This is a genomic window from Pseudoalteromonas shioyasakiensis (assembly GCA_013391845.1).
Classification (GTDB): domain Bacteria; phylum Pseudomonadota; class Gammaproteobacteria; order Enterobacterales; family Alteromonadaceae; genus Pseudoalteromonas; species Pseudoalteromonas apostichopi.
The window spans coordinates 3,294,014-3,524,699 of the sequence record CP058414.1; the positions used below are offsets into that span (position 1 = coordinate 3,294,014).

The 230,686-nt window shown below is 41.3% G+C and carries 205 protein-coding genes, 1 tRNA gene, 5 pseudogenes and 1 riboswitch (2 of these 212 cut by a window edge); of the genes and pseudogenes, 84 read left to right on the forward strand and 127 right to left on the reverse strand.

What is annotated here, in order from left to right; all coding sequences use genetic code 11:
• The 4 genes from HYD28_15080 to guaB form a co-directional block, all read right to left on the reverse strand.
• Positions 1–181 carry the 5' portion of a hypothetical protein gene (locus HYD28_15080; protein ID QLE10166.1) on the reverse strand. 122 nt of this gene lie to the left of the window's left edge, so only the first 181 of its 303 coding nucleotides appear in the window; its start codon is at positions 179–181; its stop codon lies beyond the left edge, outside the window.
• A gap of 68 nt (positions 182–249) precedes the next feature.
• Positions 250–326, reverse strand: a tRNA-Trp gene (locus HYD28_15085).
• A gap of 146 nt (positions 327–472) precedes the next feature.
• Positions 473–2,050, reverse strand: a complete 1,578-nt coding sequence (gene guaA, locus HYD28_15090) for a glutamine-hydrolyzing GMP synthase (protein QLE10167.1) — start codon at positions 2,048–2,050, stop codon at positions 473–475.
• Positions 2,051–2,150: 100 nt separating this feature from the next.
• Complete coding sequence (gene guaB / locus HYD28_15095; protein ID QLE10168.1) at positions 2,151–3,620, reverse strand: IMP dehydrogenase; 1,470 nt, start codon at positions 3,618–3,620, stop codon at positions 2,151–2,153.
• 134 nt (positions 3,621–3,754) lie between these two features.
• On the opposite strand from guaB, the gene xseA reads away from it, so the two are divergent.
• Positions 3,755–5,089, forward strand: a complete 1,335-nt coding sequence (gene xseA, locus HYD28_15100) for an exodeoxyribonuclease VII large subunit (protein ID QLE10169.1) — start codon at positions 3,755–3,757, stop codon at positions 5,087–5,089.
• A 2-nt stretch (positions 5,090–5,091) separates the two neighbouring features.
• Here the strand turns inward: xseA and HYD28_15105 are convergent, their stop codons facing one another.
• Both HYD28_15105 and cysE read right to left on the reverse strand, forming a co-directional pair.
• On the reverse strand, positions 5,092–5,679 hold the full coding sequence (locus HYD28_15105; protein ID QLE10170.1) for a hypothetical protein: 588 nt from the start codon (positions 5,677–5,679) through the stop codon (positions 5,092–5,094).
• Positions 5,680–5,765: 86 nt separating this feature from the next.
• The gene (gene cysE, locus HYD28_15110) at positions 5,766–6,590 is read right to left on the reverse strand and encodes a serine O-acetyltransferase (GenBank protein QLE10171.1); all 825 of its coding nucleotides are present in this window, start codon (positions 6,588–6,590) and stop codon (positions 5,766–5,768) included.
• A gap of 341 nt (positions 6,591–6,931) precedes the next feature.
• Here cysE and HYD28_15115 point away from each other — a divergent pair, with 341 nt between their 5' ends.
• The 3 genes from HYD28_15115 (at position 6,932) to HYD28_15125 (ending at position 8,919) form a co-directional block, all read left to right on the forward strand.
• Positions 6,932–7,333, forward strand: coding sequence for a hypothetical protein (locus tag HYD28_15115; GenBank protein ID QLE10574.1), 402 nt, complete (start codon positions 6,932–6,934; stop codon positions 7,331–7,333).
• A 3-nt stretch (positions 7,334–7,336) separates the two neighbouring features.
• On the forward strand, positions 7,337–7,654 hold the full coding sequence (locus HYD28_15120; protein ID QLE10172.1) for a helix-turn-helix transcriptional regulator: 318 nt from the start codon (positions 7,337–7,339) through the stop codon (positions 7,652–7,654).
• 323 nt (positions 7,655–7,977) lie between these two features.
• Entirely contained in the window at positions 7,978–8,919 is a 942-nt protein-coding gene (locus HYD28_15125) for a sensor domain-containing diguanylate cyclase (protein QLE10173.1), read from the forward strand.
• Between the two features lie 28 nt (positions 8,920–8,947).
• On the opposite strand, the gene HYD28_15130 is transcribed toward HYD28_15125, so the two are convergent.
• On the reverse strand, positions 8,948–11,833 hold the full coding sequence (locus HYD28_15130; protein ID QLE10174.1) for an insulinase family protein: 2,886 nt from the start codon (positions 11,831–11,833) through the stop codon (positions 8,948–8,950).
• Between the two features lie 246 nt (positions 11,834–12,079).
• Between HYD28_15130 and HYD28_15135 the strand changes: the two genes are divergently transcribed.
• The gene (locus HYD28_15135; GenBank protein ID QLE10175.1) at positions 12,080–13,036 is read left to right on the forward strand and encodes a hypothetical protein; all 957 of its coding nucleotides are present in this window, start codon (positions 12,080–12,082) and stop codon (positions 13,034–13,036) included.
• On the opposite strand, the gene HYD28_15140 is transcribed toward HYD28_15135, so the two are convergent.
• The 3 genes from HYD28_15140 to HYD28_15150 form a co-directional block, all read right to left on the reverse strand.
• A complete protein-coding gene (locus HYD28_15140; protein QLE10176.1) occupies positions 13,033–14,001 on the reverse strand; it encodes a GGDEF domain-containing protein in 969 nt (322 codons plus the stop codon). The two genes, HYD28_15135 and HYD28_15140, sit on opposite strands and share 4 nt — an antisense overlap.
• A gap of 48 nt (positions 14,002–14,049) precedes the next feature.
• The gene (locus tag HYD28_15145) at positions 14,050–15,285 is read right to left on the reverse strand and encodes a DEAD/DEAH box helicase (GenBank protein QLE10177.1); all 1,236 of its coding nucleotides are present in this window, start codon (positions 15,283–15,285) and stop codon (positions 14,050–14,052) included.
• 95 nt (positions 15,286–15,380) lie between these two features.
• On the reverse strand, positions 15,381–16,082 hold the full coding sequence (locus HYD28_15150; protein ID QLE10178.1) for a DUF3581 domain-containing protein: 702 nt from the start codon (positions 16,080–16,082) through the stop codon (positions 15,381–15,383).
• 652 nt (positions 16,083–16,734) lie between these two features.
• On the opposite strand from HYD28_15150, the gene HYD28_15155 reads away from it, so the two are divergent.
• The 3 genes from HYD28_15155 to HYD28_15165 are packed head-to-tail and all read left to right on the forward strand — an operon-like array spanning position 16,735 to position 18,898.
• Complete coding sequence (locus HYD28_15155; GenBank protein QLE10179.1) at positions 16,735–17,022, forward strand: DUF3019 domain-containing protein; 288 nt, start codon at positions 16,735–16,737, stop codon at positions 17,020–17,022.
• Positions 17,022–17,711 carry a response regulator transcription factor gene (locus HYD28_15160; GenBank protein ID QLE10180.1) on the forward strand — a complete coding sequence of 230 codons (690 nt, stop codon included), beginning with the start codon at positions 17,022–17,024 and terminating at the stop codon, positions 17,709–17,711. The genes HYD28_15155 and HYD28_15160 overlap by 1 nt, the downstream gene beginning before the upstream one ends.
• Positions 17,708–18,898: a hypothetical protein gene (locus HYD28_15165; GenBank protein ID QLE10181.1), complete on the forward strand. Its 1,191-nt coding sequence runs from the start codon at positions 17,708–17,710 to the stop codon at positions 18,896–18,898. Before HYD28_15160 ends, HYD28_15165 begins: the two co-directional genes overlap by 4 nt.
• Here HYD28_15165 and HYD28_15170 read toward each other — a convergent pair.
• The 6 genes from HYD28_15170 to proB form a co-directional block, all read right to left on the reverse strand.
• Positions 18,882–19,724, reverse strand: coding sequence for a MipA/OmpV family protein (locus tag HYD28_15170; protein QLE10182.1), 843 nt, complete (start codon positions 19,722–19,724; stop codon positions 18,882–18,884). The genes HYD28_15165 and HYD28_15170 overlap by 17 nt on opposite strands.
• A 332-nt stretch (positions 19,725–20,056) precedes the next feature.
• The gene (locus HYD28_15175; protein QLE10183.1) at positions 20,057–25,378 is read right to left on the reverse strand and encodes a S8 family serine peptidase; all 5,322 of its coding nucleotides are present in this window, start codon (positions 25,376–25,378) and stop codon (positions 20,057–20,059) included.
• Positions 25,379–25,772: 394 nt separating this feature from the next.
• The gene (locus tag HYD28_15180; GenBank protein ID QLE10184.1) at positions 25,773–27,257 is read right to left on the reverse strand and encodes a glutamate--tRNA ligase; all 1,485 of its coding nucleotides are present in this window, start codon (positions 27,255–27,257) and stop codon (positions 25,773–25,775) included.
• Between the two features lie 80 nt (positions 27,258–27,337).
• Positions 27,338–27,697, reverse strand: a complete 360-nt coding sequence (locus HYD28_15185) for a glutathione S-transferase N-terminal domain-containing protein (GenBank protein QLE10185.1) — start codon at positions 27,695–27,697, stop codon at positions 27,338–27,340.
• 66 nt (positions 27,698–27,763) lie between these two features.
• Positions 27,764–28,738: a GGDEF domain-containing protein gene (locus tag HYD28_15190; protein ID QLE10186.1), complete on the reverse strand. Its 975-nt coding sequence runs from the start codon at positions 28,736–28,738 to the stop codon at positions 27,764–27,766.
• A 65-nt stretch (positions 28,739–28,803) separates the two neighbouring features.
• A complete protein-coding gene (proB, locus tag HYD28_15195; protein ID QLE10187.1) occupies positions 28,804–29,907 on the reverse strand; it encodes a glutamate 5-kinase in 1,104 nt (367 codons plus the stop codon).
• Positions 29,908–30,032: 125 nt separating this feature from the next.
• Between proB and HYD28_15200 the strand changes: the two genes are divergently transcribed.
• A complete protein-coding gene (locus tag HYD28_15200) occupies positions 30,033–30,977 on the forward strand; it encodes a DMT family transporter (protein QLE10188.1) in 945 nt (314 codons plus the stop codon).
• Here the strand turns inward: HYD28_15200 and HYD28_15205 are convergent.
• The 3 genes from HYD28_15205 to pdsO are packed head-to-tail and all read right to left on the reverse strand — an operon-like array spanning position 30,887 to position 34,208.
• Entirely contained in the window at positions 30,887–31,471 is a 585-nt protein-coding gene (locus HYD28_15205) for a class GN sortase (GenBank protein ID QLE10189.1), read from the reverse strand. The genes HYD28_15200 and HYD28_15205 overlap by 91 nt on opposite strands.
• Positions 31,459–33,444 (reverse strand): marine proteobacterial sortase target protein, encoded by a 1,986-nt coding sequence (locus HYD28_15210; GenBank protein ID QLE10190.1) that lies wholly within the window; start codon positions 33,442–33,444, stop codon positions 31,459–31,461. The genes HYD28_15205 and HYD28_15210 overlap by 13 nt, the downstream gene beginning before the upstream one ends.
• 26 nt (positions 33,445–33,470) lie before the next feature.
• Positions 33,471–34,208 (reverse strand): sortase-associated OmpA-like protein PdsO, encoded by a 738-nt coding sequence (pdsO, locus tag HYD28_15215; GenBank protein QLE10191.1) that lies wholly within the window; start codon positions 34,206–34,208, stop codon positions 33,471–33,473.
• Between the two features lie 219 nt (positions 34,209–34,427).
• Between pdsO and pdsR the strand changes: the two genes are divergently transcribed.
• From pdsR to HYD28_15235, 4 genes are all read left to right on the forward strand, one after another.
• On the forward strand, positions 34,428–35,117 hold the full coding sequence (gene pdsR / locus HYD28_15220; GenBank protein QLE10192.1) for a proteobacterial dedicated sortase system response regulator: 690 nt from the start codon (positions 34,428–34,430) through the stop codon (positions 35,115–35,117).
• Entirely contained in the window at positions 35,117–37,243 is a 2,127-nt protein-coding gene (pdsS, locus tag HYD28_15225; protein QLE10193.1) for a proteobacterial dedicated sortase system histidine kinase, read from the forward strand. The genes pdsR and pdsS overlap by 1 nt, the downstream gene beginning before the upstream one ends.
• 111 nt (positions 37,244–37,354) lie before the next feature.
• Positions 37,355–37,525, forward strand: a complete 171-nt coding sequence (locus tag HYD28_15230; protein ID QLE10194.1) for a hypothetical protein — start codon at positions 37,355–37,357, stop codon at positions 37,523–37,525.
• A 50-nt stretch (positions 37,526–37,575) separates the two neighbouring features.
• Complete coding sequence (locus HYD28_15235; GenBank protein ID QLE10195.1) at positions 37,576–37,785, forward strand: hypothetical protein; 210 nt, start codon at positions 37,576–37,578, stop codon at positions 37,783–37,785.
• A gap of 42 nt (positions 37,786–37,827) precedes the next feature.
• On the opposite strand, the gene HYD28_15240 is transcribed toward HYD28_15235, so the two are convergent.
• From HYD28_15240 to HYD28_15255, 4 genes are read right to left on the reverse strand one after another with little or no spacing between them, the layout of a single operon-like run.
• The gene (locus tag HYD28_15240; protein ID QLE10196.1) at positions 37,828–38,328 is read right to left on the reverse strand and encodes a DUF1543 domain-containing protein; all 501 of its coding nucleotides are present in this window, start codon (positions 38,326–38,328) and stop codon (positions 37,828–37,830) included.
• 8 nt (positions 38,329–38,336) lie between these two features.
• On the reverse strand, positions 38,337–39,680 hold the full coding sequence (locus HYD28_15245; protein QLE10197.1) for a sigma 54-interacting transcriptional regulator: 1,344 nt from the start codon (positions 39,678–39,680) through the stop codon (positions 38,337–38,339).
• A 2-nt stretch (positions 39,681–39,682) separates the two neighbouring features.
• Positions 39,683–40,210 (reverse strand): hypothetical protein, encoded by a 528-nt coding sequence (locus HYD28_15250; GenBank protein ID QLE10198.1) that lies wholly within the window; start codon positions 40,208–40,210, stop codon positions 39,683–39,685.
• A gap of 1 nt (position 40,211) precedes the next feature.
• Positions 40,212–41,669 carry a HAMP domain-containing histidine kinase gene (locus tag HYD28_15255; GenBank protein ID QLE10199.1) on the reverse strand — a complete coding sequence of 486 codons (1,458 nt, stop codon included), beginning with the start codon at positions 41,667–41,669 and terminating at the stop codon, positions 40,212–40,214.
• A gap of 312 nt (positions 41,670–41,981) precedes the next feature.
• On the opposite strand from HYD28_15255, the gene HYD28_15260 reads away from it, so the two are divergent.
• From HYD28_15260 to HYD28_15280, 5 genes are all read left to right on the forward strand, one after another.
• Positions 41,982–42,209, forward strand: a complete 228-nt coding sequence (locus tag HYD28_15260; protein QLE10200.1) for an EF-hand domain-containing protein — start codon at positions 41,982–41,984, stop codon at positions 42,207–42,209.
• A gap of 9 nt (positions 42,210–42,218) precedes the next feature.
• Positions 42,219–42,446 carry a hypothetical protein gene (locus HYD28_15265; GenBank protein ID QLE10201.1) on the forward strand — a complete coding sequence of 76 codons (228 nt, stop codon included), beginning with the start codon at positions 42,219–42,221 and terminating at the stop codon, positions 42,444–42,446.
• Positions 42,447–42,549: 103 nt separating this feature from the next.
• On the forward strand, positions 42,550–42,783 hold the full coding sequence (locus HYD28_15270) for an EF-hand domain-containing protein (GenBank protein QLE10202.1): 234 nt from the start codon (positions 42,550–42,552) through the stop codon (positions 42,781–42,783).
• A 4-nt stretch (positions 42,784–42,787) separates the two neighbouring features.
• Positions 42,788–43,021, forward strand: a complete 234-nt coding sequence (locus HYD28_15275) for an EF-hand domain-containing protein (protein ID QLE10203.1) — start codon at positions 42,788–42,790, stop codon at positions 43,019–43,021.
• Positions 43,022–43,114: 93 nt separating this feature from the next.
• Positions 43,115–44,755: an amidohydrolase gene (locus HYD28_15280; protein ID QLE10204.1), complete on the forward strand. Its 1,641-nt coding sequence runs from the start codon at positions 43,115–43,117 to the stop codon at positions 44,753–44,755.
• A 12-nt stretch (positions 44,756–44,767) separates the two neighbouring features.
• On the opposite strand, the gene HYD28_15285 is transcribed toward HYD28_15280, so the two are convergent.
• A complete protein-coding gene (locus HYD28_15285; GenBank protein QLE10205.1) occupies positions 44,768–44,998 on the reverse strand; it encodes a YgjV family protein in 231 nt (76 codons plus the stop codon).
• 268 nt (positions 44,999–45,266) lie between these two features.
• Between HYD28_15285 and HYD28_15290 the strand changes: the two genes are divergently transcribed.
• A complete protein-coding gene (locus HYD28_15290) occupies positions 45,267–45,923 on the forward strand; it encodes a Crp/Fnr family transcriptional regulator (GenBank protein ID QLE10206.1) in 657 nt (218 codons plus the stop codon).
• A gap of 35 nt (positions 45,924–45,958) precedes the next feature.
• Here HYD28_15290 and HYD28_15295 read toward each other — a convergent pair whose 3' ends face one another.
• Both HYD28_15295 and pepB read right to left on the reverse strand, forming a co-directional pair.
• On the reverse strand, positions 45,959–46,525 hold the full coding sequence (locus HYD28_15295) for a hypoxanthine phosphoribosyltransferase (GenBank protein QLE10207.1): 567 nt from the start codon (positions 46,523–46,525) through the stop codon (positions 45,959–45,961).
• Between the two features lie 197 nt (positions 46,526–46,722).
• Positions 46,723–48,018: an aminopeptidase PepB gene (gene pepB, locus HYD28_15300; protein ID QLE10208.1), complete on the reverse strand. Its 1,296-nt coding sequence runs from the start codon at positions 48,016–48,018 to the stop codon at positions 46,723–46,725.
• Positions 48,019–48,167: 149 nt separating this feature from the next.
• On the opposite strand from pepB, the gene sfsA reads away from it, so the two are divergent.
• From sfsA to mdoH, 10 genes are all read left to right on the forward strand, one after another.
• Positions 48,168–48,887: a DNA/RNA nuclease SfsA gene (gene sfsA / locus HYD28_15305; GenBank protein ID QLE10209.1), complete on the forward strand. Its 720-nt coding sequence runs from the start codon at positions 48,168–48,170 to the stop codon at positions 48,885–48,887.
• 253 nt (positions 48,888–49,140) lie between these two features.
• Positions 49,141–49,584 carry an RNA polymerase-binding protein DksA gene (gene dksA / locus HYD28_15310; GenBank protein QLE10210.1) on the forward strand — a complete coding sequence of 148 codons (444 nt, stop codon included), beginning with the start codon at positions 49,141–49,143 and terminating at the stop codon, positions 49,582–49,584.
• Between the two features lie 17 nt (positions 49,585–49,601).
• Positions 49,602–50,546 (forward strand): tRNA glutamyl-Q(34) synthetase GluQRS, encoded by a 945-nt coding sequence (gene gluQRS / locus HYD28_15315; protein ID QLE10211.1) that lies wholly within the window; start codon positions 49,602–49,604, stop codon positions 50,544–50,546.
• A gap of 157 nt (positions 50,547–50,703) precedes the next feature.
• A complete protein-coding gene (pcnB, locus tag HYD28_15320; GenBank protein ID QLE10575.1) occupies positions 50,704–52,125 on the forward strand; it encodes a polynucleotide adenylyltransferase PcnB in 1,422 nt (473 codons plus the stop codon).
• A gap of 2 nt (positions 52,126–52,127) precedes the next feature.
• A complete protein-coding gene (gene folK, locus HYD28_15325) occupies positions 52,128–52,616 on the forward strand; it encodes a 2-amino-4-hydroxy-6-hydroxymethyldihydropteridine diphosphokinase (protein ID QLE10212.1) in 489 nt (162 codons plus the stop codon).
• 29 nt (positions 52,617–52,645) lie between these two features.
• A complete protein-coding gene (gene panB, locus HYD28_15330; GenBank protein QLE10213.1) occupies positions 52,646–53,440 on the forward strand; it encodes a 3-methyl-2-oxobutanoate hydroxymethyltransferase in 795 nt (264 codons plus the stop codon).
• Positions 53,441–54,292 (forward strand): pantoate--beta-alanine ligase, encoded by an 852-nt coding sequence (locus tag HYD28_15335; protein QLE10214.1) that lies wholly within the window; start codon positions 53,441–53,443, stop codon positions 54,290–54,292. It begins immediately after the preceding gene.
• A gap of 57 nt (positions 54,293–54,349) precedes the next feature.
• Complete coding sequence (locus tag HYD28_15340; GenBank protein QLE10215.1) at positions 54,350–54,589, forward strand: hypothetical protein; 240 nt, start codon at positions 54,350–54,352, stop codon at positions 54,587–54,589.
• Between the two features lie 359 nt (positions 54,590–54,948).
• Positions 54,949–56,667 (forward strand): glucan biosynthesis protein G, encoded by a 1,719-nt coding sequence (locus HYD28_15345; GenBank protein QLE10216.1) that lies wholly within the window; start codon positions 54,949–54,951, stop codon positions 56,665–56,667.
• A complete protein-coding gene (mdoH, locus tag HYD28_15350; protein ID QLE10217.1) occupies positions 56,639–58,621 on the forward strand; it encodes a glucans biosynthesis glucosyltransferase MdoH in 1,983 nt (660 codons plus the stop codon). The genes HYD28_15345 and mdoH overlap by 29 nt, the downstream gene beginning before the upstream one ends.
• Positions 58,622–58,673: 52 nt before the next feature.
• On the opposite strand, the gene pstS is transcribed toward mdoH, so the two are convergent.
• The 12 genes from pstS to HYD28_15410 all read right to left on the reverse strand — a co-directional run bounded on the left by pstS (position 58,674) and on the right by HYD28_15410 (position 72,082).
• Positions 58,674–59,642 carry a phosphate ABC transporter substrate-binding protein PstS family protein gene (pstS, locus tag HYD28_15355; GenBank protein QLE10218.1) on the reverse strand — a complete coding sequence of 323 codons (969 nt, stop codon included), beginning with the start codon at positions 59,640–59,642 and terminating at the stop codon, positions 58,674–58,676.
• A 91-nt stretch (positions 59,643–59,733) separates the two neighbouring features.
• A complete protein-coding gene (phoR, locus tag HYD28_15360) occupies positions 59,734–61,074 on the reverse strand; it encodes a phosphate regulon sensor histidine kinase PhoR (protein QLE10219.1) in 1,341 nt (446 codons plus the stop codon).
• Between the two features lie 56 nt (positions 61,075–61,130).
• On the reverse strand, positions 61,131–61,820 hold the full coding sequence (phoB, locus tag HYD28_15365; protein QLE10220.1) for a phosphate regulon transcriptional regulator PhoB: 690 nt from the start codon (positions 61,818–61,820) through the stop codon (positions 61,131–61,133).
• A gap of 146 nt (positions 61,821–61,966) precedes the next feature.
• Positions 61,967–62,917 (reverse strand): porin, encoded by a 951-nt coding sequence (locus HYD28_15370; protein ID QLE10221.1) that lies wholly within the window; start codon positions 62,915–62,917, stop codon positions 61,967–61,969.
• 401 nt (positions 62,918–63,318) lie between these two features.
• Entirely contained in the window at positions 63,319–64,383 is a 1,065-nt protein-coding gene (locus HYD28_15375; GenBank protein QLE10222.1) for a fructose-bisphosphate aldolase class II, read from the reverse strand.
• Between the two features lie 196 nt (positions 64,384–64,579).
• Positions 64,580–65,755 carry a phosphoglycerate kinase gene (locus tag HYD28_15380; protein ID QLE10223.1) on the reverse strand — a complete coding sequence of 392 codons (1,176 nt, stop codon included), beginning with the start codon at positions 65,753–65,755 and terminating at the stop codon, positions 64,580–64,582.
• A gap of 42 nt (positions 65,756–65,797) precedes the next feature.
• The gene (gene epd, locus HYD28_15385; GenBank protein ID QLE10224.1) at positions 65,798–66,814 is read right to left on the reverse strand and encodes an erythrose-4-phosphate dehydrogenase; all 1,017 of its coding nucleotides are present in this window, start codon (positions 66,812–66,814) and stop codon (positions 65,798–65,800) included.
• A 221-nt stretch (positions 66,815–67,035) separates the two neighbouring features.
• Entirely contained in the window at positions 67,036–67,497 is a 462-nt protein-coding gene (locus tag HYD28_15390) for an isoprenylcysteine carboxylmethyltransferase family protein (GenBank protein ID QLE10225.1), read from the reverse strand.
• The gene (locus HYD28_15395) at positions 67,494–68,117 is read right to left on the reverse strand and encodes a 3'-5' exonuclease (protein QLE10226.1); all 624 of its coding nucleotides are present in this window, start codon (positions 68,115–68,117) and stop codon (positions 67,494–67,496) included. Before HYD28_15395 ends, HYD28_15390 begins: the two co-directional genes overlap by 4 nt.
• A gap of 8 nt (positions 68,118–68,125) precedes the next feature.
• On the reverse strand, positions 68,126–69,964 hold the full coding sequence (locus HYD28_15400; protein QLE10227.1) for a CBS domain-containing protein: 1,839 nt from the start codon (positions 69,962–69,964) through the stop codon (positions 68,126–68,128).
• Between the two features lie 119 nt (positions 69,965–70,083).
• Positions 70,084–71,808, reverse strand: a complete 1,725-nt coding sequence (locus tag HYD28_15405; protein QLE10228.1) for a cation acetate symporter — start codon at positions 71,806–71,808, stop codon at positions 70,084–70,086.
• 10 nt (positions 71,809–71,818) lie between these two features.
• Positions 71,819–72,082, reverse strand: coding sequence for a DUF4212 domain-containing protein (locus tag HYD28_15410; protein QLE10229.1), 264 nt, complete (start codon positions 72,080–72,082; stop codon positions 71,819–71,821).
• Positions 72,083–72,469: 387 nt separating this feature from the next.
• On the opposite strand from HYD28_15410, the gene HYD28_15415 reads away from it, so the two are divergent.
• Positions 72,470–75,910, forward strand: a complete 3,441-nt coding sequence (locus HYD28_15415) for a PAS-domain containing protein (protein QLE10230.1) — start codon at positions 72,470–72,472, stop codon at positions 75,908–75,910.
• A gap of 23 nt (positions 75,911–75,933) precedes the next feature.
• On the opposite strand, the gene HYD28_15420 is transcribed toward HYD28_15415, so the two are convergent.
• Together HYD28_15420 and HYD28_15425 are read right to left on the reverse strand one after the other, a co-directional pair.
• Entirely contained in the window at positions 75,934–78,537 is a 2,604-nt protein-coding gene (locus HYD28_15420; protein QLE10231.1) for a DUF2339 domain-containing protein, read from the reverse strand.
• 105 nt (positions 78,538–78,642) lie between these two features.
• Entirely contained in the window at positions 78,643–80,004 is a 1,362-nt protein-coding gene (locus HYD28_15425) for a hypothetical protein (protein QLE10232.1), read from the reverse strand.
• 340 nt (positions 80,005–80,344) lie between these two features.
• Here HYD28_15425 and purU point away from each other — a divergent pair, with 340 nt between their 5' ends.
• A complete protein-coding gene (gene purU, locus HYD28_15430) occupies positions 80,345–81,175 on the forward strand; it encodes a formyltetrahydrofolate deformylase (GenBank protein ID QLE10233.1) in 831 nt (276 codons plus the stop codon).
• A gap of 55 nt (positions 81,176–81,230) precedes the next feature.
• On the opposite strand, the gene HYD28_15435 is transcribed toward purU, so the two are convergent.
• Both HYD28_15435 and acs read right to left on the reverse strand, forming a co-directional pair.
• On the reverse strand, positions 81,231–81,881 hold the full coding sequence (locus HYD28_15435; GenBank protein ID QLE10234.1) for a response regulator transcription factor: 651 nt from the start codon (positions 81,879–81,881) through the stop codon (positions 81,231–81,233).
• 96 nt (positions 81,882–81,977) lie between these two features.
• Positions 81,978–83,918 (reverse strand): acetate--CoA ligase, encoded by a 1,941-nt coding sequence (acs, locus tag HYD28_15440; GenBank protein QLE10235.1) that lies wholly within the window; start codon positions 83,916–83,918, stop codon positions 81,978–81,980.
• A gap of 282 nt (positions 83,919–84,200) precedes the next feature.
• Here acs and HYD28_15445 point away from each other — a divergent pair, with 282 nt between their 5' ends.
• Together HYD28_15445 and HYD28_15450 are read left to right on the forward strand one after the other, a co-directional pair.
• The gene (locus tag HYD28_15445) at positions 84,201–85,367 is read left to right on the forward strand and encodes a porin (GenBank protein QLE10236.1); all 1,167 of its coding nucleotides are present in this window, start codon (positions 84,201–84,203) and stop codon (positions 85,365–85,367) included.
• A 191-nt stretch (positions 85,368–85,558) separates the two neighbouring features.
• On the forward strand, positions 85,559–87,682 hold the full coding sequence (locus HYD28_15450; GenBank protein ID QLE10237.1) for a TonB-dependent siderophore receptor: 2,124 nt from the start codon (positions 85,559–85,561) through the stop codon (positions 87,680–87,682).
• Between the two features lie 213 nt (positions 87,683–87,895).
• Here the strand turns inward: HYD28_15450 and recA are convergent, their stop codons facing one another.
• Together recA and HYD28_15460 are read right to left on the reverse strand one after the other, a co-directional pair.
• A complete protein-coding gene (gene recA / locus HYD28_15455) occupies positions 87,896–88,942 on the reverse strand; it encodes a recombinase RecA (GenBank protein QLE10238.1) in 1,047 nt (348 codons plus the stop codon).
• Positions 88,943–89,000: 58 nt separating this feature from the next.
• Complete coding sequence (locus HYD28_15460) at positions 89,001–89,498, reverse strand: nicotinamide-nucleotide amidohydrolase family protein (protein QLE10239.1); 498 nt, start codon at positions 89,496–89,498, stop codon at positions 89,001–89,003.
• Positions 89,499–89,519: 21 nt separating this feature from the next.
• On the opposite strand from HYD28_15460, the gene mutS reads away from it, so the two are divergent.
• On the forward strand, positions 89,520–92,093 hold the full coding sequence (gene mutS / locus HYD28_15465) for a DNA mismatch repair protein MutS (protein QLE10240.1): 2,574 nt from the start codon (positions 89,520–89,522) through the stop codon (positions 92,091–92,093).
• Between the two features lie 101 nt (positions 92,094–92,194).
• Here mutS and rpoS read toward each other — a convergent pair whose 3' ends face one another.
• From rpoS to HYD28_15520, 11 genes and pseudogenes are all read right to left on the reverse strand, one after another.
• A complete protein-coding gene (gene rpoS, locus HYD28_15470; protein ID QLE10241.1) occupies positions 92,195–93,178 on the reverse strand; it encodes an RNA polymerase sigma factor RpoS in 984 nt (327 codons plus the stop codon).
• 60 nt (positions 93,179–93,238) lie between these two features.
• Positions 93,239–94,064: pseudogene (locus tag HYD28_15475) on the reverse strand (peptidoglycan DD-metalloendopeptidase family protein).
• Between the two features lie 42 nt (positions 94,065–94,106).
• Positions 94,107–94,685: a DedA family protein gene (locus tag HYD28_15480; GenBank protein QLE10242.1), complete on the reverse strand. Its 579-nt coding sequence runs from the start codon at positions 94,683–94,685 to the stop codon at positions 94,107–94,109.
• Positions 94,686–94,696: 11 nt separating this feature from the next.
• Positions 94,697–95,335, reverse strand: coding sequence for a protein-L-isoaspartate(D-aspartate) O-methyltransferase (locus HYD28_15485; GenBank protein ID QLE10243.1), 639 nt, complete (start codon positions 95,333–95,335; stop codon positions 94,697–94,699).
• Complete coding sequence (surE, locus tag HYD28_15490) at positions 95,325–96,089, reverse strand: 5'/3'-nucleotidase SurE (GenBank protein ID QLE10244.1); 765 nt, start codon at positions 96,087–96,089, stop codon at positions 95,325–95,327. Before surE ends, HYD28_15485 begins: the two co-directional genes overlap by 11 nt.
• A complete protein-coding gene (locus HYD28_15495; protein QLE10245.1) occupies positions 96,090–97,118 on the reverse strand; it encodes a tRNA pseudouridine(13) synthase TruD in 1,029 nt (342 codons plus the stop codon). It lies immediately after the preceding gene.
• A complete protein-coding gene (gene ispF / locus HYD28_15500) occupies positions 97,115–97,597 on the reverse strand; it encodes a 2-C-methyl-D-erythritol 2,4-cyclodiphosphate synthase (GenBank protein QLE10246.1) in 483 nt (160 codons plus the stop codon). Before ispF ends, HYD28_15495 begins: the two co-directional genes overlap by 4 nt.
• Positions 97,594–98,295, reverse strand: a complete 702-nt coding sequence (gene ispD, locus HYD28_15505; GenBank protein QLE10247.1) for a 2-C-methyl-D-erythritol 4-phosphate cytidylyltransferase — start codon at positions 98,293–98,295, stop codon at positions 97,594–97,596. The genes ispF and ispD overlap by 4 nt, the downstream gene beginning before the upstream one ends.
• Complete coding sequence (gene ftsB / locus HYD28_15510) at positions 98,285–98,575, reverse strand: cell division protein FtsB (GenBank protein ID QLE10248.1); 291 nt, start codon at positions 98,573–98,575, stop codon at positions 98,285–98,287. The genes ispD and ftsB overlap by 11 nt, the downstream gene beginning before the upstream one ends.
• Before the next feature lie 22 nt (positions 98,576–98,597).
• Positions 98,598–99,230: a hypothetical protein gene (locus HYD28_15515; protein QLE10249.1), complete on the reverse strand. Its 633-nt coding sequence runs from the start codon at positions 99,228–99,230 to the stop codon at positions 98,598–98,600.
• A 59-nt stretch (positions 99,231–99,289) separates the two neighbouring features.
• Complete coding sequence (locus HYD28_15520; GenBank protein QLE10250.1) at positions 99,290–99,772, reverse strand: DUF2947 domain-containing protein; 483 nt, start codon at positions 99,770–99,772, stop codon at positions 99,290–99,292.
• 78 nt (positions 99,773–99,850) lie between these two features.
• Here HYD28_15520 and HYD28_15525 point away from each other — a divergent pair, with 78 nt between their 5' ends.
• The 3 genes from HYD28_15525 to HYD28_15535 are packed head-to-tail and all read left to right on the forward strand — an operon-like array spanning position 99,851 to position 102,159.
• Complete coding sequence (locus HYD28_15525) at positions 99,851–100,069, forward strand: DUF1653 domain-containing protein (GenBank protein ID QLE10576.1); 219 nt, start codon at positions 99,851–99,853, stop codon at positions 100,067–100,069.
• A 52-nt stretch (positions 100,070–100,121) separates the two neighbouring features.
• On the forward strand, positions 100,122–100,970 hold the full coding sequence (locus tag HYD28_15530; GenBank protein ID QLE10251.1) for a MoxR family ATPase: 849 nt from the start codon (positions 100,122–100,124) through the stop codon (positions 100,968–100,970).
• Position 100,971: 1 nt separating this feature from the next.
• Positions 100,972–102,159, forward strand: a complete 1,188-nt coding sequence (locus HYD28_15535) for a VWA domain-containing protein (protein QLE10252.1) — start codon at positions 100,972–100,974, stop codon at positions 102,157–102,159.
• Between the two features lie 36 nt (positions 102,160–102,195).
• Here the strand turns inward: HYD28_15535 and HYD28_15540 are convergent.
• From HYD28_15540 to HYD28_15550, 3 genes and pseudogenes are all read right to left on the reverse strand, one after another.
• Positions 102,196–103,444, reverse strand: a pseudogene (locus HYD28_15540) (divalent metal cation transporter).
• A gap of 466 nt (positions 103,445–103,910) precedes the next feature.
• A complete protein-coding gene (raiA, locus tag HYD28_15545; GenBank protein ID QLE10253.1) occupies positions 103,911–104,267 on the reverse strand; it encodes a ribosome-associated translation inhibitor RaiA in 357 nt (118 codons plus the stop codon).
• Positions 104,268–104,449: 182 nt separating this feature from the next.
• Positions 104,450–104,761: a pyrimidine/purine nucleoside phosphorylase gene (locus HYD28_15550; protein ID QLE10254.1), complete on the reverse strand. Its 312-nt coding sequence runs from the start codon at positions 104,759–104,761 to the stop codon at positions 104,450–104,452.
• Positions 104,762–105,026: 265 nt separating this feature from the next.
• On the opposite strand from HYD28_15550, the gene HYD28_15555 reads away from it, so the two are divergent.
• Together HYD28_15555 and HYD28_15560 are read left to right on the forward strand one after the other, a co-directional pair.
• Complete coding sequence (locus HYD28_15555; GenBank protein ID QLE10255.1) at positions 105,027–105,269, forward strand: type II toxin-antitoxin system ParD family antitoxin; 243 nt, start codon at positions 105,027–105,029, stop codon at positions 105,267–105,269.
• A pseudogene (locus tag HYD28_15560) lies at positions 105,266–105,565 on the forward strand (type II toxin-antitoxin system RelE/ParE family toxin). Before HYD28_15555 ends, HYD28_15560 begins: the two are co-directional and overlap by 4 nt.
• A gap of 232 nt (positions 105,566–105,797) precedes the next feature.
• On the opposite strand, the gene tkt reads toward HYD28_15560, so the two are convergent.
• Positions 105,798–107,789, reverse strand: a complete 1,992-nt coding sequence (gene tkt, locus HYD28_15565) for a transketolase (protein ID QLE10256.1) — start codon at positions 107,787–107,789, stop codon at positions 105,798–105,800.
• 266 nt (positions 107,790–108,055) lie between these two features.
• Here tkt and HYD28_15570 point away from each other — a divergent pair, with 266 nt between their 5' ends.
• Positions 108,056–109,207, forward strand: coding sequence for a methionine adenosyltransferase (locus HYD28_15570; GenBank protein QLE10257.1), 1,152 nt, complete (start codon positions 108,056–108,058; stop codon positions 109,205–109,207).
• A 59-nt stretch (positions 109,208–109,266) separates the two neighbouring features.
• Here the strand turns inward: HYD28_15570 and HYD28_15575 are convergent, their stop codons facing one another.
• From HYD28_15575 to HYD28_15590, 4 genes are all read right to left on the reverse strand, one after another.
• Positions 109,267–109,671: a diacylglycerol kinase gene (locus HYD28_15575; protein ID QLE10258.1), complete on the reverse strand. Its 405-nt coding sequence runs from the start codon at positions 109,669–109,671 to the stop codon at positions 109,267–109,269.
• 7 nt (positions 109,672–109,678) lie between these two features.
• Positions 109,679–111,661, reverse strand: a complete 1,983-nt coding sequence (locus tag HYD28_15580; GenBank protein ID QLE10259.1) for a sulfatase-like hydrolase/transferase — start codon at positions 111,659–111,661, stop codon at positions 109,679–109,681.
• Positions 111,662–111,759: 98 nt separating this feature from the next.
• Positions 111,760–112,413: a hypothetical protein gene (locus HYD28_15585; GenBank protein ID QLE10260.1), complete on the reverse strand. Its 654-nt coding sequence runs from the start codon at positions 112,411–112,413 to the stop codon at positions 111,760–111,762.
• Between the two features lie 4 nt (positions 112,414–112,417).
• Positions 112,418–113,938 (reverse strand): CYTH and CHAD domain-containing protein, encoded by a 1,521-nt coding sequence (locus HYD28_15590; GenBank protein ID QLE10261.1) that lies wholly within the window; start codon positions 113,936–113,938, stop codon positions 112,418–112,420.
• Positions 113,939–114,151: 213 nt separating this feature from the next.
• Between HYD28_15590 and HYD28_15595 the strand changes: the two genes are divergently transcribed.
• Positions 114,152–114,751: a TIGR04211 family SH3 domain-containing protein gene (locus HYD28_15595; GenBank protein ID QLE10262.1), complete on the forward strand. Its 600-nt coding sequence runs from the start codon at positions 114,152–114,154 to the stop codon at positions 114,749–114,751.
• Positions 114,752–114,795: 44 nt separating this feature from the next.
• Here the strand turns inward: HYD28_15595 and HYD28_15600 are convergent, their stop codons facing one another.
• Entirely contained in the window at positions 114,796–115,278 is a 483-nt protein-coding gene (locus HYD28_15600; GenBank protein ID QLE10263.1) for a winged helix-turn-helix transcriptional regulator, read from the reverse strand.
• 167 nt (positions 115,279–115,445) lie between these two features.
• Here HYD28_15600 and putA point away from each other — a divergent pair, with 167 nt between their 5' ends.
• Both putA and HYD28_15610 read left to right on the forward strand, forming a co-directional pair.
• Positions 115,446–119,249, forward strand: a complete 3,804-nt coding sequence (putA, locus tag HYD28_15605) for a bifunctional proline dehydrogenase/L-glutamate gamma-semialdehyde dehydrogenase PutA (protein QLE10264.1) — start codon at positions 115,446–115,448, stop codon at positions 119,247–119,249.
• A gap of 162 nt (positions 119,250–119,411) precedes the next feature.
• On the forward strand, positions 119,412–120,620 hold the full coding sequence (locus tag HYD28_15610) for an HD-GYP domain-containing protein (GenBank protein QLE10265.1): 1,209 nt from the start codon (positions 119,412–119,414) through the stop codon (positions 120,618–120,620).
• Positions 120,621–120,636: 16 nt separating this feature from the next.
• Here HYD28_15610 and HYD28_15615 read toward each other — a convergent pair whose 3' ends face one another.
• Complete coding sequence (locus HYD28_15615) at positions 120,637–121,692, reverse strand: general secretion pathway protein GspB (GenBank protein QLE10266.1); 1,056 nt, start codon at positions 121,690–121,692, stop codon at positions 120,637–120,639.
• A gap of 13 nt (positions 121,693–121,705) precedes the next feature.
• Positions 121,706–122,626, reverse strand: a complete 921-nt coding sequence (locus HYD28_15620) for an AAA family ATPase (protein ID QLE10267.1) — start codon at positions 122,624–122,626, stop codon at positions 121,706–121,708.
• Positions 122,627–122,751: 125 nt separating this feature from the next.
• Here HYD28_15620 and HYD28_15625 point away from each other — a divergent pair, with 125 nt between their 5' ends.
• Positions 122,752–123,861 (forward strand): tRNA nucleotidyltransferase, encoded by a 1,110-nt coding sequence (locus tag HYD28_15625; GenBank protein ID QLE10268.1) that lies wholly within the window; start codon positions 122,752–122,754, stop codon positions 123,859–123,861.
• On the opposite strand, the gene HYD28_15630 is transcribed toward HYD28_15625, so the two are convergent.
• From HYD28_15630 to HYD28_15645, 4 genes are all read right to left on the reverse strand, one after another.
• On the reverse strand, positions 123,849–124,370 hold the full coding sequence (locus HYD28_15630; protein ID QLE10269.1) for a DUF1566 domain-containing protein: 522 nt from the start codon (positions 124,368–124,370) through the stop codon (positions 123,849–123,851). The two genes, HYD28_15625 and HYD28_15630, sit on opposite strands and share 13 nt — an antisense overlap.
• Before the next feature lies 1 nt (position 124,371).
• A complete protein-coding gene (locus HYD28_15635) occupies positions 124,372–126,048 on the reverse strand; it encodes a DUF1566 domain-containing protein (protein ID QLE10270.1) in 1,677 nt (558 codons plus the stop codon).
• A gap of 83 nt (positions 126,049–126,131) precedes the next feature.
• Positions 126,132–126,464 (reverse strand): hypothetical protein, encoded by a 333-nt coding sequence (locus tag HYD28_15640; protein QLE10271.1) that lies wholly within the window; start codon positions 126,462–126,464, stop codon positions 126,132–126,134.
• Positions 126,465–126,497: 33 nt separating this feature from the next.
• A complete protein-coding gene (locus HYD28_15645) occupies positions 126,498–127,205 on the reverse strand; it encodes a DUF2982 domain-containing protein (GenBank protein QLE10272.1) in 708 nt (235 codons plus the stop codon).
• Between the two features lie 241 nt (positions 127,206–127,446).
• On the opposite strand from HYD28_15645, the gene HYD28_15650 reads away from it, so the two are divergent.
• The 3 genes from HYD28_15650 to msrA all read left to right on the forward strand — a co-directional run bounded on the left by HYD28_15650 (position 127,447) and on the right by msrA (position 132,219).
• On the forward strand, positions 127,447–128,499 hold the full coding sequence (locus HYD28_15650) for an efflux RND transporter periplasmic adaptor subunit (GenBank protein ID QLE10577.1): 1,053 nt from the start codon (positions 127,447–127,449) through the stop codon (positions 128,497–128,499).
• Positions 128,500–128,502: 3 nt separating this feature from the next.
• Positions 128,503–131,601 carry an efflux RND transporter permease subunit gene (locus HYD28_15655; GenBank protein QLE10273.1) on the forward strand — a complete coding sequence of 1,033 codons (3,099 nt, stop codon included), beginning with the start codon at positions 128,503–128,505 and terminating at the stop codon, positions 131,599–131,601.
• 84 nt (positions 131,602–131,685) lie between these two features.
• On the forward strand, positions 131,686–132,219 hold the full coding sequence (gene msrA, locus HYD28_15660; protein ID QLE10274.1) for a peptide-methionine (S)-S-oxide reductase MsrA: 534 nt from the start codon (positions 131,686–131,688) through the stop codon (positions 132,217–132,219).
• 148 nt (positions 132,220–132,367) lie between these two features.
• Here msrA and HYD28_15665 read toward each other — a convergent pair whose 3' ends face one another.
• From HYD28_15665 to HYD28_15675, 3 genes are all read right to left on the reverse strand, one after another.
• Entirely contained in the window at positions 132,368–134,221 is a 1,854-nt protein-coding gene (locus tag HYD28_15665) for a TonB-dependent receptor (GenBank protein QLE10275.1), read from the reverse strand.
• Between the two features lie 33 nt (positions 134,222–134,254).
• Positions 134,255–134,409, reverse strand: a riboswitch (cobalamin riboswitch).
• 175 nt (positions 134,410–134,584) lie between these two features.
• Positions 134,585–134,824: a hypothetical protein gene (locus HYD28_15670; protein QLE10276.1), complete on the reverse strand. Its 240-nt coding sequence runs from the start codon at positions 134,822–134,824 to the stop codon at positions 134,585–134,587.
• 143 nt (positions 134,825–134,967) lie between these two features.
• Positions 134,968–135,450, reverse strand: coding sequence for a YajQ family cyclic di-GMP-binding protein (locus tag HYD28_15675; GenBank protein ID QLE10277.1), 483 nt, complete (start codon positions 135,448–135,450; stop codon positions 134,968–134,970).
• Between the two features lie 157 nt (positions 135,451–135,607).
• On the opposite strand from HYD28_15675, the gene vanZ reads away from it, so the two are divergent.
• Both vanZ and HYD28_15685 read left to right on the forward strand, forming a co-directional pair.
• Positions 135,608–135,958, forward strand: coding sequence for a VanZ family protein (gene vanZ / locus HYD28_15680; GenBank protein ID QLE10278.1), 351 nt, complete (start codon positions 135,608–135,610; stop codon positions 135,956–135,958).
• Positions 135,951–136,844 (forward strand): 2-dehydropantoate 2-reductase, encoded by an 894-nt coding sequence (locus tag HYD28_15685; GenBank protein ID QLE10279.1) that lies wholly within the window; start codon positions 135,951–135,953, stop codon positions 136,842–136,844. The genes vanZ and HYD28_15685 overlap by 8 nt, the downstream gene beginning before the upstream one ends.
• A gap of 93 nt (positions 136,845–136,937) precedes the next feature.
• On the opposite strand, the gene thiI is transcribed toward HYD28_15685, so the two are convergent.
• Positions 136,938–138,395: a tRNA 4-thiouridine(8) synthase ThiI gene (gene thiI, locus HYD28_15690; GenBank protein QLE10280.1), complete on the reverse strand. Its 1,458-nt coding sequence runs from the start codon at positions 138,393–138,395 to the stop codon at positions 136,938–136,940.
• A gap of 108 nt (positions 138,396–138,503) precedes the next feature.
• Positions 138,504–139,157, reverse strand: a complete 654-nt coding sequence (locus HYD28_15695; protein ID QLE10281.1) for a TetR/AcrR family transcriptional regulator — start codon at positions 139,155–139,157, stop codon at positions 138,504–138,506.
• Positions 139,158–139,374: 217 nt separating this feature from the next.
• Between HYD28_15695 and coaD the strand changes: the two genes are divergently transcribed.
• Both coaD and HYD28_15705 read left to right on the forward strand, forming a co-directional pair.
• On the forward strand, positions 139,375–139,857 hold the full coding sequence (coaD, locus tag HYD28_15700; protein ID QLE10282.1) for a pantetheine-phosphate adenylyltransferase: 483 nt from the start codon (positions 139,375–139,377) through the stop codon (positions 139,855–139,857).
• Positions 139,854–141,230 carry a hypothetical protein gene (locus HYD28_15705; GenBank protein QLE10283.1) on the forward strand — a complete coding sequence of 459 codons (1,377 nt, stop codon included), beginning with the start codon at positions 139,854–139,856 and terminating at the stop codon, positions 141,228–141,230. Before coaD ends, HYD28_15705 begins: the two co-directional genes overlap by 4 nt.
• Before the next feature lie 10 nt (positions 141,231–141,240).
• Here the strand turns inward: HYD28_15705 and HYD28_15710 are convergent, their stop codons facing one another.
• The 9 genes and pseudogenes from HYD28_15710 to argC all read right to left on the reverse strand — a co-directional run bounded on the left by HYD28_15710 (position 141,241) and on the right by argC (position 149,444).
• Positions 141,241–141,774, reverse strand: a complete 534-nt coding sequence (locus HYD28_15710) for a hypothetical protein (GenBank protein ID QLE10284.1) — start codon at positions 141,772–141,774, stop codon at positions 141,241–141,243.
• On the reverse strand, positions 141,767–142,333 hold the full coding sequence (locus HYD28_15715) for a hypothetical protein (protein ID QLE10285.1): 567 nt from the start codon (positions 142,331–142,333) through the stop codon (positions 141,767–141,769). The genes HYD28_15710 and HYD28_15715 overlap by 8 nt, the downstream gene beginning before the upstream one ends.
• Positions 142,334–143,153: 820 nt before the next feature.
• Positions 143,154–143,363, reverse strand: coding sequence for a hypothetical protein (locus tag HYD28_15720; protein QLE10286.1), 210 nt, complete (start codon positions 143,361–143,363; stop codon positions 143,154–143,156).
• Between the two features lie 251 nt (positions 143,364–143,614).
• Positions 143,615–145,479, reverse strand: a pseudogene (gene argH, locus HYD28_15725) (argininosuccinate lyase).
• Between the two features lie 52 nt (positions 145,480–145,531).
• Complete coding sequence (locus tag HYD28_15730) at positions 145,532–145,735, reverse strand: argininosuccinate synthase (GenBank protein QLE10578.1); 204 nt, start codon at positions 145,733–145,735, stop codon at positions 145,532–145,534.
• Between the two features lie 4 nt (positions 145,736–145,739).
• A complete protein-coding gene (locus HYD28_15735) occupies positions 145,740–146,735 on the reverse strand; it encodes an argininosuccinate synthase (GenBank protein ID QLE10287.1) in 996 nt (331 codons plus the stop codon).
• A 9-nt stretch (positions 146,736–146,744) separates the two neighbouring features.
• Positions 146,745–147,665 (reverse strand): ornithine carbamoyltransferase, encoded by a 921-nt coding sequence (locus HYD28_15740; GenBank protein QLE10288.1) that lies wholly within the window; start codon positions 147,663–147,665, stop codon positions 146,745–146,747.
• Positions 147,666–147,672: 7 nt separating this feature from the next.
• A complete protein-coding gene (gene argB, locus HYD28_15745) occupies positions 147,673–148,434 on the reverse strand; it encodes an acetylglutamate kinase (protein QLE10289.1) in 762 nt (253 codons plus the stop codon).
• Positions 148,434–149,444 (reverse strand): N-acetyl-gamma-glutamyl-phosphate reductase, encoded by a 1,011-nt coding sequence (gene argC / locus HYD28_15750; GenBank protein QLE10290.1) that lies wholly within the window; start codon positions 149,442–149,444, stop codon positions 148,434–148,436. The genes argB and argC overlap by 1 nt, the downstream gene beginning before the upstream one ends.
• A gap of 221 nt (positions 149,445–149,665) precedes the next feature.
• Here argC and argE point away from each other — a divergent pair, with 221 nt between their 5' ends.
• On the forward strand, positions 149,666–150,817 hold the full coding sequence (argE, locus tag HYD28_15755) for an acetylornithine deacetylase (protein QLE10291.1): 1,152 nt from the start codon (positions 149,666–149,668) through the stop codon (positions 150,815–150,817).
• A gap of 33 nt (positions 150,818–150,850) precedes the next feature.
• Here the strand turns inward: argE and panP are convergent, their stop codons facing one another.
• On the reverse strand, positions 150,851–152,479 hold the full coding sequence (gene panP, locus HYD28_15760) for a putative pyridoxal-dependent aspartate 1-decarboxylase (GenBank protein QLE10292.1): 1,629 nt from the start codon (positions 152,477–152,479) through the stop codon (positions 150,851–150,853).
• Between the two features lie 248 nt (positions 152,480–152,727).
• Between panP and HYD28_15765 the strand changes: the two genes are divergently transcribed.
• Positions 152,728–154,578: a GGDEF domain-containing protein gene (locus HYD28_15765; protein QLE10293.1), complete on the forward strand. Its 1,851-nt coding sequence runs from the start codon at positions 152,728–152,730 to the stop codon at positions 154,576–154,578.
• Here the strand turns inward: HYD28_15765 and HYD28_15770 are convergent.
• From HYD28_15770 to folB, 8 genes are all read right to left on the reverse strand, one after another.
• Complete coding sequence (locus HYD28_15770) at positions 154,575–155,240, reverse strand: SAM-dependent methyltransferase (protein QLE10294.1); 666 nt, start codon at positions 155,238–155,240, stop codon at positions 154,575–154,577. The two genes, HYD28_15765 and HYD28_15770, sit on opposite strands and share 4 nt — an antisense overlap.
• Positions 155,240–156,007, reverse strand: a complete 768-nt coding sequence (locus HYD28_15775) for an ABC transporter permease (protein ID QLE10295.1) — start codon at positions 156,005–156,007, stop codon at positions 155,240–155,242. The genes HYD28_15770 and HYD28_15775 overlap by 1 nt, the downstream gene beginning before the upstream one ends.
• Positions 156,007–156,936, reverse strand: coding sequence for an ABC transporter ATP-binding protein (locus tag HYD28_15780; GenBank protein QLE10296.1), 930 nt, complete (start codon positions 156,934–156,936; stop codon positions 156,007–156,009). Before HYD28_15780 ends, HYD28_15775 begins: the two co-directional genes overlap by 1 nt.
• Complete coding sequence (locus HYD28_15785; GenBank protein ID QLE10297.1) at positions 156,933–157,556, reverse strand: UbiX family flavin prenyltransferase; 624 nt, start codon at positions 157,554–157,556, stop codon at positions 156,933–156,935. Before HYD28_15785 ends, HYD28_15780 begins: the two co-directional genes overlap by 4 nt.
• Before the next feature lie 22 nt (positions 157,557–157,578).
• Positions 157,579–158,922, reverse strand: coding sequence for a UDP-N-acetylmuramate:L-alanyl-gamma-D-glutamyl-meso-diaminopimelate ligase (mpl, locus tag HYD28_15790; GenBank protein ID QLE10298.1), 1,344 nt, complete (start codon positions 158,920–158,922; stop codon positions 157,579–157,581).
• Positions 158,923–159,082: 160 nt separating this feature from the next.
• Positions 159,083–159,886 carry an undecaprenyl-diphosphate phosphatase gene (locus HYD28_15795; protein ID QLE10299.1) on the reverse strand — a complete coding sequence of 268 codons (804 nt, stop codon included), beginning with the start codon at positions 159,884–159,886 and terminating at the stop codon, positions 159,083–159,085.
• Positions 159,883–160,371 carry a 2-amino-4-hydroxy-6-hydroxymethyldihydropteridine diphosphokinase gene (folK, locus tag HYD28_15800; GenBank protein QLE10300.1) on the reverse strand — a complete coding sequence of 163 codons (489 nt, stop codon included), beginning with the start codon at positions 160,369–160,371 and terminating at the stop codon, positions 159,883–159,885. The genes HYD28_15795 and folK (HYD28_15800) overlap by 4 nt, the downstream gene beginning before the upstream one ends.
• Positions 160,372–160,373: 2 nt before the next feature.
• Positions 160,374–160,730 carry a dihydroneopterin aldolase gene (gene folB, locus HYD28_15805; protein ID QLE10301.1) on the reverse strand — a complete coding sequence of 119 codons (357 nt, stop codon included), beginning with the start codon at positions 160,728–160,730 and terminating at the stop codon, positions 160,374–160,376.
• Between the two features lie 229 nt (positions 160,731–160,959).
• On the opposite strand from folB, the gene plsY reads away from it, so the two are divergent.
• Positions 160,960–161,562 carry a glycerol-3-phosphate 1-O-acyltransferase PlsY gene (gene plsY / locus HYD28_15810; protein QLE10302.1) on the forward strand — a complete coding sequence of 201 codons (603 nt, stop codon included), beginning with the start codon at positions 160,960–160,962 and terminating at the stop codon, positions 161,560–161,562.
• A 9-nt stretch (positions 161,563–161,571) separates the two neighbouring features.
• Here the strand turns inward: plsY and tsaD are convergent, their stop codons facing one another.
• The 3 genes from tsaD to HYD28_15825 all read right to left on the reverse strand — a co-directional run bounded on the left by tsaD (position 161,572) and on the right by HYD28_15825 (position 163,587).
• Positions 161,572–162,585 carry a tRNA (adenosine(37)-N6)-threonylcarbamoyltransferase complex transferase subunit TsaD gene (tsaD, locus tag HYD28_15815; protein ID QLE10303.1) on the reverse strand — a complete coding sequence of 338 codons (1,014 nt, stop codon included), beginning with the start codon at positions 162,583–162,585 and terminating at the stop codon, positions 161,572–161,574.
• Positions 162,586–162,647: 62 nt separating this feature from the next.
• A complete protein-coding gene (locus tag HYD28_15820) occupies positions 162,648–163,238 on the reverse strand; it encodes a YjaG family protein (GenBank protein QLE10304.1) in 591 nt (196 codons plus the stop codon).
• Positions 163,222–163,587, reverse strand: coding sequence for a DUF2007 domain-containing protein (locus HYD28_15825; protein ID QLE10305.1), 366 nt, complete (start codon positions 163,585–163,587; stop codon positions 163,222–163,224). Before HYD28_15825 ends, HYD28_15820 begins: the two co-directional genes overlap by 17 nt.
• Before the next feature lie 86 nt (positions 163,588–163,673).
• On the opposite strand from HYD28_15825, the gene HYD28_15830 reads away from it, so the two are divergent.
• The 4 genes from HYD28_15830 to HYD28_15845 all read left to right on the forward strand — a co-directional run bounded on the left by HYD28_15830 (position 163,674) and on the right by HYD28_15845 (position 167,417).
• The gene (locus HYD28_15830; GenBank protein ID QLE10306.1) at positions 163,674–164,081 is read left to right on the forward strand and encodes a DUF2721 domain-containing protein; all 408 of its coding nucleotides are present in this window, start codon (positions 163,674–163,676) and stop codon (positions 164,079–164,081) included.
• Between the two features lie 51 nt (positions 164,082–164,132).
• Complete coding sequence (locus HYD28_15835) at positions 164,133–165,659, forward strand: DUF3369 domain-containing protein (protein ID QLE10307.1); 1,527 nt, start codon at positions 164,133–164,135, stop codon at positions 165,657–165,659.
• 119 nt (positions 165,660–165,778) lie between these two features.
• Entirely contained in the window at positions 165,779–166,666 is an 888-nt protein-coding gene (locus HYD28_15840; protein ID QLE10308.1) for a LysR family transcriptional regulator, read from the forward strand.
• Between the two features lie 130 nt (positions 166,667–166,796).
• Positions 166,797–167,417: a 2OG-Fe(II) oxygenase gene (locus tag HYD28_15845; protein QLE10309.1), complete on the forward strand. Its 621-nt coding sequence runs from the start codon at positions 166,797–166,799 to the stop codon at positions 167,415–167,417.
• Here the strand turns inward: HYD28_15845 and ubiA are convergent, their stop codons facing one another.
• Both ubiA and HYD28_15855 read right to left on the reverse strand, forming a co-directional pair.
• Positions 167,418–168,296, reverse strand: coding sequence for a 4-hydroxybenzoate octaprenyltransferase (ubiA, locus tag HYD28_15850; protein ID QLE10310.1), 879 nt, complete (start codon positions 168,294–168,296; stop codon positions 167,418–167,420).
• Positions 168,293–168,838 (reverse strand): chorismate lyase, encoded by a 546-nt coding sequence (locus tag HYD28_15855; protein QLE10311.1) that lies wholly within the window; start codon positions 168,836–168,838, stop codon positions 168,293–168,295. Before HYD28_15855 ends, ubiA begins: the two co-directional genes overlap by 4 nt.
• Positions 168,839–169,003: 165 nt before the next feature.
• Between HYD28_15855 and fliL the strand changes: the two genes are divergently transcribed.
• On the forward strand, positions 169,004–169,411 hold the full coding sequence (gene fliL / locus HYD28_15860; GenBank protein QLE10312.1) for a flagellar basal body-associated protein FliL: 408 nt from the start codon (positions 169,004–169,006) through the stop codon (positions 169,409–169,411).
• Positions 169,412–169,603: 192 nt separating this feature from the next.
• On the opposite strand, the gene glpG is transcribed toward fliL, so the two are convergent.
• From glpG to HYD28_15890, 6 genes are all read right to left on the reverse strand, one after another.
• Positions 169,604–170,419, reverse strand: coding sequence for a rhomboid family intramembrane serine protease GlpG (gene glpG, locus HYD28_15865; GenBank protein ID QLE10313.1), 816 nt, complete (start codon positions 170,417–170,419; stop codon positions 169,604–169,606).
• Positions 170,416–170,733, reverse strand: coding sequence for a thiosulfate sulfurtransferase GlpE (gene glpE / locus HYD28_15870; protein QLE10314.1), 318 nt, complete (start codon positions 170,731–170,733; stop codon positions 170,416–170,418). Before glpE ends, glpG begins: the two co-directional genes overlap by 4 nt.
• Positions 170,734–170,787: 54 nt before the next feature.
• On the reverse strand, positions 170,788–171,813 hold the full coding sequence (tdh, locus tag HYD28_15875; GenBank protein QLE10315.1) for an L-threonine 3-dehydrogenase: 1,026 nt from the start codon (positions 171,811–171,813) through the stop codon (positions 170,788–170,790).
• 55 nt (positions 171,814–171,868) lie between these two features.
• Positions 171,869–173,065 carry a glycine C-acetyltransferase gene (locus HYD28_15880; GenBank protein QLE10316.1) on the reverse strand — a complete coding sequence of 399 codons (1,197 nt, stop codon included), beginning with the start codon at positions 173,063–173,065 and terminating at the stop codon, positions 171,869–171,871.
• A 149-nt stretch (positions 173,066–173,214) separates the two neighbouring features.
• A complete protein-coding gene (gmhB, locus tag HYD28_15885) occupies positions 173,215–173,766 on the reverse strand; it encodes a D-glycero-beta-D-manno-heptose 1,7-bisphosphate 7-phosphatase (GenBank protein ID QLE10317.1) in 552 nt (183 codons plus the stop codon).
• A complete protein-coding gene (locus tag HYD28_15890; protein ID QLE10318.1) occupies positions 173,766–174,824 on the reverse strand; it encodes a glycosyltransferase family 9 protein in 1,059 nt (352 codons plus the stop codon). The genes gmhB and HYD28_15890 overlap by 1 nt, the downstream gene beginning before the upstream one ends.
• A gap of 124 nt (positions 174,825–174,948) precedes the next feature.
• Here HYD28_15890 and HYD28_15895 point away from each other — a divergent pair, with 124 nt between their 5' ends.
• The gene (locus HYD28_15895) at positions 174,949–175,671 is read left to right on the forward strand and encodes a 3-deoxy-D-manno-octulosonic acid kinase (GenBank protein ID QLE10319.1); all 723 of its coding nucleotides are present in this window, start codon (positions 174,949–174,951) and stop codon (positions 175,669–175,671) included.
• Here the strand turns inward: HYD28_15895 and hldE are convergent.
• Genes hldE through HYD28_15910 form a run of 3 tightly spaced genes read right to left on the reverse strand, consistent with a single transcriptional unit; the run spans position 175,661 to position 179,210 of the window.
• On the reverse strand, positions 175,661–177,100 hold the full coding sequence (gene hldE, locus HYD28_15900; protein ID QLE10320.1) for a bifunctional D-glycero-beta-D-manno-heptose-7-phosphate kinase/D-glycero-beta-D-manno-heptose 1-phosphate adenylyltransferase HldE: 1,440 nt from the start codon (positions 177,098–177,100) through the stop codon (positions 175,661–175,663). The two genes, HYD28_15895 and hldE, sit on opposite strands and share 11 nt — an antisense overlap.
• Positions 177,100–177,690: an SIS domain-containing protein gene (locus tag HYD28_15905; protein QLE10321.1), complete on the reverse strand. Its 591-nt coding sequence runs from the start codon at positions 177,688–177,690 to the stop codon at positions 177,100–177,102. The genes hldE and HYD28_15905 overlap by 1 nt, the downstream gene beginning before the upstream one ends.
• 32 nt (positions 177,691–177,722) lie before the next feature.
• Positions 177,723–179,210: a hypothetical protein gene (locus HYD28_15910; GenBank protein QLE10322.1), complete on the reverse strand. Its 1,488-nt coding sequence runs from the start codon at positions 179,208–179,210 to the stop codon at positions 177,723–177,725.
• A gap of 153 nt (positions 179,211–179,363) precedes the next feature.
• On the opposite strand from HYD28_15910, the gene waaA reads away from it, so the two are divergent.
• Both waaA and HYD28_15920 read left to right on the forward strand, forming a co-directional pair.
• Positions 179,364–180,623, forward strand: a complete 1,260-nt coding sequence (gene waaA / locus HYD28_15915) for a lipid IV(A) 3-deoxy-D-manno-octulosonic acid transferase (GenBank protein QLE10323.1) — start codon at positions 179,364–179,366, stop codon at positions 180,621–180,623.
• 45 nt (positions 180,624–180,668) lie between these two features.
• Complete coding sequence (locus HYD28_15920) at positions 180,669–181,211, forward strand: DUF1415 domain-containing protein (GenBank protein QLE10579.1); 543 nt, start codon at positions 180,669–180,671, stop codon at positions 181,209–181,211.
• A gap of 80 nt (positions 181,212–181,291) precedes the next feature.
• On the opposite strand, the gene HYD28_15925 is transcribed toward HYD28_15920, so the two are convergent.
• The 5 genes from HYD28_15925 to purL all read right to left on the reverse strand — a co-directional run bounded on the left by HYD28_15925 (position 181,292) and on the right by purL (position 188,305).
• Positions 181,292–181,627 (reverse strand): YdbL family protein, encoded by a 336-nt coding sequence (locus HYD28_15925; GenBank protein QLE10324.1) that lies wholly within the window; start codon positions 181,625–181,627, stop codon positions 181,292–181,294.
• Between the two features lie 9 nt (positions 181,628–181,636).
• Positions 181,637–181,819 carry a YnbE family lipoprotein gene (locus HYD28_15930; GenBank protein ID QLE10580.1) on the reverse strand — a complete coding sequence of 61 codons (183 nt, stop codon included), beginning with the start codon at positions 181,817–181,819 and terminating at the stop codon, positions 181,637–181,639.
• The gene (locus HYD28_15935; protein QLE10581.1) at positions 181,812–182,066 is read right to left on the reverse strand and encodes a YdbH domain-containing protein; all 255 of its coding nucleotides are present in this window, start codon (positions 182,064–182,066) and stop codon (positions 181,812–181,814) included. Before HYD28_15935 ends, HYD28_15930 begins: the two co-directional genes overlap by 8 nt.
• On the reverse strand, positions 182,041–184,266 hold the full coding sequence (locus HYD28_15940; GenBank protein QLE10325.1) for a YdbH domain-containing protein: 2,226 nt from the start codon (positions 184,264–184,266) through the stop codon (positions 182,041–182,043). The genes HYD28_15935 and HYD28_15940 overlap by 26 nt, the downstream gene beginning before the upstream one ends.
• A 154-nt stretch (positions 184,267–184,420) precedes the next feature.
• Positions 184,421–188,305, reverse strand: coding sequence for a phosphoribosylformylglycinamidine synthase (gene purL / locus HYD28_15945; protein ID QLE10326.1), 3,885 nt, complete (start codon positions 188,303–188,305; stop codon positions 184,421–184,423).
• A 310-nt stretch (positions 188,306–188,615) separates the two neighbouring features.
• Between purL and mltF the strand changes: the two genes are divergently transcribed.
• On the forward strand, positions 188,616–190,085 hold the full coding sequence (mltF, locus tag HYD28_15950; protein ID QLE10327.1) for a membrane-bound lytic murein transglycosylase MltF: 1,470 nt from the start codon (positions 188,616–188,618) through the stop codon (positions 190,083–190,085).
• A 94-nt stretch (positions 190,086–190,179) separates the two neighbouring features.
• Complete coding sequence (locus tag HYD28_15955) at positions 190,180–190,350, forward strand: hypothetical protein (GenBank protein QLE10328.1); 171 nt, start codon at positions 190,180–190,182, stop codon at positions 190,348–190,350.
• On the opposite strand, the gene tadA is transcribed toward HYD28_15955, so the two are convergent.
• A complete protein-coding gene (gene tadA, locus HYD28_15960; protein ID QLE10329.1) occupies positions 190,351–190,848 on the reverse strand; it encodes a tRNA adenosine(34) deaminase TadA in 498 nt (165 codons plus the stop codon).
• 180 nt (positions 190,849–191,028) lie between these two features.
• Here tadA and HYD28_15965 point away from each other — a divergent pair, with 180 nt between their 5' ends.
• A complete protein-coding gene (locus HYD28_15965) occupies positions 191,029–192,333 on the forward strand; it encodes an inosine/guanosine kinase (protein ID QLE10330.1) in 1,305 nt (434 codons plus the stop codon).
• Positions 192,334–192,339: 6 nt separating this feature from the next.
• On the opposite strand, the gene glsB is transcribed toward HYD28_15965, so the two are convergent.
• From glsB to ftsY, 5 genes are all read right to left on the reverse strand, one after another.
• On the reverse strand, positions 192,340–193,260 hold the full coding sequence (gene glsB / locus HYD28_15970; protein QLE10331.1) for a glutaminase B: 921 nt from the start codon (positions 193,258–193,260) through the stop codon (positions 192,340–192,342).
• An 80-nt stretch (positions 193,261–193,340) separates the two neighbouring features.
• Positions 193,341–194,204 (reverse strand): RNA polymerase sigma factor RpoH, encoded by an 864-nt coding sequence (rpoH, locus tag HYD28_15975; protein ID QLE10332.1) that lies wholly within the window; start codon positions 194,202–194,204, stop codon positions 193,341–193,343.
• Positions 194,205–194,428: 224 nt separating this feature from the next.
• A complete protein-coding gene (gene ftsX / locus HYD28_15980) occupies positions 194,429–195,415 on the reverse strand; it encodes a cell division protein FtsX (protein QLE10333.1) in 987 nt (328 codons plus the stop codon).
• Positions 195,412–196,089: a cell division ATP-binding protein FtsE gene (gene ftsE, locus HYD28_15985; GenBank protein QLE10334.1), complete on the reverse strand. Its 678-nt coding sequence runs from the start codon at positions 196,087–196,089 to the stop codon at positions 195,412–195,414. Before ftsE ends, ftsX begins: the two co-directional genes overlap by 4 nt.
• Positions 196,090–196,143: 54 nt before the next feature.
• Complete coding sequence (gene ftsY, locus HYD28_15990; GenBank protein QLE10335.1) at positions 196,144–198,507, reverse strand: signal recognition particle-docking protein FtsY; 2,364 nt, start codon at positions 198,505–198,507, stop codon at positions 196,144–196,146.
• Between the two features lie 209 nt (positions 198,508–198,716).
• On the opposite strand from ftsY, the gene rsmD reads away from it, so the two are divergent.
• From rsmD to HYD28_16055, 13 genes are all read left to right on the forward strand, one after another.
• A complete protein-coding gene (gene rsmD, locus HYD28_15995) occupies positions 198,717–199,334 on the forward strand; it encodes a 16S rRNA (guanine(966)-N(2))-methyltransferase RsmD (protein QLE10336.1) in 618 nt (205 codons plus the stop codon).
• Positions 199,335–199,479: 145 nt separating this feature from the next.
• Entirely contained in the window at positions 199,480–199,695 is a 216-nt protein-coding gene (gene rpsU / locus HYD28_16000) for a 30S ribosomal protein S21 (protein QLE10337.1), read from the forward strand.
• A gap of 21 nt (positions 199,696–199,716) precedes the next feature.
• Positions 199,717–200,163, forward strand: a complete 447-nt coding sequence (locus HYD28_16005) for a GatB/YqeY domain-containing protein (protein QLE10338.1) — start codon at positions 199,717–199,719, stop codon at positions 200,161–200,163.
• A gap of 135 nt (positions 200,164–200,298) precedes the next feature.
• Positions 200,299–202,050: a DNA primase gene (gene dnaG / locus HYD28_16010; GenBank protein ID QLE10339.1), complete on the forward strand. Its 1,752-nt coding sequence runs from the start codon at positions 200,299–200,301 to the stop codon at positions 202,048–202,050.
• Between the two features lie 123 nt (positions 202,051–202,173).
• The gene (gene rpoD / locus HYD28_16015) at positions 202,174–204,027 is read left to right on the forward strand and encodes an RNA polymerase sigma factor RpoD (GenBank protein QLE10340.1); all 1,854 of its coding nucleotides are present in this window, start codon (positions 202,174–202,176) and stop codon (positions 204,025–204,027) included.
• Between the two features lie 64 nt (positions 204,028–204,091).
• Entirely contained in the window at positions 204,092–204,973 is an 882-nt protein-coding gene (prmA, locus tag HYD28_16020) for a 50S ribosomal protein L11 methyltransferase (protein QLE10341.1), read from the forward strand.
• A 270-nt stretch (positions 204,974–205,243) separates the two neighbouring features.
• Positions 205,244–206,215, forward strand: a complete 972-nt coding sequence (gene dusB, locus HYD28_16025) for a tRNA dihydrouridine synthase DusB (protein QLE10342.1) — start codon at positions 205,244–205,246, stop codon at positions 206,213–206,215.
• 21 nt (positions 206,216–206,236) lie between these two features.
• Positions 206,237–206,527, forward strand: coding sequence for a DNA-binding transcriptional regulator Fis (gene fis, locus HYD28_16030; GenBank protein ID QLE10343.1), 291 nt, complete (start codon positions 206,237–206,239; stop codon positions 206,525–206,527).
• 228 nt (positions 206,528–206,755) lie between these two features.
• Positions 206,756–208,342: a bifunctional phosphoribosylaminoimidazolecarboxamide formyltransferase/IMP cyclohydrolase gene (gene purH, locus HYD28_16035; GenBank protein ID QLE10344.1), complete on the forward strand. Its 1,587-nt coding sequence runs from the start codon at positions 206,756–206,758 to the stop codon at positions 208,340–208,342.
• 102 nt (positions 208,343–208,444) lie between these two features.
• The gene (locus HYD28_16040; GenBank protein ID QLE10582.1) at positions 208,445–209,266 is read left to right on the forward strand and encodes a class I SAM-dependent methyltransferase; all 822 of its coding nucleotides are present in this window, start codon (positions 208,445–208,447) and stop codon (positions 209,264–209,266) included.
• 15 nt (positions 209,267–209,281) lie between these two features.
• Positions 209,282–210,568, forward strand: a complete 1,287-nt coding sequence (gene purD / locus HYD28_16045; protein ID QLE10345.1) for a phosphoribosylamine--glycine ligase — start codon at positions 209,282–209,284, stop codon at positions 210,566–210,568.
• A gap of 93 nt (positions 210,569–210,661) precedes the next feature.
• Positions 210,662–213,160 (forward strand): EAL domain-containing protein, encoded by a 2,499-nt coding sequence (locus HYD28_16050; GenBank protein ID QLE10346.1) that lies wholly within the window; start codon positions 210,662–210,664, stop codon positions 213,158–213,160.
• A gap of 46 nt (positions 213,161–213,206) precedes the next feature.
• Positions 213,207–214,016, forward strand: a complete 810-nt coding sequence (locus tag HYD28_16055) for a DUF2797 domain-containing protein (protein ID QLE10347.1) — start codon at positions 213,207–213,209, stop codon at positions 214,014–214,016.
• Here the strand turns inward: HYD28_16055 and HYD28_16060 are convergent.
• Positions 214,013–216,517 carry an EAL domain-containing protein gene (locus HYD28_16060; GenBank protein ID QLE10348.1) on the reverse strand — a complete coding sequence of 835 codons (2,505 nt, stop codon included), beginning with the start codon at positions 216,515–216,517 and terminating at the stop codon, positions 214,013–214,015. The genes HYD28_16055 and HYD28_16060 overlap by 4 nt on opposite strands.
• A 78-nt stretch (positions 216,518–216,595) precedes the next feature.
• On the opposite strand from HYD28_16060, the gene HYD28_16065 reads away from it, so the two are divergent.
• Positions 216,596–216,889 (forward strand): hypothetical protein, encoded by a 294-nt coding sequence (locus HYD28_16065; GenBank protein ID QLE10349.1) that lies wholly within the window; start codon positions 216,596–216,598, stop codon positions 216,887–216,889.
• Here HYD28_16065 and HYD28_16070 read toward each other — a convergent pair.
• The 6 genes from HYD28_16070 to HYD28_16095 form a co-directional block, all read right to left on the reverse strand.
• On the reverse strand, positions 216,886–217,806 hold the full coding sequence (locus HYD28_16070; protein QLE10350.1) for a histone deacetylase family protein: 921 nt from the start codon (positions 217,804–217,806) through the stop codon (positions 216,886–216,888). The two genes, HYD28_16065 and HYD28_16070, sit on opposite strands and share 4 nt — an antisense overlap.
• A 68-nt stretch (positions 217,807–217,874) precedes the next feature.
• A complete protein-coding gene (locus HYD28_16075; protein QLE10351.1) occupies positions 217,875–219,422 on the reverse strand; it encodes a serine hydrolase in 1,548 nt (515 codons plus the stop codon).
• Positions 219,419–219,934 (reverse strand): gamma-glutamylcyclotransferase, encoded by a 516-nt coding sequence (locus tag HYD28_16080; protein QLE10352.1) that lies wholly within the window; start codon positions 219,932–219,934, stop codon positions 219,419–219,421. The genes HYD28_16075 and HYD28_16080 overlap by 4 nt, the downstream gene beginning before the upstream one ends.
• Positions 219,935–219,941: 7 nt before the next feature.
• Positions 219,942–220,562 (reverse strand): LysE family transporter, encoded by a 621-nt coding sequence (locus tag HYD28_16085; GenBank protein QLE10353.1) that lies wholly within the window; start codon positions 220,560–220,562, stop codon positions 219,942–219,944.
• 6 nt (positions 220,563–220,568) lie between these two features.
• A complete protein-coding gene (locus HYD28_16090; GenBank protein QLE10354.1) occupies positions 220,569–221,351 on the reverse strand; it encodes a hypothetical protein in 783 nt (260 codons plus the stop codon).
• Positions 221,352–221,354: 3 nt separating this feature from the next.
• A complete protein-coding gene (locus HYD28_16095; protein ID QLE10355.1) occupies positions 221,355–221,825 on the reverse strand; it encodes a CreA family protein in 471 nt (156 codons plus the stop codon).
• 103 nt (positions 221,826–221,928) lie between these two features.
• Here HYD28_16095 and HYD28_16100 point away from each other — a divergent pair, with 103 nt between their 5' ends.
• Entirely contained in the window at positions 221,929–222,516 is a 588-nt protein-coding gene (locus HYD28_16100) for a hypothetical protein (GenBank protein QLE10356.1), read from the forward strand.
• Between the two features lie 10 nt (positions 222,517–222,526).
• Positions 222,527–222,856: a 5-carboxymethyl-2-hydroxymuconate Delta-isomerase gene (locus HYD28_16105; GenBank protein QLE10357.1), complete on the forward strand. Its 330-nt coding sequence runs from the start codon at positions 222,527–222,529 to the stop codon at positions 222,854–222,856.
• A gap of 1 nt (position 222,857) precedes the next feature.
• Here the strand turns inward: HYD28_16105 and HYD28_16110 are convergent, their stop codons facing one another.
• Positions 222,858–224,987, reverse strand: a complete 2,130-nt coding sequence (locus tag HYD28_16110; protein QLE10358.1) for a PD40 domain-containing protein — start codon at positions 224,985–224,987, stop codon at positions 222,858–222,860.
• A gap of 330 nt (positions 224,988–225,317) precedes the next feature.
• On the opposite strand from HYD28_16110, the gene HYD28_16115 reads away from it, so the two are divergent.
• Positions 225,318–228,338 carry a TonB-dependent receptor gene (locus HYD28_16115; protein ID QLE10359.1) on the forward strand — a complete coding sequence of 1,007 codons (3,021 nt, stop codon included), beginning with the start codon at positions 225,318–225,320 and terminating at the stop codon, positions 228,336–228,338.
• Positions 228,339–228,398: 60 nt separating this feature from the next.
• Here the strand turns inward: HYD28_16115 and HYD28_16120 are convergent.
• Positions 228,399–229,512 (reverse strand): annotated as a pseudogene (locus HYD28_16120) (AFG1 family ATPase).
• 58 nt (positions 229,513–229,570) lie between these two features.
• On the opposite strand from HYD28_16120, the gene rsuA reads away from it, so the two are divergent.
• Both rsuA and HYD28_16130 read left to right on the forward strand, forming a co-directional pair.
• Positions 229,571–230,269 carry a 16S rRNA pseudouridine(516) synthase RsuA gene (gene rsuA / locus HYD28_16125; protein QLE10360.1) on the forward strand — a complete coding sequence of 233 codons (699 nt, stop codon included), beginning with the start codon at positions 229,571–229,573 and terminating at the stop codon, positions 230,267–230,269.
• A 154-nt stretch (positions 230,270–230,423) separates the two neighbouring features.
• Positions 230,424–230,686, forward strand: partial view of a cache domain-containing protein gene (locus tag HYD28_16130; protein ID QLE10583.1) — the start only. Its footprint extends 1,312 nt past the window's final position; only the first 263 of its 1,575 coding nucleotides appear in the window; the start codon lies at positions 230,424–230,426; its stop codon lies off the right edge, out of view.

The window sequence follows — 230,686 nt, forward strand, 5'->3', positions numbered from 1 at the left end:
TTTCAGTAATAACTAACGGCGCAAATGCTTTTTCGAGGTCTTGGTGAAACTGTAACGGTAGCGTAAGTGTTTCTTGTTGAGTATTTGACATCTCTTCGCTAGAAACGTCAGGCACAGTTCGATAGTGTTGATTCAACTCTAAAGATTGTACAGAGAATATCGCAGCGTAACTTGGATTCATAACGACTCAATCATGATTAAGAGCAAGTAATATAGGGAGATTTGCGATTAAAGTAAAGAATGAAGAAATGGCAGGGGCGGAGAGATTCGAACTCCCAACCGTCGGTTTTGGAGACCGCTGTTCTACCAATTGGAACTACGCCCCTGCAATGACGACGAATTATATAGAGCTTTTTTCAAAGGTAAAGTAAAAAAACATAGTTTTTAGTTTAACTGCTTTTTAAATAAACAAAACGGCGAATTAGCAAGCTAATTCGCCGTTTTTGAACCAATTCAGGTCAGAATAATAAAATTATTCCCACTCGATTGTTGCCGGTGGCTTACCTGAAATATCGTAAACAACACGTGAGATACCATCGATTTCGTTGATGATACGGTTTGAAACCACACCTAAGAATTCATAAGGTAAGTGTGACCAACGTGCCGTCATAAAGTCGATTGTCTCTACACAACGTAGTGATACAACCCAGTCGTATTTACGTGCATCACCCATTACACCTACCGATTTAACTGGTAAGAATACAGTGAATGCTTGGCTTACTTTATGGTATAGCTCAGCTTTGTGTAGCTCTTCGATGAAGATAGCATCTGCGCGACGTAGTAAATCACAGTACTCTTTCTTGATTTCACCAAGTACACGAACACCTAAACCAGGACCCGGGAATGGGTGACGGTAAAGCATGTCGTAAGGCAGACCAAGCTCAAGACCAATTTTACGTACTTCATCTTTAAATAGCTCACGTAATGGCTCAACAAGACCCATTTTCATGTCGTCAGGTAAACCACCTACGTTGTGGTGAGACTTGATTACATGTGCTTTACCTGTTGCTGATGCAGCAGATTCGATTACGTCTGGGTAGATAGTACCTTGACCTAACCATTTAGCGTTTTTCAGCTTTTTAGCTTGCTCGTCGAATACTTTAATGAAGGTATGACCAATCGCTTTACGCTTATCTTCAGGGTCAGACTTACCTGCTAAGTCTGCTAAGAATTGATCTTCAGCATCCACTTTAACAATGTTTAGGCCAAACTTGTTGCCAAACATGTCCATAACTTGCTGACCTTCGTTTAAACGAAGAAGACCGTTATCAACGAATACACATGTTAGCTTGTCGCCAATTGCACGGTGAATAAGCATAGCTACAACAGATGAATCAACACCACCTGATAAACCTAAGATAACTTCGTCATCACCTACCGTTTCTTTAATACGCTCAATAGCATCGTCGATGATTTTAGCGGGTGTCCATAGCTTTTCACAGCCACAGATATCAATCGCGAAGCGCTCAAGTAAGCGTAAACCTTGGTGAGTATGAGTTACTTCTGGGTGGAACTGTACGCCGTAAAAACGTTTTTCTTCCCAAGACATTGCAGCATGCGGACACGTTGATGTTTTAGCAGTTGTTTTGAAAGTCTCTGGTACTTCCATCACTTTATCGCCGTGGCTCATCCAAACGTCTAGTACGCCTGCACCGCCGTCAGTAATGTGGTCTTCGATAGCATCGAATAACGCACAGTTACCTACTTTTTCAACTTGCGCATAACCAAACTCTTTCTTATCAGAGCTGTGTACGCTACCACCTAGTTGCGTTGCCATTGTTTGCATGCCGTAACAGATACCAAGTACTGGAACGCCTGCGTTAAATACATACTCAGGAGCACGTGGGCTGTTCTCAAGTGTTGTAGACTCAGGGCCACCCGACAAAATAATACCTTGTGGATTAAATTCGCGGATTTGCTCTTCAGTTACATCCCATGCCCATAGCTCACAGTAAACACCAATCTCACGTATACGACGTGCGATTAACTGTGTGTATTGCGAACCAAAATCTAAAATGAGAATTCGTGAATCGTGAATGTCTTTGCTCATGGAGTATCTCGTTAGTCAGGAACTGCTCTCCCAAAGGGAGATGATCAATAAATTAGGGCTAGCAAATGCTAGCCCATGTAATTTCAATACCTTAAGGTAATTAACCTAAGCGGTAGTTTGGCGCTTCTTTGGTGATTTGCACGTCGTGAACGTGTGACTCACCCATACCAGCTGAAGTAACGCGAACAAATTGAGGTTTAGTGTTTAACTCTTCAATTGTTGCACAGCCTGTTAAGCCCATTGCACTGCGAAGACCACCCACTTGTTGGTGAATGATTGTCGCGATAGGACCTTTATAAGCAACACGGCCTTCGATACCTTCAGGAACAAGCTTGTCTGCTTCGTTCGATTTTTGGAAGTAACGGTCTGATGAACCTTCTTTTTGGTCCATAGCACCAAGGCTACCCATACCACGGTATGATTTGTAGTAACGGCCTTGATATAGCTCGACTTCACCCGGTGCTTCTTCAGTACCCGCTAACATTGAACCAACCATTACACATGATGCGCCCGCAACAAGTGCTTTTACGATGTCACCAGAGAAACGAATACCACCGTCAGCAATAACAGGAATATCACGGCCTTTTAAGCCTTCAACTGCGTCAGAAATAGCAGTAATTTGTGGAACACCACAACCTGTTACGATACGAGTAGTACAAATAGAACCAGGACCGATACCTACTTTAACAGCATCAACACCTGCATCAGCAAGGGCAATCGCGCCTTCAGCTGTTGCAACGTTACCCGCTACGATTTGTAAATCAGGGTATGCTTGACGTGTTTGTGCAACACGGTCGATAACACCTTGAGAGTGACCATGTGATGTATCGATAAGTAGTACATCAACACCTGCTTCAACAAGCGCTGCGATACGCTCATCGGTACCCGCGCCAACACCAACAGCTGCACCTACACGTAGACGACCTTGCTCGTCTTTACATGCATGCGGCTTGTCTTGTGCTTTTTGATAATCTTTTACAGTGATCATGCCTTTAAGTTTAAATGCATCATCAACTACGAGAATTTTTTCGATACGGTGCTCGTGCATTAGACCTAAGATTTCATCACGGTCTGCACCCTCTTTAACAGTCACTAACGATTCTTTTTTCGTCATTACTGTAGAAACAGGTTGCTCAAGCTTAGTTTCAAAACGCATATCACGGCTTGTAACAATACCAACAAGGTTATTGTCAGCGTCAGTTACAGGGAAACCTGAAAAACCTTTGTCTTCTGAAAGCGCGATAGCATCAGCAATTGTAAGATCCGCAGTCACAGTAACAGGGAAAGAAACAATGCCCGCTTCGTAAGTTTTTACTTTACGAACGTTTTTAGCTTGCTCTTCGATTGTCATGTTCTTGTGGATGAAACCTAAACCGCCCTCTTGCGCTAAAGCAATCGCTAAGCGTGCTTCTGTTACAGTATCCATAGATGCTGAAACTAACGGCAAGTTAAGATTGATACCACGCGTTAAGCGAGTTGAAATATTTGCCGTGTGTGGCAAAACAGTAGAATGACCTGGTACTAAAAGTACGTCGTCAAAGGTAAGAGCTTCTTTAGCGATTCTTAGCATAGTGCAACTTCTCACATGTGGATCTGAGTATAAGGAATTGCGGCCAAATTTTATCAGCGTTGTGAGCACGAGTAAATAAAATTATTCATTTATTTGTGTTAAAGTACACACAGAATTTTTTACTGGGGTTATTAATGGCTTTTACGCACTCAACACAGCCTGTTTACACGGTCTCGCGCCTAAATAAGGAAATTCGCCATGTTTTAGAACAAGGCTTCTCATCGCTTATCTTAAATGGTGAAATTTCTAACTTTATAGCCCCTGCATCTGGACACTGGTACTTCACTCTAAAAGACGACCGAGCACAGGTAAAAGCGGCGATGTGGCGCGGCAATAATCGCGGCCAAACTTTTCGCCCAAGCAATGGTGCACAAGTAACTGTGCGCGCCCGCGTATCCTTGTATGAACCCCGTGGTGATTATCAGCTGATTGTTGAGCACATGGCCCCTGCTGGTGAAGGTTTATTAAAACAAGAGTTTGATGCGCTTAAAATGCGCTTAGCTGCCGAAGGCCTATTTAGCTCAGCTCACAAAAAACCATTACCAACCAATATCAATCGTATTGGGGTGATTACCTCAGCCACTGGGGCAGCTATTCGCGATATTCTTACCGTACTAAAACGCCGTGCTCCGCAGCTTGAAGTCGTGATTTATCCAGCGATGGTACAAGGCGCAGATGCCCACAGCCAATTAATAGAAAAAATAAGCATCGCCAATCAGCGTAATGAAGTGGATGTACTTATATTAGGTCGCGGTGGTGGTTCACTCGAAGATTTGTGGTGCTTTAACCATGAGCAATTGGCTCGCGCCATTTTCGCAAGTCACTTACCAATCGTTAGTGCCGTTGGTCACGAAGTCGATACCACAATAAGTGACTATGTAGCCGATATTCGTGCCGCAACCCCTTCGGCTGCAGCTGAGCTAGTTAGCCCAAACACGGAAGAGCTACATAATAAAGTTACGCAGTTAGTTAGGCACTTAAATCATGCTTTTAAACATTCCTTGGCAGTAAAGCGCAGTACTGCAACACAATTTGAGCATCGCTTACAACTTTGCCATCCACGTAATCAACTCAATCAGCAAGCGCAAAAATTAGATGAGCTTAGTTTAGCCTTGCATGGTGCAATGAATAACAAAATTCAGCGATATGAGCGAGTACTTGCTAACTTAACACCACGCTTGATGCAACGTTCACCTGAAAATCAGCTCGCAAAAAGCGAGCATCAGCTCGCGCAACTACACGCCCGACTGAGACAAACGATGCAACAGCAACTTTCAAGTTCACGCAATCAGCTTTCTTTGCAAGCGAGCCGCTTAGATTCTGTAAGCCCACTCAGTGTATTAGCTCGTGGTTATAGCATTACCAAGAACCAGCAAGGCAAAGTGGTGAAATCAGTTAACGATGTAAGTTCAGGAGAGTTTATAACCACCGAACTTACCGATGGTCAGTTGCACTCGAAGGTCGTTTAACTTTACTCGGTACTAGCGATAACGGTTAGACTGCCATCACTCGAAGTGCTGGAAGTAAACTTAAACTGCTTCCACCAGCTTTGTTCCATCATTTTATCGCCTAAATCACGCCAATAACGGCTTGGTAAGTCATCTACACCCTCTGGTTGCAGTAGCTTAAACTGACAAACGGAGCTTTTGCACGTTGCGATTTTTAGCTCTGGTTGTACAGGTAAATCTGCCATGATTAAAAAATCGCTCATCGCAGTTTCAACTTGGTAAGCCCACGCTTCATCACGAGATTGCTCTTCTAACAAGGTATAAAGTTCTTCAAGATGTGAATCAATTTGCTGCGGGGGAATTGCACTTGAACGGTAGTTAGCAATCACAGCTTGTTGGCTTTCAACTTGTAGCTTTAGCTCAGCAATTTGTTGTTCAAGCTCACTTTCACTCAGATTTTCTGGTACGTCAGCTTTAGGTGCAGCGATTTTTTTAGCATTCACAGGGACTACCGACTTGGTTTGCTGTGGCGCCTCAACAGTTTGCGCTTCAATAAATTCTTGCTGGTGAGTTTGAGTCTGTTCTAGTGGATTAGACTGAAAGAGTGACATAGCAAGAGCGCCACAAAAAAATGACGCTATAACAGCTAATCCGAAGGATAATTTAGACAATTCCATTGCTCTTTATTGATGTAAAACTACAACATAGCACTGGTGTGTGAGGCATTACTAGCGGTAGTTGTGCCATCATCTAAAAAGTTTTGGTTCATGCTTTCGGCTGGACAGGGACAGCTCGGTTTGCCGACCACTTTAGCAGGTACCCCAACCACAGTTGTGTGTGCAGGAACCGGACTTAACACCACTGAATTAGCACCAATACGCGCCCCCTCACCGACTTCGATGTTACCTAGTACTTTAGCACCTGCGCCAATCAATACACCGGCACGTATTTTAGGGTGGCGATCACCTTGTTCATTACCTGTACCACCTAAGGTTACAGATTGTAGAATCGAAACGTTATCTTCGATAACTGCAGTTTCACCAATTACAATCCCAGTTGCATGGTCAAACATAATACCATGACCAACTTTACAAGCAGGATGGATGTCAACGCCAAATACTTCTGAGGTTCTGCTCTGAATGAAACGAGCAAGCTCTTTTCGGTTTTGTTGCCATAAGCAATTTGCGAGTCGGTGTGCTTGTATTGCATGGAAGCCTTTAAGGTTCAAAATAACAGTTAAGTAACTATCGGCCGCAGGGTCGCGATCTTTAACTGCTTTTATGTCATGAGCCACATGTGTCAGCATGAGGTCACATTTAACAAAGGCTTGATCGAATAATTCACGGATAGTAAATGCTGATACCACCGCATCTGCGAGTTTATTCGCGACAATAAAGCTAAGCGCCGAACCTAAGCATTCATGATTTAACACACACGAATAAACGTGACTTGCTAAAAGCGGTTCACGGGAAACGACTTCGTTTGCTTCATCTCGAAGCTTTTGCCAAATTTCATGACGCATAATATTGCCTTTCTGGTTGTACCTAACTGCTAAGCCTTTAGTTTAACGGATTTGTAGCAAGATGTACTAACCCGTTATTTATTTGTTCTGGTTATATGTAATAACCAGAGTATCAAACCTTATTTTTGATCATTTGCAGGTGTTTTTAAATCAATCTCATATGACAGCTGCAAACTCTAATGACAGGCGCGCGGTTTAATTAAAGTACTTATTTTTCAACAACAAAACAGATATGACATCTTGTCTGTCATATGCCAAAATAGGAACTGGCGTATTACTGACGGCGTAAAAAACAAAAATAATCATTAAATTTACATCATCAACTTAACAAGGAAACGATGATGAAAAACGACGTACTAAACTCACACAAATTAGGTTATAAGTTCTACTTTCAAGATGGTGATAATCAAATCGCATGCTTTGGTCACATCATGAGCGGTAAAGAAAAAATATATGTAAACGATGAATTGGTTAGTGAAAAGCGCAGCTTCGGTTTTAAAAGTCACCACGACTTTAATTACCAAGAGAATGCTTATGCAGTCGAATTTGAGATGCAAAATATACTAACAGGTAAGCTTGAATGTTCGTTTTACAAAGCAGGTAAATTAGTTCAACAGAGCACACAGACTTCACTTACAGATAACCCAAAGCAAGTGGCTATGGTTACCTTAGGGTGTTTTATTGGTGGAGCAATTTTTGGTTTTGCCCTAATCACGTTAATTGAACCGTTCATTGGGAAGTAAGTAATGCAACTGAACCCTAATACAATTAAAGCACTGAGGCTTAAATTCGAGTGGACGCAGCAACAACTGGCCGATGCCTGTGATGTAAGCCTACGAACCATTCAACGAGTTGAAAAAGAAGGCGCTGCGTCAAAAGAAACTACCATGAGCTTATGCGCAGTGTTTGAAGTACGCCAAGGTGAGCTCATCAAGCTCGATGACGAATCAACTAATGACAGCAAAGCACACGCAGTGAGTAAGCAAAACCTAGCTGTAATCGTAGCGACTTCTTCGTTTATTAGTTTCGCCCTTGGTATGGCAACAGTATTTGTTATTTTTTAGGAGTGAAATATGACCAAAGAACAACGCGGCTATGCCACACTTATCGGCTTTGTAATAGTAACCATGCTATTTGCGCTAGGTGTTAAAATTGGTTCTATACTTTAGCATTTCCTGATGCTTTACTTAGAGACTTAGGCCAACTGTCAGAACTGAACTTAAAATGCAGTACTGACAGCTGTTAACTACATGAGCTAAATAGGAGCTTTACACTCCCCCTTCAGGACTCTAGCAAAACACTTTTATGAAAGCTTTAAGCGTAGCTTAGAGGAAAATTCTCCATTTATTGCTAACCTTAAATAACTAAGCACTGGCTAGGTTATAAAGTGGTTGAATCAAAAGAGTTTCTAAAGTTAATACTCGATACTATCTCTGAGCATATTGTGGTGATTAATGACTCGGGGGATATCACATTTGTAAATCGCAGCTGGCTATCATTCGGCGATGAGAATGGATGCGAGTGTAACACTCAGTGGGAAAGTCAAAACTATCTAGCTATTTGTAGATCAGCTGCGGCCCATGGCGATGAGTTTGGTGAAAAGGCCTACACCGGAATAAACCAAGTTATCAATCAACAGCTCGCAGAGTTTTACTTGGAATATCCTTGTCATAGTGATACTGAAAGCCGCTGGTTTATGATGCGCGCAGTACCTTTAAAACTTGGCAAAACAGATTATGTTGTGATCAGCCACTTAAATATTACTGAACGTAAACTTGCCGAGCAGCAAGTTCGAGAGCTTGCTCGTATCGATGGTCTAACGCAAGTTGCTAACCGACGTCATTTTGATGATTTTTATTCGCAAGAATGGAGTCGCTGTGCACGCTTAAAACATCCCTTATCCATAGCGATGGTCGATCTTGATAACTTTAAGTCTCTTAACGATAACCTTGGTCATCTAGTTGGTGATAATTGCTTAAAAGAAGTGGCAAAACTATTGTCTGAATTTACTCGCAGGCCCAGTGACTTGTGCGCAAGATACGGCGGTGAAGAATTTGTTCTAGTACTTGGTAATACGCAAAGCCATAATGCTCAATTACTCGTAACACGTTTTATGACAAAACTTGCTACGCTAAAGTTGGCTGAACTGGCTGGCTACCCATTAACAGTAAGTGTCGGGTTAGCCACGCTATATCCTAGTAGTTGTGATGATGCCATGTTACTCATTGAAATGGCTGATAGCGCGCTTTATCAAGCAAAAGAAGCTGGCCGAAATCAACTTGTAGTTGCTGATAACATCGAGCCATTAAGCATAGAAAAATGCCCCTAAATAGGGGCATTGATTAGTTAATTAGTAATTATTGAAATACTTTTTCGACATCAAGTACTTTAATATTTTTCGCTGGTATTGCAAGTTTATAATCTGCAATCACTTTATCTTCAGCAACAAGTTCTGCCGGTTTTTCAGCGTTATACACCATAGGTGATGTTTGCTCTGATGCTAAACGTTTTTGCATATCTTTGCCGTCACCGGTAATAAATACATAGTGAATATTCTCGGTTTGCAGGTTATCGCGAATAACGCGGTTAACATCATCAAGGGTTAGCTTTTCAAGCTTGCCGCGCACATAGTCTACAAAGCTCTCTGTGTTATAGAACTCACTATCAAGTGCATAGCCTAATTGACGATCTTGGCTTGCAACCATTTGCGGCACAAAGTTAATTAAGAAATTACGAGTCGCTTCAAAATCTTCCTTACTAATGCCATTTTTAATTAGCTTATCAAGCTCAAATAATGCCGTACGTGTTGCAAAGTGAGCATCGTTATTAGAACGCAGCGGGCGTAACCATACTTGGAAAATTTGCTCTGAACGACCTAAGTTAGCATCTGGTTTTGTTTGGAACATACCACGTGGGAAGTATTCGATGTATGCATAGTCGCCGTAGTTCATACCACGGGTTTGACGAATGCGTTGATATAAGAAGCTGTTTGAACTGCGGTGTTCACCAAAATAAGAGCGAACTAACCAAAGGGCTGTCCAATCATCGCTGCTACGAATTGTATCAATTGGGAAACCAAAGGACACTGCGGTAGATTGCGCTGATTTCTCAACAATAGTCGCATGATGACCTTTAAGTACTGGCGCATCAGGGATCATTAAACGGCTTTCTTTACCTTGTGGAAGTTGGGTTAAATCTTTCATCATTGTCGATTTAACATCACTTGGGATAGCACCAATTAGACCCACTGTTAGTTTAGATTGTGTAAACTGGCTATTATAAAACGCTTTGACGTCATCAAGTGTCAATGCTTCAAGATCTGATATGTCACCGTAGTTATAACTTTCGTAAGGATGACCTTTATAAAGCTGATGATAAAGCACTTCTTTACCTAGTTCCTCATCATTTGACGCTTTAAGGCCCGCTTTAATGCTATCTATAAGCTCTTTTTTCAGACGCTTGAAATCATCTTCTCTAAAGCCAGGGTTTAACAATTGATCGCTAACAAGCGCATACCATTTCGCAGCATTATCTTTGTGTACTCGACCACGAAGTGAAATCATCTCTTTATCAAGTTGATAACCAAAGCTTCCCGCCAAAGGATATAAGGCTTTCTTAATATCTTTATAGCTCATTGATTCTGAACCACCTTGCGCTAGCATCGCGGCTGTTAGCGCCGCTAAACCTTTTTTGCCTTGTGGATCAGCTGCCGCACCGGTATTGAATAACCAGTTTACATCAACCAGTGGTGAACTATTTGTTTTATCAAGTACTTTAAAATGACGTTCTGTTGGTGCTTGCTCGATACTTGCCACCGCTGCATTTAAATCAACTTCCTGCTCAAAACCAGTTACTTTATCAAGCGCCGACATTGTCACAGTGGTACGGCTTGAATCAACAAAATACTTGTTTGCTACTGCTTTGATATCTTCTGGAGTGATGCTATCAGCAGTGGCGTAAAGTTGGTTAATAACTTCAGGGTCGCGCTCAAAGTGCATGTAGCTTGCAAGCGTTGAGGCTATTGATTGCGATGAATCAAGACCATTGATAAAGCTGTATTTTAAGTTAGATTTTAAATCAGCTAACTTTTGCGCATCAACTAACTCAGTACGTGCTTGTGCATAAGTACGGTTAATCGCATCACGGGCTTTAGCAAGATCTGCTTCGTTTTCGACTTTTACAAAAACATGTAATAAACCGGGGTCTTTAGTATCTGGGTTATAGGTAAACATTTGACTGGCAATTTGTTTATCAACAACAAGTTCTTGATAAAGTGCCGAGTTATTTGAGAAATAAAGCTGCGAAATCAAATCAAGCGCAGCACGGTCTTTTTGAGTTGGATCCCATGCTGTGCCTTTGTAAGACACTAGTAACCAATGACCCGGTAAACCATCATATTTTTCATGAACGTACTTAGGTGCTTGTTGTTTCGGTTCAGTTGGAATGTCGGCTTGGTAATCACCTTTTTTCCAGTTACCCCAATGCTTTTTCACCATTGCCATAGTTTCTTGTGGATCAACATCACCAACAATGACTAAAGAGACGTACTCAGGCTTATAAAACTTAGCGAAAAACTCTTTACCATATGCCATTTGATCAGGCATGGCTTCGATGTCTTCAAAAAAGCCCATCGTGGTGTGTTTATATGTGTGCTTCTCGAATGCTTCGTTACGAACGGCAGAAAGTAACTTACGAATTGGGCTAGCATTATTCTTTAAATATTCACCTTTTACAGTCAGTGCTTCAGTACGGAACTGCTCTTCGCTGTAAGTCAGGTTTTGGAAAATATCAGCTTCGATTTCGAGTACTTTATCTAAGTGCTCTTTTGAGAAATTTAAGTGATAGTTAGTGTAATCGTTGGTCGTATACGCGCGATTATCAACACCTGAGTTCTTTAAAATATCTGAATAGACATCTTGCGGGAATTTTTCAGAGCCTTTAAACATCATATGCTCAAAGAAGTGTGCAAAACCAGTTTTACCTGCTTCAACTTCATTACGTGAACCAACCGATACCGGAATTTGCAGTGATACGACGTCTGGGTAGTCGGTTTTCACTACCATTACGCGAAGGCCGTTCTCAAGCTCTTCTAATAGGTAATCTTGGCTAAATACACGGTTATCATCTTGGCTTACTTGCTGCTCAATTTCGACTTCTTTAACTATATTTGACTGTGAGTTACTTGCGCAGCCACTCAGCGCAAGTGTTACAGCAAAACTGGTTGCTAATAATCTAAATTTCATAATGTTCCCTTGTTAGTTATTTTTCTCATAATGATTGCAGCTTGATTATGCATCAAAGCGCCAGAAAATATGAGGGTCAGGGCAATAATTTATGTAAACAGGTGTGTCAATTTCGTAGAACACCTCACATTCAACTTGAGTAAAATTCATAGTCATTGAAAAACTTTCATCAGAAAAATCTATCTAGACGTCTAAATGGCTGCTATATTGTTTACATAGACATTAGCACAAGCTGGAATGAGGATTATGGCTTTATCATTACAAGAGAAAATTGAAGACACCAATCAAGGCGTCTACCTTATCGGTACCACACCACCAAAATCAGGTACTGATAAAGCCATGCTTGAAACTATTGCCCAAAAGCTACTAGGTCGCTTGCACGAAATTGAATACGATGGTGTGATCATTTACGACATTCAAGATGAAAGCAGCCGAATTGCTAAACCGCGCCCTTTTCCGTTTAAAGAAACGGTTGATCCACGTGAATATAGTCAACTACTTCGCAGCCTCTCACAACTGGATGTAATCACTTATAAAAGTGTTGCCCAACGTGGTGAAGCTGAGTTTACCGAGTGGTTAAATGAAACTCGAAATGATTTTGAATTAAAGAACTTAGTGCTAGTAGGTAGTCCATCATCTCATGGTGACATCAAATTAAGCCTTTCTGATGCTTATAAAACGCTAGTAAAACAGAATAGCGATGTATTTTTAGGTGGCGTTACTATTGCAGAGCGTCACGCTAGCAAACGTAATGAACATGAACGTTTAGTCGAAAAAACAGCGCAAGGCTGTAAGTTTTTCATCTCACAAGCCGTTTACAATGCCCAAGCGACTATTGATTTGATCACCAGCTATGCCCGCAGCTGTAAAGCACAAGGCACAACCCCAAAGCGTATTATTCTAACGTTTACTCCATGTGGCGGTGAAAAAACCTTAGAATTTATGGAGTGGTTAGGAATTTCGGTACCAGAGGCGACTAAGTACCGTATGTTAGATTCGGCAAATACATTGAGTGAATCGGTGCGTATTTGCCGTGAGAATCTTGACTTAATTTTACAAAGCTGTGCGCATTTAGATGTACCGCTCGGTTTAAATATCGAAAGCTTAACTAATCGTAAAGAAGAAATTGATGCGTCAATTAACCTTTATCGTTTACTTAAAGCGACCATGGAGCTGAACCTAGCTGAGAAACAAATAGCTTAACGTGCTGCCTTCGAGGCTTGCTTTTTCTCATACATATCTTCATCTGCTCGTTTTAATAGCTCAGCAAAGTTTTCTTTTGGCTGAGCTATCACCCCAGAACCAATACTTAAACTCGTAACTGGAATGCCCCGCTTTGCTAAATTAGATTGATAGGTGGTGTTGAGCTTATCGGCTATGCTTTCTATGCAATCACCTGGCTGAACTTGCAATAAAGCAATAAACTCATCGCCCCCTAAGCGGCCAATAATATCGGTTTCACGAAGACACTCTTTCATAGTGTCAGCTAAACAAATAAGCGCGAGATCGCCAACTTCATGGCCGTAAGTATCGTTGAGCGGTTTAAAACTGTTTATATCAATAAACAAACAGCTAATGTCAAAGCCAAGACGTTTCGATATATTCAGTTTATGTTGGCAAAGTAGGTCTATTGCGCGGCGATTATAAATATTGGTAAGTGAATCGAGCATGGCAATTTCACGCATCTGCGTAAAATTATCTAACAACGCAAGGTCGTCCTCAACCATATCGCGAAGTTGCTCTATTAATTCTAAAAAGCTCTGTTGATAGTGAGTCTGCTTAAAATCCATTACACAAAATGTGCCAAACGGTTCACCATTAGGCCAACTAATAGGTACGCCAAGGTAAGATTCAAAACCATCTTTCACTAGTGGGCTATCATCCCACTGAGAGTCTTTACTTGCATGATCAACATAAAGTGGTGCCATATCTCGCACAACTTTTTTACAGAAGATATTATCGTCAGCATTTAATTCAGCCCCTGCTTCATAGGGGTTTTCTTGTTGCTCACTGGATACAATAATACGATAAACATTGTCAGTTTTATGGACGATAAAACCCGCAGGAGCAGAAAACAACTCAGTCATGAGATTAATTGTTTTCTGCCACTTTTCTAAGGAAAATTGTTTATCAGCGCGGCGAAAAACCCACTTATTTTCTTCTAACATACTAAACTCTCAACTTTAGCCTGAGGATAGTATAAATATATGCCAAATTTAGGAACGTCTCCTACTTTTTTGCCCTAAGATACGTTTTTTATCACGCGAGCGCCGTGCTTTATTTGTATTTTTACGAACCTGTTTTGGCTCTTTGGTTAAATCAGGCTCATATCCTGGTAACCACTGTGGAGTAAGTCTCGTGTCGAGTAAGATATCTATTTCATCCAGTAACCATTGCTCATCAATACTAACCAGCGACATCGCCATCCCTTTCTCGCCAGCACGACCTGTACGACCAATACGGTGTACATAATCTTCGGCCACATAAGGCAGTTCGTAATTGATTACATACTTTAACGAAGCAATATCAAGGCCACGAGCAGCAACATCTGTCGCAACCAGTACTCTTGTCGCACCGGATTTAAAGTTATGTAGCGCTTTATCTCGTGCTCCTTGGCTTTTATCGCCATGAATAGATTCAGTTTTTAAACCGTCTTTACACATTTCTTTTGCAAGCACATCAGCGGTTTGTTTAGTACGAGTGAATATTAGTACTTGCTGCCAATTCTTCATACCAATCATATGTGATACCAGTTCACGCTTACGATCTTCATCAACCGCATAAACTAGCTGCTCAACTTCAACCGCTGCTGAGTTGCGTTTATTTACTTCAACTAATTTAGGATCATTCAATAACTGCTTACTTAGCTTAAAGATGCTGTCGTCAAATGTTGCTGAAAACAATAAGGTTTGACGATCTTTTGGCACGTGACGCAAGATACGATTGATCTCGTCAATAAAGCCCATATCAAGCATGCGATCAGCTTCATCGAATACCAAAGCATTAATACTAGAGAGCTTAATACTGCCCTTGATCACATGATCAAGTAAGCGCCCAGGTGTTGCGATGACAACTTGTGCAGCTTTTATGGCTTTAATTTGTGGGCCAATACTGGCGCCGCCATAAGCAAGCGCCGCTTTTATATCTGTGTGCGCAGCATAGCGCTCTACACTTGCAAATACTTGCTGAGCGAGCTCTCGGGTGGGCGTTAAAATAAGTACCTTAACAGCATCAGGGAGTACTTCAGCAGACATCAAGTTGTGCAGTAGTGGTAAAACAAAGGCGGCTGTTTTGCCCGTTCCGGTTTGTGCACTGCCCATTACATCAGCTCCCGCTAAAATGAGTGGGATGGTTTGCGCTTGAATTGCTGTGGGGGTGTGATAATTCTCTTCTTGCAAAGCACTTAGCAATGCAGGTGCAAGATTTAACTCTGAAAAGGTCGCTACTGACATATTCTGAAGTACATTTGGCTATAAAAGCGCTATTGTACGCTGAACATCAGCAACAAAAAAGGCGCAATGAGCGCCCTTTATAGCAAATGTAGAGATTACTCTGGTTTAAGTGATTCTTTACGGTGATTATAAAAACTAATTAAGTCATCAACCGTTGCTTGGCAATAATCACGAATACCAGATACAAGCATGTGCTTTTCACCTGAGCCTACTTTCTTGCCGTTTTCTAAAAGGTTAAAGCGAAGCGTAATTTTTCCGCGCTTGCCAGTAAATTCAAAATCAGGTTCCGCAAATTGTAATTCAGGTGCGCTAATATCAAGGCGATCTAGGTTAATCAGCATTGACTCGTAAATCACCATAGGGCGCGCAGGGTTGATCATCACGTCTTGCTTACCCATTAATGGGATAATGACATGCGGAAACGTAGTGCCAGAAAACTCAACATAATTTTTAATTAAGCTATTCGTTAATTCTGGACACTGGCTAACAGCACCTTCTCGTTTAACTTTTAGCATTACTTTTTCGCCATCGGTAATCGCAAACTCATCAGCACCCTCAGGGAAAGTTAGCTTTGAATTTTCATCAACCATACCAGCGAAAGTAAACTCCATTTTTTCACTTATGCCGTAACGGTTTAAAACCAGCGAAAAAAGTAAATCGCCCGGTACACAAAACTTTTTAGCGTCTTTATCGTGTAACGGATTGAAATCATCAGCCACTAATTTGGCGAAACGACAGCCTTGCTCACGTGAGATAGAAACGTAATCAGCATGCTGCTGATAATAAGGACTTAACATAATTGTTCACTGCTTAAACTACTTATAACCTGACTATACTACCAGAAAAATAGAAAATAGAGGTCGAATCTGTTAATTATAAATCACGAACTTAGGAGATGTTTAATGACATTAGCTAAAATATTGGTTTCGATAGGCTAAATCTAAATTGTATCAATTTGTACGAAAGGATTAACAAATAAAGCAGATTAGTAAACACTTAGACTCAGCTAAACATAATGAAAAACTATTAGCTAAAACTAAATATAAATTCAGTTTTCTTTTTAAAACAACAAACTAACTTTTTAAACATTAAGAAATATGCCAACAAGCTGAAAATACAGGCTTTGCATAGCACCTATTTGTAGCTACAACGATAAGTAAGGTATGATAGAACCGCTTTTTTATCGTGTAATCGCCGCTCATAGGCTGCATAAATAACAATTATAATAAGCGGCAAAAAAATGAGTACTCAAAGTGAGTTGAGCAGGTTACATCAATTTTCGATGGTTATTGTTACTTTGAAGAAAAGACTATTAAAAAACAGAGACTTGGTTAGATGATATACCGATTAAGTTGGCTATTGCTGTTTTTTTGTCTTTGTTTTTCGTCGCTTTGCTTAAGTGATGACAATCCTGAGCAACCTTTTTTTAAAGTCTCTCCCACCGTGTGTGTGACAGATACGAAACAAAAGGTCTGTGAATTTAATATACAAATTCATTTTCGAATTGCTCCCTTTAAAGAGCTTTGTTTAGAAATAACTCAGCGTCCACAGTATACGCAGTGTTATAAACAAGGAGGTTTAATTAGCGAAAAGTTTAAGATTAAAACTGAGCACCCACTTACTGTGAAATTAATAAATCCATTGAGTAATCAGGTTGTTAAACAACAACTACTCTCAATAGCAAGCTATGAAGCTAAAGATTACCGAATAAAGCGGCGCTTTGGCTGGAGTTTATAATGCAGCATATTTTTATAATTGAAGATGATGTGAAATTAGCAAGCTTAATTCAAACATTTTTGTTAAAGCATGGCTATACAATTGATGTGTTTAATACTACAGAGGCTTACCTTAGCAGTGAAATCACCTTCATGCCTTCACTGATTATTTGTGATGTTATGCTACCGGATGGCAATGGCTTTGAGTTAATTTCCCAGTTGAAAGAAAAATACAGTTGCCCTGTCATTTTTTTAACAGCGCTGGACTCAGTACAATCACAAATTAAAGGTTTGAACTTAGGCGCCTATGACTACCTTGTAAAACCCATTAAGCCTGAACTGTTATTAGCTAAGGTTAAAACAATTATCGCCCATACTGTTGGCCAAGATAACTTTTCACATCAAAGTGATATTTTGCGTATCGACACTAAAAAACGTGATATCTACTTTCATAATACCGCATTGAACCTCAATGAAAGTGAGTTTGAGATCATTGCCTATCTAGCTAAAAGCACACCCCAACCGGTTTCTCGAGAAGTATTATTTAAGCATGTTATTGGTCGTGAGTATGATGGACTTGACCGAGCTATTGATTTAAAAATTAGCCGTTTACGTAAAAAGCTTAAAGAAACCATTAGCAAACATAAGGAGTCGTTGGATATTAAGTCTGTTCGGGGTAAAGGATACAGCCTGGATATTTCAAAAATATGAAACAGCAATTTTTTAAGCTGTATTTAATTATCACTGTCAGCTTAATTGCCTTAGTTTTGGCTTTTGGTCAGCTTTATAATCAATTTTTCTCTGAGCAGATACCGAGTGTGCAAATCAGCGTCGCAGAACTTGCGCAAATCGCAGAGCAAAAAGCATCTAGGATCAGTACCTTTAACCAAAACGAACTTGTGTTACCCGATTCATTGCAAGCTAGTTTCAATAAAGATGGCATTATCAGCGTCACCGAGAATAATCAGCAGTATATATACCTGAAAGGAAGTTTCGGCAGCATTCAAAAAATAGGCCCTATTTCCTTGATTTCACAAGCAAAGACTGACTGGTTTGCATTTTTTGCCTTTTACTTTTTACTTGGTGCCATGATCTTGTTGTTCATTCGCCCTGTATTTCGTGATTTGAGTTTATTACAACGCGCAGCCTACCACTTTAGCAAAAAGCCACAGCGGATAGAGCTAGATATAAAACCTAATTCATCTATCGCGCCATTGGCTAGCACGTTTACCCATATGTCTGAGCGCATTAATAAATTTGTGCAATTACATAACGATTTATCACGCATTATTTCTCATGAAATTCGTACGCCTCTTACCCGTATGCGATTTGCTTTATCGATTGCTGAGCTAGAATCACAAGAAAGTAGGCAAATAGAACGCGATATCGATGAAATTGAATTACGTTTAGAGCAATACTTATCGTTTGCTCGCTTAGAGCACCAGCAAAGCGTGTTTAATCAGGAGAAAGTTAACTTAACTAAACTTATCAATACGGAAGTAGCTAAATTCGATTTATACAGAGAACTCGAATTCATTTCAGCGCTTGAAGTAGATACTGCCTATTGTGAAGCAAGCTTTATGGCTATTGCAGTGCAAAATTTACTGATCAATGCCACTAAATACGCAAAAAACACTATCCATATAAGCAGTAAAGAACAAGCGGGCTATTACCTTATAAGTATTGCAGATGATGGACCTGGCTTACCAATTAATGCAGATGCGCTGATTGAGCCTTTTAAACAAGGTGAAGGAGATAAGTTGGCTAGTGGTTATGGATTAGGGCTTTATATAGTTCATCGTATTGCCAGTTGGCATGGCGGTAAAATAAGCTTAGCCAATTGCCCACAAACGGGCGGTGCACAAATCACAATACACTGGCCTAAAAGTGGTAGGTAATACCTGTAAAGCCTGAGAAGTATCCGTTTTTATTGATCATGTTTGAATTGGCTAAGTTGCTGTCTAGCCATGTATGTTTGAGTTTGAAATCAAGACTGAAACTATCGCTGATCGGATATTCATAGCTCACTTTCAAATAGTAGTTGGTGGCACTTTCTAAATTGTAGCTTAGTAAGCGGGTTTTACTTTCAGTTGGGTAAACTGTGTAATAATAGTCAATCAACTCTTCATTTTTGTAATTAATGCCCGCCTCAATACCAGCAGTACCAGAAAACAGCTCAAATATTTGGTAGCCGTTAAACAAGATTTCATAACCATTATGAACATTGGTCACATCGTTCACATAAGCTGCACTTAACCAGATGTCATCATAAACGTTTACAGCAGACGATAGCCCAGCCATATAAGAAAGGTCACGCTCTATGGGCGTTAGCTCAATGGGTGAAGCTGTTGGTAAAGTTGGTCTTCCTGAACTCGATCTTACAACATCTACCGCATAAAGTTTATCTACTCCATCAAGCTCAAAGAAAAAGCCATCGTCATTAAAGCGACCAAGTAAATCGACATAAAACTTTTCTGTTTCATATAAACTGTAGCCAACAGAAAAGTCATCGAAATACCAATTATCACTGTAATAAGCAAAGCTTGGCAGAATTGGCGAAGTGACGTCATCAGCATCAAGTACTGGGTTTTCAATACCCCCATAGCCAACTGTGATGCTGGCATGTATTGTCGACTTTTTAATTAATTGCGGCTGTATACCTTCAACCTGCGCAAATGCAGTTGATGCAGATAAACAACACACTAAGCCAAACAATTTCTTCATTAACCCAATTCACCTTTATGTCATAACAAATAATTATTATGACAACTTAATACTACTAAAAACTTTTTAGTCTTTACCCAATCGGGAAAGATCATATCGTTTGCACGCATCTTTGTATAATTTTTTTACCATACAAAGTGCACAAGGCATCCCTTTTATACCTTATCTTTAAATTAACACACTGAAAAAAATATAAAACTGCCTGTACATTTTGCTACATAGGTTTTCAATTTTAGATATTCTTTTTGGTTATTAATAAATGCCCATTAGGTTTTACTAGACGCAAAAAAGGGCCCTAGGGCCCTTTGTCACATAACATACTTAGGGATTTATTAGTTTCGTTTTACACGGCGACGAACACCTGCAAAACCTGCTAATAACATAGTTAACCAAGCAAGTGAGCCACTTGATGATTTCGCTTTTTCTTCAGGAACCACAGTTGTTTCTTGTGCGGTTACCGTCACAGTTACACCAAGCTCCATCGCTTCAATACCATCACTTACCGTTACAGTAAACTGATGCTCACCAGCCGTTAAACCTGATACTTCAGTGATTGCTGATGCTGGGCTTGCTATTGCACCTGGGCCTACCCATGAGAAAGTTAACTCATCGTTGTCTAAATCATGTGATGCAGATGCATCTAAAGTAATAACGCTGCCCTCAGTAACTTGCTGAGCACTTGCTTCAACAACTACAACTGGTGCGTCATTAACAGCTTCAACCGTTAACATGAAGGTTGTACTTGCAGCATCTGATGGATATTCGATATCAGACACCATTACAGTTACTTCTGTTTCACCAGAGAAGTTCTCGTTTGGTGTAATCGTTACTGTATCGCCATCAACTTCATAGGTAACATCATCAGAAATTACTGAGATTTCATTCTTCGAGTTCTTCTCATCAATGTGATGAACTTCAAAGCTAATTGGTGTTTCCTCAGTAGTTACCATGTCATCAAGTGCAACAACAGTGATATTACCCGGAATTGCCAGTGTCGCTGTTGAAATCATGTCATTAAGACCTGAGATAGCAGCTTTCGCACCAACTTCAAGTGTTTGACCTGCTGCCGAAGGCATAACTTCAGCCCATGCAGTCACTTCAAACTGTGATGATTCTGGACCTATGTAATCCATACAAACAACATAATCATCGCTAATTACTTCATCTAGGTTGTTATAAGCAATTTGGATACCACGGTAATTTTCAAGTGGACCATACTCATACTGCGCACCACGGAAACCTTGTAAGCCGATACTACCTGCAGGACGAGTGCTGCCAAAATCTAAATTATCGTATGCGTAGTAAATTTCATGTTCACCTTTACCAAAACGAGTATTAGCATTGAATAACACTTGGAAGTCAAATGAGTTATCACGTTTTGTATAAGTGTATTTACCCGTAGAGCGATCATAAACAGGGTTGTCGTAGTCTGATGCGTTATCCCACTCAACGATACCCCAACCTGTTGTTGTGCTTGCAAGTGAAATACCTTCGTCAGACGATAAGCCAACCGACATTACAGAGCGTAATAAACCGTGGTCACTAAATTCCCAACCACGCCATAATGGACCCATGTTCTCATATGGGAATGAGTTATAAGGGAACGGATTATGCACAGGGTAGAAGTAACGGCTGCCATTGGTGTTTACTGTACCCATACCACGAATTTGAATTATCGAGTTTTGGATATTAGTATTTTCAGCATTATTATAAAGGCTGAATGTGTCGTATGCGCCATTATAAAAACTAGCAATTGGGAGTGAATAACCCATGCGAGAGTTGTACAGGTTATCCTCATCAAAACCAGATAGCATAGGCATAATACCGAACTCTGCCAAGTCAACATAGCCACCTGGGTTTGAGTTACCAAAATCAGGCGTACGGCACATTTCATCAGTGATGTTATCGGTTACGATATAGTCAGGCTCAAAATCGCGAGTATCCGCTTGTGTGCCAGTTACAATTACTTTGCCGTCAGCAATTTCAACATTGATTTCAGATGCTGTTGAAACCATTACGTTTTCTGCTTTGATATCAAGACCTGCAGGGATATCAAGTTCCAATGAGAACTCACGGTCTACACCTGAGTTATTCGCTAACACTTCAAACGTGTAAGGTACCATATCGCCTACTTTTGCACCTGTATATGGCGCATCAAGATGAGCAACGTCATTACCACGATTAAGTTTAAATGGAATAGAACCTAGGTTGCCATGGTTTACTGCCGACGTGCCTACATCAAGAAGTGAGTAGTACACACTGTCAGCATCAAGGTCCATATCCCAGTCAACAGTCATTTCAACAGTATTTTGGCCATCACTTCCTGGAAGGCTGGCAGTCATACCTGAAGCAACTTGGTCTGAGACAACCGCTGTTGCAAGTTCAAAGGTTTCTTCAACTGCACCCACTGACGCTTTATTCGGACTATAAGCAACAACCCAATACTCGCCTTCTTCTGGGTTATTAATATTACAGAAGTTTTTATAAATCTTGTGGTTAGATGCACACAAAATTTCATCTTGTGGCTGAACAATCCCATCACCATTGTAGTCTTTACCTACATAAATAATAGGGTTTAATACATTCAAGGTGCCTTCTAGTTCAGATTCAACAGCAACAGTTTCTGCAATAAAACGTTTTGAGTTAGCTGGTACTGTCACAAACTTAGTAAATGTTGCTTCATCTAAAATATCAGCTGTATCCACATCACCTGTGCGGTTCATCGTCCAAGGGAAGGTACGTTCATCATCTTTTGGTAAAGTCACCGTTGTGATATCTGCTTTTACTGGCTGATATGCACGTGCTACTGGCGCTTCTACATTTGGCAATACAATGCCCTTAGCAACATATGTTCCCTCATTAGAGTGAGCTGTCGTCTCTAATGATGATGGTAAGATACCACGGTCATATTTGAACGCCACAGGCCAATGCGCATCTGGGATATCCGCTTCTTCGGCTTGGAAAACAAGGTTTGTATGAAGCTCAACTTCAGAGTTACTGAACCAATCTTGGGTATCCATGATTGATGCTTTAACAATGATTGTTTGTGTTTCACCTTTTTTCAGCGTGAAGGTTTTCGGGAAGATATCAATGTTCACACCGTTTTGAGCTGATTGTGAATTAACATCAAACGCCCAGTTTTCAACATCTTCATGACTTACAGTCCACGTGCCATCTTCAGTTGCCTTAATGGTACGAACCCACTGACACTCTGGCGCACATGAGAAGTTAACAAGGTTTGGTAAGTTTAATTTATGCGGCGTACCACCATTGTATGGATCTGCTGCTAAAAAGTTATCAGCAGTTTCATCCATAACAAAGCCAGCCTTTGCTGCTAATGCTACATTAATTCGACCAGCACCAGAGCGATAAGTTTTCGCATCTGCAACCACATCATTTTGGTCGTTTAAACGGTGATATTTAACAACATTCTCAGCTGTCATTGATAATGCTGATTGTACTTCAGCAGCAGTCCAATCAGGGTGAACCTGACGAAGTAATGCCATTGAACCGGCAACATGTGGTGATGCCATCGACGTGCCGCTGATTGCCGCATAATCTTGACCATGCGGCGTCACGAACGGATGCTCATCAGAGTAAGCTGCGTAAATATCTACACCTGGTGCAGCTAGAGTCGGCGCTAAAACTTCAACGTTTGAGTATGACGGACCACGTGATGAGAAAGTAGCTAGCCAATCCGCATCTTCAGCATCAACACGACGCTCAATTACGGTTGGTTTAATAGTAACCATGTGGCCTTTCTCTGAATTACTATCTACCCAGTCTTCTAAACCATCTTCTGGGTATACTCCATTCCATTGCTCATATGTAAAGTGAACACCTGGTAATGAATAGCTTTGAGGAACAGTACCTTGATCACGGTCACGGTTAAACAGGATGAAACCATCTGCACCGCCTGCTTTAACATGATCTACTTTTGCGGTTCGCGCGTTAGCTTCTGGGTCATTGGCATCATGGCGCTGACAGATAACAATAACATTCGTGCTACCATCGGCCGCACCTGCGATTTCAGTACCATCTTTGTAGAAGTTAAAAGTATTTTCTGGGTAATCTGCAGTACAGTAACCGTTGTAATCTTTATAGCCATTTACGTCTTCGTAATCTTTAGCCCAAACAACCACACCAGTAATTTCTTCACTGTTGATTGACCCCCCAACAAGCCCCATTTCTGACCAGCTTGGTACTTCTGAACCCAAAGTTTCGTCCGCAAAGCCTGCAAACTCTACCGCAGTTTCAACAGCGACAGTACGACCATGAGTTGTTGCAGCAACTTGTGCAAGCCAAGGTGATGAGTTATCAAGGTAACCAAAACATTCTGATGAACCGCAAGCTTGACCACTGTTACCAGCCGCAGCTGCAACGTTGATACCCGCTTCTCGTGCTGCTAAGAATGCTAGTTGCACTGGATCTGCCCAAACATTTGAGTCAGCACCGCCGATTGAGAAGTTGATTACATCAACACCATCCGATATTGCATCTTCAATACCTGCAACAAGTGCTTCGCCGGGACAGCCAACGTATTCATCACTTGATGGGTAACATACTTGATAAGCAATAATATTTGCGTGCGGTGCCACACCTGAGATTTCAGGGAAAAGGTCTTCTTTTAAAATATTACCATCGGTATTTTCACCGTAGCTTGGAAGCATAAATGGTACATTCTTAACCACGTTACCAGCAGCAGTTGATGCAACATGCGAACCGTGACCTTGATAATCTTCACCAATTGCCGGCCAACCAGGGATCATGGCATCAAACGAATCAGTGATCACATCATAAGAACGCACACCGATTAATTTATTATTACATTGAATTTCTTCAGGTTCTTCAACACAGTCACCTACATAAACGCCCGCACCAAACGGGTTTTCATGTTCGTAACCATCACCGCCAACGGCCGCAAATGATGGGTGATCTGAGTTAATACCGGTATCGATGATACCAACGATTTGACCTTTACCTTTGCCCTTGATGCCACTTGGAACGCTTGAACCATTCCAAACTTGATCTGCACCAATGTGCTTAAGACCTTCATCTGAAAGCAAGTCATAGTTCTTAGATCGCATCACAGAAACAACCGCACCAAGTTTGGAAACGCGCATTGCTTCTTGCTCTGTCATTTTTACAGAGAAACCATTTAATGCTTTAGTGAATTGACGACGCATCTCTGTACGACCAGTCACAGCTGTGACGCTTTGCATTACAGTGCGTTGTTTTGAAAGCAATTTATTTTGATAATCAGTTACGGCAGAGACTGCCGCTTGACCTTTTTCGAATACTTTTGAAACGCCTTGTGCTTGAAGTGATTGTGATAATGGCGAGGTTAAATCGCGTGCTTCTAGGGCAACAGCATTATCACGTAAACGAATGATGTAAATATGTTCGCCATCAATGCCTTCTTCTTTAAATTTATTAGCTTTGCTGTTTAGCTGAACATTAAGACCATCATTTTGCAACATGCTTGAAGAGTTACCTTGACTAAGCTCTTTGCTAAACGCTTTTACTTCTTCAAATGTAATGTTAGGTGCTTTTAATTGGTGTTTGACTAGATTGTTATCAACACCTACTGCGTGAGCAGCGCTAGCACTATAGAGAGCTGCGGCAACAGCAATCGAGAGTGTTTTCACTTGCATAAAGTATCCCCTGGATAGTTAATTTGAATAATTATTGAAGCACCATGAATATCCATCTCCGGCTTACAATTACAATATAACCACAGGGTGTTTTAAAACTGTTGCAAATTCGTGTAGCGCTTTGTACGCATTGTTAACATGGAAATTACTTTGAAAAGGGCAAATCTTTTTAAAATCCCCATTCCTATTGAATGTTATAGGAAAGCTGCACGCGAATAGTTTTATAAAAAACGAAGGAGGGTTGAGTAACCAACAACTACTTCCTTGTTACTGACAAGGGGTTCTTGCATTAAAATAGACCTCTTAATTAAGCATGTTGTTAAAAGTGTGAATTAGCTTAATTTCTAAAACAAAAAACCGAGCATAAGCTCGGTTTTTGCAACTAATATCACAATTAAGCTTGTGGATAATCGCGATATGCACGCTCAATTTTTTTCGCCTGCTTTTTAGACACACCAAGGTGTGCTAATGCAACACGTAAACGAGCACGCGAAAGATCTGAGCCTAAAATTTCCATTGCATCAAGTACTGATGTTGATGAAGTCTTACCTGTGATAGCCACAAAGATTGGCTCAAGAAAGTCTTTGATCTTCAATTCATGGAAAGTCGCCACTTCTTTTGCGATAGCAAAAATCGCTGGTTTTTCCCAACTGCGTAAACCTTCTAATTGCCAGATGAAGAACTGCAATGCTTGACGGATTACATCTTCATCGGCTTTACCTGCCGTTAATAGCGCAGGATCATAGCTTGGAATCCCCCCCACAAAGTGACCGGCAAGATCAACCATGTCAGAAAGCGTATTAATACGCGTTTTTGCTTCTGGCAATACTTTCGCGAATAGCTCTGAATTAAATTTCCAATCAACAAAACGTTGCATTAATTCTGCATCAGATAAGTTTTCACGGATCCACATACCGTTTAACCAGCTTAACTTATCAATATCAAAGATAGGACCACCAAGCGACACTCGTTTCATATCAAAGTGTTCAATCATCTCTGCTAACGTGAACTTTTCACGCTCGTCTGGCATTGACCAACCCATACGGCCTAAATAGTTTAATAGTGCCTCTGGTAGGTAACCCATTTCTTTGTAGTAATTGATTGAAGTTGGGTTTTTACGCTTAGATAACTTTGATTTATCTGGGTTACGAAGTAACGGTAAGTGACCTAATACAGGCGCTTCCCAACCAAAATCTTCATATAATTTTAATAGCTTAGGCGCTGAGTTGATCCATTCTTCACCACGGAAAATATGGCTAATTTGCATGTGGTGATCATCAACAACGTTTGCAAGGAAGTAAGTTGGGAAACCATCAGCTTTAAGTAGCACTTGCATGTCTACATTTTCCCATGGGATCTCAATCTCGCCACGCAGATAATCGTTAAACTTAAACGTACCCTCACTTGGGATCTTCATACGTATTACGTAAGGTTTACCAGCTTCAAGATTCGCTTTAATTTCATCTTCAGAAAGATTTAAACCACGACCGTCGTATTTTGGGCGTAGGCCTTCTGCCATTTGCTCTTCACGCATTTGGTCAAGTTCTTCGCTCGTTGCAAAACAGTAAAATGCTTTACCTTGCTCAACTAGCTGATGCGCAAATTTCTTATATAAATCGCTACGCTCAGATTGACGGTATGGACCAAACTCACCGCCTACATCTGGACCGTGATCCCAGTTCAAGCCTAACCATTTTAAGCTATCCATAATAGCTTGCTCTGATTCTGGTGTACTACGAACTTGGTCTGTATCTTCAATACGTAGCACAAACTCACCGCCTTGCTGCTTAGCAAAACAGTAATTAAATAATGCGATGTATGCAGTACCTAGGTGCGGGTCGCCAGTTGGTGACGGAGCAACACGGGTGCGAATTGTCATGGTAATATCTCTCAAAAGACAATTAAAAATTTGCCCAAATGCTAGCACAGCACGGACTATAATCGAAGTGAAAAGCCGCCTTATGCAGCGACTTTATCTAAATAAGCAATGATATCGTTTGATTCATACAACCAAGTTACTTGGCCGTTTTCTTCAATACGTAAACATGGTACTTTAACTTTTCCGCCCTGCTCTAAAAGCTCTTGGCGAAACTGCTCGTTACCTTTTGCATCACGGGTTTCAACTGATAGACCTTGGCGTTTAATAGCACGACGTACTTTCACGCAAAATGGGCAGGCCTTAAATTGATATAGCTTAAATTGTGATGTTACTGAATCAAGCGCCGCTTGCTCAGCTGCCGGACGCTTTTTACTACGTGGTGTGAATACAAAATCAAAAAACAAAATGATGCGGCCTAATAACCAACGAACGAACTTCATCTCACCTTCTCATAGGGTTCTAAAAATAGTGGGCAATTTTAACACAGCAAGGCGCGCTGCAACACCTTAAAACAACTCTATTGAATCATCATCTAGAGGTTGGCTTTGTTGGATATCTAATTCGGAATAAGCAGTAACGCAATTTCGTCCACTATTTTTAGAATGGTATAGGGCTTGATCGGCTTTTTGTACAAGGCTTGCAACCATTTCAAACTCGTAAACCGGCATAAAACCACTACTCACAGTTAAATTACCAACCTGAGGAAATGGGTATTCTGCAACACAACCTCGAAAACGGTTAAGAGCATTTCGTGCATCTAACTCGTCACTTGCTTGAAATAACACGGCAAATTCTTCACCGCCATAACGAAAAACGTAATCTTCAATGCGAAAGTTATTTTTTAATAGTTGTGCCACTAACAAGATAACTTCATCACCAATAACGTGGCCATAATTATCATTCACACGTTTAAAGTGATCAATATCGACTATAGCCAGATACCAATGACGATACTTAGAGTCAAGCTCCTTGGTATGCAATGAGGCTTCTGAAGCTATTTCAATTACTTTTTTATCAAAGGTCTGTCTGTTAAGCAGTTCAGTTAAAGGATCTAATTGAGATTTATAAAGCAAAGATACCTGATTGGCATATATATTAAGCATGTAAATAGCTAACATACTTACACGCTCTGAAAGCTCTTTCTCTGACTCAATTACTAACACACCAATAACGTTACCCATGAAATAAATAGGCACATAGGTAGAAACATACCCATAGTTACGGCTAATACGAATTTTATTACGGCTGACTTTTTCGATGAGCTCATTGACTTCATGTTCGCTGAGCTCTTCGATAACAGAATCTCTATTTAAAAGTCGTGCTGGAAGGCCTGGTTTAAAGAACTTATTAATATAGATAGCAAAGCGAGAGAATCCTTCTAACTCAGTCACGGCATTAATTAGTGCCCGATCCAACCCTAATTCATCTTCTTGCTGCGTAATATCTACAACCCAGTCATGTCCGCAAGGGTTAGCTGCCATCTATTAAAGCCTCAAAAGCTGTTTCTCACTTTAGTTTAGTTAACTTTATCAGATTTACTAAAAAACTATAACAAAATCATATCATCTCGGTGAATTACTTCACTGCTTGATGCAAATGTAAGCAGCTCAGTAATTTGCGATGAATGACAACCTTTAATTTGATCAATTTCTTGATGGTCAAAGTTTACAAGTCCTTTAGCAATGTATTGCCCCTGACTCGACACGACGTCAATAAAATCACCGCGCTCAAAACAGCCACGTACAGTTTTGACTCCTTTCGCTAACAAACTTGCGCCACGCTCTTTAAGCGCAACGATCGCTCCATCGTCTATTACCAACTGGCCCGTACTTTTTGGCCCTGCAAGTAGCCATTTTTTACGGCCATCTTTTGGTGCCTTTAGTTTTAAAAAGCGTGTGCCTGGGAGCTCATCGGCCATGCAATTTAGAATCACATTTTTACCCGCGCCTTTGGCGATAATTACTTCTACACCAGCGCGACGTGCAATATCGGCAGCTTGAAGTTTAGTTGCCATACCGCCCGTCCCCAAAGCTGTACCACTGCCACCAGCAAGCTCTCTTAACTCATCGTTAATGTGCTCTACTTCATTAATGAGCGTTGCATTGGCATCAGAGCGAGGATCGCCTGTAAATAAGCCTTCTTGGTCAGTTAACAGTAACAGCTTTTCTGCATTCGCTAATATCGCGACTAAAGCAGATAAGTTATCGTTATCGCCCACTTTAATCTCGGCGGTTGCCACGGCGTCGTTCTCGTTAATAATTGGCACCACATTATGTGCAAGTAGCGCATTTAAGGTATCGCGGGCATTTAAGTAACGTTCACGGTCTTCTACATCTGCACGTGTAAGTAACATTTGCCCAACATTCACCCCATACAAAGCGAACAGACTTTGCCATATATGAATAAGCTGGCCTTGGCCGATAGCAGCAAGCATTTGTTTTTCAATCAAAGAACGACCACAGGGGGTAATTAGTTGCTCACGACCTGCAGCAACCGCGCCGCTTGATACTAAAACAACCTGATAACCCTGTTTTTTTAATTCGCAACATTGGCGAACAAGTTCAACCATGTGCGCTTTATCTAATTTGTCGGTACCGCCTGTCAGCACACTTGTGCCCAGCTTTACAACAACGACGTGTGGTCTTTGCATTTGATTCTTATATTCTGCATATTGAGGTAGTTTGGGTATATATATACCAGCTAACAGTTTTTGAACAAGTTAAATAAATTCATGCTAGGATCGCGTTCTCGTTTTTTTACTCAATAGCGACACCTATGCCAGCCAGTTTATGCTTAATTATCGCGACCTTTTTATGGGGCAGCTCCTACATTGCTTTAAAGCACGCAATCAATATTTATGATCCTGTGTTAGTCATTTTTTTAAGAATGCTAACCACGTTATTGATTAGCTTATGTTTATGGCGCTACATAATCCGTTTTGAGTTTAAAAAAGGTGACTGGAAGTACTTAATTGGTATGTCACTAGCTGAGCCTTGCTTTTATTATTTATTTGAGGGCCATGCACTAGAATACACTTCTGCATCGCAAGCAGGGGTAATTGTCTCTTGCTTGCCAATTATTGTCGCTATTTTGGCGTTCTTAATATTAAAAGAGTACATCAGTAAAGCCATCGTCGTTGGTTTTACCTTGTGTATTGGTGGCAGTATTTTATTAACGCTATTATCACCAAGTACTGAACAAGCCCCTAATCCACTGCTTGGTAACTTTTTAGAGCTGATGGCGATGGTATGCGCCGCATTTTATACCGTGAGTGTAAAACACTTAGTAGCGCGTTACTCACCGCTGACCTTAATAGCAATTCAAGGGTTTAGTGGTAGCTTGTTCTTTGCGCCTTTTTTATTTTTTATCGAATTACCAAGCGAAAATCAGCACGATTTAAGTGCCCTACTGAGCATTTTATATTTAGGTTCTTGTGTCACTTTAGGTGGCTATGGCATGTACAATTACGCCATCAGTAAGGTGTCGGTGTTAACCGCTGCCGCTTACTCAAACCTGATTCCAATTTTTGCGTTAATTTTGTCAGCCATTCTACTAGGCGAAGTACTAACCGTATGGCAATGGGTGAGTATTGCGGTAGTATTCGCCGGTGTTATTGTTAGTCAGCGCCATCAAGAACTCAAAGTTGACGTAGACGATAATTTATCAGCCGACACCAGTAGCCTAAACTCAGTTCCAGAAGCTAACGAGTCAAAAGGGTAACAGGTTAATAAATAAAGGCCTGATTGAGCTAAAAAGTCCTGTTCGCTTTGATGAATAATATCTATGCTGCGAACTTGATAGTGTTCAATCTGGCCATTTTGCAATTGCACACTGAACTGCTCACCCACTATAACATTTTTTAAAAATGCAAAGTGGGTGTCGTTATGGCCAGCTATTAACACCCCTTTTGAGCTGCCAAGTTCACCGCTTGGCAAAAAGTGCCCGGGGGCAAACGCGAGGTTTCGCCCCGATGCACCAGCAAGTACTGTCAATTCTTGCTGCTGACTTGGCCAATTTATGTGTGCGGTGACATAACCATCGGCGTAAAACCATGGCCTTACTTGCTCATAAGGACTCAGCAAAGCTTGCTGCCAAGCCGACTCAATTAACACCTGAGCAAGCCAAGCCTTCGCCTGCATATATCCCCCATTAGCAAACAATGCGATACCTAGTAATGCGCAGCAAACTGGCAGCGCTTTTTTTAGCGTCGCCATTGCCATAACCACGAGGATGCAATCAACATCAACCCCAGTAGCATAAACACCCGGCTTTGTCCGTCGGTTTGCGGAAGTGTCATGCCGTTCGGTAGTTTGTTTCGTACTTGCATTGAACGCTCTGCAATCTCATTACCCGCATAGTTATCAACCGCAATAAAAGCTGTAAAAGGGCTGAGTAAATGATGCTGAAGTGCCAATGTTTCGACTTCTGCGCGTACCGCCTGTTTTTCGTTATATAGCAGCAGAGACTTAATTTTTTGTCTTGCCCAAAGCCTTGCTATACCTTCACCGCTTGCGGCATTATTCGTTGCTAAATTAATAGTCATTGGCCCTGAATTTGTTTGCCCCTTTAACGTTAAGTGCTGACTGCCATCAAGCTTTACTGCAACCAAAACAGGCTCAGAAAAATACAGGTCCGGTAACGGCGACGGCCAATATTCAAGTGCACCTTTATCGCCTTCAAGAGCAAGCTTTGTAACAGCGGGGTGTGCCAGCTTATTAAAAAGCAGTTGCATTTTTGGCTGTACTTGACTGGTACTACTAATAAAAGTGAAAGTACCACGGCCAATATCGGCAGCCCTAGTCATAAAAAAGCTATTAGGTGCGCTGCCGATACCGACAGTAAATAGCCTACTGTCACCTAAACCCGTTTGAATTTGCTTAAATAGCTGCGTTTCATTACCAACACTGCCATCTGTTAAAAACACCACTTGGCGTACAAAACCATCATGCTGTTTACCATCAAGTACCTGAGTCAGTGCTTTTGCTATTTCGGTGCCACCATCTGCTTGTAAACCATAAATAAAGCGCTCTGCGCGGCGGATGTTAAAATCATTGGCAATCATAGGTGTATCACTTAATACCGACACTTCGTCATCAAAACCTATAATGTTAAAACTGTCATTTTCATCTAATAACGATAAGGCATAGAACAGGGCTTGTTTGGCCTGTTCCATAGATTGACCATGCATTGAGCCAGAGGTATCAATAACAAACACCATTTCACGCGAAAGGCGTGCCTGCGAGGTAAAGTGATCGCTTGGCGGCACTAACATCAGTAAGCCATATTCTTGCCCTGCTACTGTTTCGGTAAAAAATGCAGCTTGTGAATGGGCTTTATCAAGGGGTTTAAATTCGAGCTCAAAGTCTCTATCCATTGGAACATCACGATTAAGTGATAATTGGTACTGACCAAAGCTTGGATTATCGATTTGCATGCCCGCTAAATTAGCGCTGATATCACTCAGTTCAAGGCCAATATCCATCGAGATAACAAGGTTTAAGCTCGCATCAGACTCTTGGCTTTTCGCACGGTAAAAAACAGGTTTTAACCAAGCTGATGCCACTTGCTCTGTGTCAGTTGTTGGCTCAAACTTTTTCTCTGTATTAACTGTTTGCTGAAGCTCTGCCGTCAAAGGTTCGTAACGCGGTGTAATCGTTGTAGGAAAACGCAATGAAAATACACCATCACGAAAACCGATGATCTCCTGATATTGCAAGGTGATTTCAATTTCTTCACCAGCTCCAAGGTTTGCCACATCGGTAGAGAAAATATTAGCACGTTGCTGACGCACTAAAGCGGCACGTTTACCCTGCTTTTGAGCTTGCTCAAATTGCTGTTCAGCCTGCTGCTTAAGGGCAATATTGCCTGTGATAATACGCTCACCAATTTGCATTTGCATGGCATGAACAGCACTTTCATCAGGCAACGGAAACACATACCGGGCATTTACCGAAAATGGGTGCGGGTTTTGATAACGCTGTTTAACAACAACATGATTAATAAGCCCGGTGAGCGTCATAGTGACATCGTTTTTCACTAATAAACCCGACGACACTTGGCTATTTGAGTCATCATAAAAACGCAGTTCGGCACTGGCATTTTCAGCAAATGCTGGATTAACGGCATAGCCTAATAAGAGGATAAAAAGGCTCCCAAAAAGAAGCCTTTTGGTACGGTTACTCAACATATTATGTCACTCCATCGACAGATGAATTAGTGGTTACTTTGCGCTGTGCGTAAACGACTTTGTGCCACAGGGCGTGTCGTTAAGGTTACGCGGCGATCAAACACGTTGTCTTCGTAGTTATTTGAATCAGCGACACTTTGCTGCTCACCAAAGGCGGTTGCGGTTAAACGGGTATGAGGCACGCCTTGCTTAATCAAATAACTTTGCACTGCATTTACACGCTGTTTCGAGAGCATTAAATTAGCTAGCTCATCACCGCGCTGATCAGCAAAACCACTTAAATCGATAGCAAGATTTGGCTGGGCTATGAGTAACTGCGCGACTTTGTCGAGTTGATTAGCAAAGTGCGGAGCTATTTCGCTAGAGCCGGTTTTAAACTGTACCGTCATAGCCAGTAAGGTGTTTAATTGGGCTTGTAGTAACTGCTCTTTTTCATCAGCTAATAATTCAAGTTGCTCACTAAGGGCTTCATTATCAGCAATCACTTGTTGGTAATCTGCGGTTTGCTCTTTCATTAAAACTAATGCGTGGGCTTGCTCATCAATGGTGTTTTCTGCCGCTTCTTTTTCGCCAATTAAGCCACCAGCAAACGCGCCAATAAATGCGCCAACTGGGCCTCCTACTATGCCACCTACAACTGCACCAGCACCTAGGCCAATGGCCGTTTCTTTCGGTGTCTCTTGTTTTGTTTTACTCGCAGCTTCTGCAAAAGGGGTTGCAGTTAGAGCTGATGTGATGACAGCGGCAATAATTAATTTTTTCATGGTTTAATCCTTTTTCTACTTAATTGCTTGGCAACATTGGTTGGTGTTGCGAACTTGGTATGGAGCTATTGAAACAAGTCGAAATGGCAATAAAAGGGATCAAAAAAGGCAAACTGCTGAGCAATTGTGGCAGAAAAATGGCAATCGCGTTTTTGCCAGTACGCAAGGCAAAAAATTAGGTATAGTTCGCTATAGAAAGAATTTAAGTAAGTATTAACAATGAAGAAAATAGCAATCGTTGAAGATGAAACAGCAATCCGCGAAAACTACACAGAAATGCTCAGTGCTCAGGGCTATCAAGTTGTAGGCTTTGCTGACAGAGCCAGTGCTGAACTGGCATTTAGTCAATCTTTACCAGATTTAGCCATTGTTGATATTGGCCTTGGCCATGAAGTGGATGGTGGTTTTTTACTTTGCCAAACATTACGCAGTCTATCTAAAACCTTACCGATTATATTTTTAACCGCCCGTGATAGCGAAATTGATACCGTATGCGGCCTGCGTATGGGAGCTGACGATTACTTAACCAAAGACATCAGTATGGCACATCTTGCTGCTCGCATTGGCGCATTGTTTAGGCGCCTTGATGCCTTCGACCAACCAGCTGATCAAACCGCTCTTTTGCATCGCGGTCCATTAAAGTTAGATACCCAGCGCATGCAGGTTTTTTGGCAAGAGCAACTGGTTGATTTAACTGTGACAGAATTTTGGATGGTGCATTCACTTGCACAGCGCCCAGGCCATGTAAAAAGCCGTAACGAATTAATGAGTGATGCGAAAATTTATGTTGATGACAGCACCATTACTTCGCACGTAAAACGCATTCGTAAAAAGTTTATTGCCTTAGATGATGCGTTTGACTGCATTGATACAGTGTACGGTATGGGTTACCGCTGGGAGCAAGCTTAATGCTGCGTTTTGGGCTTAGAACAAAGTTTATTTTCTTATCCTGCTTTTTGTTTTTATTGCCTTGGCTTGGCTATGAATATGTTTGGGAAATGGAAAAGTTCTTAAGACAAGGCCAAGAAAAAACCTTAGTTGGTACAACCCGCGCGCTAGCAACGGCATTACATGAGCGGCCCGCTTTATTTGACTCGCAAACCAATTTTTTAGATCAAGTTGTAAAAGGTCGAGATTTATATGCCTATAACCTAAATAACCCGATTCAACTTGATGGTAAATTGTCGGAGTGGCAACCTTATCAAAGTTTATTTTGGCATTATGACAAGCGCTACTTACAGGGGTTAAGTAACGATCATCAAGATAGTGATCTAAGTTTTGATCACATGGTAGGCAAATACGAAAACTTCCTTTATGCGGCTTTTAAAGTCACAGATAGTTCACTGGTGTATCGTGCTAAAAATGTGCTTAGTTTTACCCGTAATGATCACTTACAGATCATGTTAAAAACACCTGAAGGTAAATTTAATAGTTATGTGGTGGCCGCCCGCCAAGATGGTTGGGTTAATGCCTTTGATGCTACAACACAAGAGCCTGTCACGAAAATTCAAGGCTATTTCAAAAGCACCGACACGGGTTACAATATAGAGCTGCGTTTTCCGCTTGCGATGCTAGGTAATAAGCTTGGTTTTGCGATTGAAGATTGGGATGAAGACAAGGTTGAGCCTCAGCTTATGTCGACCTCAAACCTACAAAACCCCAATGATATCGGCTCTGTTTTAGTGCCTTCGCCAGAAATTAACCGTATTTTGAAAGGCATGGGCCACAGTGGCAGTCGAATTTGGGTGGTCGATAACCATCATCGTGTACTTGCACAATCAGGCTCAATTCACCATGCCGATGGTGTTTGGGCAGACGGCCTAAAAGAGGAGCCCGCAACAACCTGGTGGCAACGTTTTGAGCAAGATTACTTACACCCTCTGTACTATAAGATTCTGACGCGCCCAGAGAATGAATTCATTGATACCTTACATGACGTAGCAGCGATGCAAGGCACACATATTGCGAGTGCCTTAAAAGGAAAACCCGCATCATCATGGCGCTTAACCCCAGATAACAAAGCCGTTATTTTATCGGCGGCCTACCCTATTTGGATCCAAGATAAAGTAATTGGTGCAGTAATCGCAGAAGAAACTACCAACGGCGTGCGTACATTACGTAACAAGTCACTAGAAAAGCTATTTAATGTCATTTTAGCGGTGATGCTTGTTGGCACTGTGACCCTGTTCTTTTTTGCTTCAAGAATTTCCAGCCGTATCCGCCGCTTACGTGATAATGCTGAACAAGCCATTGATGCCCAAGGGCGGATCACTGGCAACATAACCTATGCCGACTCTAATGATGAAATTGGCGACCTTTCTCGCAGCTTTGCCAATATTGTTAGTCGCTTAAGTGGTTATACTGATTATTTAGAAAATATGTCATCACGGCTATCCCATGAGCTGCGTACACCTGTGGCTGTTGTTCGTTCATCACTTGAAAATTTACAAATGCAGCCACAATCTGAGCTCAGCCAAAAATACTTAGACCGTGCCAGTGAAGGGGTTGAGCGATTAGGTAAAATTATTACCACCATGAGTGAAGCGACGCGTCTAGAACAAAGCATTCAAAACGCCGAAACAGAAGAGTTTGATCTCACCAAGGTGATCACTGGATGTATGCAAGGCTATCAAATAACCTATGGTGAAAGCCTATTTACTCTGTCGCTTGATAAAGAACCATTAAATGTCAGTGGCGCACCAGAGTTTATTGCCCAATTACTCGATAAACTTATCAACAATGCACTTGAATTTAAAACCCCACAAAGCACAATTTCAGTTAGCTTAACCAAGCAAGATCAACATGCGCTATTAACGATTAGCAACCAAGGGCCTTTGTTACCCGATGGTTTAGTTGAACACATTTTTGACTCAATGGTATCTGTGAGGAGCCAACAACATCAGCAGCAGCCCCACTTGGGTTTAGGTCTATATATTGTAAGGCTTATTTGCGATTACCATCACGGTAAGGTATTGGCAGAAAATTTAGATGATGGCACAGGTGTTGTGTTTACTGTGAAGCTGCCTATTAAATAAGCACATTTGCGTTACATATGATTACAGTTTAGAGACGTTATATTCACCAATAATTCAGATTACAGAACGTAATATTTGTATTACAAAAGGCAAATATTTTTGGAGAGCATCATGCGATCTGGATTACAACGTGAAGAGATTGAATTCATTATGGGGCTATTTAACCATAATGAAGTAACAGATAAACAAGCGGCTCCAAAAAAGCAGCCAGTAAAAACTGACACAAAAAAAGTTGATACAGCGCAATATAAAGCGAACTACAAAGCAACTTATTTGACCTGAGTAAGCCGAGATCATTACAATGGCGCACTTTCTAAAGATGGCATTCTGTAATGAAAAAACACTCACCTAAAAAAGAACTGATTTTACTGCCTGTTTTATTCGTGGCTATTCTGCTTTGTGTTGCAGGGCACTTCCTACTTCAGCCTAACTATCAAGACAGTCATACCGTTGAGTATTTACTTGCTGCACTGCCATTTGCCTTGTTTGGATTAGTAATTATCGCCTTTAAAGTTGCCAGCAAAAACGATAACCAAGAATAGTTAATACCAACTCGCTTAATTAAGTATTATTGAGCATAGATATCACAATACATGATAACCAAACCAGTCGGGCTTCATGGCTTGTGCCTGCCCACTTGGCGTTAATTTGATTGATAAGTTGCTATCAAGCAAATCAATCGCAAAACAATCGTCCACATCGTGTAAATCATCTTTATGAAGATGAGTCATTCCAGCCAATAAAGACTCTTTAGCGCGTTGCTTTGCTTCTTCACTGCTACGCGCAACGTACAAGGCAAAATCATGTTGCTCAGCAAGGCTATCTGCTCGATAGGCACCTAAATTCACAAAATACAGTTTTTCAGCTTGGCTATGTTGAGTATCAACTACTTCAACCTGATAGCCATCGATATGCTGAATTTGCATGTAGCTATCCATATGTACTTTGCTTTTATCACCCACCCACTGTGCTTTAAGCTTTGAATAGGTTTGTTCAATGTTATCGCCTACGACAAATCTAACATCGTGCATTTCAATGTGGCATCCTTGAATACGACCGCCCAAATAGACTAAAAAAAGTGCCATGTTTTTCCTTATATTAAGCTTTCAACATTAATATTGTGCTTTTTAATTAATTTATAAAAATCTGAGCGATTACGTTTCGCAAGCTTAGCGGCTTCGGCAACATTACCCGCTGACATTTTCAGCGTATTAATTAAATAATCTCGCTCAAATTCTTTTTTTGCATCATTTAAAGAAAGCGGCTCAGCAATACTAGCATTGCTGTTTAATGCACTTTCTACGAGCTGAGCTGCAATCACTTTACCGGGTGTTAGGGCTACTACCTGCTCTATCACATTCTGTAATTGACGAATATTACCCGGCCAGTCATAGCGAACCAAGGCATGCATCGCATCATTAGCAAATTGCTTTTGCTCTTGTCCCATACGGTTAGCAATTAAACCTGCAAAATGCTGTGCTAGCAAACTAATATCTTCTCTGCGCTCACAAAGCGGGGGGAGTTTTAAGTTCACCACATTTAATCGGTAATATAAATCTTCACGGAATTGCTGGTTGCTGATTGCCTCAGGGAGGTTCTTGTGAGTCGCTGACACCACCCTCACATCAATTGGGATTTCTTCTTGAAAGCCCACAGGGCGAATGGTTTTCTCTTGTAAAACCCTTAGCAGCTTTACTTGTAAATTTAGCGGCATATCACCTATTTCGTCTAGAAAAAGGGTACCACCTTGGGCTTGTTGAAACAAACCTTGGTGGTCTTTTACCGCGCCTGTAAACGCGCCTTTTTTATGACCAAACAATTCAGATTCTAAAAGCTCCCCCGGCACAGCGCCGCAGTTAATAGCAACAAATGGCCCTTCACTAACATGGCTATGTTGATGTATCGCTTGTGCTAGCAGCTCTTTACCTGTTCCGCTGGCACCGGAAATCAACACATTCACTTGCGTTGGGCCAAGCAATTTAACTTGCTCAAGTAAATGCAACATCGCGCCGCTGCGGGTGACAATATTTGTTTGTGTCGGTGTTTCATCACCATGTACACCATGGATCTCGATAGCTTTAGCAAGGCTGTCGAACAGCTCATCTTTATCAACCGGCTTGGTAATAAACGCAAATATACCTTGTTTAGTTGCTTCAACTGCATCAGGAATCGAACCATGCGCTGTCATCATAATCACCGGCATCGAAGGATAACGACTTTGCAGCTGGCGATGCAGGGCCATGCCGTCCATTTCATCCATTCTTAAGTCAGTGATCACCGCATCATAGGTTTGGCTTTTTAGCGCTTGTAATGCCTCAATGCCACTTTCAACAGTACTTACCAAGTAGCCTTTAGACTCAATTCTAATCGCCAATAACTTTAATAAACTAGCATCGTCATCAACTAATAAAACTCGTGGTTTTGTTACTTCATTCATGGTTACTGCTCCTTGGTTTCTTCACGTAGCAGAAGTTGTTGTTCGATAGTCGCAAGCGACGATAAGGTTTTTTCCATTTCATCACTCAGCGCTTGCTTTGCTTGTTTTGCCGCTAAACTTTGCTGTAAATATTGCTTTTGTAGCCAAAGATACTGCTTAATATCATCTGGCCAATAATAAGCACGGTCGCTTTTATCAAGCAGGTTAAGGGCCTTTTCAGGTTCTGAAGCAGCGAATAAACATATCGACTCAAAAAGACGTTTTAGTTCATTCTCACCAACATAATTTACTTTGTCAGATTTTGCTTTAAAGCCACCACACTTGGCAGCATGCCATGCAATAACGGTACTTGCGGACGGATACAAAGGCTCACTTTTTGGTCGAGGTTTAGGGTTAGGTTGCCCATCAGGTTTAACCTCTGCTTTCGGCTCTACTTGTTCTGGCTCAACATTCTTTTGCGTGAGCGTGCACCCAGTTATAAAAAACGTGCCTATAACAAGCATAAAACTGGCTTTATTAGCTAAGCCCATATCAGTTAACTCCTTGGGTTAATTGAATTGGTAAGATGGCTGTAAATACACACCCTTGAGGGTCATTATCAGTAATAGAGAGCTTACCGTTTAATTGCTCAACGGTTTCTTTGACTATGGTTAAACCCAGTCCGCTGCTCATTTCAGTATGTTGTTTTGCATTCTTGCCTTGGTAAAAAGCCCCGAACACAGCGGCTTTTTCAGTATCATCAATGCCTTCGCCTAAGTCGCTTACATTCAAAATTAATTGCCCCTGCTTTAAGCTTGCCTTGATTATCACTGACTCATGTTCTGGCGAAAACTTTAACGCATTTGAGGTCAGCTGAATAAGCACCATTTCAAGTAGTTCTATTGATATAAACAAGGCTTTATTTGGTAACTCGTTAACCCAAACAATGGATAAGTCACGCGCAGATAATCGGTGCTCAAAATGACGCTCAATTTTATTCATCATCACGTTAAAATTAAGCTCGCTCAGGCTTTGCTTACTAGTGCGGATAGCGTTGTAACTCAATAAGCTTTCAATCATGACTCTAAGTCGCACCATACTTTGTGTTATTAGCTCAAGGACTGCTTGTTGCTCGCTATTGATTGGGCCAACAATTTCATCTGCAAGTAAATCTGTGCCTTCAACCATAGAAGCTAGGGGGGTTTTCAACTCATGTGTCACATGACGCAAAAAAGTATCTTTTTGCTGCTCAAGCATATGTAACTGTGCTTGTACCCATTCAAGTTTATTGCCTAATTCAACTAATTCTGAAGAACCACGAACATGAATTTTTTGCTGCCAGTGCCCTTGCCCTAATTTATCAATAACATTGGTAAGCTCTCGTAGGCGTCCGCTTATCCGCCATAGAAATCCACCACCTACCAATAGCGTGAGTGGAATTAATGCTATTAACCAATTAATAAATGAAGCTTGTAATGCTTTTAATTGCTGTTGGTTTTTTGTGATCCGTAATTCATTTTGCTCTTTAAGCCAGTTTGTTTGTTCACTGATAAGCTTGCTAGCAGGAGCAAACAGCTCACCATCTTGCTTTTGTTCAACTAGCAAATGCTGCTCTGCAAATTGTAATACCTCAGCAAGCTGACGCCACTGCGACACATAATCAGCTGTAGGGCTCAAAAAAATAAGCTCATCAACACTTTGCAAAGAAGATTGCCACTTGTTAGCAATCAGGCTATCGAGAGATTCACTCTTAAGCACCCAATTTTGTCGAGTCGCCCTTTCTAAACTATTTAAGTCTTGTTTAAGGTTATTGAATGCTTTGGTAAGTTCGTAATTGTCACCGACGATTTCTTGGGTCAGCGCAAGCTGCTTATTAAGGGCATTTAAAAACAAAATCACCACTAAAGATAACGGCAGTAAAGACAGCAAAATACTACAAACGAACTGACTAATGAGACTAGGCCGCCAGTTGACTAACTGTTTCATTTTTATCGCTACTTTATTTTGCATATTCACTCTCAACATAATTGCTGATGCTGATTATTAGTGAATAAACTTAGACACTCGCTGAATCCGACCTTAAAAAGTACTGACTTTTACCCAAAAACTGATACATAGTTGCTATTTAGCAACACGCTAACTCATTGAAACAAGGTGAATAAAGCTTAGTCGCCTAAAAAGCGTTGCAAAAAAGACACAATACTCTGTAACTATTTCGCATTAAAAACCACACAAAAGGCATAACCCACTGATAATTAACACATTTAAAAACTGGCACCAATTTTGATAACTACAAAGTAAATTAGTCATTTAGGACACAAAATGAAGATTACGGCCATTTCAGCCGCAGTGTTGATAAACCTAGTTACGGTAGACTGTTATGCATTCGATCTGCAAACGACTTTTAACGAGCTAGATAAAGACAGTAACGGCTTTTTGAGTGAAGCAGAGGCATCTGAAGATGCATTATTACATAGCAACTTTACTCAAATAGATAGTAACCAAGATGGTCAAATTTCATTTTCTGAGTTTCAGTCGTTTATTCAATAGGAGATTGTAATGAAACAACTTTTAGCAGCATTTTCACTCATGTTTTTGGTTATCAGCGCTACCGTTTTAGCATCACAAATGGATGTTCGATTTGCTAAATTTGATACAAACGCCGACGGTGAGATTTCTTTAGCTGAAGCGACTAAGCACGATAACTTACTTAAGCAATTTGCCGACCTAGATGAAAACGGCGATCAAGTTTTGTCTGAACAAGAGTTTGAAAAATTCAAACCTTAACGGCTTAAAGTGCTTGCCATAATCCCAGAGGGAATGTGTAAACGGATTTAAATTATGGGAGTTAAATTATGGCAAGCACTTTTATTTATAAAGGAGTGTAATTATGAGAATTTTCTGGCTTGCTTCATGTACCTTAATTACAATAAGCTTCAATAGCTTAGCATTGGATGTAAAACAAAGATTTGATCACCTAGATAAAGACAAAAATGGCTTTTTGTCTTTGCAAGAACTGTCATCCCAACCACACTTGCAAAAACGCATGGCAGAGTGGGATACAGATAAAGATCAACAAATTTCGCTCCTAGAATTTAAACACTATTTAACAAACAAGAGTTAAAGTAATGTCAAAATTAACCTTTGCCAGCCTAATTTTATGTTGTGGATTTAGCACATTGGGTTTTGCTGCAGATAGTATTGGTGAAAAATTTAAACAACTTGACCGTAATGACGATGGCTACCTTACTCGCTCAGAGTCTGCAAGAGATCCTGCTCTATGGTCACGTTTTAAAAATTACGACAGCGATAAAGATAATAAATTATCGCTGAGTGAATTTAAGGTCTACGCAAGTAAATAAAAATGTCTATTTGATTATTTAATTGCTGCTGAGTTGCAGTTTACTGCAACTCTGATAATGTTTTCATAATTCAATAAAAACTATTAGAAGATTATGAAACTCATCATCAGCTTACTGGCAACAGCTTCGATAAGTTGTTTTGCCAATACCACAGTAATTTACAATGTAAATGGTTACACACCAACCTACAAAGGTGAAACTCAACACTTTTCAACACTGGTTTTTAAAGACGGTAAAGTTGTAAAAACCGGTAATGATTCAATCAAAAAAAGCTTTCCTGATGCCACCACGATTGATGGCCAACAAGCCACGTTATTGCCTGGTTTGATTGATGCCCATGGCCATGTGATTGGTTTAGGTAATAACCTTTCACAACTTGATGTTAGAAGTACTCGCTCGGCAGATGAAGTTGGCAAAATGCTAGCTGAGTTTGCTAAAGATAAACAAGGCTGGATCATTGGTCGAGGTTGGAACCAAGAGCAGTGGCCTGGTGGACAGTTCCCAAATGCTGCTGATTTAGACAAGTATTTAAAAGATAAACCCGTAGTGCTTTCTCGAGTTGATGGCCATGCTGTGTGGGTAAATTCAAAAGCAATGGAGCTTGCAGGTATCACCAAAGAAACTCGCTCTCCTGCCGGTGGTGAAATTATAAAACTGGATTCTGGTTTACCTTCAGGGGTATTCATTGATAAAGCCGAAACGCTTATTACTCAGCATGTACCAAAAGCAAGCCATGCCAGCATTAATACTGCATTAGATAATGCAGGTAAACATCTACTTAGTTTAGGGATTACATCAACCCATGATGCCGGTATCGATTATGATACCTGGCAAGTGTATAAGCAGCGCTCTGAACAAAGCACCCTTCCCGTTAGAATAGTAGCCATGCTAAGTGCTGCTGATCCTCAGCTAGAAACAATGCTTAAAGCGGGCCGATATAAAGATATGAATGACATGCTGTCGATTCGTAGTGTCAAAGTGTATGCTGATGGTGCGCTAGGAAGTCGTGGTGCAGCCCTAATCGAGGAATACGCAGATCGAAAAAATCACCATGGCTTAATGCTTGAAACCCAAGAAAAGCTTGAGCAACTATTCAACTTAAGCTTTACCCATGGCTTTAGTGCTAACACTCATGCAATTGGTGATAAAGCCAATCACGTAGTGCTAGATGCCTATGAAAATGTGTTTAAAAAAACCGGTGGAATTTTACTTCGTAACCGAATTGAACATGCACAAATTGTTACTCCTGAAGACATTCCTCGTTTTAAAACGTTAAAAATCATTCCATCAATGCAGCCTGTTCATGCAACATCTGATATGCATATGGCAGAGCAACGTCTAACTGAAAAACAACTTGAAGGGGCTTACGCTTGGAAAACCTTTTTAGCGCAAGGCTCAGTGATTGCGGCGGGTTCTGATTTTCCAGTAGAGCTTGCTGATCCGTTTGACGGCTTATATTCAGCCATTACTCGCATGGATCATAATCAGCTGCCAGAAGGCGGCTGGCGACCACAAGAGCTACTATCGCGTGATGAAGCTTTACGTGCTTTTACTTTAGGTGGTGCATATGCTGCACATCAAGAGTTTAAACTTGGCAGTTTAGAGCAAGGAAAGTGGGCTGACTTTATCTTGATTGATAAAGACTATTACAAAGCGCCAGTCTCAGAGATCCACGATATAAACGTGACACAAACTTGGATTGCGGGCCAGCTTAAGTATAAAAAAGAAGATTAGTATTACTGAGTGTTACTTAGCGTCAGCTTTTTGCTGACGCTTTAATTTTATGATGTGGTAAATATTCACAAATGCTAGTAAACCATTGGTAAAGGCCACAGGAACAGCACCAATTGCCAGCCCGTAGAAGGTAAATGCAATACATCCTGCTAGGTTAAGCCAACGTAGCTTAACAACATCGCTCATTGTCAAAGAAGCAACCAAAAGTGCTGACGCTAAATAGCCTAAATATTCCCAACTCAATTGTTCTCTCCTAGGCTTTAGGTTAGCATTGGAGCTTGTCATTTTTTTTGACGCACTCAGTGCTACTTTGACAATAAAATAAAAAAGCTAACTTACTAAAAACCTTGTAAAGCTGCAGAAAAATCTTGGCTTTAAAATCATTACACGGGAAATGAAGGTATCAGTAACGTGAAACACCTTACTAGCAAGTTAGCGTAAATTCTTAGAATCTTAATGCTAACGTCATTAAGATGTAATAAATAGGACAATTGTCCGAAGAGCGGCGTTAATGTTTCAATATCATTTTTCAAGCTATCTTGTTGACCAATTACTGACATTTGCTGGCAGCAGTTTTCAACAAGCTAAAAAAGAAGTGCTGATCCATCAGGATCAACCTTTATCAAAACTCGTATTAGTTAGAAGCGGCACGGTGTCATTCAGCTATGACGTGGGTAACGGCCGACGCCTTCTTTTAGGTCAACTTGACTGTAATAACACCCTGATTGGTGAGATTGAAGCACTGAATAATTATCCCTGTATTTACACAGTAACGTGCTTTAGTGATGTAAGTTATAACCTAATTGAGCTTAAACATTGGCGTGCACTACTATTAGAAAAACCAGAGCTAAGCTTATACACAGCGCAAACAATCGCTGCTAAATTCCAAGAAAACCAAAAAATAAATTTAGATAAGCTGCTATTACCACTTAGCTACAACATAGCTAAAGATTGCTTATTAAGAGCTGAGAATAATAACCCAACATTACTGCGTGCCTACCCTACCGTAAATGCAGAAGCTGAGCGCTTTGCCACCACCGAAAGAGCTTATAGACGCGTTGTAACAGAATTAGTTGAAAAAGGCTTAGTAAAGAGAAGTACTCAAGGCTTACAAGTGGTAGATATCGACAAGCTTAGTGACTACGTCGAAAGTTTTGCGCAGTTATGAGTGTAAGAACACTCATAACTTTGTAAAAATGATGCTTATTTTTCTAAAAGTATGTCGTGAATATTAGCTAAATCAGACTTTCCTTCGATGATTTCGTCTGGCGTTAAGCCTGAAAGCTCATGAGGGAATACTAACCACTCTTCAGACTCATGAATATAATAATCTGGCACCATGTCTACTTTTGAGTTCTTTGGCTTGTAGTATGGACATGCAACACGAATATCACGTGGTAAGTTCAAACGCATTAATTCAGAAAGCTTTTCTTTCAATGCAAAAATACTACGGCCAGAATCGAACACGTCATCAACGATTAATAATGAGTTATCTGCATTCGCATTTTCAATGATGTAATGCAAACCGTGAACTTTGATCTCTTTTGACTGCTGGTTAATACCGTAATACGATGAAGTACGCACTGCAATATGGTCAGTTTCGATACCTTTATAATCGTAATATTCTTGAACTGCGATACCAATTGGAGCACCACCACGCCAAATACCAATGATGAAATCAGGACGGAAACCATCTTCATAAACTTGTGCCGCAACACGAAATGAATCTTCAAGAAGCTGCTGCGCAGTGATATAGCACTTATCTGACATAAATAGAGACCCCAGTGTGAATGATCATTCAAGTGTAGCTAATTTAATAATAACTAACCACAGGATGAGAAAATGTGGGGCGGGATTTTATACTAATTTACTCAAAAAAGCTTGTATCAGTTTGTGAATTTACAAAAAAAGCGCCTTAACTTCATCTAAGTTAGGCGCTTTTTATTAATCACAGAAAAGTAAATTACTTATGCTTTTTCTAGTAAGGTTCTTGCAACTGTACGCATACCTTGTGTTGTCGCACCAGCAGCCCACTCACTTGTACTACCCATATTAAATGCTGCTGCCAGGTCAATGTGTACCCAGCCTTTGCCTTCATTTGGCACAAAGCGAGATAAGAAACCAGCCGCATTAGATGCACCACCATAGCCACCGCCCTTTTGAGGACGGCTATTTGCGGTATCTGCATATGGTGATGGACAGTTTTGTTGATGCCATTTTTCAAGTGGTAATGGCCAAGCAGCTTCCATTTCCTGCTCTGCAAAGTCTTGTACGTCACGTACAAGCTCTTTATCAAGACCAAATAATGCGTTGTACTCTTGACCAACAGCTACCAGTGCAGCGCCTGTTAGTGTTGCCGCATCAATAATTAATGGCGCACCCGACTCACCTGCAGCCATTAAACCATCAGCAAGTACTAAACGGCCTTCAGCATCAGTATTAACGATTTCAACCGTTGTACCATTCTTATAGGTTAGGATATCGCCAAGTTTATATGCATGGCCTGAAATAAGGTTTTCTGCACAACATAAGAATAATTTAATGCGTTTGTTGATACCACGGTTAATAGCAAGTGCTAGGCCTGCAGTTACTGTAGCAGCACCACCCATATCGCACTTCATGCCTAGCATGCCTTCACTTGCTTTGATTGAGTAACCACCTGAATCAAAGGTAATGCCTTTACCAACCAAAGCGGCAGCAACAGGGGCATTTTCGTCACCAGTTGGGTTGTAATCTAATGCTAATAATACCGGTGGGCGTTCACTACCACGACCTACCGCGTGGATACCAATCCATTGTTGTTCTAATAAAGCATCGCCTTTAATGATTTGGTAACTTACATGCTCAGGCGCTAATGACTGAATGAATTCTGCCGCTTTACCAGCTAGGCTCTCAGGGAAAATATCATCAGCTGTGCCATTGATCATTTGACGAGCCCAAGTCGCAGCTTGCTTTAAAGAAGCCAGTTCTTTGCCGTCTGTTTTTGCATTTTCAACAAACTCAATTGCATCTAAATTTTTTGGTGAAACAAAGCCTTGATAAAAAGCCCATTGTGTTTCTGTACACCAAACATCGCCCACTAAAGCAATATTTTTTAAGCCTTGATTAGCTAACGTACGTGCTGCTTTTTGTACGTTTTTAAGTGTATCTTGCTCAGTTAAATGAACAGTTGCGCCTTGTTCAGTAAAAGAAAGAGCGGCTTTTTCGCCCCAGTGTGCGGCAGCGCCCTGCTCGCTAAGTTGAACTAAAAATTTTTCTGACATGTTAGAATACTCTTTGCGCTAAAAATGTTGCCTGAGTTTACTACAGCCAACGTAAGTTCCCAACAGCTTGCGATAAATAGCATTATGTTGAGTGGTTCAATCCTCGTAATGAATGACATACAATAAAGAAAAACGAAATTATTAGAGCCATGAAGTTCACTCCCGCATTACAATCAGCCACCTTAATAAAACGCTACAAACGCTTTTTAGCCGACTTAAAAACGGCTGAAGGCGAGCAGTTTACAGCGCATTGCGCCAATACAGGAAAGATGACGGGCTGTGCTGAGCCAGGGTTTAACGCTTTTTATTCAACCAGTGATAACACCAAACGCAAATACCCCCATTCACTACAACTAACAGAGAATCAATTTAATCATTTAATTTGTGTCAATACCGCTATTGCAAACAGAATTGTGCAAGAGGCTCTCAATGCTGGGACTATTGCTGAACTAGCTGATTACCAAACAATTACAGCAGAAGTAAAATACGGCCAAGAAAATAGCCGTATCGATTTTTTATTAACAGATGAAAACAAGCCCCATTGTTATATTGAAGTAAAATCAGTGACTTTACTCTCGCAATTAGAGCCGCAGTCTGGGCAAGGTTATTTTCCAGATGCAAAAACTGAACGAGGTCAAAAGCACCTAAGGGAACTAGTAGAAATGGTGCAACAAGGGCATCGTGCAGTCTTACTGTTTGCAGTTTTACATGAAGGTATTAATCAAGTAAGTGCTGCAGCTCATATCGATCCCAAATATGCGCAACTTTTAGCTCATGCAATAGAGCAAGGAGTTGAAGTGATTGCTTATAAAGCAAAAATTTCAGCCAACGAGATTCAATTGCAGGAAAAGTGTAGTTTTCAGCCTTAAACAACTCTTTTCTTAAAACAGCAGTAAATAACACGATTTAAGTTGTATTATTTTTTTTTGCCCATATAACTATGCAAATTTTAAAAATTAACGGATAGTTAAGGGCTTACAAAACCGCCCATAATTATTTGAGCAATCATCAGCTCGAGGCCTATAGGATTAATTAAAAATAAATTTGCCTCAACCTAATGATTCTGCTATTTATAGCCGCCGGCTAATGCTGGGCAAAATATTAAGGATTTAGGAGAAAGTTATGCCAGACCAAAAAAGACTAGGGTTATTGGCTCAAGCCGGGTTGGATCCATATCAAGAAAAACCAGGTGAAGAGTATATGAATGAAGCACAACGTGCTCATTTCAAAACAATTTTAGAAGCTTGGCGTAACGATTTACGTAACGAAGTAGACCGTACTAAATCGCATATGCAAGACGAAGCAGCTAACTTTCCAGATCCAGTAGACCGTGCAGCACAAGAAGAAGAATTCTCATTAGAACTTCGTACTCGTGACCGCGAGCGTAAACTGATCAAGAAAATAGAAAAAACGATTCAATTAATCAAAGAAGACGATTTTGGTTTCTGTGAATCATGTGGTATTGAAATTGGTATCCGCCGTTTAGAAGCGCGTCCTACAGCTGATTTATGTGTAGACTGCAAAACGCTTGCGGAAATTAAAGAAAAGCAATCTGGACGCGGTTAATATCCTTTAATTAGCCCATGTCTACCACAGCCGTTAACACGCCAATGCGTGAATATCGTGGCCGCTTTGCGCCATCCCCTTCAGGGCCATTACATTTTGGCTCACTTATAGCGGCTGTGGGTAGCTTCCTTGATGCAAAAGCCAATCAAGGAAAATGGTTAGTACGCATTGAAGATATCGACACAACGCGTGTTGTAAGCGGTGCTAGCGACGATATATTACATACCCTAGAGGCTTACGGCCTATACTGGGACGAGCCCGTCATTTACCAAACCCAGCGTCATGAGCAATACCAAGCAATTGTTGATGAGCTAATTTCACAAAATCTTGTTTATGCATGTCATTGCACCCGTAAAGAAATTAAAGCTATCGGGGGAATTTACCAAGGCCATTGCCGAGATAAAAACCACTCTTTAGCTGATTCAGCACTGCGTTTAACCCAGCAATATGCAACAAGTCACTATCATGATTTAATTCAAGGTGAAGTTAGTGTAAATAGCCAACTTGCCAAAGAAGACTACTTAATAAAGCGAAGTGATGGTTTATTTGCTTACCAACTGGTCGTGGTCGTTGATGATATTGCACAAGATATAACACGAGTAGTTCGCGGCGCTGATTTAATTGAGCCAACTGCACGACAACTCAGTTTGTTTAAGCAACTCAATAAACCTGCTCCACAATATGCACACCTACCGTTAGCGGTTGCTAAACCTGGTTTTAAGTTATCGAAACAGAATTACGCGCCAGCAATAGCGAAATCAGATCCAAAACCGGCCTTGTTCGATGCCTTTCGCTTTTTAGGTTTAAAGCCAGAAGTCTCTCTACTGTCATTAGATATAGAACACATGCTAGCATGGGCAATCGAAACTTACCGTCTTGAATTCATTCCAAAGGTACAAGAAATACAAGTTAACGAGGATTCGAACTCTACTTTTTGTGACTTTGTTACTATTGAAAAATAAATTGCCAATTTTAAAGGCCGAGTAACTTAATTTTTCAGCCCTGCTGGTATATGATAGCGACCCAAAGTGTGCGAATCATCAACACCTTAATTTAGCGTCATTTAAAACACATTGATTACACGTCAATCTCACATCGGCGAAGTAACAAACAAACGCTATACTTGATGAGTCGCAAAGTCCGCGTCGTAGGAGACAGATTATTATTTCCAAGCTTTTTCAATTTTGTCGGCAAATTATTGGCCCAAATGCCACGACATCAAGTGATGCTTTATCAACGAGCGAATTACCTTTGGTGATCGAGCGCAGTGAACATGGTATTTCACGCAAACAATTTAGCCCAAATGCAATCAAAGTATTATACCGCCTTAAAGAAGGTGGTTTTGATGCCTACCTTGTTGGTGGTTGTATTCGAGATATATTGTTAGGTCAACAACCTAAAGACTTCGATGTTGTAACAAACGCAACGCCTGAACAGATCAAAAAGCTATTTCGCAACTGTCGCCTAATCGGTCGTCGTTTTCGTTTAGCCCATATTGTATTTGGCCGAGAAGTGATTGAAGTGGCGACCATGCGAGGTCATCACGAAGCTGACGAAAGTAAAAATCAAATTAGCCAATCAAGCGAACACGGACAACTACTTCGCGATAATGTCTATGGCAGCATCGAAGAAGATGCCGAGCGACGCGATTTTTCTATTAATGCACTTTATTACTCAATTAACGATTTTTGTATCTATGACTATGCCAACGGTATTAGTGCTATAAAAGCAAAACAAATTGAGCTTATTGGCGACCCTGAAACACGCTACAGGGAAGACCCTGTGCGCATGCTGCGTGCTGTTCGTTTTGCAACAAAACTGGGCATGAGCATTGCACCAGGCACCGAAAAGCCAATTAAAGGCCTTGCTAATTTACTTGACCATATTCCGCCTGCTCGTTTATTTGAAGAATCACTTAAGTTGTTCTTAAACGGCAAAGCTGAAGAAAACTACTTAATGCTGCGCCAGTATGGGTTATTCAAAGCATTATTCCCAGCGCTTGATAAAATCTTAGATGCAAACCCTGATGGCCTAGAACATGCGTTTATCCTACAAATGTTTAAAAACACCGATAAACGTATTAACGCAGATAAAAAAGTCACCCCAGCATTTATTTTTGCAGCCTTGTTGTGGTTCCCATTACTGAGTATTGCTAAGAAGTTACAACTACGTGATCAACTTTCAGAGTACGATGCATTTGCACAAGCGATGAATAAAGTACTGAGTGAAAACGCACAACATGTCGCAGTACCCAAACGCTTCACACTTGGTGCACGCGATATTTGGCATATTCAACAACGCCTTGATAAACGAGGTGGTCAGCGCGCTTACAGGCTCACTCAACAGCCTCGCTTCAAAGCCGCCTATGACTTCTTACTACTTCGTGTGCAGGCAGGTGAAGAACAGCTGAAAGAGCTAGCAGATTGGTGGACAGCCTACCTAAGCCAAGACATCAATGGCCAAAAAGAGATGGTTAAAAATTTAGGGCACCAAGGCGGTCCTAAACGCCGCCGTCGTCCGCGCAAGAAAAAAGTAGACTAAGCATGCATACCGTTTATTTAGGTTTAGGCGCTAATTTAAACGCGCCACGTAAACAAATTCATGCTGCTGTCGCTGCCCTAAAAGCATTAAAAGATGTTGAGTTTGTTTGTGTATCGCATGACTACGCAAGCAAACCTATGGGGCCTCAAGATCAACCCGATTATGTAAATGCGGTCGCTTGTGTTAAAACTGCACTTGAGCCAGAACAATTGCTTGATTTAACTCAAGCTATCGAACTTGAACATGGCCGTGTTAGAAAAGAAGAACGCTGGGGTCCTCGCACCCTTGATATAGATATTCTATTGTTTGGTAATGACGTGATAGACACCCCTCGCTTGACCGTGCCTCATTATGGCCTAACACAGCGAGAATTTGTTGTTTATCCATTGTTGGAAATTGCGCCAACGCTTGTACTACCGAGTAATCAATCACTTGCTGATATAACAAAAACGTTACCTTTAAACGGTTTACAACAACTCCCTCAGCAGTAATCAACCAAGGCTAAGCCTTAGAGGAAATTATGTCTAAAATCACCGTTTCAACACTTAATAAAATGAAACATGAACAACAAAAAATCACCGCATTAACGGCCTACGATGCCAGTTTTGCTAAATTGTTTCATGATAATGGCGTCGAAGTGATTTTAGTGGGTGACTCGTTAGGTATGGTTTTGCAAGGTGCTGATGATACATTAGCGGTAACCAACACAGATATTGCTTATCATACGCGATGCGTACGAGCAGGTAGCCGTGAGTTATTTGTTATTGCAGACTTACCATTTATGACTTATGCCAACCCAACTGATGCTTGTAAAAATGCTGCTGAGCTTATGCGTGCAGGGGCAAACATGGTCAAGCTTGAAGGTGGTGAATGGCTTCACGACAGCATCCGTGCGATGACCCAGCAAGGTATTCCTGTTTGTGGTCACTTAGGCCTAACACCACAATCAGTACACGTATTTGGCGGTTTTAAAATTCAAGGCCGAGAGCAATCTCAAGCAGACAAAATGGTTAGCGATGCTAAAGCACTTGAGGCTGCTGGTGCACAATTACTTGTTTTAGAGTGTATTCCTAGTGAGCTTGCTAAGCGTATTACAGATGAGCTGAGCATTCCTACGATCGGTATTGGGGCAGGTAATCAGACCGATGGTCAAATCTTAGTAATGCACGACCTAGTAGGTATTTCTGCAGGCTATATTCCAAAGTTTTCAAAGAACTTTTTGTTAGAAACCGGCAATATGCCAGCTGCAGTGCAAAAGTATTGTGAAGATGTAAAAAGTGGTGCTTTCCCAAGTGCCGAACACGAGTTTAAATAAATGCAATCAATCACTGAAATAAAATCCTTACGCAGTCAAATCAAGGCTTGGCGTCAAGCAGGCTTAAGCATTGCGCTAGTGCCTACTATGGGCAATTTACATCAAGGCCACTTTTCACTTGTTGAAAAAGCCAAGACACTCGCTGATAAAGTAGTCGTGAGTATATTTGTTAACCCGATGCAGTTTGGGAAAAATGAAGATCTTGATAGCTATCCGCGTACATTAAACGAAGATAAACAAGGTTTAGCTGATCTTGGTACTGATATTGTATTTACACCATCCGTTGAGACCATTTATCCAAATGGTTTAGGCGAGCAAAGTTTTGTCGATGTACCAGGTGTCTCTATGGGTTACTGTGGTGGCTCACGTCCTGGTCACTTCAAAGGTGTCGCAACGGTTGTCACTAAGTTATTCAACCTAGTTCAACCTGATTTTGCCTGTTTTGGTGAAAAAGATTTTCAGCAGCTGCAAGTCATTAAAACCATGACGCGCGACTTATCTATCCCTGTTGAAATTGTTGGCGTTCCAACTTGCCGTGAAATATCAGGCCTAGCGATGAGCTCTCGTAATGGTTACTTATCTGACGAGCAAAAAGACACAGCAAAAGTTCTGTTTGCCACTCTAAACAATACTGCAGCGGCACTTAAAAAAGGTAACGATGACATTGCTGCACTCGAAGCTGCTGCAAAAGCACAGCTTGAAGCTGCAGGGCTAAAGCCTGACTACTACGCTATAGCAGATCGTTCAACACTAAAAGCTGCCACTGCGGCTGACAAACAACTTGTTATTTTAGCTGCCGCCTATTTAGGCTCAGTGCGTTTAATTGACAATTTACAAGTTGAGCTGGATTAAATAGCTGTAATCTGGGTAAGATGGATTGCAAAGAAAAGACATAAACTAGGGATAAGCATGAAAAAACTACCAGCAATTGCAGCTACATTGTTTGCAATGACATTACTGTCTGCCTGCTCAAACAAAATTGACAATCCAGAAATGCAGCAGTGTGCTCAACAAAACTATCAATGTGAAGCAAGTTGTGAACAACAAAGTACCGCTGATGGCTTAGTTCATAAAGTCTGTAGCAATAAGTGCATTGAAGCTTACAATCAATGTAAAGCAAATGCAGAAAAATTAGGCGAAGTTAAATAATACCATTGATTCGTTTAGATTAATTTTGAGGCACTGAAAGCCTGTTCAGTGCCTATACTCCCCCCTTCCTCGATTACAATTTCGCTTTCATAATTAAGCCTCTGGTAATTTTGTTCATATTTTTATTTACCCATTAAGCTATTCATATTAGGGCAAGCTTTCGTTCATTAAACTTCTCCATATTGGTGACGAATAAACAACTGCAACCATGTAATTGTTTCTCACTAATTTCAAAATTTTACTCTTCGCATTTAGCTGTACCAACTCAAAGTCATTGAGAATATTATTTTTTATTTGGGTTCAGGAATTGCTAAGGGGTATGAATGAATTAACGTGATTTACGGCTAAAGGAAAATTGAATGAGACCAGAAACCCGAACTAAGCTCTTCAGCGCTGTCAAAAAGAAGACCTTCTTGGGCGTATTATTAGCCATGAGTGCAGGTCATAGTTACGCTGTTGAAGAACCAGACCAGCCAAAAGCGACTAAAACAGAACAAACAGCCGCAGAGGTTCAAGCTACCGAAAATGAAAAACAGCAAGTAAAGGATAATGCTGCTGTTGAGCTTAAGCCTGCAATGATCACTATACCTCAAGAAAAGTTATTTGAAGTTATCACCGCGCGTGCGAAAAAATTAGCATCTGAGCCGTATGTTGCGCCTAAAGAATTAGAACTTGAAGCATTAACTAGCATTGGTTATCAGGACTATCGTGCAATCCGTTTTCGTACTGAGCAAGCAATTTGGAAAGATCAAAGCCTTTATGAAGTGCAGTTATTCCACCCAGGTTTTTTATATCGCTCACCAGTTGCAATAAATACCCTTGAGCAAAATGCTGAAGTAAAAAGTTTACCGTTTAAAACCGATTACTATCGTTACGATGCAACCGCAGCCCCGTTAGAGCAAGAGATCAATACTGCCATTGCTAATACGCAACTGGGCCACGCGGGTTTTCGTTTGCATTTTCCACTGAATAACAACGAATATAAAGATGAAGTAGCTGTATTCCAAGGTGCTTCGTATTTTCGCTTAGTTGGCCCGCATCAAGTATATGGTCTGTCAGCTCGTGGTCTTGCAGTTGATACAGCACTCAGCTCAGGTGAAGAGTTTCCCGTTTTCAAAGAGTTCTGGTTAGTAAAACCGGCACCAGAAGACACAACTATCGTGCTCTATGCACTACTCGATAGCCCATCAGTTTCAGGCGCATATCGTTTTGAGTTAACACCTTCAACGAATACTGAAGTGAAAACACAGCTGCAAATTTTTGCACGCAAAGACATCAAAAAGCTCGGTATTGCCCCGTTAACAAGCATGTTCTATCACGGCGAAAACAGTACCAAGTTCTTTGATGATTACCGTCCTGAAGTACATGACTCTGATGGCCTTTTAATGCAATCAGAACAAGGCCAATGGGTTTGGCGTGCATTGAATAATCCGAAGAAATTGAGCGTGACTTCGTTTAGCTACGACAACCCGAAAGGGTTTGGTCTAGCACAGCGAGATCGTGACTTTAATAACTACCTTGATACCGAAGCGCATTATCACAACCGTCCAAGCATGTGGATTGAGCCAGTGGGTAATTGGGGTAAAGGTCGTGTTGAGCTAGTAGAAATCCCTACAGATACAGAAACCAACGACAATATTGTTAGCTACTGGGTGCCAGATCAGCCAATGAAAGCTGGTGACAGCTTAAGTTTTAGTTACAAGCTTTCGACTTTCAATGCCACGCTTGCAGCTCAAGATAAAGCGAGTGTTTTAAGAACCCGAATTGGCAGTGCAGCACTTCCGGGTGAGAAGAACCCACCACCTAAAAGCCATCGCCAATTTACCGTCGACTTTAGTGGGGAAACTATTAACAAATTATCTGCTAATTTCGCCATGCAAGCGGATCTTACACTCTCTGTAGGGCAAATAAGTGATAAAACGGTACAACAGTTACCAAACAATCAAGGATGGCGCGTAGCCTTTAAAGTGGCGCCAGAGGGAGATAAGCCTGTTGATATGCGCTTATCGTTAAAACTACGTGATAAAGAAATCAGCGAGGTATGGAGCTATGTCTGGTATCCAAACGACGTCCAATAGTAAAGAATTAAAGGCAACAGCAATGCCATTTAAGAAAACCCGCGCTTGGCTTTTTTCGAGCCTAGCGCTCACCATTACCGCTTACGGCGTGTGGATCATGTTCGATATTTTAAATTCTAACGGCATGACACCGCTTGAGTACGCTTTACTAGCATTATTTACAGTTACCTTCGCGTGGATCGTTACAGCTTTTTGTAGTGGCTGCATGGGCTTCATCCTGCAATTATTTCGTATTGACCCTTTAACCTTAAAACGTCAAAAGCCAATCGAAATTAATCAGCATGCCTTGAGCCAAACTAAAACAGCCATTGTTATGCCTATCTACAACGAGGATACAGAGCGTGTAATCGCAGGTTTTGAGGTAAGTTTACGCTCGCTGGCTAAAACAGGGCAAATGCCACATTATGATTTTTACTTGCTCAGTGACACCCAAAACCCTGAAATTGCACGTAATGAACTTAAAGCGTGGAATGCACTTACTGAGCGCTTAGGTGATTTAGCTAAGCACACTTTTTATCGTCGCCGTGAAGACAATAAACACCGTAAAGTAGGTAATTTAACTGACTTTTGCGAACGTTGGGGCAGCCAATACGATCACATGGTTGTACTTGATGCCGATAGCATTATGACGGGTCAATGTATGCTTGAGCTGACTTCTAGCATGATCAGTAATCCAAAATCAGGTTTGATCCAAACTATTCCCATCCCAGTTCGCCAAGACACTTTTTTTGGTCGCTTTTTACAGTTTGCATCCATTTTATATAGCCCAATGTTGGCAACAGGGTCTGCTTTTTGGCAAACAAACCAAGCAAATTACTGGGGTCACAATGCGATTATTCGCGTTGAAGCATTCACTAAATGCTGCGGTTTGCCTGTTCTAAAAGGCAATGCCCCATTTGGTGGTGAAATCTTAAGCCATGACTTCGTAGAAGCTTCACTTCTACATCGTAGTGGTTGGGATGTGTTACTGCTTAGTGATATTGAAGGTAGCTACGAAGAAGTACCAAGTAACATTCTCGATTACGCAATCCGTGATAGACGTTGGGTGCAAGGTAATATCCAGCATTTAGGTTTATTGCCTAAATCGGGTCTTAAGCTAATGAGTAAAATGCATTTTTTATTTGGTGCCACAGCATATATCTCATCGTTAATTTGGTTATCTATGCTGGCATTAAGCACATTAGATGCGGTGACTCGTGCACTTAATAGCGACGTGTACTTTAACCATGCTTATCAGCTTTTCCCAACTTGGCAAATTGCCAAAACTGACTTAATTGATTCGTTGTTATTTATTACTGCAGTGCTGTTATTACTACCTAAATTAATGGGTGTTATTGTGACTTTAGTTCACCGTAATAAGGCCTTTGGTGGCACTATGAAGCTAATTGCAGGTTCACTAATCGAAACGATTTTTGCGATAGTGATTGCACCGCTAATGATGGTATTTCATAGCTATTTTGTAGTGTGCGTATTTTTAGGTAAAAAAGTAAGTTGGGATGCACAGCCTCGGGAAGGCAGAATGGTGCCGTGGAAAGAAGCGATTGGTTATACATTATTTTCGACTATTACGGCGATTATTTGGGGCTCGGTTGCTTACTATTACACACCGACTTTCTTTTGGTGGTTATCACCGATTTTAGTGGGCCTTATTTTGGCAGCACCAATTGTGCGCTACTCAAGCAGCATCGGCTTAGGTGTTAAAATGCGTAAAATGGGTTTATTTTTATGCCCAAGCGAAGTTGAAAACGATGATACCTTAGCGGCACTTCGTGTACACCAACAAGAAATTGCTTTGCCTAAAGATGAACACGCTAACTTTAGTGTGCCTACATTACCCAATGAATACCCAACGGTAATGCCAATTCAAAGCTTTAAGGCACCATCAGGTAAAAAGCGTAAACAAGTACGCCTCGCTCAAAAGCGAATAAAAGCCAAGCTATTTGCCAAAAGCTAAACAAAAAAAAACCGCTCAATGAGCGGTTTTTTCATCTATGTCTGTATGGTTGTTACAGAAGGCCTAGCTTTTTAAGTTCAGCCATTGCCATTTTGCCTGAAAGTGGCACATAACCATCTTTCTCAACAATTTTTTGACCGTCTACAGAAAGAACCATTTTTAAGAACTCTGCATCGATTGGTGAAAGCGGTTTGTTAGGGTGCTTGTTCACATAAACGTATAAGAAACGAGATAGTGGGTATTTACCTTTTGCAACGTTTTCTAATGTTGCATCAACAAAGTTATCGCCTTTCTTAGAAAGTGGAACTGTACGTACACCTGACGTTTTATAACCGATACCTGAGTAACCAATCGCATTCACAGAAGAAGAGATTGACTGTACTACAGATGCAGAACCTGGTTGTTCGTTTACGTTGTTACGGAAGTCACCTTTACACAGTGCTTTCTTCTTGAAGTAACCGTAAGTACCCGATACTGAGTTACGACCGTAAAGCTGGATATCTTTTGCAGCCCAATCACCCTCAAGACCTACTTCGCTCCAACGATTAACTTGTGCATCAGCACCACATTTACGTGTAGAAGAGAAAATCGCATCAACTTGGTCAATACGTAAACCTTTGATTGGGTTATCTTTGTGTACGAATACAGCTAGAGCATCGATTGCAACGCGTACTTCAGTTGGCTTGTAGCCGTAACGCTTTTCGAATGCTTCGATTTCTTTTGACTTCATACGACGGCTCATTGGGCCGAAGTTTGCTGTACCTTCAGTTAATGCTGGAGGAGCAGTTGAAGAACCCGCTGCTTGGATTTGAATGTTTACGTTTGGATAGAAGCGCTTGTACTCTTCTGCCCAGAACGTCATCATGTTAGCAAGAGTGTCAGAACCTACAGATGAGAAGTTACCAGAGATACCACTTGTTTTAGTGTACTCAGGCATATCTTTATCAACTGCAGCTGCTTGTGCTGATACAAATGTTGTTACAGCCACACCCATTGCGGCAACGAGATTTTTGAATTTCATAGGGGTTACTCCGATTTGTTCGTCCCATTTCCTAACTGCGGTCTACTCTAATGACACTAGATGACAGTTAGATTACCCTTAAATGACATTTTTATGACTTTGCTGTTTTTTCGGTTTTTTCCGTTTTATTTGCAATACGCACGATTTTATCGCTACCGAATGCGAACGCAAAGGTCGAGCCTTGTCCCAACTTACTGCTGATATCTAAGCGACTGTCATGCCTTGTAAGTACATGTTTTGTAATAGCTAAACCTAAACCAGAACCACCTGTAGTGCGGCTACGAGCCTTATCAACACGATAAAAGCGCTCGGTTAAACGATTAATATGTTCAGCGGCAATACCATCACCATTATCGGTCACACTAAACGCGGCTTGGTTATTTTTTAACTGCCAATCAACCACAATCTTGCCACCTGGCTTTGTGTAATGAATGGCATTAAATACTAAGTTAGAAAAGGCACTCCTTAATTCGTCTTCGGCCCCTTTAATATCTAAACTTGCATCAACATTAAAAATAAGCTCATGGCCTTTCTCTTGGTTTAATGACTTTGCTTCGGTTTGAATATAAGTAAGTAGCTGAGGCACATTTACTGGCTTGTCGTTATCTTGCCGACGCGCTCCTTCAATTCGCGATAACGACAGTAATTGATTAACCAAGCTATCCATACGCTGACATTGCTCAAGCATGGTTGTTTGTGCTTTTTGCCACATAGCAGGGGGAGGTAAGCTGTCAGAATCAAGCATTTCTAAGTAGCCTGTCACCACAGTAAGCGGTGTTCTCAGCTCATGAGAAACATTGGCCACAAAGTCTTTTCGCATCTGCTCAAGTTGCTTTAAACGTGTAACATCACGTACCACCATCATCAATTGTGAACTTGCATAGGGCATAACACGAAACTCTAACGTTTGATCGTAGCTATGGCCGCCATCAAGCTCAAGTGGTTCGTCAAAACATGCTTTATGCATATACTTTGCAAATTTAGGATCGCGAATGAGATTATCTAAGCGTTGTCCATGATCAGTTGGCCACTGTAAACCTAAAACTTTTAAAGCCAGTTGGTTACACCAAATGATGCTTAGATCTTTTTGTAGTACTACAACCGCATCAGGTACGGCTTCTGCACCATCTCGAAAGCGGCGAATTAAATCTGCCAGCTCATTGCGCTTTTTACGGTTACGATGTTGTAAATGATAAATTCCTTCAAAGACCTGCTCCCAAGCCCCCTCCCCTTCAGGTGGGTTAAAGCTACGTTGATTTAGAAGCCAATCACTAAGGCGATATAATTGATGATAATGCCAAATTAAAAGTGCAAAAGAGCCTAAAAATAAAAGCAAAAAAGGCGCACCTACAAGTACGCCAACTAATAACAAAGGTAAGAAATACATAAACAGACGTTTTGCTAACGCCTGTTTATTCACTACTCGATACATACACTCACTTTACCTTAAGTATGTAAATTAGCTTGTTAAGGTCATTCCTATGACACTTATAATTTACTTGAAAAACGATAGCCTGCACCGCGAACGGTTTGCACTAAACGGTCATGCCCCAATGGTGCAATAGCTTTACGTAGACGACGAATATGCACATCAACAGTACGGTCTTCTACGTATACATTTGTACCCCATACATGATCAAGTAATTGTTCACGGCTGTAAACACGTTCAGGATGAGTCATGAAAAAATGCAGTAGTCTAAATTCAGTAGGCCCCATATCTAATTCACTACCTTCTGATGTTACACGGTGTGAAATAGGGTCAAGACGTAAACCATGTACTTCAATGGCTTCTTCTAATGAGGTTGGTGAAACGCGTCGAATAACCGCTTTAATACGCGCCATTAATTCTTTTGGCGAAAATGGTTTTGTTACGTAGTCATCAGCGCCAACTTCAAGACCGCGTACTTTGTCTTCTTCTTCGCCGCGTGCTGTCAGCATAATGATAGGAATTTGACGAGTATATTCGCTTTGCTTAAATTTTTTCGCAATTTGAATACCGCTACCACCTGGTAACATCCAATCTAATAAAACCATATCTGGGTATGGCTCTACCATTGCTTCAATTGCAGAGTCATAATCTTCTGCTTCAATTGCTTGAAAACCATTTTGCTCTAAAACAAAAACCAGCATCTCTCTGATAGGTGCTTCGTCATCGACGACTAGTACTTTACGTGACATTCCAATTTATCTCTTTCGTTAGCGAACTGGTTTCATTATTATGACTAAGTATGACATTTTTATGAAAGTCTAACGAGTAATTGAAAAAGCGCAAAAGAATCAATGCAAAAATAGCCATTTTTTACGCTTAAAAGATGAATTCGAGATTAAAAGTCATACCTTAAAGTGACCGCCACATGATCTTCATCAGCATTATTATCTAGTGAGAATTGCGTATACCACATATACATACGTGCTTGTTTTGACAGGCTTCGTTCAACACCAACAGAGGTACCGCTACCCGAGTCTTTCAACTTTCCAAAGCTGCCATCAGTATCTTGATACTGCGCTAGTAACTTATATTTATCGATTTTGTAAGATGCGCTCACTAAAAAACCATCTTCTTTGTTAGAACCTGTTACTTTTTCACTTTGTTGATACATACCGCCTAAGGTTAAATCACCTAATTTACCTTGCGCCGTAAACCGTGTTGTATCGTAGCCGGCTACTTTACTATCGTGGGCAACACTTACGAAGTAAGGCGCTTTTTTAAATTTACTATCGCCATACATAAATGCCGCAGAAACGCCGGTTTCTTCATCTTGTTTGGAATTATCTTCAGCAATATAAGTGACCACAAATTGCATATTGCCGACAACGGGCGAACTATAATGAACCACGTCGCCAAGACGATTTTCACCATTAAACAAGGCTTTAACATCTCCATTAAAGTCGTTCATTAAATCAATTTTACCCTGCGATACCTTTAACGCGGTATCGTGACGACCAAGCACTACCTGCCCATAACTGCCTTGAAGGCCAACATATTGATTACGAGCGGTAATATTCTCTTCAGTTTTACCATCACTATCTTGATCAGCCGCATTTACTGCAAATTCAAACTTATATACAGCTTTTAAACCATCACTTATTTCACCGCTACCCTTGATCCCCATACGTGAGTTATAGCTCTCAATGGAAGTTTCACTGCCATCGCCAGTATCGCTATTAGCAACCCCTAAATGGGCCCGACCATACACATCTACGGCTTCAGCAGCACTATGAAATGAAATAAAGCACATTGCAAAGCTCGACAACATCATGGCAGGTTTATTCATGGTAGCGATCCTTAATTTAAGCAGTAACTTAAAAATCGAACATAAAGGGCTTTTGGTCAAGGCAAGGGGGAAATATTTCGCCTAAAAATTACGGATCACTGATCTACTAACTTAACCAGATCAGGATCAGGTTTTTACTAAGTCGATCAATCTCAGATCAGTTTTTTACTTAGAGAATAAGATAACTTGTTGATTTAATGTTAAGGTGATCTGTAATTCGTTTAAAAGGTGAGCAATAAAAAGTCAGTGATCAGTATCCAACTAGTAAAATAATGATCTGTGAAAGCCAAGGTTAGTAAAACATTGATCCTGGAATGTTCGAGTAAGTATATCGTTGATCCGGCTTGAGCAAGGCATAAAAAAACCGGCATCTGAAGCCGGTTTTTTCAATTTACTATCAATTATTTGATTTGTGGATCAAGTTCACCCGATAAGTATTTAAGGTGCATATCATCTAAAGAGATAGGCTTGATCTTAGCTGCTTGACCAGCAGTACCAAAGGCTTCGTAACGAGCAACACAGATCTCTGTCATTGCTTTCGTTGCTTCAGCTAGGTATTTACGTGGATCGAAATTAGCTGGATTTAAAGCCAAGTGACGACGAATAGCACCTGTTGACGCTAAACGAAGATCAGTATCGATATTTACTTTACGAACACCGTATTTAATACCTTCAATGATCTGCTCTACTGGCACACCATAGGTCTCAGGGATTTCACCACCGTATTGGTTGATCACTTCTAACCACTCTTGTGGTACTGAAGACGACCCATGCATTACTAGGTGAGTGTTAGGGATACGTGCGTGGATCTCTTTGATGCGATCAATTGCTAAGATATCGTCTGTTGGTGGACGAGTGAATTTATACGCACCATGTGAAGTACCACAAGCGATAGCAAGTGCATCAACTTTAGTTTTACGAACAAAATCAGCTGCTTCTTCAGGATCTGTTAGCATTTGATCAGTGGAAAGTTTACCTTCTGCACCAACACCGTCTTCTTCACCTGCTTCTCCTGTTTCAAGTGAACCTAGAACACCTAGCTCGCCTTCAACAGATACACCACACGCATGGGCCATTTCAACGGTTTGACGAGTCACATCAACATTGTATTCGTAGCTTGAAGGGGTTTTACCATCAGACATTAATGAGCCATCCATCATAACTGATGAAAAGCCTAACTGGATTGAGCGCTGACATACACCTGGTGAAGTACCGTGGTCTTGGTGCATTACAACTGGAATATGAGGCCATTCTTCAACGGCTGCTAAAATCATATGACGAATAAAAGGGGCACCAGCATAGGCACGTGCGCCTGCTGAGCCTTGTACAATTACAGGGCTGTTTGTTTTATCAGCCGCTTCCATAATTGCACGCATTTGCTCTTGGTTATTAACGTTAAAAGCAGGTACGCCGTAACCATTTTCAGCTGCATGATCAAGAAGTTGTCGCATACTGATTAAAGCCATTTGGTATTCTCCAAATTGTATCGACAGTAGTTCCCTACTATCTAGTTTGAACGGATAAGTTATTTTTTGATGCATCACTGCATCACGAAAAGCTTGCGCTAACCGTAACAGCTGTAAATAAAACGAGGGTGAGAGGTATTTTATAAACAGCTAAACCAGCGTAATTACTTAATAATTACGCTGGTATACGCACTAATTACTTAGCGCGTTCTTCAAGCATAGCAACTGCTGGTAATTTTTTCCCTTCTAAAAATTCAAGGAAAGCACCACCACCGGTTGAAATGTAAGAAACTTTATCGGCAATGCCGTATTTATCAATCGCTGCAAGCGTATCACCGCCACCAGCAATCGAGAATGCATTTGAGTTAGCAATGGCATCAGCAATAGCACGAGTGCCGTTACCAAATTGATCAAATTCAAATACACCTACTGGACCATTCCATACAACTGTACCTGCATTAGCAATGATTTTTGCTAATTGGTTTGCTGTATCTGGACCAATATCGAAGATCATATCTTCGTCTGTTACTTCATTCACATCTTTTAATGTTGCCACTGCAGATTCAGAGAACTCATTACCTACAACAACATCAGTTGGTACCGGGATTTCACCGTTATTGGCTTTTGCCGCCGCACTTAATTTGTTTGCTTCATCAATTAAATCAGCTTCAAATAAAGACTTACCTACCGGGTGACCTGCCGCTGCAATGAAGGTATTAGCAATACCACCACCGGTTACAAGTTGATCAACCACTTTAGAAAGTGAATCAAGTACAGTTAACTTAGTCGATACTTTAGAGCCACCAACGATAGCTACTAAAGGACGAGCTGGTTTATCAAGTGCTTTACCTAGTGCGTCTAACTCTGCTGCAAGTAGTGGTCCTGCACATGCAACGTCAGCAAATAAACCCACACCGTGAGTAGATGCTTGTGCACGGTGAGCCGTACCAAATGCGTCCATTACGTAAACATCACATAATGCAGCTAGTTTTTTAGACAGAGCTTCGTCGTTTTTCTTTTCGCCAGCGTTAAAACGGACGTTTTCGAAAACAACTACTTCGTTATCAGCAACGTCTACGCCCTCTAGGTAGTCTTTTTCAAGACGAACAGTTTGCTCAAGTGCGTCATTTAAATAATTAACTACAGGGGCAAGTGAAAAGGCTTCATCATATTCCCCTTCCGTAGGGCGGCCAAGGTGTGACATTACCATTACTTTAGCGCCTTTTTCTAACGCTAATTTGATTGTAGGTAATGCTGCACGAATACGTGCGTCAGAGGTCACTTTACCTTCTTTTACAGGCACATTTAAATCTTCACGAATTAACACGCGTTTGCCGTTTAAATCTAAATCTGCCATTTTAATGACCGACATGGACTTCTCCTTTGTTAACGATACTAATATTATATTTATAAATTATTGACTTACAGCCATCATCGCACGCGCGGTATCGAGCATACGATTCGCAAAGCCCCACTCATTATCACACCATACTAACAACTTTATCAGTCGTTTATGACTAACACGTGTCTGAGTGCCATCTATGATACAAGAATGTGGGTCATGATTAAAATCTACTGATACCAATGGCTCTTCTGTGTAGCTTAATATACCCTCAAGACGATCTTTGGCTGCTAACTTAAGTGCTTGATTGACAGTCGCTAAATTGACATCTGTATTCACTGTTACACTTAAATCCATCGCCGTAACATTGATAGTTGGTACACGAACAGCGATAGCTTCAAAGCGGCTATGAAACTTAGGTAAAATACGCTCAATACCTCGAGCAAGCTTAGTATCTACCGGAATGATAGACTGGCTTGCAGCACGAGTACGACGTAAATCATGATGATAGGCATCAATCACTTGCTGATCATGCATCGAGGCATGAATCGTCGTAATTGCTCCAGATTCAATCGAAAATGCGTCATCTAACACTTTAATCACTGGCACAATACAATTCGTGGTGCATGAGCCATTAGAAACAATGGTATGTTCTGCTTTTAATTCATCATCGTTAATACCATACACAATCGTGGCATCAACATCAGCATCTGCAGGCTGTGAAAACAATACTTTTTTTGCACCAGCAGTTATGTGTAGCTCTGCATGTTCACGAGAGTGATACACCCCAGTGCATTCAAGAACCACGTCAACATCAAGTGTTTTCCAAGGCAGTTCTACAGGGTTTTCTTCTGCAAACAAAGCAATAGAATCATTAGCAACCGTTAAAGTATCTTCACCAAGATTAACAGGGAAAGAAAAGCGGCCGTGAGATGTATCGTATTTAAGGAGATGGGCAATGCCCTTAGGGTCGGCTAATTCGTTAATAGCGACAATTTTGATTTGATCTTCAAGCCCAGATTCATACAGAGCACGGACGATATTACGCCCGATTCGACCAAAACCATTAATTGCAAGTTTGATTGCCATGAAGAAGAAAATCCACTCTATTTGCTTGCAGATAAAGGCAGCTGCCTTTTAGATGGCGGTATTGTAATCGACCTTTGAAGTTTTTATAAGTGGTCAGGTGAAATAAAAGTTGCTTAGCATGTTTTAGATGGCGCAGTTTTGGTAATCGACCTTTGAAGTTTTTATAAGAGGTCAAGATAAGTCAAACTGCTTCAGCGACCTCATTCTCTTACTTTTTTCCTTTATAGCCAACGACGAACAGATTTTATGTATTGCTGATAAGCTAATCCAAACTTCTCTGCCATAAACGTTTCTTCTGGCATAATTTGAAATCGATTCATATAGAGAATAAATACCGGCAGCATTAAAAAACTCGCAATATTGCCAAGATAAATACCCCAACCAACTAGCATTAATAACATACCAACATACATTGGGTTACGGCTAAACTGATAAACACCACTTGTAACAAGACTCGCTGACTGTTCTGGAATTCGAGGATCAACGGTCGTGCCTTGCATGCGAAATTGATAAACACCTAATAAAGCAAACACCACACCTAAAAATGCAATGAGTAGTGCTACAAAAGATGATGCGAAAAACGAGAAGCTAAAACTTATAACCAAGTCTGCTATGCCCCACATCATCAACGCAATGATCAGCAGCAGCGCGACAGGAGGAATTTTTAATTCTAACTGATTCACACTAGCTCCCCTACTTTCAATGCCTTACCACGACTAATTTGATGACACTGGGCTAAGAACAACTCGGCCGTTGCCATGGCATCAGTGAGGGCGTGGTGCGAACTATAATGCGGTAAGCTGTATCGCTTGCGGCATTCACTAAGAGTTAAATCATCGTGGCCTATTTCGTGCCCTTGCTGGTGCAGACGTTTTTTTTCTATAACAAAGGTATCAAGAATTAAACGCGCTTTAGCATCTAAGCCAAGCGTTCTGCATGCCTGTTTTAAAAATCCCCAGTCTAGCGCCGCGTTATGAAACACTAAAATACACTCATCAAAATGCTCATGCAGCTTGCCAAGGATCATTGCTAAGCTTTCGCCTGTATCTATGTCTTGTTTTGCAATACCGTGATAAATCGGGCTTTGCTCTAAACTTTGCACATCTTTATTTATTAAATGCTTTGCGCCGCTGAGCTTAATGCACTGATCTTCTATCATCACCCACGCCACCGAGACAATTTCGTGCTGGCGAGGGTCAAGGCCTGTTAATTCCATGTCTATCACTACATAGCGCTCTTTATAAGCATCGGCTGCCAAAAGTTGCTTGCGCGCTAAATACCGACTTAACCAGCGTTTAACCATAACGCCTCCTATAAACTACCGCGAGCAAACTTAAATGCGGCGGCTTGCTGCGCCTGTTTAACCAAATAAAATGCTTCTTTTAATTGATGTCGTTCCAATGAATTCAAAGCATTTGGGTTAATGCAGTTGCTAGGCAACCCCTCTTCGTTAATTTGTGTACCTAAACGCAACTGAGTTAAAAAGCGCCAACAATCTTTTAAGTTATAAAGGTCATCTTTATTAAGTAGTGAAAACTTCATTAATGCATCAATACGCTCTTGGGTATTAGCGCGCTGAATACCTGCTTTGAGAGAATATAAACGTACTATGTCGTTGATTATCACCACACCGCGTTTTTTTAAGTCGAGATACTTATGCTGCTTTTCGTCTTTCTCTAATTTAAATTGATTAAACAAACCAATAGGCACAGGGGTATTTTTAATGTCGCTCGCCATGGCTGCATAGAATAAGTCATTTTTAGAAATGCGCTTTAACTGCTCACAAAAGCGCTCATACAAAGTAGTTGAGCCTTCAATAAAACGTAAGTCAAAAAATATCTTACAATTAAGCATCGCCTCTGGAGTCGGTGAGGTGATCCACTTATAAAATTTATTGCTCCACGCGCTTATTCCCATTCGACACTCAGAGTTGCTCGCCATAATATTGCCAGGACAACGCTTTATACCGCATTCGATTAAATGCTCACAAACATATTCGCCCATGCGTTTAAAGTACGCTTGTTGCTCTTCAGTTAAATCATCTGGTAGCAACAGACCATTATCTTGGTCTGAATGGAGTGTCTGCTCTTCTCGTGCTTGAGAGCCAAAACAGATAAAGCTAAAGCTGGTTGGTGCAGCACCATTACCTTCTTGAAACAAACGAATCAAGCGCGAAGTCAGCGCATCGGTTAAGCCACTTAATAACTTACCAATTAAGGAGATGTCATCAATATTGTTCGAAAAGCCTTTTAATAAACCGGGTATCTCTTGCGAATAACGTTTTAAATCAACCACACTATGTGCTTTATAAATTCGCCCAATCAATTGCACTGGGTCGCTTTTTTGCTGCCGCAGCAAATCGGTACTGGTGAGCATACCAAGTGGTTTGTGATATTCATCAAGCACTGGTAGATGGTGAATATTGTGTTTAAGCATTAAGTGTAAAGCAGAAAACACGCGATTATTTTCAAAAATAAACTTGGGCTTACAAGTCATGATACTGCTAACAGGCTCTTGTGGGTCAACCTCATCTGCCAATACGCGGTTACGTAAGTCTCTGTCGGTGACAACCCCAACGAGGCGATCATGTTCAGTTAACATAATCGACGAAACCCCCTGTTGTTTCATTTTTTTAGCAGTTTGACGAATACTTGCATCTGGCGCCAAGGTAACGGCCTTACGATTCATCAATTCGCAGATTTTTTTCTCGGACCAACTTTCGTTTTGACTCTTATAATGGGACGACAATAAACGGTTTTTATGGGCGCGAACAAAGTACTGCTCAAATACCTTGTACTCACGGCGTAAATAATCAAATGCCGCTTGGTTTAACATGTAAACAATGCCTTCCTTTTGCACTGAAATGCTATTTTGAATCGCTTCGCCAGTTAACAGTGAAGGAAAACCAAAGTAATCGCCACTCGATAACTTAGTGATCACATCTCCTTTTGGGTCAACTAAATCGTAATCGCCAGAACGAATTAAAAATAATCTTAAGTTATCTGAACTTAACCACTGGTTTTGATTTTCTCGGGTCAGATAAATAATATCGAGATGGTTAACAAAGTACTCGCATGCAGCGCTATCAAGCTGATTAAATGGCGTTTGTTGCATCACAAATTGGGCGACTTCCTGTTGCTCGGTATTCATGGTCATTCTCGCTATAGAATAGAGACAATATCTACACTACCCCTGTTTGAAATAAATAAAAAGCCCGACTTAAGTCGGGCTTTTGAACTTCAAGAGTGTGTTCTCATAAAATGGTTTTATTAGTGCGCGTGTGCTGCGCTCGAACCTTTAGGGTTACGGATACCTTCGACCATTTCTTGGATTTCAACCGGTGTTTCAGCTGTTAGTTTAAGTACGATACCTGCAACTACAAAGTTAACAATCATACCAACTAGACCGATACCCTCAGGTGAGATACCAAATAACCAGTGTGCCGGTGCATTCAATTCAGGGCTTACGAACTTGAAGTAGATAATATAAGCCGCTGTGAATGTAATACCTGTCACCATACCCGCAATCGCACCTTCTTTATTCATCTTCTTAGAGAAGATACCCATAATGATTGCAGGGAAGAAGCTCGCCGCTGCTAAGCCGAAGGCAAAGGCAACAACCGAGGCCACGAACCCTGGCGGGTTAATACCAAAGTAAGCTGAAATAACAATCGCTATCATCGCTGCTAAGCGCGCAGCAAGTAGCTCTTGTTTGTCGCTAATATCTGGTTTTAAGGTACGTTTTAATAAATCGTGTGATACCGAGGTCGAGATTACCAATAGTAAGCCTGCGGTTGTTGATAGCGCTGCTGCGATACCGCCTGCTGCTACTAATGCAATCACCCATGCTGGTAAGTCTGCAATCTCAGGGTTTGCAAGTACCATGATGTCGCGGTCAACTTTAACTTCGTTTGCGCTGTTTGGATCCTCAATCTTACCTGCTGAGTAGAACATTTTGCCGTCACCATTTTTATCGTTAAAGGTGATTAAGCCTGTTCTTTCCCAATTTTTAACCCATGCTGGTGCTTCTGCGTACTCTGTACCGCTACCGTCTTTACCGTTAATTGTATCAATCATGTTTACACGAGCGAATGACGCTACAGCAGGTGCTGTTGTATAAACGATTGCAATGAAAACAAGTGTCCATGCAGCTGAGATACGCGTGTCTTTAACACGAGGAACAGTGAAGAAACGAACGATTACGTGCGGTAAACCTGCAGTACCCACCATTAGCGCGCCTGTGATTGCGAATACATCAATCATGCTCTTCGAGCCTTCAGTGTATTGCGCAAAGCCAAGCTCGGTACTGAGTCCATCTAGTTTATCGAGTACAAACTGTCCTGAGCCATCGCTAAGCGTTGCACCAAAACCTGTTTGTGGGAAGAAGTGACCTGTCATCATCATTGAAATGAAGATTGCTGGAACAAGGTAAGCAAATACTAATACACAGTACTGAGCTACTTGCGTGTAAGTAATCCCCTTCATACCGCCTAATACAGCGTAGAAGAATACAATCACCATACCAATGTAAACACCGGTCTCAATATCTACTTCTAAGAAGCGAGAGAAAACCACACCTACACCACGCATTTGACCTGCGATGTATGTGAAACAAATAAAGATGGCACATAAAATTGCAACAACACGTGCAGCTTGTGAGTAGTAACGGTCACCAATGAAATCTGGTACCGTGAACTTACCAAACTTACGTAGGTAAGGAGCTAAACAAAGTGCAAGTAGTACATAACCACCTGTCCAACCCATTAGATATACACCACCGTCATAACCCGCAAACGAGATAATACCCGCCATTGAGATAAACGATGCCGCACTCATCCAGTCAGCAGCGGTTGCCATACCATTTGCCAGCGGCGGTACACCACCCCCTGCAACATAGAATTCATTTGTTGACCCAGCACGAGCCCAGATTGCGATGCCGATATAAAGCGCGAAGCTTAAACCGACGATAATAAACGTGAGTGTTTGAACATCCATTGCTTAGCTCCTATTCGTCTACGCCGTATTTTTTATCTAACGTATTCATTTTGAAAACGTAAACAAAAATCAAAGCAACAAAGGTGTAAATAGCGCCTTGCTGGGAGAACCAGAAGCCGAGTTTAAACCCAAAAAAACGTACCTCGTTAAGTACGTCTACCAGTAAAATGCCGAAGCCAAATGACACGACAAACCAAATTGCTAATAATTTAAATAGCAGTGCGAGGTTTTCCGCCCAATAAGCTTTTGCTTGTTCTTCATCTTTAAAAGCCATTTTTTATCCCCTTATGCATTACAAAAAAGTAATGAGTGGTATTAGTTGTCATTAACTAAGTTAGCAAGGGTTCTGATTTATGGAATTGAGACCATAGTCGTAACAGCTAGTTTACGTTTACGTAAACTGCAGAACACCATTTGTTAACAAACAGTAAAAAACAATATTTAACAACGACTTAACCTACAAAGATAAATTTACGAAATAGCGAAAATAGTAAAAACGAATGATCTGCGACATTAGTCTAATAACAACACAAAAAACAACACTATTCATTAAATATCAATAACTTGTATTTTATTAATAATTATTGCAAAAAATCTTGCCATCGAAATCGCTCATAATTCTGGTAAGGTAGTGTTATTACAATAATTACTGAATTTAAACATGACAGCTGCGCTTTTATTTGTTGCACTCGCCTATATTGGCGTGTTGTTTTGGTTGGCAAATTGGGGAGACAAAACCACTCCTCTTGCAAAAAGAATTAGTCACCACCCATTTGTTTATTCTTTTTCATTAGGAATTTACTGTACATCTTGGACTTATTACGGTTCGGTCGGAACAGCAGCCACCAGCAGTTGGAATTACTTACCTATATTAATTGGCCCTGCGCTGTTATTTTTCTTCGGCCAAGGATTTTTACGCAAATTAGTATTAGTAAGTAAAAAGCAAAATATCACCACCATCGCCGACTTTATTTCAGCTCGCTATGGTAAGCGGCAAACCACCGCCATTATGGTGACGATTATCGCTTTATTAGCGACGATTCCGTATATCGCACTACAATTAAAAGCACTTAGCAGCAGCTTCTTGCTGTTGCAAAACGACAATCGTATCTCTGGCTCTATGCTGGCACTTTCAGCAACACTCATCATGGCAATGTTTGCGATATTCTTTGGTACTCGTAAGGTGGATGTAACCGAATATCGCTCAGGGCTGATGCTTGCTGTTGCCTTTGAATCTATGATTAAACTACTGGCTTTAGTGGCCGTTGCTGGGCTTGCTTTATACACATTATTTAATTTAAGTACGGTGCAAACCGAGCAGCTAACGGGCTCTATTTGGCAGCACTGGCAGAACTTCGACTTTTTTAGTTTTAACTTTATTGGCCAATCACTAATGGCGGCAGCAGCGATTATCTGTTTACCAAGACAATTCCACGTTACGGTGGTCGATAACCAAGATAAACGTCACCTTTATACTGCCCGCTGGGCATTCCCACTTTATTTGTTGCTTACAGCAGCAATGATTTTTCCTATTGCCACTGCAGCTATACACCCAGGCATTGGCAGTGGTTTTTCACCTGATAGCTTTGTGTTAGCACTGCCGCTAATGCACGAGAACGCTTTTTTAACGACCTTTGTATTTATTGGTGGTCTATCAGCGGCGACGGCGATGATTGTAGTAGCCACACTCACACTCAGCACCATGATCTCAAATGATGTGGTGTTGCCGTTAATGCTGCGTCGTAAGTTTAAACGTAACCTCATCACCAGCAGCTATAAGTCACAAATTCTCTTAGTAAGACGCTTCACAATTGCTGGTATTTTAATTTTGTCGTATTTCTACCAGCAATGGTTTGGCCATGGTAAAGCACTCGCTAGTATGGGTTTAGTCGCCTTTTCTTTGGTATCACAATTACTCCCAGCCATTGTTGGTGGCTTATATTGGCGAAAAGGTCATGCTTATGGAGTTTATGCCGGATTATTAGCAGGCTTCATTTGTTGGGTCTTGTTCTTAATGCTGCCTATTTTAGATGCGGGTAATAGCCTAAACGCAGAGCTGCAACAAACACTTATTACTCGTGGCACCCTAATCGCTTTATTTGCAAATATAGGTTGTTACATTAGTTTTTCGCTCGGAGCGGATGAACGTTTAATTGATAAAATTCAAGCAGCTGCTTTTGTTAATCCTAAAGAGCAAGCAGTATTCGCAAGACGCTTAAATAAAAACGTTAAAGCCACTGTTTATGACTTTAAAGTGCTGCTACAAACCTTCTTAGGTGTGCAGCGCTCACAACAAGTATTGGCTCACTTTGCGTTATCCCATAACTTAGATGATAACAACGCACACCCAGAGCCTGAGTTTATCGCTTATTGTGAACGTGCCTTAACCGGTGTGCTTGGTGCATCTTCAGCACAAGCGCTGATCCACACGGTTGCTTCTGGTAAACGCATGGCCTTTGAAGAAGTCGTTAACTTTTTTGATGAAACCACGCAAGCTCTGCAATTTAACCAAAACTTACTATTTACCTCTCTTGAAAACCTCAGTCATGGTATTTCGGTTGTTGATAAAGAACTGAATTTGGTGGCATGGAATAAACGCTACGCAGAGATGTTTGCCTACCCAGATGACTTTCTCGAAGTCGGCCAACCTATTGAAGACGTGCTCAGATACAATGCCGAGCGCGGCGAATGTGGCCCAGGTGAAGTTGAGCGTCATGTAGAAAAACGTGTACAGCACCTTAAAAATGGCACGCCCCATCACTTTATTCGCCATCGCCGCAATGGCCAAGTGTTCGAAATGATAGGTAACCCACTGCCAGATGGCGGCTTTGTAACAAGTTTCTCTGATATCACCACGCATATCGAAACACAAAATGCACTTGAAGAAGTAAACATGGATCTTGAAAACCGCATTGAAGCGCGTACTCAAGAAATTCGTACTATCAATAAAGATTTACAAGCACAAATCGATAGCCGGGTACAAACTGAGCAAGCACTTACTTTAGCTAAAAAAGAGGCAGAGCAAGCCAATGATAGTAAAACGCGCTTTCTGGCCTTAGCTAGCCACGATATTTTACAACCGCTGAATGCGGCGCGCCTATACCTTGCAGCTATAGATGATAAAACCCTTTCGAGTAACAACCTAAACAACTTTGAAAAGCTTGGTGCTAGTTTAGATTCGACGGTGCATTTAATGTCGGCACTTTTAGAAATCGCTAAGCTAGAGCAAGGTGCAATGACCCCTACCCCGCGTCACTTTAGTATTGATGACATACTTGCCCCGCTGAAAAATGAATACGCTATTATGTCGAGCGAAAAAGGTTTAAAACTGACAATACGTTCACAGGGGATTATCGTTCACAGTGATATCACTTACCTACGCCGAATTATTCAAAACTTGGTTTCAAATGCAGTTAAATACACCGAGAGTGGTCGAGTTTTAATTGCTTGTCGCAAACGTAAACATCATTTACGCATTGAAGTATGGGATACAGGTCCTGGTATTAGTGAGGTAGAGCAAGCAAAAATCTTCAATGACTTTTATCGTATTGAAGCCGGTGATAACAAAGGAGTTGGTCTTGGCTTAGGGGTAGTAAAACGAATGGCTGACTTACTCTCTTTACGTTTAGATGTAAGCTCAACACCAGGAAAAGGTAGCCGCTTTAGTATTGAAGTGCCTTATGGTGAAAGCCAATTTATCCAACAAAAAGATACTCCTAAGAAAGGTGTTGAGAATCGCAGCGCAATGAACATTATTGCGGTTGATGATGACCCGGAAAACCTTAATGCCATGGCAAGCCTATTACAAAAATGGCAGGCAAATTATCAACTATTTGATCAAGTTGAGACCGTGATGGCCTATGCCAAAGAGCACCGTGCGCCAGATGTGATTTTAATGGATTATCAGCTTGGCCATGATTGCGATGGTATTACGCTTATTAAAACTCTAAGAGAAATCTGGCAAAGCCCAGTACCCGCAATTTTAATCACAGCAGTACGTGATGAAGCGCTAAAGCAGCAAACCAAAAAAGAGCAAATTCATTACCTTAGTAAACCTGTTAAGCCCGCAAAACTCAAAGCACTGCTTAACCACAGCGCTTAACCATAGTTTTTAACAACATCGATTTAAGGCAAAGCTGAGGGCTTTGCCTTAAATTTTTGGAACAACCAACTAAGTGCAACTAGCGATAAGCCTAAACCGATAAACGAAATAGCACGCAGTAACCCGGTTAAGTTTGCCATATCAACCAAGAACACTTTTAATACCACCAGCGCCAATATCCCTAGACCGAACTTTTGTAATACCGTAATGGTTTTTAACTGCCCTACCACGACTACCAAAGCACCGATGATAAGCCAAGCTAAAGAATAACTGTAAAGCTCTGCATCTGAGGTCGGCAAAGCAAGATTTATAAATTCTCCTTGCCAGTTGTGGCGAATTTCCGCATTGATGTATAACACAATCAACACACCTGAAAATACTGTAAACAGCTTATGCAAATAGCGCTGAGATTTTGTCAGTTGGCTTGCCCAAATTGCAATATTAGCAGGGACTAACCAGAATAAGAGTAACCAGTTAACAATCGGCCAACTACCTATATTTATCGGCTCAAAAAACGGATTTACAGCGGTAAAGCTTTTCAGCACTAACAAGCCACTCAATGTTAACAACGCAAAACCTGCAACTTCATAAAGTTTACCTAATTGCTCAGTAAATCGTGAACGCATTAGGTAGACACATCCCAATATTCCCCAGTTACAAGTCAGCAAAATATATTCATACACAGACAAATCCGCAAAGTCAGGATAGTGCCCTACCAACTGATAGCTCGTCTCTGTGGTAATAAATAAAGCGATACAATGAAGCATGGCACCTTCTAGCCAAACGCGAACAGTTTGCTGCTGCCAGTGCCTTGCTGCCATGTAAAATAAGCCTGCACATACAGGGTACACAACTAAACTCCAATGCATCCCGAGCAACAGCGCATCACTGTAGTCAGCTGACCAAGGAGCAAAGCTTAACCTAACAAGTAAAGCGCCAACTAAGCCTTTAAGGGGCCAAGTAGGAATACTGAGTTTATGTTTATTGACATAAAAACTGACTAACAACACTTGCGCAGCAAGCGCTAAGGTTAAGCTGCTACCCTCTAATAGCATGGTTAACGCTAAACTAATGTTGGCATTACCACCAAGCCAGTAACTAAATACCTGCATTGGATTTGTACTATTGATTGATAACTTAAATAGCCAAGCAGATAGTGCCAATAATACAAAGCACCAAACCGGATACGCCGTCATCAAGGCATGATCGGGAGTAATGACATATAAGCAACTAATAATCACAAAGCCTGAAAGTGAAGCGAGTAAAGCAAAACCTAAGCGTTTAGGGTATTTTCGACCAAACAAAAACCCATAACCAGCAAACAAAGCAATAAAAAACAGCCCTGCTCCATAATTTTGTCTAAAAACAAAAAGCTGCTCAGAATAATCTACTGCATTGTATTGCCCTGTAAGCAAGCACACCACACTCACTACAGCTATTATCAGCCAGTGATCCCATACACTGTTTTTTAATACCAAAAACAACAGTAAAGCCACTAACGACAACATACTAAGCTGCCAGGTTAGTAGCTGGTTACTGCTTATGAGTAAAAGATAAAGTGGCATGACAACAGCTAATAACAGAAGGTTATCGGGCAGTTGTTTCAGTAGCGTTTTAAAGCGGTGTGGGCGGTATTCAACTTGTTTAATAGTCAGCCCTAAGCGTGGAATCGCAATTAACAATACAATGCTAAACAGCGCATAAAGATTAATAAACCAGTGCAGGTTTTTCGCTGCACTCATTGCAACCAAGCAATACCAGCCTAAATGCCCCGCCCATAACAGATACCACAACCAATGCCGTTTTACGTAATGTGCGACTAGCGAAGCTGATACACTGACAAAAGCAACATAAGTAAGGAGTGCAACAAAGTCACTACTCCCAGTATCTACCCATACAGGCACACTGTAAGCGCCAATAATACCAATTACAGCCAGCACGGGGCCAAAACGTAATGCCATCCAGCTTGCAGCCAAAGAGACCAAGGTTAAAATGCTAAATGCTGGTAAGGCTTGTAGTAAGCCATAATGGCTGTAGGCTAGTAAGGTCAATGCAAAACAACTAATAAAGCCGCCACTTGCCAGCGCCGCGGGAATATAGTTGCTAAACCCATCAAAGATAATACCTTTACGATGTAAAACCTCAGCCGCGACAATTAAGCTCAAACCAAAAATAGCGCCAAGTATGAGTCGCATGGTTTCGGATAATAAACCGGCTTCAAGTGAATAGCGGGCCAAAAAGATACCACCAAAGGCAAGAGCAACCGCTCCTACCCAAGTTAGCCAATTGGCTTTAATTTGTGTAACGAGTTGGCTAACTAGCGGATTAAAAGTTGCAGGCTTGGGTTTCGTTTGCTGTGGCTTTTTAGCCATTGCCTCACTTGGCTTATTAATGGCTTCAGGCTTTGGTTCTAGTTTTGAAGTGTCGGTCAGATCTTCGTTTAAATTATCAAACGAATTTACAGTATTTGCTTGTGAATTATGAATATATGGCGCGTTAAGTTTTATTCGAAGAGCAGCCAATTCTCGCTTCAAACTAGACAGTTGAAAAAAGGCAATAATGCCAGCAATTGAGCCACCTACAACAACTAGTACTAGTAATATTAGTAACGCAATACCGTCGTCCATACTCACTCCATGTGTACGCTTTAAACAAAAAAGCAAAAACCTTAATTGTTTATATAATAAACACTTAGCAAGAGTAAAGAAACAACGATATTGCGTTCAAGCCGGTTAAGACTGTTCAGTCACCGTACGCTCTAAGGTCATTTTATAACCTGAATAAGTAGTTTCATCGTGTTCAATCACCAAGATATAGTTACCTTCTTCAGTAAAATCCATATCGCTCTGTTGTAATAGCACAATCTGTTGGCCGTTATCTTCAAACACCACATAGGTTGTATAAACTTCGTTATCAACCACCTGCTCTTTTTGGTCGTACTGATCTAAACCTTCAACGACATTACTAGTATCATCAACGGTTTCACCATTGAGAGTGAAATACACATCGACTTCATCAATCTCTTGCCCTACATAGTTATCAATTAAATTAACCACAGTAACTGTGTGGCTATAGCTGCTAGGTGTTAGGTTTTCTTCAATGGTCATCATACGAGGGCCGTAGTCTTTATCATTGTAAAATAGACCAACCGCACTTTGCTCACGCTCTAATGTCATTAAGAAGTTATCAACAATCTTGTCGCCAGCCTCATCTAACATGGCTACGCTATAACTATTTGGTGACATACTCATGTATTCAGAGTAATTATCGTTGCTTACAACTTCGGTATTGGTAGACGTTGTTCCTCTGGTTACTTTAAATTGGGTTTGTGTGTAATCATCAATAGTATTAATAAATCGCAACTGGCCTTGTGCGTCTTGGTGGTTTAGTTGAGTCACCGAGCTACTTGCCGTCACTACATCAAGGGTAATGCCGTCTTCTTCTGTTGCATAACTTGGGCGGATCATCGCCATGTAAGTTGCTTCATCATTAAAGTACAATTTTGGTGATTCAAAAATCACATCAGTGCTACCACTGGCAGTGACATAAATAGTGTAATAACCTTCCTCAAGCGTAGATAGTTCTGGCTCTACCAGGTACTGCGAAGTCATCAGTAACTCTGCGGTATCAAATAAACCGTCATCAGTGGCAATGTAAACATCGTAAATCTTGTCTTCGCCGACGATATTAAAAAAGCCAACATTAAACTCATCCTCTTCGCTTGAAGATGGCACACTGAGCTCAGTAAACGTTGGCTCAGCAAAATCACCATTCATTACTAGCAACTGGGTTTGATCGTCTTTAATTTTAATGGCTTCTTCATCAATAGTGATATAGCTATCGTTGACATCAACATACTTAAAACTTAGCTCATACTCACCCGAGCTGTAATTATGGCGGGTTGATACATCACCAAAATCTGCGCCCGAACGTTCAGTGTCATCAACAAATAAACGTGTATAGGGGCTATTATAAGAGCCATTGTACAGTTGCACATAGCCGCTGTTGCTATTGCTGCTGTCGTCACTAGAACAGGCAGCCAGCACCGAAAGCAAACTTGTGGCAACAATTGTTTTAAGCAGAGTACTTTTCATGGAGTTTATTCCTTATTGTTTGTAATAATCTACTTTGACTCAACTAAAGCAATAAAATTCTATATTTTACAAACGATTACCTTCACTTACAGTTACTTACGTTAAGGTTAAAAAGTGTAGAAAATGATGTAGAAAAGCACTTAATTAATCATAATTATGGACAGAAAATCACATTTATAATGAAAGAAGCCTACTTTTACACAAAAAGTAAATAATGGTTACATTTTAGGCGCCTAAGCAATCAAATAAGATAAATTATTAGATAGTTCAATTTGCGCTATGCAGCGCTAAAAAATTAGCAAATAATGAGGCTCACACAAACGGGATTAGAATGAGGACTATGAACACGATTTTAACCACACAATGCGATGATGATGTTGGTCTAATTGCCAAGATCACCGGTCTTTGTCATCAGCATAATTTAAACATTACACGTAATAACGAATTTGTAGATAAAGACGCTAAACGCTTTTTTATGCGTACAGAGTTAAGCGGCGTTATTTCAGATGATTTTTTACCAAGCCTTGCTGAGCTACTGCCTGATGGCGCAGAGCTTGCCCTGCATAGCAACGAAAAAACCAAAGTAGTATTGCTTGCCACCAAAGAAGCCCATTGTTTAGGCGGTGTATTACTTAAGCAATTCGAAAAAGCATTAAATATCGAAGTACTGGCTGTGATTGCCAACTATGCAGATTTAGCTCCGCTAGCTGCAGGCTTTGGCGTACCATTTCATGTGGTGTCGCACGAAGGTTTAAGCCGTGCAGAGCATGATCAACAAGTAGGTGATTTAATTGCCAGCTATCAGCCAGATATTATTGGCCTAGCTAAATATATGCGTATTTTAAGCCCCGAATTTGTGGCGCGCTTTGAAGGTAAAATTATTAATATCCACCATTCATTTTTACCCGCCTTTATTGGTGCAAAGCCTTACCATCAAGCATTTGAACGCGGCGTGAAAATTATCGGTGCGACCGCTCACTTTGTTAATAATGAGCTTGATGAAGGGCCTATTATTTTACAGGATGTGACGCATGTCAGTCATGCTGATACCGCAGAGATGATGGCAAAAATGGGTAAAGATGTAGAGAAAACGGTGTTCTGTAAAGCACTGCAACTAGCATCTGAGCATAAACTGTTTATTAATGGTAATCGAACAGTGGTGTTCGCTTAAGCTATAAAATGAAGAGGCTGTATGGCCTCTTTATTATTTTTGTTATCAGTAGTTTTTATGCCGACTCAATAGGCTCTAATTGTAATTTAGAAGCAATTAATACCGCTTGAGTACGATTATACACACCTAGCTTTCTAAAAATTGCTGTAATGTGTGCTTTAACTGTTGCTTCAGAAATATGTAATTCGTAAGCAATTTGTTTGTTTAACAAGCCTTCATGTAAGTATTGTAAAACCTTATATTGTTGTGGCGTAAGTGAGGCCACTTGCGCTGCAATTTCTTTGTCTTCGCCATCAACAGCAGCCACTTTGTCTTTAAGTTCAAGTGGAAGCCAAACATCGCCTTCAAGAATGTGGTTGATTGCCAATGCAATATCATCTGATGAAGATGACTTAGGAATAAATCCCATCGCACCATACCCCATTACTTTAGAAACTACATTGATGTCTTCGCTGCCAGAAACAACAGCTATTGGTAAGCTTGGATAGTCTTCGCGAATGCGAATAAGGCCGTATAAATCGCCATTGCCTGGCATGTGAAGGTCTAGTAGTAAGATATCAAGATCTTCTTGTTCGCTTAGCACCTGCAAAGTGGTCTCAAAGTTTTCCGATTCAAACACTTCTAAATCAGCGAACTTAGCACTCAATGCCCCTTTCAGCGCTTCACGAAATAACGGATGATCGTCCGCTATTAAAAACTGACTCATGGTTCACTCCTAATAAATTCGGCTGACACCTATTTCTAAGTGACAGCCGATATACTACGTTTAGAATCAACTTCTAATCAAGTTTTTAACGCGATTTTAACGATTTAATCGGTTTTCGATTAGCTCATCAACAACACTTGGATCGGCTAGTGTAGACGTATCACCAAGCTGTTGGTGCTCGTTTGCCGCAATTTTACGTAAAATTCGACGCATGATCTTACCAGAACGTGTTTTTGGTAGACCCGGAGACCATTGGATCATATCTGGTGAAGCGATTGGGCTTAATTCTTTACGAACCCAGTTACGTACCTCTTTCGTTAGTTCATCGCTCACTACAACACCTTCATTTGGTGTGATGTAAACATAGATGCCCTGACCTTTAATATCATGCGGGTAACCGACTACAGCAGCTTCTGCCACCGCTTCGTGAGCTACAAGTGCACTTTCGATTTCTGCAGTACCTAGGCGGTGACCTGATACGTTAAGCACGTCATCTACACGGCCAGTGATCCAGTAGTAGCCATCTTCATCACGACGACAACCGTCACCTGTGAAGTACACACCTGGGTATGCTGAGAAATAGGTTTGTTCAAAGCGTTCATGGTCGCCATAAACTGTACGTGCTTGTGATGGCCAGCTGTCTAAAATAACAAGATTGCCATCAACCGCGCCTTCTAGTGTATTCCCTTCAGCATCAAATAGTGCAGGGGCAATACCAAAGAACGGACGTGTTGCGGAGCCTGGTTTCATATCTGTCGCACCTGGTAATGGTGTGATCATGATGCCACCAGTCTCTGTTTGCCACCAAGTATCTACGATTGGGCAATTTTCGTTACCAATATGCTCGTAATACCACGCCCAAGCTTCTGGGTTAATTGGCTCACCCACTGACCCCATTACGCGCAAGCTTTTGCGTGTTGAGGTAGCTGTTGGTTCATCACCTTTTGCCATTAGAGCACGAATAGCCGTTGGTGCTGTATATAGGATAGTCACGTTGTGCTTATCAATCACTTCACCCATACGGCCCGCTGTTGGGTAGGTTGGTACACCTTCAAATACCACTTGCGTGCAGCCATTCACTAATGGGCCATAAGCAATGTAGCTGTGACCTGTGATCCAGCCCACATCAGCACTACACCAGAAAATATCATCTTCTTTTAGATCAAACACGTATTCATGTGTCATCGATGCATAAACGAGATAACCCCCGGTTGTATGAACTACACCTTTTGGTTGACCCGTTGAGCCTGAGGTATAAAGAATGAAAAGCGGATCTTCTGCATTCATTGGCTCTGGTTCACACTTAGCAGGTAAGTCAGCGACAAGTTCATGCCACCAAATATCATGGCTATTCCACTCAACTTCACCACCAGTTAACTGATGCACAATAACGTGCTCAACCGTGGTAACTGAATCTTGTGATACCGCTTCATCAACATTTGCCTTAAGTGGTACGCAATTGCCAGCACGACGACCTTCGTCTGAAGTAATTACCACTTTAGCGCCTGAATCATTAATTCGGTCAGCAATCGCTGATGGAGAGAAACCACCAAATACCACAGAGTGAATCGCACCAATACGTGCACAAGCTTGCATAGCGTAAATAGCCTGTGGTGTCATTGGCATGTAAATAGCGACACGGTCACCTTTTGATACGCCTAATTTTTTAAGGCCATTGGCTAGTTTAGCTACTTCGTCATGAAGCTGTTGGTAGCTAATATTTTCCTTGTGTTCAGGGTTGTCGCCTTCCCAAATGAGGGCTGTTTTATCGGCTTTAGTGGCAAGGTGGCGGTCAATACAGTTATAAGATGCGTTAAGTTGGCCGTCTTCATACCAGCGAATGCTGATGTGGCCTTTGTCGAATGAGGTGTTCTTTACTTTATTATAAGGAGTTGACCAATCAAGACGTTTACCGTGCTCTCGCCAAAATCCTTCAGGGTCATCAATAGATTGCTTGTACAGTGTATTATATTTATCGTTATCAACTAGTGCTGCATTCTTGATATGCGCTGGTACTGGATAGATACTTTCTGACATTGTTGTCGTCTCCATTTTAATTACTTGCCTACGGCCTGCTTCAAGGATCACTCAGCAAAGCCCCTGAAAGTATTAGACCTTAGTTGTATATCTTGCCATTTAACAAAAAACTTCGAAATTGCCTTCTATAATCTAGTCCAATGTTAGGTTGGATGCGATTTAACGACCCATTCCACCTTAGTCTAATAGACCAATAGATAATTGAGAGAAGTCATTTCTTAAACAACAGTGATACAACAACATTAATGCAATCAACAAGTAGCTTCGACAGGAATACACATTATGACAACAACAAAAGTAACCGCATTAAAAACACTCACAGCTTCAGCTGTTTTATGTGCACTTGCAGGTACCGCTAACGCCGCAACCATTGGCAACACTGACGTTTCTTATGGTGGCTATGTAAAACTTGATGCCATGTGGAGTGATTACTCTGCAGGCGTACCAGCTGGCGGCAGTATTGGCCGTGACTTTTACGTACCGGGTACAACACCGGTAGGCGCAGACAGCGACAGCGATGCTGTGTTTGACATGCATGCACGCCAATCTCGCTTTAACCTAGGCACAGCAACAAAGTTAGACGATGGTAAAACCATTAAAACTAAAATTGAAATCGACTTTATTGCTTCAGCGCCAGGCGGTAATGAACGTGTTAGTAACTCTTACGCGCCTCGTATTCGTCAAGCATTTGTGACTTATGATGGTTGGTTATTTGGTCAAGCTTGGTCAAACTTCCAAAACGTAGGCGCATTACCTGAAACGCTCGACTTCGTTGGTCCTGCTGAAGGTACTGTGTTCGTCCGTCAAGCACAGGCACGCTACACCACAGGTAATTGGTCATTCTCTATCGAAAACCCAGAGAGTACAGTCACTGTTGGCGGAGCACGCGTAGCTACCGATGATGCATCAATGCCAGACTTTACAGCACGTTACGCACATAAAGCTGATTGGGGTGAATTAGTATTTACCGGTCTTGCTCGCCAGTTAACTTATAAACAAAATGGTATTGATGCTGATACATCATCGTTTGGTATCAGTGCCTCAGGTAAAGTTAATTTTGGCCAAAATAACCTTAAATTTATGCTTACTCAGGGTTCAGGTTTAGGCCGCTACATTGGTCTAAATGTAGCTAATGGTGCTGTTCTTGACGGTGATGATCTAGATGCAATTGATTCAACATCAGGCTTTATTGCCTACCAACAACACTGGAACAGCCAATGGCGCTCAACTTTCCTTTACTCATTCTTCTCAGCAGATAACAACACAGATTTACTTGCTGTGACTGGCGATCCTACAGAAATGAGCCAAAGCTATAGTGCCAACCTTTTATATTCGCCTGTTAAAAAGCTTACATTTGGTGTTGAATTTAAACATGCTGAGCGTGAGTTAGAAAGCGGTGCAGACGGCGATATGGATCGTCTGCAATTCTCTGCAAAATATGTGTTTTAAGATTTAAACTCGTTTTACTTCCTGAAGCGGCTTCGGCCGCTTTTTTTATATCTCCTTTTTATATTTCTATGCCCTTTAAACTTTTTTACAAACAATTATTCACTAAAACAAAAACCCTAATTGCAAATTATTTTCATTTAGATTAAATTACGCATTAATTTCACTATTCATTGAACTAATTGGAACTTTGCATGTCATCAACAAAATTTTTGCGCTTATCTCAATTAAGCCTTGTGACCTCAGCACTTTTAAGTGGCCACGCTTTTGCAGAACAACAAAAAGAAGAACAAGCAATTGAAAAAATTGCCGTTTATGGCCAGCATCATAAAAACTACATCACTGAAGAAGCACAGTCGGCAACCAAATTAGGGCTAACAATTAAAGAAACACCGCAGTCAATCTCTGTTGTTTCACGTGCTTTAATGGATGACTTCTCACTTGATAACATCAATGCAGTGTTAGAAAGTACGCCAGGTGTGACTGTTGAGCAAATCGAAACTGACCGTACTTATTTTAAAGCCCGCGGTTTTGAGATCACCAACTTCCAAGTTAATGGCATGGGTATGCCACAAGACAACGGTTCAATCCAAGGTACTCTTGATACTTCTATTTTCGATAGTGTTGAAATTGTCCGTGGTGCCAATGGTTTAATGACAGGTGCTGGTAACCCATCGGCAACTGTGAACATGGTTCTAAAGCGCCCTACTTACCAAACACAAGTCAATGCGTCTGTATCCTATGGCTCTTGGGACAACAAGCGTTTAGAGCTTGACGCTTCAACTGCTATTAACGAAAACCATGCTGTACGCGCTGTATTCACTAAGCACAAAACTGAGTCATACCTTGACCGCTACGAGCAAGATAAAACAATTTATTACCTAGCCTACGAAGGTCAGCTAACTGATAGTACAGTAGTAACTGCAAACTACGTAAATCAAAAGAAAGATGCTGACAGCCCACTTTGGGGTGCCTTACCGCTTTATTACAGCGATGGTTCAGCAACAAACTTTGATGCTTCAACCAGCACAGCATCTGACTGGTCATACTGGAATAACACGACAGAGCAGCTGTTCTTATCAATTGAGCAAGCAATCACCAATACTTGGTTCTTAAAAGCAAGCTACGCGCACTTAGAAAATGAGCAAGACTCGGAGCTTTTCTATGTTTATGGCACACCAGATAGAGAAACTGGCCTTGGCTTAACGGGTTATGCGAGTGAATATGACCACAAAGATAAGCACGACATTTTAGATATCTACGCAACAGGTAAATTTAATTTATTTGGTATGGAGCATGACCTGTCATTTGGTGTAAACCAAGCAGATATGGATTACAAAGATAAATCATTGTATGACTACACTACCGGTAATGGTTTCCCAGCAATGCCTGAACTAGGTGGCTGGGATGGTGTTGCGCCAGTTCCAACACTTACTGATGGTTTAACAGGTGCTGATATCACTAGCCGTCAACGCTCTGCATATATTTCAACGCGCATCCGTGCCACTGACGCATTTAGTGTTTTAGCTGGCGTGAGCCAGGTAAACTGGGAAACTGAGGGCGAATCGTACGGCGTCGCAAAAGATAAAGACAGTGACCAAACAGTGCCTTACTTCGGTGCTGTTTATGATATCAACGAGCGCTTTTCAACTTACGCAAGCTACACAGAAACATTTGTGCCGCAAACAGAACGTGACATTAATGGCGATTACTTAGACCCTATCACAGGAAAAAGCAGCGAAATTGGTGTAAAAGCACAGCTACTTGATGACGACTTGTTTGTAACAGTTGCTTACTTTGATGCTAAACAAGTTGGCCTTGCTGTAGCTATCCCTGATTCATTACCTGATGACACGCGCTACTATGGCGCAGATGGCATTAACAGCGATGGCATTGAAGTAGAACTTAGTGGTCAAATCAACGAAACACTAAGTGCAAGCTTCAGCTACAGCAATCTAAACATTGATGGTGATGAGTTAGTAAAAGACTACACACCTGAAAACCAGTTCAAACTTGCTGTAACTCATAAAGTGCCTGAGATTGATGGTTTAACCTTTGGCTTAAACTATCGTTGGCAAGACGATACAAAACGCGTACAAGTTCGTGATGCGGCAACAAATGCTGCACTTATCACTACTACGCAAGATGCGTATGGTCTTTTAAACCTAATGGCAACGTACGATATTAATGACAATATGAGCGTTAACTTGAACATTAATAACGTGACCAACGAAAAGTACATCCACAGTCTTTTCTGGGCGCAAGGCTATTACGGTGCACCGCGTAACTACTCAGTGTCTTTCAACTGGCAGCTTTAAGTTTTAAGTTTTAAGCTGTAAGTGCATGAAAAGCCGCATTATATGCGGCTTTTCATGAAAGAGTTACAAGAGTAAAGTTAGAAAGGAGAAAGTGATTGAACGCGATATAAAATCGCTGCTACAAGCACCCATAAAAAAACCGCTAACAATGTAGCGGTCTTTTTGTGTTAAGTGCGGGTCAAATCACGCTTAACTGTACTTTTTTAGCGGTACTTATAGCTCGTCTTCAGCTATTAGGCCTGCATCTTCACCATCTTCAGGTTGCACAGTTGCTTGAAGTAATAGCATCTCACGTAACTTACCTTCGATCTCATCTGCGATCTCAGGGTTGTCTTTTAAGAACTTAATTGAGTTTGCTTTACCTTGACCAACTTTGTTGCCATTGTAGCTATACCAAGCACCTGATTTTTCAACAATCTTATGCTTAACACCTAGGTCTATTAACTCGCCTTGTTTAGAAATACCTTCACCATACATAATGATGAACTCAGCTTGTTTAAACGGCGGAGCAACCTTATTCTTAACTACTTTAACGCGGGTTTCATTACCTACAACCTCATCGCCTTCTTTCACTGAACCAATACGACGAATATCGATACGTACTGAAGCGTAGAACTTAAGTGCGTTACCACCCGTTGTTGTTTCAGGGTTACCAAACATAACACCAATTTTCATACGGATTTGGTTGATGAAAATACATAGCGTGTTTGAACGCTTGATGTTACCTGTAAGCTTACGTAATGCTTGTGACATTAAGCGAGCTTGAAGACCCATGTGTGAGTCACCCATGTCGCCTTCGATTTCAGCTTTAGGTGTTAAAGCTGCTACCGAGTCAACAATCACAACATCAACAGCACTTGAACGAACTAACATGTCACAGATTTCTAATGCTTGCTCACCAGTATCTGGCTGAGAAACAAGTAAGTCATCGATGTTTACACCCAATTTTTGTGCGTATACAGGATCTAGAGCGTGCTCAGCATCTACGAATGCACAGGTTTTACCTTGCTTTTGAGCTTCAGCGATAACTTGTAAAGTAAGCGTTGTTTTACCTGATGATTCAGGACCATACACTTCAACAATACGACCCGTAGGTAAACCACCAATACCTAATGCGATATCGATACCCAGTGAACCTGTTGAGATTGCTTCAATATCTAGGGCTTTGTTGTCGCCCAGTTTCATAATTGAGCCTTTACCAAATTGACGCTCAATTTGTGATAAAGCAGCGTCTAAGGCTTTTTGTTTGTTATCGTTCATTCTGTTCTCCAAATCCGGCTAATGCAGACAGTATACTGTATGAAATCACAGTATCAAGCTAATTTTCAGATTTTATCAGTTCAATTATACTTTTTAATGAATAAACAATAGCTTGCAGCCTAACTTCAGCTCTATCGCCAGAGAAAACCTGCTGGCTTGGGTAGTTTTTACCTGAAAAATGAATACAAAACCATACTAAGCCCACAGGCTTATCCAGTGTTCCACCACCGGGGCCTGCAATACCAGAAATAGCTATTGCGATATCTGCGTTTGCAGCTTTAGCAGCACCCGATGCCATTTCAACAACTGTTTGTTCACTAACCGCACCGAAACTGTTTAAAGTTTGCTCATTTACGCCAATTAGCTCTTGTTTTGCTTGATTACTATAAGTGACAAACGCTCGATCAATATAGTTAGAACTACCAGGGGTATCAGTTAAGGCATAACTAACGCCACCACCGGTGCATGATTCTGCGGTAGTGATCCATAAGCGTTTATCCGTTAAAATAGATCCTAATTTCGCAGCAAGTGTTTTAATCTCTTGATGTAATTTCATATTCAGCCTTTGGGTAAATACATGTCGTTTGATCTTTATGCACCGCACACTATAAAACAACAAACCCCTATGATGCAGCAGTATCTAAAAATAAAAGCCGAGCATCGGGACATTTTATTGTTTTATCGTATGGGCGACTTTTACGAACTTTTCTTTGATGATGCCAAGCGTGCAGCACAACTTCTTGATATTTCTCAAACACATCGTGGTAAAGCCGGTGGTGATCCAATACCAATGGCAGGCGTACCCTATCACGCAGTCGAAAACTACTTAGCTCGCCTTGTACAAATGGGTGAATCAGTGGCTATTTGTGAACAAGTTGGTGATCCTGCTACCAGCAAAGGCCCAGTTGAACGTAAAGTAGTACGTATTGTTACGCCGGGCACGATTTCTGACGAAGCGCTGTTACAAGAACGCCAAGACAACCTGCTAACCAGTGTTTGGCAAAATAAACAAGGCGCTTATGGTATTGCTTATTTAGATATTAACTCTGGCCGATTCAATGTATTAGAAGTTAATACGGATGAAGCGTTTAGTTCAACATTACAGCGTTTAGCCCCTGCTGAACTGCTTTATAGTGAAACATTCGCAAATGTTCACCTAATTGAGCATATCAAAGGGGCGCGTCGCCGCCCAGAATGGGAGTTTGATTTAGATACTGCTCAGCATTTACTATGCGACCAATTTGGCACCAAAGATTTAGTAGGTTTTGGTGTAGAAAAAGCACACGCGGCTTTAGTTGCTGCAGGCTGCTTAATGCAATACGTAAAAGATACTCAGCGCATTGCCTTACCGCATATTCGTGCTATTACCCTTGAGCAAAATGAACACGCGGTGATCTTAGATGCAGCGACCCGTAAAAACCTTGAACTAACAGTTAATTTATCGGGTGGTTACGAGAATACACTTGCACAAGTACTTGATAAAACAGCGACTGCAATGGGTTCTCGCTTATTAAAACGCCGTATTCATACCCCTGTGCGCAGCAAAACAGAGCTCAATTCGCGACTAAACGCTATCAGCGCAATTATCGATGCTCAATTATGTGGTGAGCTACAAGAATCGTTAAAGCAAATTGGCGATATTGAACGTGTTATTGCACGTTTAGCGCTTTGTACAGCAAGGCCGCGTGATTTAACGCGCCTTCGAAGTGCATTGCAGGCTCTAGCGCCACTACACGAATTACTTATGGATGCTAACGATCCGCGTATTAGCCAAATTATTGCAAAGTCGCAACAGTTACCTGAACTACAAGATTTACTAGAACGTGCTGTAATCGAAACCCCACCGGTGCTTATCCGTGATGGCGGTGTAATTGCACCAGGTTATAACAGCGAACTTGATGAGTGGCGTGCGCTAAGCCAAGGTGCAACCGATATTCTTGAAAAGCTTGAAGAACGTGAGCGTGAGCGTACAGGCATTAGCACCTTAAAAATTGGCTATAACAAGGTCCACGGCTTTTTTATTGAAGTAAGCCGCGCTAATTCACATTTAGTTCCTGCGGATTATATTCGCCGCCAAACGCTAAAAAATAATGAGCGCTATATCATCCCTGAGCTTAAAGAGCACGAAGATAAAGTACTTGGTAGCCAATCAAAAGCCCTAGCGCTTGAAAAACAGCTATATGAGCAATTATTTGAGTTTATCGCTCCGCACATTGAGCAGCTACAAACAATGGCAGCCGTACTGGCAGACTTAGATGTACTGAACAATTTAGCAGAACGAGCGCAGGCGCTTAATTATGCTAAGCCAATACTGTGCGATAACGATAACATCAGTATTAAACAAGGTCGCCACCCGGTGGTAGAGCAGGTTATGAAAGACCCGTTTATTGCCAATCCAGTAGAGCTTAATAACGACCGTAAAATGTTGATTATCACAGGTCCAAATATGGGTGGTAAATCAACCTACATGCGTCAAACTGCGCTTATTGTTCTGATGGCCCACATTGGCTGTTACGTTCCTGCTGATAGTGCAGAAATCGGTAATATTGACCGTATCTTTACGCGTATTGGCGCAAGTGATGACTTAGCATCAGGGCGCTCAACCTTCATGGTTGAAATGACAGAAACTGCAACGATTTTAAATAATGCTACAGCACAATCACTGGTGCTGATGGATGAAATTGGTCGCGGCACCTCAACCTATGATGGTTTATCGCTTGCCTATGCAACAGCTGACTATTTAGCATCAAAAATTGCCGCCAAAACCTTATTTGCGACCCACTATTTTGAGTTGACAGAACTCGCCGAGCAAAAAACAGGACTGGTGAATGTGCACCTAGATGCCATTGAGCATAACGACACAATTGCCTTTATGCATACCGTTCTTGAAGGCGCTGCAAGCAAGAGCTTTGGCTTACAAGTTGCAGCCCTAGCAGGTGTGCCAAAGGCGGTAATCCAACAAGCTAAACAGAAACTTAAAATGCTCGAAAATCACCAACCTGTTACAGCCCCAATTGAGCAGCAACAACAAACATTAAGTTTTGATGATGAACCTTCCGAGCTTGAATTAACCTTAGAACAGCTTGACCCAGATAGCTTAACGCCAAGGCAAGCTCACCAACTACTGTATCAATTAAAAGATTTACTGTAGGTATAAAGTTGATATAAAAAAAGCTGACATTACGTCAGCTTTTTTGTGTGTTCTAGACCCAAAGGCCTAATACCCTTGATCAGGTATACATTGTTGTCAAATTAGGTGAATTGATCGAATAGGCTGTCTGTGCTTAAGCCTTCGTGTTGCAAAATATCTTTTAAGCGACGTAATGCTTCCACTTGAATTTGTCTAACTCGTTCACGTGTTAAACCAATTTCACGACCAACATCTTCAAGTGTTGATGGCTCGTAGCCTAGCAAACCAAAACGACGAGCAAGTACTTCACGTTGTTTTGGATTTAATTCCCCAAGCCAATCAACAATGTGTTTATTAATGTCGTTGTTTTGTACTTCGCCCTCAGGACCATAGTCTTTTTCATCGGCGATTATATCTAATAGCGCTTTGTCATTTTCACCACCAATAGGTGTGTCTACAGAGGTGATTTTTTCATTTAAACGCAGCATCTTAGTAACATCTTCAACCGGCTTATCTAAGCACTCTGCAATTTCTTCTGCGGTTGGTTCATGATCAAGTTTTTGCGTCAATTCACGGGCAGTTCTTAAATAAACATTAAGCTCTTTTACCACATGAATAGGTAATCGGATCGTACGTGTTTGGTTCATGATGGCACGTTCAATGGTTTGACGTATCCACCAAGTAGCGTAAGTTGAAAAACGGAATCCTCGTTCAGGGTCAAATTTCTCAACGGCTCTGATAAGGCCTAAATTACCTTCTTCGATAAGGTCAAGTAGCGCAAGGCCACGGTTGTTGTAGCGGCGGGCAATTTTTACCACTAAACGTAAATTACTTTCGATCATTCGCTTGCGAGAGGCTTCGCAGCCTTTCAGTGCTTTTCGAGCAAAATAGACTTCTTCTTCTGCACTTAGCAGCGGAGAAAAACCAATCTCACCTAGATACAGTTGTGTAGCATCTAGATTTTTGGCAACTTCTTCTTTTGCAAAAATTTCATCTTCGTTGTCGACTTCTTCTAATAATTCAGAAGATTCTTCTTCGACTACCGTGTCTTCAAATTTATCGTCAATCGTGTCAGTTTTTTTCTCAAGTTTTGCTGTGTGACCCATAAGCGTCCTCCCGAGCAAATATGTGATTGAGCTAAATCACTTTATCAATACCCTAAATGGCTAAGGTAGATACTTAGCAGGATTGACTGCTTGACCCCGATAACGAATTTCAAATCTCAAAGCCGTAACCGAAGAGTCTGAACTGCCCATTTCTGCTATTTTCTGCCCCGCCTTTACTTCCTGTTTTTCCTTTACAAGCAACTTTGAATTGTGCGCATAAGCACTTAGGTAATCATCATTATGTTTCAGAATAATTAAATTACCATACCCCCTCAATGCGTTGCCCGCGTATACCACAGTTTCCATGTGCAGCAGCTAAAACAGAAGCCCCTTGTTTATTAGTAATTTGTAATCCTTTAAAGCCATTCTCTTTATTAGAGAATCGTTGTGTTACTTTACCTTTTGCAGGCCAGCTCCATACAACTTTTGCATTAGAATTACTGTTTTTATCACTAATTATTTTGTTGGCTTGTTTCTGAACATACTCTCGTTGTTTTGGCTGATCAAGCTCTTTCTTTAATTTTTTGTTATTTTTTTGTGTATAAACAGTAGACTTTTTACTCGAATTCGTATATTTTTTCGTCTTTTTTGGTTTTTGTGCCGATTTTTTAAGCAGCACTCTCTGCCCCGGGAAGATAGTATAAGGTGCTGGAATATCGTTTATTTTTGCAAGAGTGCGAAAATCTTGCTGAGCGCTGAAGGCAATTGAGTACAAAGTATCTCCCTTTTTGACTACATATTTTGAGCCAGAGATATTTACTTTGCGAGTGGCTGGTTTAACTTTATTATCTAAACTACTGACAGGCGCCGGTGCTTCGCGAGAAGTACAACCAAAGAGCAAAATACTAAGAAACAAAGTAACATAGACTGTTAACTGCCTGCTCATCGTAAAATGCTCCTTATCGTACTAATTTAATGGTTTTGCGGGTTATCGCAGTAAAAAGTACGCAACCACGACTAAAACAACTAATCCCCAGCCAAGCGCTTCAACATATTGACGTAATTTTTGTTCCATTTTAACACCGCCCCACTTCATTAAAGCCGACACTAAGAAGAAGCGTGCACCACGGCCTATTGTCGAGGCAATTAAAAACGGCAAGAATGCCATTTGCATCAAGCCTGCACCTATGGTGAAAACCTTATAAGGTATAGGTGAAAAGCCCGCTAAGAAAACAACCCATACACCATAGTTTTCGAACCAGCTTAATGCAGTATCAAATTTAGCTTGCCAACCCATTTGTGTGATGAGTGGTTCAACCACAGGTTCAAATAACCAAAAACCAAGTAAGTAACCTAAAATACCACCGATTACAGAAGCTATGGTGGTAAAGCTGGCAAAGCGCCACGCTTTATCTGGTTGGGCTAGCGACATAGGCGCTAGCATGACATCCGGCGGCACCGGGAAAAAAACGGATTCAGCAAAGCTCATCCCTGCTAAATAGCGCTCTGCATGGCGGTGTTTAGCCCATATAAGCGCCATATCATATAACTTAGTAAACAACTTCAAAGTTTAACGTCCTATTCAATATCACCAGGTACCAAAGGTACAAATCGTACTGGTGCAACTTTATGTTCTGTAAATGTGTCGCCATTTCTAACGACCATCATTAATTGCTGATCTTGCTCACCAATAGGTGCAATCATAACGCCCCCATCAGCAAGTTGTGCAAGTAGCCCTTGCGGCATAGTGGCAGCTGCAGCTGTAACAATAATTCCTTCAAAAGGTGCTTGTGACTGCCAGCCCTGCCAACCGTCTCCGTGTTTCATGGTGACATTGTATAAATCGAGCTTGTGTAAACGGCGCTTTGCTTGCCATTGCAGTGCTTTGATACGCTCCACCGAGCACACTTTAGTAAAGGTTTTTGCCAATATTGCGGTTTGATAGCCGGACCCAGTACCAATTTCAAGCACTTTGTCACGTACCCCAGCTAAGCGAAGTAATTCTGTCATGCGCGCCACAATATAGGGCTGCGAAATCGTTTGTCCTTGACCAATTGGCAATGCGGTATTCTGATAAGCTTTGTGCTGTAAAACATCATCGATGAAAATATGTCTGGGTGTCGAGGCAATCGCTTCAAGCACAGTGCTATCTTCTACACCCTCGCGTTTTAATAATTCAGCTAATGCGAGTGCGCTGCGATTATAATTAGTCAGCACTATTAATCTCCATATTTGCTAACCAGCTATCAACGGCTTGTAAGCTTTCTTTCGCCGTCATATCAACACTGAGAGGTGTGACTGATGCGAAACCATTATTAATGGCGTAAAAATCAGTACCTTCACCAGCATCACTTTCAGCACCTAAAGTCCCATACCAATAAATATCACGACCCCATGGATCTTGTTGTTTAGTCATGGTTTCAGCTTTATGGCGCGAACCTAAACGGGTTACCTTTACGCCTTTTAGCTCAGTTAGCGGAATATCTGGCACGTTTAAGTTGATGATTTGATCTTTCGGTAATGGGTGCGAGGCCAACTCTTTAATAATGCTTACAGCAACGGCCGCAGCAGTCTCAAAATGATTTCCTTCTTTAGAGCATAACGAAACAGCAATAGCAGGTAGTCCTAGATGGCGTCCTTCGGTAGCAGCTGCAACAGTACCTGAATACAAAGTATCATCACCTAAATTTGCACCGTGGTTTATACCGGCTACAACTAGATCTGGCTGCTGTTCAACTAATTCATTAACCCCTAAATGCACACAGTCAGTCGGCGTGCCATTAATCGAAATAAAGCCATTATCAAGCGTGGTTGCACGCAATGGATTCATTAGCGTTAATGAATTACTTGCGCCACTACAATTGCGATCTGGAGCCACTAAGGTCACATCAGCAATTTGCGTTAACGCATGATACAAAACCGCAATCCCTTTAGCATGCACGCCATCATCATTGCTTAGTAAGATTTTCATTTACGCATCCTTTTGTTTTTGTTCTTTAGGGCTAGCGTCTTGATACTCCACCAGCTCTCTTAACAAGGCTGTAGCAAAACAACCTTTTGGCAAACCAAAACTTAACTTTAAAGTGCTTTCGTCAATGGTTTCAACTGCCAATGAGTCTGGAATAAGACGTAACATTCTACGTTCGTTCTTAAGGCCTAACTCGCTTAGCCCATCTATCCAAGATTGATAAGGTTCGAGCCACATTTTTTCGGTCTTGGTCAAACCCTTTTCGCCTTTACCAACCATAGGGGCCGACATCATAATATCGCCAGACGCTAAACGCGCTATATTGTCATCACTTATATTGTCTTCAAAAAACGCATTACTTCCGCTAAGCATAAACACTTCGCGGTGCATTGTTTTAGCAAGGCCATGCTCGGCAACACGCTTGCTTACTATTTCATTAAAGACATAAGAGCGTGCGGCTGAAATAACTAAACCACGCAATTTTTTATCACGGATACGCTCTCCAGCAAACATTCGCTTTGCCATTTCAAGGTTGTGGCCACCATGACCAAAGCGCTGCTCACCAAAGTAATTAGGCACCCCTGCGCGAACCGCATTAATACGACACAAAATATCCAGTGGCTCAGTCACATTTCGTAAAGTAATGCTAAAGCGATTGCCTTTATGGCAGCCGGTTCGAAGCTTGCGATTATGACGCTGTTGCGATACAACAAAAAACTGCTCGTTATTTAACTCACTAAATTCAATGTGCTTTTTAATCGGTACTGGCACACTAAACCATTGTGTACACACACCATGGCGGTCTTTTAAACCCGCATAACTTACATCACGTGGGGATACGCCAGCTTTTTCGGCAATGCGTTTAGCAACAAACTGAGTATTTTCGCCTTTTTTTACAACCTGTAAGCAAACATGCTCACCAGAGCCTGTAAACTCAATACCTAAATCTTCATCAACCATGAAGTCTTCGGCGTGGGTTTTAAAATCAGCCTTAGAAAGGGGTTTACCGTATAAGTAGTTTAACTCACTCATGCGTTTTGTTTGCTCATAATCACTACAGCGTGGCTAGAGATACCTTCTTTACGGCCTTCAAACCCTAACTTTTCTGTGGTTGTTGCCTTCACATTTACTTGAGAAATATCAGCTTCAAGGTCTTGGCATAAGTTTTCACGCATAGCTTGAATATGCGGCAACATTTTTGGCGCTTGAGCAACAATCGTGACATCGGCATTGCCAAGTACGTAACCTTGCTCTTTAGCAAGACCAACCACGTGGCGTAGCAAAATTCGGCTATCAATATTTTCGTATTCGCTGGCGGTATCAGGGAAATGTTTGCCAATATCACCCATTGCTAATGCACCTAAAATGGCATCACATAATGCGTGGATTGCTACATCACCGTCTGAATGAGCTAAGAAACCTTGCGGATAATCTATTTTTTCACCACAAATTACCAGCGGTCCTTCGCCGCCAAATTTGTGTACATCAAAGCCATGGCCAATTCGAATCATGAGGTACTCTCGTTTTGTTGTTTTTGCAGTAAAAATGTTGCTAAATCTAAATCTTCTGGGGTGGTGATTTTAATATTATCACTACGACCAACAACCAGCTTAACAGGCTGCTTAGCCCATTCAATTGCCGATGCCTCATCGGTGATAGTCACACCACTTTTAAGAGCTTGTGATAGCGCATCTGTCAGCGCCTGATAAGGGAAAAATTGAGGGGTTAAAGCCAGCCATAAATCATCACGTGGCACCGTTTGCTCACTGTGCGTATGGCCGCGCTTGATGGTGTCTTTTACTTTTGACGCTAAAATACCGCCTTCATTATCTTTTATACATTCAGTTATTAAACGCTGAATATCAGCCAAACACACTAATGGTCTTGCTGCATCGTGAACAAGCACCCAATCTGGCGGATTGTCGGCAAGTGATACCAAGGCATTTAGCACAGAATCAGCGCGCTCTTTGCCACCTGAAACGCGTTCAATACGCTTATCAATATGAGGTAAATCAGCAAAATAACCATCATCATCGCTGATTGCTACTTTAATAGTATGTAAATCGTTCAGTTCGGCAAGCTTACTCAGGGTATGTTCTAAAATAGTCTTACCCGCAAGTTCAATATACTGTTTTGGCGCCGAATGCTGCATTCGACTCCCTACTCCCGCAGCGGGAACAATGGCGGTTATAATTTGCTTAGTGTTCATTTTGCTGTTGACCTGGTAATACACGAATAAAGGTTTCGCCAGGTTTGATCATTCCTAATTCATTGCGCGCTCGCTCTTCGATTCCCTCTTGACCGAGTTTTAAATCTTGAATATCGGCTTTGAGGACCTTGTTGCGCTTTAATAATTTTGCATTAGTGTCTTGATGAGAGGTAACCGCCTGTTTTAAACGAGTGTAATCTTGCACTCCATTATGGCCAAACCATAAGCGATACTGAATAAATAAAGCCAAACATAACAAGGCGAATTGAAAAACCCGCATTGAACACTCCTTCGCGGTTAAATTAAGTCAAAGGGCGTTTTAAATTACGCCAATTTATATTGCTTGCAAGTAGCATTTCTCTTAATGACAAACGCTTAGGTGTAGTGCGTTTATTAAATTGCCATTGATGGCCACAGCACGCAGCTGCCATCACCGCTTTTGCGGGCTTTAACAAGTGTACATGTGTGTGCTCTAACGATTCACCTGATTTATCAAACCAACCAAGCTCGTTGCAATGTACCTTATTGTCGCTTACTTGATCTAAGCTGTCTATGCGCACCGTAGTACATTGTTCGTCATTAATTAGCACGGGAACAATTAACCCGCGCTTAGCATGGTGACTATAAAACTCTTCTGAGTCTTTTTTATTATAAACTGGCGGCGTTGTTTTTTGTTTTTCAAGCCAACTACCGTTTTGTGAATCTAGCTGCAATGGCGCATCACCACTCACAATACGCATAGCCAAACGCTCTATGTAGTAGGGCAAGCTTGCTAATAAGCGTTTTAGCCTTGCAGCATCTGGTTCATCAACCAAACGTGGGATCTCACGAGCATAAAATGCGTTGCATAACTGCGCATACAAAGCACGATCGGCATCAGTCTGCCAAATTTCGGCTTGTTGCGAGTGTTCGCTCTGTGAAGTTGGTTTAGACAATGCGCGCTCTTATAAAACAAATGCTTGACTGTTTTATAGCATAGAGCGTTTATTGAGCGCTACTTTACTGCGCCTTTTTTACCCAATTTTGCGTTGCCAGTTTCTAAAAACTGCACCACTGCATCACGCTTTTTACCTAATAACAAACTACCATCAGCTAAAAACATAAAGTTTTGCCAACAACGTTTAAAAACCGCAAAGCTGGTTTCAATAATATTGTCGCGAGCCATACAAAAATACACAGTGGTGTTTGCTTCCCACGCTAAGTGGTTAAGGATCTCTTCTGGTAACTCCTCATCACCAGCTTCCCACGCATTTTCCCAGTTAATGGTTTCTGAAAAGCTGTCTTCTTTGCCACACCAATCTGTTTTATCAAAAAAGTCCGGGTGGTCATGCTCACGGCTTACCATAGTGGTCCATAAAACCGCAGCGCGTTCAGCACTCATAGGTTTAATTTGCGCTGCGTCTTCGTTGCTTATAGGCATATCTTTATGACGGAAAACCCAGGCTTTTTTGTATTCATCTAACGAAATATAATTCATAGTTTAGGCAGTTTGTTTCAGCGTATAATGTGCAAACTGCAATTATACCCAAATGACTCCAAGATGCGAGATAAACACATGACAATCAAACCTGGTATTTACCAACATTACAAAGGCCCAAAATATAAAGTTGAATATGTTGCTACTCATAGCGAAAGCAATGAGCCACTGGTAATTTACCAAGCGCTATACGGAGAATTTGGTATGTGGGCACGCCCGCTCAGTATGTTTACAGAAACAGTCATTGTAGAGGGGAAAACTGTACCGCGTTTTGCATACCTTTCAGACGTCGTCTAACTGTGGCATCATGACGTTATTAATCACTGCTCAGACCAGATAAGGTGACATCGTGCTTTTTAATTCAACCGATAACTACATTGCCAGTAACTCATTAAAACAAGCGGTTAACGCAGCAATCTTGCTCGAAAAACCCCTGCTTATAAAAGGTGAGCCAGGCACAGGCAAGACCATGCTGGCGGAAGAGCTTGCGAAAAGCTTAGACACCACGCTGATTCAATGGCACATCAAATCAACCACTAAAGCGCAGCAAGGCCTTTATGAATATGATGCGGTATCACGCCTGCGCGACAGTCAGTTAGGTGATGAGCGTGTGCACGATATCAGCAACTACATTGTAAAAGGCAAATTATGGCAAGCCTTTACCTATGGAGAGCAACATAATAAACGCCCAGTGCTATTGATTGATGAAATCGACAAAGCCGATATCGAATTTCCAAACGACTTGCTATTAGAACTCGATAAAATGGAGTTTCATGTTTATGAAACCGGCGAGCGAGTGATTGCTAAGCAACGTCCGATTGTGATCATTACCTCGAATAACGAAAAAGAGCTGCCAGATGCCTTTTTACGTCGTTGTTTTTTCCATTACATTGATTTTCCAAGTAGCGAAGAAATGGCACAGATTATCGATGTACACCACCCTCACGTTAAACAAGATTTAGTTCGCCAAGCACTTGAGGTGTTCTTTAATCTACGTGAAGTAAACGGCATTAAGAAAAAGCCATCAACCAGCGAATTGCTTGATTGGTTAAAGCTACTGATGGCTGAAGATATAGACGCTAAAACACTGCATGATAAAAGCCAAAAAGGTGGCTTAATGCCGATGTTTGGGGCGTTATTAAAGAACGAGCAAGACATTAGCTTAATCGAAAAACTTGCTTTTATGAGCCGCCGTTAAGATGTTAATTGCGTTTTTCTTTAAGCTTCGCGAATACCGCTTACCAGTTAGTTTGCGAGAGCTACTTGATTTGATCAATGCGCTCAAGCAAGGGGTTATTTTTGCAGACGTTGACGCGTTTTATTACTTAGCGCGTACCATCATGGTTAAAGATGAAACCCATTTTGACCGTTTTGATAAAGCCTTTGCTGATTACTTTAGTGGAGTCGCTGACCTTGATCTTCTCGAAAGCTTAAAACAACAACATGCCTTGCCTGATGATTGGCTGCGTAAAGAGTTTGAAAAGCATTTAAGCGAAGAAGAAAAAGCGCAATTACAAGCCATGGGCGGCCTTGATAAACTCATGGAAACCCTCAAGCAACGCCTTGAAGAGCAACAAAAGCGCCATGCTGGGGGTAATAAGTGGGTGGGTACTGGTGGCACTTCGCCATTTGGCGCCTATGGTTATAACCCAGAAGGTGTGCGAATAGGTCAAGACGGTAATCGACATCGCCGTGCAGTGAAAGTATGGGATAAACGCAGCTACCGAAACCTTGATAGCGACCGTGAAATAGGTTCTCGCACCATTAAACTTGCTCTTAAAAAACTGCGTAAATTTGCCCGCACTGGTGCCAGCGATACACTCGATCTAACCGAAACTATCCGCGCAACGGCAAAGCAAGGCGGTATGCTAGATGTAAAAATGGCTCCAGAGCGCCACAATGCAGTAAAAGTATTGATGCTGTTTGATATCGGCGGTTCAATGGATGATTACATTCATACCTGTGAAGAGTTATTTAGCGCTGCACACAGCGAGTTTAAACACCTTGAGTTTTACTATTTTCACAACTGTTTATATGAACATGTTTGGCAAGACAACGAACGTCGCCACTCAAATGTGATTGATACCATGACCTTGATTAACAAGTTCACCAGCGACTACAAGGTGATCTTTGTTGGCGATGCCACTATGGGGCCCTACGAAATAGCCTACCCCGGTGGCAGCGTAGAACATTGGAATGAAGAGCCTGGCAGTGCCTGGCTAAATCGCATAACTAATCACTTTGATAAAGTCGCTTGGCTCAACCCACAACCTGTTGAACACTGGCGCTATTATCAATCGATTGATTTTATAAAGCAGCTAATGGACAACCGCATGTACCCACTCACGCTAGACGGGATTAGTAATGCCATTAGGGAGTTGAGTTAGAGCCGTCAGCTGACGGCTGAAAGCTGATAGCTCCCTTTACATTACCTTCCAAACCAAAAACACCAGTGCAAAGCCAACTAAATAAAGCAAACCCAGCCAGCTTAGGGTACGTAATAAGGGTGAGTGATGAATGCTAGGTTTCTGAGCGCACTAAACTAAAGTTCAGCCATGCAAATACGGGAGTCGTTACAAAAGCGAGGGTCATTGCAAAAGTAAGCATTGGCCCAAGGGCTGATTTAAAAAATAAAATCACTGCCATGCCAGCAAATGCTTGCAGTAATAACCACATATTTAAACTATGTTTAGATTGTTTAATCGATAGCAGTTTATGCGACTCATTTAATGTTCTGGCGTAGCCGTCAAGCACTGTTAGCGTAGTACCAAACATACATAAAAAAGCGATACCCGAAACCAGCGGCCTTGCCCACTCGCCCATAGTGAGGGCATACATATCAATTAGCTGCTTAGCAAAGGCCACGCCACCTAATTGCACAGCTTGTGCTTGGCCATATTGCACTAATACACCTAGTGAGAAAAACACGAGCGCCAGTGCTGCGGTAAGCCAGTAACCCAAATTAAAATCAAACAAGCCTTGTTGTTTTGTCACCGCTTGTTGCTGCTGCTTTTCTTTTAGCCACAGTGAGCTAATTGCTGATATTTCGATAGGTGCAGGCATCCAGCCCATCAAAGCAACCATAAAGCCAAGCATGGCAAGTTCATAAGGCGACGGGCCCACATAGTCAACAGACGCCGCTGTTCCATTATTCATAACGCCATTATTAATCGCTACTATCAACGCAGCTACTGTTGTAACCGTTAGCAGCCCCATAATTAGCTTAGAAACATTATCGAGCGCTTTAAAGTGCCCCAATAACAAAATAAGCAAACATACAGCCAAAATCAGCCAGCATAATAAGGTTACAGAAATAGTAATAGGTAATGCGTAGTGCAGCAGGCTAGCCGTTAATAATAAAACCCCTGCAGTGTTCACCACAGCGGCAACAATATTAAGCGCAATAAAACTATAGAAATACCCAGGCCCTTTTTGCTTATAGCCCTCAACTAAACTTTGCTTAGTCGCGAGTGTGTACTCCATGCCAAATCGAAAGAATGGGTACTTCAATACGTTTACTACAATGATTAGCCAAAATAGCTGCCAGCCGAATAACGACCCTGCTTGTGTTGATGCTACTAGATGTGAGCCACCAATGGCGGCTGTAGCCATTAAAATACCCGGCCCTAGAGCATTTAATTTAGATTGCCAATTTGATACTGCTGATTGCATACGCTTTGTGTGTTTTATTCTTAGTTACAAGCAACTTACAGCGTTTTAGGTGAGATTGGAAGCAGAGCAAGTTAGCAAGTTAGCAAGTTAGCAAGTTAGCAAGTTAGCAAGTTAGCAAGTTAGCAAGTTAGCAAGTTAGCAAGTTAGCAAGTTAGCAAGTTAGCAAGTTAGCAACACTAGACTACCTACCACTTGTGTCAAGTAACTCGCTACTCGTTGGTTTTTTTAATCTGACTTCTAACGACTGATATCTAATATCTCCATTTTTGTTCGGCGTTAAAACGCCTCCTACGTCTCGTATCTCGCAAACTTTACTCTTTCCCCTAGTAACTCGCTAACTTTTTGAATTTCAACCTGAGTGACGGCTGAAGGCTGAATAATAAAACTAAAAAAGCCAAGCGTTTCGCAACGGTTGGCTTTTTTAGGTTAAGTTTTAAGGCTAGTCACTTGGACTGGCGAATTATAATTAGCTCAGATTCATTTCCTGAATGATTTCGTGGGCAATTTCCGGTGTAGTACTGACCGGCTTTTCGTGTAGTTTGGCTTTCATTTGCCCTTTACGATGCTTAAGTGATGCATCTAGTTTTTTTGCGGCACTTGCAATTGCTGGGTACATCACATCATCCTCAGCTTTTACTGATAAACTTGCGCCTTCATAGGTTGTGCTGATCTCAGCTTGATGTTTGTGATGTTCTTTTGAAAGAATAATATCAAGAGATATTAGTGATGGAAAATGGCTTGCAATTTTCGAGAACTTCTCGTTGATGTGCTCTCTTACAGAGTCAGTAACGTCAACATGATGACCAGAAATATTAATCTTCATAGGGTATCCTTTTTTATTGTTACCTCACAGTTAGTATTGGGGGCGAATTGAATTAACACAAGCGAAAATTGCAGATAATTAGTAATTGATTGTAACCACTGATGATTTAGATCATGCGTTGCGGATAAAGTATGCAAAAGCCCGCACCACACGGGCTGTTCAGAGAGGTTAACATCTGCTCATTAAGTGTACGAGCAACAATAATCTGCGAAATCAGTTACCTTGACGCGGAAGGTAACGTTCGCGTCTACATTAAATGAATCTCCCGCCTTCATGGTTTGCCACTGTGTTTCGCCAGGCAGTAATACTTGCCACTCTCCCGCTAGCAGCTCCATGTGCTCTTTTTGATTTGTGCCGAACTCAAATTCTCCTGGCTGCATAAAGCCCAATGTTTTAGTGCTACCATCGGCAAATAGCACAACACGGCTCGAAACTTTTCCATCAAAATAGACATTCGCTTTTTTTACAACACTTACACTGTCAAACTGAGTCATACTTACTCCTGAGATGTTTTGTTATTAACGTATAGACATTGCCAGTTGTCGGTTTAGTATTCAAGTAGGGCTGGGTGAGAAATAATCAAGCCGGATTAGCTGTAAGATCGTACAATTGTTGTAGGACAGGCTTTAGCGCGAGTATCTGAATGGATCGTTTTAATGGAACCTCAAAGAATATGGCTTTAACGCTTTGTAACGCGCCTTGCATCCAAGCTCAAACCGATACCATATTTAGGTATCTATTGGTATTAAGGGCTATATCATGGCTAAAAACACTAGCATTACTTTGGGTGACCATTTTGACAGTTTTATTGCTAATCAACTCCAAAGCGGTCGCTATGGCTCAGCAAGTGAAGTCATACGCGCCGCTTTACGTTTACTTGAAAGCCAAAAAACGAAAATGAACACTTTACGCCAATTACTTATTGAAGGTGAAAATAGTGGAGTTGCGGATTATGACCTTGATTCGTTTATCAATGAATTAGATAAAAATGAAATAAAATGAGGCCATTTTAGTTAACTAACAAGGCAAAATCTGATTTAAAAGATGCAGCCTTGTTTACATCTCGACGCAGGGGTCGTAAACAGCGAAATATTTATCTAAAACAGTTTGATGACATATTCTGGCTATTAGCCGAAAACCCTGAAATTGATAAAGACTGTGACGAAATTCGCGATAGCTACAGAAAATTTCCACAAGGAAGCCACGTAATCTTTTATCGTCAAATCGGCAGTCAAAATATTGAGATTATCCGTATTCTCCACAAAAGTATGGATGTGAATCCAATTTTTGGCGCATAGCCTTCATTTAAAAGGCGAAAGTAGCAAACTCAAATCTGACTTCTGGTATTTAACTTAGAAACATGACTTTTCCCGCCAAATAAATTTCACGCCTACGGTGAGGAATTTTTAAAGCTGACGGCTGAAAGCTGAGAGCTAAAACCGTTAGGTTTCACTCTGCTCTTTAAATCGCCATAAAAAAGCCCGCGCTGTGGTTATACAGGGCGGGCTTTTAAATTTTAGCGGCTAAAGCTTAGAACAAAGCGTTTGCTTTGTTTACGATGTTTTCAACAGTGAAACCAAAGTGCTTGAATAGTTCGCCTGCCGGTGCTGACTCACCGAATGTTGTCATACCTACTACTGCGCCATTTAGGCCTACGTATTTGTACCAGTAGTCTGCGATGCCCGCTTCGATTGCTACGCGGCGTGTTACGCTTGCTGGTAGTACGCTTTCTTTATATGCAGCGTCTTGCTCATCAAATAGATCAGTTGAAGGCATAGATACCACGCGTACTTTTTTACCTTGTGAACGAAGTTCTGCAGCGGCATCTTGTGCAAGCTGTACTTCAGAGCCCGTTGCGATAAGGATAAGTTCTGGCTCACCGTCACAGCTAAGTACGTAACCACCTTTTTTCACATCAGCTAACTGCTGTGCAGTTCGCGTTTGTTGCTCAAGGCCTTGGCGAGTGAAAATCAGTGACGTTGGGCCATCTTTACGTTCAATAGCTTGTTGCCACGCAATTGCAGACTCAACTTGGTCACATGGGCGCCAGTTCACTAAGTTTGGCGTTAAACGCATGCTAGCAATTTGCTCTACTGGTTGGTGCGTTGGACCATCTTCACCTAAACCAATTGAATCATGCGTGTATACGAAGATGCTCGGCTGCTTCATTAATGCCGCCATACGTACTGCGTTACGAGCGTATTCCATGAACATTAAGAAAGTAGCGCCGTAAGGGATAAAGCCTTTGTGCAGTGCAATACCATTCATAATCGCTGACATACCAAATTCACGTACACCGTAGAAAATATAGTTACCGCTTGCATCGTTTGCTTCTAAGCCTTTTGAACCATCCCAAAGTGTTAAGTTTGAACCAGCAAGGTCAGCAGAGCCACCCATGAATTCTGGTAATAATGGACCAAACGCGTTTAATGCATTTTGTGATGCTTTACGAGTTGCTGGGTTTGCTGGGTTTGCTTGTAACTCTTCGATGTAAGCTTGTGACTTTTCAGCCCAATCAGCTGGTAACTCACCATTTGTACGGCGTTTAAACTCAGCAGCAAGTTCAGGGTATGCGCTTGCGTAAGCGGCAAATTTTTCGTCCCAGCTTGCTTCTAGTTGCTTACCTTTTTCTTTGCCATCCCACTCGCTGTAGATATCAGCAGGGATCTCAAATGCATCGCCAGTCCAACCTAGGAACTCACGAGATGCTTTAATTTCGTCTTCGCCTAGAGGTGCACCGTGACAGTCATGGCTACCTGATTTGTTAGGTGAACCGTAACCAATCACTGTTTTACAACAAATGAGTGATGGCTTATCAGTAATGCTGCGAGCTTCTTCGATTGCGGCGCGAATTGCATCTGGGTTATGCCCATCTACATCGCTTACTACGTGCCAGCCGTATGCTTTGAAGCGTGCTGGTGTGTCATCGCTGAACCAACCTTCTACTTCACCATCAATTGAGATGCCATTGTCATCCCAAAACGCAACTAGTTTACCTAGGCCTAATGTACCCGCCAATGAACAGGCTTCGTGAGAAATACCTTCCATTAAGCAGCCATCGCCCATGAATGCGTACGTGAAGTGATCAACAATATCGTGGCCTTCACGGTTAAACTGTGCAGCTAGCGCTTTTTCGGCGATTGCCATGCCCACTGCATTTGTGATCCCTTGACCTAATGGGCCCGTAGTAGTCTCAATACCAGGAGCGTAACCATACTCTGGGTGACCTGGTGTTTTTGAGTGCATTTGACGGAAGTTTTTAATTTCTTCTAGTGGTAAGTCATAGCCACTTAAGTGCAGTAGAGAATAGATCAGCATTGAACCGTGACCATTTGAAAGAATAAATCGATCGCGGTCTGCCCACTCTGGATTCGTAGGGTTGTGCTTTAGATAATCGCGCCATAGTACTTCCGCGATATCTGCCATGCCCATAGGGGCGCCAGGGTGGCCAGATTTGGCCTGTTGTACTGCGTCCATTGATAAGACGCGAATAGCATTTGCAAGTTCTTTGCGTGATGGCATGAATTCTCCTACCTTTATGTATTTGCGCTGGTTGTTTATGAAGCCCCATTCTTACTTATTGTAAGGGTACAGTGCAATTAAAAATCCGCATTAAATGCACCAATTATGGGCGTTTATTAAGAACAATACGTTATTAGTAATTTTAAATGGACGTCTAGGCGTAAAATTACTATGCAAACATATTTGTTTTAGATAAAATACGCCCCTTAATTTTTTAGCGCTATTACCGACGTTTGTGAAGCGCAATATTTGTGAGCAGAAATACAATGGCAAAACATTTATTTACTTCTGAATCTGTTTCTGAAGGTCATCCGGATAAAATCGCGGACCAAATCTCTGACGCGGTTCTAGATGCTATCTTAGAGCAAGATTCTCATGCCCGTGTTGCATGTGAGACTTACGTTAAAACTGGTATGGTGATGGTTGGTGGTGAAATCACAACTAGCGCTTGGGTTGATATCGAAGAAATCACACGTAAAACAGTACGTGAAATCGGTTACACGCACTCTGACATGGGTTTCGATGCTGACTCTTGTGCAATCCTAAACACTATCGGTAAGCAATCTCCAGACATCAACCAAGGTGTTGACCGTGCTCGTCCTGAAGAGCAAGGTGCTGGTGACCAAGGTCTAATGTTCGGTTATGCATGTAACGAAACTGACGTTTTAATGCCTGCACCAATCACTTATTCACACCGTCTAGTTCAGCGTCAAGCTGAAGTTCGTAAAAGCGGTGAGCTTAACTGGTTACGCCCAGATGCAAAATCTCAAGTAACGTTTGCATACGAAAATGGCAAGCCTGTTGGCATTGATGCAGTTGTTCTTTCAACTCAACACTGTGATTCAATCTCACAAAACGACTTAGTTGAAGCGGTAATGGAAACTATCATTAAACCGGTTCTTCCTGCTGAGCTTATCTCAAGCGCAACTAAGTTCTTCATCAACCCAACTGGCCGTTTCGTAATCGGTGGCCCAATGGGTGACTGTGGTCTTACAGGTCGTAAAATCATCGTTGATACATACGGTGGTATGGCTCGTCACGGTGGTGGTGCATTCTCTGGTAAAGATCCATCAAAAGTTGACCGCAGCGCTGCATACGCTGCACGTTACGTTGCTAAAAACGTGGTTGCTGCTGGCCTTGCTGATAAATGTGAGCTACAAGTTTCTTACGCTATCGGTGTTGCAGAGCCAACATCAATCAGTATCGAGACATTTGGTACAGGTAAATTAGAAGAAGCGCGTCTAATCGAATTAGTACGTGAGCACTTCGATCTTCGCCCTTACGGCTTAATCCATATGCTTGATCTTGAGCGTCCTATCTATCAACCGACTGCGGCTTACGGTCACTTCGGTCGTGAAGAGTTCCCTTGGGAGCGCACAGACAAAGCAGACGCACTTCGCGCAGCAGCTGGTCTGTAATAGGTTAGATAAAATAAAAAAGCGCTTCGGCGCTTTTTTTTATTTCTGGCTTATCTGATTTAAAGATAACTTATAATTTTTTCGTAAACTGCCACACCCCAGACTAAGGCTAGAATTAGCAACGCCAATGTCACTGCCGCTGAAGCCATATCTTTAGCACGCCCTGATAATACATGATACTCAATCCCTACTCGGTCAGTCAGTGCTTCTATTGACGAGTTAAGTAACTCGACGATTAATAGTAATAAGTAAGGAATAAACAGCACTAACCAATGATTCAACGACTGTGCAAGCACGACTGATAAAGGTAATAAACACACCCCTAGGTAGATTTCAGAGCGAAATGCGGACTCTTCTTTAAATGCCGCTTTAAATCCTTTAACTGAACATTTAGTTGCTTTAAAAATGCGTCCAATACCAATACCATTTGGCTTATTAACCAAGGGAATTTTTGGTTCTTTCATGCTTTTCCTACTGCTCGCCTTTTAGCAACAAGTGCCACGCTATGCCCATATATTGGTTATATGCGTTGAATGTTGCGTTATCTATTTTTGCAAAAGGTGTGCTTTGTTTGTTGTAACGCACATCATATCGCTGCTTTTCGTTGATCAAATGATATTCATAAATCCCCGAAAAGTCACCTCGCCATAATTGTTGTCCTTTGCGAGCTGTCTGAAAGCCAAAAATTGTCCGGTCTGTTGTTGGTGATAATAGTGATTTACCAACGCTATAGAATGCACTATTTGGCTTTGCCACCAAATTCAAAATAGTAGGAGCAATATCCATATGGCTGGCCAGCTGCGGTTCTGCCTTTAGTTGCTGTATAGCTTGACCATAAAAAACAATGGGTACATGAGTGAGTTCATATAAATTAGGCTGGTCATGAATGTAACGACGGCTGTAATGATCGCCAGTAATAACAAAAAGTGCATCAGGGTATTGCGACTCCATCTTATCAACAAACTCTCCAAGCATATGGTCCGCATACCAAAGGTGGCCAAGTGTATAGGGCGACAAAAGTTCTGAGTTTAACCATCGTAATGCTGAAGGGTAATCATCAATAGACTCCAAGGGGTAGCCATACTGTTTTAAATTTAAATTAAAAGGCCCGTGATAACTGGTTGTCATTACAACATTAAAGGTATTTTCTTTCGCTTTATTAGCAACCAGTTCGAATAGTTGTTGATCATCTATACCCCACACACCTGCTGAACCTTTACCTCCCATGTCTGCTGCTGAATATAATCTATCAACACCTTGTGATTTTGCGTATGTCCCAATATTCTGCCAAGACAATAACCCCCCATAAAAAAACTGGCTGCGATAGCCTTGCTGTTCCAATTGCTCGAATAACGACATTGGACTAGCTGGTTTTTGTGGGCCAATCTTGCTCATATTAACGCCTGCATAAGGAATGCCGGATAAGATGCTTGAAAGCGAGTTCATTGTGCTACTCGCTGCAGGCAATGCATCTGGGAAATACAAACCTTTTTCAGCCAGTTTTTGTAACTGTGTTGTAAGACCTAGCCCAAAATACTTTTCTTGCAATGGCCACGAATCATAACTTTCCATTATGATAAGAAATATTCTCGATGGCTGCGTAGTAAGTACGCCAGTTGTAGTATGCTTTAAATTAATTAGCGGTTCGCTAATAGATTGATCATTAGCTAAATAAGGATTCTTGGAGTTAGCGCCATGACTCTGAAGTTCATTATAATCTCTGATTGCGTATATAAAGCTTCTCAACGGATTTATGACTAAGTTATTGGCGAAAGGATCTGGTGTCACTGCAGACCATTTGCGCATTGCAGGGCGAGATTCAAAAGACCCTCTTACAGCACAAATTGTTAAAACAACCATGATTATAACAAGCACTGTGCGCTTGACTTTACAATCCGTAAACAAATTACTCAGCACATGAAGCTGATGCCGATTAATCCAATTGCAAATGTTAAATGAAAAATACAATAAAACACATAATGTAATGACACTACCCCATGGTTTATATTGCATAGCGACTGTCTTGAGAATTGCGGCCTGATCGTCATGCAGCCCTTCAAACATGAAGTAATTAAACTGACTACCATACTCAGCTATGTAGGTCACACTAACAACACATAGTAACACGCTTAAACTAAGATATATCTGAGCACTGTAATGACGAACACTAGCAACCCAATGCGATTTTCGAATTGGTTGTAAGAAACAGTTAAAAATAAATGGAATTGCTAAGCAAACACCAGCAGCAGCAGAATCAAAGGCAAAGCCTGCTTTTAATGTCGTTGCAAATGTATCGAGTGTTAAAGGACTACTAAGATGGTCATAAAAATAGAATAAGAAAAACACTCTAAATGCCATAAATAAAGTGACACCAGCTAGCCATAACATTGCCAACCGAGTATTTTCCTCAACAAAGGCATACCACCGACTTGTAGCAAACGGCTTAAGTTCCATAAATACAATATCCCTGTAATAAAAACGAAACAGAGTGTACTTAAAAAAGGAACGAATTCAATCAATCTATTGTAATTATATGTAATATTTTTGTATTACTACTCAAAATGAGGGCATGAACCGATACGGCTGGGTGATTTGATACGAGAAAATTGATTATTAGCTAATTGTTCTCGGAGTGCTTCTAGAGTTTTATAGACGCTTTTTAACGACACTTTATTACTTAACCAGCGGGGAATTGAGCCACTTGGATCTGCATAGGCTTGATGGCGTACCAACAAATTGCTTTGTTGCTCTTCTAAACGCCAATAAGCGGTAAGGTCTTTAATACGCACAATGCCTGCAACTTCGGCTTTTGCATACGGTTGGCTTTTGATTTGTAACTCTGTTTTGTGTTCATCCAAAGCATGATAACAAGAGTAACTCACTAAATCTCGGTCTGACACCGGCCAAGGCGAATTAAAATGGGTGTAAACAAGCGTTTCCGAGGGGCTTAAGCGCTCCATTAAAGTCACGCTTTTTACATTTTCAAGCCAATTTGGTGCATTGTCGGTATCACTTAACAACGCCATAAAGTCACTTGCTTTGGCATTTTTAACCAGCACAGAGGCATTAATTTCTACAATGCCAGAGTCGTGTTTTTTATAGCTAACTTTAATATCGTCTTGCTGTTTGTAAGTTTTCCATTCGATAGGATTAGCAAATGCCGATAAACTCAACCATGCTAACCCAATCCATAGGCCAAAGCGCATTGATTTACAGCCAGTAAGGGTCTGTATTAAATGAAGCGTGGCGACTTTGCTCCATTGCACTCACTAAAAATTCAGACTTTTGATCAAGCCATGATTGAATTTTTGTCAGCTCTAAGTCGTCTTGTCCTGCACATAATTGCTTTAAGTACTCAAGGGTACTTAATTCATAAATACCATGCGAGATATCGACCCACGGCATACGAAACTCATTTCGATCCTCTCTATCGAACAAAGCCCCTAAGCAGTTGCCGCTAAGTAATGAGTTTTCAAGACGCGTGCGCAGTGCCAAATAATCTTTATCTGTAAACACTTGCTGATCAGGAATGAGCTCGTGCATGTCGTGCCAATCTTTAGCAAATAAACGCTTAGCAATATCGGCAACCGGTTTTTCCGCAGCCTGAAACTCAGCTTGCCCCCATGATTTGCGCCATTGCTTTTCAATTAACCACGTCGTTAGCTGTAATAGCAAGCGGTTGTACCGGGTGCTATGGAATAGTGTTTCAATATCGTCAATGCTTGGCTGTAGTTCTTTTAAGTCATTAATAACCTGTGTGAGCTCTGGCGCACTGTTGATTTTTTTGTAGTATGCATGGCGCTTTGAGGTGTACGTTTTTAGCTGAATTGCATTTTCAACCCAAGCTAATTCACTTAATAACCACTTTAACTCAGTGCGCAATGATTCAGTGTCGTCTTTGCTAACAATGTCGTCAAAAAGCCAAAATGTATGACGAATTAAACGAATACCGTCGGTCACACGCTTAAGCGTTTTTAAACTCGGTTTAATGAAGTAACACGCTTCATGTTTTTGTACAAAACGAATCGCGTAGTTGATACTTTCGATTAATGCTTGCTCTTGCGTAGCATCACGTTTTAACGGCACAAAGCCGATTGATTTACTTGCTTTTAATGGCTTGTCATCGGCAAGCCCATAACCACGTGCAGCTTTAGAATAAAGACCTAAGCGAACATGACTCTCACTAACTAATTTATCCGCTAATGCAAACAGTTCATTGCGGCTACCTTCGATAAGTTCGATTTCAAGTTCAGAAATTGGCTCAACCTGACCCGATGCAGCAACTTCACCTTTATCTAACACCACTTCAATTTTTGCACCATTTTCGGTTTCGAGTAACCATGTACGGCGAATGAAATTTGTACTAAAAATTGGGTATAGATTCTCAGCAATGGCAGACACTTGCATTCCATGCGGCCAAATAGCGGCATCAAAAGCAAGTAAATCAGGGCGATTACCTGTGAGTGGCAAGTTGTATTCAGGGCGCTGATGAAGACCACCAACCACTTCGCCGGCAAGTTTGATGGTTTGCTCACAATCACTATCGCAACAACGAGTACGTAGGCCAATATCTAAAGCACGTAATTCTCGGCTTGGCGTATCGTAATAAGCATTTTGTAAGCTTCGCGACGGTTTATTAGTAACGGTTTTTGCAAATTGGGTAATTAATGCGGGGATCAGTGGAACAACGGCATCTGACACCAAAAACTTCAGTTCTATCTCAGTATCCATTCGTTTTGCGGAGTACATTTAAAATAAATAAGTGCTCAAAATAAACAAAGCAGCTACTTAATGCAAATTTTTTCCTGATTTTTGCGACCAAGTCTAATCACGGATTACAATATCAGCCTTGCTATTGATAGTTGAAATCCCTACTATCTCTATACTTAAAGAAATTATAAATTTAGCCACTTCTAGGCAAGATCACATTAACAAGGTAGATTGATGTTAAAACAGTGTATTTTTGGGTTGCTCCTTGCGGCCACCTCTTTTATTAGTTACGCAGAAGAAGCGCCAAGCAGCGACAGCCAAAACACCGCCTATATAGTCGATAACCTGTACACCTTTATGCACTCTGGTCCAAGCAAAAACTACCGTATACTGGGCTCAGTCGATGCAGGTACACAAGTTATGTTGTTATCGGATGAAGATAATGGTTACTTTAAAATTCGTGATGATAAAGATCGTGAAGGCTGGGTAGAAGCAAAATTCGTAACCGAAAATGCAGGTATCCAACAACAATTTCAAGCCCTAAATAATGATATGACGTTAATGCAAGAGCAACTTCGTCAAGCAGAGATTGAGCTGCCGCAATTACAAGAACAAAATAGAGCACTGACAGATCAAAACCTAGCACTTAGCAAGCAAATCGAAACCCTTAAGAACACCATCGAGTCTGAGCGTAATGCAAAACAAACCGCAAGTGCTAAAGAGAAACGCCAGCTATTAACTTATGGCGGTGCCATTGCATTTATTGGTTTACTGTTAGGCATTATCCTAACTGTAGTGTTATCTCGCCGTAAACGCTATGACGGCTGGGCATAACCGGTAAAACTGCAAAAAAGCACCTATTGGTGCTTTTTTTGTATCTATATATCGAATCTAAGTCCGGTATCTTGTTTAATTTTTTCGATAACCATATAAGTATGATGTGTACCAACCCCCGGAATATCAACTAAATCTCCAAGCACTTGGCGGTATTCATCCATATCTGAGACTCGCACTTTTAATAAATAGTCATAGCCACCAGCAACCATGTCACATTCAACGACTTGAGGAATATTTAAAATATACTCGCGAAACACTTTAAAAACAGATGTATTAGATGTCACCAAGGATACTTGCACGTGCGCTAACAAGCTCTGGTTAAGTTTACCTTCGCTAAGCTTTGCGTAGTAGCCTTCGATGTAGCCTTCTTGCTCTAAACGTTTTACACGGTCTAGACACGGGCTTGGGCTCAGGTTTACCTGTTTTGCGAGGTTTACGTTCGATATTCTGCCATTTTTTTGCAGAGCGTCTAAAATTGCTAAATCGATGCGATCTAACATGCGTAATCTATTCGGACTGGTCATAACAGAATTTTATGCGGCTAAGTTAACGGTATGCCCTGTAAATTATCGTAAATCGAAAAATTTAACCAGCATATTCTGCTGGATTTTAATTAGAATGCACGAATTATATCAATGGTAAGAAATGCAATTAGTTCATTTTTTAGACTCCACACACCAGAGGGTTACATATGCTATTTAATGGCGATTTGACAACTGAATGTCCAATTAGACAAAAGATCCGTGATTTCTACCGTATTGACGAAAATGCGGTTATTGATCACATTTTGCCTTTGGCTGAAGTAGGCGTGAAAGCGCGTAGCCGAGCGTGGGAACGTGCTCGTCAAATGGTTTTAAATATCCGTCGCGATCAGGATGGTCAAAGCGGTGTAGATGCACTATTAAATGAGTTTTCACTTTCAAGTGAAGAAGGCGTTGTTTTAATGTGTCTTGCAGAAGCACTATTACGCGTTCCAGATAAAGCGACGCAAGAGTCACTAATTCGTGACAAACTTGCTAAAGGTGACTGGAGCTCTCATTTAGGTAGCAGCGATTCTTTATTTGTAAACGCCTCATCTTGGGGTCTGTTAGTAACCGGTAAAATGGTTAATTACAGCGACAAATCGAAAGAGCAACAGTTCGGTGTGCTTAAGAAAACAATAGGTCGTCTAGGTGAGCCTGTTATTCGTAAATCTGTGAACTTCGCGATGAAGATCATGGGTAAGCAATTCGTTATGGGTCGTACTATTGACGAAGCAATTGAACGTGCAGCGGATAAAGAGCAAAAAGGCTACGTATATTCATACGATATGCTAGGTGAAGGCGCGCGCACCATGAAAGATGCTGAGCGTTACTTCCAAAGCTATATGACTGCTATCCACGCAATTGGTAAAGCGGCAAATGGCCGTGGTCCAATCAAAAGCCCGGGTATCTCAGTTAAGATATCTGCAATTCACCCGCGCTATGAATTCACTCATCGCGAGCGTGTTATCGCTGAAATCGTACCTAAATTAAAAGAGCTTGCGCTTGCAGCGAAAAGCTACGATATCGGCTTTACTGTTGATGCTGAAGAAGCTGACCGTTTAGATATCTCACTAGATGTGATTGAAGCAGTATTTAGCGATGACGATTTAGGTAACTGGAACGGCTTTGGTTTAGCAGTTCAAGCATATCAAAAACGCGCTATTTTTGTGGTTGAGTGGGTTGCAGAACTTGCTCGTCGCGTTGGTCGTAAATTAATGGTTCGCCTTGTAAAAGGCGCATACTGGGATACCGAAATCAAAACGACTCAGCAAGATGGTTTAGATCACTACCCTGTATTCACACGTAAAGCGACCACTGACGTTTCTTACAAAGCGTGTGCTATCAAACTACTTGAAGCTCGTGATGTTCTGTATCCGCAATTTGCTACTCACAACGCATATACTGCAGCAACAATTTTAGAAGTCGCGAAAGGCGACAACGAAGGTTTTGAGTTCCAACGCTTGCACGGTATGGGCGAGTCATTATTTGATCAAATCGTTGAGAAAGAAAAAATTCAATGTCGTGTTTACGCACCAGTTGGTCAGCACGAAGACTTACTTGCGTACTTAGTACGTCGTTTATTAGAAAACGGTGCTAATTCATCATTCGTAAATGCGATAGTTGATACCACAAAGCCTGTTGAATCACTATTACCTGATCCTGTCGAAACGCTGCAAGGTTTACGTAATAAATACAATACGCAAATTAAAATGCCAATTGATTTATATGGTGAAGAACGTGCTAACTCAAAAGGCATGGACTTGACTGACATCAATGTAATCACACCATTTAAAGAAAACCTTGATACGTGGTTTGAAGAGCATCGTATTGAATTAAGCGATGTGCCTGAAGGTTCTATCCCTGTGAAGAACCCTGCAAACCATAAAGAAATCATTGGTCATGTGAAATTACAATCATCAGAAGAGATGACTGCACTTTTAGAAAATGCAGAGAAAGCATTTGAATCATGGTCACAGACACCTGTTAAAGAGCGCGCAAACTTACTACGCCGCGTTGCTGATATCCTAGAGCGTCACCACGATGAACTTGTCGCTATTTGTATTAAAGAAGCAGGTAAAATTACCCAAGATGGTATCGATGAAGTTCGTGAAGCAGTGGATTTCTGCCGCTACTACGCAGCACGCGCTGAGGAACTATCAGAAGATGAACGCTTTGAAGCGCGTGGTGTGATCTTATGTATCAGCCCATGGAACTTCCCGCTTGCAATCTTCTTAGGTCAAGTTGCCGCAGCAATCGTAACTGGTAACACAGTTATTGCTAAACCTGCTGAGCAAACCAGCCTAATTGCTCTTCGTACCATTGAACTTATGCTATCTGTAGGTTTACCAGAGCATGTTGTACAACCTGTTATTGCTCGTGGTAGCGAAGTAGGTAAAACTATCGTTCCTGATGAGCGAATTCAAGCTGTTATGTTCACAGGTTCTACAGAAACAGGGACTCTCATTTCGCAAACACTTGCTGCGCGTAACGATATTCAAGTACCGCTTATCGCTGAAACCGGTGGTCAAAACTGTATGATCGTTGACTCAACAGCTCTACCAGAACAAGTTGTTGATGATGTGATCAGTTCAGGTTTCCAAAGTGCTGGTCAACGCTGTTCTGCACTACGTGTATTATTCTTACAAGAAGATGTTGCTGATGGCATCATTGAGATGCTTAAAGGCGCTTTAAAAGAGCTTCACGTTGGCGACCCTTCATTACTTTCAACGGATATCGGTCCTGTTATCGACGAAAAAGCACTTAAAAACTTAACTGACCACGTTGAGTACTTAAAAGGTAATGCAACACTTCACTATGAATGTGCAATTCCTGATAACAGCGAAAACGGTGCTTATTTCTTTGCACCTCGTTTATACGAGATCAAAGATTTATCGGTGCTTAAACGCGAAGTTTTTGGCCCGTGTGTACATATCATCCGCTTCAAAGGCACAGAGCTTGATAATGTGATAGATCAAATCAATGGCACTGGCTTTGGCTTAACCATGGGTGTGCACTCACGTATCGAAGAGCGCTGCGAGTACTTAGCGAAAATGTCACGTGCAGGTAACGTTTACATCAACCGTAATATGATCGGTGCGATTGTTGGCGTACAACCTTTCGGTGGCCGTGGTTTATCTGGTACAGGCCCTAAAGCCGGTGGCCCTAACTACTTACAACGTCTTGTGAAAGAAAAAGCATCACCAGATAACGTACAAATGACAAATCTAACACCTGATGAGTTAGATACTCACCACTACTCAGGTGCTGCTGAGCAAGTTGCTAAGCTGATGGATAACTCATTACGTGATGAAAAAATCTGGCGTGCAACACCACTTAACGACCGAGTTTCTGCTGTTCGTCAATTACTTGCAAAAGTAGCGACTGTTGAAATCATTGATGAACTTGCTGATGACTTAGCGTTAACCTTAGCTGATGCACGTGCACAGCTTAACCGTCTTGAAAAACACATGCGTAAACACACTGTGTTGCCTGGGCCAACGGGTGAGTCTAATACGCTGCACTTAGAGCCTCGTGGTTGTGTAGTTTGTTATGCCGACAAGAGCACATCGTTTAACTTCTGGGCAATTTCAATTATCACAGCATTAGCTGCTGGTAACACAGTAATCACGGTTGCTTCTGAGTTATTCTTTGATGAAGCAGTTGCATTTAGAGATAAGTTTATTTCAACAGGTATTGCTGAGGGTGTATTCCAAGTTGCTAAACCTAATCAGTTACAAGCAATTTTAGCACATCCTCACCTTGCTGGTGCTGTTGTAGCTGCACGCTCATCACGTTTAGGCTACTTCAGCCAGCAGCTAGCACAGCGTAAAGGTGCGATTCTGCCAGTGATCAGCTCAGAGTACTACGACACGCTAATCAAGCGTTTATTAACTGAGAAAACAATTAGTGTTGATACAACCGCATCTGGTGGTAACACATCACTAATGACATTGGTTGAAGACGACGAGTAATCGTATTGATTAAAGGAAATTAACCCCTCCTGAGCTAAATAAAAGCCCTCGCAATTGCGAGGGCTTTTTGATTTTTAAAGATACCTTTTCATTATTCTTGTTTACCGAGATACAGATTTTCTGCTAGTTTTATAGTATTGAACTCGATTAGAAGTAAAGGCCTTGAAAACACTCCCTATCAATCAACTTAAGCCGGGCATGTTTGTCCAAAGTGTAACGAAACAGACTGGCAAGATCCGTATTAAAAACCAAGGTTGGGTAAAAACACAGGGAAGCATAGACAAGCTGATCAAGGCTGGCATATTAGAAATAGCTATCGACCCAAACAAAACACTGACTTTAGACAGTGAGAATAAAGTGGTTGAGCAGCAAAATAATCCACAACCTGCTGACGACACCACTGCTTTTGATCCCTGGCACACCACTCATAGTGTGTCGGCAGAAATGAGTAAGGCAAATAGCTTATATAACGAAGCAAAGTCATTACAAAACAAAGCCTTTGACGATATACGTGATGGTAATAAAATTGATATAGCTCCTTTTAAAGACCTAGCAAACGGTTTTATTGATTCGGTTTTTCGTAATCAAGACGCCCTCGCCTGTATCACTCGTATGCGTGAGAAAGATGCTTATCTACTTGAGCATTCAATCAACGTAACAATTTTAATGAGTATTTTTGCCAAACATTTAGGGATAGAAAGATCGATAATCCAAGAAATTGCCACAGGTGCATTACTGCACGACATCGGCAAAATTAATATTCCGGATGAAATTCTCAATAAGCCAGGCAAGTTAACAGATGACGAATATAAAACCATTCAAGATCATGCTCGCTTTAGTAAAGAGATTTTAGAGCAAGCAGGCTTGAGCGGGATTGCTGTTGATATAGCTGGCTTCCACCATGAGCGCCTAGATGGCAGTGGCTACCCATTTGGTAAAAGCGCTGATGAGATAAGCTTGTATGTGCGAATGGCATCGATTGTTGATGTCTATGATGCATTAACCGCTGAGCGGGTCTATAAAGCTGGTATGGAGCCAATAAAGGCGTTTAAGATACTTAAAGATGGCTGCCCAGATAGCTTTGATGGAGACCTAGTAACCAAATTTATACAGTGTATCGGTATTCACCCTGTTGGCACCTTGGTAAAACTTGAAAGCCAAAAATTAGGAGTGGTAACACGTAGTAACCCTACCAGCCCATTAAAGCCCTCTGTAAAGGTTTTTTATAATGCCAAACATGCACACTATACCGAAGTACAAGATATCGATTTAGCAAACAGCCGCTGTCACGATAGCTTAGAAGCAGCTGTCAGACCGACTGACTTTAATATCGATCTGATCCGCTTCTTTAAGAACTCTATTTTACCTTAGCCCTTAGTAAGACTGGCTACTCAGGCCAGTCTTGTAATGCTTTTAATGTAAACTCATAACCATCGTAGCTTAATAAAGTTTGCTCTGGGGTGATTTCCACCACAGATAAAACGCCGATGTTATCTCCTTCATATAACTCTCGGCCATTAAGCTTTATCCAACGCTTAGACGTTTCTGAAGCATAGATGTGTGCTTGGTATTTAATTGTTGGAATAAGGCTTTGTAATGCATCTGGCAAGAGTTCAATAGGCTCTGCATAGGACGTGTTTTTAGTACTTCGAGTAATATCGACACTACGTTTGCTGTCAACATCTTCAACAGCCTTAGCAAAAGCGTCTTTCAATGTATCTGGCACATCTCTTAACTCATCATTGGCTGATGATGTAGAAACAGGTTGAACTGGCTGACTACCGAGTGGTTTACCAAGCACCTTATATTTACTTAAATCGACACCGTTACTACTCATTTGTTGAGGATTAATTTGCTGCATTGGTTGCGAGAACTGTGGCTGTGATTGATACGCAGGCTGATTTTGGTATACCGGTTGCTGGTACTGAGGTTGTACTTGATAGCCTTGATTGGCGTACACAGGAGCTGAATTAACTGGCACTTGCACCCATTGATATTGCTGACCTTGCACCGGAACTTGCTGCATCATTTGTTGCTGTACCGCTGCTTGTTGCATTACTTGACCTTGCTGAATCGCAGCTGCTTGTCCTGCATTATTTGTAGCTTGCTGAGGTTGAATTTGTGCTACTTGCTCTTGTTTAGCAGGCTGTTCGTTTTCAGGGCTTGTCTTAATCTCAGTCGAGGTGCTTTCGGTCACTTCATTGTTGTTATTAACGACCTTTGGCTGCTCGGCAAATGGTTTAGTTTTCTGTAACCATTTACCAATCGAAAATCCAGCCATAAGCGTTAATATTGCCGCTAGTAATAGGCCAAATAAAAAAGCTAATCGACGATAACGTTTAAGTTCTTGCTGTTGTTTGAGCGCTAGTGCAGCTTGATCGTGATCAACCGCGGTTTGTTCGTGCTGACCAGACTGTTTAATTGCATCTAATAATAATGACATAAATGTAAACTCGTTATATTAGGTAGGATAAACCAATACCCATCCCTAATACGGCTAAAAATGAAACTGGATAAAGCCAAACATAACTCGGCTCTTTATTTTCTACTGCAGCAACAGGAGTGCTGGTTGGCGGTAGTGCTTCGGCGGCAGAGCGCATCACAAGCTCACTGTCAATACTCAGTTTTTGTTGAGAAAACGCGCCGACTAGGCAACGCTCACACAGTAAATTGATTAACCTTGGAACGCCTTGAGTAACTTGATAAATCGCTTTTAATGCATCACCCGAGAATAAAGCTTGTTCTGTCCCCGCTTTAAACAAACGATGCTTAACATAGGCAAACACTTGCCCTTCAGTTAGTGGCAATAAGTGATAACGCGCAGTGATTCGCTGAGCAAGTTGTCTTAATTCAGTGCGTTTTAGTAGCTCTTGAAGCTCCGGTTGCCCTACTAACACAATTTGCAGCAGCTTCTTATGATCTGTTTCGATATTGGTTAACAGCCGCAACTGTTCTAACACATCTGGCGCGAGTAGTTGTGCTTCATCAATAATTAAGATGGTATGGCCGCCTGCTTGATTATTTGCCTCAAGGTGTTTTTTGATTACATCAGTGAGAGTCTTTAAGGTCGCATTAGTGCTGTCATAGTCGATATTCAATTCATCACAAATACTGGCAAGCAGTTCAAGCTGTGACAAAGCAGGGTTATGAATTTGTGCTACTTGAGTATTTTCAGGTAGCTGCTCTTGCAGGCTTCTCGTTAGTGTTGTTTTACCTGTACCGACTTCACCTGTTAATAAAACGAAGCCACCCGCTTCACCTAATCCGTAGGTAAGGTGTGCTAATGCCTCTTTATGACGCTCACTAATAAATAAATACTCAGGATTTGGGGCAATTGAAAAGGGTTTTTCTGACAAGCCAAAATAGCTTAAATACACCGTGTTATTCCTTGCGTTTAAAATCACGGTCTATAATGGCAAAAAACCTCGCTACTTAAAACCTTGTTTACATTTTATTGGTTAAATAACGTAAAATAGCCAAAAGGCAAAATTAGAGGTGTTTTATGCAGGTTTATTTAGTCGGTGGCGCAGTCAGAGATGCCCTACTTGGTCGTGACATTAAAGAGCGTGACTATGTGGTGGTTGGCGCAACGCCTGAGCAACTTATTAGTCAAGGCTATCAACAAGTTGGTAAAGACTTCCCGGTATTTTTACATCCTCAAAGTAAAGAAGAATACGCGCTAGCTCGCACCGAGCGAAAACAAGGCCAAGGCTATAACGGCTTTATTTGTGATTTCGCGCCGGATGTGACACTAGAGCAAGACTTAATTCGCCGAGATCTCACTGTAAATGCCATTGCACAAGCTGAAGATGGCAGCTTAATTGACCCTTTTTCTGGCCAACAAGACTTAGAAAATCGCTTACTTCGTCATGTTTCTGATGCCTTTAGTGAAGATCCATTGAGAATATTACGGGTAGCCCGTTTTGCCGCTCGTTATCATTACCTAGGTTTCACTATTGCTCCAGAAACCAAAGCTCTTTTAATTGATATGGTGAAGGCGGGTGAACTTAACACTCTCACCGCTGAACGAGTGTGGTTAGAGTGCGAAAAGTCTCTCAGTGACGGTGCATTTAGCGAGTTTCTAAATGTGCTTGCTAGTATTGGCGGTCTGCATGTCGTAAGCGCGGAGCTTGAAGAAAAGTGGTGCGATGAGCTTTACAACACGCTACAAGCACGCTTTGCCTATGCTAATAAACTGCAAATTAATGACATTGCAGTGTTATTCAGTCAAGTCACCTTATCGCTTTCAAGTGACGAGATAAAGACCATTGCAACTAGCATACGCTTACCTAATGAAGTACGTGATTTAGCGCTATTTAGTCAAATACATCAAACAACGTTAAGCGCAGAAAAACCGACTAGCGAGGCTATTTTTAGCAGCTTTAATCAACTTGATTTATGGCGTCGCCCAGAACGCTTTGAACAGGTATTAAAGGTTTTAGAGGTTAGTCATCAACAGTCAGTTGCCTGCTATGAGTCAATAATAAAAGCAGCAGCGCAAGCGCGTGCAGTTAATCCGCAGCAGTTTATTGCGCAAGGTATTAAAGGGGCAGAAATAAAAACCGCGCTTGAGCAAGCGCGGTTAGAGGTTATTAAAAATTACTTTTCGTAGCGCACCAAACGCAAATAAACATCAGATGTTTTTGCATGAAGGCTATTTATGCCTTTATCAAATTGATACACCCAAGCAAGATCAGTGCGACTGATCCCTGAAGTGCTACTCCAATAGTTTTGCAGCTTAGTTGATAAAAACGCCGTTTCGTTAATACTAGGCTGCACACAACTGTGCTCTAAAATGCTTGCTAACTCCTTAACATTTGGCACATGCCAATCGCTGTAATCAGCAAAGGTTGCATTTTCAGCCCCGCGCAGTGCCTCACCCCAGGTAAGTTGCTGGCTGGTCCCTTCACAGGTATCCGTTTCACTATTATAGCTTTGACCAAATGTACAACGTTGCCACATAAGGCCCGTTGCGCTGTCGCTGACTGTACCATCTTCGTTAATCACAAAACGGCTATCAGGGGTGGTCTCTGTGACGGCGTTATAACATACTTGCGCTGCGACATAACCCGATTGCAAAGCAATAACGGTAAGTGCGGTAATTAAAGGTAACTTTCGCATATTACTCTCCCGGCGTTCTGACTAAGCGCACAAAGGCGGTGTTATTTTTGGGGTACGCTAAATCATTAGCACTACTCATATCAATAATATAGGCCTGCGATAGACTTGTACCATCTGCCGCTGTTTGTGAGGTCCAATATGGCATAAACGAACTGCTACTAGTACTTAGCTGAGTATCACTAGGCTGATTAGGGAAAAAGTCTGTATTAAGTAACGTAGACTCACCTTGTTTGGCATAATCTAATAGCCCTAATAATTCAGTGTAAGTGGGCACACGCCAGTTTGTACCACCGCAAAAGTCGCGGCTATTTACATCATCAATATAAGTTTGCAAGCCACAGTTACTAGTACTTGGGCATGAAGAGCCCGCAGCCCCTTGCACACTGCCAGTTTGCACTCCAGTTGAACCATTTAGATACCAAGTATAATGATTTGATCCAGCACGCTCGGTGGTTGACGGTGGCAATGTTGAACTTGCTTCTTTCACTTCCCATATTAGCCCTGTCACGTTATCGCGTACGCAGCTAAAGCGAGTAGCATCATCAGGTAGTTCATCGGCAAATTCATTCATTTTCGTAAAATCAAACGCCAAGTCACCCTGACCAACTTTATCGAGTTGATTTGCGACGCTGTCACGACCTATATCAGCATCTTGGCTTGGAAAGTCTTCGCTGTCACAATTAATTTTTTGTGAGTTGTTGTAGCAATCACTCATGCCGGTATCATTAATTAAACCCAGAGGTTTTGGACTTATATCTATAATCACAATATCCGTGTCGCTACGTGATTTACTATCTGTCACGGTAACTTCAAAGCTCAGCTCTGAATCGGTATCAACATCAGGAGCGACGAAAGTTGTGATACATTGGTTCTGGTTTGCCAAAGTCACTGTTTCGCCTGTTAATTGCTGCCAAAAACATGATTTTGTTGCCGTCACGATTTCACTATTGCTAGCATCAAGCGTCACGGTATCAAACTCAATAACTTGTTGATCAACGCCCGCATCAGCAATAATTACTTCAACCGTTTTATTTAATGTAAACGACGCTTCAGTACTTGCTGAACCACCTTCATCGTCAGTTACAGTCAAGCGCCAAGTCATCGCTGTATTTGATTCAAGTAGTGGGTGAGTGAAACTAATGGTTTGCTTGTCGTAACTATCAGCCGTTAATTCAGGACCATCAAGTTGAGTCCATAAGTAGCTATCAACCGAACCATTTTCATCGATATCAGCAGACTCTTCGCCACTTAATGTAATCACATCATTGTATTGTGATGGTAACTCTTCTGGCGCGGTTTGAGTAATCACTGCAACAGGCAGTTGATTATTAGAGGTAATAAAAATACTAACTTGATCGGAAACAAGTTGCCCATCAGTTTGATAATTTACTTTTAAAACAAGTTCAGAGTCGAGTTTAATATCAGGAGCGGTAATGGTTTGTTCTGCGCCTTCAGCTGGAAAACCTTCTACTGCTGGGCCACTGACTCGCTCCCAGGTAAAAGTGCCATCTGCTGGAGAGCCTTTGGCAGAGACAGTAAATTCACTTTTTTCAATAATTTGCTGATCTGAGCCTGCATTAACTGTTGCTGCGACTGGATTCGAATCACTCGAACCACCACCGCCGCCACAGGCTGTTAATGTCGTTAATGCAACTAGGGTAAGAGGCACTAATCTCATGTTTACCACCTTAAAATGCAAAGTCGGTCATGGCCGACTGCCAAATAAGCTAATAACAAGCAATTAAAGTGCCAGACTCGGGTTTATAAATAACTTTCTTGATGGATACGAACGAAAAGCTTTGTACCTACTTTACTGTAATCGACTTTGTATTCTCTGCCATCGAGGGCTTGGATAAACAACAAACGTTTTTCTTCTGCAAATACATCAGGGCTTGCTACATACACCATCTCTAAGTAGCGCTCTTTGGCTTCACGACGGTTTTTTGGCAGGTCGTCTTTAAACGGCTCTAAACCATTTTGAGTAACTTTAATGCGTGGGTGATTCTCACCATTCACAACCACTAAGTCGAGTTTTTTATCTTTGTGTATTATTGTGTTTCGACCGCTTTTAATAAAAGAACGTTCTTGACTCATAGTCTTATCCTGCTACTTACTGCACCTAACTGCTTACTTTTTCTGTAAACGCGCCTCAATAAACTCATTAGGATTCAGTTTCCAACGATTTAAATCAGCACTAAATTGCCAAATATCAACATCAAGAACATTGGCTGGCAACAATAAATCGTATCCTGTTAATTGCCTTAAATGCTGCGTACGATTAGCAAACATGGCAATCAATCCTTTGTAAAGCTGACCACTAGGGGCAGTGTAGTCCGTCTCTTCTATTAACCATTCTGATGGGCAATCACCATTTTTGCAATATTTTTGAATGACTTGCATAAATAAATGACGTTGCTCTATCAGTAATCGTCCAGCAATTCTCGGGGAAATCTGAGTTAAAAATTCATCTATGTTATTGAGTTTAATACCAACTGCGTTTAACTCAAGGTATTCTAAGCCTTGTTCCACTTTTGGTATACCACTATGATGAAAATTAGCACGATTTAGCTGCCAATTCCCAATTTTGTGATGATAAATAAGTAAATTCTGAGTAAATGTTAGGCTAAAGTATGGTTCTTGAGTTTTTAAAAAGCCAATAAAAATTGCGGCAATACAGGTTGTTGCTAAAAAAATCTCAACAATGCTAATTTCACCAGGCCTCAATAAGTTAACCAACATAATAATGATTAACCCAATACCGCCAACAATTAAAAACTCGCTGCCATGGCGAGATGCTTGAGCACGCACTTTGAGTGCAGGAAGTTTCTTATCCATATACTGAAAAGTAAAAAATAAACATCACAATTGTGACCAAAACTATCTTTCTAAGCGTTAAACAATAATTACACTTTGGTTCTTTACCCATACTAAAACCTCTCTTTTAGTCACAATAAAGGAACAAATTAGCCGAACTTTTAACTTTTACGCCAAATGCACAAATTTATGAGATACCTGACATACGGGGCACGTACTAATTTTGTACACTACACTCAACTAATTTTCTGGTAACACGATGATGTATTCTACACAATCTGGTAAAGCACTTTTTCCTTTTATTATTACCCTTTTACTTGGGTTATGTATTTATTTGTATTTACCTTCAAGCCAAGGGGAGCAAAGCAACTTTGGCAACCGTGCAACACAAGTAACAGCGCACACTGTTACAGCCGAGGAAAATGCAGTACTCATTGAAGCAATTGGTAGCGCTCGTGCTAACCAAGCGATTTATATTCGCAGCGCGCAAAACGATTATGTTACCGATATCTTTTTCAATGATGGCGACTTAGTGAGTAAAGGTCAAAAACTAGTTCAATTGCAATCTCAAGAAGAAGAATTAGCAGTAAAAGAGCTAAGTATTAATTTACGCGAAGAACGCCGCCAACTTGAGCGCCTCACTGAGTTATCTCGCTCACAAGCGACTGCTAAATCATTACTTGAAGAGCAATTATCGCGGGTTGACGCAACCGAAGCACAACTTGAAAGTGCTAAAACAAAGCTGGCAGAAATGACCATCAAAGCGCCATTTTCTGGCTTGCTAGGCAAGCGCGAAATTTCAATTGGTACTTATGTTAGCAATACAACAAACATTACCACACTTGATGATATCAGCATTATTAAGGTCGACTTTAAGGTGCCAGAAAAATACCTAGCTCAGTTGCAGCTTGGTATGAAAGTGATGACGCAAAATGATGCCTACCCAGAAAAAACCTTTAACGGTAAAGTGACCCACATTAGTTCTCGTATTGATTCTATAACACGTAGCGTTGAAGTAACTGCAAGCTTTATTAATAAAAGTGGTTTATTGCGACCAGGCATGTTGCTGAACACGGCGTTAGAGTTAAGTTCAAACCAAGCGCTAATGGTGCCAGAGAAAGCCGTAATCCCTCAGCAAGACAAACACTATGTGTTCCAAATTGAAGATGGCGTTGCTAACAAAGTAGAAGTACATGTGGCAGGTCGTCACAATGGCTGGGTAGCCATTGATAAAGGCCTTGAAAGTGGTCAGCAAGTTGTGACTGAAGGCATTATTAAGATCCGTACTGGCAGCAAAGTAAGTATCAAGGGCTAAACCATGAAAATTACTGATACTAGCGTTAAACGCCCGGTCTTTGCGATCGTAATCAACCTGTTATTACTTACCTTTGGTTTGGTGGCATTTTCTATGCTCCCACTGCGAGAATACCCGGATATTGAAACACCGATTGTCAGCGTTAGCACTGATTACACTGGTGCCAGCGCAGAGATTATTGAAACCAAAATCACCCAAGTACTCGAAAACCGCATTTCGGGTATCGAAGGCATCAAAAGTATTAATTCATCGAGCCGTAATGGTCGCTCAAATATCACCATTGAGTTTAATATCAGCCGTGATATCGATGCTGCATCAAACGATGTACGCGAACGTGTAGCCCGTGCCCTAGATAGCTTACCTGAGCAAGTTCGCCCGCCAGAGGTATCTAAATCAAACAGCGATGAAAGCCCAATTGCATGGTTCGTACTAAACAGTACTACCATGGATTCATTACAGTTATCTGATTATGCACAACGCTTTATTGTTGACCGATTAGCCGTTGTTGACGGTGTCTCAAACGTGCGTGTTGGTGGTGAACGTAAATACGCAATGAAAATCTGGTTAAACCGTAAAGCGATGGCTGCACGCGGTATAACCAGTAGCGATATCGAAAACACGTTACGAACTGAAAACGTTGAATTACCCGCTGGAGAAATCGAGTCTATCGACCGTGATTTTACAGTACGTACCGCCCGTAGTTATAAAGATCAGCGAGACTTTAGAAACTTGGTTATTAAACGTGGTGAAGATGGCTATTTAGTACGTTTAGGTGAAGTGGCTGATGTTCACTTAGAAGCCGCTGACGACGAAAGTCTGTTTCGCGGTAATGGCAGAAATATGATTGGCTTAGGCATTGTAAAGCAGGCCAAAGCCAATACTCTTACCGTCGTTGATAATGCCCGCGCAGAACTTGAAAAAATCAAGCGTAACCTGCCAGAAGGCACAACCATTCAAGACAGCTATGACTCATCAATTTTTATCAAAGAATCAATTGATGAAGTATATAGAACGCTTGGGATTTCAATGGCACTGGTTGTATTGGTTATCTACCTATTCTTAGGTAATATTCGTGCAACACTGGTACCTGCAGTCACGGTACCAGTAGCGCTAGTTGGTAGCTTTATGTTCTTGCTTGCTATGGGTTACTCAATCAACTTACTGACTCTATTAGCTCTCGTTCTTGCGATAGGTTTAGTCGTAGATGACGCAATTGTAATGCTTGAAAATATTCACCGCCGAATAGAGTTAGGTGAACCGCCTCTTCTTGCTGCGTTTCGTGGTGCCCGTGAAGTTGGCTTTGCGATTATCGCCACTACGCTCGTACTAATTGCAGTCTTCGTACCGCTGGTGTTTATGGATGGCCGTATCGGCGCACTATTCACCGAATTTGCTATGGCAGTAAGCGCCGCAGTGTTCTTCTCTAGTATTACAGCCTTAACCCTTTCTCCGGCACTTTGCTCAAAAGTACTGAAGCCATCAGAAAAAGAAAGTAAGTTTAGCCAGTGGATGGATAGAACATTTAACAAAATTGAAAACGCCTATCGTAATTCACTTACTTCAAATATGAGTCGTAAGTGGAGCTTACTACTAATGATGATTTTGGCTGGTGTTGCCAGCTTTATGCTATTTCAAAAAGTGCCATCAGAGCTGACGCCAAAAGAAGACCGTGGAACATTCTTTATCATGATGAGCGGCCCAGAAGGCGCTAGTTATGAGAATAATGCGGCTAACATGGCAAAAATTGAAGAGCGTTTGATGCCTTACTCTGAATCTGGTGAATTAAGTCGCGTGCTTATTCGAGTCCCGGGTTGGGGTGGTCAAGGTGGCGTGGCTATCTTAGGAATGGCTGATTGGGATAAACGCAAGCGCTCAACTTGGGAAGTAATGGATGAAATTAGCGGTAAGATGACGGAAGTGACCGACGTACGGGCTTTTGCGATTATGCGCCGTGGTATCGGTGGCGGTGGTTCATCACGCCCAATTGAGTTTGTATTGCAAGGTAACGATTACGATCAACTAGCTGATTGGCGAGACCGTATTATCCAGCGTGCAGAGAAAAACCCTGGTTTGGTGAGAATCGACCATGATTACAAAGAAACCTTCCCGCAGTTTTTAATCAACATTGATAAAAACAAAGCTGCAGATTTAGGTGTTTCTGTATCTGATGTAGGTCGCACGCTAGAAACCATGTTAGGCCAACGTCGCGTAACGACCTTTATCGACCGCGGTGAAGAATACGATGTAATTTTAAAAGGGACCAAAGAAGATTTTGCTAACCCGACTGATATTTCAAATATCTACTTAAAATCACGCAGTGGCGAATTGGTTCCGCTAGATAGCTTAATTAGTTTAAAAGAAGAAGCCACAGCGTCTCGTTTGAACCGCTATAACCGTATGCGCGCAATTACGTTAAGTGCGAATTTAGCAGATGGCTATACCTTAGAAGAAGCGCTGAACTTCTTAAATCAAGTTGCGGCTGAAGAAAATGACATAGACGGTGCAATTGACTACAAAGGTGAATCGCAACTATTCTATGAAGGTGCATCAGCAATGACCTATGTGTTCATTCTTGCACTAACTGTAACTTTCTTAGTACTTGCAGCCCAGTTTGAAAGCTTCATTCACCCGTTTGTGATCATGCTTACCGTTCCGCTTGGTTTAGTCGGCGCATTATTTGGCTTATGGTACACAGATCTCACTCTGAATATTTACAGCCAAATTGGTATCGTAATGCTAATTGGTTTGAGTGCGAAAAATGGTATTTTGATTGTTGAGTTTGCTAACCAACTACGCGATAAAGGCGTTGAATTTGACGAAGCGATTACTCAAGCAGCTACGCAGCGTTTACGCCCCATTATCATGACCTCACTGACCACTGTAATGAGCTCGGTACCGCTAGTACTTGCAAGTGGCCCAGGTGCAGAAAGCCGTATGGTAATTGGTGTGGTGGTATTTACTGGTGTTATTGTTGCAACCTTACTTACCTTATTCGTAGTACCTGCAGCATACAGTGCGCTAGCCAGAAATACCCAGTCGCCTGAGTACTTACAAAGCAAGTTAGAACAACAGGCAAAAGATAAGCCGTTAGAAGAAATTTAAACGAGTTTAAGATGTTACAAAACGCCGTCTTTACGGCGTTTTGTTTTTTCAGCTATAGTCAGCAAAAAGGTAAGGAAGTTAAATATGGATAACAACATACAAATAGCTACTTTTGGCGGCGGCTGCTTTTGGTGTATTGATGCAGCATTTAGACGTGTGAAAGGAGTACTTAATGTCAGCTCTGGCTATGCTGGCGGCGAGATTGAAAACCCAAGTTATCAGCAAATTTGTACTGGCTTAACAGGTCATGCCGAGGTTGTTCAGCTTGATTTCGACAGCAGTGTTGTGAGCTATAACACCCTACTTGAAATGTTCTTCACTTTACATGATGCCACACAGTTAAACCGTCAAGGTAATGATGTCGGCACGCAGTATCGCAGTGTGATTTATTATCATGATGAACAACAAAAAACTGAGTCACAAGCCATGATTGATGCTTTACAAAAGCAAATTCGTGAACCCATTGTGACTGAACTCAGCCCTCTATCAAACTTTTATCCTGCAGAGCAGTACCACCAAGACTATTACAATGAAAACCCGAATCAAGGTTATTGCAGCATACTTATTGCCCCAAAGCTTGCTAAGTTCGAGCAATATTTCGCTGATAAACTAAAATGAAAAAAGCCCGCTAAGTAGGTAGCGAGCTTTTAGACGCAGAACTAATAATGAAGCTGAGCTTGTTTTTTACTTATACAAATGACATGAATGGGCAAATTAATGTCAATTACTCGCTTTAAGCAAACAGCTCAGCTGGCCTTAATAACTATTAGAACTGATAACGGGCACCTACAAACAAGCGGCGCTCAGCCGTGTTGTAGTAGTAATATTCATCGTTGATGAAGTCACCATCTAAGTCAGTGCCATAAGCATCAACGGCGTTGTAATCTTTATCGAATAGGTTTTCTATTCGTAGTGACACAGTTAAGTTGTCAGTCGCTTGGTAGTGACCTACTAAATTCCATAATGTATATGAAGGTAAGTGCGTTAACTTACCATCACGATCACCACGGTATTGCATATCGATACCGGCATCAAAATCACCCCATGCTTTGTGCAATGACCAATTCACACTGTGATTTGACACATAGGTGAGTGACTGACCTGTTTGTGTATCTTCCGCTGAAAGGTAGGTAAAGTTAAAGCTATGATCAAAGCCAAATACTTGGTTTTTAAAACTAAACTCAACACCTTCGTGGCGAGCTTCGTTTATATTGGTTGGGAGCCATTGCCCTAATGCATTTGGTGCCCAAGCGATTTTATTGTCGATTTCGCTGCGGAAAATCGCAATATCAAGACTAATATCATTCACATTGAGTGATAAACCAAGCTCTTGGTTATCTGATGTTTCAGGGTTTAACTCTGGATTACCTGAGCCTGGGTAATATAGATCATTAAATGTTGGAGATTTAAAACCAGTACTTTGACTAACACGGAATGTGGCGATGTCATTTAAGTGATAGCCTACAGCTGCAGTGTATGTTGTTTCATCACCAAACTGCTGATCATCATCTTGGCGAACTGTCAGGTTAGCGAGTACTTGTTCGTCATCATAATATGCGCCAACAAACACAGCGAATACTTCACGGCTGTCTTTTAAGTATGTACCTGAGTTAGTGTTCACTTCATCTTTATACCAATTCAAACCGCCACTAAGAGTCAGTGCTTGATTGAAAAAGTATTGGCCATTGTAATCGATTTGCTCACGCTCAGTTTCAAACTTATCAACCACCGTTGCACCAGTGTAATCAATACGTGAGTCATCTGAACTATCACTTGATATGGCAATATCGATGGCATGGCTGTGTTTTTCGAAGGCTTTTTTCCAACCGAATGAAGCTTGGTAATTTTCGAACTCGCCTTTTTCTACGGTACTGTTTGCTGGGCTATAAGCACTGTCGTATTTGGCTTCGCCTTCTGAGTACTGTGCTTGAGCTAAAAATTCACCTAATTGCTCATTTTGATAACCTAGATTAAAGCCAAGGTTTTTGTTTTCGTAGCCGTCTTCATCTGGCGCTAGACCTTGAAGAACATCAAAACCATCTGTTTTTTCATAACCAGCATTAACAGCAACATCAACACCCGCAAACTGACCACCCGTCGCTACTTGGTACGCTTGATAAGAGTCTGAGCCAAAAGTCACGTCTAAGGTCGTGTTTTGTGCTTTACGCGTAATGATATTAATCACACCTGCTAGCGCATCAGAGCCATATACAGCAGCACGTGAGCCTTTAATTACTTCAACACGCTCAATACTGTTTAAAGGAATATTGCTAATACTTTTATAACCAAGTGTTGCAGAGCCTGTACGTACACCATCAATTAAAATAAGCGTATGACGAGAGCTTGCACCACGTAAAGAAACACCTGAGCTTTGCCCAAAACCACCATTAGCATTAATTTGAAAGCCTGCTTGAGTCGCCAGTAAGCTTGGTAAGTCACGCACATAGCTTGCTTCAATATCAGCACGGTCAATAACAGTGACACTGGCTAATACATCATTAATTGATTGTTCGAATTTATTGGCAGTAACTGTGATGTGCTCTATTGATTGCTCGTCAGCAGATACAGAAAAAGATAACGCAGCAGCAACCGCTACGCATAACGCAGATTTATTTAGCATGATATCCCCTAGCCTGTGCCCACCGCACACGCGAATAGTAAGTTAATTCAAGGCCGGTCTCCGGACTCTGTACATGCATGGCATATACATTACCGTTGCGGGGGCAGTGTTGGCATTGTTTTCTCCCTGAAAACGCACCGACTTCCCGATTATCTTGCGACTATTTCACCCTTTGAAATATAACGTATCTGAAGATACAGCAAGCACCTCGAAAATAGGCCGTTATTGTGATGATTTTGGGGAAGAAAGTCAATGGACGGCTATACTTCTAAAGCAAAGCTTTAAGCCTAAAGCTTCAAACTGTAAGTGGAGTCAGATCAAAAAAGCCAATCAGCATGGTGATTGGCTTTTATAAAACAATGATTACCAGAAGTACTCGTGAGGTTTTGAATTTCCTAACGGAAAAACAATTCCTTCTGGGTCAGCACCATTCAGCACAAGCTTGCAAAGAGCTTTATTTAAGCGTCTTCTTGGCTTGGTCATCGTCATTTTCACCCACCAACTTGGTGTTTGTTGGTAAAAATAAGTACTGTGTGGGCCTGTGTATTTTCTGTTTATTTTACCGTGTTTATTACGGTCAATTGTTTTGTTCTTTACTGACATAAATATCCTCTAGCTGAAAATAGCTAGAAGATATCTTTTTCTCTGTAACCTAATATTCGTCTCAAAATACGCTCCTTGTAAAGTTCAGAAACTTGCAGGTTTATAGCTTAAAACCTACAGCTCAAAGCTATAAACACAGAGTATTAATCGCGGAAGTTTTTGAACTGGAATGGTTGACCTAAATCAGCAGTACGAACAACTTGCATTGCTTCTTGTAAATCATCACGTTTTTTACCTGTTACACGTAATTCTTCACCTTGAATAGCGGCTTGTACTTTGATTTTTGAGTCCTTGATTAATTTAACGATTTTCTTCGCTACGTCTTTTTCAATACCTTGCTTAAGCGCAACGTCACGCATTACGTATTTACCACTACGCGACTCATCTCTTAATTCTAAGCTAGATACATCTAAGCCACGCTTTGAAATTTTCGCAGCAAGAATGTCAAAAAGTTGCATAACTTGTTGTGGTGCTTCTGCTTTTAACTTGATTACTTTATCACTTAGTTCGATTGATGCATCAACACCACGAAAATCAAAACGCGTCTCTAGTTCACGCTTTGCATTATCTACTGCATTCTGCGCTTCGTTCATTTCTACTTCAGAAACAATATCAAATGAAGGCATGGGGTTCTCCTAACATAGTCTTTTTTAAATTCATTTATGGTTGGCAATTATAACGCTTATTTGTCGATTCTTTCTATTTTTATCCGATTTGTTCAGGTGCGATGCAAAAATTGTTTGATATACTGACCATTCAATTTCGGCATTTTTAGGGTTTATTGTGACAAGGCGTGTTTACCAAGTTATCTTTTTAGCCAGCATTATTGGCTTTACAATTTTATTTGCCAAAGAAATTAAAGGGGTGAGCAACCTCTTTCCACACGTAGATAAAGTGGCGCATTTTGGTATTTTCTTTGTACTGGCTATGGTGATGGACAAAGCCTTTAAATTGCCTCTTTTGGTGCAAATTTTACTATTAGCCGGATATGGTGCGGCCATAGAGTTTATGCAAGATATGCTGCCTTACCGTCAAGCTTCGGTTGGGGACTTTGTCGCTGATTTTATCGGTGCTGTAAGCTATTTTATTATAAAACTTGGTTTTCATGTAGGTAGTAAGCAACGTAATGGCTAACATATTAATTGTTGGCGACGGTGCGATTGGCTTGTTGTTTAGCCATTTTTTATCTGCACAACATGACATTACATTACTGACCCGTAAGCCAACCCTGACCACGCGCTTTTATCAAGCCAGTAATGGTAAATCACATCCAATTAAAGCTCGCCTTATTCACCACAAAGAGCTTAGTCAATCCGCCCCCTTTGACTTAGTATTAATCACAGTTAAAGCATTTCAGGTGCAAGCTGCCTTTGGACAAGTAAAACCTTACCTTAGTAAAACATGCCAAATCGTTATTTCTCATAATGGTATGGGTAATGTTGATGAAGTTAATGCCCAGTTGTTAGACTCTCAAGGGTTAGCGTTTTTAACAACGCGTTTAGCTGGCTTTAAAACAACGCCTTATAGTGTGAGCCATACTGGTAATGGCGAAAGCGTGCTGGGTGCTTGCAATAACGCTGCTAGTGGAAAGCTCAATGAGCTAAAGCTGCAGTTTAGCTACTTACCACACTTTTCTGTTAGTGATGATATCCACTCATTGCGTTGGCAAAAGCTGTTAGTGAATATTGCCATAAACCCGTTAACAGCGATTCATAACATTAAAAATGGCCAATTACGTGCACCGCAATTTAGTACTCGTATCATTAACTTGCTCAATGAAGCATGCCTTGTTGCCAATAAACAAGGTGTTGACGTAAAGCTTAGCGAGGCACTGGACCAAGCCTATTCAGTGATGACAGCAACCGCTGAAAACTTTTCTTCTATGCAGCAAGACATCAGCCATAATCGAGAGTCTGAAATTGATGCAATTTGTGGTTATGTGTGTGAACAAGGCGCTAAATTAGGCGTAAAAACACCTTATAATCAAGCAATGCTTAGCATGATAAAAATAAAAAGTTAGCGAGGGGAAAGAGTAAAGTTACTAGCTTTCGTTTCTCGCAGTTATTTTCGGCATTAAAAAAGCGCGAACATGTCGCGCTTTTATCACTATCCCTTACGGGCGATACACTTTTACGTTGCTGTAGCCTTCTTCGTGAAGGATCAGCGCTTGTAGCTGGCTCATCACACCTTTAGCACAATATAAGTAATATTCTTTATCTTTTGGTAAGTCACCAAATTTAGTCGCTAAGCGGAAGAAAGGTAAATGAACAACTTCAATACCTTCAAGCTCTAATGGGTTTGCATCTTCTTCTTCAGGTGAGCGAATATCAACAACAACTGCCCCCTCTGGTAAGTCAGATACAGACTCAGCTTCTTTCACTTCTTCTTTTGCTTCGGTGTCGATATCGCGAATATCCATCACACGGGCATTCTCAACAACCGTATTTAGCACGTCGAAGTCAAACTTAGCTTCTTCAGCAAGAATCGTTTTGATTTTTGCTTTAACTGTTGGCTTCTTAGAAATAACACCACAGTACTCAGGCATGCTTTCTGCCATTTCAGCCGTACCAATTTGACGTGCAATATTAATAATATCTTGTTTATCGTGTTGGATTAACGGACGAATAATTAAGGTTTCAGTTACACGGTCAATAACACTTAAATTAGCAAGCGTTTGGCTCGATACCTGACCAATGCTTTCACCAGTTACCAGTGCTTGTACACCTAGCTTTTCTGCAACTTGGCTACCTGCACGCATCATCATACGTTTAAGAACAACACCCATTTGGCTGTTTTCAACGTTTTCTAAAATTTCAGCGACTACAGGTTCAAAATCAACCGTAACGAACTTCACTTTATGAGTAGAGCTAAACTGCTTCCAGATGTAGTAACTCGCTTGCTTAACACCGATTTCGTGAGCCGCACCACCTAGGTTAAAGAACAAGAAGTGAGTACGTGCACCTTTACGGATCATTTGATAGCTTGCAACACCTGAGTCAAAGCCACCCGACATTAGCGATAGTACATCTTCTTGTGTTGGTAGCGGGAAGCCTGCCATACCGTAGTGAGTTTGAGTAACGATATAAGCTTTATCATCACGCACTTCTAAACGAACTGTCACCTCTGGGTGAGATAATTTAACGCGTGCACCTTCAACATGCTGGTTTAAGCCACCACCTACGTAGCGCTCTACATCGCTTGAGGTGAAATCATGCTTACCTGAACGTTTACAACGCACACAGAATGTTTTGCCTGCAATGGTATGACCGATTAGTTCAAGTGCTTTTTGGTAAATATCGTCGATTGAGTCGAAGTCTGTTTCTGTTACTTCAATAAACTGTACGATACCTGGAATGCGTTTTAAGCCATCGATAATATCTAAGCGAACTTGCTCAGAGTCTAGCAAACTGACAACAGAGATATTATCCCAGTTGTTTCTTACCTGAACTTTTTCGTCAACGCGACGCAAAACGATCTTAATATTATTTTCTAATAACTTGGTAAAACGTTTACGAACAGATTTACTCTTGATCGCGATTTCAGGGTGTAGTTTGACGATAAATTTAAGCATAGTTCACTCTTAGACTGTGGATTTCACACGCCCCAAGGTTAAGCAACCTCAAGGGCGCGCGATTATAACAAAAATTATAGCGTCTAGGAAATAAACTGCTTTGCGGGATTATTGTTCGCTTTGCTCTGTTTCAGCAAGGGCTAAATACTTAGCTCTTAATTGGTTAACTTGCTCTAGATGTTGCTCTGTGCAATGAGCTTTTAATAGCAGTAATACTTTTAAAATACCGTTATAAATATCAGCTCTGGCAAGTTCACCACTTAAGCGGCGAGCTTTGATGTAAGGCGTCCAAAAGCTCACAGTCATTTTAAGCATATGCGCAAGCTCTGTAACATCTTCGTCTGCAATGCAAATAACACCGCCTTCACGTAATGCAAAAAGTACATCTTTAACTTGCTCTAAAAGCTCAGTTTGAAACGCAATGTAGCCTTTTTTCAGCTCTTCATCACGAGATAAAATATCGCCTAAGTTGTCGTAGAAAAACTGAAAGCGCCACATTTGTTCAAACAACGAATCAAGATAACCCGCTAGGTTTTCAAGCGCATCGTCATCAGGAGTCAGTGGCTTGAAATGAGTGTGTAGATGGTCGCTGTACAAAGCAAATATGTGACGAATAATATCTTCTTTATTTTTAAAGTGATAATACAAGTTTCCTGGGCTTATCCCCATATGCGAGGCGATATGGTTGGTTGTTATGGCACGCTCACCGTGGCGATTAAATAACTCAATGCTGGTGTGTATGATTTTGTCCTTTGTGCTCATAGCCTATTTACTCTGTTTTTTATGATTATTACGTTCCCCAGCCAAGCAGTATAAACAAATGCGTGGCAATTAAATACTACCTTGAAAAATAATAACCTCAATCGGTTTACTACCTTATATAGGTGAAGGTTCCTAATCCGATACGCGTATTTTCTAAGCTGCATAGTCGAGAAAACACTGTTAATATAGCAGGCAAATTTATAAATCGCTGATAGTTATGAACGTTACTGCAATCTATCCGGGTACCTTCGACCCCCTTACAAATGGCCATACCGACTTAATTCATCGAGCTGCAAAAATGTTCGAAAAAGTTATTGTTGCTATTGCACATAACCCTAGTAAGCAGCCGTGCTTTACACTCGATGAGCGTGTTGAGCTTGCCAATAAAATCTTAGCGCACCTTGATAATGTAAGTGTGATTGGCTTTTCTGGCTTATTAGCTGATTTAGCTCGCGAGCATAAAGCCGAAGTACTTATTCGAGGCATTCGTGCAGTGTCTGACTTTGATTATGAATTTCAGTTAGCAAATATGAATCGTCGACTAAATCCAGATCTAGAAAGTGTATTTTTGACACCTGCAGAAAAAAATTCATTTATTTCATCTACTCTAGTCAAAGAAGTAGCACGCCACAATGGTGATGTAAGCGAGTTTGTTGACCCTATCGTAGCCAAAGCACTACAGGAAAAAATTCACGGATGAAATTAAAAAAGTTCATTAGCTTAACTGCATTACTAATGTGCTCTGCGCCAAGTCTTGCAGAACCATGGATAGAAAGCGACGACCCTTTACTTCGTGCTTCAATCGAAATGCTATTTAACCAAGGTGTCATAAAACAACCTATTAATAGTTACCCCTTAATGTGGCAAGGTATTGCACGTGATCTAAACATTGCAGATACCAGTCAACTTGATGAGCAGAGCTTATTTGCTTATCAGCATGTTAAGCATGCCCTTGATAATGCAAAACAAAAGTCGAGCTCAGGCATTCGCCTGAATTACAACAGCGAACCACTAAGCCAGCAAGGGTTTGGTAAACGCCACCAGCAAGAAAGTGGCATAAATAGCTATGGTTCTATCACAGGGAAGCGCGTAAGTGCTAAGGTCAGTGTTAATTACGCCGATGATGCACTTGATAAACAACATGTGACCTATCAAGATAGCTATTTAGCAGTTTTACTAGGTAATTGGTCAATCAGTGCTGAACAAGTAAGTCATTGGTGGGGACCAAGTAACGATAACGCCCTACTGCTATCAAATAATGCCGCGCCAATGAAAGGCCTGCGCTTTACGAGAGCGAATACGCAATATGTAGGCCCAAGTTGGTTATCGTTTGTAGGTAACTGGCAATTAACGGGAATTTACGCCAAACAAAAGCCATTTCTTAATAATTCCGAAGACGGTGACTTTTGGGCGTTAAGGTTTGCAAGTACACCATTAACAGGGCTTGAAGTTGCTATTAATAGTGCAGGCTCTGACTATTTAACTAACCTAAAAATTGACCCTGTTACCCTTGAGAGCATCGAATCAAAACACCGATTAACCAGTTTAGATGTAAAGTATTCTACAACTCTAATGACGCAGCCTGTTGCCTTTTATGCTGAAGTTATGGGTCGAAATAAAAGCGGTTTAGCACCGAGCGAGCCATTCTATACGCTGGGTGTTGAAAGCTACTTTGGTTCAACAGAGGATTTACTAAAGAGTTATTTTGAATACTCAAATACAGAGCAAACTTGTGAGCAAATTAGCGATTGCGTATATGGCTCTGGCAGCTATACACAACGCTCACGTTTACTTGGCAGCTCAACACCACTGCAAAGTAAATCTGCTATCCTTGGTGCCTATTACCACACTTTAAATGGCTATGGTGGCCATGCAAAGTTACGTTGGATTGAAAGCGAAACCACACACGCTGAGGTCGCATCTGAGATGAGTCAGTTGCAGTTAGAGCTCGGTTATCAACAATCTGTATTTGATGGCCTTTGGCAGGTAACTGGCATTATCTCTAAAGATGAAGTGGGTGATAAGTCAGAAACTAACACAGCTCTTAGAACCAGCTGGGAATACCGTTTCTAACGAATTGAGGTCAAGATGCTTCAGCTTGGCCTCGAACTTTCCGATAAAGCTTCACAAAACCCAGAAAATCTTTATTACTGAAAAGTGCAATGAGCATCATAATATCCATCAGGTTCACTGTGATACTATAGACATTCCAAAACCACCAGCTTCCTGTATAGGCATAGTTAATATCAAAATACATGCCTAAAAACAGTGATGAGTTAACTAAAAGCCCAATGTATACATAAAGCTTTGCTGGAGCCTGAGCAAGATTTCGCTCACGAGCAATTATCCACACAACTAATAGTATTGTTAAATCAGATAGCGCCCAAATCACATAGGCAAAACTTGAATCTAAAATATTATAGCCAAGCGCTATATTGAGTAATGGGTCGCTCATCATGTAAGAAATAAACAGTGCAAGTGAGATCCACATCACTGTTTTATCACCATTTGGCGCAGATGATTTCTTTACCATGTTATAAAGAAAGGACATCAAGAAACCCCACATGATAAATGCTGCGAGGTACACTCCAAAATTGTCTTGGATTAGTTTAAGCATTTAACTCTCGCTGAGTGGTACATTTAATCCCAAAAAATTTTAACAATGCTACTAATTTAAAAAAGTCTTTATTAGTTAACAAGGCAGCCAGCATTGTTAAATCCATCACATTTACTGTGACCGTATATACATCCCACAACCACCACCTTTCTTCATTTCCGTAGACACTAACATCTAGGTATAAGCAAAAAAACAAGCAGCTATTCGTAAGCAAACCAATAATCACATACAACTTGGCTGGAAACTTTTCTATTGAACTGTTTCTAGTTATAAGAAGAATGATACCCAAGCATGCCAAATCTAGAAGGCACCAAATAATAAAAATAGAAGCATATCTCAACGACTCTATCTCAAAAGCCATAGATACTAGTGGGTCTGTTAGTAAGTAAGAAAGAAATATCGCTAACGAGATCCACATCAACGTCTTATCTTTACTAACAATTGAGGAGCGACTGACCATATTAAATAAAAAAGTCATCAAAAAGCCCCACATAATTAATGTGGCTAGATATGTGCCTAATGTTTGCTGAATAGTTATTATTAAATTACTAATATTCATAGATAGAAACTTTTGGATGATGGTTTATGAAAGAATTAACGTCAAAAATGACTCTCTATAAGAGTGGGGGATTAAAACAGTTATACCGTGATTTTTGTTACTTTTAGTATTAGTGTCAAATACAATACCTACATGCACACTTAGATCAGTTAGTGAAAACAGCTAGTCTTGATAAAGTGATTTGTAAATTAGAGTATACTTATGGAAATTTAGTGCCATAAATAAGTTGTTATAAGAACGAGAACGCTAGTTTTTTAGTAGATGGATGCTCAGTAACTAACATTCTTTTGCCTTGTTTTTGGTTGGAATAACTTAGATAAACCTAACCAATCTTTTCCAAATACCAACGTAACAACCATGAAAAAGTCAACCGTGTTAACACCTATAGAAAAAAAGCTCCAATACCACCAATACTCTTGCCTACCAAAAACAACAATATCTAAATGCAGTAGTAGGTATAAAAGAGTATTTATAGAGAGCCCAAAGACTATGTAATAAAAAGTTGAAGTGAGTCTTAGTTTGAAGAGTTTGTGTGCCAGAAAAATTATGGCTATTGTTACAAGGTCATATGTGGCCCAAATTGAATAAATTGATGTGCCTGCATTCAGATCAACTATTTCATAACTAAGCCCATACGAGAGGAACATAATAATAGATACAACGAGTGGAGAGTCGCTTCTTTCATCAACGGCAAATTTCAGAAATATATTATAAAGAGAAGCCATTAGAAGACCCCAAATTATAATTGTATCAAAATGAATACCTAATGACGTCAAATCAAAGTACATACACCCGCTCGTTGTTGAATCTTCATCGCCTATTAAGATGGACGACGATCTGGATCAGTAGTGATACCACCACCGCCACGTTGAATCTCTGCACCGCCTGATAAAGCCAGCGCTTCACTTGATAAAGTTACTGTATCAGATTGCAGGGTTTTATTACTAGTAGTTTGTTCCAAAGCAGGCTTTGTTTGTTGCATTTGGCTGTATGCTTGCATTTGCAATTGGCTATTATTTGAAATTTGCATGAGTTAATTCCTTTAAGTTAATTGTTTTTTCAGTACAGCTTACAATAGCTTGCAAGCTGAGTTAAGCGTTCTCATTTTTTTGACGCTTTTTTATACTTTAACGCGACATTGTCGCCGCGTCGATAATAAAAGCAATTAACGATCCAACTTTTCTAAAAGTGATCTTTTTTGATCATAAAAGTTAACAAACCAAAATTTCAGGCATAAAAAAACGCACAGGGGTAACCGTGCGTTTTTCTTATCCAGGGAAATTAAGCCACGTGTTTACACGGGATCACCGCGCTATTACTTGGCTTTAAAATATATTCCATCGCTACTTCATCGCAATTATCTTTGCGAAGACAAAGCTCGCAATCTTTGATCACTTTTTCTGGCAAACTATCTTTACTACAAAAGATAAAGCCTTGGCTTGCAAAGAACTCTGGCACCCGCGTCAGAACAATTACGCGACTAAGCGCCAAGCTTTTAGCTTTTTTAAGCAAATGTTCAACAAGTCGACGCCCCTGCCCAGCAATACGTGATTCAGGGCTCACACCAAGCGAACGAATTTCAGCAAGACCTGTATCGTAAATATATAGCGAGGCACAGCCAGCCACTTGGTTTTCAACTTCAGTGACAGCAAACTCATTAATTGAGTGAATCATATCGCTCTTAGCCCGTGGTAGATTTTCACCTACCGTTGCCCAATGCTGAATTAGCTTAGCAATAGACTCAACATCATTTAAGGTTGCGTCACGTACCGCTATTTGCTGTTTTTTTTTGCGTATTTAATGGCACTCGTTACTTGCTCGATAGAGGTGCCACCCTGTGCTTGTCTTGCTTTAATGCAAGCGTCTATTTCTAATACAGCATATACATCTGACTCGAAAATGCTATGCACAGACTTAAATTGCTCTAAACTTAAATCTTCTAAGTTATTCCCTTGTGCAATAGCCATTTGCACGAGCGTACCAACAATATGATGACCTTCTCTAAATGGAATACCTTTAGCCACTAAATAGTCAGCAAGTTCAGTCGCATTTGAGTGACCACCTTTTGCTGCCGCTAATGTTTTATCAGCATTAACTTTGATGCCTTTGATACACGCCTGTGCCATATGAATACATGCCAACCAGGTCGGCATTGCATCAAATAAGCCTTCTTTGTCCTCTTGCATATCTTTGTTATAAGCAAGTGGTAGCGCTTTAAGTGTCATCATCATGGCACTGAATGCACCAAAAACACGGCCTGTTTTACCACGGATTAACTCAAGAGCATCTGGGTTTTTCTTCTGCGGCATAAGTGAAGAGCCTGATGTTACCCCATCAGAAAGCTCAATAAAGCCTGCTTCACCAGAGTTATAGAAAATTAAGTCTTCTGCCATACGCGATAAGTGAATCATTGAAATTGATGCGCAGCTTAGTAGCTCAACCACAAAGTCACGATCAGATACTGCATCAAGGCTATTACGTGTTGCACCGGTAAAACCTAACCCTTCAGCAAGAATTTGCCTATCAATTGGGTACGCCGTTCCAGCTAAAGCACCACTACCAAGAGGGCAATAATTCATACGATTTTTAGCATCGGTTAAACGGCTTTCATCACGTTCAAGCATTTCAACATAGGCCATGCACCAGTGGCTAAATAATACAGGTTGTGCACGCTGTAGGTGTGTGTAACCTGGTAAGATAGTGCCTAGTTCACGCTCAGCCAAGGCAATAAACTCACCTTTAAGCTCTGCGATTGCTTCAAGAATATGCTCAGCTGTATCACGACACCATAAGCGGAAATCGGTCGCGACTTGGTCATTACGACTACGACCTGTATGTAACTTTTTAGCTAGGTCGCCCACTTTATCAATTAGCGCTGACTCAACATAAGAATGAATGTCTTCATGCCCTGCGACAGCTACTGCTTGTGGATTTGCTTTAACCTCATCTAGCAGCTTATTAAGTGCTGCAACTAGGTCATCGTATTCTTGCTGATTAAGTACGTTAACTTGTTTTAACGCTCCCGCCCAAGCAACTGAACCAATAATGTCTTGCTCTGCAAGTTGATAATCAAAAGGAAGTGAATCGTTGAATTGTTTAAACGCTTCATCTGGACCCGTAGAAAAACGTCCGCCCCATAGTGCCATTGAACTGTCTCCAAATTCGGCTATTGCCCTGCCGTGCAGGGCAATAATTAAATTACTTTTTCGTTAGTGCTGAGATTCTGCTTGATAGCGAGAATAAACGAATGAAGCCTTCTGCATGTGATTGATCATATACATCATCTTCACCGAAGGTTGCGAAATCTTCACTGTATAAGCTATTCGGTGATTTTTTCTGTACCGCAGTTACTTGGCCTTTATAAAGCTTAAGCACCACTTCACCGGTTGCTAACTTAGACAGTGATTCAGCACCAGCTAGAATCGAGTCTTTTAATGGTGTAAACCAACGACCGTCGTAGACTAAGTGAGAGAAACTCACCACCAAGTACTTCTTTCCACTTACGGCTTGATTTGTCTAATACTAGCTCGTCAATCGCTTGAAGAGCAGCCATGATCACTGTGCCCCCTGGTGTTTCATAACAGCCACGAGACTTCATACCGACTAAACGGTTTTCTACAATATCAACACGACCTACACCATGTGGCGCAGCAATGTCGTTTAATTTAACTAAGCAGTCATATGGTTTAAGTGACTCGCCATTTACAGCAACCACTTCACCTTCAACAACATTTAATGTCACATATTCTGCTTCATTAGGCGCTTGCTCAGGTGAGTTTGTCCAAGTCCATACTTGCTCACTTGGTTGACACCATGGATCTTCAAGCTCTCCACCTTCGTGAGAAATGTGCCATGCGTTAGCATCACGACTATAGATTTTTGTCGCAGATGCAGAGCACGGAATATTACGCTCTGCTAAGTAATCAAGTAATGATTCACGACTTGATAAGTCCCACTCACGCCATGGTGCAATCACTTTTAGATCTGGTGCAAGGGCTGCGAAACATGATTCAAAACGTACCTGATCATTACCTTTACCTGTACAACCATGCGAAAGCGCATCAGCACCTACTTTACGGGCAATTTCAACCTGTGCTTTAGCAATAATCGGACGTGCCATAGACGTACCTAGTAAATAAGTGCCTTCGTAAATAGAACCCGTTTTTAATGTTGGGTAAATATAGTCACTTACCATTTCGTCTTTTAAGTCAACGATGTGGCACTCTGAGGCACCCGAAGCAATTGCTTTTTCTTCAACGCCTTCAAGCTCTTCAGCACCTTGGCCTACATCAGCAACAAACGCGATTACTTCACAGCCGTAGTTTTCTTTTAACCATGGCACAATTGCCGATGTATCAAGACCACCAGAATAGGCTAATACGACTTTTTTAATTGAACTCATTGGTGTTCCTTAAACAAAATTTGGATTTAATAATGTGACAAGTAGAGCATTTTGCGCGTGCATACGATTCTCTGCTTGTTGAATAATTTTTGATGCTGGGCCATCCATTACCTCAGAGGTAATTTCAAACTCACGATGCGCTGGCTGACAATGCAGTACAGTTTGCGCACCCGTTTTCTCTAATAGGGCTTGATTGAGCTGATAAGGCATATATTTAGCTTTCACCTGCTCAAGCGGTGTTTTATCACCCATTGAAACCCAGGTATCAGCATAGACTGCATTTGCTCCGACTGCCGCCTCAATTCTGTCACTGACCATTACCGAAGCACCATTCATCGCTGCAATTTGCTCTGCTTGCTTAAGAATTTGTGAATCCGGTGAGCTACCTTTAGGACAAACAGCTACAAAATCAGTGCCTAACGTGGCAGCTAATAACATGAGAGAGTGTGTTACGTTGTTACCTTCACCTAAGTAAGCAAGCTTAAGCTTACTTACGTCGCCATGTACTTCTTGTAGCGTCAAAAAGTCTGCAAGTGCTTGGCATGGGTGATATAAATCACATAAGCTATTCACTACAGGCACAGATGAATACTCAGCAAGCGTAGTCAATGTTTTGTGTGCATACACGCGAGCAACAATGCCATCAGCCCAAGCTGACATATTGAGAGCAAAGTCTTTAACCGATTCACGACCACCCATAGCACCGTTTTGTGAATCTAGATAAACCGCGTGACCACCCAGTTTATTAATACCTATATCAAATGATAAACGTGTACGTAAACTTGGTTTTTCAAAAAGTGTAACGACAGATTTGCCTGCTAATGCTTGGCTAAAGTCTGCTGGATTTGCTTTAATTTTTTGCGCTAGATTAAGTAATTTAAGAGCGCCCTTTTGGTCTAATTCAAGACCGTTTAAGAAATTTTTTAACATGAAATACCTATGGTGTAATTTTTGTTCCTACATGCTCGCCTTTTAATAAGGCGACTAAATTTTCTGGCTTTAGCCAGCTGGAGATATACACACCACGTCGTAAATGTTGGGCAGCAAGAAGGCTGGTCTTTACTTTGACCTCCATCCCGCCCTGAATAACTCCTTCAAGGATTAGTGTTTCGATTTGCTGCGTATTAAGGTGATGTAGTGGCTGCTTATTTGCATCAAGCACAGCTTCTACGTCAGTCATAAAAATAAGTTCTGCATCGAGTTCTTTAGCAATAGCCGCCGCGGCTTCATCCGCATTGACGTTGTACCATTGACCATCTTCGCCAAAGCCAATAGAGCTCACCAGTGGTAAACGACCTTGCCCAAGTAAGCTTGGCAATACGCTGTCACAACTACCTGAACACTGGCCAACTTGCGCCAATACTTTAAGTTTTTCAGATACCAGTACACCCGCTTCATAAAGGCTTAAACCCACAGGTTTGTGGCCAGCGCTGATTGCTTGACTCATCAATTGTTTATTGGCACAACCTGCCAGGGCGCCAACAATATAAGGCATTTGCTCATTTGGGCTAATACGTAAGCCTTGATGTTTTGCTGTTACAAAGCCTGCGTCTTTAAGCCAAGCATCAACCAAGGCTCCACCACCATGCACAATGACAAAGTTATCTTGTTGCTCAGTGGCTAAAACATCAAAAAGAGCTTTTGCAGCATCAGCGCTATTTAGCACAGCACCACCGACTTTAATGATCCAAGTTTTCATTACAGCGCTCCTACTAAACCAGTGTGGTGAGGTTCACCCATAGCTAAATTAATACACTGTAATGCTTGCCCAGCCGCGCCTTTTAATAGGTTATCAATTGCTGACATAACAATGAGTTGTTCACCTTTTTGTTGCCATGCAATATCAACAAATGGTTGTTTAGCCACGCCTTTAATACTCGGAACTTTATTTCCAAGTAAACGGATTAAAGGCTCATTAGCTAACACTTGATATGCTGCATCCACTTGCTCTGCTGTCACACCTGGCTTTAATTGCACATAAATAGTTTCTAAAATTCCACGGGGGAAATTACCTAAATGAGGGGTGAATAACACAGGGTGACCAAGGTGCTGCTCAATCTCAGGTGTGTGTCTGTGATTAAATAAACCATAAGGGGCAAGTGATACTTCACAAAAATGCGTATTAACACTGGCTTTTCTACCTGCGCCAGTAACTCCAGACACCGCATTAACAATAATGGCTTGCTCAGCTAATAAACCAGCTTCTTTAAGTGGTTTTAAAGAATTGAGTGCTGCTGTTGGGTAACAACCTGCTACAGCAACAAGCTTTGCTTTACTTATAGCATCGCTATTCCATTCAGCTAAGCCATAAGCCGCTTGCTCTAAAAGCTCAGGGTGTTCATGTGCGAAACCGTAATAAGTTAGGTAATCCTCATTCCCAGCTAAACGGAAACCACCAGACAGGTCGAATACTTTTTTACCCATGGCTAAAAATTGTGGTGCAAGGTCAACGCTTACCTTGTGATCTGTACATAGACATACATAGTCCGCATTACTTTCGATATCCTTATACGCTTGGGCAGTCAGAGGCTGTAGTGGATACTCTAACAATCCAAGGTGCTCTGGATATAAATCGCTTAATAATTTGCCTTTATCTAAGCTTCCTTCAGATACATAACATGCTTTCAGGGTCAGTTTTGGGTGCTTAGCAACTAAACTTGCTAGCTCTGCGCCGCTATAACCACTTGCGCCAATAATCACTACATTCATTGCTTACTTTTACCTATTCAATCTATTTATCGATACGCCTAAAAATACTCGCTCAAATGCGAATAAAAACACTGTCTAAAGTAATGAAATCAGGTTATCGTCGTTTCGTGTTCATCGTAAAGCTTTACTAATATTTATGCTTAAAAAGTGAATTGATATTCATCATAAATACTTTTATATTGTTATGCAATTAGATTGAATAATTATTTTTGGATTTTTTTATGTCGCTACCCTCTTTTTTATCTATGTATCAGCAGCTAATTGCTGCTCCTTCAATTAGCGCGATTGAAGATTCTTTGTGCATGAGCAATAAAGGGGTTATTACCTTGCTCGCACAGTGGTGCGAAAGCCTTGGGTTTACATGTGAAATCACAGAGCTTGAAAACGGTAAAGGGCGTTACAACTTATTAGCTAGACGTGGTGAAGGAGACGGCGGTTTAATGCTTGCCGGCCATACTGACACTGTACCATTTGATGATAGTCGTTGGAATTATGATCCGTTCAAACTCAGCGAAGATAACAATAAACTTTATGGTTTAGGTAGTATTGATATGAAAGGCTTTTTTGCTTTCGTACTGCAAGCTATTAGCGAACTTGATGCAAGCAAGCAAACTGAGCCACTATTAATTCTAGCCACAGCCGATGAAGAAACTACAATGGCGGGTGCACAGCAAATCTGCCGTCACCCGAACTTAAAACCTGCACGCTGTATTATTGGTGAGCCAACAGATATGACTCCGGTATTTACACATAAAGGTCATATGAGTACAGCTATTCGCGTAATTGGTCGCTCGGGCCATAGCTCAGATCCTGAACGAGGTTTGAACGCCATCGAAGTCATGCATAAAATGATTACAAAATTGTTAATCATAAAAGAAGAATTAAAGAATAAATATTCAGTAGAACACTTTGAAATTCCGTACCCTACTTTGAACCTTGGCCATATTCATGGCGGTGATAATGCCAACCGCATTTGCGGCTGCTGTGAAATGCATATTGATATGCGACCGTTACCCGGTTTAAGTGTACAAGAACTACAAGCGATTTTGCTTAGTGCCGCAGAGGAAATTAATACTCAATACCCCAACGCAGTGAGTGTTATCGATATGCATGAACCAATCCCTGCGTTTAGCGGAAGTACAGATACTGCACTTGTGAAACTGGCCGAAAAAGTCTCCGGTCAGCCAGCTGTCGCTGTAAACTATTGTACAGAAGCCCCTTTTATTCAACAACTTGGCTGCGAAACAATTGTCATGGGGCCAGGCTCAATTAACCAAGCTCACCAACCCGATGAGTTTTTAGCGATGGAAAAAATCAAACCTTCGCAAGCGATTATCAGTAACATGATCAAAGCTAGCTGCTTTAACGACTAATTAAAAAAGGAGCATCATGCTCCTTTTTTATCACTAACTCATATATTTACTTAAGTACTTTTTAAATACTGGGTCAGTTTTCGCTAGCTCTTTTTGCTCCGCTAAAATATCTTTTAGAATAGCTTTTGAGGTTAATGGATTGGCTAATACGACACGAAAAACCACGGTGGGTTGATGGTCATATTTTGCTGGTGTTAAACGAGTACGAGATACAAAAGAGCGTCCAGCTTCACGCTGGCGCTTTTGCATACTTGCAGTGAAGCGATTCAACGAAGCGTAAATATCTAATTTAGTTTCTTCGTTAGCACCTTTGAGCTTAGCTTGAATTTCTTTTGGAACGTAACGATATGTTAATAGGCACAGCTCAGGTTCAGAGATTAACTCAAAATCTTCATCTTGTTTGATCATTTCGGCAAAAGTGCGCGCTTTAACAATACTACGGTCAATCAACATCTCGTAGCCTTTACGGCCAATAACACGTAAGCAAGCATGCACTAACATTGCCATACCTGGGCGGCTTCCCTCTAATGTATGACTACCTAAATCTTTAGAGCCTTTACGAAGAATATATTCAGCATGATGCTCAATAGCATCTGTCGCAGCGGGGTCTTTAAATAACACAAGACCCGCGCCCATTGGCACATACATTTGTTTATGCGCATCAATAGTAATTGAGTCAGCACGTTCAATACCGCTTAAAAGATGGCGATAGTTTGAAGAAAGTAAGGTTGACCCACCCCATGCGGCGTCCACATGAAAATGACAGCCAAGCTCTTCGCTTAAATCAGCCATTTCATTTAGCGGGTCTATGCTGCCAGTTTCTGTCGTCCCAGCAACACCAACGAGTGCCATTACCTTTATACCAGACGCTTCCAGTTCATGGGCTTTTTTGCGCATAGCATCGACATCAACTTTATTATTTTCGCCTGTCGCAATTGCGACAATGTTATCGCGACCAATACCTAGCAAATCAACAGTCTTGCCTAATGAATAGTGACCTCGCTCAGAAACCAGTACCGCTAAGCCTTTGTAACCATAGTGCAGCATCCCAGCGATTAATCCCTGTGCTGCAATACCTTTATAATCGCCATCGGCTTTCAATAAGCGGTTGCGAGCAATCCATAACGCAGTAATGTTAGCTACGGTTCCGCCTGAGCAAAATGCGCCTAAAGAGGTTTTTGCACTGTGCATCCACTTGCTATAAAAACTCTCAGCTTCGCCATAAGCAAGGTGATGCATCATCCCTAAGACTTGTCTTTCAAGTGGTGTGAATGCCTTTGAAGTTTCAATTTTTACTAAATTTTGGTTAAGACCTACCATTAACTTAGAAAGCGGTAATACAAAATGCGGTAACGCAGAGGTCATATGACCAATGAAGCTTGGTGCAGCCGTATGAACAGAATGAGCAACTAACTGCTCCATAATGTCTTGAGCATAATCAGAAACAAAAGTTGGCTCTTCTGGAATAGTGGCCGTTTGAAAGTCTTTTTCAATTTCGTGCAAAGGCTTTTCAATTGCAGCTATGTTCTCATTCAAGAACCCAGCTAAATTACTAGAAATTTCAGATTCGATTTTACTTAATGTCGAGTCTGGTGCTTCTGGCACCGTAAAAATACGAATCAAGCTTTCTTTAGAGGCGACGGCACAACGCTTTTGATCCATCCTAATACCCATAATTAGCAGCTAAAAATGCACCCGATGATGGAACACCTAAGAGAGCACTTTTGCGGCACTGTTTCTACGAAATTGGCTAACTTTACTGGAATATCACGAAAATGTCTCGTATAAAGCAAAAAAGCCCTAATTTCGATGACAAAAAAGTGAACCGTTAATGAAATTTACGGTTATTTTCTACTATCAGACAAATGTTTTTTTAGTATAATCAAGTGATAACTGCTAAGGGAACGTCTATGCCCAAAGGATTGCAAAAAACCAGTTGGCTACTATATGGCTTCGCCGCATTTTTTATTAGCTTATTTGGCTATATCTATTACACCTATGAAACTTCGCGTAGCGAGATCATGGCGAATATCGATAGTAAATTGTTCAATGCCGCGGTCAGTGTCAGACATATCCTCGGTGATGACTACCACAATATAGTCAATGCAGGTTTACCTATCTCCGCATCAATGTATAAAGAAAAAAGTCGTGCCCTTTCTGAATATGCAAAACAAATGCAACTTGCCTATGTTTACGCCATGGTACTTCGTGATGACAAAGTGTACTTTAGTGCATCTAGTTACACACAAAAAGATCAAAATAATGGTCGTGTTACACAATTTTTAGATGCCTATCCTGAAGCGACTGAACTTAACAAAGAAGCCTTTTTTTCGACAGAGCCAGTTTTTGAGGTATCAAAAGATCAATGGGGCTATTTTAAAAGCATCTTTGTGACTTTTGTCGATGATAATGGTCACACTTACATCACTGGTGCCGACATAACCATTAGTGACTTAAATCAGCAACTGCAACACAGTGTTTCACGAGCGATGATTACCGGCTGCTTTTTTTTCTTTATTGCAGCACTAATTGCAGGGCTCTATTTTTTACAGTTAAAACGCTCGCTCTCAACTGATGCGCGTACAGGTTTTGCAAATCATGTAGCACTTGAATACTACATAAAAAGAACCACCAAGCATCGCATGGAGCTGGCAGTAATTGTTATTAACGAACTAGAAGATATTAGCAGCTTTTATGGCAGTGAAGTTAGCGACAAAGTGATGGCTAACTTGCTTGGCTATTTTCAATTAAGGATACCTAGCGAAGGAGTTGTCTATCGTTTAGCAACCAATAAAATTGCGTTATTGCAAACTCATAGTGATGAACGCAATATAGATGATGTAATTAATGCCTTTAACTATGCTATTCCAGCGTTAAAAGAGCCTTATATCTACGTGAGCTTGTATGCGGGAATTGCCACAGGTAATAAATCAATGCTTATAGAGAACGCCCACGTTGCATTACAGCAAGCAAAACTAAATAATCAACGTATTGTGCGTTATGAAAATATCTTTAAACAAGTTGAAGAGCAATTTAGAAATAACGTTACGCTTGCCAAAGAAGTGAAAGAAGCCTTCGATAACAATCGAATCGTGCCTTATTTTCAAGCAGTCTATGACAGCCAAAGGAAACATATTAATCATTACCAGTGCCTAGCCAGAATGGCCAGTGCTACAGGTCGTATCCATACACCTGATTACTTTATGATGGTGCTGAAACGCTCACGTATGGATGGTCTTTTAAGGCGTACTATGTTTACCCGATGCATTGAGCAGTTTAGAAAAACCAATGTGTGCTGGAGTATCAATATTACCGCACAAGATATTCTTGATCCAAGTTTGAGCGAGTTTTTAGAACTTCAGCTAAGGCGCTACCCGCAGCCCCACAATATTATTTTTCAGTTTTATGAGCGTGATGCCATTGCTTACTTTAGTGAAGTAAAAACCTTTATTAATATTCTAAAAAATAAAGGGGCTCAGGTTATTATCAATGAATTCGGCACGGGCTTTTCAAGCTTGCCACACATCAGAAAGCTCGAAATTGATGGTTTAAAACTTGATAAAGGGTTAGTGAGCCAAATTCATACTAATACAGATAACTATCTGTTTATTGAGAACTTGGTAAAATATGCTCAGCAACTAAAGTTAGATGTGATTGCTGAGCAAGTTGATAACGAGCAAATAGCACAGGCACTTGCTCGAGCAGGTGTTACTTTAATGCAAGGGAGCCACTTTGCACCGCCGACTCCTTACATTCATTAAAGATTAATCACTAAACGATGACTTTGTTGACCACTAGCCCAATATTTACGTTCAAACGGAGTAATTGCAGTATCGCTTTCATACTGCTGGACATCGCACTTATGCCCTGCAAGTTCAAGTGAGCGAGCAAACTCCTTTACGTAAATATCCCAGTTACTCCTAAGCTCTAAACGACCACCTAGTTTAATGATAAACGGGAAGATAGCAGCGCCGTGCCATCTTCTTTGCAAGTGTTTTGCTTTCGGCCATGGATTTGGATACAGCAGGTAATGATGGCTTGGTTGCCAGTTTGCAGCGACCGCTAAACGCCAAAAGTCGTTTAAGTCAGCTTGCACTAAAATATACTGCCCTGCATCAGTTTGCTTATATTCGATATCATGTTTATCTAAACGATGTGATGATTTATCAATTCCAATCACTAACGCATCAGGGTGATGTTTTGCTAAGTTAGCGGTACTTTCACCAACACCACAACACGAGTCAAGAATGATAGGTCCGCTAAACGCTTGCACCTTTTCATTGACCTGATCAAAAGCCGCTTGCGTATGCCCTGCAATCGGCTTTTTAAATTCAGCACTTAAGTGCTTTAAAACTATTTCGTCTAGCTTTTCATGTAAGCCAGGTTGATTCGATACAATACTTCTCGAATTTGCATCCGTCATTAGTGTCTAAGCCCCACACCACGTTTAATAAGGGTTAATGCTAAAGTAAATAAACCCACAATAAATAAAGCAAGTACACCAAATGCTACCGATAAGTCGACATCCGACACACCTAAGAAGCCATATCTAAATGCATTTACCATGTAAATAATTGGGTTTACTTGCGATACACCTTGCCAAAATTCTGGCAACAGGCTGATAGAGTAAAACACACCACCTAGATAGGTCAGCGGCGTTAAAATGAAGGTCGGGATAATACTAATATCATCGAAGCTATTAGCATAAATTGCGTTAATAAGTCCGCCTAACGCAAACACAGCCGACGTTAAAATAACCGTAGCCATAATCACAAAAATATTATGAATTTGAATATCAACAAATAGCAAAGAGACACAGCTAACAATTAAACCAACCAGCATGCCACGCGTCATACCACCACCCATGTAGCCTAGTACGATAATGTAATTCGGCACTGGCGCAACTAAGAGCTCTTCAATGCTTTTTTGGAATTTAGTAGAATAAAAACTCGAGGCAACATTTGAGTACGAATTGGTGATCACCGACATCATTATCAGACCCGGTACAATAAACTCCATATAAGTAAAGCCACCCATATCACCAATACGAGAACCGATCAGATTACCAAAAATCACAAAATACAGGCTCATCGTGATTGCAGGCGGAACTAAGGTTTGCACCCAAATACGTAAAAAGCGAATACACTCTTTGATCCAAATACTTTTTAGCGCTACTCCATATTTAAACATTATTCGCCTCGCCCTTGTTCTAATAGTCCTACAAACAACTCTTCTAAACGGTTTGCTTTATTTCGCATACTAAGCACTGTATTACCTTGCTCACTCAGTGCACTAAATACATGGTTTAAGCCCTGAGACTTCGCCACTTCAACTTCTAAAGTGTGGTCATCAGTCAGTGTATATTTGTAACCTGCAATGCTAATTGGCTGCACAGGCTGCTTTAAGTCAAGTACAAAGGTTTCTTTGTCAAGCTTGGCAAGTAAGGCTTTAATGGTGGTGTTTTCAACAATCACGCCGCTGTCGATAATCGCGATGTTTCTACATAACAGCTCAGCTTCTTCTAGATAGTGGGTAGTCAAGATGATGGTGACACCTTGCTTATTAATCTCGCGAAGAAAATCCCACATAGAGCGGCGTAGCTCAATATCAACACCTGCTGTTGGTTCATCTAAAATAAGTAATTTAGGTTCATGCATCAGTGCACGAGCAATCATTAAACGGCGTTTCATACCACCTGAAAGGGTGCGCGCTTGCTTATCTTTTTTCTCAAATAAACCTAGCTGCTTTAAGTACTTTTCAGCTCGCTCATGGGCCAGCTTTCTTGGTACACCGTAATAACCTGCTTGGTTAACCAAAATTTGGTTAAGTGTTTCAAATTGACTAAAGTTAAACTCTTGCGGCACTAAGCCAAGTTCAGACTTAGCGGCTTCCAAATCTGTATCAATGTCGTGACCAAACACCTGTACACGACCGGCACTTTTGTTCACTAAAGATGAGATAACACCAATGGTGGTTGATTTACCGGCACCGTTTGGGCCAAGTAAGGCAAAGAAATCACCTTGCTGAACTTGTAAATCAATACCTTTTACAGCTTCAACACCATTTTTATAAACCTTTTTTAGGCCTTCAATATTTAATGCGATCGTTTTTTCGCTCACTGTTTGCCCTCTCCATAACCCCAACGCTTCGTCAAAGTATGTTTAATGTTTAAATGATCTAAAATTCGCGCCACCATAAAATCGACCAAATCTGAAACCTGCTCAGGTTGGTGATAAAAACCAGGTGCCGCCGGCATAATCGTTACGCCTAGTCGCGCTAGCTTCAACATATTTTCAAGATGAATTTCGCTAAATGGTGTTTCGCGCGGGACTAAAATTAGCTGACCACGCTCTTTAATAACTACATCTGCCGCACGTTCAAGTAAGTTATCTGATGCTCCCACTGCAATTGCAGAGACAGACCCTGCGCTACAAGGGCAAACCACCATTTTTTTCGGCGCTGCTGAGCCAGACGCAACAGGACTAAACCAATTATCTTTGCCAAATACTTTAAGTTGCTCAGGGGCTGCATTAAAAAGCGTGCTGAGTTGTTCTGTCGCTTTCTCTTCGTTACCCGAAAGTTTGATATTTGACTCTGTATCAAGCACTACTCGTGCTGCACTTGAGATCAGTACATATACCTGAAACTGCTGTTCAAGTAATACTTCTAACAACCTTAAGCCATAGGGAGCACCTGAAGCACCACTAAAAGCTAATGTTATTTTATCTTTAAATTGCATACAGTTAAGCTCCTGATACTGATTAGTTTTGTTCAAGTGCTGTGATTAAACGCTGATGAATACCTTCAAAACCACCATTACTCATAATTAACACATGTTGTGAAGGCGCGATACTAGCGATGACTTGAGCAATTATATCCTCAGTGCTTGAGCTACAATGCATCCCAGCTTTATCTGCGTATTCTTTTAGCGACCAGCTTAAATTTTCTGGCTCAAATAAATACACTTCATCGGCCGCTTTCAGTGAATCAATCAAGGTTTGTTGATGCACGCCCATTTTCATGGTGTTTGAGCGAGGCTCTAAAATAGCAATGATCTTCTCTGTGCCCACTTTTGCACGAAGCCCTGCTAAGGTTGTTTCAATTGCCGTTGGGTGATGGGCAAAATCGTCGTACACTTTAATCGAGTTGATGTCAGCTTTGAGCTCCATGCGGCGCTTAGGAGAAATGAACTCAGCTAGGCCTGCAATGCTGACAGATATGGCAATGCCTACATGCCTTGCAGCCGCTATCGCCATAATGGCATTTTTCACATTGTGCTCACCCATGGCTTGCCAGCTGACAACGCCTTGAACTTGTGAATTTAATAACACTTCAAATTCACTACCATCTGCTTTAAGTAAACGGTAATCCCAATCGCCAAAGAGTGTTTCACTCTCGCTCCAAAGGCCTCGTTCAATCACATCTTGTAGAGCTTCGTCTTGGCTAGGCCAAATAACTTTGCCACTACTAGGTAGTGTACGCATCAAGTGGTGAAATTGTTTTTTAATCGCGTTTAAATCTTCAAAAATATCAGCATGATCAAATTCGAGATTATTTAGAATTAATGTGCGCGGTAAGTAGTGCACAAACTTACTACGTTTATCGAAAAAAGCAGTGTCGTATTCGTCGGCTTCAATAACAAAAAATGGTGTTTCGCCAATACGAGCAGACACACCAAAGTTTTGAACGATACCACCAATCAAAAATCCCGGCTTCATTCCCGCATATTCTAATAACCATGCCAGCATACTGGCTGTGGTTGTTTTGCCATGGGTACCCGCTACGGCTAAGACCCAGGAGTTTTGCAATAAATTATGTTTTAACCATTCAGGGCCTGACGTGTAAGGCAAGCCTTTATCAAGCACGTATTCAACACAAGGGTTGCCACGGCTCATAGCATTACCAATTACTACCATATCGGGCGCGGGATCTAGTTGGCTAATGTCATAACCTTGGGTTAGGGTGATACCTAGCTCTTCTAATTGTGTACTCATCGGCGGGTACACATTTTGATCAGAGCCTGTCACGGTATGACCTAACGATTTAGCGATTGCGGCAATACCACCCATAAAGGTGCCACAAATTCCAAGAATATGAATATGCATCTACTGTCCTGAGCAAAATGAATGAGAGTTAAAATAAAGCGTTATAATGCCAAATATAAGCTTTACTTACCATTACTACACGGCAATAGACTTTTGCCAAATAGCCAACATAAAAAACACCTCAATTTGAGGTGTTTTTTAATTGAAGTGAGCGCCTATTTTACAGCATTAAGAATGCAAACAAACCAACGCCTAATAGTAAGCGGTAGATAACAAATGGCATCATGCCCATGCGCTCAATTACTTTTAAGAAAAAGAAAATACATGCATACGCTGATACAAATGATAATGCAGCGCCTAATAAAATAGCATGCCAATCAATCGCTTCACCCGCTGTTGCCAATTGATACACATAATATGAACCTGCAGCTGCAATAACCGGAATCGACATTAAAAACGAGAAACGCGCAGCACTTTGCTTGTTAAGACCCAGCATTAAACCCACTGTAATGGTAATACCAGAACGCGATGTCCCCGGAAATACCATCGCTAGCACTTGCGAAAAACCCAGTAATAACGCACTAAAAAAGTTTACTTGGTAAATATTCTTAACTTGTTTTGCTTTAGCATCGGCATACCAAAGCAGTAAACCAAATACGATAGTCGAGGTTGCAATAACCCAGGCATTACGTGAGTAGCTTTCTACAAAGTCTTTAAATAGGTAACCGATTAATAATGCAGGAATAGTCGCAACAATAATCCACCAACCTAAACGGCTGTCATCAGTCGCGCCTTGTGATCCAAACGATTTAAACCAAGCGCCAAGAATATCCACTACTTCTTTACGAAAATACAGTACCACGGCACCTAAAGTACCAACGTGAACCGCCACATCAAATGCTAAGCCTTGGTCGTGCCAGCCTAAAACTTGTGAGGGTAAAATTAAATGTGCTGAGCTCGAAATAGGTAAAAACTCAGTCAATCCTTGAATTAAGGCTAGAACAATTATCTCAATAATACTCATGGGTTAGAAAACTCCACCTTCCATAGTTTTTGTTGCGGATTGTTATAATTTTTCCATAGTTCAGCTAAAGTTAGCTTAGCTACGGGATGAAAAAAGTTAGGGGCTACTTCAGCTAATGGCTGTAGTACAAACGCATTTTTGGTAATTTCGTCACGAGGTAACTGCGCAGGCGAGTCGCAGATAATGTCATCATAAAACAATAAATCTAGATCTAAAGTGCGCGGGCTAAATTTTTTATCCTCGCGGGTGCGACCGTTATCAAGTTCAATCTTCTTCAGAAGTTTACACAGTTCGGTTAATGGCATATCTGTTTGAGCAGCAATCACAGAGTTATAAAAATTGTTCCCTGCAAAGCCAACTGCCTCACTCTCATAAACTGACGAGTGTTTATAGTCAGGAAAGTAAGCCTTTAGGGCAATAAGCGCCTGTCTCAGGTAGTGCTCTTTATTAACATTAGAGCCAAGACTTATAAAAATTTGCGCCATAATCAGTTAGCCTTACGACGGGTGATTTCGACTCCCACCGTTTTAGCTTGTGGTACCGCAGCCGGCTTACTCACACGAATAGTCACTTGACTGGTCGCAAACTCACTAAGGATCAATGCAGCCAATTGCTCAACTAAGGTCTCAAGTAACTCAACAGGCTTTGCCGTAGTATGCTCAATAACTCGCTCGCTCACTTTGGCATAATCAAGTGCTAAATTTATATCATCCGTCGCCGCAGCGGCTGAAATATCACATAACATTTCGATATCAAAATACAGGCTTTGTTTACTTTCTTTTTCAAAATCATACACGCCAATGATGGTGTCTACATGTAGTTGTGATATATATACCTTGTCCATTGATACTCCAAGTGACATAAATATTTTAAAACAATACTCATCCTAAACGCTTATTGATTTCAATAATGCGCTATATAAGCTGTCATACTGTTTTAATATATAAAAATTACCCCTACAATAACGGATAGATGCATTGCAATATGGTGCGTACATTCTACTCGATGAGAGCGGCAGATGGTTTTGCCGCCAATGATAGCCCAAAAGTGCAGATTAAAAAATAAGGAAGCGCGTGTTAGAAGTTTTAATGTTAGTTTTAGCTTACATACTGGGATCGGTCTCTTCCGCTATCCTAGTATCACGGCTGTTTAAACTACCAGACCCACGCAGTCATGGATCGAATAACCCTGGTGCAACAAATGTTTATCGCCTAGGCGGAAAAGTCCCCGCTGTTTTAGTTCTTGTCTTTGATATTTTAAAAGGGACGATCCCAGTTTGGGGTGCCTACTTTTTAAAAATAGATCCTCTAATGTTAGGTCTAATTGGTGTAGCAGCCTGTCTAGGGCATATGTACCCACTGTTTTTTAGTTTTAAAGGCGGTAAAGCGGTTGCAACTGCCTTTGGTACTTTATTACCTATTGGTTTATCGCTAGGTGGGATGTTAATTGCAACCTGGATCTTAATTGTTGCTATCACGCGTTATTCATCACTTGCGGCACTGGTAACAGTTTCATTAGCGCCTCTTTATACCTGGTGGATAAAGCCCTTGTATACTTTGCCTGTTACCTTTCTAACCGTACTGATAATTTTCCGCCACAGAGCAAATATTACTCGCTTGATGGCTGGGGAAGAACCTAAAATAGGGGCTAAGAAAAAAGCCCCTGAACAAGAGTAGTGCTATAAATTAAAGCGCTTCGAGTGAATCAATAGGCCAGCGTGGCTTAGTTTTCATATCGAGGCTCGCGAATTGACCTGCTTTCAAACGCTGCATACCTGCATAAGCAATCATTGCACCGTTATCTGTACAAAACTCTGTGCGCGGGTAATACACTCGCCCTTTCATACCTTGCATAACTCGCTCTAGTTGAGCACGTAATTGCACGTTAGCACTCACGCCACCAGCAATAACTAAACGTTTGATACCTGTTTGTTTTAAAGCTCGTTTACATTTAATAATTAGGGTATCAATAACAGCTGTTTGAAATGCATGGGCAATATCTGCTTTAGTTTGCTCATCGTCATCGCTATCACGAATAGCGAGCGACGCTGCTGTTTTTAAACCACTAAAACTAAAATCTAAGCCAGGTTTATCGGTCATCGGACGCGGGAACACAAAACGCTCTGGTGTGCCTTGCTCAGCAAGCTTTGCTAAACGTGGACCACCTGGATAATCAAGGCCTAACAACTTCGCTGTTTTATCGAATGCTTCACCTGCAGCGTCATCAACTGACTCACCTAATACTTCATACTCACCAATACCAGATACTTTAACCATCATGGTATGACCACCAGACACTAAGAGCGCGATAAACGGAAACTCTGGTTTGTCTTCTTCTAGCATTGGCGCAAGTAGGTGGCCTTCCATATGATGCACAGCGACTGCTGGAATATTCCAGCCATAGGCCAGTGAGCGACCAATTGAGGTTCCCACCAAGAGTGCACCAACAAGTCCGGGCCCTGCGGTGTAAGCAATACCATCTAAGTCTTCAGGACCACAGTCAGCTTGCGCAAATGCCGCATCAATTAAAGGTAAGGTTTTACGTACGTGATCGCGTGAAGCTAGTTCAGGGACCACGCCGCCGTAATCAGCATGTACTTTTACTTGGCTATACAGTTGATGTGCTAATAAGCCTTGTTCATCATCATAAATGGCAATACCCGTTTCATCACATGATGATTCAATACCTAAAATTCGCATCAATTACTCCGCCAAGAAAAAACAAATGCGCATTTTACAGTGAAAATACGCATTACTGAATATTAAATTGCAATACCAATGTTGGTTTGGCCATCAGAAACCGCTAGTTGTTTAAGCTCTTTTACGTTCTCTGAAGTAATTCGGCCCATTTGCTCTACAAAATCAATAAGCTCTGCAAGCACATCAATTTCATATTGCATTAAAGGGTGTTCACGGACAGCTTTGTTGTCTGCCACTTCACCATCTACTGTTAGTTGGTACTCAATAAAGCGAGCCACTGAAGCCTGTGAAATTTTACTAATATTCAAAAACTCTTGTTCATCTTTAGCTATTAAACCGTGCAGCATACCAAGCAGAGCTGTAGCAGTATCAATTGCCGGATAAGCCCCAAACATATCAAAGTCAGTGAGCTCTGGCACATTCGGTTCTATTTTTTCAATTTGCTTTTCAAGGCTGATTTTACTTTTTGGCAGTAATATTTTTTCCCAGCAGACACTAAGTGCGCTTCGAAAAACCGCTGCATCACCAAACCCTGTTGCTTCACTAAATAAGCTGTAATTAGGCAGCATACGCTCAAGTAAAGCTCCACCTAACACTGCTTTTTGCAAATAGTTTAATTCTCTAATACGTTGAAAATTATTCGCTTTCGTCATTCTTTACAGTCCCACAAGACCAACATATTTCAAATGTTGCTCCGTTAAGCTCAAGACACTTAGGGCATACCCAGTCAGGAGCCGATTGTTTTAATTGTCGGTAGTTTAGCAATATTTCTTGCGCCTGGCGCTCTTTTAATGCGTAAACAAGTATATCAACCCCCGTTTGTTCAAATGGGATCTCCCCAAGCGCTCCTTGTAAAAGCTCACCTTGTAATTGAGATTCTATCCCCTTACTTTGTAAAAGCCCTTTAATAATATTTGCTTCTAAGCCATTTTCAGCTTGAAATACTTTCACCCAAGAAAATGGGTCCGGCTTGTTTGGTTGATTTAAATTCTTGTTTTGCAAATCACTTCTCTTTTACTTTTTTATCTTTAAATCCTAAACTACGCTAGCAATTGACTTCGCTGCAACGCTTATTTCAAGGTAACCATATGACTTTAACAACACCGGGATTGTTATTCCCTGCAATTTCTTTACTGTTACTTGCTTATACCAACCGCTTTTTGGTGCTTGCTCAGCTTATTCGAGAACTCAATGCACGTGAAGGGGAAAGTATCCGCCCACTGGTTGTTGCACAAATTACCAACTTAAGAAAACGTATCAAACTCATTCGGGTGATGCAGGTCTATGGCGTTGCCTCTTTTCTCATGTGTACTTTATCGATGTTTGCATTATTTATAGAGTTTAATACCACTGGAATCATTTTATTTGGGAGCAGCCTCGCTTGCTTAGCCTTGTCTCTTCTAACCTCTTTGTATGAGATCCACATCTCCTGCCATGCAATCGAAATCGAATTGAAGAATATCGAAAAAAAACCAGTTTCAGATAAGGCAGAGTAAATTTCTGCCTCTATACTTATTGTATGAGATACAACAATAAGTGGTGTTTTTGTGGATGATTTCTTATTTTCTGAAGAACAGTTAGAAGAAAATAATATAGAAACTGAAGAACCTGAATACTGGCATATTCTTGTTGTTGATGATGAAGAAGATATTCACCAAGTTACGAAACTAGTATTAGCTGGGTTCAGTTTTGAAAATAAAGGTCTGCGCTTTTATGACGCCTATTCTGCGGCCGAAGCAAAAGAGTTTTTAAATAAAGATATTCCCTTTTCTGTTGCCCTAGTTGATGTGGTAATGGAAACCAACCATGCTGGTCTTGAGCTTATTCAATTCATTCGCGATGAAATAGAAAACCACGATATTCGTTTAATACTGCGCACAGGCCAGCCCGGTGAAGCCCCTGAAGAAGCCATTATCCGCGATTACGACATCAACGATTACAAAAATAAAACAGAGCTCACCGCGATTAAAATTAAAACCCTGCTCTACTCAGCCTTAAGGGCACATCGTGATATTCAAATTATTGACCGCCATAAGCATGGTCTTGAACAAATAATTAATGCTTCAGCAAATTTTTTAAAATGTGACAGTGTTCATGAGTTCGCCTCAACAATTTTAAGCCATGTCACTAACGTGATGGGAATTAATGATGCGCAAATCTATTGTGCTGCGGCTGTTAACTTACAATCGTCTCCAGCAAAAGATTTCCAGCTTCTTGCTGCCTCAGGCGTAGGTCCTACACCACAGCAAAATACCATTCCAGATGAGGTAAAAAACTTATTTATAGATGCACATGAGCGTAAGTCATCACTAAAAACAAGCAATGATTACATTGGTTACTTTCCTACCAAAGCTGGCCTAGAAACCATGCTTTATGTACATAAAGGTAGTAAGTTGCAAGCAACAGAGCATCAACTGTTAGAGTTTTATGCCAATAATATCGCGCTTGCTTACGATAATTTAAAACTCAGAGAAATGGTAAAAGAATCACAAAAAGAATTGTCGTACATTCTCGGTGAGGCTGTAGAAAAACGCTCTAAAGAAACTGGTTCCCACGTTAAACGTGTTGCTTTATATAGTGAACTGCTTGCTCAGCTTTCAGAACTAAACCCATTTCAATGCGAAATCATTAAACTTGCCTCACCTTTACATGACATAGGTAAGATCAGCATTCCCGATAACATTTTAAACAAGCCTGGTAAACTCACTGATGATGAGTGGGAAGTAATGAAAACCCATGCAGAAATCGGCTACGAAATATTAAAAAATTCAAGTAACGAGATATTGACATGTGGTGCTTTAATTTCCTACCAGCATCATGAAAAGTGGGATGGTTCAGGATATCCGCAAGGTTTAATAGCAGACGATATCAATATAGTTGGCCGTATCACCGCCCTAGCAGATGTATTTGACGCGCTTTGCAGCGACCGTTGTTATAAGAAAGCATGGCCACTGGATGAGGCTTTAACGCTTATAAAAGATCAACGCGGGAAACATTTTGATCCAATTCTTGTCGACTTATTACTTGAAAATTTACCACTTTTCTTAGAGATTAAAGATCGTTACCCTGATTAGATGTAACTTTTCTGTAAAACACTTCCCAAAAAAGGTACAATAATTTACTATGCCTTCCGTGAAGTATAATAATACCGCCTATATGTAAAAAGGCTTACTTATAACAAGGGACTATTAAAGTGAGATTTGAACAACTTGAACAATTTGTGGCACTAGGCGTGCTGAGGCATTTTCGCCAAGCTGCAGAAAAAACCCAAATCAGCACTTCAGCGTTAACTCGCAGTATTCAGACGCTTGAAGATGAAATTGGCTATGAGCTAGTTACCCGCTCTACACGCTCAGTTAAACTAACCAAAGAAGGTGAACTTTTCCTTGAGTACGCAAAACAAACCCTCGACAACCTTGAAGAGACCAAAAAACGTTTATTCGAATCTTTAAACGGTTGCACTAACGAAAAATTAGTTATCGGTTATACCAATAAAGCTAGCACGGTTGTTCCTGTTTCTTGCGGCCAATTTTTAGCGCAGTATCCACATGTAAAAATCGAGATGCAGTTACAAGAACAAAGCGAGCTTGTACGTAAACTGCAGTTAGGTGAAATTGATATCAGCGTATGCTCGCAAGCAATGAACAGCATTGGCAGCGATATTCATTTACCCGATCAACTCATTATTTTTGTGGCTAAGAACCACCCACTTGCCAATAAAAGCGATATCAGTAAACGCGACTTTGCTGACTACCCAATGTACAGCTGCTTTTCTCAATCAAAACAGGTTCAATCTATGCTGAATGATGCAATTGAATCTTTTGATAAAACATCAAGTATAAAAGTAGGTAGCATTGAGCAAGTAATGGATGGTCTTAAAAAGTCAAACCACATCGCAATAGCCAGTATTGAACACACAAGTATTGTCTCTTCAGACCCAGATTTACTGTTATTGAAAACCAATAAAGGTATCGCACACGAGCAGCTTGTGATCCAAACTAACCAACAAATCAATGAAAATTCTCATGTTAGTCATTTACTTGACCTCATTGAAAAAACGGCGTTAGCAAGCCAAAGCTAAAAGCTATTTTATATGCTGTTAGCCTGTAATGAATCAGGCTAGCCCCCCCCCTTTTTTTTATTGCATAAAAAGCGTGCATCGCACATTTTTTCATATACACTTACTCACCTTTTTTTGATTGTGCATATGAATGACCGCACCACTAATTTCCGACTCTTATTTAGATGCCATCGAACAGGCTGGCTATGCTGTTGTTGAAAACGCCATTGATGAAAACCTAATCGCTGATTTAATTGCTGATTGCTATCGAATTAACCCACATTTTCATACTGCTGGTATTGGCCGTTTAACCGACCAACAAATAGATAAAACCGTGCGAAAAGATAAAACTTTTTGGTTCGATAGTTCAAGCCAAGCACAAATTACCTATCTGGCGACCATGGAAGCGATAAAAACACAGTTAAACCGTAGCTTTTATTTAGGGTTATTCGACTATGAATGCCATTATGCAAAGTATCAGCAAGGTGACTTTTATAAAAAGCATTTTGATGCCTTCAAAGGCCGTTCGAATCGAATTTTCACAACGGTTTGTTACTTGAACACGCCAGAATCAGGTGGTGAATTGGTAATTTACAAGCCAAAAAGTAAAGACATTGAAATTGTCATAAAGCCTCAAGCTGGTTTGCTGGTTATGTTTGAAAGTGAGCGCTTTATGCATGAAGTATTACCGGCACACGATGTTCGCTATTCCATTGCTGGTTGGTTCAGGAAAAATGCCTCAATCAGCGGTATTATCGACCCACCAAGGTAATTAAAATGGCAGTGGCAAGGATGCTGCTAAACCAATAAAAACCACCAACCCCACATAGTGGTTATTCAAAAATGCTTTAAAGCAAGGGTCTCTCTCTCGATTATGAATAAGCGTTTGTTGATAGAGTAAAAAACCAATCGCTGCAATTAACCCTAGCCAATAAGGCAAAGCAAGGTTGTTACTCTTACCAATGTAAGCAAGAATCATAATAAACAAAACATTGAGTAAAAAGATGATATGTCTGTCATAGCTGGCAAACAATATTGCCGTTGATTTAACACCAATTTTTAAATCATCATCTCTATCAACCATGGCATACATGGTGTCATAAGCCACAGTCCATACAAGATTAGCTGTAAATAATAACCAAGCTTCTAATGGTACAGAGCCAATTGATGCCATATAGGCCATTGGAATAGCCCAGCTGAATGCAGCACCAAGCACAACTTGCGGTAATTGGGTGTAACGCTTCATAAATGGATAACAAAACGCCAGAGCTAAAGCACCAAACGACAGTAAAATGGTTGGCAATCCGAGTGTTAACACTAAACCAAACGCTACCACGATAAGCAATACAAACAAACTCAAAGCTTCACCACTTGATACCAAACCTGCTGCCAGCGGTCGCTGGGCTGTGCGCTTAACTGAGCCATCTATTTTACGATCGGCAAAGTCATTAATTACACAGCCGGCACTGCGCATCACAAAGACACCCAAACTAAATACCACAAAATTTAATAAGCTCGGCGTGCCAAGCTCAGCAAGCCACAGCGCCCAATAAGTTGGCCACAACAATAGTAAAGTGCCAATTGGCTTATCGGTACGCATTAACTGTTTATAGTAAGGTATATGTGCGACCTTAAGTGCAGCTAGCTTCATAGGTAAATATACGCTCCAGGTAAGAATACTTCAGCCACGAGAAAATGAGCATTAGATAAGCTAAATACACTGCGTCTTCCCCACAATGGTTGTGAAGAGTAGCCGATTTCAGCTGTTAAAGCTTGAATAGCGTGCTGCTGTGAAAACTCAGCAACTTCGATTTCAGTTCGCGATAAGCTTGGGTCTTGAAAAATAACATCGCCAAGCGGTCTTGTTCCCATACTTAGCAACTGTTGCTTTTTTAATGTATCATCCGCTGGCAACCAGCTTTGAGCATAAACCATTGGTTTACCATCACACAGAAGTAAAACTTCACGGTTTAATGCCTGACTTAAAGAAGTATTTAATAACGCTTGTTGCTCGCAGGTTAAGTCAAAAGGTGCTTCGTTTAAAACTTCAACTGAAAAAGCCTGACAATGACTTTTAAGCTTAGCCGTTAATGACCCAGCTTCAAGCAGCCAACCTTGCTGTTGTTGCGTCAAATCTGGAAATGCTGAAGCAGGCTGCCAATTTGCAGCTAGTGAAACTGGGAATGTGATCACAACGACTCATTATTTAAAAAAAACATGCAAATGATATCATCGCTGCACGTTTCGAAAAAGTCATGATTTAATCTCAAGCAAGGTTAAAAAACACAGAACAGCCTGTATCTTAGGTGAATTTGGGTATAGACTAAAAGTCATTGAAAGGGTGGAATATTCTTAACTATGAAAAAGTCATTGTTATCAATTTACTTGATAAGCATGCTGCTTGTTAGTGCAATAACAAGTTGCTCTGTGCGGGCTGAATCAAATGTTGGCTACTTTGGTTTTGAGCCTGACATCATCACCAACTACATAGGCCAAGGTAATAAAAAGCTTGGATATGTACGTATTACGGTGGATCTGATGCTTAATGATATGTCAGATATTGCTGTGGTAGAACACCACACTCCGCTATTGCGTGATGCGATTGTTGAAATACTCTCTAAAGAGCCAGAAGAAAATATTAAATCGCTTACCGGCCGCGAAGAAATCAGAAAGCGCTGTACCGAGAAGCTAAAATCACTACTAAAACAAGAAACAGGACAAGAGATTGTCCGAGAAGTGTTATTTACTAAGTATTTATATCATTAATTGTAAAATGGCGGCATTAGCCGCCATTTTTATACCAATCCGCTTAATTAAGTAGTCTATTTTGAGGCAATAAAACTTCGTTGATAACAAGGCTAAAATTTCGTTATTTAGTTGTTCTAAATGAGAAATTTTTAACGCAGTTAGCGACAGGTTTAATCCCTCAAAATGATTAAGTATTATTGCGGGTTGGTATTATTTACGCGATAGCAGCTTGTCAGACACAGCGTAAGCCATTCCAGCTAATAACCCCGCCAAATGTGCCCAATTAGCCATACTCACGGGCAACAATTCAACAAAGCCTAAAATAAGCCAAACCAGCATAAAACCGACGATGCTATTACTTACTAATGACGGCTCTGATGGCCTCATTACGCTGTAAATCCAACAAAAACCCAGTAAACCATAAACAACGCCACTTAAACCACCAAAGTTCGGCCCTACAACTAAAAACTGTGCCCAGTTACTAATGAATGCAGTAACTAAAAATAAACCAACTAAAGTTAACTTACCGCTACGTTTTTCTATATCGTTACCCAGTGTCATCCACCAGATCAAATTAAAAATAAGATGGATAGCGCTAAAATGCACAATGGCAGGTGTAAACCAAGTTAGAGGCTGTGCAGGATTAAACTGCAACATACTATAAATAGTTTCAAAACCACCTAATAAGAAGGCTACAAATATAACAATCGACACTAATGTAACAGTACGATTTAGCCAACTTAATGCTTTAAAGCGAGCTTTTAAGTTAAGTGACTGACCTTGATATAATAGTGGCGATTGAGTGCTTCCTACCTGCCATGAAGCTTGCTGGTATTTTTCGTCATGTGGATTAGCAGCAAACTCCTGCCAAAGTGGTTGAGCTTGATGAAAGTGCTCTGGGGCAACACAAATAATCACGGTTTGACCATCTTGTGAGCGCAACTCGCCATGTAACCCCTTACTTTTGATGTAATCTATAAAGCCTTGTGCGGCGCGAGGATTATTTATGCTGCCCAACTCAATCATCGTTCAATATGCTCCGGAAGTTGTGTCTGCCAAGCAGTAAAACCACCATCCATACTGTACACGTCTTCAAACCCCTGCTCTACTAAGTAGCTCGCAGCACCTTGAGAGCTCACACCATGATAACAAACGATGATAATTGGCTGATCAAACTCTTTATGCATCATAAAATCACTGATGTTGGCATTTGATAAATGCTCAGCGCCTGGAATATGCCCAGTTTGAAATGAGTTAGGATCGCGAATATCAGCAATCACAACATCTTCTTTATCTAACAGGGCAAAAGTTTCGCTCACTGAAATATGTTTATACGACATAGTACTCTCTAAACTAAAAAGGCGGCCAAAGCCGCCTTATCAAACAACTTGGTATTAATCCCAGTTAAGGATCACTTTACCTGATTGGCCTGAAATCATTGTATCAAAGCCAGCTTGGAAGTCATCCACAGAGAACTGGTGAGTGATAATTGGCTTCAGATCAAGACCTGATTGGATTAAGCTCGCCATCTTGTACCAAGTTTCAAACATTTCACGGCCGTAAATACCTTTAATGATTAGACCTTTGAAAATAACTTGGTTCCAATCAACCGCCATATCTGAAGGTGGAATACCTAGCATGGCGATTTTACCACCGTGATTCATGTTGTTTAACATGCTGTTAAATGCAACTGGCACACCCGACATTTCAAGGCCAATATCAAAACCTTCTGTCATTCCTAGCTCTTTCATAACATCTTCAAGGTCATCAGTAGCCACGTTTACAGCACGGGTAGCACCCATTTTACGCGCTAAATCTAGGCGGTATTCATTTACATCAGTGATAACCACATGACGCGCACCAACATGTTTAGCAACAGCTGCAGCCATGATGCCAATTGGGCCTGCACCTGTGATTAATACGTCTTCCCCCACTAAATCAAACGACAGCGCAGTGTGTACAGCATTACCGAATGGGTCAAAGATAGATGCTAACTCATCAGAAATGTTATCTGGAATTTTAAATGCGTTGAAAGCTGGGATAACAAGGTATTCAGCAAATGCGCCTTCGCGGTTAACACCCACACCAGTTGTGTTACGACATAAATGTACGCGTCCGGCACGACAGTTACGACAGTGACCACATGTGATATGTCCTTCACCAGAAACACGGTCACCTACTTGGAAACCACGTACCTCCTGGCCCATATCAACCACTTCACCTACATATTCGTGGCCAACAACCATTGGCGTAGGAATTGTATTTTGTGCCCACTCATCCCATTTATAAATATGGACATCAGTTCCACAAATTGCTGTTTTGCGGATTTTAATAAGCAGATCGTTATGGCCAACTTCAGGCTTTGGCGCATCAGTCATCCAGATCCCTGGTTCTGCTTTTAATTTAGATAATGCTTTCATGATTCACACTCAATTAAACAAAACCGAAGCAATAGCTTCGGTTTAAGAAATAAAATTAGATAACACCCATTTCTTTACCAATACGGGTAAAGGCAGCAATAGCGGTATCTAATTGCTCTTTTGTATGCGCCGCAGAAATTTGCGTACGGATACGTGCTTGGCCTTTAGGTACTACAGGGAATGAGAAACCTGTTACGTAAATACCTTCAGCAAGTAATTTGTCAGCCATGGCTGAGGCAACTTTAGCATCGCCTAACATAACAGGGATAATGGCATGGTCTTTACCTGCACAAGTAAATCCAGCTGCTTCCATTTGTTCGCGGAAATATTTTGCGTTATCCCATAGTTTTGCGCGTAACTCGCCACCATTGCTAAGCATTTCAAGTACTTTAATTGATGCTGTAACAATTGATGGTGCAAGTGAGTTTGAGAAAAGATAAGGACGAGAACGTTGACGTAACCACTCTACAATCTCTTTTTTACCTGATGTGTAACCCCCCGATGCGCCACCAAGTGCTTTACCGAGCGTACCTGTAATGATATCAACGCGATCTAGTACACCACAGTACTCAGGCGTACCTTTACCATTTTCACCAACAAAACCAACAGCGTGTGAGTCATCAACCATTACTAATGCATCATATTTATCTGCAAGGTCACAAACCGCTTCAAGATTACAAATAACACCGTCCATTGAGAAAACGCCATCAGTTGCGATTAGTTTTGTTTTAGCACCCGCTTCATCAGCAGCAATAAGTTGCTTTTCAAGGTCGCTCATGTCGTTATTTGCGTAGCGGAAACGTTTTGCTTTACAAAGGCGCACACCATCAATAATCGAAGCATGGTTTAGAGCGTCAGAGATAATTGCATCATCTGGGCCTAAGATTGTTTCGAATAAACCCGCGTTTGCATCAAAACATGATGAGTAAAGAATAGTATCTTCTGTTTCTAAGAACTCAGAGATCTTTTGCTCTAAGGTTTTATGAATATCTTGAGTACCACAAATAAAGCGTACAGAAGCAACACCAAAACCGTGGTCGTCAAGGCCTTGTTGAGCTGCTTTAATTAACTCTGGGCTATTTGCTAAGCCAAGGTAGTTATTAGCACAAAAGTTAATGACCTTATCACCAGAAGCAACCTCAATTTGAGCCTGTTGCTGTGACGTGATAACACGCTCGCTTTTGTATAAGCCTTCAGCTTTCACTTCATCAATTTGCTGCTGCAACTGATTAAAAAACGCAGATGCTCTCATCTGTAATCTCCACATATTCTTGTACCTAACCAGGAATGATTAGCATGACTTTAAATTTTGCGCCTATTGTAAAAGCTTAGGCGAACAATTGCACTGTTTGCAGTTCGTCGCACACCTTGAGGCGTGCGAAATAAAACTGGTCTTACCTGCTAAGATTGTAAAATCAAAGTAGGTAAATCAGCTAAAGACTCACAGACAATATCGGCATGTTGCTCTGTTGATTCTGCATAACTTTGCCCTGAACGAACTAAAACACGCGTAGCGATATTGGCTCTCTCAGCGGCAATAAGGTCGCCAAGCTTATCACCCACCATTATACTTTGTGATGGGTCGATTTGATGTTCTTTGATAGCTTGTAAAAGCATACCCGGAGCAGGCTTTCGACAGTTACATTCTTGCAAATAGGCAGGTTCCGCTTTGGTTGGGTGATGCGGGCAAAAATACACATCAAGAATAGCAACGCCATGACGTAAAAATTCACCTTTCATCCACTCAGTGAGCTTAGAAAAATCTTGTTCTGAATAATAACCGCGACCAATACCCGACTGGTTAGTAACTATCACAATTTTATAACCCGCATCCGCAAAGGCTTTGCACGCCTCAAATACACCGGGTACAAATTCAAATTCTTGTGGTTTGTATACATAACCATGATCAATATTGACCACACCATCTCGGTCTAAAAATAAAACGTTGCTCATTACAGTTGCTCTTTGTGTATCACGTAGTCAAACATCGAAATTACCTTTTCGACACTTATTTGCGCCATTAAATCAGCCCCTTTAACGCGTACTCCCCAAGGTAGCTCTTGCGCCGTTTTGCCAGTTTGTTCAAGTAAATTTTGGTGATAAACCTCAACAACATAATCTTGATACAAATAAGGTCCTGTGCGTTTTGGGTTTGAATGGGCATACAAACCTATAACAGGTGATCCTACCGTTACAGCCATATGCGCAGGCCCAGTATCAGGAGCTAACACTAACGCCGCACGTTTCAAAACACATAGCAGTTCTTTTAGTTGGGTTTTCCCTACTAAGTTAAGCACAGGAGCAGAACTATGTGCGATAATTTGATCTGCTAGTTCGTTCTCTAAAGGCGTTGGACCGCCGGTGATAACCACCGAAAAGCCTTGTTGATAAGCATGTTCAGCAAGTGCAGCATAACGTTCGGGTAACCAGTTACGCTCTTTTTTACTTGCCGCAGGTGAGATAACAAAAATACGCCCGGTTAAACGCTCTTCACCTAATAGCGCATCGGCTGCTTGTTGGTGCTGCTCGGTAATTGGCATTTGCCATTGAGGTTTGTAATCAGGCGTACCAATAGCTTGAGCAAAGCCTTTAAAGCCTTCTAATACATGAGCCTCTGATTGCGGGGCAATACGTTTATTAATAAACAAGCTATGTAACTCTTTTGAACGAGCCCAATCAAACCCCACTTTGACCTTTGCTGGAATACAACGGGCTGCTAAATTCGCTCTTAGTGCTACTTGCATATGTAATAGCACATCAAATTTAAGACCTTTGAAAGCCTCTTTTAGTTGCTGATAAGCCTGTTTACCCTGCTTTTTATCGAATACAACAAACTCAACACCAGGTAAATCGGCCAATAACATAGCCTCAACTTTACCTATCACCCAGGTAATTTTTGCCTTCGGGTGTGCCTTTTGAATTGCTTGCACTGCTGATACGGCATGACATACATCACCAATAGCCGAAAGCCTTAAAATACAAATATCTGAATAGGAGGTTGATTGAGTCACGTGCGCCCTTAGCTACAGCAAATAATATGCGATCTTAAATTAACTTGATGCTAATGCAAGCACTTATGCGAAAAGCTAAAAATACGGTAAGATAGGGCTAATTTTATTTAATCTTGAAGTTGTTATGTTCGAAACTCAGCATCTACAAAACACCACACTTTTGTGTCACCCAGCCTATAAAGATGAGCTCACGCAACAGTGGTTTGATGCCAGTTATTGGCAACAACAAGAGAAAATAGTCGGAGCTAAAAAAGGCCGCGCAACAGCGTGGTTTTTTAAGCATCAACAGCTTACAGGTGTTCTGCGCCACTATTGGCGTGGTGGTTTAGTAGGTAAGTTGCTGAGCGACCAGTATTTATATTTTGGTTTAGAGCAAACCCGTGTCTATAAAGAATTCGCGCTGATGATGCGTTTGCGTGAGCTTGGTCTAAATGTGCCAAACCCTATTGCGGCAAAAATTACCACCAGTGGCTTTATCTATCGCGGCGATATCATCACCGAGGCGGTGACAGGGGCAAAAAGTGTGTTAGATATTTTAATCAGTCGCTCTCTCAGCCAACCTGAACTCAAAGCGATTGCTGTGACTCTCAGCGAGTTTCATAATCACGGGGTATATCACGCAGACTTAAACATCAATAACATCTTATTCGATGATACAGGAAAGGTGTTTATCATCGACTTTGACCGGGGCGAAATAAAACAGCCGCACGCCAGTTGGCAAAAAGAAAACATTAAACGCCTTGCCCGTTCATTTGCAAAAGAGCAAGGCCGTAACGAAGTGATGCATTGGCATCAAAGTGATTGGCAATCACTGCTGTGTGACTACCAAGCTTTGCTTAAGACTTAATTTTGCTAATAACGTTAGATGTTGAGCACCCATTAAGAAACTCAAGTACTTCGACTTTTCCGCCATGGCGTAGAACATGATCAGCACCTGCAATTTGATCTACGGTGTAATCGCCGCCTTTGACTAGCACATCAGGGCTAATTTGCTCGATTAGCTTTGCTGGTGTGTCATTTTCTTCAATGCTGCCAAACGGAATAACCCAATCAACTGATGCTAGCGCACTTAATACCATGGCACGTTCATCCAGTGGATTAATTGGTCTTTCTGGGCCTTTTAAGCGAGAGATTGATTCGTCATTATTTAAGCCAACAACAAGCCTATCACCACGCGCTTTAGCCTGAGCAAGGTAACGCACATGACCAGCGTGAAGAATATCAAAGCAACCATTAGTGAAAACTATTTTTTCACCATTTTGTTTTGCAAACTCAATGTGCTGAAGCACATCTTCAAATGGTGTTTGATAATGCTCACCGGTTTGCTGTAAATATTGACCAAGCTTACGACTCAACTCTTCTGGCGATACTGTTGCTGCGCCAAGTTTACTTACCGCAATACCTGCAGCAAGATTGGCAATTTCAACCGCATCTTTTGCTGCCATACCCGCACCAAGCATCACTGCAAGCGTCGCGATTACGGTATCACCAGCGCCGGTTACATCACTGACTTCAAGCTGCTGGGCCGCAAAGTCGAATTTATCTGTCTGACTGATTAACGACATACCATGCTCTGAACGAGTTAATAGCATAGCGGCAATACCCGCTTCACTAATTAGCTTACGAGCACTATCAGTTAAGCTTTGCTCAGAATCAGTTTTACCACCAGCAAGCTTAAACTCATTTAAGTTAGGGGTAATGTAATCAGCACCGCAATATAAGCTTAAGTCGGATGATTTAGGGTCGATAAGTACCGTTTTACCTGCTTTCTTTGCAACCTGAACCATTTGTTGAATTAAGCTAAGAGAGCCTTTGTTGTAATCAGAAAACAACACAAAATCGTAGTCATCTAACACCAGCTCTAAACGGTTTAGTAACAATTGGCTGTGTTGCTCAGTAAAGGTCTCTTCAAGATCAAGACGTACAACTTGTTGATGACGGCTAATAACACGCATTTTGGAAATAGTTGGTAAATCGCAAACACTGACTAATTGCGAATCAATTTTTTCTGAACTTAAAATTGTTTCAAGAATTTGCCCGCTTTCGTCTTCACCAACTAAGCCTAACAAGCCCACTTTACCATCTAAACGTGCAATATTTTTTGCTACGTTGGCTGCGCCACCTGCTTTGTCTTCAAACTTACTGACTTTTACAACAGGTACTGGAGCTTCAGGCGAAATACGCCCTGAGTCGCCATGCCAGTATCTATCTAGCATGACATCACCAACGACTAAAATACGTGCCTTTGAAAGGTTTTTTAGTAACGCTAAATCCATTACTTTTGCTCCGCTACAACCATATCGATGGCTTCGCATAACCAATGACCGATGAACATATGCGCTTCTTGAATACGCGCTGTTTCATCATTTTTAATGATAATTGGTAACTTAGCGATGTCTTTTACCTTACCACCATCTCGGCCTGTTAATGCGACTGTAAAAGCGCCGATTTCATTTGCAGCTGCCAGGGCGAGGTTGATGTTAGGGCTAGTACCAGAGGTAGTTAAACCAATCACTAAATCTTCTGGCTTACATAACGCCTGCACTTGACGCTCAAATACAGTATCAAAATGATAGTCATTACTGTGAGCGGTTAATATTGAGGTGTCCGTTGTCAATGCAATAGAAGCTAATGGACCTCGTTCCAATTTATAACGCACAACAAACTCAGCAGCTAAGTGCTGAGCATCTGCCGCGCTACCACCATTACCAAACCAAATCACCTTACCACCCGCTTGCAAAGCACTGTGGCATGCTTCAAGTAATTGCATCACTTCAGGGTGGTAGGTTTCCATCGTCTCAAACAACATTTGATGACGATTTAAACTTTCGAGGTAGCTTGCCGCTACTGAATCAAGATTTGACATAGATATTCCTTAAAAAGTATTAACGGCTTTGCTTACCAAAAATATGCAACAGATAACCAAGTATAGTTATCTCCAAATACATCTTCACCATAAGTAAGAGTTGTCTCTAATGTATGCTCATTTAATTGGCGTGTGTTACTTAGTTGAAGCTCAACGGCGCGTTCATAATCGCCAGTCGTTTGACCCCACTCATTTAGATAGTTACTTTCATTTTCTATCAATGTTAGCTTACTGCGCCAGAATGAGCGGTAGCTTTCACTATAAGTTAACTCCATGCTGTGCACCTGTGTAGGAGGTGCATCTGCGTAAACTCTCGCAACGCCATTGGCATGCAAGTCAGTATATCGCTGATCAGCCGCATAATGTCCCGTTACAAAACCACTAACCGTATTACCATATACTGGGTATATCTCATTGACGTACCACAGACTATGCATATTGGTATATTCGTACCTAAGCGACATTTTATTACTCAGCTTTGGTAAGAAGAAGCCAAAATTACTAACAGTATTACCAAATTGGTAGTTCTTATGATTTTTTGTATCTTCACCACCATATTCAAAGTAAAGTTCAACGGGCATTCCCCAATTAAAATTTACAGTGCTGGTAATTGTTACGTATTGGTCACCTAACTCATTATCTTTACTACCAGTGAGGCCTGAGTTGTCATTACCTGCGGGATCAAAAAATGCGTCAACCACATCACCAGCATCTACTTTACGGGGCCCACCGCCAAACTGCATCATTCTATTAAGGCCAATCTTCCAACCATCAAGCGGCTCAATACTAAAATGCGTTCCAGCAAGCTTTGGTGTGCCACTATGAAGCTCATTTTGATAAAGAATGCCATTATCGACATGTTCAAGTTCAGAATAATAAAGCTCAAAGTCAAAATTCCACCAGTTATGAGCTGGTTTTACCATTCCCAAAGAAATCGAAGGTGCAGTTTTAGCATTGGTAGAAATAATTTGTGCAGAGTGCTTAAAAGGTGAAAACCAGTGCTCTTTATAGCCAAGGTTTAACTGTAAATCTCTCCCTGCGAAGCTGATAAAGGAATTGTAATTTACAAACTTATTTGCTTTGGCTCGATAATCAACACCAACTTGTACTAAAGTGTAATCATTGGCACGCCAAATACCTTCGAAGAAGCCTTGCCCCCATTCATTAGAACTAAGTCCGCGTTGATTAGCTATTTTCTTGGTATTATCTGTATCTACTTGTAATTTTACACCGACACGAGTGATTGCATCATCACTTTGATACGGCTTTATTTTTGAACGAATAACAGCAGCTAACCCCGGCTCGTCCTTTGCTAGTAAAAGAAGTGCTTTTTCGACTTCTGCTAAACGATATGGCTTAGCCATAGGAGTGCCAATTGTTAGTGCAAACAAAGTATCTAATTGATGATCAAGCTGTGCATCCATACCAATAGGTAAATAAGCAGTTGGCGTTGCTAATAAAGGCATTGAGCAACTTAGTAAAGCACCTATTACCGAGGCTTTTATCATTTTAAATTTCATAATTGCTTCGTTGATTTGTTAAGTAACCGAAATACTACCAAATAAGCCAATAGTAAACACTTAAAACTCTCATTGATAACCGTTTTTAACATTTTATATTTAGATCGCGTAGGTTCCACGCTATCATAACGTTTTATCCATATAGGCTAGGCAATGGCGCGCATTTTATACTCTTTACTTTTATACCTACTAAGCCCACTGGTTATTTTCTACCTGTATGTTTTACGTGGGAAAAAGAATAAGGGTTACCGTGAGCACTTTGCTGAGCGCTTTGGCTTTTCGAATTTATCGCATCACGATGTTGTTTTTCATTGTGCCTCTGTAGGTGAAGTGCTAGCGGCAACCCCGCTTATCAAGGCCGTTCAATCAGAAAATCCAGTGCTTACTATTTTAGTAACCTGTAACACCCCTACAGGCCGCGAACAAATAAAAAATAACTTTAAAGACTCTGTTAGCAGCTGTTATTTACCGATTGATTTTTTCTTTGCTACGCGTCGATTTTTAAAACGTATCAAGCCAAAGGTACTGTGTATTTTAGAAACTGAACTTTGGCCTAACCTTATGGCTCAAAGCAACAGCTACGGCACAAAAGTTCTTGTGTTAAATGCCAGACTTTCAGCCAAATCACAGCAAGGCTACCAAAAGGTAATACCTTTAACTAAAGTGATCATGCAGTCTATTAGCGACCTTGCCAGTCATAATCAAGATGATGCCAAACGTTTTATTGAGCTTGGTTTAAAGCCTGAAAAGGCACGCGTATTTGGCTCAATTAAATTTGATATTACGCCAACAAATGAGCAATTAAATAAAGTCGCAGCACTTAAAAACAAATATAACAACGAGCGATTTATCTGGGTTGCAGGCTCCACTCACCCTGTTGAACATGAGCTTATTTTAAGTGCTCATGAAAAGCTGTTAAAAGCCTTACCCAACGCTCTTTTGATTATTGCTCCGCGTCACCCAGAGCAATTTGATAAAGTCGCAGAGATATTAAAAAGCTCAACGATGAACTTTAGTCGTCGTAGTGAAGATAACTATGACAACCAACAAGTTGTGCTAGCTGATACTTTAGGCGAGTTACAATGCTTATATGGTGTGGCAAACATCAGTTATGTTGGCGGAAGTTTAATAGAGCGAGGCGGCCATAATCCATTAGAGTCAGCAGCGTTTTCTGTTGGGGTATTAGCAGGTCCTCATACCTATAACTTTGACCATATTTATCCTGAGCTGATTAGTGCTCAAGGAGCTAAAATTGTCATCGATGAAAACCAACTAGCTGACACACTTATCTCTTTGAGTGCTAATCCACAGGAGACGATTAAGCTTGGTCAACAAGCTCAGAAATGCGTTGCTAATAATCAAGGTGCTATCAGTAAAACGGTCAATTTAATTGAGCTTTACTTAGAAAAGTAATTTAGAGAAATAGAATAGAGAAAGAATGTGACTGCAAAACAAGCGATGAATCGCCCAGAAAAACAAATGCGCGAATGGGTATCAAGCGTAATCGTAAAATACAATTTCTGCCCCTTTGCCCGTAAAGAAGTTGAAAGCAATTGCATTCATTATCAAATCAGTCAGTCTATTACACTTGATGATGCAGTAATGGATATGCTTGAGCAGTGTAGCGAGTTAGATCAGCAAGCACAGCGCGAAACAACCCTTTTGATGTTTGAACAAGGCTTTAAGGACTTTGAAGAGTTCTTAGATTTAGTCGATTTAGCCAATGCGCTTTTAGCTGCGCAAGGTTATGAAGGTAAATATCAAATAGCCAACTTTCACCCTGACTATGTCTTTGCTGACAGTGATGACAGCGATGCTGCAAATTATACCAACCGTGCACCTTACCCGACACTGCATTTGATTCGTGAAGCCAGTATGAGCGAAGCGTTAGATAACTACAATGAACCAGAGTCTATTCCGGAGCACAATATTAAACTTGCAAGGCGCAAAGGCATCGACTTTTGGCAGCAATTGTTACAAAACTGCATCGATAAACGCTAATGTTTACCAATCGTGTAAATGTAAAAAAGCCAGCAGTGCTGGCTTTTTCTGTTTTGTACTGATTCGTTTAATAAAGTGAGTTATTTTTTTACCCACTGACCGTTCACTTCAATGTAGTGACCCGGCTTAGTTTTCTCGATAGTTTTAGCGGCTGCAAGTGCTTCAACTTGCGCTAAAGAGAGGTTGTTCTTTTTCGCCAGTTTTAAATATTGCTCTTTGCGCTTTGCATTTATTTCTTCAACCACCGCTTTTGCTTCACTGTTATTAACCACTAAACCTAAATAGCCTGAGCTGTTTTCACCCACTAGCCCTTGGCTCTTTGCATCATCAAGGCTGATAGCCCATACAGAGAAAGATAAACAAACAGCACTGATCATGGTGATCACATTTAGTTTTTTAAGTTGTAATTTACGCATGTTTGCTCCTTAGAATAATTCACTATCATCACTGAATAAGGTATCAAGTTCTTTATCCACTTTTACGCGGATCTCATGATCAACTTTTACATTTAAGTTGATTGTAATCGGCTCTTTTGCTGCCACCTCTACACGGTGAGTACAGGCACTCAGCATGCCTACAGCCGTCAGCATTACTAACCACTTAGCCATCATTGCTTCCTTTTTTTGCATACTCTTTCTCAACTCTTTGAGTAATTTCATCACTTAAACGCAGTGCCCTAAGTAAAGTAAATACATTCTCTTCATGATTATAATTAAAGTTCACCGCTTGTTGCTGCGCTTCATTATAACCCTCTAAATTGACACCTAAATGTAACCAACCATCTGGTTTGAGATTAACACTACTACGTAGTTTTTTAATATCTAAATTTTCAAGTAAACTCAGCGTTGTGCTCAGTTTCCTGCTGCTGTGCCTTTACAGCTTCAAAACCTGCATTATTGGTGATCAGTAATTTACCGTCACCTTGATTAACCAGCTGCCCTTGCTTTACTTCTACCCCCTGCTTGCTTATTACAACAGGTAAGGTGCCCGCTAAGCGGCCACTTAAACTAATTCCAGACTCAGCATCAAGGGTGATCAGTTTGCTGGCATCAATATTTTCAAACTTAACAGTCGCGGTTTGGTTATCACTCAGTGGACAGTAGCTATTCACCACAAATTCCCCCCCCATAACCTGACCGGTTAGATTAGCTGCGCAAGGCTGGTTAGCCGTTACCTGCAACTGACCCTGTATATTTTTCACCACTGCACCTGCACGCAGTTCATTAAGTGTAAATTTAGTCGCTGCAATATTAAGCTGCCCTGAATTAAACTTCCCGTTTAGATCCACAGCAAAATCGTTCGCGAGGTAATCGTTGTAAAGCGCACTGAATTTATCTATGTGCAAACTACCCTGTGCTTGTTGAAGATTTACATCACCTTTAATAATGCCCGAAACAACCCCATCAGTGACAGTAGCAAGGGGCTCAAACTGATAAATTATAGGGTTAAGCTTAGCAATTGTCTGCTCTGGTATCACGAGTTCAAATGGGTGCGCAACCTCAGACATATGGTGGCTAATTAGCACTTCAAAGCCATCTGCAAACACATGATGCGTTGCCTGTAAGGCGCGACTTTGTAGTGCCTTTGTAACGACGGACAACTTATTTAAGGTAAGCTCCGGAGTTGTTAATTTGGCGGCAGAGGTTTTGGCATCAATATCAGCAAATAACTCCCCTGCACTTAGGTCTGTTCTGAGAGTTAGCTCATTACTGATTTTTGCTGCGTTAATATCATTATAATTTAATGATTTAACCTTGCTGTTAGCTTTAACAATTAAGTGCTGCTGGGCATTATGCTCAGCGTCAATAGTGCTAGTAAAGTCAGCTATCGTTGCATCCGATATAAGCGCGTTTTTAACACTTACATTTGCATTCAGTTGAGCAACTATTGGACTCGCAAATAACTCATCAATGTTTAGCTTTCCTTTAGCCTGAATCCCGTCAGCCTGTAAATCTAAAAATGCTGGTAATGAATTCAATGACAGCTGAAAACCTGATTTAACAGTTCCATCATTTAAATGAGCATCAAGCTTAAATTCACTTATATCTTCACTATTAAAATGAATGCCAACTTGGCTTTTAAGTGATGTGAGCGGGTTCTGTAAAGAAAGTGACGTATTACTTACTTTTATCTCGCTTTGCCCCTCATTTGCTTGCAGCTTAACTATAGGGACTGATAGCAACTCACCATCAACACTTAACGGTTCTGCAATTTGCAACTGCCAAGCAAGCGGCAGCTGCGCTCTAATAAATGATTGGTACTGTTGGTTTGCTATAGAGATAAAACAATCTTGGTGTGCACTAAATTGATTCCGTAAAGCTGATAAATCCGCGTTTAGATGCTGTTGATTTAGTTGGTACTTTGCACTCAGGCTCCCTTCAGTAGCAAAACTTAAGTCACATTGCTCTAAAGCGTGCTGATAATTTACATTTACCATGCTTTTAATAGCAACCGTAATACCATCAAAATTAACCTGTGACTGAGTAGTAAAATGGCTGTTTTTGGGCAGTTTCATGAATCGTTCAAGCACTTTCTCATCAAGGGTGAGATTGGCTTTCACTTCATAATTTGATATTTCAACGTCTGCACTGATATCACGTGAAATCGTAAAATGATTTAAGCGTTTTTCCCGTATCGCCAACCTAACAGGATTGTCGGTAAACGGTGAGACTACATCAAGCTGCTGAATGCTAATTAGCGGTCTTTGCTCTGGTAATACTAAAGCGAGCTTTTTGAATTCTGTTTGTGAAGAGTCAGATTGTTTACTTACCTGATTGCTAAGAGTGAGATTAGCGCGAGAAACTGTTACCTGCTGCTTATTAGCAATAATACCAGCCAACTCAATTTGCTGTCCTTGGTAGGTTAAACATAATTTCTCGATATTTAAATCAAGCTTGCTGGTTAATGACCAATCAATACAATGAAGCGCAACGCCATTTTTACTGAGCATAGGTGTTAAGTACCACGATGTCAGTGGCAATCTGAACAGATACGCCAAAAGCACCATGCTTAGCACGATACCTAGCAACCCTACGCTTATCCGTTTAAAACTCAAAAAACTCTCCTTGCTTCTCGCTTCTCGCTTCTCGCTTCTCGCTTCTCGCTTCTCAGATCATTATAAACAAAAAGGCCACACATGATAGTGCAGCCTTTTTAGTTTAAACGGTTTGTATGAACCTAGCTTGTATAGCTAGGCACATAGCTAACTTCTAGCCAACGTTTTTGCGTGCGTTGCGGAACATACGCATCCACGGGCTATCTTCACGCCATTCATCTGGGTGCCATGAGTTAGCAACCGTACGGAATACACGCTCTGGGTGCGGCATCATAACCGTTGCACGACCATCTGTAGAAGTAATACCTGTGATACCCTCTGGTGAACCGTTCGGGTTAGCTGGGTATTGCGTAGTTGGGTTACCGTAGTTATCAACAAACTTCACTGCCACAGTACCTGACTCAAGCGCTGCTTTAACTGCATCAGCGTTTGCGAACTCAGCATGGCCTTCACCGTGAGAAACAGCGATAGGCATACGTGAACCTGCCATACCATTAAAGAATACTGATGGGTTTTCTTGCACTTCTACAAGGCTAAAGCGAGCTTCAAAGCGCTCTGACTTATTCGTCACGAAACGTGGCCAGTGCTCAGTACCAGGGATCAATTCTTTCAATGTTGAAAGCATTTGACAGCCATTACACACACCTAAGCTGAATGTATCTTCGCGGTGGAAGAAGCTTTGGAACTGCTCACGAGCCATCTCATTAAATAAGATTGACTTAGCCCAGCCTTCACCTGCACCTAGTACGTCACCGTAAGAGAAGCCACCACATGCCACTAAGCCTTTAAATTGCTCAAGTGTTAAACGACCTTCAAGGATATCGCTCATGTGAACGTCAACCGCAGCAAAGCCTGCACGATTAAATGCAGCAGCCATTTCTAAGTGAGAGTTAACACCTTGCTCACGAAGTATCGCCATTTTCGGCTTCGCACCTGTAGCAATGTAAGGCGCTGCAACATCTTCGTTTAGGTCAAAGTTTAGTTTTACGTTAAGACCTGGGTCTTTTGCATCAAACTTAGCATCAAACTCTTGCTTAGCACATTCTGGGTTGTCACGACGTGCTTGCATTTGGTAAGTTGTTTCAGCCCAAATAGTACGAAGCTCAGTACGCGTGTGGTTAAGTACTACATCATCACCACGAGTGAATACCACGCGGTCATCAGCGTTTAATGTACCAATTTCATGACTGATAGCAGCTAGACCGTGGTCGGCAAGAACCGCTTTAACTGCGTCTAAATCGTCATTAGCTACTTGAATCACTGCACCTAACTCTTCATTATAAAGCGCTTCGATGTCTGAACCTGTTAAGCCTGCAAGGTCAACAGTTACACCCGTGTGGCCAGCAAATGCCATTTCAGCAACCGTAGTGAATAAGCCACCGTCTGAACGGTCATGGTAAGCAAGTAACTTATTATCCGCTACAAGTGCTTGCATTGCGTCATAGAAACCTTTTAATAATGCTGGGTTATCAACATCAGGTGTCACATCACCTAGTTGCTTATAAACCTGTGCAAGGCTTGATGCACCCATACGGTTTTGACCAGCACCTAAATCAACTAATAATAATGATGAGTCACCTTTATCAGTGCGTAGTTGTGGGGTTACTGTTTTACGAACATCTTCAACACGACCAAATGCAGTGATGATCAGCGATAATGGTGCAGTAACAGATTTTTGTTCACCGTCTTCATCCCATTGAGTTTTCATAGACATTGAGTCTTTACCCACAGGGATTGTTAAACCAAGTGCAGGACAAAGCTCTTCACCTACAGCTTTAACTGCTTCATAAAGACCCGCATCTTCGCCAGGGTGACCAGCTGCAGCCATCCAGTTTGCAGATAGCTTGATATTTTCAAGGCCACCGATGTTAGCACAAGCGATGTTAGTTAGAGACTCAGCCACAGCTAAGCGAGCAGAGGCACCGTAGTTTAAAAGTGCAGCTGGTGTACGTTCACCTAATGACATTGCTTCACCGTGGTAAGTATCAAACGCAGCAGCGGTTACCGCACAGTTTGCTACTGGCACCTGCCAAGGACCTACCATTTGGTCACGAGCAACTAAACCCGTTACCGTACGGTCACCAATAGTGATTAAGAATGTTTTCTCAGCAATCGTTGGTAAGCGTAATAAACGCTGTGCAGCATCAGCAGCATCAATGTGAGCAATGTCTAATGGTTGCGATTGTGCTTTTTTCGATTCAACTTCGCGGTGCATTTTTGGTGCTTTACCAAGTAATACATCAAGCGGAAGATCTACTGGACTGTTACCGAAGTGGCTATCTTCAACCGTTAAGTGACGCTCTTCTGTTGCTTCACCAATAACAGCGTATTCTGCACGCTCACGTTTACAGATTGCTTCAAAGCGCGCGAAGTCTTCTGCCGCAACTGCTAATACGTAACGCTCTTGAGATTCGTTACACCAAATTTCGTGTGGTGCCATACCCGGCTCATCGTTTGGAATGTCACGAAGTTGGAATTTACCACCACGACCACCGTCGTCTACAAGCTCAGGGAATGCGTTTGAAAGACCACCTGCACCCACATCGTGGATGAAAGCGATTGGGTTTGCATCACCTAGCTGCCAACATTTGTCGATAACTTCCTGACAACGACGTTCCATTTCTGGGTTTTCACGCTGTACCGATGCAAAGTCTAAATCTTCGTTTGATTGACCAGATGTCATACTAGACGCAGCACCACCACCAAGACCGATGTTCATTGCCGGACCACCTAGTGCAATTAGCTTAGCACCTACAGGGATTTCACCTTTTTGAACATGTTCAGAACGAATGTTACCTAAACCACCTGCAAGCATGATTGGCTTGTGGTAACCACGTACTTCTTCACCGTTATGGCTTGATACTTTCTCTTCGTATGTACGGAAGTAACCAAGTAAGTTAGGGCGACCAAACTCGTTATTGAATGCCGCACCACCTAATGGACCTTCTGTCATAATATCAAGTGCATTAACGATACGACCAGGCTTACCGAAGTCAGTTTCCCAAGGTTGCTCGTAGCCAGGAATACGTAGGTTAGATACCGTGAAACCAACTAAACCAGCTTTAGGCTTAGAACCACGGCCTGTAGCACCTTCATCACGAATTTCACCACCAGACCCAGTCGATGCACCTGAGAATGGCGCAATCGCAGTTGGGTGGTTATGAGTTTCAACTTTCATCAAGATTTCGATGTTTTCTTGATGGTACGCGTACTCACCCTCAAGATTAGGGAAGAAACGACCCGCTACCGAACCTTTCATTACCGCTGCGTTATCTTTATATGCCGATAACACGTTTTCAGGGTTCTGCTCGTAAGTATTTTTGATCATTTTGAACAAAGATTTTGGCTGCTCGATGCCATCAATTGTCCAATCAGCGTTAAAGATTTTGTGACGACAATGCTCAGAGTTTGCTTGTGCAAACATGAATAATTCGATGTCGTTCGGGTTACGCCCTAACTTTTGGAAGTTTTCTACTAAGTAATCGATTTCGTCATCTGCAAGCGCAAAACCTTGCTCAACGTTTGCTTTAGCAAGTGCTTCACGGCCACCACCTAAAATGTCAACTGATGACATTGGACGCGGGTCATCGTGGCGGAATAATTTAGCTGCATCAGCCATATCTGCGTGAGTTGCTTCAGTCATACGGTCATGTAACAACGCTGCAACTTCAGCTGTTTGATCAGCTGATAGATTACCTTCAACGTAGTATGCAATACCACGCTCAACACGGTGAACTTGGCTTAAGCCACAGTTATGTGCGATGTCAGTTGCTTTTGATGCCCAAGGCGAGATAGTACCTGGACGCGGCGTTACAAGAATTAACGTGCCTGCTGGCGTGTGCTCAGCAATCGTTGGACCATAAGTAAGCAGTTTTTCCAGCTTTGTTTGCTCATCAGCTGAAAGTTCAGCAGTGAGATCTGCAAAATGCATGAACTCAGCATAAACGTCAGTAACTGGAAGTTGTGCCTGTTGGCAACGCGCTAAAATTTTCTGAACTCTAAAATCGGAAAGTGCTGGTGCACCACGAAGGATCAACATAGGTATTTTCATCCGGGGTTAGGGATTGAACGATATTTTAGGCGCATATTATAGTGCAAATAACGTCTAGATTTAACTCAAAATTACGCTTTTATTTAAATAATCTCGATAACCGCTATTATAGTCACATCAATTAACTATCTTAGTACTCATTATTTTTCTGCAGGTTCTTGTTCTGTATGACTTATCTACCTTCCCCCTGTTACGATTATTAATTTTTAAATAGATATATAAAACTATTCGCCAAGTGACGTGGCTTTGAAGTTTTGTTATAACGGTAACGTAATGGTTTAAGGGGCATTTATAATCTATGCAAAAGTTACTCGCTATTTTTAGTTTAGTGCTCATGTTATGTGCGTGCGATATGCAACAGCAACCCTCGCAACTCGCTCATATCAAGGCACAGAACAAAATTAGAGTCGGCACTTTAGCTGGTGCGAGTAATTACTATCAAGCACCGCAAGGTGTGCAAGGCTTTGAATATGAACTCGCTCAAGAGTTTGCTGACTATGTTGGTGTTGAGCTTGAAATGGTGCCCTTTTTTAATCTATCCGATATGTTCGCACGCTTAGAAAGTGGCGATTTAGATATAATAGCTTCAGGTCTTACATATAATACGATTCGAGCTGAACATTATCGCTTCGGCCCGACCTATCGCACAATTAGCCAAAAGCTGGTCTATAAACAAGGCCGTACTCGTCCTCGTGAGTTTTCAGATTTAACCGGTAACCTAACTGTTCTAGCAAAAAGCAGCCATTCGTTGGCGCTACAACAATTAAAACAGCTGAATCCAGAGCTCAGCTGGAACGAAACAGAAGACATGGATGAAGAAGAGCTTCTGCAAGCTGTTATCGACGGTGAAATTGATTATACCCTAGCTGATTCACACACCTTGTCGTTGTTTCGCCGCTACCACCCAAATTTAAGCATAGGTTTCTCGGTTACGCGTAATGACCCTATCGCTTGGCTACTAAGAAAAGATGGTGACGATTCTTTATATGCCTTGATGGTGCCATTTTTTGGTGACGTAAAACAAAGCAACCAGCTTTATGTTCTAGAAGAAAAATACTTCGGCCATGTTCGCCAGTTTAATTATGTGAACACCCTAGCTTATATCGAAGCAATAAAAGAGACCTTACCTAAATACCAACCTTGGTTTGAGCAATACGCTGGCAACATAGATTGGCGATTACTGGCAGCCTTGAGTTATCAAGAATCAATGTGGAACCCAAGAGCTAAGTCACCAACGGGTGTGCGTGGTATTATGATGCTCACTCAAGCAACTGCAAAACAGGTCGGCGTAACTAATCGATTAGAACCAGAGCAAAATATTAAAGGCGGTGCAGAGTACCTTGCCAAAGTGATCTCTTGGATCCCTGAACGCATCCCACAGCCTGACAGAACTTGGTTTGCCTTAGCCTCTTACAATGTTGGCTGGGGACACGTAAACGACGCTCGTATCATCACTGAGCAAGAAGGTGCAAGCCCTGACAAATGGGCTGATGTTAAAAAGCGCTTACCTCTTTTAATTAAAAAGCGTTACTATCGTAAAACCAAATATGGTTATGCGCGGGGCGATGTCGCTGTGCAATATGTTGATAATATTCGTCGTTATTACGATGCGTTAGTTTGGCTTGACGAAAATGATGCTATTGCTAATCCCGAGAGCGAGCAACAAACAGCTGAAGAAGCAAAACCTGCAACAGAGGCAAGCGAAATAAAACCAAGCGACAACACTCAACAAACTAACTCAGAGCAGCAGAAGTCAGAAAACAACTAACTTCAAGCACCGAAATCTGTTTACTTGTCATCAAATGATCATTATCTTCCTGTAGAGATCAATATAATGCTTTACTCTCACTTAAGGAGCACACATGTTAAAAAGAAGACGCAAGACACATAAGTTCAAGCGAAATGTTATTTACTCAACGGCTACACGTCGTCGTATCATGCTACGCAATACACACAAAAAAGTTATCTGGCGTCGCCGCCTATTTGCGATGCAATTAATGGAAGCACAAGTTCCTGCAACGCCGGTTGTCTAACTAGGCGTTGCGAGCAGCCAGCTTTGCCGCCTTTTTCTCTTCTCTACGACGCTTAAAAAACTTAGAAATCACCGCTCCACACTGCTCACTCATAACATCACTAGTTACTTCAACTTGATGATTAAGCCTAGGTTCTTGTAGAAGATTCATAATTGAGCCTGCCGATCCTGTTTTTGCATCCTTAGCGCCAAATACAAGTCGCTTAATACGGCTATGAACCAAAAGGCCTGCGCACATCGAACAAGGTTCTAAAGTTACATACAGAGTGCAATCTATTAGGCGATAGTTGTTAAGTACTTTTCCTGCTTCACGGATTGCCATCATTTCTGCATGAGCTGATGGATCGTTATCAATAATTGAGCGGTTATAGCCATAAGAGATCTGTTGATTGTCTTTTACGAGTACTGCACCAACTGGAATCTCATTAATCGCAGCCGCTTCATTGGCGTAGCTCAATGCTTTCTCCATCCAATACTCGTCGCTAAATTGTTCGCTCATATATCACACAAATCTTGTAAAACTGTGAGTAATTATACCTAGTTAGTGAAAAATGTCGGCAATAAATGCTGCTACAATTAAAAATTAACGCAAAATTTAGTGGCTTTTTCATGGCTCAATGGACCCATATTGCGCTATAATCTCGCGCTTTTTTTATTTAGCTTACAACACGGGTAGCAAATGAAATTTCCTGGACGCCGCAGGCATAAACATTATTTTCCGGTGGAAGCCAAAGATCCACTGACGAATCAACTTAACTCAACCGACCGACTACAACGTAGTTATATTACGGGTATCGACCAAATTGTGGTGGATATTGAAGCGAAAGTTGATCAAGCTTTCCTAGATGAATTTCAATTGCGCCGTGGCATGTCGCAAGTGATCGAAAACGATATTACCAATGCGTTATACGACAGACTGAAACTCGATAACATGATCGATTATGAGTTTGCCGGTGGTACGGTAGGTAACACCATGCACAACTATTCAACACTTGCTGACGACCGCTCAGTGTTGTTAGGAGTAATGAGTGAAAATATCAAAATCGGCAGCTATGCATACCGTTTTTTATGTAACACCTCTAGCCGCGTTGATCTTGACTATCTTCAGCCTGTAGATGGCCCAATTGGTCGCTGTTTTACCTTAATTGACGAGACAGGTGAACGCACCTTCGCAATTAGTGCAGGGCTTATGAATCACCTTCGCCCTGAATCAATCGATCAAGCTCTTATTGAAAATTCATCAGCATTAGTGATCAGCGCATATCTGATGCGTACTCAAGGTGATGAAACCATGACAGAAGCCACTATGCAGGCAGTAAAATATGCCAATGATGCAGGTGTTCCTGTGGTTTTAACCCTTGGTACTAAGTTCTTAATTGAACAAGATCCAGCTTGGTGGGCTGATTTTGTTAAAGAACATGTTGATATTCTTGCTATGAACGAAGAAGAAGGTCTTGCTATTACAGGTTTTGAGGATCCGCTTCTGGCTGCCGACAAAGCGCTAGACTGGACTGATTTAGTTATTTGTACTGCCGGCGAAAAAGGCTTATTTATGGCAGGTTACGTAGACGATTCATTCAAGCGTGAAACAGAATACCCATTATTACCAGGTGCAATTGCTGATTTTAACCGTTATGAATTTTCGCGCGCAATGCGTAAAGAGGACTGCCAAAACCCTATCCGTGCATACAGCCACACAGCACCATTTATGGGCGGCCCTGATAGTATTAAAAACACGAATGGCGCAGGCGATTGCGCTCTTGCTGCGGTCCTACATGACTTATCAGCCAATGTTTACCACAAACTAAATGTGGCAAACTCAGCGAAACATCAACAACCTGCAATAACTTACTCATCACTTGCACAAATCAGTAAATACGCTAACCGTGCGAGTTATGAAGTACTGGTTCAGCACTCACCACGTTTATCTCGTGGCTTACCAGAACGTGAAGATTGTTTAGAGCAAGTTTACTGGGATCAGTAACCGCAACTAAAAAATAGAAATATCCAGTTTCTGGGATAAACGCTCAAGAGCCGCTATCCCAGCAACTGAATTCCCATATGAGTTAAGTCTTGGCGCCCAAACAGCCACTGTAAATTGATTCGGTAACACAGCTAAAATAGTGCCCGAAACCCCAGATTTACCCGGCATACCCACACGGTAGCCAAAATCCCCCGCAGCATCGTATAAACCACTAGTAAACAGTAACGAGTTTAACTGCTTGTTTTGTCTAGCACTAAGTACTTCTTGCCCATTAGCATCTTTACCTTGGTTCGCTAAGTAGCTGTAAGCTTTTGCTAATTCTACGCAGTTCAGCTCTATGGCACAGAAGTTAAAGTAAGCCCATAAAACATCATCAACTTCATTATTAAAGTTGCCAAATGACTTCATTAGATGCGCCATCGCGGCATTGCGGTGACGAAACTCATATTCAGAATTAGCCACTTTCTTATCAATAACAACCTGAGCATTACCTGATAACTGGCGAAATGATTCAAGCATAGAGTGCATCGGTGCAGATAAACGACTGTATAAAGCGTCACAGGTGACAATAGCACCGGCGTTAATAAATGGGTTGCGTGGTATGCCCTGCTCAAACTCAAGCTGTGTGAGTGAGTTAAAAGCAGTGCCTGAAGGTTCTTTTCCGACTCGCTGCCATAATTCATCGCCATAACGCTGAAGCGCTAAGGTTAAGGTCATTACTTTTGAGACAGATTGAATCGTGAAACGCGCACTGCAGTCACCAGCGCAATAAGTTTGCCCATCCACGGTATGAATTGCAATTGCGAATTGGTTTGGTTCAACCTCTGCTAGCGCAGGAATATAATCAGCAACCTTACCTTGGCTCAGTAATGGCTGAACTTCTTTTGTTATTTCATCTAATACGTGTTGATAATCAATCTGTGACATACCGCGTCCTTTAAAACAAAAAGCCCCGCATTTGCGAGGCTTTGTAGTCTACTAAAGATGGTTTGCTATAGCGATTGCTATTAGCTCATAGCTGATTGCAGTTTTTTCATCGCTGTTTTTTCTAGCTGGCGAACACGCTCTGCTGAAACATTGTATTTCTCAGCAAGTTCTTGCAGTGTTGCTTTATCTTCAGCTAACCAACGCGCACTTACGATGTCTTGTGAACGCTCATCAAGCGTTTTTAACGCACTGAATAAGCGTGCATGAGACTGTTCTTGCCATTGCTGCTCTTCGATATCATCAGCAAGATCTGCACTGCCATCAGTTAAATATTGTACTGGCGAGTATGTGCTTGTCGGTGCGTCGTCATTGTCATCGCCCGTTAAGTCAAAGCCCATATCTTGGCCACTCATACGTGATTCCATCTCACGTACTTCTTTTTCACTTACACCTAGCTCATTAGCAACTGTGCTAACTTCAGCTTGGTTAAACCAACCTAAACGCTTTTTATTTTTACGTAGGTTGAAGAATAATTTACGTTGCGCTTTTGTTGTAGCAACTTTCACGATACGCCAGTTTTTCAGTACGTACTCATGAATTTCGGCTTTGATCCAATGTACTGCGAATGAGACTAAGCGGACACCTACACTTGGGTCGAAACGTTTTACCGCTTTCATCAGACCTATGTTACCTTCCTGAATTAAATCAGCTTGCGGTAAGCCATAACCTGAATAGCTTTTCGCAATATGAGCAACAAAGCGCAGGTGCGACATAATGAGTTGCTTCGCAGCTTCAAGATCACCTTCTTCCTGAAGACGAGTCGCCAACTGCTTTTCTTTCTCTGCATCAAGCATAGGAATAGTGCTAACCGCTTGAAGGTAGCCGTCCATACTTGCGCTCTGTTGACCTGCAGTAAGTGCCATTGCGTATAAATCTTTACTCATTTTTCACCTCAGTGATAAACATTTGAAACCATCTTAGCACTCTTTAAGCGAGAGTGCTAACTTCAATTAAAAACTTTTTTAAAGTTCAAATCAAGTGGTTTTTGTATCTATTTTTAGTCTACGCTAACACGCTGAATAAGCGATGAATTCTAGCTTGGAGTGATATTTTTAAAAATTTACGCGAATACTATTTATCGCTAAAAACGAAGTGTAACAACGAATTGTTACACTTTATCGGGTTCAATTTCTTTTATGTAGCGGTTAACTGATAGGTAAGAACCAACAAATCCTAACCCTGTTGCAAGGGCAACCAAAATGCCAAACTCTTTCAGTGTTAAGCCAATTAAGTCAAAGTTGGTTTCATATACGCCAGCAACATCACTCACCGCAGCGCCAAGCCACCACATCATTAAAGCAACGCAAATAAAAGAGAACAAACCACCAATAATGCCGTACCAAATACCCGTCCATAAAAATGGCGCATGAATAAAGGTATTTGTCGCCCCTACTAACTTCATCACTTGAATTTCATCTTTCTTATCCATGATCGATAAACGGATCGTATTACCAATGATCAGGGTAACGGAGGTTAATAATAGTAGAGCGATGGTAATCACGCTTTCTTTTAATAAACTTAAAAGTGCGTTTAAGCGTTCAAGCCAAGCAATATCGAGCTTACCAAAGTCAACTTCTCTTTCGGCTTCCAGCTTTTGTAATAATTGCTTTGCCGTATTAGGCTGACGGTATCGTGCTGTGGGTGTGACAATAACAACATCAGGTAACGGGTTAGCATCTAAATACTCAAGTGCTTGACCAAATCCTGATACTTGTTTGAATTCAGTGAGGGCATCGCCTTTTGATATAAACTCCACTTTATCTACTTCAGGGTAGAGTGCTAAACGCTTAACTAAAGTCTGCGTTTGTTGTTCAGTCATGGTTTCTTTTACGAACAACGAAATCTCTGCAGCATCTTCAAAGCCACTGCTTACTTGAGAGACATTTTTAACTACTAAATAAAGTGTCGCAGGGAGCGTTAAGCTTAAACCTAATACCGCAATGGTCATCAATGAAGCAAGAGGCGTTCGCCACATTTCACCTAGGCTGTGCACTCCTTGACGAATAAGGTTAATAAAGAAGAAATAAGGCGCAGCTAAAAATGACTTTTTCTGACGTTCGTTTTGGCTATTACGACTTTTAAATAATAAACTCATAGCGTCCCCTCAGCTAAAGGGTCCTCAATCATGCGACCATCTTTCAGCGTTAGACTGCGATAACGCATACGCGCAATTAAGCCGATATCGTGAGTTGCAATGAGCACAGTTGTACCATGATTATTAAAGTCTTCAAATAAACGTAATATGTCCATTGAAAGCTCAGGATCTAAGTTACCTGTTGGCTCATCGGCTAGTAAAATAGGTGGTGAATTTACGATAGCTCGGGCAATACCAACCCGCTGCTGCTCACCACCCGATAACGTTGCAGGATTACACTTTGCTTTATCAAGTAACCCAACTTTATCAAGCGCACCATGAACACGCTTAGCTATTTGCTTATGGTGTGTACCTTCTATGATTAAAGGCAAAGCAACATTATCAAACACTGAGTAACGTTCTAGCAAACGATGATTCTGGAAGATGATACCTATATCGCGACGAACATAAGGGATCTGACGGGATTTAACTGCATTTAAATCAACACCATTAATAAGCACCTGCCCCGCTGATGGACGCTCCATCAAGCTAATGAGCTTTAATAATGTACTTTTACCTGCACCACTATGCCCTGTTAAAAAGGCCAATTCGCCAGGTTTAATATGAAAGCTGACTTTTTCAAGGGCACGATGGCCACCTGGATATGTTTTACTGACTTGCTGAAAATTTATCATTTTAGTTATCAATCATCTTGCAGCGAAAAAAGGGAGCAAGCTCCCTCTAATTAATTATGCGTCATCCTCGTCTTGGCTAAATAGCGCATCAATAAAGTCACTACTATTAAAGGTACGTAAATCATCAATACCTTCACCAACACCAATGTAACGAATTGGGATGTTAAATTTATCTGCAACGGCGAAAATCACACCGCCTTTTGCGGTACCATCTAATTTAGATAAAGTGATACCTGTTAAACCAACACATTCATTAAATAGTTTAACTTGGCTAATTGCATTTTGACCCGTACCAGCATCGATAGTTAGCATCACTTCATGCGGTGCATCTGGGTCAATTTTCTTCATTACACGAGCTATTTTCTCAAGCTCCTGCATTAAGTTGTCTTTATTTTGCAAGCGACCTGCTGTATCAGCGATTAACACATCAACATTACGCGCTTTTGCTGCCTGAAAAGCATCAAAAACTACTGAAGCACTGTCTGCACCTGTATGTTGAGCAATAACAGGTATGCTATTACGCTCTCCCCAAACTTGAAGCTGCTCAACCGCTGCAGCACGGAAAGTGTCACCTGCAGCAAGCATCACCGACTTACCTTCACTTTGGAATTGCTTAGCTAATTTACCAATTGTAGTGGTTTTACCAACACCATTTACACCCACCATTAAGATAACAAATGGTTTTTTATCACCACTTACAACCAGCGGTTGCTCCGCAGTTTTGAGCATGCTTGCCATTTCTTGCTTCATTAGCTCGTATAAAGCATCACCATCTTTTAACTGCTTACGATCCGCTGCATCTGTTAGGTTATCAATCAACTTCATAGTTGTATCAACACCTAAGTCCGCTGTCAGTAACTGTGTCTCTAGCTCTTCGAATAACTCATCGTCTATTTTCTTACCACTAAAGATAGAGGCAAATCCTGAGCCGATATTAACGCGAGTTTTTAATAAGCCCTTTTTAAGGCGCGCGAAGAAGCCTTCTTTCTTCGGTTTTTCAGCGGCTTGAGCTGCTTTTTCTTGCTCTAAACGTTCAGCTTGTGCTTTTTCTGCAGCAATGCGCTCTTGTTCTACACGTTCCGCTTCCGCCTTTTCTGCCGCAATACGTTCTTGCTCTAAACGTTCAGCTTGTGCTTTCTCTGCCGCGATGCGTTCTTGTTCTACACGTTCAGCTTCTGCTTTTTCTGCCACGATGCGTTCTTGTTCTAAGCGCTCAGCTTGTGCTTTCTCTGCCGCGATGCGTTCTTGTTCTAAGCGCTCAGCTTGTGCTTTCTCTGCCGCGATGCGTTCTTGTTCTACACGTTCAGCTTCTGCTTTCTCTGCCGCAATGCGTTCTTGCTCTAAACGCTCAGCATCGCGTCTTTCTGCAGCAATGCGTTCTTGTTCTACACGTTCAGCTTCTGCTTTTTCTGCAGCAATGCGTTCTTGCTCTAAACGCTCAGCATCGCGTCTTTCTGCAGCAATGCGTTCTTGTTCTAAGCGCTCAGCTTCTGCATTTTCTGCCGCGATACGTTCTTGTTCTAAACGCTCAGCTTCTGCATTTTCTGCCGCGATACGTTCTTGTTCTAAACGTTCAGCTTGTGCTTTCTCTGCCGCGATGCGTTCTTGCTCTAAACGCTCAGCATCGCGTCTTTCTGCAGCAATGCGTTCTTGTTCTAAACGTTCAGCTTGTGCTTTTTCTGCAGCAATGCGTTCTTGTTCTAAACGCTCAGCATCGCGCCTTTCTGCAGCAATGCGTTCTTGCTCTAAACGCTCAGCATCGCGTCTTTCTGCAGCAATGCGTTCTTGTTCTAAGCGCTCAGCTTCTGCATTTTCTGCCGCGATACGTTCTTGTTCTAAACGCTCAGCTTCTGCATTTTCTGCCGCGATACGTTCTTGTTCTAAACGTTCAGCTTGTACTTTCTCTGCCGCGATGCGTTCTTGCTCTAAACGCTCAGCATCGGCTTTTTCTGCCGCGATACGTTCTTGTTCTAAACGCTCAGCTTCTGCTTTCTCTGCGGCGATACGTTCTTGCTCTAAGCGCTCAGCATCACGTCTTTCAGCTGCAATACGCTCTTGCTCTAAACGTTCTGCTTCCGCCTTTTTGGCTGCAATAAGCTCAGCTTCGCGTTGCGCTTGTTCAGCGGCAACACGTTCTTGCTCTAATTTCATAGCCGCTTCTTGCTCTGCAAGACGGGCTTGTTGTTCTTGGCGTTGCTGCTCTGCTGCTTGTTGCTCTTGAGCTAAGCGATCCGCTTCGGCTTTTTCTGCTGCAATGCGCTCTTGCTCTAAACGCTCCGCTTCCGCCTTTTCGGCTTCAATACGCTGCTGTTCTTCTATTTGCTTCTGGTTATCAGCCTCTTTTGCTGCTTGTTCTGCTTGTTGCTTATCTGATTTGCCAAAACCAAACCAAGACAGGAATTTACTTTTTTTTGCCATACTTGCTAATAACCACTTATAAAAATCTGATAAACTTATATGAATAATAGTTTGGTGACAGTTCAGCTTTTTAGCCAAACATAAACAGGTACCATCTATCGCTAAGATCGCAATACTATCACTTTTAGCGCTGTAGAAAAATGACACGCTAGCTATTGCATACAATATTATCTGAGCTAGGGGTCAGTTACCAATAATTAGTGAATTAAATGAGAAAAAAATCAACAGCTAACCGCCAAACAAAAGCAGCGAATAATAAATCATCAAATGGCTTTATTCGTATCATTAGTGGGCAATTTCGCGGTAGAAAATTACCAGTAAAAGATGTGCAAGGCTTGCGCCCAACCACAGATCGTATAAAAGAAACGGTATTCAACTGGCTAATGCAAGATACACGTGGCGCAGCTGTACTCGATTGCTTTGCCGGTTCTGGCGGTTTAGGTTTTGAAGCTTTATCTCGCTTTGCAGAACGTGCTGTCTTTTTCGAGCTAGATAAAGGTGCCGCTAACCAATTACAAGAAAACATTAGCACGCTTAAATTGGATAATGCCGCAATAAAACAAGGTAATAGCCTTTCATTATTGGACCAAAACACGCAAAACGAGCAATTTGATCTAATTTTTGTTGACCCACCATTTCGACAAAATTTGGCTGAAAAAAGTTGTTTTTTACTCGAAAAAAATAACTGGTTAACTGCCCAAGCACTAATTTATGTTGAGGTCGAAAGCGAACTAAGCGACTTAGACATTCCAGATAACTGGATGCTTTTAAAAGAAAAAACTGCTGGGCAAGTGATTTGTCGTTTGTATCAACGCGAGACAAATTAACACTATTTTGCAAACCTAGTTTCTGTTAATATTATTCTTTACATGTGGTGTTGCTTCGGATTACAATACCGCACCATTTTTGAACCACTTGATCGTTATTCGATCAACTTGAGCAACGCTCATTATTTAGGTAGGTGAATTTTTAATGCCAGTAATTAAAGTAAGAGAGAACGAACCGTTTGACGTAGCACTTCGTCGCTTCAAGCGTTCATGTGAAAAAGCAGGTATCCTTTCAGAAGTTCGTCGTCGCGAGCACTATGAAAAACCAACAGCTGAGCGCAAGCGTAAAAAAGCTGCAGCAGTAAAGCGTCACATGAAGAAGCTTTCTCGCGATAACGCACGTCGCGTTAAATTATACTAATCAGTATTTGGTCTTGTATAAATGAGCCTTTTATTAACGCTAAAAGATGCGCAAAAAGATGCGATGAAGGCAAAAGACAAAGAACGTCTTAAGCCTATCCGCATGGTACTTGCTGCAATCAAGCAACGTGAAATTGACGAGCAAATTACGCTTGACGACGACGGTATTACCGCTGTTTTAGTAAAGCTTGTTAAGCAACGTCGCGATTCTTACACCCAGTACATTGATGCGGGTCGTGAAGATTTAGCTGAAATTGAAGCCAGTGAGATTAAAGCACTTGAAGAATTCTTACCTCAACAATTGAGTGAAGAAGAAATCATTGCTCTTATTGACTCGGCTATAGCTGATACAAACGCAGCGGGTATGCAAGACATGGGTAAGGTAATGGGAGTTATCAAAAGCAAAGCTGAAGGTCGTGCCGATTTAGGTAAGATTTCTGGCTTAATCAAGCAACGATTAACTGCCTAACCCCCACATACAGATGTATGATTCAAGCAAACCGAGCCTAGTGCTCGGTTTCTTGCTTTTAGCCTTTCATAAACACAGTAATTGTGTTCAAATCTTATTTTAGAACGCATAGATAGTGCAGGAAAAACAACAGCTATGGCCGGAAAGATCCCTCGACAATTTATAGATGATTTACTCGCTCGCACAGATATTGTTGAGTTAATTGATTCGAGAGTTGGCCTCAAAAAAGCGGGTAAAGACTACCAAGCCTGTTGCCCTTTCCATAACGAAAAGTCACCTTCTTTTACCGTTTCTCAAGATAAACAGTTTTACCACTGCTTTGGTTGTGGTGCGAATGGCAATGCAATTTCGTTTGTTATGGAATACGACAAATTAGAGTTTGTTGATGCTATTGAAGAATTAGCAAGTATGCTCAATTTAGACGTACCTCGCGAACAAGGCACAAGCTCAGGCCCGCAACGCACCGCAGAACAAAAGCGCTCTGATTACGATTTAATGTTGCATGCTGCTCGCTTTTATCAACATCAATTAAAGCATCATGCCAACTCAAAAACGGTTATCGACTATATTAAAGGTCGTGGTTTAAGCGGTGAAACAGCGAAAAAGTTTATGATTGGTTATGCACCTAGTGAATGGGAAGCACTCTGCCAACAACTTGGCCGCAACAAAGAACAAAAAGAACAACTTGTTGAGTTAAAGCTTGCCTCTGAAAAGTCGCCTGGTCGCCAATTTGACTTCTTCCGTGACCGACTCATGTTCCCTATTCGCGATAAACGCGGTCGGGTGATTGCGTTTGGTGGCCGTGTTATGCAAGCGGATCAAGGTCCAAAATACCTCAACTCACCAGAAACGCGTATTTTCCATAAAGGCTTTGAACTTTATGGTTTATACGAAGCAAAGCAAGCACATAAAAAACTTGAACATATTTTAATTGTTGAAGGTTATATGGATGTTGTTGCTTTAGCTGAGCAAGGCATCGAGTATGCCGTTGCAGCCCTTGGCACTGCAACTACCGCAGAGCATATGCACACTTTATTTAGAACTACAGATAAAGTAGTTTGCTGCTACGATGGTGACCGTGCTGGCCGCGATGCTGCTTGGCGTGCTCTGGAGAATGCGCTTCCTTATCTTGCAGATGGCAAATCATTAAAGTTTGTGTTTTTACCAGACGGTGAAGACCCCGATTCACTGGTACAAAAAGAAGGTAAAGACGCTTTTGAAGCAAGGTTAAAGGAAGCCGATGATTTTACCAAGGTGCTGTTTAATAAGCTCAGCCAAGAGATTGACCTTACACAAGATGCAGGTAAAGCAAAGCTACTTAGTGATGCCCTGCCGTTGATTGAAAAAATTCCCAGTGATTTTTACCAAGAAAATATATTGGAACATCTTGGCCGCTTAATAGGTCGAACAAGAGAGCAATTAAATAATCGCGTTAAATCACCAAAGCAACAGCACGCTATTGAACGTAAATTTAAAATAACGCCGATGCGCCAAGCGATTGGTATTTTATTGCAACACCCAAGCTTGGCGACCAGCATAGCTTATATGCCGGAATTGGCAGAAATGAAAATAGCTGGTATTGAGCTGTTTTTGCGGATACAGCACTTAGCGCTAGAGCGTGAAGGCATAACGACAGCACAAATTTTAGAGTCATTTCGCGATACCGCCGAATATGACGCGCTGGTTAAATTAGCAACTTGGCAGCACCAAATAAATGACGATCGTTTAGAGACTGTTTTTAAAAATACTTTTAAATTTATTGAAGACCAGTGTTTAAATTATCGACTAGAGACCCTATTAATAAAAGACAAGACCCAAGGCTTAAGCAGTGAAGAAAGGCTAGAATGCCACTTACTGACGCAAGCGTTAAAAGGCAGCAACAGCTAGTCAGAATTGAATAATGCTGTTATACTGTGCTATTCACTGCGTCTAGTTAGTTTTCGTGTCGCTTAATTAATAAGCGAGCTGGCGCCTGTTGTATCAACTTTCAGAGTGGAAGAATAAATCTCTATGGATCCAACTCCTCAGTCACAATTAAAGCTTCTGATTCAAAAAGGTAAAGAGCAAGGTTATTTAACTTTTGCAGAAGTTAATGATCACCTTCCACAAGACATTATCGACTCAGATCAGGTAGAAGATATCATTAGCATGATTAATGATATGGGTATCAAGGTAAGTGAAAACGCGCCTGATGCCGATGAATTAATGATGCAAGAAACAACGACAGACGAAGACGCAGCAGAAGCCGCGGCAGCTGCACTTGCGACTGTAGAAAAAGAGATCGGTCGAACAACTGACCCTGTACGTATGTATATGCGTGAAATGGGTACTGTTGAACTTCTTACGCGTGAGGGCGAAATCGTAATCGCTAAGCGTATTGAGGAAGGTATTAACCAAGTACAGATTTCAGTTGCTGAATACCCAGAAGCAATTACCTATCTACTAGAGCAATGGGACAAGTTTGAAGCAGAAGAAATGCGCTTAAGCGACATTATTTCTGGTTTCTTTGACCCTAACAATGAAGATGAATCACAAATCTCTGCAACACACATCGGTTCTGAGTTAAACGAAGAGCAACTCGACGACGAAGACGACGAAGAGGATGATGATGAAGACAGTGATGACGATGACGATAGTGATGGCGATACAGGCCCTGATCCTGAAGAAGCGCGTATTCACTTCGAAAATTTACGTGAGCTTTATAACAAAGCACGCGATACGTTCGAAGAAAAAGGTCGCTCACATCCTGATTCACAGGAAGCTATTACAGAAATCGGCGAACTATTTAAAACATTTAAATTAGTGCCAAAACAGTTTGACCGCATGGTTAATAACATGCGTGAAATGATGGACCGCGTTCGTGTACAAGAGCGTATTATCATGAAGCAAGCTGTACAAATTGCTAAGTTACCGAAAAAGAACTTCATCAAGCACTTTGCAAACAACGAAACAGATGCTAGCTGGATTGACCTTGAGATTGCTGCAAATGAGAAATACTCTGTAGCTCTTGAAGAAGTTAAACCAGAAATCATTCGTTGCATCAGCAAACTAAGTGCAATTGAAGAAAGCACGGGTCTTAGCATCGAACGAATTAAAGACATCAACCGTCGTATGAGTATTGGTGAGGCGAAAGCTCGCCGTGCGAAGAAAGAAATGGTTGAAGCGAACTTACGTCTTGTAATTTCAATTGCGAAAAAATACACCAACCGTGGTTTACAGTTCTTAGACCTTATCCAAGAAGGTAACATTGGTCTAATGAAAGCGGTTGATAAGTTCGAATACCGCCGTGGTTATAAGTTCTCAACTTATGCAACATGGTGGATCCGTCAAGCAATTACGCGTTCGATTGCTGACCAAGCACGTACCATCCGTATTCCTGTGCACATGATTGAGACGATCAACAAGTTAAACCGTATCTCTCGTCAAATGCTACAAGAGATGGGGCGTGAGCCGAGCCCAGAAGAATTAGCTGAGCGTATGTTAATGCCTGAAGACAAGATCCGTAAGGTACTTAAAATCGCTAAAGAGCCAATTTCAATGGAAACGCCAATCGGTGATGATGAAGATTCGCACTTAGGTGACTTCATTGAAGATACCACTATAGATTCACCTATTGATTCTGCAACAATGGAATCATTACGTGGCGCTACAAACGACGTATTAGCAGGCTTAACAGCACGTGAAGCTAAAGTACTGCGTATGCGCTTTGGTATCGACATGAACACTGATCATACATTAGAGGAAGTTGGTAAGCAGTTTGACGTAACACGTGAGCGTATTCGTCAAATCGAAGCGAAAGCGTTACGTAAATTACGTCACCCTTCTCGCTCTGACTTACTGAAAAGCTTCTTAGATGCTAAGTAATTTAGTATCGCATTTTTAACTAAAAGGCCGCTGTTGCGGCCTTTTTTCTATTCGAGAGATATTCATGGCTTGGATCCAAATTCGTATCAATGCAAACGCTGACAACGCAGAATTAATCAGCGACTTATTAATGGACACTGGCAGTGCCTCAGTGACCTATGTTGACGCCAAAGATACCCCTATTTATGAGCCAAAGCTTGGCACAGTTCAACTATGGGCTGATACCACTGTCATTGGCCTTTATGACGCAAACCACGATATGGACAGCGTTGTAGAGACTCTAAAAGCTGAAGCAACACTCGCCGATAAACTTGTTTATAAGATTGAACAGCTTGAAGATAAGGATTGGGAACGAGAGTGGATGGATAACTTCCACCCAATTCAATTTGGTGAACGCTTATGGATCTGTCCAAGCTGGCGTGATATTCCAGATCCTAATGCTGTTAATGTATTACTCGATCCTGGTCTTGCTTTTGGTACGGGTACCCATGCAACCACGGCGCTTTGTTTAAAATGGCTAGAAAGCCAAGATTTAACAGGTAAAACCGTTGTCGATTTTGGTTGTGGCTCGGGTATTTTAGGAATAGCGGCAATCAAATTAGGTGCTGAGCGCATGATTGGTATCGATATTGATCCACAAGCCCTTGAGGCAAGCCGCGATAATGCAAAACGTAATGGTGTTGCAGATAAACTTGAAGTGTATTTACCTGAAGATCAGCCAGAGTTCACAGCCGATATTGTGGTTGCAAACATTCTAGCTCAACCACTTCGCGAACTACATGAAGTGATCTTAGGCCTTTTAAAACCGAATGGTAAAATTGCTATGTCAGGTATTTTAGAAGAGCAAGCTCAGTCTGTTGCCGACGTTTATGCCCCATTTTTAGTCCTTGATGAAGTGGCTGCTGAGGGGGAATGGACCCGAGTAAGCGGCATAAAGAAAGCCTAAACAGCCCTAGAGCATTTACTCAAACATAATAGGTAAAGCCAGTATTTAACAGGCTTTACCTTATTTTTACAGTTAGTAGTTTCTCACTTTTTAGTGAGTAAAAATTTTTCTGTTCAAATAACAAACAAATCAACCTACCCGTCAAACTGTTATCAAAAGTCAATACGAAAAGGGCAAAAAAAAGTCACTTTTGTTCAATTTATAGCCTTTGATTTTTGCTAAAAAAGCCGTAAACTTAGCGCCCCTTGAAAAGAGGCCAATTGAATAACAGTGCGTATCGGTTCATACCAACTTGAGAACAACGTAATTGTCGCGCCAATGGCAGGCATTACAGACAGACCATTTAGACAACTTTGCCGTCGCTTAGGTGCTGGCCTTGCTGTTTCTGAAATGCTCTCGTCAAACCCGAAAGTATGGAAAACCGAAAAATCGATGAACCGTATGGATCACAGCGGTGAGTCGGGAATTCGCTCGGTGCAAATCGCCGGTGCCGATCCTGAGCTTATGGCGCAGGCAGCACAATTCAATGTCAGCAATGGTGCACAGATCATAGATATCAATATGGGGTGCCCGGCTAAAAAAGTGAATAAGAAACTCGCAGGCTCTGCCTTATTACAGTTTCCTGAATTAGTACAAGAGATACTCGATGCCGTTGTTAATGCTGTCGATGTCCCTGTCACTTTAAAAATCCGTACCGGATGGGATCAGGATAACCGTAATGGTGTCGAGATTGCGAGAATAGCTGAACGTTATGGCATTGCCTCACTTGCAGTACATGGACGAACACGTGCATGTATGTATAAAGGTGAAGCAGAGTACGCCACAATTAGGGATATTAAACGTTCAGTGTCTATCCCTGTCGTTGCCAATGGTGATATTACTTCACCAGAAAAAGCAAAGCAGGTTTTGGATTATACGGGTGCAGATGCCATTATGATTGGTCGAGCCGCCCAAGGTCGCCCTTGGATTTTTAGGGAGATAGACCACTATTTGCGAACTGGAGAACATTTGCCAGCACCTGAAATTTCAGAAGTGCGTAGCATTTTGATGGAGCATTTAGACAATCTTCATCAGTTTTACGGGGAGCCAATGGGAGCGCGTATCGCTCGAAAGCATGTATCTTGGTATTTGCAAACCCATGACAGTGACGGTCAGTTTAGGCGAGTATTTAATGCGTTAGATAACCCACAGGCACAAGTCGACGCATTAGAAGAATACTTTAAAACACTAGCAGCTAACTAAGAAAGAAAGAGACATATAACGATGTTCGAACAAAACGTGACTTCTCCATTTATCACAAACCCTCATGTACAGTCACACGAGAAACCACAGCCGTTGCGTGATGCAGTGAAAAAAGCTGTTCATCACTACTTAAAGCAACTTAATGGTCAAGACGTACAAGACGTATACGACCTTGTTCTTTCTGAGCTAGAAGCACCATTACTTGAAGAAGTAATGACGTACACGCGTGGTAACCAAACTCGTGCTGCAATCTTACTAGGTATCAACCGTGGTACTTTACGTAAGAAGCTTAAAAAATACGGCATGAACTAATACTGGTTATTGAAACCGTAATCATTCTAACGAGCTATCGTTATAATTGCTTACAGCTTCATAGTAACTGGTAATAAGTTATTTGAAAAAAGCACCTTAGGGTGCTTTTTTTATAGCTGTTAAAAACTATGCAAAATCCTCACGCTTTAAACGTCGTTTTTTAAAGCAGATTCAGTTAAAATACCGCCTTTCTAAGCTAGCTCAAACATTGAGGTAATCAAAACTACAATGGATACACATCGTCCAATTCGTCGCGCACTATTAAGTGTGTCAGATAAAACCGGTATCGTTGAATTTGCTCGCGCTCTTGAAGCACAAGGCGTGGATATTTTATCAACTGGCGGTACTTGCAAATTACTTGCTGATAACGGCATCAAAGTCACTGAAGTATCTGACCATACTGGTCACCCTGAGATCATGGATGGTCGCGTAAAAACACTTCATCCAAAAATTCACGGCGGCATCCTAGCGCGTCGCGGTCAAGATGAAGACGTAATGAACGAGAATAACATCTCTGCTATCGATATCGTTGTAGTTAACTTATACCCCTTCGCAAACACTGTTGCGAAAGAAGACTGCAGCCTAGAAGATGCGATTGAAAACATTGATATCGGTGGTCCAACTATGGTTCGCGCTGCAGCGAAAAACCATAAAGACGTAACTATCGTAGTTAATGCAAAAGATTACGACCGTGTAATCAGCGAAATGCAAAGCAACAATGGTTCAACAACGTATAAAACGCGTTTTGATCTAGCTATTGCCGCTTACGAGCACACAGCTCAGTACGATGGCATGATTGCAAATTACTTCGGCAAAATGGTTCCTGACTATACAGAGGAAGCTGCTGAAGAGACTAAGTTCCCACGCACTATCAACATGCAGTTCACTAAGAAGCAAGATATGCGCTACGGTGAGAACTCACACCAAGACGCTGCTTTTTATGTTGAAAACGACTTAACTGAAGCATCTGTTGCAACTGCGGTTCAACTGCAAGGTAAAGCACTTTCTTATAACAATATTGCTGATACTGACGCAGCATTAGAGTGTGTAAAAGAATTCGACGTACCAGCGTGTGTTATCGTAAAACATGCGAACCCTTGTGGTGTGTCAATTGGTGACAACATTCTTGAAGCCTATGATCGCGCATTCAAAACTGACCCTACATCAGCATTTGGTGGCATCATCGCATTCAACAAAGAACTTGATGCAGACACTGCTGAAGCGATTGTTTCTCGTCAATTCGTTGAAGTTATCATTGCACCTAAAGTATCTGAAGCAGCTGCACAAATCGTATCTGCTAAGCAAAACTTACGCTTATTAGAATGTGGTGAATGGTCTGGTAATGCAACGGGTCACGATATCAAGCGCGTTAATGGCGGTATTTTAGTTCAAGACCGTGATCTAGGCATGGTAACGCAAGGCGACCTTAAAGTTGTATCTAAGCGTCAACCAACTGAGCAAGAATTAAAAGATCTATTATTCTGCTGGAAAGTAGCTAAATTCGTTAAGTCTAACGCGATTGTATATGCTCGTGACGGTATGACTATCGGTGTAGGCGCAGGCCAAATGAGCCGTGTTTACTCAGCGAAAATTGCAGGTATCAAAGCAGCTGACGAAAACCTTGAAGTAAAAGGTTCTGTTATGGCATCTGATGCATTCTTCCCATTCCGTGACGGTATTGATGCAGCTGCAGAGGCTGGCATCACTGCTGTTATCCAACCAGGTGGTTCAATGCGCGATGAAGAAGTTATCGCTGCAGCTGACGAAGCTGGTATGGCAATGGTATTTACAGGTATGCGCCATTTCCGCCACTAATCACATAAAGGGTTAAGCAAATAGCTTAACCCTTTTTGTTTGCCACAAATTCACGTATTCTGATTAATAATAATAATTACCCATATAATGAAGGAACAGATGATGAAATTTGCCGTAAAATCGTTACTCGTTGCCAGCCTTGCGCTAACATCAGCACAGGCACTAAGCCACGCCCATGAATCAGCGCTTACAAATGCTGTGCAATCAAGCGAACGTGATGCTGAAAATAGCGCACGTGATAAATATCGCCATCCAGTTGAAACACTTGAGTTCTTTGGCTTTAAGCCAAACATGACAGTTGTTGAAATTGCTCCAGGCGGTGGATGGTATAGCGAAATCCTTGCACCAGCCGTAAAAGGTCATGGTGTTTACTACGCGGCACATTTCCCAGCAGATTCTGAAGTGGGTTATTACCAACGTTCATTAGCTGGTTTCAAGAAAAAGATGAGCGATGACGCGCGCTTCAGTGAAGTTAAACTGACTGAATTTGCGCCAGTGACACATCTTGATATTGCACCAGCGGATAGCGCTGATCTTGTCTTAACATTCAGAAATGTCCACAACTGGTACATGGGTAAAGATAAAGAAGGCGCGTTAAGTGCATTTAAAGCATTTTATAAAGCACTTAAGCCAGGCGGCACTTTAGGTGTGGTTGAACACCGCCTACCTGAGTCTCGCAGCGATGAAGATCAGAAATCATCAGGTTATATGAAGCAAAGCTATGTAATTGAAATTGCAAAGCAAGCTGGCTTTGAACTAGTGGCAAGCAGTGACATTAATGCAAACCCTCTTGATACAGCTGATCACCCTAAAGGGGTATGGACACTACCACCACGTTTAGCACTTGACGAAAAAGACGCTGCTAAATATAAAGCGATTGGTGAAAGTGACCGTATGACGCTGAAGTTTAAAAAACCGCTATAAATAGGATTATACGCCATGAATGTACTTGTCATCGGCAGTGGCGGCCGCGAACACGCTCTTGCGTTTAAGGCTGCACAAAATACTAAAGTAAACACCGTTTTCGTCGCTCCAGGTAACGCAGGTACTGCACTTGAGCCAAAACTTGAAAACGTTGCTATTAATGTTGAAGACTTAGCAGGTTTAGTTACTTTTGCTAAAGAAAACAACGTTGAGTTAACCATTGTTGGCCCTGAAGTACCTCTTGTTTTAGGTGTGGTTGATACATTCCGTGAAAACGGTTTGGCTATCTTCGGCCCAACAGCAGGTGCTGCACAATTAGAAGGCTCTAAGTCGTTCACTAAAGACTTCTTAGCACGTCACGACATTCCAACAGCGGATTATCAAACATTTGAACAAATCGAACCTGCGCTTGCATACCTAAAAGAAAAAGGTGCGCCAATTGTTGTTAAAGCTGATGGCTTAGCAGCGGGTAAAGGCGTTATCGTTGCGATGACTGAACTTGAAGCTGAAGAAGCTATTCGCGATATGCTTGCAGGCAACAGCTTTGGTGAAGCTGGTAGCCGTGTGGTTATCGAAGAGTTCTTAGAAGGCGAAGAAGCATCTTTCATCGTGATGGTTGATGGCAAAAACGTGTTGCCATTTGCAACTAGCCAAGACCACAAACGTGCTTACAATGGTGACCAAGGTCCAAACACTGGCGGCATGGGTGCATACTCACCTGCACCAGTGGTTACAGATGAAATTCACCAGCGCATTATGAATGAAGTGATCAACCCGACAGTTGAAGGCATGGCAAAAGAAGGCCACCCTTACACTGGCTTCTTATACGCTGGTTTAATGATCACCGCTGATGGCACTCCAAAAGTGATTGAATACAACTGTCGTTTTGGCGATCCAGAAACACAACCTATGATGCTTCGTCTTAAGTCTGACCTTGTTGAGCTTATCGAAGCGGCTAACCGTGAAGAACTTGATAAAACCGATATCGAGTTCGATCCGCGCGCAGCTGTAGGTATTGTACTAGCAGCAAAAGGCTACCCAGATAGCTACCCGAAAGGTGACACTATCAACGGCTTACAAGTTACTTATCCTGAAGGTGAAAAAGTATTCCACGCAGGCACTAAGCAAGACGGCGAAAATGTTGTTACGGCTGGCGGTCGTGTGCTTTGTGCTACAGCGCTTGGCAACACAGTTACTGAAGCGCAACAACGTGCTTATAAACTAGTTGATGAAATCAGCTGGGAAGGCATGGAATATCGTACAGATATCGCTTACCGTGCAATTGCTCGCGAACAGAATTAAGGTCAAACCAGTCTAATTCTAATAAAGCGCAGTTTATCTGCGCTTTTTTAATGCTACACTAATAAGAATATTTACCTAGATAAAGAACTAATTTTGAATAATAAAGCACTGAAATATAACTTTGTTTCATTTCTTATTTTAACAATTTTGTTTTTTATCATTGCCACCCTAGCGGCTCATTTAGCCAGCCCTACCCGCTATACCATTGACAAAACGGCGCCTATTTACAGTAAAACGGCGTATCGAATCGACTACAGTAAATCACTAACTCTGGAGCAGTTTTTAGCAGAACCAGAAAAGCTAAAGCAACGCCCTTTTAAAGATATTGAGTGGGATTTAGCCGAGCAAGATTATTGGCTAAAGCTTGATTTAGAAAACCGTCAAACAAAGCCAGTAGAGCTGTCTATTCACTTTGACAACCCAATGGTTGATTACCTCACTGTCTATCATGTTGATGATAAGGGGCTGCTTATAGATACAACCGAGCTAGGAGATAAAGTAGCTGGGCTCAGTTTGTTCCAATACAGCACACCGCACAGCATTTTAACAATGCAGGGCAACGAGCAAACAACCCTCATTATTAAGATAGATACTGTTGGTATTAGTAAGACACCTATCAATATTTATGGTGAAAAAGAGTTCCAAGATTTACTTCGTTCACAGTCGGGTATTTGGGGGATCTTTATTGGCGTGCTGATAATGGCAGCCCTCTATAACTTGGTATTATTTTTAGGGATTCGTGACCGTGTCTACCTTATTTACATAGGTTATATAATCTCAGCATTGCTACTTATGGGCTCAGTGCTTGGTTTTGGTTTTTATCTATGGCCTTTGTCATGGCAAATGTTTTTTAATGAGCAAGTGGTCTTCAGTAACTATGCAATAGCCTTTTTCACTGTAGCATTTTGCACTATGTTCTTACGCTACCATAAAGACAATTGCCGCCTTTATAAACTCAGTATTAGCTTTTTAGCCCTGCTCTTCAGTCTCAGCCTGATCAGTTTTTTCATGCTGGAATATCATTCTTCAAAAATCTTTTTTGCCATCATGGTACCGCTTTATATTTTATGTATTTGCATGATATACAAAAAGTTAGTGAGTGGCTTTAGATGGGCAAAGTTTTATGTAATGTCTTGGGTGCCACTGATAGTAGGCGCTGCAATTCAACCTTTAGAGCTTACTGGATTTATTCAGTATAGCTTTGCAGTTAGATATATTTTTTTAGTCGCTATTCTGTGTGAAATTGTGCTCATGGCAATGGCGCTGGCTGATCGAGTCCGGTATCAACGTGAAAAAGCGCTGTATCATGCAACTCATACTCAACAAACAGAGTTACTCAATCAAGCTATGCTCAAACAAGCCTATATGGCGATCACTTCAGAGCACAGGCTCGCTAATCTTTGTTTAGTGAAAATAGAGCAATTTAATGCCCTAATGAGCATCCTTAAGCCAAGTCAGAGTAGCCAAATAATTATCACAGTTGCTCAATCCCTAGAGCATCAAATCAATAAAAAGAGACAATTTATTAATTTAGAGTCGGCTTTAGATAATAGCCCAAAAGTAGCTGATTTAGGGAATGGTATACTCGCCTTTATTTCTACCAAAATTCAGTCTCAAGTAGAGCTTTATCAAGAGCTTAACAACCTTTGTAAACAGCTCCCTAAACAATATAAAGTGGCAGGCTTAGACCTACAGCTTTACTATCGCTTTAGCATTACCGAGCCGGTTAGTGATGATGGCTTTGATATTTGGCTGCAGCGTGGCTACTTGGGTTTATCACAAAAACAACAAAATATTGACTTTAACGCACCACATATTGATATGGATGTCAGCCTTGCTGCAGAATTACAGCAAGCAATACGAAGCAATACATTAGCCATTTACTTACAGCCAATTATCAATTTACACAGCGGCGCTATCTGTGGTGCTGAGGCGCTATTACGCTGGCCTACAGCTGGTAAGTATCTCGATATTGAGCAACTGATTTTATTGGCTGAACGAACAGGTTTAATCAATGAACTAAGCTTATGGGTAATTGATCAGGCTTGCCTTGCTGCTGCACAGCTTAATCGACAAGGTTACCGCGAGCATACTATTAGCGTTAATTTAAGTGCGAAAAATCTCGCTATCCCTAAACTCGTCGAAAAAGTCGAAAACACTATCTTAAAACATGGTATTACCGCGGATCAGTTAAAGTTTGAATTAACCGAGTTTGCGCTTATTAAAAACCATGATGAAATGGTCAGCTTTATCAGCGAGCTCAATAAACTCGGGAGTAAGGTAGTACTCGATGACTTTGGTACTGGCTACTCTTCGTTGAACTACTTGGTGAATTATTCATTTAGCACTATAAAAGTAGATAAGTGCTTTATTCTTGATTTAGTGGATAACACAACTAATCAAGTGGTTGTAAAAACTGCCATTGATATGGCCCATAACCTTGATATGAATATCACCATCGAAGGTGTTGAAAACCAAGCTACAGAGAAAATGCTGATCAAAATGGGGGCTGATCAAGGCCAAGGCTATTATTACAGCAAAGCACTGCCGATTAATGAGTATCTAAGCTTTATTGCCTCACAATTTAAATAGGGCGTGTTACACTGCTCTTTTTAACATCTTTAGGGGCCATGTAAAGATGCAAGGTACGATCAGAAAATTAAAGTCGACACTTACCTCTCCTGTCGAATATCAATTACCTATTGGTGATGAGCTAGTTTCGTTAAATGACTATATTGGTAAACCGCTAACACTCACTTTTACTGGCAATATTTTTTGCTGTAACTGCGGTAAAAAAACCAAGAAAAGCTACTCTCAAGGCCACTGTTTCGTGTGTATGCGCAAACTGGCTAGCTGTGACATGTGTATCATGAAGCCTGAAACGTGCCACTTTGATAAAGGTACCTGTCGTGAGCCGCAGTGGGGTGAAGAAAACTGCATGATCCCGCATTACGTGTATTTAGCAAACACCTCAGGCCTAAAAGTAGGTATTACCCGCCATACTCAAATTCCTACACGCTGGATTGACCAAGGTGCGACGCAAGCTTTACCTATCTTCAAAGTACAAACCCGCCTTCAATCTGGTTTAGTTGAGGTTGCCTTAGCCAAGTTTATTGCTGATAAAACCAATTGGCGAAACATGCTAAAAGGCCAATCTGAAGCAATTGATTTAAAAGCCGCTGCCAGTGAGCTGATCCCACAAATTGATGCTAAGCTGAGTGAACTTGCTGAACTGTTTGGCTCAACGGCAATTGAAAAGCTCGATGAAGATGTGGTTGAGCTAGACTATCCTGTGAGTGAATACCCAAGCAAAATCAGCTCTTTCAATTTTGATAAAGCACCAGAAGTATCGGGGATTTTAAAAGGCATTAAAGGCCAGTACCTAATTTTTGATACTGGCGTAATTAATATTCGTAAGTTTACTTCTTATGAGATAAGCCTTAATTAATCGCTTTTTTCTGTATTAAGGTAAAAGTCATACCATTGCTGTTTCGCTACGGGACGGCAAAAATAATAGCCTTGAATGATATCGCAGTTAAGTGAACGTAAGTAATTTAACTGCTCTACCTTCTCAACCCCTTCGGCGACAACATGAATACTTAAACTTTTCGCAAGACTAATAATCGCCGTTACTATTTCACTATTACCATATTCATCAGGTACTTTTGCTATAAAGCTGGCATCTATTTTTAACGTATCAATAGGCAGTTTTGTTAAATAACTTAAAGCCGAATACCCCGTACCAAAGTCATCCAAAGTAATATGCACACCTAGTTTTTTCAGCGCCAACAACTCTTGCTTGGCCTCACTAAAGTGGCTTATAAAACAGCTTTCCGTCAGCTCAACTTCAAGCTTGTGTGGGTCAACATTATAACGCTCAAGTAAACGCTCAACATTCGATGCTAATTGCCCCTGACGTAAGTGATTCGCCGATATATTAATTGCTAAGCGCCCTGCTTCAATCCCTTGTTGCTGCCACTTTTCTAACTCTTTACAAGCCTGCTCGATTACCCATAAATCGAGTTTTACAATTAGACCAAGCTCTTCAGCAAGGGGGATAAATTTAGCCGGTGAGATCACGCCAAGATTCGGCTCATGCCAACGCAAAAGCGCTTCAACACCTAAAATTTTACCCGAGTTTAACTCTTGCTTCGGTTGGAAATAAAGCTCAAATTCGTCACATTCAATGGCATTTTGCAAACGGCTCATCATTGCCAGACGTTCTAAAGAGCGCGCATTCATAGCTGGTTTAAATAATTGAAATGAATTACGACCGACTTCTTTGGCGCGGTACATAGCAATATCAGCATGCTTAAGTAATGTGGCGCTATCTACGCCATCATCTGGATAAACTGCGGCGCCAATAGAGGCTGTAATTGCAACTACATGCTCGTTAATAGCAAGCGGCATACTCACTTGCTGTAATACTTGTTCTGCAAAGTTTAATAACGTTTCAACACGATTTACTTCGCATAGTAAAACAAATTCATCACCACCTAAGCGTGCTAGGGTATCCCCTTCAGGTAAGATTGATAAAATTCGTTCAGCAACTTGTTCAAGCAAATTATCACCTGCGTCATGTCCTAAGCTGTCGTTGACCTCTTTAAAGCGATCTAAGTCGATAAACATTACAGCTAAAAGATCATGGTTACGCTTGGCGGTGCTTAGTGCAATGGAGAGCCTGTCATGAAATAAGCGCCGATTTGGCAGGCCGGTCAATTCATCGTAATAGGCAAGCTGGGCAATTTTTTCTTCAGCACGTTTACGCTCAGTAATATCGCTAAAAATAGCTGCATACAGCACCTCATCAAAGTTAGGGTCTTTAATTTGAATGATGGTTAGCCACTCAACAAACTCTTCGCCGCCTTTCTTACAATTACAGATCTCCCCTTGCCACACCCCTTCATATTCAATGGCATGCCACATTTTTTGATAAAAAGAACGACTATGTTTTGTTGAGCTTAGAATATTTGGCCGCTTACCTATTACTTCATGTTCAGCAAAACCTGTCAGCTCAGTAAAAGCTGGGTTAACTTGAATAATGGTGCCGTCTTTGCGAGTTAACATGATGCCATCAAGTGAGGCATCAATAATTTTATTTGCAAGAAATAGGTTACGTTGTGACTTTTGCAAAGCAAGATCACGCTGCTCAATAGCACGCTCAAGCTCGCAACAATAAGCCGATTCAATCTCTGTGATCAAATCAGCAAATGAAATCACCCCACAGATCTCATCATCTTTGACCACCAAATGGCGAACATTATGCTCTGTCATAGTGCGATAAGCATCAAATAAACTACTTTCACAATCAATTTCAATTAACGGATAACTGGCATACTGCCAACAGGGATTTAGCCACTCAGTTTGGATTATCAATTCAACAATGTCGCGCTGAGTAATAATACCGTGTACTTCAAGCTCTCGGTTATAAACCAGCACACTATCAAGCCTGCCAGTTCGCATCAGCTGCACAACCTCTTCAATCGGTGTCTGCGCATCAACGACCTCAAGGTCGGTGCGGTATTGCTCATGAATAGGCCTAAACTGTAGGTAGTGGTCCAGACCTTGGTTATGAACGATATCAGAAAGGTTCAGCATACCAGCAGGTTGGTTCTCACTATCCATTACTAATAAATGGCGAATACCATGTTGTTGAAAACGCAGCGTTGCATCACTGACTGAACATTGGTTAGGCACCGTAATAACAGGTGCTGACATCACCTCATGAATGGCAAGATTCTTGTAAGCTGGGCTGCTGATATCAATTTTCAAACAATCAGCTTCAGTCCAAATCCCAACCACGGACTGTTCATGTTGGATAAAAATAGCCGTTACATTGTGAACATGCATCAACCTTACCGCATCGACCAAAGGCGTATGCGCAGGACATGATACCAATTTATGCGAAAAGACATCACTGACCTTTTGATGTCGTCTTGGTTGATTCATAAGTCGACTTTCCTAGTTCTTGCATGAATTGACAATTATAATCATTTCAATATTGGCAACTTTGACACAGGACAATAAATGCACTCATCATTTCCTAAGATTATTTTTTCAGCTAATGAATTAGCATTAGTAGAAGATGAAGCCGATATTGAAAGCTTTGTTTATGGTTTGAGTGAGGAGCAGCAACTCGCAGTTATTATGCTTTTAGCTACAGGGCACTATGTTAATTTGCAGGGTGAGAGCGTTAAAGCCTTAACTGACGCTGAGCTTGCGACTAAAGTGACTGAGCATCTAGCACAAGAAGGAGTGTGCTGTTTAAGTAAGGTTTCTCGGCTTACACCATCGCAAGCCTTTGCTATGCTGGCAGATTAAGGTGCATCCACCAGCGCTTTAATATGCGCCACAGCACTTCGACCAAGGGCTGATAAGGCATAACCTCCTTCGAGGTAAGAGACAATCCCTTTACAATCTTGCTGTTGGCAAAACTCAGCTAATTGTGTAGTGAGCCATGCGTAATCATCTTCAACAAATTTCAGGCTTGCCATGTCATCTTCAAGGTGAGCATCAAACCCAGCACTAATAAACAATAGTTCAGGCTTAAATTCATTGAGTTTTGGCAGCCATTGCTCAAGGTACACAGCTTTCAAGTCATTACCATCACTGGCAATTGGCAGCGGTGAGTTCACTAAAGTCGCGTTATTTTCAACCGCAGTATTAGGATAAAATGGGTGTTGAAACAAAGAGCAAAACAACACATTATCATCTTCTAAAAAGATATCTTGAGTGCCGTTTCCATGGTGAACATCGAAGTCTAGAATAGCGATGCGTTTTACACCTTTGCTTTGCGCATATTTCACGGCAATGGCTAGATTATTAAAAACGCAAAACCCTGCAGAGGAGCTGCGGTTTGCATGATGGCCCGGCGGTCTAACCGAGCAAAAAGCTGCATCTAGCTTATCAGCAAGGATCTCATCAACGGCTAATAACCCGGCGCCAACGGCACGCTCAATCGCTTTCATTGAGTCTGGACACAGCCAGGTATCGCCGTCTAATTCAGCAAGCCCGTCATTAGGAATTGTTTGTTCTACATGGCTGACCAAAGACTCATCATGAGCACGTAAAAAATCGTCGCGGCTAGCTTTTGGAGCTTGTAAATGAGTAATTGCAATATCAACACCGCTTGCTAGCAAACGGTCGGTGATCACATCTAAACGCGCGGGACATTCTGGGTGATCCTCAATCATTTTATGTTTACGACAAAATGGATGTGAGATAACTGCCGTTCTCATAATACGCTCCTTGGATTATTTTCCCCCAGTATAACAAAGCCACCGAATGGTGGCTTTGCGACTTTGGTTTACTTTTTAGCGCGTAAATCTAAATTTCTAAAGTCAAAACTAAAGTCAGTGACCGCCGTTGATACAGCGCGCATTTTCGCACCACTCACTCTGTTTTCTGGGCTCATTTGAAACTCTATGTAAGCATCCGCTTCAAGTAACTTTTCATCCCACTTAACAATAAAGGTATTGCCAGTGTAATGCTCTAGTTGACCTTTTAAGCGCTTTGTATGAGTAAAATCAATACGTAGCTGACCATTTAACTCTTCGATGACCACATCACCATACCAGTTATCATGCAGTGTACCTGTGTAGTTGATGTTTGGTAGTTTCGGTTGATAATCGGCCGGTGTTTCTGGTTTTGCATTTGCGTAAGCTTCTTTTTTACCTTCAAAATGCTTTTTCGCAAGATCTTCAACCCAGTCTTTATCTTCAAGATCTAATGCATCTTCTAACACTTCATAAGTTACTGCTGATAACGCACTAAATGCTTGCTGGTTACTAAGAATCACAATACCGAGGTTTTTCTCTGGTAATAATGTCACTTGAGACACCATACCTAAGATACCACCACCATGGCCTAACTTTTTAATGCCGTGGAAGTCTTCAATACTCCAGCCTAAACCATAGCCTCTAAATTGCTGATGGTAAGCTTCATAAGCTCTTTTTGAGGCCATTGACGTAATATGTGGATGCCACATTTGTTGCTGCTGCTTTTCAGTGAATAACTGATCGCCATTTGGCATTTTGCCATGTGCAAGCTGCGTGCGTAGCCATTGGCTCATATCACTCACGCTTGATGCAATCGCACCTGCACCACGGAAGTCTTCAAGGTAGTTAACAAAAAATGGATGTAGTTGCCCATCCATTGGGATATGACCCGTAGCCCAGTTTTTATTACTACTAGGGATACGTGAAAAACCAGCTCGCGAGTTTTTCATATCGAGAGGCTCAAGAATATTTTTCTCAATATAATCATTCCAGCTCATGCCAGAGACACGCGCAACCACCTCACCTGCTGTCACAAACATTAGGTTGTTATACGCGTATTTACTGCGAAAACTACTTGCCGGTTTCAAATATTTTAGGCCTGCGATGATCTCATCAATCGATTTGTCGGTATCTGGCCAAATCATTAAATCACCTTGCCCTAAACCCAAACCGCTACGGTGGCTTAATAAATCGCGAATGGTCATTTCGCGCGTAACATAAGGGTCATACAAGCGAAACTCAGGTAGATGATCAATGACTTTGTCATCCCAGCTTAGCTTGCCTTCATCAATCAATTTAGCTAACGCTGCTGCGGTAAATGCTTTGGTGTTTGAGGCTATACCGAATAATGTGTCTTTATTTACTTTTTTACCGGTATCAAGGTGAGATACACCAAAACCTTTTGCTAACACGACTTTATCATTTTCAACAATCGCCACAGCCATACCCGGTACATCAAAACGTGCCATCGACGTTTCAATCACTTTTTCGATTTTCTTAGTATCAATATCAGCATAGCTGTAAAACGAACAGCTTGATAACAATGCCGCTGCAACGGCTAATTTACGGAGTTTCATAATATCCCTTGGTGATTTTTATTGTTGTGAATAGCGAACTCTTTCGCTGCTCGGGTTTTATCTGGATCATCGCAACTTTGTCTTGCGAGTATTGCTTCACTGTAATGATTTGGTACACCTGCTTCAAGCGCTCCGCGATGAACATGCTGAAGATACCAGTCGAATGGAAGTAAAGACTCATCAAGGGTGTTAGCAATATAACAATGCGCAGCGAGTTGCTCGCCATCAATTAGCTCAACGGTGATATCTACACAGTCATAACGTGGCCCTTCGATATCATCAAGAATCGACTTTTCCGCTTCGTTAAGCTGATAAACAACGCCATATACCAAGGTATCTGCTTGCCCTGTTTTACGCACGCTGCATTTTGCAGAACCATCGGTACTCACCATATCAAAAGTCAGCTCATAACCCTTTAAAATGGCTGTGCCCACCCGTTTTGCTCCAGGTAGCCTTGCCAGCAATCGACTCGATGACATATTTGAACCAAATGAAAAGTTATACAGCGCCATACTCACCTCACACAACAACGCGAATAGCTAAGGCAATTAAGATCACCCCAATGCCTCTATCAAACCAATATCCGCTTTTTAAGAAAAATGCTCTCACCGATGTTTTTGATAACACCAATGATAAAAATGAAAACCACAACCAAGTTGCCATTGCCATATATACACCATATCCAGCTTGCACTAAAACGGGTGTTTCAGGACTAATCACAAGAGTAAACAGCGACATAAAAAACAGCGTTGCTTTGGGATTAAGGGCATTAGTAAAAAAGCCGCGTCGAAATGCTTTATACACAGATTCAGGCTCAGCAGGTGCAAGAGTTTGCTGCTTACTATCGTTGGGTTTTGCACTGCGTAAGGCTTGTACACCTAAGTAAGCCAGATAGGCCCCTGCAACGTATTTTAAAGCCATAAATAAGCTTGGTGACTGCGATAATATTAACGCCACACCTAATACACAATAAGCAATATGTAACAGAATAGCCGCACCCACACCGGCACTTGTCCAGAGCGCATTTTTACGACCTTGTTGAATACTTTGTTTTAGTACGATCGCAAAGTCAGGGCCTGGACTTGCCACTGCAAAAAAATGAGCAATAGCAATCAATAAAAACTCATCTAAATACTGCACGAAAAATTATCCTACGGCTTGTTCATCTAGAGCCAACAGCAAAGGATTTGCACTATTACTAATCAAAGCGTTAATTTGCTTTTGCGCTTTTTTATATTGGCTGCGTAAATGGGGCTTTAAAAACTTTTTCGACTGACTGTCCCCTTTAAAGTGCGTAACCAGCGCATGCATAAACAGGGTCTGTGGTTCAGTCAGCGCCGCTTGGCGATTGGCATAGGGGTTATAACCGCAGCCACAGCCACCTTTAAATTGATATACCGTATTGCTCATCATTACCCCAAAACCTAAATAGCATGCTAACGCATCACTTGCTTGTGGTAAGTACTCTTTACCGCCAGGAGGTAATACACCCACATGGTGAATCAAAATAGTGGCTAAGGTTCCTGCAAAACTTGCGACTAAATCTTGTGGTTGATTTATTTGGTTTGGGTTAAACGAGATATTCACCGGGTGATTTGCCGGTACGATTAAACTTGCCTCGCTACCGCGTAAATTGTCTTGGAACTCAAAGTGCGGAAACACCTGTGGAGTCAGCCCTGATGGCGCAACTAAGTTAATTGGCCACGCCTTCATACCCGCATAATCAACAACTCGACTAAATACCTTTTCAGCCATTTCACTGACGCTCGACACCCTATCTGGAAAAAAATGTCCGTTGGGTAAAATAACTTGGGTATGCTTTAAAAAATAATCACTATCAAAATGCTCAACCGCCCATAAAAAGGTATCAATTAACCATTGCTGCTCTTGCTCATCAATTAACGGGGCTGATTTAAATAACGCTAACATAAATTACTCTTGTGTTTGTGCCCATTGCCATGCATCCGTGTTGTAAAGGGGCACGGTAGATAAAGCGTGATGATGGCTGCCACTTGACTCTTTGGTTGAATAAGACAAATACAAAAGAGTGCGTGTAGGTGCATCATAAATTCGACGCACTTTTAACGATTTAAACAAAATACTTTTCGATGACTTAAATACCACTTCACCCGATTTACTGCGGTCAATTTGCTTTAATTGTTCAGCCGTAATCGGCCCTGTTTGACGACAGGCAATAGACATATCTGAAGGATCAGCAAAATCAAGATTCGCTTCAATATGACTAATGTGGCAAGTAACACCGCTGATCAGCGGATCTTGTTGTGATACCACTTTAATATCTTTGGTAGTGAATAACCCTAAACTTACCGAAGCAGCATCATCCGAGCAACCGCTCAACAAAACTAGTGGCGCAGTCAAAGCAGCTAATTTTAGTAACTTCATCCTAGTGTTCCTTATTAAAAAGCGATAGTTGTCCGTTTACAACGATTTGCTTGCTATGTTTCAATACTATCTCAAAATATCTTCAACAACGAGCATCTAAACAATGAAAAAATCGTTTGGTTTACTGTGTTTCATGTTCTTAAGTAGTACAGCTCATGCTGGCTACTCTATTAGCGCTGGTTTTGGCAAAAACTTTACTAACTCGGTGCAAACCGAAGAAAACCTTAAAATTGAGCTTGAGGATGACAGCCATTTTACTGTCAGTCTTGATAGAACCATTGATAATGCTCGTTACGGGTTCTTTTATTCAGCAACCGAACTTGATATGAAAGACCAAACCAACAAGCAAGTCGAGATGCAATATCTGCTATTTCAAAGTGCCGTAGAAGTGCCATTGGCTGACCGTGTGGTTGGTTTTGTTGGCGCCCAAATTGGCGCAAACTACGTCAGCACTGACTTTGCCGATTCTGATACATTTTTTACCTCGGGCCTTTATGCTGGCGCTGATTATTTATTTACTGAACAAGCTCGGGTTTATGTTGAAACTCGCTGGCTGGCAACTATTGTAAATAATGCAAGCAATGTATCGTGCACATTGCCAACATCAGAAGACAATCAATGTCTATGGCACTTTGATGGTGATGTGTTAAACCAATTTCAGACAAACATCGGTTTTAGTTACCGCTTTTAAGGAAAACCCTATGCCGCACATTGTTATAGAACACTCAGAAGACTTGCCAATTCTGCCACAAGTGTTAGTTGAAAAAGTTCACCAAGCCGTTTTTGACTCTGGCTTATTTGAGCTTTCGACCATAAAGACTCGTGCAATTGCTTATCAGCATTACGAATTAGGTGAAGGCAAAGATGGCTTTATTCACATCGGCGCATCAATCATGGCAGGCAGAACCATAGAGCAAAAGCAAATGCTCAGTGAGCAATTGCTAAGTTGCTTAAAAACATACTGCCGCCGCTCGTATAGTTTAAGCGTTAATATTTACGATATGGATGCTGATATCTATCGTAAGTGTTAACTCACTTAGGTAAATAGGCTGCAGGTAAGCGCTTGATTTCTGTCTCTGGCGATAGGTATGCGGTGTAAACCAACCAACGCTCATTGGGTATGTAGGTCAGACCCGATGAGCGGCTATAAGCTCGCTCAGGTAAAGCAATTAAATCATGGTGCTGCTTACTCGCTAAGTCATAGTAGCTTATGCGGTAATCACCTAAGCGCTCTTTATAATAATAAATACGCCCATCATGGTAAGCGTTTTTTGCCACCAGCAACCATGCATAATTGCGCGCCAATTTAATATCATTCACAAGCATTTCTTCAACACCCGTCTCATGGTGTTTAATCCAAATAGCATGACGTGAATTAGTAAATAAAATATCACCCGCTTGTGTTTCAACGCCGAACTGCGCTGGTACATCAACGGCTTTACCTAGGCTTCTTCCTGTTAAGTCATAACGGTATAGGTAGTCGCCATCAGACACCAAAATCCCCTGACTGTCAGCACTAAACTTAGGTTTAACAGCATGACTAAATGGCAGCTTGATTTGTTGGCTTTGCTCTACTTTGAAATCATAAAAATACAAGCGGGTGCTGCCATTATCGTACAATGAAAACAAAATATAGCGTCCATCGGCTGACCAAGTTGGATCACGAATTTCCCCAGTATTATGTGCAAAGTCAGTAAGCTGCTTTCGCGAGCTGCTATCGGGGTTTACAATCCAAAGCTGCGAACTGCCCGATTCATTCGACACATACAGCAGTTTATCTTGCTGCTGATTATATTCAGGAAATAGCGAACTAAAGTTGGTCGACAGCATAGAAAACGGTGAGCTGGCTACTTGCTCGTCTATTTTCAAACGCGTGATCACTTTATCTAAATCCCATTGATGATAATAAACACTGCCATCGCTACTGTAATTAGGCGAGCTCATACCAGCGATTTGCGTGTTAATTAGGGTTTGATCATTAATATCGTAAAAATAGCCATAACGTTTGCCGCCTTCAACTGCGCTAAACGCCAATTGCTCTTTAGATGGATGCCAATCCACACCATGAATATCAACAAAGTCATGAGTTAAGCGTTGGCTTTGCCCTGTCTTTACATCAATTAAAAACAGCGCTTTTTGGTTGTTTTTAACAGTACGAGTAACCACAACTCGCTGAGCACTTGGCGAAAACGATACCGACTCATACACAGTTTCGCAGTCATTATTGCAAGGAATAACCGTTTCACTTGTTTGTTTTGCCTGTAAATCGAGCAGCTTAATACGAGTTACATAATCACCTGACTTACTGGTGTGATCAGCAATGTAAGCCAAGGTTTTACCATCACTACTGATATCAAGATCTGGGGCATATTTATTACTGCACTCCCCTAATACAACACTGGTAGCATTAACCAAAGACAGCTTTACAATTTCACAGACATCTGACGCCATTCGGTAATAGTACAACGTGTTTGCATCTGGGCTAAACACAGAGCGGCCTTCAGTATAGGGTGAGTCTGTTAATTGCTTAGCAGGATGCTCAGGAAAATGTAAATCGCGTAAATATAGGTTATTTGGTTTACCAAGCTGACGCCACGAATACACTAAATAATGCTGATCATCTGAAATTGAAGGGTAAATCTCACGACCAGGGCTTGCCGTAACACTTTCGATGCTATTGAGCGGTAGCACAAAGCTTGAATTTGTTTGTTCTGAAGGCGAAGAAAACAGCCAATACATCACTGCTAGGCTAATTACACATAAAGCTACGAACAGCTGGCGAATCTGCGCAGCAGTGATACTTAAGGGACCAGGTTTATCTTTATCAGCTGTATCTATTGACTGAGGCTTTAACAAAACGCGATAGCCAGTTTTTCGTAATGTCTCTATGTAAGTTTGTTCTGGGTCGAGCTCTTTAAATGCTTTTCGTAAATGCCAAATAGCATTCGTTAAGGCTTTTTCACCGACATAAAAATTGCCTTCCCATACATGATTGATGAGCTCTTCACGCGTGATTGGTTCGGGGTAACGCGCCACTAAGCAGGCTAACAACTCAATAAACTTAGGCTGCAAAAGTTGTTCACTACCATTGCAGATCAGTTTATTTTCGAGTGGGTTAACAATACATGAGCCCAGCTGATAAACGCGATTAGATGTTTCCATTTACTCTAAATAAAACCCCATTTTAGAAGTACAGCAGTATAAAGCCCTATCAATTTATCGTAAAAGTGGTTCTTTCACCAGCTTTAACGTTGCAAAACAGTTAACAATGACCACTTCTTAAGCCACTGATTTTAAATAAATAGATATTCAATAGATGTAAAATAGAGACATAAACGAGCCACCTAAGATTGTAGTTAAGTTCACATTCCTATAAAAATTTTTACGTCAATACCGACCAACCAGAGTGTTGCTCACTGTAAATTTTAACTGCCCTTAAAAAGAGCATCACTCTGGTTCTAAAAACTAAAAATAAAACAACTAGGAACGCCTGTGAGAAATCTACTAACCAAACCTTGTGCTATTGCACTTGCTGTTGCCAGTGGTTTTAGCCAGCATGCATTTGCCAATGAGGCTGAGATTGCCCGCCCTGCCAACACCACTCCAGCAGCTAATGAACAAACTGAAGAACCTGAAAAAATTGTTGTAACAGGTTCACGTATTAAACGCGATAGTTTTTCAATTCCAACACCACTGGTCACAATGGACCGTGAAGCCATTGCCGATACAGGTTTAACCAACTTATCAGATATTCTTGTTGATAATATGCCTGCTCTTAGTGAGAGCATAGGTAACACCACCAGCCAATCAAGTGTATCAGCAACAGGGTTATCTACAGTACAACTACGAGATTTAGGTGCTAATCGTACACTAACACTGATTGATGGTCGCCGTGTTGTTTCAAATAGCTACAGCGGCAACTATGTAAGCTTAAATACCATTCCGAGCGGCATGGTTGAGCGTGTTGAAATAATCAGTGGCGGTGCATCTGCAACCTATGGTGCCGATGCTGTAGCGGGTGTGGTGAATATTATCACCCAATCAAAAAAAGAAGGCTTTGACTTTAAAGCGAATACAGGTGAAACCACCGATGGCGGCGGTAAAGAATTTACCCTTGATTTAAACTACGGCACCTCATTTGCTGAAGATCGCGGTTACGCCTATTTTAGTGCCAACTGGGACCGTGATTTCGGTATGACTTTTTACGATCGTAAACGCGCACAAATTGAAGATAGTTACGATTACGATCCAGATCGCATGTGTAATGTAATGCAAACAGCAGATGGCGATCAATGTATGCGCGACATCACGCAAGCTGACTGGGTAAGCAAGAGCGACGGCATTCCGGGCGGTGTGTTCTTAGAACACAGCCGCAACGACACACAGTTTTGGTATGACGGTCAAACCTTACGTGATGATTGGAAAGGCAATGAAGAAATTTATGGTATTAACTCAAATCAATACGTGATGCTTGATGTTCCGAGCGATAACGTATCTGCTGCAGTTAAAATTGATTACGACTTAACTGACGATGTGATGTTTTACGCGCAAGTTCAATACAGTGAAAGTGGCTCATTTAACAATAAGTCGCCTGAAGATGAATACGAAGGTGCGTATGTACCACGTTACGACCCTACCACTGGCGAGCCACTTGCAGATGTGGCACCGGGTTATATTCCAATCGACAACCCATATGTGCCGCAAGAAATTCTCGATGCCAACCCATATAAAGATCGCATTTATTGGGATCGCCGCTTTAGCGAAGTCGGTAATATCAGCACAGATAATACCCGTAAAACGATTCGTAGTTGGGCAGGTCTTCAAGGCACATTATTTAACGACGAGTGGGACTGGGATCTATCAGCAAGTTATGGTCGTTTTACCCAGCACCAAATCCGCAGCAATGAGTTAAATACCGTAAAACTAAATCAAGCTTTGCAAGCTGAACAGTTAGCAGATGGCACCATTCAATGTATTGATGAAGCAGCTCGCGCTGAAGGCTGTGTGCCAATTAACTTATTTGGTGAAGGCTCTATCACCGAAGAGATGGCCGCTTGGATCCGCACCAACCCTATTATTGATACCGAAATAAAACAATATGGCGTGGTCGGCTACGTAGCGGGTGATTTATTTGAATTACCAGCAGGCTCTGTATCCGCTGTATTTGGTGGCGAATATCGTAAAGATAGCCAAGACCTATCAACCAGCGACGACATGAAAGCTGGTGGTATTACCTTCAACTATGTACCAAATTTTTATGGCGAAGTTGAAGTCTATGAAGCTTTTGCAGAACTTGCGATCCCGCTGTTAAAAGATGCTCCTTTAGCAAAAAATTTAAGTGCAGAAACTTCATTACGTTTAGCTAACTACAGCATGGAAAACGTCAACACCGTTGCCAGCTACAAGCTAGGTGTATTTTGGGAACCAATCGAAGGCTATGCATTTAGAGCAAACTACGCTCGCGCTCAACGTGCACCAACGATCACTGAACTTATGTCACCAGCACGTGGCGATTACGACAGCTATGATGATATTTGTGACGGTTTAACAGCAACATCAACTAAACCAGGTCACGATAACTGCCGTAAAGAGCCAACTTTAGCAACACAACTTGCTGCTGATCCAAACTTTGAATTCAGCGATGAGAACAACAGCTATTCTCCAGGGGCTGGTAACGAAAATCTAAAAGAAGAAACCGCTGATACTTATACATTTGGTGTGACAGTGGCTCCTGCCTTTATAGAAAACTTTAATCTTGCCGTTGATTACTACGATATTGCCATTGTTGATGCGATTTCGCAGATCAGTAATGAAAACATCATGCGTGAGTGCTACAACTCAGAAGCTGCATGGGGTGAAGACAACGTATTTTGTAATGACATTACCCGTAATAGCGAAGGTAACATTATCAAAATTCTACAGCGTCAATATAACCTCGATGAGCTAACTGCACGTGGTTACGATGTGGTTGCACAGTACAAACTCGACTTAGATAACCTAGGTCAGTTGTCGTTTAAACTAGATTACAACCATGTAATTGAAAACTCGCAAACCTATGAAGGCCTTGATGGCAGCTTAGTGACTAGCCATTACGCAGGTTACGGCAGCAGCAAAGATAAAGCATCAATGTCACTTACATGGCGTAACGATAACTTGCGTATTCGTTGGCGTACAAATTACCTAGGCTCGTTTAAAGCAAGCCAGAGTCTTGAAGAAGATTACAATGAGTATCTTACTGAAAACGATGCCCGCTGTGAGGCTGGTGAAGATACCTGTATCAGTAACCCAGAAAAACTTGCCTACCAAGATTATGGTTCGTTCTTAAAACACAGCCTTTCAGCGTCTTACACTCTATCACTTGGTAAACAGAGCCAACTGCGCGTATTCGGTGGTGTGAATAACGTGTTCGATAATAAAGGTGATTTTTATCCATATGGCCGTGGTAACTACTATAGCGCATACGGCGGTGGTGCAGGTCGCTACGTGTATGTGGGTGCTCAATATAGCTTTTAACCGTTTCATATGAAGATCCCCAGCTAGGCTGAAATCAAAGGCGCATTTTTATTGCGCCTTTTATCTTTTCCAGCTTTGCATCTCAACTAATCGAGATTCAGTTCGCGCATATTCAAATGCCAGTTTTTGCCCTTGATATAAATCGCTAATACCCACCTCGGCCGAAATCACCAGTAATCGGCTGCGATCATAAAACTCATCAACCAAAGCAATAAAGCGCCGAGCTTCATCATCTAAAAAGTGTTCTTGTAAATCTTGCTTTTCTCGCTGATAACTATCTTCAATGCCATGCACAATTTGCTTGCCCGTTGCCCCGCGCCCCATTACTGGCACATTGACTAAATAAACGCGCAGAAACTGCTCTGCCAAATAAATATAATCCGCCGTGCTTCTGGGTCCTGAGCAAAGCGTCATAAAATCAAACATAATGGCGTCTTGAGCTTGCATTACACAACTAAGCTTACGATGGCAAACCTCTATCATTGTTTGCCTTTGCACTGCTTGCTCTTGTTTTAAAAAGCGCTCTGTTAGGGCATCTTTGTTATTAATAAAATAATGTTCGGTTTGTTTGCCAAAGCGAAAGCGATGATCTGTATCGCCTTCAACACTTAAAACATGACAATGCTCATTTAATAAATCGATAGTGGGTAAAAATCGTGCTCGCTGTAAACCATTACGATACAACTGCTCAGGTTGGCAGTTTGAGGTCGCGACTAACACGACTTGCTGCTCAAACAGGGCTTTGAATAAACCACCCAAGATCATAGCATCACCAATATCAGAGACAAAAAACTCATCGAAACAAATCAAGCGAATGTGCTCTGCCCACTCTTTAGCAATCACCTTTAGAGGATTTTTTTGCCCTTGCAGCTGGGTTAGGCGCTCATGCACTTGCTTCATAAAATGATGAAAGTGCAAACGCTGCTTAGCTTCAATATTGACCAACTTGAAAAACACGTCCATCAACATGGATTTACCACGTCCTACTGGGCCATATAAATAGACCCCTTTTATTGGCTTTGCGCTTTGCCACCAATGTCTTGGCGCAGCCAGTTTCTGTGGCTAGATTATCAAGAGCATTAATCGCTGTGCGCTGGGCACGGTCTTCTTGCAAATCACCTTTGGCTATTTGCGCTTGGTAATACTGTAATATTTGTCCTTGCTGTACTGTCATAGGTAACTAGTATCCGCTATACTCGCCGCCATTGTAGCCGACTAAAAATGTGATCCCAATGAAATTTCCATGCCGTTTAGATAAATTTATCAGCCATATTGCCGAGTTACCTCGCAGCAAGACCAGAGCAGGTATTAAACGCAAATACGCCACTGTTAATGGTGAGGTGATCACCTCATTCGATTTGTCTGTAACACAAGATGATGATATTCGCTGGCAAGGCGAGCCGCTGGTCTTTTTAGGCAAGCGCTACTACATGCTTAATAAGCCAGCGGGCTATGTGTGTGCTAATAAAGATGACCTTCACCCGACTGTATTCGATTTACTTGATGAACCAAACATGAGCGACTTTCATGTTGCAGGTCGGTTAGATATCGATACTACAGGTTTAGTGATCATTACTAATGACGGCGACTGGTCACACAAAATTACAGCCCCAAAGCATAACAAGTTCAAAACTTATTTAGTTGAAACTCAAGAGCCTATTGATGAAGAAGCGATTGCAGCGTTAGAGCAAGGGGTACAATTGCACAACGAAAAAGAGCTAACTCGCCCTGCTATTGTTGAAAAACTTGCAAGCTACAGCTTACGCCTTTCAATTTGCGAAGGTAAATACCATCAAGTTAAACGAATGCTTGCCGCTGTAGGCAATAAAGTTGTTGAATTACATCGTGAAAAAATAGCGGATATCACCCTCGATGAAAGCCTTGCAAGCGGTGAATATCGTGCTCTTACAGAAGCCGAACTCAAGCTCTAAATAGGTACTTGAGCAAAAGTCATGATAACGCTGTCATTTTTCCTTAATAAAACCAGACAAACGTGGTAAAAGTTAACAGGGGAAATAATAAAGGAGGCTGACTGTGTTATCAGGACTAGCTTTAAAAACAAAAATCACCTTATTTGCTATCGCTATGTTTATTGCGTTATCTGCGATAGCTTTACTTGGCTTACAGTCTTTACGCCATGCTAGCGAAAGCGACAACATCGCGCGTATCAACCAGCTCATGAAAAGCACTACCAATATTGTTGAGCAATTTGAGTTGATGGTTAAAAACAACCAACTCAAAGAAGCACAAGCAAAGAAACTTGCTATTCAGGTGCTGCGCGAAAATAAATACCACGACTCAGAATATGTGTACGTCGTCGACAACAACTTAAATTTTGTCGCTACCCC

Coding starts and splice junctions, on each gene's coding strand:
- HYD28_15415 (QLE10230.1), top strand. CDS start 72,470: ATGACAGCTGCGCTTTTATTTGTTGCACTCGCCTATATTGGCGTGTTG.
- ftsE (QLE10334.1), bottom strand. CDS start 196,089: ATGATAAATTTTCAGCAAGTCAGTAAAACATATCCAGGTGGCCATCGT.
- HYD28_15150 (QLE10178.1), bottom strand. CDS start 16,082: ATGTTAAGTCCTTATTATCAGCAGCATGCTGATTACGTTTCTATCTCA.
- argC (QLE10290.1), bottom strand. CDS start 149,444: ATGAATGTAGTGATTATTGGCGCAAGTGGTTATAGCGGCGCAGAGCTA.
- HYD28_15630 (QLE10269.1), bottom strand. CDS start 124,370: ATGCGAAAGTTACCTTTAATTACCGCACTTACCGTTATTGCTTTGCAA.
- HYD28_15135 (QLE10175.1), top strand. CDS start 12,080: ATGGCTTTATCATTACAAGAGAAAATTGAAGACACCAATCAAGGCGTC.
- HYD28_15830 (QLE10306.1), top strand. CDS start 163,674: ATGACTTTAACAACACCGGGATTGTTATTCCCTGCAATTTCTTTACTG.
- HYD28_15445 (QLE10236.1), top strand. CDS start 84,201: ATGACAACAACAAAAGTAACCGCATTAAAAACACTCACAGCTTCAGCT.
- HYD28_16075 (QLE10351.1), bottom strand. CDS start 219,422: ATGAAACTCCGTAAATTAGCCGTTGCAGCGGCATTGTTATCAAGCTGT.
- HYD28_15185 (QLE10185.1), bottom strand. CDS start 27,697: ATGAAGTTCGTTCGTTGGTTATTAGGCCGCATCATTTTGTTTTTTGAT.
- HYD28_15370 (QLE10221.1), bottom strand. CDS start 62,917: ATGAATAAACCTGCCATGATGTTGTCGAGCTTTGCAATGTGCTTTATT.
- HYD28_15590 (QLE10261.1), bottom strand. CDS start 113,938: ATGGATACTGAGATAGAACTGAAGTTTTTGGTGTCAGATGCCGTTGTT.
- HYD28_15115 (QLE10574.1), top strand. CDS start 6,932: ATGAAAAACGACGTACTAAACTCACACAAATTAGGTTATAAGTTCTAC.
- HYD28_15740 (QLE10288.1), bottom strand. CDS start 147,665: ATGTTAAAAAATTTCTTAAACGGTCTTGAATTAGACCAAAAGGGCGCT.
- HYD28_15600 (QLE10263.1), bottom strand. CDS start 115,278: ATGACCAGTCCGAATAGATTACGCATGTTAGATCGCATCGATTTAGCA.
- HYD28_15230 (QLE10194.1), top strand. CDS start 37,355: ATGCGATCTGGATTACAACGTGAAGAGATTGAATTCATTATGGGGCTA.
- HYD28_15735 (QLE10287.1), bottom strand. CDS start 146,735: ATGAGTTCAATTAAAAAAGTCGTATTAGCCTATTCTGGTGGTCTTGAT.
- prmA (QLE10341.1), top strand. CDS start 204,092: ATGGCTTGGATCCAAATTCGTATCAATGCAAACGCTGACAACGCAGAA.
- HYD28_16070 (QLE10350.1), bottom strand. CDS start 217,806: ATGAGAACGGCAGTTATCTCACATCCATTTTGTCGTAAACATAAAATG.
- HYD28_16060 (QLE10348.1), bottom strand. CDS start 216,517: ATGAATCAACCAAGACGACATCAAAAGGTCAGTGATGTCTTTTCGCAT.
- tadA (QLE10329.1), bottom strand. CDS start 190,848: ATGAGCGAACAATTTAGCGACGAGTATTGGATGGAGAAAGCATTGAGC.
- guaA (QLE10167.1), bottom strand. CDS start 2,050: ATGAGCAAAGACATTCACGATTCACGAATTCTCATTTTAGATTTTGGT.
- HYD28_15535 (QLE10252.1), top strand. CDS start 100,972: ATGTTAATTGCGTTTTTCTTTAAGCTTCGCGAATACCGCTTACCAGTT.
- HYD28_15405 (QLE10228.1), bottom strand. CDS start 71,808: ATGGATGTTCAAACACTCACGTTTATTATCGTCGGTTTAAGCTTCGCG.
- HYD28_15595 (QLE10262.1), top strand. CDS start 114,152: ATGTTAAAACAGTGTATTTTTGGGTTGCTCCTTGCGGCCACCTCTTTT.
- HYD28_15705 (QLE10283.1), top strand. CDS start 139,854: ATGAAATTAAAAAAGTTCATTAGCTTAACTGCATTACTAATGTGCTCT.
- HYD28_15615 (QLE10266.1), bottom strand. CDS start 121,692: ATGTCATTATTATTAGATGCAATTAAACAGTCTGGTCAGCACGAACAA.
- HYD28_15260 (QLE10200.1), top strand. CDS start 41,982: ATGAAGATTACGGCCATTTCAGCCGCAGTGTTGATAAACCTAGTTACG.
- HYD28_15120 (QLE10172.1), top strand. CDS start 7,337: ATGCAACTGAACCCTAATACAATTAAAGCACTGAGGCTTAAATTCGAG.
- phoB (QLE10220.1), bottom strand. CDS start 61,820: ATGTCACGTAAAGTACTAGTCGTCGATGACGAAGCACCTATCAGAGAG.
- HYD28_15930 (QLE10580.1), bottom strand. CDS start 181,819: ATGGCTAAGTGGTTAGTAATGCTGACGGCTGTAGGCATGCTGAGTGCC.
- sfsA (QLE10209.1), top strand. CDS start 48,168: ATGAAGTTCACTCCCGCATTACAATCAGCCACCTTAATAAAACGCTAC.
- mltF (QLE10327.1), top strand. CDS start 188,616: ATGCAAAAGTTACTCGCTATTTTTAGTTTAGTGCTCATGTTATGTGCG.
- HYD28_15520 (QLE10250.1), bottom strand. CDS start 99,772: ATGAATTATATTTCGTTAGATGAATACAAAAAAGCCTGGGTTTTCCGT.
- purD (QLE10345.1), top strand. CDS start 209,282: ATGAATGTACTTGTCATCGGCAGTGGCGGCCGCGAACACGCTCTTGCG.
- ubiA (QLE10310.1), bottom strand. CDS start 168,296: ATGAAGCTAGCTGCACTTAAGGTCGCACATATACCTTACTATAAACAG.
- waaA (QLE10323.1), top strand. CDS start 179,364: ATGGCGCGCATTTTATACTCTTTACTTTTATACCTACTAAGCCCACTG.
- HYD28_15200 (QLE10188.1), top strand. CDS start 30,033: ATGCCAGCCAGTTTATGCTTAATTATCGCGACCTTTTTATGGGGCAGC.
- ftsY (QLE10335.1), bottom strand. CDS start 198,507: ATGGCAAAAAAAAGTAAATTCCTGTCTTGGTTTGGTTTTGGCAAATCA.
- tdh (QLE10315.1), bottom strand. CDS start 171,813: ATGAAAGCATTATCTAAATTAAAAGCAGAACCAGGGATCTGGATGACT.
- HYD28_15715 (QLE10285.1), bottom strand. CDS start 142,333: ATGAATATTAGTAATTTAATAATAACTATTCAGCAAACATTAGGCACA.
- putA (QLE10264.1), top strand. CDS start 115,446: ATGCTATTTAATGGCGATTTGACAACTGAATGTCCAATTAGACAAAAG.
- dnaG (QLE10339.1), top strand. CDS start 200,299: ATGGCCGGAAAGATCCCTCGACAATTTATAGATGATTTACTCGCTCGC.
- HYD28_15420 (QLE10231.1), bottom strand. CDS start 78,537: ATGGACGACGGTATTGCGTTACTAATATTACTAGTACTAGTTGTTGTA.
- cysE (QLE10171.1), bottom strand. CDS start 6,590: ATGCGTCATGAAATTTGGCAAAAGCTTCGAGATGAAGCAAACGAAGTC.
- HYD28_15410 (QLE10229.1), bottom strand. CDS start 72,082: ATGGCTTTTAAAGATGAAGAACAAGCAAAAGCTTATTGGGCGGAAAAC.
- gluQRS (QLE10211.1), top strand. CDS start 49,602: ATGTCTACCACAGCCGTTAACACGCCAATGCGTGAATATCGTGGCCGC.
- HYD28_15925 (QLE10324.1), bottom strand. CDS start 181,627: ATGCGTAAATTACAACTTAAAAAACTAAATGTGATCACCATGATCAGT.
- HYD28_15905 (QLE10321.1), bottom strand. CDS start 177,690: ATGTCAAATCTTGATTCAGTAGCGGCAAGCTACCTCGAAAGTTTAAAT.
- HYD28_15695 (QLE10281.1), bottom strand. CDS start 139,157: ATGAGCACAAAGGACAAAATCATACACACCAGCATTGAGTTATTTAAT.
- HYD28_15635 (QLE10270.1), bottom strand. CDS start 126,048: ATGAGATTAGTGCCTCTTACCCTAGTTGCATTAACGACATTAACAGCC.
- HYD28_15400 (QLE10227.1), bottom strand. CDS start 69,964: ATGAATACCGAGCAACAGGAAGTCGCCCAATTTGTGATGCAACAAACG.
- HYD28_15685 (QLE10279.1), top strand. CDS start 135,951: ATGGCTAACATATTAATTGTTGGCGACGGTGCGATTGGCTTGTTGTTT.
- HYD28_15965 (QLE10330.1), top strand. CDS start 191,029: ATGAAATTTCCTGGACGCCGCAGGCATAAACATTATTTTCCGGTGGAA.
- HYD28_15910 (QLE10322.1), bottom strand. CDS start 179,210: ATGAAATTTAAAATGATAAAAGCCTCGGTAATAGGTGCTTTACTAAGT.
- pdsR (QLE10192.1), top strand. CDS start 34,428: ATGAAGAAAATAGCAATCGTTGAAGATGAAACAGCAATCCGCGAAAAC.
- mutS (QLE10240.1), top strand. CDS start 89,520: ATGTCGTTTGATCTTTATGCACCGCACACTATAAAACAACAAACCCCT.
- panB (QLE10213.1), top strand. CDS start 52,646: ATGTCTAAAATCACCGTTTCAACACTTAATAAAATGAAACATGAACAA.
- rpsU (QLE10337.1), top strand. CDS start 199,480: ATGCCAGTAATTAAAGTAAGAGAGAACGAACCGTTTGACGTAGCACTT.
- HYD28_15375 (QLE10222.1), bottom strand. CDS start 64,383: ATGGCTTTAATCAGTATGCGACAACTTCTTGATCATGCAGCTGAAAAT.
- HYD28_15650 (QLE10577.1), top strand. CDS start 127,447: ATGTATTCTACACAATCTGGTAAAGCACTTTTTCCTTTTATTATTACC.
- HYD28_15280 (QLE10204.1), top strand. CDS start 43,115: ATGAAACTCATCATCAGCTTACTGGCAACAGCTTCGATAAGTTGTTTT.
- HYD28_15290 (QLE10206.1), top strand. CDS start 45,267: ATGTTTCAATATCATTTTTCAAGCTATCTTGTTGACCAATTACTGACA.
- mpl (QLE10298.1), bottom strand. CDS start 158,922: ATGCATATTCATATTCTTGGAATTTGTGGCACCTTTATGGGTGGTATT.
- HYD28_15165 (QLE10181.1), top strand. CDS start 17,708: ATGAAACAGCAATTTTTTAAGCTGTATTTAATTATCACTGTCAGCTTA.
- HYD28_15210 (QLE10190.1), bottom strand. CDS start 33,444: ATGTTGAGTAACCGTACCAAAAGGCTTCTTTTTGGGAGCCTTTTTATC.
- recA (QLE10238.1), bottom strand. CDS start 88,942: ATGAACGATAACAAACAAAAAGCCTTAGACGCTGCTTTATCACAAATT.
- epd (QLE10224.1), bottom strand. CDS start 66,814: ATGGCAATCAAACTTGCAATTAATGGTTTTGGTCGAATCGGGCGTAAT.
- HYD28_16095 (QLE10355.1), bottom strand. CDS start 221,825: ATGAAGTTACTAAAATTAGCTGCTTTGACTGCGCCACTAGTTTTGTTG.
- glpG (QLE10313.1), bottom strand. CDS start 170,419: ATGATTGAGTTGGGCAGCATAAATAATCCTCGCGCCGCACAAGGCTTT.
- HYD28_16040 (QLE10582.1), top strand. CDS start 208,445: ATGAAATTTGCCGTAAAATCGTTACTCGTTGCCAGCCTTGCGCTAACA.
- ftsX (QLE10333.1), bottom strand. CDS start 195,415: ATGAGTTTATTATTTAAAAGTCGTAATAGCCAAAACGAACGTCAGAAA.
- HYD28_15550 (QLE10254.1), bottom strand. CDS start 104,761: ATGACTCAGTTTGACAGTGTAAGTGTTGTAAAAAAAGCGAATGTCTAT.
- HYD28_15670 (QLE10276.1), bottom strand. CDS start 134,824: ATGTCAGTAAAGAACAAAACAATTGACCGTAATAAACACGGTAAAATA.
- HYD28_15275 (QLE10203.1), top strand. CDS start 42,788: ATGTCAAAATTAACCTTTGCCAGCCTAATTTTATGTTGTGGATTTAGC.
- HYD28_15570 (QLE10257.1), top strand. CDS start 108,056: ATGGCAAAACATTTATTTACTTCTGAATCTGTTTCTGAAGGTCATCCG.
- HYD28_15270 (QLE10202.1), top strand. CDS start 42,550: ATGAGAATTTTCTGGCTTGCTTCATGTACCTTAATTACAATAAGCTTC.
- HYD28_15845 (QLE10309.1), top strand. CDS start 166,797: ATGACCGCACCACTAATTTCCGACTCTTATTTAGATGCCATCGAACAG.
- fliL (QLE10312.1), top strand. CDS start 169,004: ATGAAAAAGTCATTGTTATCAATTTACTTGATAAGCATGCTGCTTGTT.
- HYD28_15245 (QLE10197.1), bottom strand. CDS start 39,680: ATGAATGAAGTAACAAAACCACGAGTTTTATTAGTTGATGACGATGCT.
- guaB (QLE10168.1), bottom strand. CDS start 3,620: ATGCTAAGAATCGCTAAAGAAGCTCTTACCTTTGACGACGTACTTTTA.
- xseA (QLE10169.1), top strand. CDS start 3,755: ATGGCTTTTACGCACTCAACACAGCCTGTTTACACGGTCTCGCGCCTA.
- HYD28_16080 (QLE10352.1), bottom strand. CDS start 219,934: ATGGCGCTGTATAACTTTTCATTTGGTTCAAATATGTCATCGAGTCGA.
- HYD28_15180 (QLE10184.1), bottom strand. CDS start 27,257: ATGACAATTCGCACCCGTGTTGCTCCGTCACCAACTGGCGACCCGCAC.
- tkt (QLE10256.1), bottom strand. CDS start 107,789: ATGCCATCACGCAAAGAACTTGCAAATGCTATTCGCGTCTTATCAATG.
- ispD (QLE10247.1), bottom strand. CDS start 98,295: ATGAACACTAAGCAAATTATAACCGCCATTGTTCCCGCTGCGGGAGTA.
- HYD28_15880 (QLE10316.1), bottom strand. CDS start 173,065: ATGAGAGCATCTGCGTTTTTTAATCAGTTGCAGCAGCAAATTGATGAA.
- HYD28_15525 (QLE10576.1), top strand. CDS start 99,851: ATGACAATCAAACCTGGTATTTACCAACATTACAAAGGCCCAAAATAT.
- pdsO (QLE10191.1), bottom strand. CDS start 34,208: ATGAAAAAATTAATTATTGCCGCTGTCATCACATCAGCTCTAACTGCA.
- HYD28_15765 (QLE10293.1), top strand. CDS start 152,728: ATGCCCAAAGGATTGCAAAAAACCAGTTGGCTACTATATGGCTTCGCC.
- coaD (QLE10282.1), top strand. CDS start 139,375: ATGAACGTTACTGCAATCTATCCGGGTACCTTCGACCCCCTTACAAAT.
- HYD28_15675 (QLE10277.1), bottom strand. CDS start 135,450: ATGCCTTCATTTGATATTGTTTCTGAAGTAGAAATGAACGAAGCGCAG.
- HYD28_16105 (QLE10357.1), top strand. CDS start 222,527: ATGCCGCACATTGTTATAGAACACTCAGAAGACTTGCCAATTCTGCCA.
- rpoD (QLE10340.1), top strand. CDS start 202,174: ATGGATCCAACTCCTCAGTCACAATTAAAGCTTCTGATTCAAAAAGGT.
- glpE (QLE10314.1), bottom strand. CDS start 170,733: ATGTCGTATAAACATATTTCAGTGAGCGAAACTTTTGCCCTGTTAGAT.
- HYD28_15395 (QLE10226.1), bottom strand. CDS start 68,117: ATGGTTAAACGCTGGTTAAGTCGGTATTTAGCGCGCAAGCAACTTTTG.
- HYD28_15105 (QLE10170.1), bottom strand. CDS start 5,679: ATGTCACTCTTTCAGTCTAATCCACTAGAACAGACTCAAACTCACCAG.
- HYD28_15265 (QLE10201.1), top strand. CDS start 42,219: ATGAAACAACTTTTAGCAGCATTTTCACTCATGTTTTTGGTTATCAGC.
- thiI (QLE10280.1), bottom strand. CDS start 138,395: ATGCTTAAATTTATCGTCAAACTACACCCTGAAATCGCGATCAAGAGT.
- surE (QLE10244.1), bottom strand. CDS start 96,089: ATGAAAATCTTACTAAGCAATGATGATGGCGTGCATGCTAAAGGGATT.
- HYD28_15580 (QLE10259.1), bottom strand. CDS start 111,661: ATGGAACTTAAGCCGTTTGCTACAAGTCGGTGGTATGCCTTTGTTGAG.
- HYD28_15170 (QLE10182.1), bottom strand. CDS start 19,724: ATGAAGAAATTGTTTGGCTTAGTGTGTTGTTTATCTGCATCAACTGCA.
- gmhB (QLE10317.1), bottom strand. CDS start 173,766: ATGAGCAACGTTTTATTTTTAGACCGAGATGGTGTGGTCAATATTGAT.
- HYD28_15895 (QLE10319.1), top strand. CDS start 174,949: ATGTTCGAAACTCAGCATCTACAAAACACCACACTTTTGTGTCACCCA.
- purL (QLE10326.1), bottom strand. CDS start 188,305: ATGTTGATCCTTCGTGGTGCACCAGCACTTTCCGATTTTAGAGTTCAG.
- hldE (QLE10320.1), bottom strand. CDS start 177,100: ATGGATTTAGCGTTACTAAAAAACCTTTCAAAGGCACGTATTTTAGTC.
- HYD28_15205 (QLE10189.1), bottom strand. CDS start 31,471: ATGGCGACGCTAAAAAAAGCGCTGCCAGTTTGCTGCGCATTACTAGGT.
- ftsB (QLE10248.1), bottom strand. CDS start 98,575: ATGCGGGTTTTTCAATTCGCCTTGTTATGTTTGGCTTTATTTATTCAG.
- HYD28_16065 (QLE10349.1), top strand. CDS start 216,596: ATGCACTCATCATTTCCTAAGATTATTTTTTCAGCTAATGAATTAGCA.
- HYD28_15335 (QLE10214.1), top strand. CDS start 53,441: ATGCAATCAATCACTGAAATAAAATCCTTACGCAGTCAAATCAAGGCT.
- HYD28_16110 (QLE10358.1), bottom strand. CDS start 224,987: ATGGAAACATCTAATCGCGTTTATCAGCTGGGCTCATGTATTGTTAAC.
- purH (QLE10344.1), top strand. CDS start 206,756: ATGGATACACATCGTCCAATTCGTCGCGCACTATTAAGTGTGTCAGAT.
- HYD28_15235 (QLE10195.1), top strand. CDS start 37,576: ATGAAAAAACACTCACCTAAAAAAGAACTGATTTTACTGCCTGTTTTA.
- HYD28_15665 (QLE10275.1), bottom strand. CDS start 134,221: ATGCTAAATAAATCTGCGTTATGCGTAGCGGTTGCTGCTGCGTTATCT.
- HYD28_15340 (QLE10215.1), top strand. CDS start 54,350: ATGAAAAAACTACCAGCAATTGCAGCTACATTGTTTGCAATGACATTA.
- argE (QLE10291.1), top strand. CDS start 149,666: ATGTCGCTACCCTCTTTTTTATCTATGTATCAGCAGCTAATTGCTGCT.
- rsmD (QLE10336.1), top strand. CDS start 198,717: ATGAGAAAAAAATCAACAGCTAACCGCCAAACAAAAGCAGCGAATAAT.
- panP (QLE10292.1), bottom strand. CDS start 152,479: ATGGATCAAAAGCGTTGTGCCGTCGCCTCTAAAGAAAGCTTGATTCGT.
- HYD28_16100 (QLE10356.1), top strand. CDS start 221,929: ATGAAAAAATCGTTTGGTTTACTGTGTTTCATGTTCTTAAGTAGTACA.
- HYD28_15920 (QLE10579.1), top strand. CDS start 180,669: ATGAATCGCCCAGAAAAACAAATGCGCGAATGGGTATCAAGCGTAATC.
- pepB (QLE10208.1), bottom strand. CDS start 48,018: ATGTCAGAAAAATTTTTAGTTCAACTTAGCGAGCAGGGCGCTGCCGCA.
- HYD28_15720 (QLE10286.1), bottom strand. CDS start 143,363: ATGCAAATTTCAAATAATAGCCAATTGCAAATGCAAGCATACAGCCAA.
- HYD28_15250 (QLE10198.1), bottom strand. CDS start 40,210: ATGGGCTTAGCTAATAAAGCCAGTTTTATGCTTGTTATAGGCACGTTT.
- HYD28_15160 (QLE10180.1), top strand. CDS start 17,022: ATGCAGCATATTTTTATAATTGAAGATGATGTGAAATTAGCAAGCTTA.
- rsuA (QLE10360.1), top strand. CDS start 229,571: ATGAAATTTCCATGCCGTTTAGATAAATTTATCAGCCATATTGCCGAG.
- HYD28_15710 (QLE10284.1), bottom strand. CDS start 141,774: ATGCTTAAACTAATCCAAGACAATTTTGGAGTGTACCTCGCAGCATTT.
- HYD28_15955 (QLE10328.1), top strand. CDS start 190,180: ATGTTAAAAAGAAGACGCAAGACACATAAGTTCAAGCGAAATGTTATT.
- HYD28_15625 (QLE10268.1), top strand. CDS start 122,752: ATGCAGGTTTATTTAGTCGGTGGCGCAGTCAGAGATGCCCTACTTGGT.
- folK (QLE10212.1), top strand. CDS start 52,128: ATGCATACCGTTTATTTAGGTTTAGGCGCTAATTTAAACGCGCCACGT.
- ispF (QLE10246.1), bottom strand. CDS start 97,597: ATGATTCGAATTGGCCATGGCTTTGATGTACACAAATTTGGCGGCGAA.
- HYD28_15575 (QLE10258.1), bottom strand. CDS start 109,671: ATGAAAGAACCAAAAATTCCCTTGGTTAATAAGCCAAATGGTATTGGT.
- purU (QLE10233.1), top strand. CDS start 80,345: ATGAACACGATTTTAACCACACAATGCGATGATGATGTTGGTCTAATT.
- HYD28_15345 (QLE10216.1), top strand. CDS start 54,949: ATGAGACCAGAAACCCGAACTAAGCTCTTCAGCGCTGTCAAAAAGAAG.
- HYD28_15435 (QLE10234.1), bottom strand. CDS start 81,881: ATGAGTCAGTTTTTAATAGCGGACGATCATCCGTTATTTCGTGAAGCG.
- phoR (QLE10219.1), bottom strand. CDS start 61,074: ATGTATCGAGTAGTGAATAAACAGGCGTTAGCAAAACGTCTGTTTATG.
- HYD28_15450 (QLE10237.1), top strand. CDS start 85,559: ATGTCATCAACAAAATTTTTGCGCTTATCTCAATTAAGCCTTGTGACC.
- raiA (QLE10253.1), bottom strand. CDS start 104,267: ATGAAGATTAATATTTCTGGTCATCATGTTGACGTTACTGACTCTGTA.
- HYD28_15555 (QLE10255.1), top strand. CDS start 105,027: ATGGCTAAAAACACTAGCATTACTTTGGGTGACCATTTTGACAGTTTT.
- HYD28_15255 (QLE10199.1), bottom strand. CDS start 41,669: ATGCAAAATAAAGTAGCGATAAAAATGAAACAGTTAGTCAACTGGCGG.
- fis (QLE10343.1), top strand. CDS start 206,237: ATGTTCGAACAAAACGTGACTTCTCCATTTATCACAAACCCTCATGTA.
- argB (QLE10289.1), bottom strand. CDS start 148,434: ATGAAAACTTGGATCATTAAAGTCGGTGGTGCTGTGCTAAATAGCGCT.
- HYD28_15145 (QLE10177.1), bottom strand. CDS start 15,285: ATGTCAGTAGCGACCTTTTCAGAGTTAAATCTTGCACCTGCATTGCTA.
- HYD28_15380 (QLE10223.1), bottom strand. CDS start 65,755: ATGTCGGTCATTAAAATGGCAGATTTAGATTTAAACGGCAAACGCGTG.
- HYD28_15775 (QLE10295.1), bottom strand. CDS start 156,007: ATGTTTAAATATGGAGTAGCGCTAAAAAGTATTTGGATCAAAGAGTGT.
- HYD28_15190 (QLE10186.1), bottom strand. CDS start 28,738: ATGGCAGCTAACCCTTGCGGACATGACTGGGTTGTAGATATTACGCAG.
- HYD28_15770 (QLE10294.1), bottom strand. CDS start 155,240: ATGACGGATGCAAATTCGAGAAGTATTGTATCGAATCAACCTGGCTTA.
- HYD28_15785 (QLE10297.1), bottom strand. CDS start 157,556: ATGCAATTTAAAGATAAAATAACATTAGCTTTTAGTGGTGCTTCAGGT.
- tsaD (QLE10303.1), bottom strand. CDS start 162,585: ATGCGAATTTTAGGTATTGAATCATCATGTGATGAAACGGGTATTGCC.
- HYD28_15640 (QLE10271.1), bottom strand. CDS start 126,464: ATGAGTCAAGAACGTTCTTTTATTAAAAGCGGTCGAAACACAATAATA.
- HYD28_15295 (QLE10207.1), bottom strand. CDS start 46,525: ATGTCAGATAAGTGCTATATCACTGCGCAGCAGCTTCTTGAAGATTCA.
- HYD28_16090 (QLE10354.1), bottom strand. CDS start 221,351: ATGTTAGCGTTATTTAAATCAGCCCCGTTAATTGATGAGCAAGAGCAG.
- HYD28_15820 (QLE10304.1), bottom strand. CDS start 163,238: ATGACGAAAGCGAATAATTTTCAACGTATTAGAGAATTAAACTATTTG.
- dksA (QLE10210.1), top strand. CDS start 49,141: ATGCCAGACCAAAAAAGACTAGGGTTATTGGCTCAAGCCGGGTTGGAT.
- rpoH (QLE10332.1), bottom strand. CDS start 194,204: ATGAGTAAAGATTTATACGCAATGGCACTTACTGCAGGTCAACAGAGC.
- acs (QLE10235.1), bottom strand. CDS start 83,918: ATGTCAGAAAGTATCTATCCAGTACCAGCGCATATCAAGAATGCAGCA.
- rpoS (QLE10241.1), bottom strand. CDS start 93,178: ATGGGTCACACAGCAAAACTTGAGAAAAAAACTGACACGATTGACGAT.
- pdsS (QLE10193.1), top strand. CDS start 35,117: ATGCTGCGTTTTGGGCTTAGAACAAAGTTTATTTTCTTATCCTGCTTT.
- mdoH (QLE10217.1), top strand. CDS start 56,639: ATGTCTGGTATCCAAACGACGTCCAATAGTAAAGAATTAAAGGCAACA.
- HYD28_15460 (QLE10239.1), bottom strand. CDS start 89,498: ATGAAATTACATCAAGAGATTAAAACACTTGCTGCGAAATTAGGATCT.
- HYD28_15795 (QLE10299.1), bottom strand. CDS start 159,886: ATGAGTATTATTGAGATAATTGTTCTAGCCTTAATTCAAGGATTGACT.
- folK (QLE10300.1), bottom strand. CDS start 160,371: ATGGCGCAAATTTTTATAAGTCTTGGCTCTAATGTTAATAAAGAGCAC.
- HYD28_15240 (QLE10196.1), bottom strand. CDS start 38,328: ATGGCACTTTTTTTAGTCTATTTGGGCGGTCGTATTCAAGGATGCCAC.
- HYD28_15645 (QLE10272.1), bottom strand. CDS start 127,205: ATGGATAAGAAACTTCCTGCACTCAAAGTGCGTGCTCAAGCATCTCGC.
- HYD28_15130 (QLE10174.1), bottom strand. CDS start 11,833: ATGAAATTTAGATTATTAGCAACCAGTTTTGCTGTAACACTTGCGCTG.
- HYD28_16055 (QLE10347.1), top strand. CDS start 213,207: ATGCAAGGTACGATCAGAAAATTAAAGTCGACACTTACCTCTCCTGTC.
- HYD28_15585 (QLE10260.1), bottom strand. CDS start 112,413: ATGCGCTTTGGCCTATGGATTGGGTTAGCATGGTTGAGTTTATCGGCA.
- HYD28_15655 (QLE10273.1), top strand. CDS start 128,503: ATGAAAATTACTGATACTAGCGTTAAACGCCCGGTCTTTGCGATCGTA.
- HYD28_15425 (QLE10232.1), bottom strand. CDS start 80,004: ATGAAAAGTACTCTGCTTAAAACAATTGTTGCCACAAGTTTGCTTTCG.
- HYD28_16005 (QLE10338.1), top strand. CDS start 199,717: ATGAGCCTTTTATTAACGCTAAAAGATGCGCAAAAAGATGCGATGAAG.
- glsB (QLE10331.1), bottom strand. CDS start 193,260: ATGTCACAGATTGATTATCAACACGTATTAGATGAAATAACAAAAGAA.
- HYD28_15495 (QLE10245.1), bottom strand. CDS start 97,118: ATGAGTGAGTTAAACTACTTATACGGTAAACCCCTTTCTAAGGCTGAT.
- pstS (QLE10218.1), bottom strand. CDS start 59,642: ATGAAATTCAAAAATCTCGTTGCCGCAATGGGTGTGGCTGTAACAACA.
- HYD28_15175 (QLE10183.1), bottom strand. CDS start 25,378: ATGCAAGTGAAAACACTCTCGATTGCTGTTGCCGCAGCTCTCTATAGT.
- HYD28_15140 (QLE10176.1), bottom strand. CDS start 14,001: ATGTTAGAAGAAAATAAGTGGGTTTTTCGCCGCGCTGATAAACAATTT.
- msrA (QLE10274.1), top strand. CDS start 131,686: ATGGATAACAACATACAAATAGCTACTTTTGGCGGCGGCTGCTTTTGG.
- folB (QLE10301.1), bottom strand. CDS start 160,730: ATGGACAAGGTATATATATCACAACTACATGTAGACACCATCATTGGC.
- proB (QLE10187.1), bottom strand. CDS start 29,907: ATGCAAAGACCACACGTCGTTGTTGTAAAGCTGGGCACAAGTGTGCTG.